The sequence below is a fragment of the Aliterella atlantica CENA595 genome (assembly GCF_000952155.1).
Taxonomy (GTDB): domain Bacteria; phylum Cyanobacteriota; class Cyanobacteriia; order Cyanobacteriales; family Chroococcidiopsidaceae; genus Aliterella; species Aliterella atlantica.
Genome location: NZ_JYON01000005.1, coordinates 1 through 215004 on the forward strand (window position 1 = coordinate 1; position 215004 = coordinate 215004).

Here is a 215004-nt window from a genome sequence, read left to right on the forward strand (position 1 = left end):
AGCATCCGTCAGGTCGCTCGGATAAGACTTAAGCATCTTCTCAATCCGCAAGAACTACATTTCTATCCTCGTACCAGCATTCAGCAACAAACCTTCAACTCAATATTTATTTAGAAACAAGCTCTAAACTTAGAGATTTAGCAATCCAACTGTTCATTAAAATATCAAATAACTTATTATCAATAGCTAAGACGTATTTATATCTATTTAGTTTCAGAGCGAGATAACTAAGGTTATAGAATCCATTCTGAAGCGCGATCGCCCAAATCTAAGGGAATACTAACAGCCTTACCCAAACGCGGACGTTCTTTTGTCTCCTGAATAAACATCTCTACCTGCAACGTTCCTCCAAATCCATGTAAGTAAGTTGCGATCGCATCCAAATGCGCTTGATACTCCATCTCTGTTAGCGGAAACGAAGCTTGCTCTAAATACTTCCACATTACTTGCAAAAATACCTTCCCCTGAGTGCGTCGCAACTGCACGTCATAAGAACGTCCCCATTTTTTCAGCAATAGCTGGCGTAAATCTTGTCCTGTCATGGCTTTTGCCAAAATTTACATTTCTTTACAATGTAGAGTTAAGTAACTCAAGTATGATACCAATATAAAGAAATGTAATATGCCTCCGATCGCGTTTAACAATATTCTAGATAAGAGGAATTTTTATATTTTTGTCAGTCGTGGCAGTTCGACACAGGCGATAAGCATTCTGGGAAACCTCAGATAAGTTAACAAAGATCCAAGAAGAGAAAAGAGCAAAAAGTATGGCGCAGATGTCAGAATCAAGAGATGTCCCAGATATGGGTCGTCGTCAATTTATGAACTTGCTAGCTTTTGGCACTGTTACAGGGACAGCTTTAGGGGCGCTGTATCCAGTAGTCAAATACTTTATTCCACCGTCTAGCGGTGGCGGCGGCGGCGGCGTAACCGCAAAAGATGCATTAGGCAACGATATCAGCGTCAGCAAATTTTTAGAAGGCAAAAATCCAGGCGATCGCGCATTAGCACAAGGACTAAAAGGCGATCCGACATATATTGTTGTCGATACCAAAGAATCAGTCAAAGACTACGGTATTAACGCCGTTTGCACGCACTTAGGCTGCGTAGTACCTTGGAACGGCAGTGAAAACAAATTTATGTGTCCTTGTCACGGTTCTCAGTACGATAGCGCAGGTAAAGTAGTACGCGGACCTGCACCTCGGTCGTTGGCATTAGTACACGCCAAGGTAGAAGACGACAAAATCGGCTTAACGCAGTGGACGGAAACAGACTTCCGCACAGGCGAAGAACCTTGGTGGGCGTAAACAGTTACCAGTTACCAGTGACCAGTGACCAGTTAGTAATTAAGTTTTGGTCACTGTTTAAATTAGTCCTTGTCATAGAAACGTTTGTTACAGATGAAAAAAGTATTTGCAGCAAAATCGCCTCGTAGAGTGGGGGCGATGTTCAAAACAGCGATACTAGCGATCGCCACTATTGCCTTCTTTTTGGCTAGCGATGTAGCCTTACCTCAAGCAGCTTCCGCGTATCCATTTTGGGCGCAGCAATCTTACCCTGAGACACCCCGCGAACCGACAGGGCGAATTGTTTGCGCTAACTGCCATTTAGCCGCCAAACCGACCCAAGTAGAAGTACCACAATCAGTTTTGCCAGATACAGTATTTGAGGCTGTAGTCAAAATTCCTTACGATACCAACGTCCAGCAAGTAGTTAGCGACGGTACGAAAGGCGGCTTGCAAGTCGGCGCTGTGTTAATGCTACCTGAAGGCTTCAAAATTGCGCCTCCAGAAAGAATTCCTGAAGAGATGAAGGAAAAAGTTGGCGATTTATATTTCCAACCATACCGTGAAGACCAAGACAACGTTGTAATCGTCGGTCCATTACCTGGCGAACAGTATCAAGAAATAGTCTTCCCAGTCCTATCACCCGATCCCAAGAACGATAAAAACATCCACTTTGGCAAATACGCCGTTCACGTAGGTGGAAACCGAGGACGCGGACAAGTTTATCCTACAGGTGAAAAGAGCAATAACACAGTCTACAACGCTTCTGTAGATGGCACTATTACTAACATTGCCTCTGTAGCAGAAGGTGGCTATCAAGTTACAATTGCAACGGGCGAAGGTGAAAACACAGTAGAAACAATCCCCGCCGGACCGGAATTAATCGTTTCTCAAGGGCAAGAAGTCAAGATTGGCGATGCCTTAACTAGCAATCCCAACGTAGGCGGATTCGGTCAAGCCGACGGCGAAATAGTCCTGCAAAGCGCCACCCGCATTCGTTGGTTAATCGTCTTCCTAACTGGCATCATGCTATCGCAAATTATGCTAGTTCTTAAGAAGAAGCAAGTAGAGAAAGTTCAAGCAGCAGAAATGAACTTCTAAATCTATCTCGAATAGTTAGCATAAGACAGGTTATAATACCTGTCTTTTTTTATACTCGCGAACACAATCAGAAAAAATCACCAATCTTACCTAAAGATTGACCATTGAAAATTATATTTATGCAGACTAAATTAGTTAAGTAGAAAAGCATCTATTACTTCTTTATATCATCCAACTGCTGCAATATTAAAGCTAGCAAGTAAAGTATTTATTTAAACAAATTAAATAAACCTATCTATTCTAGGACGAAGTTATTTTTCCTATTAAGTCGCTATGCCATTAAATGTAAGAGAATTTTTTAACGCCTGCAATCCTAGCAAAACAATAAACATGGAAATTGCTAAGGAAAGGAAATATTATATAAACTTCTCTTCAGTGCGTGGTGTAGAAATAGTTGAAGAACTAGGACAAACGATCTCCCTTTCCGACGAACCAACTTGTCAACTATTTACAGGACACATTGGCTGCGGAAAATCGACCGAACTTCTGCGCTTAAAGCAAGAACTACAACAGCAATCATTTCACGTAGTTTACTTTGAATCTAGCCAATACTTAGATTTAGCAGATGTCGATATTAGCGATATTTTACTACTAATTGCTCGTAAAGTTAGCGAAAGTTTAACAAGCCTGGGTATCAAACTTAAACCAGGATATTTTACTGCTTTATTTAAAGACATTGGCGAATTATTGCAGACACCAGTAGATATTTCCTTGGGCTTAGAGTTTGGGGTTGCTAAAATTGCGGCTATAACCAAAGAAGATCCTAGACTTCGCAATCAATTAAGAGATTATTTGGAAAATAGAAATAGCGATATTATTCAATCTATTAACGACGAAATAATTATTCCTGGCATTGAAAAACTGCAACAGATAGGCAAACAAGGCTTAGTAGTAATAGTAGATAACTTAGATAAAATAGACGATCGCCCTAAAGCTTGGGGAAGACCGCAGCCAGAGTATTTATTCATAGATAGAGGCGATAAATTAAGACATCTCAAATGTCACGTAGTTTATACCATTCCGTTAGGACTAATTTTCTGTAATGAGTATGGAACTTTGCAAAATATTTTAGGTAGCGTTAAAGTTTTACCAATGGTTCCAGTGCAACTACGAAATGGTCGAGATTATCCACAAGGAATAGCTTTATTGCGTCAAATGGTTATGGCTAGGGCTTTTCCCGATCTTAAACCAGATATACGCATAACTTTAGTTGCGGAAGTTTTTGAAAATATAGAGATATTAGATCGATTGTGCTACGTTAGCGGCGGTCATGTCAGAAATTTATTGAGACTACTTTATACTTGTATTCCTAAAAAACGTCCGCCTCTTTCTTTAGAAGTTTTAGAAAATGTAATTAGGCAAAGACGTAATGAATTAACCTTGCCAATTAACTTAGAGCAAAAGTGGGAGTTACTTAGAGAAATAGAAGCAGAAAAGCAAATTACCAAAGAAAACGGCTACGCAACTTTACTCCGTAGTATGGTCGTATTTGAATACCGCGACCCTGATGGATCTTGGTTTGATATCAATCCAATTTTAAAAGATATTTAAACTATGTCTAAGTTGCGTCAATCTGAAGACATAACTGCTTACAATCAAGAGTCTTTAGAGGCGCTAATTCAAGCTATCGATTTATCTCAAGGACAATTTACGCTAATTTTAATACGTTGCAATTATGCCAGCGTGCGCGAACAAATAATTTATCAATTACAAAAACAATGTCCAGTTAGAATTGAAAGTTTAGCTCTACAAAAGTCAGTAAGAACTTTATACAGCACGATTAAAACAAGTTTAAGCGATCGCACTCCCGCAGCTTTGATGGTACGAGGCTTAGAATCAGTCAGTGCCATCGAACAAGTATTAGTTGCAACTAACCAAGTTAGAGAAGAATTTCGCAAAATATTTCCTTTTCCGCTCTTAATTTGGGTCACTGACGAAGTATTGCAAAAAATGATTCGGTTAGCGCCAGACTTTGAAAGTTGGGCAACAACTTATGAATTTGCGATCGCAACTAAAGAACTAATTAGCTTCCTTGTACAAACGACTGATGAAGTATTTGCCAAAGTTCTAGAAATGGGTGCAGGTAAGTTTCTTGACAATGCAGCCTTGAACTTAGAAATTGGTTCTTCCCGTCGGTTTCAACTAGAATCAGCGTGGCGAGACTTGCAAGCACGCGGCATAAATTTGCAGCCAGAACTAGCAGCTAGCTTAGAATTCGTCCTCGGACGCGACGCTAGTAGCTCAATGGAGCAGTCTTTGCAACACTACGAGCGCAGTTTGGCATTTTGGCAACAAAGCAGTAACTTGGAGCGAAAAGGCTGCTTATTGTTCTCTATAGGATTGTGGTGGCGTACCTACGCCGTACTACATCGGGCGCAGTACGATCGCGCTTGTACTAAAGCTAAAGAGTATTATCAACAATGTATTGCTACTTTCGAGCAAGCCAATCGCCCAGACTTACAGGCTAAATTTATTAACGCTTTGGGCGATGTCTTGCAAAAACTGAAATTATGGAACGAGTTAGAAATTGTTGCAGGGCAAGCTCTGAATCTGCATAAAATTGATAGCGATGCAGTTAGACTTGCTTATGCTTACGGCTTGCTAGCAGAAGTTGCATTAGCTAAAACCGATTGGACTCAAGCACATTTGTCTGCTCAAGAAGCATTGCAGATTTTAGCTAATGCACAGTACGTCCAATCTACTCGTACCGAAGACGACAATAGCAGCTTGAATCGAGCTAATACCTATCATCGTGGTTGGTACGTACTATTACTGGCGATCGCCCAGCAACATCTTGGTAATATTGCTAGTGCCATCCAAAACCTAAAAACAGCCAAAGCCGAAACAAAACCGCAACACGATCCGCAATTATATATTCGGATCTTAGAGACATTGCGAGCGCTTTACTTCAATGCTGGTAAATATCTAGAAGCCTTTACCCTCAAGCAAGAACAGCGTTCTATCGAGCAGCAATACGGCTTTCGTGCTTTTATTGGTGCAGGTCAACTGCAACCCCAAGGTCAAGTTATTAATTTAGCTTTAGTGCCAAGCGATCGGCAAGCAACTGTAGCACAAATAATTGCTGCTTCTGGAAGACAACCAGATGTAGAAGCATTACTTGTGAGAATGAGCAGTCACGATAATGCACTCACTATCTTACACGGACAATCGGGCGTAGGTAAAAGCTCGTTGATTGATGCAGGATTAGTCCCCGTACTAAAAGAACGAGGAGTAGGCGAACAATCGGCTTTACCTATCGTGTTGCGAAACTATACTGATTGGGAACAGGAATTAGGGCAAAATCTGGTAGAAGCGCTAGCAGAAAATTGGAATAATATCAATATTTCTACTCAAATAAATACCAGCAAAAAAATTTTAGAACAGTTACAACAAAACAGACAATATAATATTAAAACTATTTTTATTTTCGATCAATTTGCTCAACTTTTCTTCGTCAAACAGCAAGCAGAAAGAAAGCCGTTTTGGGAATTTTTGCGAGATTGTTTAAATACTTCTGCTGTTAAAGTTATTATTGCTATTAGAGAAGATTATTTATATTACTTATTAGAAGCTGAACGTTTGACAGCAAATAACGGTACAAGAAACGCTATTTTAAAAGACATCTTAAGCAAAAACAATCGCTATTCTTTAGGTAATTTTTCCACTACGGAAGCCAAAGAAATTATTCAAAAATTAACAGCGCGATCGCAATTCGACCTAGAACCAGATTTAGTTGAAGAGATGGTTAAGGATCTAGGCAAGTCGGGAGAAGTTCGTCCCATTGAATTACAAGTAGTAGGGGCGCAATTACAAACAGATAATATTCAAACATTGGAGAAGTATCGACAATTTGGACCTAAAGAAAAATTAGTCCAAAGATTTCTAGCAGAAGTAGTTAAAGATTGTGGTTCTCCTAATGAAGATATTGCCCAATTAGTTCTATATCTACTTACAGATGAAAAACTCACTCGCCCGTTAAGAACTCGCAACGAACTAATATCTGAAGCAAATAAAATATTAAATGATTTAGCAGACAAAGAAACAGAATTAGAATTAATATTAAACATCTTTGTTGCTTCAGGTTTAGTTTCACTTTTGCAAGAAGTTCACATTCAACGCTATCAATTAGTTCACGATTATCTAATTTCTTTTATCAGACAGCAAAGTGAGAAAGGATTAATAGCCAAAATCAAGGAAGAACAAAGAAAGTCAAAACTTATAGAAAAGCAATATAGGCAATTACAAAAATGGATATTTGCAGCTTTATTCGCCGTGCCTATGACAATTGTTATAGGAATATTAGCATATAGAGCAACAGTATTAGCATATAAAGCAACAATAAATGCTCGGCAGGCAGAGATAGCAAAAACAAATGCTTTAATTACCTCCTCAAAAGCTTTATTAAATTCAAACCAAGAATTTGATGCCCTTGTATCCGGTTTACAAGCAGTACAAGGGTTAAAAAGCGATCGCACTCAGCAGCAAACGGAAGTCAAAGAAGTAATTCAGCAAGCACTATATCAAGTTCGAGAACGCAACCGCTTAGAAGGGCATAGCGATGTAGTATTTGGGACGATATTTAGCCCAGACGGTCAGACAATTGTTTCCGTAAGTGGAGACAAAACAGTAAAACTGTGGCGACGCGATGGCACATTAATTAAAACTCTTATAGGGCATAATGATAGCGTCGTTGATGCTAGCTTTTCACCTGACGGACGAATGCTTGCTACCGCAAGTTACGATCGCACTATTAAGCTGTGGCGACGCGATGGTACTTTACTAACCACCCTTAGCGGACACAAAGACCAAATTTGGCACGTCAACTTCTCACCTGACGGGCAAATTATCGCCTCAGCAAGTCGAGATAAGACAGTAAAACTGTGGCGACGCGATGGTACTTTAATAACTACTCTCACAGGACATCAAGGCTGGGTAGGAAGAGTAAGTTTTAGCCCTGATAATCAGCAAATCGCTTCAGCAAGTTCAGATAAGACAGTAAAATTGTGGCGGCGTAACGGTACTTTAATAACTACTCTTAAAGGTCATACCTCTACTGTACTAGATGTCGTATTTTCTCCTGACGGTCAAATTATTGCTTCAGCAAGTTCCGACAATACTGTAAGGTTGTGGCGACGCAATGGGACTTTACTAACAACTCTTAAAGGCCACAACGCCGAAGTTTACCGCGTCAGTTTTAGCCCCAACAGTCAATTAATCGCCTCAGCTAGTGCCGACAACACAGTAAAATTGTGGCAGCGTAATGGCAAATTATTCAATACCTTAAGAGGTCATAGTGCTGAAGTTTATCGCGTCAATTTTAGCCCTGACGGTCAATCAGTTGCCTCAGCTAGCGCTGACAAGACAGTAAAATTGTGGCGGCGTAGCGGTACTTTGCTTGCTACTTTGACGGGACACAAAGATAGCGTAATTGATATAAGCTTTAGTCCTGACGGCAATACGCTTGCTTCAGCAAGTTACGACAAGACAGTAAAACTTTGGCAACTGCGCGGCACATACGGCACTTATTTAATCGGGCATATCAATGGAGTATATAGCACTAGCTTTAGTCCTGACGGGCAGCAAATCGCTTCAGCTAGTGCTGACGACACGATTAAGCTATGGCAGCGTGACGGTACTTTGCTAAGAACTATTTCAGGTAATAGTAATGGCGTATATAGCATTAGTTTTAGCCCAGACGGAAGTGCGATCGCTTCAGCAAGTTTAGATAACACAATCAAACTGTGGCGGCGCAACGGCGATTTATTCAAAACCTTAGCAGGACATTCTAATTCTGTGTACGATGTCAGCTTTAGCCCTGATAGTCAAATATTTGCCTCTGCTAGTGCAGATAATACAGTCAGATTGTGGCGACGCGATGGTACTTTACTAAAAACCCTGACAGGACATCAAGATATAGTTTATGGAGTGAGCTTTAGTCCTGACGGTCAGATTGTAGCTTCAGCCAGTTTAGACGATACGATTAAAATTTGGCGACGCGATGGCACATTAATCAAAACTATTGCTGGAAATAGTAACGGAGTTTACGATGTCAGTTTTAGTCCTGACGGTCAAATCATCGCCTCAGCCAGTGGATATGGGACAGTAAAGTTGTGGCGCAGTGACGGAACCTTATTCAAAACCCTAGTAGGACACAAAAATTCAGTATTTCGCGTCAGTTTTAGCCCAGACGGACAGAAAATCGCTTCAGCTAGTGGAGATGGGACGGTAAAAATCTGGCGGCGCGATGGTACATTACTGACTACTCTTATCGGGCATAAAGCAGGAGTAATTGATGTTAGTTTTGCCCCAGATAGCAAATCCGTTGCCTCAGCCAGTAACGATAACACTGTAATTGTTTGGACTTTATTAGATGACTTAGTTGTGTCAAGCTGTAATTGGTTGAGAGATTATCTAAAAACTGAAGGCAATGATAGTTTGTGTAGTAAATAAAAATACTACTATTAACAAACATATATAAGCAATTGTAATTTATTGCTAGTCTTAACCGCGACTGCTGATAGCACAATTATGATTGCACACGAGCAAGAGCCTATATTTTACTACGTTTCCCTTTCCCCTGCCTGTATAGATTGCTTGCTTTGAGTATCTTCAAGACGGAACAGAGAAATTTGCTTGTAACCGAGTTCGATCTCAAATTGATCGCCAGGCTTTAAGCCCATCGCCTGAATCTGACTGGCACAAATCGTAATTTGACCGTTATTATCTACCTTAACGCGATGTTTCGGTTGCCGAGCGAGTCCATTTTTTGGGTTCTCTCGATCTAAAAACAAACCCTTTGCTGCTAACAAGGCATCATAAAAATCACTTAAGTTGATGCAAGTTTGGTTGGTTTTTGTGACGGTATAATAGCCAGATATCCTTGCCAGTTCTCGTTCTGGCAAATGCATTAATCCATTGAGTTTTTGCAGTAGAGTTTCCCCTGTTAAACGATTAGAGGCTGATTCTACTGACTCAACAGAATTATTTAGTGATTGAATCTCTAGCTTAATTTCCTCTGGCGATGTTTGTTCGACCTCAGCCAGTAAGTTAATTGCTTTATCTAATAGTATTGAACTATCCCAAAAGCGAGTGGAATGAGGCAAGACTAATTGCACTGGTCTATCTAAATCGTCAGTACAATTTTGAAATACTATTAAATTTTGATTTGGATGATGAACTTACCTCCAGCCAGTTCTTTTCACGTAAGATATAACTTTATTCAGCCAAAGGTTTGCGAGGTAGGAAGCATCAGATATTACTATAGACATAGCTAAAACTGACCTGTTTTAACTTGATTGAGTAAGGCGAGCGCTGATTCTGGTGTTAGCAGATGCTGTAGCTCAATGTAAATCCGTTTATGTGCTTTATTTTTGGTAGGTGAACCACTAGGATAATACCAGTAGCATCTTCCTCCTATTATGACTCTAGTTTCTGTACATTCCAACCACTGCTCTCGATCTTGAGGTAAAGCTAAGAGGATTAAGATGCATGGTATAGCACCATTTCTTTACATCTCAATTAGGTCGTTGTATGTTTTCACTTCCAAGTCATAAACAATTTTATCTTTATTTTGCTGCCACCGAGTTGAAGCCTTAAGTTGAAAGTGCAATGAAAAGCCCGACTGGCAATATCTGCCATTGATGACGCTAACCTCATTAAAAGTGCCATCAACTCCATAATCAAACTCTGCTCTCGATATAATTAAGCCAGACTTTGCTGCAATTGCTTGGACACAAGCACGGCTCAATCCTTCTTCAATGTGCTGTTCTGTTATCACTATCGCTCGAATTTAGCTCCATTAGTTTTATTAGATTGGAGCATCACAAGTATAGAGCGATCGTGGTGTATCGTGGCATCGCAAATAAGTTGTTACTAATACGATACGCAACTGCTGATAAGGAGTTTAGAGACTGCTATATAGTGCCTAGTATTTGTTACAACCGATCGCTACATACTAATAGAGTAGAATTGTCCTTCATCGGCATTTACTAACCTATCACCCTATGCTTTGCGACTACTTGGTACAAATTCTGACTGCCCGCGTGTATGATGTTGCCCAAGAAACGCCCTTAGAATATGCGCCGAATCTATCGACGCGATTAAATAATAAGCTTTTACTCAAACGCGAGGATATGCAGTCAGTATTTTCCTTTAAGTTGCGGGGTGCTTATAACAAAATGGCGAGTTTGCCACCAGATAAACTAGCACAAGGTGCGATCGCCGCCTCCGCCGGAAACCATGCCCAAGGAGTCGCTTTAGCTGCCCGTCAGCTAGGAACTAAGGCAATTATCGTGATGCCGATAACTACACCTCAAGTCAAGGTAGATGCCGTCAAAGCGCGGGGTGGCATAGTGGTATTGCATGGCGATACTTATGATGATGCCTATACTTATGCCCGTCAGTTAGAAGCGGAAAAAGGGTTAACTTTCATCCATCCCTTCGACGATCCTGAAGTAATTGCTGGGCAAGGAACGATTGGCATGGAAATTTTGCGCCAGTACCAGCAACCAATCCATGCTATCTTCGTGGCGATTGGCGGTGGTGGGTTAATTTCTGGCATTGCGGCGTATGTAAAAAGGTTGCGCCCCGAAATCAAGATTATTGGCGTTGAACCTGTAGATTCTGACGCGATGAATCAATCGCTTAAAGCAGGCAAACGAGTAAGATTGCCTCAAGTTGGCTTATTTGCGGATGGGGTTGCAGTGCGGGAAGTAGGCGAAGAAACATTCCGCTTGTGCCAGCAATATGTAGATGAAATTATTTTGGTGAACACAGATGCTACTTGTGCGGCGATCAAAGACGTATTTGAAGATACCAGGTCAATATTAGAGCCAGCGGGGGCATTAGCGATCGCTGGGGCAAAAGCCTACGTAGAAAGAGAGCAAATTCAAAATCAAACTTTAATTGCCGTTGCTTGCGGTGCAAATATGAACTTCGATCGCCTGCGCTTTGTCGCCGAACGGGCGGAACTTGGCGAACGCCGCGAAGCTATCTTTGCCGTAGCGATTCCCGAAGCGCGGGGAAGTCTGCGTAAGTTTTGCGAATGTATAGGTAGGCGCAACTTAACTGAATTTAGCTATCGCATTGCTGACGAAAAAGAGGCTCATATTTTTGTCGGCTTACAAATTCAAAACCGCGCCGATGCTGCTTTTATGGTGGAAAACTTCGAGGCACATGGGTTTAAGACTATCGATCTTACCGACGACGAATTAACAAAACTGCATCTGCGGCACATGGTAGGCGGGCGATCGCCTTTAGCCAACAACGAACTACTATATCGCTTTGAGTTTCCCGAACGTCCTGGCGCACTGATGAAATTTGTCGGTTCCATGAGTCCCGACTGGAATATTAGCTTATTTCACTACCGCAATAACGGCGCAGACTACGGGCGCATAGTAGTAGGAATGCAAGTTCCCCCCAATGAGATGGAACAGTGGCAAGCATTTCTCGATACCTTGGGCTACCAGTATTGGGATGAAAATAAAAACACAGCCTACAAGCTATTTTTGGGTTAGAAATTTACCAGCCTTGCATTTCCACCAATTCTATACATAGCTGATTGATGCGATCGAGATTGGGGGCTAGGGGTAAAGGCGATCGCTCATATACTACATCCATTTGCGCCACCAGATCGTCAGCCATTTTCATCACTTGTTCGTAAGTATAATCGCCCCGCAAAATAGCCTTTAAGTCATCCACATCACCCGCTGCTTGGCGATTAACAACTACCTTTCCTTGCGCTAATATTTCCAATCCACTCCGCAGCAATCTAATACAATGCATTCCATGTTTGAGATCGAAACCTGACTTCTTTTCCATTTCTGCCCTAACAGGATTGCGATTTTGCTGCCAAGACAAATAAGCTTTCCATTCGCGCAATGCTACTTGATACTTCTGGCTTTTTTGCAGTAACCGAATAAAATCAGACCTACTATTGGTCAAGCTTTGGGTATAATTCAATGTTTTATCAGGCAAAGGATGTTGTTTTAAAAGACCCTTAAAATCAATATCAGCAGTCAATAATTGATAGAGTTGTTCGGCTGCTTCTAAAAACTCAATCCGCCCTCTAACTAAATTATATAAATATTCCAAAAAAGCATTAACTTCGTCTTTCGTCAATACCTTTTCATCTTCTATGCCAAACTCTTGCGGCAGTGGCTTACTCTGAGGAGGATTGAGCAACCACTTACGATGAGTTTCCATCTTTCTAATTTGAGCAAAAGCATAACCAGAATAAGTATGCTTCACCTTCTTACTCAAAAATATTTGTCTATGCTCGATTAAATATTCTCCCACCTCTGTAATAAAAGGATAATTATCTAACCACAGCAATTCCAACACATTAGGATTAGCCGCAGACAGTAATTGAACTACTTTTTTTAGCTCGTATATAACTGTATCTTTATTACCACTTATAAAAGGAAATATCCCTTCCTCATCCCAACCACTATCTTTTTGTTCAATAGCATCAAATCCCAAATAATACTCTTTTGGCGCAATAAACACACCGCGATAGTCATAATCTGACTTAGGATGATTCAACCCATAAGCATGACTACCAGCTAACCCAACAAAAATAGTTCTTTCTTCAACCTCTTTTCTTTTCATTTTCTGCGCTGCTTTTAGCTAACTCATTAGAATGGAATAGGATTGTCGGGGTCGGGACGAGTAGGAAGGGGACAATGAATTCCAGAATGGAAGACTCCATCTCGATCCAAAGTATCTCTGTAAAGAATCCCAAAACCAGGATGCCCATAGGGTTCAGGTCCGAGATGATACTTTCCCAAACTCTCTCTTGTTTCACTGAGATCGCATCGCTCAAAGATAAATTCATCATGATAAGCTCCAATAGTGTGACTGGATCTCCAGTCGCAATCAACAGAAGATCCTCTGAAATAGCAGGCTTCCATGACAGCATATTGCAAATTACACCTGCTCATTTCTGGTATACGGCAAAACCACCATTCACTACAGGAAAAGTTGCAGTTAATAAAGCCGTAGCTAACAATACGGTTATCTATCCAAACGGATTCAAAGGTAACACTGTTGAAAATAGCTCCAGTAAAATCAACTCCTTCTAATTCAACCCCATCCAAACTAATGTATTGCAAAATAACACCTTGAAAATCCCTCTTCCCAGCCTGATATCGAGCTAACAACTCCTCTCTAGTCATATCTTGCATCCCAACACCTCTCAATCCAATAGGAAAGCGATCGCATCCAATATTGGTGTTAAATCAACCAATTGCCATCATAAACTTCCCTAGCGTGAAAAGCCGTAACAATATCTCGTAGCGTTAGGTATTTTATATTAGTAAAATATGCGATCGCACGTCTCAAGTTATCTTAAACAATATCGCTTGCTGTATGGAAAGGCGATAGCATTACCCCAACCAAGTTTCTAAATCTGCAACACTTGTAAAATCCAATAAAGCCTCACCCAAACTCTCTAGTTGCTCAAGACTTAAAGCACTCACTTTTGTAGTCATCTCTGATGATAAAGTACCTAACTTGCGAGTCAGCAATTTGAGGACTAATGCTCTCCCTTCAACGGTGCGACCTTGGATTAAACCCTGTTGCATTCCCTGTTCCAGTCCTTCCGCTCGACCTTCGCGTAAAATAGATTGATACATAGTAGATTCGCGCATCACTGGACTCCTCATCAATTGTCGAATCGTCTGCTCATCTAATTCTAACCCCGCTAAGATACTTGTCGCTGCTACTAAATTACTCTGTTCTCTGGGGTTAGCGATTTGCTCTAACTCGTTCACTACCTGGGTTAACACGCTTTCTTTATTTGCTGCACTACTCAATACTGCTAATGGTAATAATCCTGGCGTACTCAGAAATATCTCTACTGGTTCCTCCCATAAGCGAATGACGCGAAACTGGTGCGTCATTACAGGAGTTACATATCGTTCTTGTCTAACTAAGTTTGAACTTGTCCTTTTTAGGTAAATAACTACTTGTTGGATAGTCTGTGCGGGAAACTTGCGTTTCAAGCGCAAATAATAATCCGCCATCCGAAACGGCATTGTTTCATCGCCAACTGTTTGAAACTCCGTATGCAGGATAACTGCACTCGATTGCAGTAACATAACTGAATCTGCACGAATAGGCTCAACGTTGAGTTCGGTAGGATTAATTGTAGTTAAACTAATCGATTCACTTAATAACCACGCTGCAAAATCACTAGAATACTGTTCAATGAGAAATTTGGAGATGTTATCTATCACTAGCGGCGCATTGAGAGGAGAAGCATTAATACTGTACTTTATCTAACTATGTGCCTTAAAGCGATCGCATCACAGCTTGATGCACAATTAACCGATTACCATCGGGATCGTAAGCATATACTTCCCTGCCATGAGATGCTAGAATAATTTCCTCAGGCGGTGGGTAGCCTATATCAGTTAAATGTGCGATCGCTGCATCCAAATCCTGCACCTCAAAACACAAACTCATTCTACCTTTACCAATATTTTCAAACTCAGCTTGCGCCTGTAACTTTGGTTGAAAAATCCCTAGACGCAAACCAGATATTTGAAACTCAGCATAAACGCTGTGGATGTAAGGCTGAGGCTCTTGCTGCAATAAATTAGTATAAAATAATACCAGTTTTTTTAAGTCATCAGTCGCTAAAGTTAAGAGTGAATTAGTACATTGGAAATGCATGTTAGTTATCGCAAAAATATCAAGCTCGCTCCTGCTTAATTATGCACAACCTGTCTACAGATAGGTGTTTTTAAGTTAGCAAGAATACTAACTATTAAAACGATTAGTTATCAGCCCAAACAGATGGCAGATGAAGGGATAACAGCCAGCAAGCTAGCATAGCTGTAATTGCCGTCAAGCTAGCTTAAGACCAAAAATTAAAGACATAATTAAAGAAGCTTTGAGGAAAATCGCTATGACCGCTACTTTATCTGCACCTCAATCTATTGAGTCTTCATTAGGTCAAGAAGCAGAAGACTTACTGACATACAAAGCAAAAGTATCTAAAGAGATGCTACATCTACCAGGACCAGACTTTGTAGATCGGATATTTACGATTAGCGATCGCTCTCCCCAAGTATTACGCAGCTTACAACAACTGTATTCGTTTGGACGATTAGCAAATACAGGTTACTTATCAATTTTGCCTGTAGATCAAGGCATCGAACATTCGGCGGGGGCTTCTTTTGCCCCAAATCCGATGTACTTTGACCCAGAAAATATAGTAAGGTTAGCGATCGCATCTGGTTGTAATGCTGTAGCAACAACTTTAGGCGTTTTAGGCAGTGTTTCCCGCAAATACGCCCATAAAATCCCGTTTATTGCCAAAATCAACCACAACGAACTGCTAACATTCCCCAACCAATTCGATCAAGTCATGTTCGCTTCGGTAGAACAAGCTTGGAACTTAGGGGCTGTAGCTGTAGGCGCAACAATCTACTTCGGTTCGGAAAACTCAACGCGGCAAATTCAAGAAGTAAGCAAAGCCTTCGCCCGCGCCCACGAGTTGGGTATGGTAACAATTTTGTGGTGCTACCTCCGCAACAACGCCTTCAAGCAAGATAAAGACTATCATTTAGCAGGCGATCTTACCGGACAAGCAAACCATTTAGGCGTAACGATTGAAGCTGACATTATCAAACAAAAGTTGCCTGAATACGATCGCGGTTATGAAGCTGTAGAAAAGGCTACAGGTAAAAGTTACGGCAAAACCAACGAGCGCATTTATACTGACTTGACTAGCGACCACCCCATCGATTTGACACGCTACCAAGTGCTAAATTGCTATTCTGGACGGGCTGGCTTGATTAATTCTGGCGGCGCTTCGGGTAAAAATGACTTTGCTGAGGCAATTCGTACAGCAGTAATTAACAAACGCGCTGGCGGTACGGGCTTGATTTCTGGGCGGAAAACATTTCAGCGTCCTTTTGAAGAAGGCGTGAAGCTGTTTCATGCTATTCAAGATGTTTACCTTTCCCCAGATGTAACGATCGCTTAAATATAACCTCGTCCCTCAAAAACAGGGACGGGGAAATTAATAATATACATAGAACCTATGAGTAATATTGAGGCACTTGTTGCCAACATCAATGACTTGCAAAATGGAGAAACCAAGCAAGTCTTAGTAGGCGAAACAGAAGTCTTACTAGCAAAAATAAACAACAAATTTTATGCAGTAGGGGCGCACTGCACGCACTACAAAGCCCCGTTAGCAGAAGGCGTAATTAATGGTGAATCTGTAATTTGTCCTTGGCACAATGCTTGTTTTAGCTTAGTAACAGGCGATCGCCAAGCACCTCCAGGCTTAGATGCTCTGCCTCGTTATCAGGTGCGTGTTGATGGCGATCGCATTATTGTTAGCGTACCAGCATCCGCCGCGCCAAAACGGACACCTGCAATGGCGCAATTTAACCTGGATGCTGACAGCCGCACCTTCGTTGTCTTAGGCGCAGGTGCAGCCGGAAGTGCGGCGGTAGAAAAGTTGCGGCAAGTAGGATTTCAAGGGCGAATAATTATGGTAACGCAAGAAGATAAATTGCCCTACGATCGCACTTGGTTGAGTAAAGACTACTTGACTGGCAAAGTATCTCCAGAGGAAATGCCGCTAAGAACAGAGGAATTTTATCAAGATAAAGGGATTGAAGTCTTATTAAACAAACAAGTAGTAAGTGTAGATGCCGTTAATCGCGTTATTACATTTGCCGATGATTCGACGCTAGGTTATGACTCCTTACTGCTAGCAACTGGCGGGAAACCACGCCAGTTAGACGTTGAAGGGGCAAACTTAGAAAATGTCTTTACGCTGCGGAGTTTTCAAGATATCGAGCAAATCTTAGCTGCGGCAAAACAAGCTACTCGTGTCGTCGTCATCGGTTCTAGCTTTATTGGCATGGAAACTGCTGCTGGATTAACTCAACATGGCTTGCAAGTTACAGTAGTTTCGCCTAGTGGCTTACCTTTTGAAAAGATCCTTGGTAAAGAAATCGGGCAGTTATTTCAAACTATCCACGAAGAACAAGGCGTTACTTTTAGGCTAAAAACTAAAGTTACTAAACTAGAGGGTAATGGTAAAGTAGAAGCTGTAATTTTGGATGATGGCGATCGCTTGAGCGCAGATTTCGTTGTTGTTGGTATTGGCGTACAACCTGCAACTGAGTATATACAGGGCATTGAGCTAAATGAAAAAGATAAAAGCGTAATTGTAGACAAACACCTCTGCGCGGCAGATGGATTATATGCAGCCGGAGATATTGCTCGTTTTCCCGATTGGCGCACAGATAGCGCAATTCGTGTCGAACATTGGCGCATAGCAGCACAACACGGAGAGATTGCAGCAGCTAATATGGCTGGGCAAAAAGTAGAATTTACTGGCGTACCTGTATTTTGGACAGCACAATTTGAGTTTCCCCTGCGTTATGTTGGACATACAGAGGAGTGGGACGAAATTATCTTTGATGGTGAGTTGGAGAAGCGGGAATTTATTGCTTTTTATATCAAAGGCGATCGCGTTTTAGCTGCCGCTGCTAGTCAAAGAGATACAGAGATGGCAGCAATATCTGAATTAATGCGATTAGATAAAATGCCAACTGCGGAACAATTGCGTGCAGGCTCCGTTGATACGATCGAGCAACTTAAGCAGGTGCAAACTTAGGTGTATCAATTTACTTGGTTTGATTGGTTTTGTCTTTGGTATCCTCCAGGCTGGCTAATTTTATTCAATCGCCATTGGCAACGCTACCATAGCGATCCTGATGGCTGGAATTGGCTGGAATACCTACTATTTCTCATTCCTGGAGGATTTTATCTAGCATTATTTATGCGCTGGCTGCGTTTGGGGTGTCGTTTACCTCGCAGCCAAGGAGAACAATTCGATCCCAATTATCAGCAGCTATTCAAGGATGAAATTATTGCACCGATTGTCAAATACTATTTTCGCGCCGAACTGCACCAAGTTGAGAATTTACCCGCATCGGGACCTTTGATTGTGGCGATGAACCATGCGGGAATGTGTTTTCCTTGGGATTTTTTGAATTTGGGATATCTTTTAAGCGAGCAGCGCGGTTGGTTAGTGCAACCATTAGCAGACGTTTCTTTGTTTGAACATCCTTGGTTAATTTGGTGGCTGCCGCCTGGTTGGGCAAAAATATTAGGTGGTGTACGCGCTGAATGGGATGAGTTTAAAGAGGCAATTTCTAATCAGACTATTTTACTATACGCTCCAGAAGGTTTAAGAGGTCCGAGTAAAGGGTGGGCAAAGCGCTATCAATTGCAGACATTTAATCTGAGTTTTATTCGTCTTAGCGATCGCTCATCTATCCCCATTTTGCCTGTTATCTGCATGGGCAACGAGTATCTGCATACATGGACGTTTAATATTAAAAAACTCGCTAGGCGATTGCAATTACCGTTTTCACCAATATCGCCATTGATGTTTGCATTCGTGCTGTTCCCTTCAATGGGAGTGTGGGCAGCTAGAAGTAAGTTGCATTATTACATTCAACCTGTGTATCAAACTGCACCTATAACAGAAAATTCTCCAAAACAAGAGCGATCGCAATCTTACAAGCAAGCCCAAGAATTGCGAGATAAAATGCAAGACATAATTACTCAATTAAGTCGCTAGATATCCTATACTTTTCCCTAAAAAACAAAAGTGGATTAAAACAACAAGTATGATTGGATACTATGACAATGGCGATTGAAACAGTCAAAGCTAGTATTTTCAAATATTTAAGTCATCTGCATGATGCTGATTATATGGCAAAGATTGCTACTTCAATGCCAGTATTAGAGTTTGAAAATATAATTAGTTTACTTCTTCAGTCAGTGGATGACGAAACTGTTGGTTTAACTACGCTTTTTATTACAGACTTAGTAATGGCTGGTTCCCATCATCCTCAATGTGAGGAATTTAGAAAGCAATACCCAAACTCTCTAATTGTCAAAACGCTAGAGCAGATGGTTTTTTCTACCAATCATTATATTTGTACTCGCGCAGTTTACACTTTGGGTAAAACGTGTAGTTACAGTAGCGTTGATGCTATCAATCAAGCTTTTGTAAAGTTGCGAGATATTGCTCCCCTAGCGCTACCTAGATTAATAGGAGAAATGGGCTGGCTTGGAGCAGATAACTTTTGGGAACTACTTGACTCAATGATATCTAGCCCAGTATATATGACTCGTTGGGCAGTGCTTGATATTTTGCATGAATTTAATGGCGACGAGCCTAAAGAAGAAAATGGACTTTATCAACGCAAATACAGATGTATTGAGCAGTTGCGACAAGACTCAAATAAGTATGTACGCTTAGAGGCTGAGTATGAGTACCAACTATTAAAGTTTCGCAGCCAAAGTTATGAGTTACCGAAAGCAATTCGGAGAAGGATGCGTAAAGAGTTAATACGTCAGTACAAACCAACACACAGCTTTGCAGAGATTTCCAGTAGGTTCAAGAGACATTTATCCGATAACGAGTTAAAAGAATATTCCGTATCCGAACTCGAAGAGTTTATTGATGCAATATTTGCGTAAATCTAAAACTAGACAATTCTCTCAAGCAATGTGCGATCGCATTTCTAACAGCAAGCCCAAGAATTACGCGACATAATTGCCAAGAAGCGAGGTTAGGGCGATCGCTTATTTGTGCTGTCACTCATACTGATAAGCTTGAGAAAAGAAATTGTGTAAATTAGAGCTATGTTGTTTGATTGGGACGAGGAAAAAGCCAAAAGCAACCAAGCCAAGCATAATGTTTCTTTCGATGAAGCCAGTTCTGTGTTTGACGACCCACTGTTTTTAACCTTTGCCGATCCAGAACACTCCCTTCAAGAGCGACGTTTCATTATTATGGGAGAATCAGCCCAAGGAAGATTGTTAGTTGTTGCTTACACTGACCGCGCAGAAACCACTCGCCTAATCAGCGCCCGTCTAGCTACCCGCAAAGAACGTAAAGCTTATGAGTCAGACCTTTGAAACGGATGATGATTTACGCCCCGAATACGACTTTACCCAACTCCCAGTTGTAGCTCGTGGTCTAGGACGTAAACAAGCCAGCCTAACTGTCCAGATAGATCCAGATGTAGCAGCAATTTTTCCAGATTCAGGAGCCGTCAATGAAGGTTTGCGCCTATTAATGAGACTGATTCAACAGTCCCCATCCCAGCCTGGTTCAAAGTCTGTAACTGCATCAAAAGATGAATAGGTATTAACAGCCTCGAATAAATCAACAGATAGTCAGCTTAATCAATGCCACAAAACAAGAGAGACGAGATAGTAAAGTACCTTACACAATGTTCTCTTGTTGAACTGCGAGAGATTTTAAGTGCTGTGTTTAAAACTCGAAGACCTAATCCTGAAGAAGATAAATACAACAAAAACTGCTTTTTTCTTGGTACTGCTTCTAGCCTTTTAGAAAGCAGCGAAGGAGAAGCAGAACGCTGGGGAACTTGTGAGATTGCAGCAGTTGCTAATGTTGATAAAGAAGTGTATGGCGAAGATGTACTAGGAATAGACTGGGGGTTCTGTCAGTTTGGTACGTGTTCTTCATGTGGAATCGGAGTACGCTCAAACTTGAAACACGGTGTTTGTCCAACGTGTGGTAGTAAAGTTGCTATGAGTTGATGATATCGCGATCGCTTTGCCTTGGATAGTAGGGCTAATTTAGTACCAATCCGTTCGTACACCCACCCCGATCGCCCTAGCGCTGACAATCTAATCATAAAATAAGAATATCAAGAAATATTAAGGATCGAGCTTGATGAATTTGTTTTTTGCAGTGGTGGGATTTGTCTTATTGCTCCTATCACTGGGCGTTGCTTTCTATCTCATCACGGCTCGTCGCTATCAATCTGCCAACTCTGTAGCCAATTCCTACGACCAATGGACAGAAGACGGTATTTTGGAGTTTTATTGGGGCGAACACATTCACTTAGGTCATTATGGCTTGCCGCCACAAAGGAAAGATTTTCTTACTGCCAAAGCTGACTTCGTGCATGAAATGGTGCGTTGGGGAGGCTTAGATAAATTACCCCCAGGCACAACCCTATTAGATGTTGGCTGTGGAATTGGCGGCAGCAGCCGCATATTAGCGCGAGATTACGGGTTTGCTGTTACAGGTATTACTATCAGTCCCCAACAGGTAGAACGCGCCCAACAGTTAACTTCTGCGGAACTTGACGTGAAATTTTTGGTAGATGATGCAATGGCACTTTCATTCCCAGATGCGAGTTTTAATGTAGTTTGGTCAATTGAAGCTGGACCGCATATGCCTGACAAAGCCATCTTTGCAAAAGAGCTAATGAGGGTGCTAAAGCCTGGTGGCGTAATGGTTATGGCTGACTGGAATCAAAGAGACGATCGCCAAAAACCGCTCAATTTTTGGGAAAAACCTGTAATGCAGCAACTCCTCGATCAGTGGTCTCATCCTGCATTTTCTAGTATTGAAGGCTTTGCGGAACTTCTAGAAGCAACAGGGTTAGTAGAAGGAGAAGTGACAACAGCAGACTGGACACAACAAACACTTCCTTCTTGGCTAGATTCTATCTGGCAGGGAGTAGCTAGACCAGAGGGATTAGTGCGTTTTGGTTTGTCAGGGTTGATTAAATCTCTGCGCGAAGTCCCCACCTTGCTATTGATGCGGCTAGCATTTGGCACAGGACTTTGCCGTTTTGGGATGTTTCGCGCCTTGCGAGCTAATTCGCCAAAATAGACCTTTTGCATAAGTACATAGTTCAACAGACAAGGGAGACAAGGAGGACAAGGGGGACAAGGGAGAAAAAGTTAAAATTGCCAATTTACAGAGCGTTGCCTACTTTTGCAAGAAGTCTAATCGATACCAAAAGTTGCTAGCCAAGCTGCTGAAGTTTAACGTCTGGGAAATGCCTCTAGGTTTTGGATTAGCAACTACTGTTCGAGCGCTGCAAAATAATCTCCATGAGTAATGCAGAAAAAGCCGCAAATCTAATCCGCGTAGCTGGGCACTTCTGCAGATCGTTTAACAAGAAGAGTAGTTGATGCGTCCGCTTTTGTTAAGTTCAAGCTTGAATCATCATTTTCTATGATGCAATACCCAAAAGAAAATCAATGGCAGAACATGGTAGTCTTAAGCACACAATAAAAGCAGAGTAACGAAATTAATTCATGTTTGCACAACAGCCAGAGCGGCGAATGCACTGGGTCCGCTGGGTATTGACCATTGGGTGGCTCTTGGCGATCGCTTCCCTATTCTACGACCCTTGGACATCAGTGTTAACAGAACCAGATCGTACCTGGAGTCCCTTGCGGTTAACTAATACCTGCGTTCAAGTGCAAGGCGAATGCTTATCCGAGCAACCTTACCCACTGGGAACAACTTTATTTTGGGGGGCTATTGTCCCCAGTGCAATCTTTATCTTGCTGGTGTTTGGACACGAGCTATGGCGGCGGATTTGCCCCTTATCATTTTTATCCCAAATTCCTCGCGCTCTAGGTTGGCAAAGACAATTTAAACGAGAAAATAAAAAGACTGGCAAAGTACGCTACGAACTAGCAAAAGTTAACTCTGATTCGTGGCTGGGCAAAAACTATCACTACGTACAATTTGGCTGGCTATTTGCAGGGTTATGCGGGCGAATTTTATTTTTCAATGCCGATCGCTTAGTATTGGCAGGTTGGTTGCTATTTACAATTGGGGCGGCGATCGCCGTAGGCTATTTTTACGGGGGTAAGTCTTGGTGTCAATACTTCTGCCCGATGGCTCCGGTGCAAAGCATTTATAGCGAACCAGGAGGCTTGTTAAGTAGCAAAGCCCACATGAGCGATCGCACTATTACTCAATCTATGTGTCGCACTGTCCTACCCGATGGTCAAGAACAAAGTGCCTGTGTGGCTTGCCAAAATCCTTGCATTGATATTGACTCCGAACGCACCTATTGGGACAGCTTAAACAAGAGCGAAACTTCATTTCTGCGCTATGGCTATGTAGGCTTAGTAGTTGGCTATTTTATTTATTACTATTTGTATGCAGGCAACTGGGATTATTACTTTTCTGGGGCGTGGCTCAGACAAACTGACCAACTAGCGTCCCTGTTTAGCCCTGGACTCTATCTTTTTGGACAATCTATCAATATTCCCAAAATAGTTGCCGTCCCCATCGTGCTAGGCGGCTGTACGGCGATCGCCTATTGGCTAGGACGTGCGATCGAAAAACGCGCGAAATCTTACAGTCGTAGGCATTATCCAAATCTAGCGGTTGAGACGATTCGACATCGTATTTTTACCCTTTGCACTTTTGGAATTTTCAACTTTTTCTTTATTTTTGGCGGTCGTCCTTTAGTTCAGCTTTTACCTTTGTCGGTGCAATATATCTACGACTTAGGTTTAGTTTTGCTGAGTACCCTTTGGCTCTATAAAACTTGGCGACGCAGCCCCGATTTTTATGCTCGTGAAAATTTAGCTAGTCGATTCCGCAAGCAGTTGGAAAAATTACAGCTAAATGTTTCGCAGTTTTTAGAAGGGCGATCGCTTAATGACCTCAATACCCATGAGGTGTATGTGTTAGCCAAAGTCTTACCTGGCTTTACTCGCGAGAAACGACACCAAGCATACAAGGGAGTCGTTCGAGAAGCCTTAGAGGAAGGCTATGTTAACTACTCTAGTAGTTTAGAAATTTTGCAGCAAATGCGCCAAGAGTTAGGTATTACTGACGACGAACACCGTCAGGTTTTAGATGAATTGGGTATTGAAGATCCGCAGTTGCTCAACCCCAATCGTCAACGCAGCTTAGAAAATCAGATTCGCTTGAGTGGCTATCGTAAATCGCTAGAGCGGTTGATGGCTTTGCAAAGAAAACAAAGCGATCGCTCTACTACCCTCCCAGATTCAGATGAAATTCGTTCCTTGCGCCGCCAATATTCGATCTCACCCCAAGAGGAAGATTGGATTTTAAGCGGATTGTCGGAAAATGCAAGCAGTATCAACAAGGCTGAGTTTTTAATAGCTCAATTATCAGAATTGATTAATTGCTACCGCGCTGTAAATCAACCTGTACTCCAACAGCAAGCGGTATTAACGCTGCTGCGATCGCACGTAGCGCATAAAAAAGAACTGATAGTGCGATCGCTGCTAGAAACTTTAGTAGTTGTGCAAAATGAGCCGAATGTGACACTAGCACAGTCTTTGCAACAGTCTTCGCCATCGGTGTTGATGGAAATTTTAGCGCGTGAAGATTGGCGCGATCGCCTCTCACCAGAAATTATCCAAACTCTAACTCAGCCAGGAGAAACGCCCGTTGCTTGTTCGCTGGAATTGTCTGCTGGTGAGATCTTACATTACTTAGAAGTTTTGCTACAGGAGCAAAACCCCCTAATTCAAGCGGCTGCGCTTTATGCGATCGCGTGGCTAGATGCAGAACGCGCTGCGGCGATCGCCCAGAATCTGCATCATGAGTCACCACACCTGCTCGTGCGGGAAACTGCTGAACTGCTGCTGTCACCAACTCCAAACCCACTTCTAAGCGCATTTCCGGCTTTAGAAAAATCAGTTTATTTATTCAACAGCGATTTCTTCCACCGCGTGCAGAGTGAAACGCTAATAGCACTTGCTAATCTAGCTGAAGTGAGAACCTATTCTAGCGGTGAGGTAATTACAGAAGCCGGCGATACCTGTCGCGAGTTGTTGCTGTTAATTGAAGGTAACGCTAATATTCTCTATCAAACTGAGACGGGGATTCAAGTTGAATACCTCCATCCCGGACAAACACTAGATGAGCTTGAGGTTTTGGCGCACAGTACATCAGAAAACACCATCGTTGCAGATAGCCAAAAGACGCGCATTCTTGCCATCTCAGTCGATACTTTTGACGACTTACTCGATCGCGATCCTGATTTTGCCCGGAGGGTGTTGGAGTTAGAAAGTAAGCAGCTACAACGATTTGTGCGATCGATGCAAACTTAACAGGTAGTATATCTCAGTCTTTTGAAGTTTAGTTTTGAGCTTGTTAAACTATTTCATGCAAGCGATCGCTTCCAAATACTAACCGATTCTTTACAGAGCGAGCGGACTGCGGACAGCTTTACCACCCCGATTAAGAGCAACTAGCACCGTACAATAATCCCGTTGCACACCGACCGAATAAGGGCGCTCGGCGGCGGGTGGACGGGAACGTTAACCACTTCTTCTGAACCCAAAACGGAATGTTTGCTATCGAATTTGTAGGTCAGCCGTGCATTGAATTTAACCAACCGGCTATTCGCGGACGAATTACACTTGGCGACTTTTCAGAGGAGTTTGTTGCGCCGCTCGTTTTTTGGACAGTTGACGATTACCAAAAACAATGGCGCGAGGCTGCCGAACGCATTGTCGCCGGAGAAGCACGTTCCTGCTTTGCAGCTTCCATACGCGAATCGCCAGATGACGGCGCAATTTTTATCTGGACAGCTTACAAACTTGCTGATACTGTTCATTTTCAGCACAAGTTATTGCTACCGGAAACTGTAAAAGGCACGTTTGAGCCGTTGAATATTTACGCGCAAGTTGACGAACGCCAAACCAAAACAGAAGATGGCTTTCAGATTTCCGAGTGGCAAGTGACAGTTAAAGACGTTGCGTATTGGTTACGGGTGGGCTAACAAGTTATTAGACGTGAGGCAGGAACAGCAACTTTCCTTTCATTTAACGGTTCTTCTGAACCCGCAACTTGCGTGTAGCCGGTTCCCGCCTACATCAACGCTGCCGTTAGCCTGCTTCGTTTACAGATAGTGGTAAGACTTTGAAAATTATCTATTGGAAGCACCACAAGGGAATAATACCAGTGAAATAGTTGTTTGTATTACGGTTCAAGATATGGATGCTGAAGAATTGATTCGACGCTATGAGGCAGGGGAGCAGGACTTTAGCGGAGTGCGTATTGGGTGAGAGTTTTACGGATGAGGACGATCAAAACGCCGAAGACGACGGGGACAATCAACCCCGATCCAGAAGGATGAATAGCACCCATCCTTCTAACCTCAAGGTATTATGGAGAAATCTCAAGAAGGTAGCGATCGGGAGTCAGCGTATGCAAGCGATCCTTTTAAGCCGTGAAGAAGTTGCCCGTCGTGCAAAGCAACTGTATGAAAATAGCATCCGTCAAAAAGTCGAGGTCGAAGAAAACATTGGCAAGATGGTGATTATCGACATCGAGACAGGCGATTACGAAGTTGATAAGACTGGCTTGCAAGCTTCTCGTAACCTTAGTAAAAAGCACCCAAATGCTAGACTCTTCGGGATTCGGATCGGATACAATGTTGCCGTCTCCTTTGGGGGTGTCATGGAGCGTGTTGACAAGTGATTTCTGGGATTGTAACAAATCAACACGCAACGATCGCTTTGACGTTCTTGTTACCCAATGGTTCAACTATCCCCATTGAGTTTGTCATCGATACAGGATTCACCGGAGAGTTGTGCCTTCCCATAGAAGCAGTCTCACTGATGGGTTTGACCTTTAGACACGATACGTTTGCAAATTTGGCAGATAACAGCGAGGTATCACTTCCTCTTTACGAAGCATTTGTCCTCTGGGATGGTATTGAGCGGGATGTGTTGGTCATTGCGACAGGTAGGCGACCTCTGCTTGGAACCGCTTTGCTGGATGAACAAGAGTTGGTGATTCAGTTTACAGAGGGTGGATTGGTGACGCTCGACGAGTTGTAGATGCATATCCAGCGTGACGCAACGCAGGCTAACAATGCAGTGGAGCGGATGGTTGAGAGTCTCCGCGCTACGTTCTAGTCTACTCGCCGCCGCTCGCTTCCGCCGTTATATAGAGTATCTTCGGGGAGTTTAAGCGGTTCCTTGCGGTAAGTCAACAAAAGTCTAATCTGCATTACTTAAAACTTCTGGCTCATCGTCTAATGAGAGGAGATATTGAATTAAATCTGTTTGCTCTTGCTTGCTGTATCCAGCGCGACGATCTACCCAATAATTATGTCCGCTTCCATCTACATTTGACTTTTGCAAGTTAGGATTAGCTTTATTAGCTGCGATCGCTTTTTCCCTTAATCGCCGATCTAGCAATACTCTCAAGCTATTACTCGGATCTGGTAAGATATTCTGCATTAGCGTTCCTGCCATGCCTAATTGAGTGCGATCGCCTAATTGATACTCGTTATCGCCTTCAGTAAGTGCGTCTACTCCCGCCGCTACCCCACCATCGTGCAAATAGGGCGCGGTAACGTGCAAGCCAATTAAGCTAGGTACTTTATAACCGCCTGCATTTCCTTGGGCTAAAGCAAGTTGTTGTGCAGGTAAAGGTGTTATATCAACAGGAACATCTAATACAGGTGGATCTGGTGGTAGAGGTACGTTGACGTTACTAGGGTAAGTCTGCGGCGATGTAAAAATGCGCGGGAACTTCGAGAAAGCTGTCGCCCGCGATGGTTGAGTCAAAATTTCTTTCGCTGGAATGACATCATGATTGGTGAAATAACGTCCGCTATGACATTGCACGCAGCTAGCACGACTAAAAACTTTTGCTCCCCGCGCTACAGCTTCTTTATCTAACTGATTATTTGCTGGTGGTGCAAGGGTATTTTGCCATGCAGACATCCCATTAATTTGTTGTCCTACCGGATAACCTGGCGAACTTGCCATCAATCCATCTAAAATAAATGGCGAACCTTTGGGATATCCAGGCATTGGTATCACCTCATTCATACCTGCTACGCCTGGTGTGGGATCTATTTTCTGAAAAAATTCCGATGGTTTTGCGCCTTTAGGCAAGCGAAATCTTGAATTAGCTGAATTTTGTAGAATTACGCCTAAGTAAGTCTCTCGATCAATTCCTAGTAACTTTTGACTTGCATCTGCGCCTGTTGTTAAGTCTGAGTTAGTTCCATGTACGTTGCTATTTAGTGTAGTTAGCCCGTGAAACCAACCAATTGCAGCATTTCCACTCCAACCATAAGGGAATGCTTCGTGAGTGTAAGAAGATGGATTTTGCGACGGGTTATTGACATTATCTCCGGTAGAATCAAAGTTACCAGGCGACCATGTAAGTAATTGTGCGTCAACAGCTTTTTCTAAAGCTTGGGCATCGGGAAGATATGCTTGTTTGTTGTCTGCTTTGGTGTAAACTACGTCAGCTGTGCCAATTTTTAGCGGGTTAACTCCTGTTTGCCTAAACCAAGCGGCTGAGTTGCTAGCTAATGCCAAAATTAAGCCTGTATCTAAGTCGTTATTTGGTGCGCCTTCGAGGATGCGTCCGCTTTTGCTATCTACTGCTGCATGACACGCCGCACAAGTGACACCGACGCGAATTTTACCTTGATGGATTACTGTTTGAATGCCTAACGGTACTAGGGAACCTGTAGCTACATCTAAGCCTGTGTTGAGGATGGTTCCTTTTTTTAAGGCGCGATCGCCTACAACCATATCTCGATCTAAGCTAACTTGCAAGTTGGTTGTATGCTTGCCTTTGAGAGATGCGATCGCTTTTGCTAAATTACCGATATTCAATGGTCCATTTAATATGCCCGTTACATCGGTAAAAAATACTTCATTTTTGAATGTTTCGCTATAAAATGCTTTGCGCCCTACTGATAATAAGCGATCGTCTATAGCAACTGCGCCGTTTTCTGGTGCTAGTTTTTCCCTACCTTCATCTGTTTGCGACAGTTGTGCGGCTTCTGCTTTGTCTACTGTACGACCTAATATATCGTAACTGCCAACCCCTGAAGGTGCAGACTGGGTAACGGGTGTATAAGTTTTACCTAAACTTGGCGTACCAGGAATAATTAGTTCTACTTGGTAGGCTAAAAAACCAATGAGGATAATTATAGAAAGTATGACAATTACAATCGAGCGCAACCGCATGATACCCCGCTAGCCTACCACTAGCACGCACTTTAAGGCGATCGCTGCTATATATCGTCTGTCTGAAGAAAGAAACCCTTTTTGTAGTTTTTATACAAACACCTGTAAAGGTGCGATCGCCAATTGTATGTTTAGAGCAATAAAAAGGATAGTTGTACAAATTAACTATGACTGCTATATAAGTTAAAGATTTTAATATATCTGTTATGCTATCTGTTCAAGAAGTCAAAAGAAAAAAATTTCCATCACGTCGCTATCTTTGGTTAGAAAGATTGCTAGCGATTATTGCTTTAATTAACCTAGTTTTGGTTGCTTTCGATTTAAGTTATGTTCCTTGGCGAGATTTTTATTTTGAAGAAGCACCAATAATAGTGCAATATTACGATCGAGTTAAAGGTATAGAACCACACCGAGAAACGCAAAGATACTTAAATACTGTAGATAAATTAGAAACTCAAGTCGAGCAAAGTGGCTTGCAGTCAGAGGAAACAGAAAGAGTTTTGTTACAGCTACGCAGACTAAGTAATGAAATGATTGAAGACAATCCTTTTGATGTTGCTAATAAAACGGGTAACTTAGCTAAAATCAAAAGATTGATGCGCGTTCGCGTTGCTTCGTTTGAAAATGCTTCTTCTGAATTATCTGCTCATGAGGCTTTTACATTATTTTGGAGTCAGTTGTATCTTTCGCAAAGAAATTGGCAGGAGGAAATTAGCTTTTTCAATTCAAACTTGCGTCCGTTAATTGCTACTAATTATTATAGAGATATTGGCGAAAATAGTAAGTTTATTGACAAGTTTTGGTTAATAGATTCTCCATTTATAGCTATTTTTGTTTTAGACTTTTTAATCAGAACTCTGTATATTAGTGTCCGCAATAAGCTAACTTGGTTAGAAGCAATGTTGCGGCGTTGGTACGATCTTTTCTTATTACTGCCTTTTTGGCGTTGGCTAAGAGTAATTCCTGTAACTATTCGCTTGTATCAATCTCGCCTGCTAAATCTCGAACCTGTGCGATCGCAAATTAACCACGATTTTGTGGCAAACTTTGCTGAAGAAATTACCGAAGTAGTAGGGATTCGCCTAATCGATCAATTACAAGAAGCAGTTAGAAGAGGTAATATTAGCCGCTGGTTGTTTCGTTCTACTTCTGGGCAAAGTTATGTTGATATTAATAACAGAAATGAAATTCAAGCGATCGCCAATCGTTTAATTCAATTAAGTGTCTATCAAGTTTTACCAAAAATTCAACCAGATATTCAAGTTTTGCTCAACCATACTATTCAAAACGTTTTGAATCAGTCGCCTGTTTATCGCCAGATTCAAAATGTACCAGGTATGAACAAGTTACCCAACCAAATGACTGAGAAGCTAGCAAATGATATATCACAAGCAGCCTACAGCACTATTACAAACTTTATGGAAGATCCTGTAGCTGCTAAAATGTGGAATAAATTATTTGACAACTTTAGTAAAGCTTTAGAGGTAGAACTACAAAAACAGCCCAATATTCAAGAAATTCAAACATTAGTTATAGACTTATTGGAAGAAATTAAAATTAACTACGTTCAAAGTATTGCTGAAGGAGGAGTAGAAGATATTTTGGAAGAGTCACAAAAAATTAGACGAATTAATCGCAAGTAGTTGCAAACTTATAGGCGAATAGAATTTGTGTCTACACAAACGCTTATATGCCTGCGCGAACTATTTAATTTAACAATTAGCGGTCAAGATAATAATGTTTAAGTCCCCATGTTTGCTCCAGAATTACGAATTACGAATTACGAATTATTCCGATCGCTGCTTCAATACACTACTTGATAGCGAACTAGCTTTCTTATATCTGCTAAAGATAGCCCTAATTCTTGAGCAATAGTTGACTCTACTTGATTAAATTCTGTAACTGGAAATTGAAACTCTAATTTAGTTAGTGCAGACTTGGTAGTTTTGACTTCGACTTTAGTAAAACCTTGTTTTTTATAGATTTCAGCTTTGATGACGAGAATAGTGACAGCAAGATTTACTTCCAGTTGGGTATCAGCTTCTAGCTGCGCTACAGTGCCATAAGGGCGGCTCAAAATGCGATCGCTCATTAAACCACTACTTACCCAAAATGATAATCCTAGTAAGGGCAGCGCCAACCAAAACCATATTCCTAAAGAATGTAATACCCGTAAACCACGAAGAAGACGCATAAACTAACAGGTTACTATTTTCCTATAACTGGTGGCAGACTAATTAATTGCGCGAACTACTTATAGTAAATAGTAATAGTTGCGATCGCATAGCATGAGAATCTTACTTGTAGAAGATGACCCCGCGCAATTAGAACCTTTGCACGCCGCTTTAATGCAAGCTGGGCATATTGTTGACGGGCTAGAAGATGGAGAAGAAGCGCAATGGCTATTAGAGAAAAAAGAATACGATTTACTAATTTTAGACTGGATGCTGCCCAAAGTTAGCGGTTTGAGTCTGTGTCGCCAGTATCGCAGTCTAGGTAAAACTGCACCTGTACTGATGCTAACGGCTAAAGATGCTACCCCTGATAAGGTTGTAGGTTTAGATGCTGGCGCAGATGATTATTTAGTCAAACCTACCGATTTGATTGAATTGCTAGCGCGGGTAAGGGCATTAGGTAGGCGATCGCCCGTACTGCAAAAAGATATCTTATGTATAGGCGATTTGCAACTACACCTCGATAGCCTTAGCCTGGCAAGAGGAGAAGCAAATATCCAGCTATCAACGCGAGAATTTCAATTAGTAGAATACTTTTTTCGTCATCCTGGGCAAGTATTAAGCCGCGATCGCATCGAACAGGCATTATGGGAATGGGGTGCTGAACCTGAAAGTAACGCTGTTACTACTTTAGTCAAAAGGCTGCGCCAACGCTTGCAAGTTCTTGATGCCGCAGATTGGATCGAGACAGTCTACGGTATGGGTTATCGCCTTAATCCCGCTCATGTTCCATCGTAGCCGCCGGAATTTGGCTTATTGGTTTACTTTATCTATGGGCAGTATTTTAGTCATTTTTGCTGCCTTAGTTTATTACTTGGAAGCTGTCGAACAGTTGGAAACAACAGATCGATCGCTTTATAAAAAAGCTAGCGTGATGGCAGCAAGTGTCAAGTATCGGTTTTATAAAAATCAACGGCGAGTGAATTTAGAGAATGTGCCGTTGTTGGGCAATAACCCAGAATCACTAGACAGTGCGGTAATTTATGCCCGCTGGTATGATGCCCAAGGACGTTTGTTGCAGTTTTTTGGGGCTATTCCTCCCTCTAAGTTAGGCAAAATCTCAGAATTTAAGACAATTAAATTAAGTACGACGCAGAAAAATTTGCTACCTCAAACTTGGGTGCGCCAAGTTACTTTACCCGTTCGTCAAGATAATTTATTAATTGGCTACGTGCAAGTGGGAATTCCGCTGACAGGCGATCGCGAAGCTTTAAATCAATTAAGGTTGGTTTTGACTTTGGCAGTACCGATAACTTTGGGGGCGATCGCTGTTGTTGGCTGGTTTTTAGGCGGGCTTGCAATGCAACCTATTCGTCAAGCTTACGAACAATTGCAGCGCTTTACAGCCGATGCTTCGCATGAATTACGCACGCCTTTAGCTGCTGTGCTTAGTAATGCCCAAGTTGGCTTATTATCGCCTGTTGGTGACGATCTGGGGCAACGCCTACGATTTGAGAAAATTGTTGATGCCACAAAATCAATGAGTTTATTAGTAACTCAACTACTATTTTTGGCACGACATCAGGGACAATTGCCTGCAAAAGCGATCGCTAAAGTAGACTTAACTAACTTATTAGCCAGTTTGGTAGATAGTTATAAAGTTCAAGCTGCCAGCAAACAATTAATTTTTACCAGCTACTTACCCTTGCAAGCAGTAGAAGTAAAAATCGATGCAAATTTAATTAGTCAAGCAGTAATGAATCTACTTAACAATGCTTTCAAATATACTACTGCTGGCAATACCGTACAATTGCGGCTGCTAGTCCAATCTCATCAAGCGATAATTCAAGTAATTGATAATGGGATTGGTATTGCTTCAGAAGACTTACCTTATATTTTTCAACGGTTTTATAGAGCAGATAAAGAACGTTCTAAAGCTACTGGTGGTTTTGGTTTGGGGCTGGCGATCGCCGAACAAATTGTTAAAGCTCATAATGGGCATATCCTTGTCAGCAGTGAGCTTAGCAAAGGTTCTACATTCCAGATTAAAATTCCTCTTGCTACTAAATCTTAAGTTTTTTGTCACTTTATTGTCATTTTCTTTACTTATATTAAAAGTAGGAGATTGAAATAGTCTTACTTTCGATTTTCAATGACAACAAGCTATACAAATTTAGGTATTCCCATTAATAGAGTTGATATTTTTATCTGTATATCAAGCTTCAATTTTGGGAATATAGCAAAACATCAAAGCCTTTGTATCTGTCTTTAGAAGTGTTCGCTGTAATTTGTTATTTATAAAGAAATGTGGATATATTAGTTAAAAAGCTAAAATATCTACAACCTTTATTGTCAGAGGAAAATCGGTTTTTAGTTGAGTGCATTTAAGGAGTAAATATGAGTATTGTTGGTTTGAGAAAAGTCTATCTAGCGATTGGGATTGCGACAGCAAGTGCGATCGCTAATGGAGTTGCGACGCAGGTTCAAGCTACAGAATTATCTGCTGACAAGGCAGTAAAAATTGAGTCAAATTTTGACGAACAAGCCTTAGCCAGCGATTATAATTTCATGCTGCAACTATCAGAGCCTCAAACCGCCAAGGTTAACTCGAACCAACCTACGGTGTTAGCTCAAGCTAACGATTCTACTATACAAAATCAGACACCTAGTACAGACGGTACAACACCAAGTACATCACCTAGCGATTCTCTTCAACCGACAACACCAAGTACATCACCTAGCGATTCTCTTCAACCGACAACGCCAAATACGTTACCTGGTGACACAACACAGCCGACAACGCCAAATACGTTACCTGGTGACACAACACAGCCGACAACGCCGAATACGTTACCTGGTGACACAACACAGCCGACAACGCCGAATAATACTTTACCTAGCGATTCAACACAGCCGACAATTCCTAGCGATGGCAGCGATCCTTCGATCAGAGACAACACGCAGCCGACAATCCCTAGTGATGGCAATACTCCCACTAATGGCAGCGATCCTGATAGCGATGTTTCACCTGGTAGAGCAACGCGCTCTGGTTCTAGCTATATTGGTGTTGGTGGTAATATTGGACTTGGTGGCGAAACTGGTATAGGTGAAGGCTCTTTTAGCGTCATCAGCAAAATTGGTCTTACCAATAACATATCAGTACGCCCTACTGCATTATTTGGCGACAATGTAAGTATTTTGCTACCTGTAACGCTCGATTTTGCTCCAACTGATGTAGAAGTAGGTCCATATAGTATTGCTCCTTATGTGGGCGCTGGCGCTTTAATTTCAACTGGCGATAATAGCGATGTTGGCGTACTAATTACTGGCGGTATTGATGTACCAATAACATCACAATTCACTGCAACTGCTGGAGTAAATGTTGGCTTTGTTGGTGATACTGATGTTGGCATATTAATTGGAGTTGGTTATAACTTCTCAGGGCTATGAGAAGATAATTCGTAATTCGTAATTCGTAATTATAAACTTCAATTACGAATTGCCGTTTTACGGCTTGACATTACTGGAATTAGGCAATAAGAGTAATCAATTGATGGGTAAATCTATTGAATAGATTTGCCCATAACTATGTATGCATTTAGTAGGGTGCGTTGCTAAACAACGCACCCTATTGCTGCGTCTAGCAATCGTCTTTCTAAACGAGCTAGCTTTATTTTTAGCAGTAATTGTAATATAAACGATAGAAATTAAAGCTTATCGAGCGAAGCGTGATGACTAACCAAAAATTTAAATATCAAGCTGGGTGTAGTCTTTTAATAGTATTAATTTTGTTCAACTCTAGCCTAAGTACCCAAGCATCAGAGCGATCGCACTTCGTCGCGAATTCTTTCTTGTCATCTCAGAGACAGGAAAATGCAATAACTCAAAATCTTTCCGCTCTTGAACTTTTCCGCAAGGTTTATGAAAACCGATATACATGGGATAACCAATTTCCAGGATATACGGCAGTAGTAGAAATCAAACAAGGTAACAATAAGTACAATGGCAATGTTCGCGTGAACTCAGATTTGAACGTAGAAGTTACAGGCATTGATAATGAGCAAGCCAGTCAAACAGTGAAAAATCAACTACTCATGATTGCTATCCATCGACGGCAGACTCCTTTTGCAGTTGCCCATAAAAATAAAACATTTGAGTTTGGTACGGCAAAAAATCCTGGAGTAGTAGAAATCCTAGAAGCAGGAGGAAAAACATCAGCACGATATCAAATAGCTAGCAACCAAATTGTTCAAGTTAGCCGTTTATTAGGTCCGCATAATGTTGTAGTAAAAACGTTAGATACTGAAGTAACGCCAGCAGGATATATAGCAACTCAATATCACTCAACTTTTTATGATGCTAAAAGCGATCGCCTTGTAGGCGAAGAAACATATACTGATACTTACAAAGAAGTTGGCAACTATTATTTATTGAATCGTCAAGTAATTCAAACAAACGAGAACGGCAATAAATCTGTAGTAGAGTTAAACTTTAAGCAAATTAAGTTGATGTCATCAATAAGTAAAACTTAAAATTAGCTAAATTTTAATATTTAATTGTATAGAAAACAACTTTAATTTGTAAACTAAGCGATTAAAACAATAAAGTTAGTCTATTGTCACTTTCAAGTCACATTTATGTGCAAAAGTAGACGTAGCAAAAATTTTGAGGATATCAGCTAATGAGTTCGTTAGTCTTCTCAAATTCAATTATAATTCAGCCGAAATCTACAATCAAAGTTCCCGATTTTTAATCAACTACGATCGCACTTCTTTGTGGTAGTCAAGCCACAAAGCGGCAATTCGTAATTGAAGTCCGTAATGCGCGAACTACGAGTTACGAATTATTTTGGTTAGTTCGTAAGGTTTTGTAACGGTGATGGAATGAGCAGGCGTGCAGATCGATTTGTAGACAAGCTTTCAGTTGTTGACGAAGTAGCGAAACCAAAGCCAGCGATCGCCTTGCAAGATGCGATCGCCTTGATTGTCGGCTTAGTCATCGGTGTAGGTATTTTTCAAACGCCTTCTCTAGTTGCAGACAATTTGGGTAACAGTTATACGGTAATGCTGGCGTGGTTTTTGGGCGGCGTAATGTCCTTTATCGGCGCTCTTTGCTACGGCGAATTAGCTACGGCTTACCCCCATCCAGGCGGTAATTACCATTACTTCATGCGTGCTTTTGGGGCAAAAGTAGCTTTTCTGTTTGCTTGGGCGCGACTTGCGGTAATTCAAACTGGCTCGATTGCTACTGTAGCTTTTGTATTTGGCGACTATGCAGCGCAGTTAGTGAATCTTGGTACTTATTCTTCACCAATTTACGCCGCCCTGGCGATTGGACTATTGACAGCCTTAAATATTGCTGGTGTCGAGCAAGGTAAGTGGACGCAAAACTGGCTGAGTCTGGCGAAGGTTGTCGGCTTATTGTTGGTGGTTGTAGTTGGGGTTGCCTTCATTTCTCCTTCTTTACCGTCAGCACCAATACAAAATACAGCCCCAAATAATTGGGGTGCAGCAATGGTATTTGTGCTGTTTTCTTTTGGGGGTTGGAATGAAGCTGCTTACATTTCAGCCGAGTTGCGGAACGCCGAGCGGAATATGGTGCGCCTGATGCTGTGGAGTATTGGGATTATTACCGCCATCTATATGCTAATTAACCTAGCTTATATTCACGGCTTGGGATTAGAGGCAGTGGCAAATTCTGAGGCTGTCGCTGCTGACTTGATGCGTAGCGCTTTTGGAGAAACAGGAGCGCTATTTATTAGCTTGCTAATTGCGATCGCAACTTTGGGCGCAACTAATGCCAACATTTTTACAGGCGCTCGAACTAATTATGCTTTGGGGCAAGACTTTCGCCTATTTAGCTTTCTGGGCAAATGGCGCAGAAGTGCCAATACACCCAAAAATGCCTTATTGGTGCAAGGTGCGATCGCTTTAGCCTTGGTGTTGCTGGGTACTTTTACCCGCAACGGATTTGCGACGATGATCGATTATACCGCTCCGGTATTTTGGTTCTTTTTCCTATTGAGTGGTATATCGCTATTTGTCTTAAGAATGCGGGAACCCCAAACCCCGCGACCATTTCGCGTCCCTTTGTATCCGATAACTCCGCTGTTATTTTGCTTAATTTGCGGATATTTGCTGTATTCCAGCCTTGCTTATACAGGAGTGGGCGCGATCGTTGGCGTACTTGTCTTGATAGCTGGCATTCCTTTATTGCTGCTATCTAAGCGTCAGCAAGCTTGATTGCGCGATTACTTTGTGACTAAAAATTGCCTGAATTACGAGGAGAAATATGCATTTACACAAGTTGTTATTCGTATCTTTGAGTGTTGTTAGTTTCGGTATTGCTGGCTGCAACCAACAAAGAGATTTCAATGCTCAAGCTCAACCGTCTGCTCCGACAACCCAAACTCCGTCGCCTGCTCCGGTACAATCTCCAGAACGCGAACCTGATGTACCTTACGTACCAACGCCAAACGAAGTTGTAGTGAGAATGCTAGAACTTGCTAAAGTGCAAAAAGATGATGTTCTCTACGATTTAGGTAGCGGTGACGGGCGAATTGTTATTACCGCCGCTCAAAAGTACGGTACGCGGGGTACTGGAATAGATATCAACCCAGAGCGGATTAGCGAAGCCAATGCCAATGCTCAAAAGGCAGGTGTAACCGATAAAGTACAATTCCGTCAGCAAGATTTGTTTAAGACCGATCTTAGCGATGCAACTGTAGTTACGCTCTACTTGCTGCCCGATATTAACGTTAAGTTGCGTCCTCAACTATTTAGGCAACTTAAGCCTGGTACGCGCATCGTATCTCACGACTTTGATATGGGTGAGTGGAAGCCTGAGCGAGTTGTGCAAGTGCAAGGTCCTACTCGCCAGCATACTTTGTATTATTGGGTCGTGCCTGAAGAAATCCCAGCTAATTTGAAGTAAATAGGGGCGTAATCCATTACGCCGTACAAGTAGGGTGCGTTTTCAAAACGCACCTTAGCGATCGCAATTGGTATGTTCTTATCCGCTAATGCATTACGCCGTACAAGTAGGGTGCGTTGACTTGCAACGCACCCTACCGATCGCAATTGGTACGTTCTTATACACAGATGATTTTTGGTTATCTCTCGTTTGATAGAGCTATTGCGGGCGGGAAGTTGAAACAATTATGAGCAAGGGCGTAAAGCATTACGCCTATACTGTGTTGTTGCCCAATAATTTATGAGTTTTAACTTTTTTGACATATTTTGGGTTTTTCTGGCTCTGTCTTCGCTGCAACCTATATGGCAGCGTCGCCAAATTGAGTATCGTCGCGTGCAAACTCTGCGTGCGTTTGAGCAGCAACGCAATGGCAGAGTTATATTACTCATCCACCGCCAAGAGTCGCTGAGTTTGCTGGGGATTCCTTTATCTCGTTACATTACTATTGAAGATTCCGAGCAAATCTTAAGAGCTATTCGCCTTACCCCTCCTGATGTGCCGATTGACTTGATTTTGCATACTCCTGGGGGTTTGGTACTTGCTACCGAGCAAATTGCTAGAGCGCTAATTCGTCACCCCTCCAAAGTTACGGTGTTTGTGCCTCACTATGCTATGAGTGGCGGTACTATGTTGGCGCTTGCTGCTGATGAAATAATTATGGATGCTAATGCGGTTTTGGGACCTGTTGACCCGCAGTTAGGCAATTTTCCCGCTGCTAGTATTTTGAAGGTTGTTGAAGATAAGCCAATTGCGGAAGTTGACGACCAAACTTTGATTATGGCTGATTTGTCGCGTAAGGCTATTGCTCAAGTTCAGCGCTTTGTCAGGACGCTACTTAAAGATAATATTCCGCAGCAGAAGATTGCTGAGGAAAATATAGAACCTATTGTTGAGGCTTTAACTACTGGGCGAGTCACTCATGACTATCCAATTACTGTTGAGGAAGCAACGGAATTGGGCTTGCCGATTACTGTTGGTTTACCTCGATCTATTTACAACCTGATGGAATTGTACCCGCAGCCCCAAGGTGGCAGACCGAGCGTACAATATATTCCCATGCCTTATGGCGATCGCCGTCCTATTTTACCTACTCCCAAGGGTAGACCTTTGGAAGAACCCGATCAAAGAACGTAGATATGCAGAGATGCGAAAAATCGCATCTCTACTCCTCCTGTGTCGGTGATGGTGTAATCGGTGTAGGACTTAGCAATCGTGCTGGCGAATCTGTAGGTGTAGGCGATGGCGATGGCGCTTCGGTTGGTGAGGCTGTAGGTGATGGCGATACTGAGGGTACTTTACCCAAAACTCTTTTTGCTTCTTGGTCAAGTCTAGCGCGGATTTCTATATTAGCAATGCCTGTTACGGGTAGCTTAAATTGTTTTTGAAATGCTTGCACTGCAGCTTTTGTTTGCGGACCGAAATATTGATTTCCTGGTAATGGGGGATCTGGTTTGACAACTAAGTTCAAACTACCTTGCAAGTTTTTGACTAGAGTTGCTAATAAGTCTCTGGTGCGATCGCCTACTACGCCATCGACTCGTAATTTGTAACGCTTTTGCAAAGTCCTAATCGCTTGGCGCGTTGCTTCATCTGTCAATCTGTCTCCTGTAGCTGGGATATCGTACCCCAAACCACGCAAAACTAACCGTACTTCCTGTGGTTGGTAATCAACGATTGGCGATGCGATCGCTAATTCGCAGCTAACTACAGCAGTACACGCAACAGTTAGGACAATTCCCCATCTACACCACATCAACCTTGCTCCCTACCTCTTGAGTATGTCTGGCTAGTTTGGCAACAGCAACAATCAATTTGTTGGTATCAACTGGTTTGGATATATGCATTTGAAAACCCGATGAAAGTGCCTCAGCACAATCTTCTTGCCGCGCGTATGCTGTCAGTGCTACGGCTGGAATCTGTCTGCCGCGTGCTTCTAATTGTCTCACTTTAGCTAGGAATGTATAGCCGTCTTCGTTGGGCATCTCAATATCGCTAATCAAAACATCTGGTTGTAGTTGCTCTAATACCTGCATTGCTTCTCGAGCAGATCCGGCTGCTACTACTTGAGCGCCATATTCAGTTAATACTACGCTTAAAAGTTCGCGCACATCTATTTCGTCATCTACTACAAGTATCTGGAGGTTTTCTAAGCTTGTAGATGCAGCTAAATTATCTTTTTTGGGTGCTACTAGCTGTTTTTTTGCTTGTACCAGTGGTAACTTAACGGTGAAAGTCGAGCCTTTATCTGTGCCTAGACTACTAGCATCAACTGTACCTCCATGCTGTTCTACTAAATGACGGACGATCGCAAGCCCCAACCCTAAGCCGCCATAGGCTCTAGTTGTCGTGCTATCAGCTTGACGGAAGCGCTCGAAAATACATGGTAAAAATTCTGGATTAATCCCAATACCTGAATCTATAACTTTAATCTCTGCGTAAGCGCCTGCTGTTGATAGTTGCACTTCAACCTTACCGCCAGATGGCGTAAATTTTATTGCATTGTTGAGCAAATTCCACAATACTTGTTGCAAGCGATCGCTGTCGCCAGCAACCAAAATCGCTGAACTAGGTGTATGGTTGTTGGCAGTGTCAACTATAGTTTTTATATGAATGTTTTTAGCTTCAGCAGCTAGACGTACTGTATCGATGGCTGTGGCAATTGCAGTTTGCAGTTGTACGGGGCGCAAAACTAAATTCAGTTTACCGCGAATAATCCGCGATACGTCTAAAATATCCTCAATTAGTTGCGCTTGCATTTTGGCGTTGCGCTCGATTGTTTCTAAAGCGCGGTTGGTAGTATTGCTGTCAAACTCGCGCGTGCGTAATAGCCTCGACCATCCTAAGATTGAATTTAGCGGCGTACGCAGTTCGTGTGAAAGCGTTGCTAGAAAGTCATCTTTCATTTGGTTTGCTTCTTCTGCTTGCTGTTTGGCAACTTGAGCGTGAAGCAGTTGAACGCGTCGATCTTCGGACTGTTTGCGCTGGGTAATGTCTTCTACTGTACCTACGTAGCCGATAACTACGCCTTGCTCGGAAAGCATGGGCGACGAGCGCAAATTAACAGTGCGATCGCAAATACCTGTATGCTGTGGTATTTGCAGCCGAAATTCACTGACACATTCGCGTTTACCTTCTAAGCAAATCAACCAGTCTGTTAAAACGCGATCGCAATCTTTAGGGTGTACTATTGCTAGTAAATTTTGTTGCAAGTTACCTTCAAGTGCCAATCCGCATATAGTCTGACAGCGCGGATTGGTGTAAGTACAGTTTCCTGCTACATCTGTAAGAAAAATGCCGATAGGTGAAGAAGCGCTCAAACATCGAAATCGCTGTTCGCTTTTACGTAGTTCCGCGTTAGCAAGTTTTAGTTGTGCGGCTTGACGTTCGATCTTGGCTGTTTTTCTAAATAGTTCAATAAATACTGCTACTTTGGAAATTAAAATTTCTGGTTGGATTGGCTTGAGTAAATAGTCTACTGCGCCTGTAGCATAACCTTTGCTTCTTAATTCATCGCTTTTGCTAAAAGCTGTCAAAAATATAATTGGCGTATGGCGCGATCTTTCTCTTTGGCGAATCAAAGTTGCTGTTTCAAATCCATCTATCCCTGGCATTTGTACGTCAAGCAATATTACCGCAAAGTCTTGATTGAGCAAACATCTCAAAGCTTGTTCCCCAGAATTTGCCCTAACTAAATTTGCTTTTAAGTTATCTAATATTGCCTCTAGAGCTAGCAAATTTTCTGGGCGATCGTCAACTATAAGGATGTTAACTTGCTCTTGAAAGTCCATGCGCTTAAACTTTTCTGTCAGGCTAAGATAGATCGATGAGATCGGATACGGCAAGCTGCTAAAGCTAATGTTTTTCTAGTGTAAGCCAGAACGTTCCTTCTCCTCTACTTTCTGCTTAGAACCCACTGTTACAAAGGCAAATAATTATTTCTTTAGCCTGATTGCAGCTTCAAAGATGCTTTCTAGAATCGTTATTAATCCTCATCAACTTTCGGCACAGTTATCAAATCATCTCGCTTACTTTACTACTTCACTTGCATTATTTAGGCAATATTAAATATCAATAAATCTATCTAAAGATAGGTCAAATAAGTATTTAAAGCAAAATTTATAAATAACTATCCAAAGACTGAAAAGTTTATATATCTTTTGATAGGTTACAGTTTGAGGGCGATCGCCAAATTTTCAGCAAAAAAGGAGCGATCGCCTCTAGTGGTAAAATCCAGTCTACTGCACCTGTGGCGATCGCCGCTTCGGGCATAATCGGACTATAAGCTGTAGTTGGTTCTTGAGCTATAGTTAGTCCGTTGTATTGTTTAATTGTTACTATCCCTTGAGCGCCATCGTGATTAGCGCCTGTTAAGATAATACCTACCAATTTTTGCCTATAAGCGTAGGCTGCCGACTTAAACAATACATCGATAGCAGGTCTAGAGTACCAAACAGGCGCGTCGTGAGAGAAAGTAAAATAACTTCCCCCTCTTCCTGCTTCTACTAATAAATGATAATCAGCAGGAGCCAAATAAACTCGCCCTGGTAAAATTAATTCTTTATCTTCTGGTTCTGTCAGCGGTAGCAAACAGTAGCGCCCTAAAACTTGGCATAGCTGGGAACCCAAGTGGCGATCGCGATGTTGAACGATCGCCATCGCCGCCGAAAAACTCTTTGGCAGCCCTTTTAACAGCACTTCTAAGGCATTCAATCCCCCCGCAGATGTGCCGACGACTATTAGCTCAATCATTAGCTAACCCTCCTGTAGAGCTTTTCAGTAGCTACTAACTGTTGATATTTCTGCTCGTAAGCAGTAAATTTGAGAGTTTCTGGCTTGCCTAATCCCAAAATACCAAAGTTAATCAGACTTTCGTGAAATAGCTGATACACTTGTGCTTGCAATTCTTGATTGAAGTAAATTAGCACGTTACGGCACAAAATAACGTGAAATTCATTAAAAGAGCTATCAGTTACCAGGTTATGTTGAGAAAACACCATATTTTCCTTTAAAGAAGTGCGAAAAATGGCGCTATTATAAGCTGCGGTGTAATACTCAGAAAAAGACCTTTTGCCGCCTGCTTGCAGATAATTTTGCGTGTACTCCTGCATCAATTGCACCGGAAAAATTCCTGTTTTAGCCTTTTTAATAACTTCCTCGTTGATATCGGTAGCATAAAGCCGACAGCGATGATACAGGTTTTCTTCTTGCAAGAGAATCGCCATCGAATAAACTTCCTCACCAGTCGCACATCCAGCGTGCCAAATGCGAATAAAAGGATAAGTCCGCAGCAGCGGTACAACATGAGTCCTCAAGGCAAGATAAAAGCTAGGATCGCGGAACATAGAGGTGACGTTGATCGAAAGATTGAGGACAAATCTTTCTAAACAAGCCGAATCGTGCAGAATTTTGTCTTGCAGAGCGGAAATAGTAGTTAAGTTTTCGCGGCGGATAGTATGCCAAATGCGGCGTTTGAGCGAGGCTGGGGCATAATTTCTAAAATCGTAGCCGTAGACGCGAAACACGCCCTCTAGTAGCAGTTCAATTTCTACGGTTTCTAAATCGATACTGCGATCGCGCTGCGGGTTCATGTGATACCAATTCGTAATTCGTAATTCGTAATTGCTGAAATTTAGAACTTACTTTATCTGTAGCAGATATTTGGAGCATCGATCTTAGGTTACTGGTAAAGCCAAACTCTGATTAAAGATAGCAATTGCTCTGTATCTACAGGCTTGCTGATATAGTCTGATGCGCCTGCTTGAATGCACTTTTCGCGATCGCCTTTCATTGCTTTAGCTGTGAGGGCAATTATTGGTATGCGGGAGGCAACGCTTGCGCGGATAGCTTTGATTGTCTCGTAACCATCCATTTCCGGCATCATAATATCCATCAAAACGATGTCAATATCTGGGTTATTTTGCAACGTAGCGATGCCATCTCGCCCATTTTCTGCATACAAAATCTGCATCTGATAGCGTTCTAGCATACTTGTGAGGGCAAAGATATTACGCACATCGTCATCGACGATCAACACCTTTTTAGTAGCCAAAACATTATCGCTGCGGTGCAAATTTTCCAGCATTTGGCGCTGAGGATCGGGTAAATTTGCTTGAACGCGGTGTAAAAATAATGCTGTTTCATCTAAAAGACGTTCGGGACTGCGGACATCTTTAACAACGATCGCTTCTGCTAGGCGCTTGAGTTCTATTTCTTCTTGTCTGGTTAATTCTCTAGATGTATAAACAATAATGGGAATTTTGCTGTCTGATGCAAGATTAATTTGCTCGATCAATTCAAAGCCGCTCATATCTGGCAAGCCCAAATCGAGGACAATACAATCAAAATGCCGATCGCGTAAGGCTTCTAGGGCTTCGCTTCCCGTACCTACAGCAGTAGTAACTACATCGCTATTACCGATCAAATCTACAGTGCTAAGACGCTGAGTTTCATCGTCTTCTACGACTAATAAATTTTTGACTCGGCGTTGGATATAGCCTTTGATATTAGTTAGCGCTTCGGCTATTGCTTCGCTAGAGATTGGCTTATGCAGATAGGCGATCGCTCCCAGTTTTAAACCCCGCTGTTTTTCCTCGCAAGCTGACAAGATATGAATGGGGATATGCCGCGTACTGGGATCTCTCTTCAAGCGATCGATAACTGTCCAACCATCCATTACAGGCAACATAATATCTAGCATGATGGCATTAGGCTGGTATTTGCGCGCTAATTCTAAACCTGTTTCGCTGCGCGAGGTGACGATGGTTTTAAACCCTTTTTCCCGCGCCATATCGACTAAAATGCGGGCAAAGTTGGTGTCATCTTCAATAATTAGCAGTACAAGATAGTTGCGATTGTTAGGTTCTAAGCTTGTGTCTATTTCGGCGCGATCGTCGTTAATACTAATAAGATGAGTTGGGGTCGCATTATTGCTAGGTGGTTCAACTAAGCGCAAAGACTCCAAAGTAGCCGCAGAAACGTCTGCTATCACTGTAGATTGGATAGTAGGCGATTTTGCTTGGCGATCGTCGTTTTGGGGTAAATATAGAGTAAAACTGCTACCTTGACCTGGGCTACTAACTAAAGTAATTTCCCCGCCTAACAATCGGGCAATTTCTCGGCTAATAGATAAGCCTAAACCAGTACCGCCATATTTACGGCTGGTTGTACCATCAGCTTGTTGGAATGCTTCAAAAATTACTTTTTGCTTATCAGTAGCAATCCCAATGCCTGTATCTGTAATGCTAAAAGCAACTACTCTGGTAGCGCGATTTAAGGACAAATTTCTAGGATTCCAGCCAGAAACCGCCGATTGTACCTTTAAGCTGACTTCCCCGCGTTCTGTAAACTTGAAGGCATTGGATAGTAGATTTTTTAGCACTTGCAGCAAGCGTTTTGGGTCAGTATAGAGACTTGCTGGCAAGATGGGATCGAACTCAATATTAAAGTTCACGCCTTTATTTTGGGCAACTTGATTGAAAGTTCCTTCTACCTGCTGTTTTATTTCAGATAGCAGCATTGGTTCAATTTCAATTGACATCGTTCCCGATTCAATCTTGGCTAGATCCAAGATGTCGTTGATTAGCGCCAAAAGTTCTGTACCTGCGGCATATATTGTTCTGCTGTATTCAACTTGCTTGGGGGTTAAATTGCGATCGCTATTTTCACTTAGTAATTTAGACAAAATCAGCAAGCTATTTAAGGGTGTCCGCAGTTCGTGCGACATATTCGCCAGAAATTCTGACTTATAGCGCGAACTTAAGGATAATTGGGCTGCTTTCTCTTCTACCGCTTGTCTTGCTTGTTCTATCTCCCGATTTTTGCGTTCTACTTCTTGATTTTGCAGTGCCAACAACTCCGATCTTTCTTCTAAATCGGCATTAGTTTGTTGCAACTGTTCTTGCTGATTTTTGAGCAAATCCTCGGATGCTTTTAGCGTTTTGGCTTGTTGTTCCAAGCGTTGGTTAGTTTCACGCAGTTCGTTTTGTTGGGTTTGCAACTCTTCTGCCAAAGTTTGCGACTGCTTGAGTAATTCTTCTGTCCGCATATTAGCCGCGATCGTGTTGAGGACGATCGCAATACTTTCAGTTAGTTGGTCAAAAAAGCTCAGATGAATAGCATTAAAGCGGCGAAATGAGGCAAGTTCAATTACCGCAGTAACTTGTCCCTCAAATAGCACAGGTAAAACTACTGCATTGGTAGGCGTAGCTTCTCCCAACCCAGAACCAATTTTGATGTAATCTGATGGCACTTCAGTAATTAAAATTCGTTCCTTTTCCAAGGCGCATTGTCCTACCAATCCTTCGCCTAAGTGAAAATGATTGCCTAATTGCTTGCGTTCGCGGTAAGCATAAGAACTAATCAACCGCAGTAACTTTTCTTGAGTTTCACCAGATGCATCCATCAAATAGAAAACACCATGTTGCGCTCCAACTAAAGGTGCAAGTTCTGACAAAATTAATTTAGAAACTGTTTCTAAATCTCTTTGTCCTTGCAACATCCGCGTAAACTTAGCTAGGTTAGTCTTTAACCAATCTTGTTCGGTATTTTTCTGCGTTGTTTCGCGCAGATTGGCGATCATCTGGTTGATATTGCTAGAGAGGATGGCTACCTCACCTTCTGCTTGGACAGAGATCGATTGCGTCAAATCGCCTTTAGTTACGGCTGTAGCAACTTCAGCGATCGCTCTTACTTGGGTAGTCAAGTTGGCTGCCAGTTCGTTAACATTATCTGTCAAGTCTCGCCACGTACCTGCTGCCCCTGGTACTTTCGCCTGACCGCCTAGTTTACCTTCAATGCCTACTTCCCTAGCTACAGTAGTTACTTGGTCGGCAAATGTGGCGAGGGTATCGATCATTTCATTAATTGTATCGGCTAGAGTTTCGATTTCTCCTTCGGCTTCTAGCATCAATTTTCGTTTTAAGTCACCGTTAGCAACGGCGGTAACTACTCTGGCAATACCTCGCACTTGTGCTGTCAGGTTGCCTGCCATTGAGTTAACACTATCGGTTAAGTCTTTCCAAGTGCCAGCAACGCCCCTAACTTGGGCTTGCCCGCCTAATTTGCCTTCTGTGCCAACTTCACGGGCAACGCGCGTTACTTCACTGGCAAAGGAGTTGAGTCGATCTACCATCACGTTGATGGTATCTTTCAAGTCAAGAATCTCGCCTTTGACATCGACAGTAATTTTCTTGGACAAGTCGCCATTAGCTACAGCTTTTGTTACTTCGGCAATGTTTCTTACTTGTGCCGTCAAATTGCCTGCCATTAAATTAACGTTGTCAGTTAAGTCTTTCCAAGTACCACCAACACCTCTAACGTAAGCTTGTACGCCTAATTTGCCTTCTGTGCCTACTTCGCGGGCAACGCGCGTTACTTCACTGGCAAAGGAGCTAAGTTGATCGACCATTGTATTAATGGTATTTTTCAACTCTAAAATCTCGCCTTTGACATCGACAGTAATTTTCTTGGATAAGTCGCCATTAGCTACAGCAGTAGTTACTTCAGCAATATTTCTCACTTGTGCTGTCAAATTGCCTGCCATTGAATTGACGCTATCAGTGAGGTCTTTCCAAGTTCCAGCAACGCCTTTTACTTCTGCTTGTACGCCTAATTTGCCTTCTGTGCCCACTTCGCGGGCGACTCTAGTTACTTCACTGGCAAAAGTACCAAGGCGGTCGACCATAGTATTAACAATCTGGGCTGTTTGCAGAAATTCACCTTTAAGCGGTCGATTGTCAACTTCTAGGGGAATTTTTGGGGATAAATCGCCGTTGGCTACAGCCCCAATTACGCGCAAAGTTTCGGCTGTAGGCTGCACTAAATCGGCGACTAAGGTATTTACAGAACTAATGCTATCAGCCCAAGCACCTCTAGCACTGCCTAAAGTAGCGCGATCGCTAATTCTACCTTCTTTGCCAACTGTATTGCTGATTCGTTCTAACTCTGCTGCCATGCGCCAGTTAAGGTCAATGACATCATTTAAAGTATCGGCAATCTTGCCTGCAATGCCTGTTTTGTCAATAGGCATACGTACCGAAAAGTCACCTTTTTTCACTGCCGCTAAAACTTGCAGCAGTTCTTTGGGGTTTAATTCGTCTGCATCCTGGGTTAACAGTTCACTTGACATTGCCTTTCCTTTGCCTGTAAATGCCAAAAAAATAGATAAAGGGGAAGAAATTCTTCCCCTTTATCTTTAACATTTATCTTGCCTGTAAGGCATATTTTGTTTATGCAGTGACCAGTTCAGGTGCAGGGCGCTTGCTGTTGCGGATACCCTCAATTGCTGCGGCGTAGTCTTTAGCATTAAATACTGCCGAACCTGCAACGATCGCATTTGCTCCAGCTTCGATTACCTGCCATGTATTATTCGCTTTCAAACCGCCATCTACTTCAATCCAAGGATCTAAACCGCGTTCGTCACACATAGAACGCAACTTGCGAATCTTAGGTAGTACGCCAGGGATGAAGCTTTGACCGCCAAAACCAGGGTTAACGCTCATGATTAACACCAAGTCGCATAATTCCAACACGTACTCAATCAACTCTAAAGGAGAACCAGGATTGAGGACTACGCCTGCTTTTTTACCCAATTCTTTAATTTGCCCCAAAGTCCGATGTAAGTGTGGCGAGGCATTGTGTTCGGCATGAACGTAGATATGATCTGCTCCAGCTTTGGCAAAGTCTTCTACGTACTTCTCTGGTTCGACAATCATCAAGTGAACGTCTAGAGGCTTTTGGGTAACTGGGCGAATTGCCTCAACAATTAATGGACCAATAGTAATATTAGGAACGAACCGACCATCCATGACATCAACGTGAATCCAATCTGCTCCTGCTGCGTCAACAGCTTTAATCTCTTCTCCCAAACGGCTAAAATCCGCCGATAAAATTGATGGAGCGATTACAATAGGCTTTTGAGATGGCGTGTCAGTCATGGGTAGTTCTCCTGCTTCCTCATTTAGTCAGCATTGTAACAAAATTTGTACCTCAAGCTGAGTAATTGCCTCAATTTGCTATGGCAAAATTGGCAGCAGGGAAGTATAACCATTACTCTAAAATTTAAGGGCTAAGAGCGATCGGCAGTAAATGGTGAAAAAACTAGCTTTGGTATTTGGCGGCATTGGTGCATTAGGAATCGGCACTCCCGTATTGGCTTTAACATCATTATCAGTAGGCGAAGCAGGAATTGATGCATTGCGCTTGCATCAAGCTCCTTATAAATTAACTGGGCGGAAAGTCGCCATTGGGCAAGTAGAAATCGGTCGCCCAGGCAGGTATGGATTAGATAAAGCAGTATCGGGAAATCGGGCAGTTACTCTTGCAGGAGTATTTTTACGCGATCGCCCAGCTAAAGCAAATGCCAATTTAGATCCCCATGCCGAAAATGTGGCAGGAGTAATGATTAGCTCAGATAAAGCGATTAAAGGCGTTGCACCAGGCGCGAGACTTTATTCGGCTGCGGTTGGTTCTCTAAGAACTAGCGGACAACAAGAAGAGTGTCTGTCAGCCCAACACGTAGCAATGCAAAATAGCGGGGACGTACGGGCAATTAATTTTAGCTTTGGCGAAACTTTAGAGCGCGATCCTAGACTCAACGCCCGTTTAGATGGCAATGCCTTGTTAACCCAGTGTATAGATTGGTCTAGCCGCTTCCACAACGTTTTGTACGCGATCGCCGGCAATCAAGGTAAAGGTGGTATCCCTATCCCTACAGACAATTTCAACGCTATTAATGTCGCTTTTAGCAGCCGTAGAGCAGGGATTTTTGATAAAGTAGATGTCTCTAACATCAGCGACATCAAGGTAGGCGCAGCAGGTAGACTCAACGGCAAAGAAGTTAATTTAGGTATTCGTCGCGCCATTAGTTTGTTAGCACCTGGCAGCAATATACCCTCGATCGCTCCTAGTGGCAAAGTAACTAAAGTTTCGGGAACGAGTTTCGCCGCGCCTCATGTAACGGCGAGCGTCGCCCTCCTGCAAGAATATAGCGACAAGCAATTGCAGACCAAACAGCCGCGTTGGACTTTGGCTGCTCGCCGTCAAGAAGTGATGAAAGCTGTGTTACTCAATTCTGCGGATAAAATTCAAGATCGCGGCGACTTGATGCACTTAGGCATGACAAAAACAATTATTGACAAGCAAAATCAGGACTGGACTGGCTCTGATGCTTACAGCGACCCAAAAATTCCTTTGCACGCCCAAATGGGAACCGGACAGCTAAATGCTTTTCGTGCTTACCAACAATTTAGCGCTGCCCAGTGGCAACCTACAGCAGTTGTGCCAGCAATCGGCTGGGATTATCGCACAGTTAAAGCTAATTTTGCTCAAGATTATGTTTTGGCTCAACCATTGTCACAAGGAAGTTTTGTAGCCATAACTTTGGTTTGGAATCGGCTTGTGGAATTAAATGATAAAAATAAAAATCAACAGTACGATTTAGGAGAAAGTTTTCGCGATCGCGGTTTAAATAATCTCGACCTTTATCTTGTTAGCACTACAACTAATCGCGTTATCAGTAATATTTGCACCTCAGTGAGCGAAGTTGACAGCGTAGAGCATATTTTTTGCCCAGTACCAATTGCAGGTAATTACAAAATTCGCGTCCAATTCCGCAAGCAAGTCAACAGTGCAATTCAAGATTATGCCCTAGCCTGGTGGACAAAAGGAAATACAAAACCCATGTAGAGACGTAGCAGTGCTACATCTTTAAACATCGTAGAGCTACAAAAATATAGAATTTAGAGTTTGTTACCAAAATCGTAACTGAAGGGCGATCGCCCGATTGAGAATGTCATAGTAAAAGCTTGATGAATATTAGCTGCTGATAGATGCACTATCAGTAGTTTGTGGAACATCTTTGGCAAAAGAGGCATTCTATGAACCATCTGGAACCTAACGAGAAAAAAGCAGGTTTTTTACACCGACGGTATGCGATTCGCTTAGGTAGACGTTATGCTATTTCGGCAGCCAGCGTTGTTTTGCTTAGTATGTCTGTAGCTGGATATTCTAAGCCTGATAGTGCAAGTATTATCGATCCTTTCCAATTATCACAGCAAGAATTACCAGGCAGTTAAACTTGGTAAGAACCTCCGGCTGAAATATCCTTGATTTTTGGCTTGGGGTTTGTTTCTATTGAATCGGTGACTTCATCTACCTGCATAGATTTATCTGTCAATATACCTGGTGATGCACTTGTCTCAATAGCCCCAGAAGCCGCACTACTACGCCCTCTTACAGCGCTTAAAGCTGTTTTAATTACTACTGCTGTCGGTACGGCAACAATTACCCCCAACAAGCCACCAACTCTAGCTCCTGTTAATACAGAAATTAATACCCAAACTGGGTTTAAACCTGTAACGCTGCCTAAAATCCGGGGAGCAACTAAGTTTTCTAATATTTGTTGGACGATTACGGCGGCAATTAGTACCCGCGAACCCAACCAAAAATCTTGCAAAGCTACTAACAAAGTAGTCGTAATAATGCCGACTGTACCGCCAAACGGAATCAGCGCCATAATCCCGATGGTTAAGCCAAACAGTAGCCCGAAAGGTACTTTTAGCCACAAGAAAGTTGGGATGAGGGCAAAAGCCATGCAAGTACCGAAAATTAACTGCCCGATAAAGAAATTTTGAAAACTCAGGCGCAATGTCTGGGAAAACGGCTGGCGGATTTTGGCAGGTAGCCATTCAATCAAACTTTGCCACAAGCGATCGCCATGCTGCAACAAATAGAATGCCAAAACCATTGTCAGCACAAAATCTAGCAAGCTAGTAACAGTAAGTACAGCCAAATTTAGCACTTGAGCCGCGATCGCTTGCAATTGTCCTTTTAAACGATCGTTGATTTGGACTAGCAACGCATCCAAGTTTAGAGGTAAACCTTGATTGTCAGCCCAATCATTTAACAATAATAGTTGGTAGCGTCCCGAATCGATCCACTCTGGCAGCCGTACGACTAACTGCTGTGCCTGAGTAAGTACCAAAGGAACGAGCGTTACTCCTAAAGCGAGCAGAATTGATAAAGCCGTCAAAAATACTAAAATAGCGACTTGTTCGCGTCTAGCACCTCGGCTTTCCATCCAACTAACTGGATAATTAAGCAAAAATGCTAATAGCGATGCGCCGACCAAAATAACGATCAGCGAGTTGAAATAATTGAAAATAGAAGAGACTGCCCAAGCATTGAGAACCATTAGGGGAGCGACAAGAGCGATCGCGCTTAATCGCCCTCCTATCGTCATTCCCTGCCACCATTCAAGTAGTAAGCGTTTCTGCATTTGCCAACTGCCGGATACAACTAAATCACATTTGCCCTTGCGGTTTTAATTATCGCTAACTTCGCTTGTTTGACTTATCCCTCTAGTTCAGGATTTGTGCAACTAAATATGAAAAAAGATTCAGACCTCAAACACCTACAGTTATATTTTTACTCGATCCCCATACTAGGCTTTTTTCCTTCCCTATGGACGCTTTATCGCTATAGCAATAAATCTGCAACTACAGAAATTAGTCGCGAACAATTAAACGCCAGTCGTTTGTCTGTAACCTTAGCAGGAAGTTGGTTGTTAGCCTACTTCCTTTTGGGTATAGGCGCGGAAGCATCAGAATTTTTATCCTTACGGCTACTGATCTTAAATACTTTACTCACTTCTGGTTACTTTTTAGTCAGTATTTTACTAATGATTCGCCTTTCTGCTGGCAAACGGACTCGTTTGCCAGGTTTTAGTAGCCTCGCAGAACGAGTAGGCAAATATTTATCTTGATTGATGCGCCTTGTTGCAGCTAGTCACTATATTTGAGTTGACAGGAAGAATAAAAGGTTTATATTAACTATTTAATCTTTATCCTACTTCTCGTCTAATTTCCGTAAAAACTCAGATTGCCAGTCAAATACAATCCGAGTACACTTGCCCTTGAAGCAACAGCCGAAATTGGCACTAAAGCAAAGAAATTACGAATATGTATTGCAAATTCAGCGATTTGGGGGGAAACTTTAAACCAAAAATATCGTTCGCTATAGGCTGTGGTTAGCTGCAGCGATCGCCTGCCATTAATTTTTAAGTGACAACGTAAGTGTGAGGAAGTCCGTGACAGTTCATAAACATTCCGAGCGAAAGTCTGCTTCAGCAAGTAGTTCCGCTAAATCTATCAAGAAGAAGCCATCTCGCCCTAAAGCTGGGCGTTGGTTATGGTTTTGGGGCGGTTTAACTGGTGTAGCCATGCTGTCAGCAACAGCAGGAGCGCTGTTAGCAGTTTCTTTGTCAACTACGCCTTTGATGCAAAGCCAATTGACTGCTGAGGAAGAAGCAGTATTTGGTAAAGGCGATCGCATTTCGCGTGCTGGATTCAAGCTTTCGGAACTTACCCGCCCTGTGAATATCCTTGTTTTGGGGGTAAAAGTTCTCACCTCTGACGTAAATAATCCTCCTGCTGGTAGTAAAGAGCTTGGTTATCATGCAACGCTCAACTCGTTTGAAGGACTTACCGATACGATGTTGCTGCTGCGCTTCGATCCAAAAAAGAAAAAATTAACTGTGATGTCAATTCCCAGAGATACGCGCGTATCTCTAAACGAGGGACGCAATTATATTAAAATTAATGCCGCCAACTATGAAGGCGGTCCTGCACTTAGCGCTCAAGCTGTGAGCGAACTGCTAAATGGTGTGCCAATCGATCGCTATATGCGGATCAACGTTCAAGGCGTAGAAAAGCTAATTGATGCTTTAGGTGGTGTCAAAGTTTACGTTCCTAAAGATTTGAAGTATCAAGATGACAGCCAACACTTATACATCAACCTCAAAGCCGGAGAGCATCAACTTAATGGCAATCAAGCGTTGCAATTCCTCCGCTTTCGCCACGACGAAAACGGCGATATTGGCAGAATTCAACGCCAGCAATTGTTAATGCGATCGTTTATGGAACAAGCATTGAATCCAACTACTATTACGCGAGTACCCAAGGTGCTATCTGTAATTCAATCGCATATCGATACCAACTTGACAGTTCAAGAGTTGATGGCGTTAGTTGGCTTTGGTTCGCAAACCCAACGCGCCAACGTGCAGATGTTGTTAGTACCAGGAAGATTTAGCGAACCAGGAGAGTATAGAGCGAGTTACTGGTTGCCAGATAGCGATCGCATTGCCACGATGATGAATCAACACTTCAACGTTCCTACAGACACGCAACAAGCAATTGTCGAGCCTAGAAGGTTAAGAATCGCCATTCAAGATAGTACAGGTAGCGACACGGGTGTACAGTCTTTATTAAATTCTCTGCAAGCAGCAGGCTATCGCAATGTTTATATTGCTAGAAAATGGAGCGAACCTTTGCAGGTAACGCATATTGTCGCCCAGCAAGGTGACGGTAATAGCGCTCAACAACTTCGCCAAGCATTAAATGTAGGAGAGGTGCGCGTCGAAAGTACGGGCAATCTCGAATCTGATATCACAATTCAATTAGGGCAAGATTGGTTGAAAAAACAATGATTTATATGCATTGTAGAGACGTTGCACTGCAACTCCTCTATCGCGCGACCGCCCAAATCGCCATCAAATGGAAAAATTAATTGCCATGAATCATCCTATTGCGCGATCGCCAAAATTACTGCTATGTCTGTATATTTTGGAGACGTAGCATTGCTACGTCTCTACAAGGTTGCTCGATCGCACTATCCAATTTTGTAAAATTGGGTTGACAATTTCTGGCGCTTCGTCTTGGGGACAATGTCCTACACCTTCTATGGGAATAAATACTTGCACTTGGGGAAATTTTGCCAATTCTCGACCTAATTCAATTGATTCCCAAGGATCGGCGGTTCCCCACAGCATAATAGCGGGGCATGGCAGCACTTCTAATAGGTCTTCGGGTAAAGGTCCTTGCGAGTAAGCCGTGAAAGCTACAAATACCGCCACAGCCCCAGCATCGAGGGCTGGAGCCATTAATATATCTACCAACTCATCGGTCACTACTTCAGGATGAGCGTATGCTTGCAATAAAATCTTGCGGACTGTTTTTGGTTTAGCTAGTTGGTTGAAGAAAAATTGACTAATCGGCTGGAAAGATAACAATTTTTGTACGAGTGGCGCTCCGAAACGGCGATACCAAGGTAAAGTTACGCGCTTGCGATCGTGCAGTAGTCTTAAAGAACAATTCAGCAGCGCTACTTTTATAACCATATCCGGCGCATATACTGCAGCTTGCATTGCCGCAATACAACCGATAGAATTTCCTACTAAAAATACTGGTTCGCCTACTACTTCCCTACAAAAATCAGCGATTTGCTGTCCCCAAGTTTCAAAGGAATAGGGAATTTGTTCGCCTGGTTGCAACTTCGTTCCTGGTTTTGGCTTGGCTGACGAACCAAAACCAATTAAGTCAATTGCATAAACGCGACTGGCTTGGGCTAATACAGGAATATTAAACCGCCAGTGCCACCAAGAAGCACCAAAGCCATGTACTAAAACAACTGCTGGTCCTTCAGTACCTTGAGCCTGATAACAAATCGGGAAACCTTGCCAAATCCAGGTTTTAGTTGTGTTATTTGAGAGAATATTAGTAGAAATAGCCATAATTAAAGCCAACAAATATGCGATTGGTCTATACCCACGCTACGCGATCGCGTATTTACTATTTTTACAAAACTTTATTGACTTCGATTGTTTCAATTTCTGCAACTTTACAACCAAAACTTAGAGGCTCAAGTTAAGCTAGAGCCTAAAACTTTACTGAAATAGGTAAAGTGACTATCGCTACATCACCCCAGCCGTATTTATGTCAAAAGAACTAGCGATTAAGACTTGCTCTGTTACCAAGCAATTTGAGCGACATATAGCAGTAAACGATATTGACTTAGAAATAGCAGCAGGCGAAGTCTATGGCTTAATTGGACCAAATGGCGCTGGTAAAACGACTTTGATTCGGATGCTAGCTGCGGCGGAAGAACCAACAATCGGCGAAATTTATATTAACGGCGATCGCTTATTATTAGACCAAAGCAACCCGCAGTTAAAACGCCATATTGGTTATTTACCTGACGACTTTCCTTTATACGATGATTTGATAGTTTGGGACTACTTAGATTATTTTGCCCGTCTGTACCAATTAAAAAACCCGCGTCGCAGCCAACGCCTAAAAGAAGTTTTAGAACTGGTGCAACTAACCAATAAACGTCACAGCCGTATCAATACTCTATCGCGGGGAATGAAACAGCGCCTAAGTCTGGCGCGAACTATTATCCACGAACCGATTGTACTGTTATTAGACGAGCCAGTTTCGGGGTTAGACCCGATCGCGCGAATGCAGTTTCGGGAGATTATTAAAGTATTGCAAGAAGTTGGGATGACTGTATTAATTTCATCTCACGTCTTGAGCGATTTGGCAGAACTCTGTACTTCTGTAGGAATTATGGAGTTAGGCTATTTGGTAGAAAGTTGTAACTTGAACCAACTTTATCAACGTCAAAGCCGCCAGCAAATTTTTATATCGACTTTAGGAGACTTAGAACCACTTAAGGCAGAAATAAATAATTGCGCCTTAGTTGAGGAATGGGAAGTAGTACCGCAACAAAATGGAATGCGCGTTTATTTTACAGGCGATCGCACAGATTTAGCTAATTTATTGCGACAGCTTATAGATTCTGGCATTCCGCTGACTGATTTTCACTCTACTCAAGAGGATTTAGAAACTATTTTCCTCAAACTCGGTCACAAACAAGCATCCTAACGTAGTAGCAAGCAGTTAGGAAATTATGGGCTAATTACAGCATATTTGGAGAATTTATCATGAAACTGGGCTGGCTATATCCTGTGGGCGATTGGAATCCGCAGCTACTTAGAGAACTAAAAGGAAGACTCAAACCTCGCAACTTAATAATTAGCGCTGCAATTTCTCTATTAGGGCAGTTTGTCCTATATATGTCTTATGTAGTGCAAATCCCGCAACTTAGAGCAGATGGCTCATTACCCATGAGCGATAAATACTGTACGGGTGGTAGCGAATATAGTTATTACCATAAGTGTTTAGCTGATGCTGCTGGTAATTTGCTCGTCGACTGGCAAAAATGGTCGCTAGACTTATTTCTAGCATTAAGTTTGATTGGGATATTTGGTTTGTTAGTAGCTGGAACTTATCTACTGATTAACGATTTAGCACAAGAAGAACGTCGCGGAACTTTAAACTTTATTCGCCTTAGCCCTCAGTCTGCACAAAGTATTTTGCTAGGCAAAATCTTGGGTGTACCGATTTTACTGTATCTAATTGCAATTTCGGCTGTACCTTTGCATCTGTGGTCTGGATTGGCTGCGGGTATTCCTGTGGGGCGGATTTTTAGCTTTGATGGCATTTTAGGACTGAGTTGCCTGTTTTTTTATAGCCTATCGCTACTATTTGGCTTAGTTAGTTCTGCACTGGGCGGGTTTCAAGCTTGGTTGGGAAGCGGTACTGTTCTGGGTTTCCTGTGGATTGCTGCGATTAAACCAGTAATCAATAATTCTTTAGACTGGATTAGCATATTTTCTCCTGTCTTAATTTTGCAATACTTAATTGCTGCAACTGGAATCGAATCTACAAATTCATTTAGTTATCTAAATATTGAACAGTTGCATTGGTTTTTCCTGCCAGTAGGACTAGGAATGGTAGGCTTAGGTAGCGCTTTGATATTAAATTACAGTTTGTGGACTTATTGGTGTTGGCAAGCTTTAAATAGGCGATTTCACAATCCCAGTAAGACAATATTTAGCAAGCGCCAAAGCTACTTAATCGTTGCTGGCGTTGAAGTAACGATAATCGGCTTCGCTTTCTCAGAGAATTACAATAGGCTACTAGAAGATAACTTTGGTATTTTGCTTTTATATAACTTCCTGCTGTTTTTAGGATTAGTTGTCGCCCTGACACCGCAAAAACAAGCATTGCAAGATTGGGCAAGATATAGAAAGCAGCGCCAGCGGAAGAATTTGCTAAGTTCGTCTTTGGTGCGCGATTTAATTTGGGGAGAAAAAAGTCCGGTTATAGTTACGATCGCTCTCAACTTAGCGATCGCCTCTACAATGCTAGTACCTTGGATTTTTACTCAGCTAGACGGACGCGATTGGCTACCAGCGCTGACTAATTTAGCAATTAGCGCCAGCTTAATCTTAGTGTATGCGGCGATCGCTCAGTTGGTTGTGTTTATGCGGACGCAAAAACAAGGGCTGTGGATAATTGGGGCTTTAGCGGCTTTAGTTATTTTGCCACCTGTAATTTTAGGATTGCTAGCTATAGAACCTAGTCAAGCTCCTTTACTGTGGCTATTTACAGCTTTCCCATACGCTGCCATTAAATATACGAGTATTTCTAGCACTTTCCTGGCGCTTTTAGGTCAGTTTAGCGTACTAGCTTTGTGTACTCTGCAAATAAGTAGGCAGGTAAAAATAGCTGGTGAATCTGCATCCAAAGCCTTACTTGCAGGTACTAAGTAGCGCCTTACTCAAAAACGACAGTGCGATCGCCATAAACTAAGACACGATTGAGTAAATGCGATCGTACTGCTCTTGCTAATACTACCCGCTCTAAATCTTTGCCTTTACGGATCAAATCGTCTACATCGTCGCGATGGCTGACTCTAACTACATCTTGCTCGATAATAGGTCCTGCATCCAAATCTGGGGTAACGTAGTGCGCTGTAGCACCGATAATTTTTACGCCGCGTTCGTAAGCTTTGTGATACGGGTTTGCACCTACAAAAGCAGGCAAAAATGAATGATGAATATTAACTATCTGCGGAAACTGAGTAATAAAGTCTGCACTGACAACTTGCATATATTTGGCTAAAACTACCAAATCGATGTTGTACTGTTTGAGTAGTTCTAGCTGTTTTAGTTCTTGCTCGTGTTTATTTTCCTTGGTAATCGAGATATGGTGGTAGTCGATGCCAAATTGCTCGGCTACCACTTTTAGATCGGGGTGATTGCTGATAATTAACGGGATTTCGGCAACAAATTCCTGAGCTTGCTGGCGCAAAAGTAAGTCAAACAGACAGTGGTTTTGCTTGCTAACCCAAATAGCAATGCGGGGAATAGTGTCAGAAAAATGCAATTCCCATTTAGCTTGCAGAGGTTGAGCGATCGCATTAAATGCAGGTTTAATATATTCACGCGGCAAATTGAACCCTTCTAACTGCCACTCAATCCGCGTTAAAAATAAGCCAGCAGCAAGGTCTGTATGTTGGTCGGCATGAATAATATTACCGCCGTTGGAGTAGATAAAGTTAGCAATTTTTGCTACTAATCCTTGTCTGTCGGCGCAAGAAACAAGTAGCGTTGCTGTTGGGCTATTCATGACTAAATAATTCGTAATTCGTAATTCACGGTTTTCTTGCCCTTAATTTATTAATAGTGACCAGTGAGGGAAGAAATCAATGCCTTTGCTGTAAGGCTATTCATGGCGAAGGATTAGGACTCTTGGTAGATGGCTTATTATCGTTCTGGCTTTTCCACTCTGATAGCTGACGGTTGACTGCATTGCCAAAGTCTGGAGAGACTAACAATACATCTACATTGCCAGTATTTTGAGCAGGAGGATCGACTTGGGCGTACAAAAAACTGCGGTCAAAATTAGGATTCCCCAAAACTAGCCGATGAGTTTCATTATTTTTCAGTTTTACTTCTATATTTGCTTGCGGTTGATTCAATCCATATTCAGCTAATTGCGGAGAAGATACAGATAAAGTGCGATCGCTTTTACCTTTAGCTAATAAATCTAGCAAATAAGCAATCGTACCACCGCTAGCAGGAGTATCATTAGGAACCTTCATTTGCCAGCTAGATTGACCTGATTTATCTACCCGCTCAAACTTTAACGTCTGATTTTGAGTTTTTACGCTCAAAGCTGCTACTTGTTCCTCTGTAAAAGAGAAAATTTGCTTTGCCTGAACTGCTGCTTCCTGCTTTTGAGTTGCACTGCGAATTTCATAGAAATAGACAAAACCGCCCAATCCTAAAGCAAGTAGGAGCAAAATGAGAGTTGATTTCGGTAGATTCATAAAAGAGAGAGGCGAACGCATTGCGCCTATGCAAGATATTGCAACCTGGTAAGTAGCTCAAACTATTATCAGATAAGCCTAATAATTTTAACTTTTGACTTCTATCGACGTTGCCACCATAAAATAGCCGCTGCTGCAAACCCAATTAAAGGCACAAGTCCAAGCGCCGCCAAACCTAAAACATTAGCTTGCGCTGCTTGCAAATTAATCCGGCGGTTTTTTGCTTCCTTGGGGCGAATAGATAACTGTGCTGGTGCATCTTGCTTGCTTAACCAACTTATAGAATTAGTAAATAAATCTCCATTCAACTGCTGCTGGAACTGCTCGTTGGTGATAAAGTTAGAGCTACCAACTACTACCAAACGCGCATTAGAGCTAGGTTTAGTCAATGCTATACCTACAGTTAAAGGACCATTGCGATCGCTTTTTGGATCGAATTGCAAGTTTTCGCTCTTTAAATCGCTTTCTGCCCAACTTTGCGGACTGGTTATCAATAACGGAGTCGCTTGCACGCCATTTACTGGTGTAATTTCAATCGGTCTTACAGCTTGCAAAATCGTAATGCCATTACTAAAATCTTGAGTAATTGGGTGTTGTCCATAATTATCTACTAAAATCTCGGCAGGACCATAGCCTAGGGCTGTACCTGCAGGATTGACTACCAAACGATTATCGAGTGTTACCCCCCAAGTTTTGAGCAAACTGTCAATGCCAAGATTAATAGTTGGATCGATTGCTAGCAGCAAGCTACCGCCTTGATTGAGATATGCGCTCAAGGCTTTAACTTCTGGCGCTAATAGACTGCGCCTCGCCCCTGCTATAACTACTACAGTTGCATCTTGAGGTACTTTGGGCTGCTGTGCCAAATTTAACGGTTCGAGGGTGTAATTTCTATCTGCTAATACTCCCAATGCTTGCGCTAGCGGACTTTCACCTGCTACTGGGTACTCTCCATGACCTTGCAAGAAATAAACTTTGGCTTTAAAGTTGCTAGTTATTTGTTGCAGAGCATTAGTTAAGCGCGTTTCTGATAACCTTTCTTGCTCGTTGACTGTTTGCAACAATCGCCTTTGTTGTCCAGATTCTAGATGTACTTCACCTGGTCTTTGCACGTTGAACTTGTTTGCTAGTCCCAGATTAACTTGCGGATCGACGTATGCGAAACTAAAATTTTGTCCTTGTCTGCGATAATTTTCTAATAACAATCGATCTTCAGGGTTTTGATTGCGATCGAATATCCATAACTTTACTGGCTTTTGCAGGCTTCTAACTAATTGCCGCGATTGGGGTGCAAGGGTATAGAGTCCAGTTTCAGTCAAATCTACTCGCACTGGATAGCGCACAGCCAAAAAGTTAACTAATCCTAAAATTACCAATACTGCTAGCGTTGCAATTAAAGCATTAGTACCAGCTTGAGTAGAACGCCGACTCCACCAGCTATTACGCTGTGCTTGAAATAGCAACCACAAGAGCGTAGCTACAATCCCACCTATCATCAACCCTATAGGAATTGCCCCCCACTGAGCAGATACAAGCCCGGCAACCATACCCATTATGACTAGGAATGGACCTAGCCAAAATAGATATTTCCAGTAGTTTTTTGAGATAGTTTTCATAACTTACGATCGCGAGAAGCGCAAAGCATCGATAGATTGAGCCGTCAGAAAGATTCCCAAGACAATATAGCTAACAAATAAGACTATACTGCTGCTGTCAAAAATGCCCTGAGTTAAGTCAGTATAATGTTTGAGCAACGAAAGATGTCCTAAAGCTGCGCCGACGCTACCGCCGATACTTTTAGAAATCGCATCTAACACCCACAAAAATAAAATTAGTCCGAATGTAAATACTGCTGCCAAAATCGTGCTATCAGTCAGCGAAGAAACAAACATTCCTAAAGATAAAACTGCCGCTGCAAGCATTATTAAGGCAAGATGTCCAAGTAAGGGGATAGCAGGCGGAATTGGAGGCGTTGCAGCGCTTAAAGCGATCGCTTCGTAAGCAAATAAAGGCAGTACCATCACCGTAAAAAACGTTACTACCCCTAACAACTTGCCTACTGCTACCGCCCAATTAGTTATGGGAGAAGTTGCTAGCAATTCCAGCGTACCGCGCTTACGTTCTTCAGCATACAGTCCCATCGACAATATCGGCAGCAAAAACAATGATAAAGAACTAATTATGCTCAAAAATGCCCGTAAAAACTCATAAGCTACATCTATCGGCGGTAGAGGCTGCCCTATTTGCTGCCCCGCCAAGTCTCTTTGCGCTACTTGTTGAATAATACCTTCTGGACTTAGTAACAACAAGACAAAAAAGAACCCAGATAATAGCCAAAAGACAGCCGCGATCGCATAAGCTAAAGGCGAGGCAAAGTAACTCTGCAATTCTCGGCGGTAAATAGCAATAATATTGCCAAAAATAATCCCCATTAACTTGCTTCTCCCTCTATCTGCGATTCTTCAACACTTGCCTCTAGCTTCTTTTCCTCAGTTGTCAGTTCTAAAAATACATCTTCTAAACTGGGGCGAGTGCGCCGCATTTCAAACACTCCTATGCCCATATTGACTAAAACTTGGACGATATAGCGTCCTGGTTCCGTACCTGGTACTGCTATTACCTTTAAGATGGCACGATTCTCGACTACAGATTTTTCAACTTCTACCTTCCGCACGTTGAGCAACTGTTGCAGTTGATTTTTAGCAGCTTCCGCATCCCCGTCAATTTCTATCTCATAACCCGAACCCTCAGCCAAACCAGCCTCTAGAGTATCGGGTGTATTAGTTACAACTACTTTACCGCGATTGATAATTGTGACGCGATCGCACGTCATGCGAACTTCAGGCAAAATATGAGTAGAAAGAATAATCGTATGACTGCCAGCTAAACTTTTGATTAGATTTCGCACATCGATAATTTGCCGAGGATCTAGCCCAACAGTAGGTTCATCCAAAATAATTGCTGGCGGATCGTGAACGATCGCTTGGGCAATTCCCACCCGCTGGCGAAAACCTTTAGATAGCTTGCGAATCAATACATTACGCTTTTCTTGTAGGTTACAGCGCTCGATAGCCGCCGCTACTTGCCGATTGCGATCGCCTGCGCTCACTCCCTTGAGGCGGGCAACAAAATGTAAAAATCCTGCTACCGTCATTTCTGGATATAAAGGCGGATTTTCTGGCAAATAGCCAATTTTCTGCCGCACTTGCAAGGAATTCTTATGCACGTCATAGCCAGCGATTTTAGCAGTTCCCGTTGTTGCTGGGAGATACCCTGCTAAAATCCGCATAGTTGTAGTTTTTCCGGCTCCATTGGGACCTAAAAACCCCATAATTTCCCCTGGTTCGACGTTAAAGGTAACGTCCGCAATTCCTGGGGTAGAGCCGTAGATTTTACTGAGATGCTCGACTTCAATCATTAATTTTGAACCAGGGGTTTGCAACGAATTAGATTAGCAATTCACCGCAAATATGGCAATAGGCTGTAGGCTATAGGCAATGAATGTTTGCCTACCACCTAATTACCTAGATGTTCGCACAAGCTCTTAACGCGCCCACAGATTTAACCATAGCGCTACTAACTTACTACAGTTTCGATCTAGGTGGTCGTACTGCCAAGGACATCATGCAGCGCTGGCTGAACGATTACCCCGCTCAATGGATATATCTAGCTACAATCGAAGCGTTGTATCAAGGTCGTTATAAAGCGCTTTCTGTAGACCAAATTTTGGCTATTTGGCAGCGCAAAGGCGAGGTATCTTATCATTTTAACCACGAATTTGAGCGTTTGGTATGTGGCAGCTTCAACCACAAGATGCATCAGCAAGAAAAAACTTATAGCGCCGCTGATGTCGCCTCTCAAAAAAGCCTCAAAAACGATACTTTTACTTTTTTTAAAATAGGCAAACGTAGTAATTTAGAGCAGCAAACGGCAAATAAAGCTGATATTGCTAAAATCAGAGCGATCGCTGACCAAAAACATCAAGAAGCGGTTAAAGACAAGCCTTTGCTCAGTATTACTAATAACCCACCAATTAAGCGATTTAACCCACCCGCCACAGATACAAACGGGTTTTACGGCAAATTAAAAGCGATCGCGCGAATGGTAATTAGGTAACTTATCAAGCCTATGCCAGAGTATGCTATAGATATGTTTCGTTCGCTATGCCTAAGTTAGATATTATCCATAATGGAGTAAAAAATGCTCTGGTAAAGGACGGTTGGGCAATTACAGACGATCCGTATATAATTCAGTATCGTAGGACAACGTTGTATGCTGACCTTGGTGCTGAACGCCCTATCGCGGCTGAAAGAGATGGGCAAAAACTGGTTGTTGAAGTTAAAAGCTTCGTTGGGGCATCGAAAATACAAGATTTAAAAGAGGCTTTAGGTCAGTATGATATTTATCGCTACCTCTTAGAGGAAACAGCGCCAGAGCGTAAACTTTACGTTGCTGTTGGTACAGTCATTTATAAAAGCTTTTTCAATCAAGATGTAGTGCAACTTATTCTCAGCAAACACCGACTTCCACTCATAGTTGTAAATCTAGAAGCGGAGGAGATTGAACAATGGATAAATTAACTGAATATTCCGCAATAATTAGGCGAATTTTAGCTGAGTACGTACAACTGTGTAACCACCGCCCTAACCAAGACATTGAGACATTCTTGATTGTGGATGAACCTAACGGTCATTATATTTGGATGAATCTTGGTTGGCAAAAAGGCGATCGCATTACTGGCATGACTGTATATATTCGCCTGCAAAATGGCAAGATTTGCATTGAGGAAGATTGGACGGAAAATGGTATTGCCAACGATCTAGTTGGTGCAGGTATTAATAAGGAAGATATAGTGTTAGCATTCCACGAACCAAAAATGCGGCAATACACAGATTTTGCCGCAGCATCATAAGTATTACAGCAAACAAAAAATTTGTTGCAGTTGCAACTGCTTAGTCTGACTCAAAATTAGGGCGCACGTTAAAGCGCACCCTAATTAATCACCGATTAACTGGCTGTAGTTTGACTGGAAGTTTCAGCAGTTGGCTTCAATCCACCCATGCGAATTTCCGATGTAAAAGAAGCCATGCTAAAACCACCAAAGCGCTTCAATACGCTAACTCGCATCCTTAAATTTGGACTAGGAAACCACAAACGTTCCTCAGAAGACATGGTTTCATATTCAGTAGTTAGGGTTAGCGCTCCATCATCGCCCATCACATAGCTACCTGCAACAGGCGTTTTTTCTGCATAACCCATTTCCCGCAGCAATTTACCCTGGCTGGGATTGTCTGTATCTGGTACTGTTACTAAGACAGTAGAACCAGTATGTTTTTCTTCATCCCACTCCATCGTGCCGTTCCAATTGACTCTAGCGCCGCAGTTTGCCAAAGCGGGATCGACTTCATATTGCTGGCAAAGTTTAATGACTTCTGGATCGTCCTTGGCAAGCATTTCGATCGTAATATCTGATTTGCCATCTTCAGATTGCTTGAAAGCTAGGTGGTGGCTGGTACGGTGAGAGAACCATTTACCAGCGCTCAACTCAAAAAACTCTTTAACATCCATAAGTCAAATTAAAATATCAACGTCACTTAAAACCTCATCTTTTAAGGTAACTTAATGGCGATCGCAACTGGTAAATATTCCGCCATTAAGCAGCCAGGCGATTGAGTGAAATCGTTGCAGCTTGGGCAACATGGGGATGGCTATCTTTTTCTAAATATTTCAAAGCAGAAATACTTTTATCGCTAGGCAAATTTCCCAAAGCTTCAGCTAAACGTTGTCTTGTCAGCCAATCTTCTGAAGGCACAAAGCGCACAATATGTTCTACAGCTTGGATATCTCTAATTTCACCTAAAGCTGCGATCGCTGCTTGTTGCAATACTACTTCCTCGCTATCTAAAGCCCGAACTAACAAGTCATGGGCGCGAGGATCTTTGAGATTACCTAATGAAACGGCTGCACTAAAACGCACCAACCATTCAGTATCTTCATAAAAAGCTCTAACTAATGGCTCAAATGCTCTAATATCGCCTAAATAGCCCAAAGCACCAGCAGCATCAGCCCGAATCCCATAATCAGGGTCAGTTTCTAGTAATTTGACTAAAATCGGGTAGCATTCATCTGTATGTTTAACGCCTAATGCAAACACAGCCATTGAGCGGATTTGGAGAATTTCGTCGTCAAGAACTTTTTTAATTAACGGAACTGCATCTACTGAGGGAATGCGCCGCAAAGAAGCAAGCGCAATCATGCGATCGCGCGAATCAGGGCTTTCTAGTTGAGCAGAAATCTCTTCTAGACTTAGTTCAGCCATGTACTTAAATTTACCTTTTTTATTTTTATTTAGTCTACAATTACCACTTCCCGATTGCTCAATGCATAGACCGAACGAAAGGTATTTTATACAGTGACCAGTAACCAGTGACCAGTGACCAGATTTTATTGAGTTCCGCTCTCTACTTGAAAGCGTCCTAGATATTCTTCTCCTTGACGCTCTGCTATAGAGTTGGTAGCAAGTGACAGGGAAGTAATTTTAAAATCGGACTGAAAATACTCTCTGATTTCATCAATATTTGTACCAAAAGGCGGACCGCCTGGTTTGCTGTGCGCCCAAAATAAAGCTATTAGTTCGCCTTGTGGTTTTAGCAAAGATTTTACTAGCTTTACGTAGGCTGGGCGATCGCTTGGGTCGATGGCACAAAAGCAAGTATGCTCCAATACGTAATCAAAATAATTGGGAAACTCTGCGGGTAAGTCGAAAATATTGCGTTGTAGATATTGGGCAGGGATGCCGCTATTTTGGGCTAAAGCTGTAGCATCTGCGATCGCGCTAGGGGCAAAATCAAACCCAATTACCTCAAATCCTCGCTGGGCAAACAACAAGGCGTCATAGCCTCTACCAGCACCTAATACAGCCATGCGATCAGGTAGCGGCGCAGTAGGCGAATCTAACAAACTTACAAAAGGCGGCGCAGCTTGTCCCAAATCCCAGCGTGTCCTCCCTTCTTGATAATGAGCTTCCCAAAATTCTGAATCAGCAACCGATGTCATAGTTGTTTCTATTTAAAGTTATGTTTTAAATGGTTAGATTTTGTACCAATCTAAACTAGATTTTCCCGTATTTTGCCGCCAGCAGGAATCTGATTCCTGTGTTCGCAGAAACAACAGACGGATACAAACGGAGACTCAAAAGTATCTTAGGATGGATTCTTATCTATTTGACCTTTATTCAAAAAGGGATATCATCGAAACCTTTTTGTTGTAAAGTTTGGGTTACAGCAGTTAGTGCTGCTTCATTACCGATTTTTTTTAACGCTTCCACTGCACTCCAACGCACGAAATAATCGCTATCCTGTAAAGCTTGGATTAGAGGATTAACTGCTGTTTCATTACCGATGTTTCCTAATGCCTTCGCCGCACAGGAACGTACGGAAGAACATTTATCTTGTAAAGCTTGGATGAGAGCATCAACTGCTAATTCATTACCGATTTCTCCTAATGCCTTTGCTGCTCTCCAACGCACAAAATCATATTTATCGTGTAAAGCTTGGATTAGAGGATTAACTGCTGTTTCATTACCGATGTCTCCTAATGCCTCCGTCGCACAGACACGCACATCAGAATATTCATGCTGTAGAGCTTGGATAAGAGCATCAACTGCCTTTTCATTACCGATGTTTCCTAATGCCTTCGCCGTACACACACGCACGTTAGAATCGAAATCCTGTAGAGCCTGGCTTAGAGCATTAACCGCCTTTTCATTGCCGATGTTTCTTAATGCCTCCACTGCACTTATACGTACAGAAGAATATTCATGTTGTAAAGCTTGGCTTAGAACGTTAACTGCCTTTTCATTGTTGATGTTCCCTAATGCTTCCGCCGCATTTATACGCACAAAATAATCCTCATGTTGTAAGGCTTGAATTACAGGATTAATTGCTGTTTCATTGCCGATTTTTACTAATGCCTTCGCCGCACACACACGCACAGAATCATATTTATCCTGTAAAGCATGGATTAGAGCATCAACTGCTGTTTCATTGCTGATGCTTCCTAATGCCTCTGCTGCACACAAACGCATAAAATCATATTCATCCTGTAAGGCTTGGATGAGAGTATTAACTGCCAATTCATTGCCGATTTTTCCTAATGCCCCCGCCGCCCACATACGCACTTCATCTATATCCTGTAAAGATTGGATGAGAGCATTAACTGCCAATTCATTGCCGATTTTTCCTAATGCCTCTGCTGCACTACCCCGCACATCAGAATACTCATGATGTAAAGCATGGATGAGAGCATCAACTGCCTTTTCATTACCGATATTTTCTAATGCCTCCACTGCGCTTATACGTACAGAAAAACATTTATGCTGTAAAGCTTGGCTCAAAGCATCAACTGCTTCTTTGTTACTCATATTTTCTAGTGCTTCCACCACACTACTACACAAATCAGGATCTCTAGGCTGTAAAGCTTGCTGTGAAAAAGCGCCCGTGTTACTAAAACGAATTATGCCCAAAAGTTCAACTTTGACTTTTTGAGCAGTTGCTATTTTAGCAATTAAGGCAATTGTTTTCTCCTAAAACTCTGGTTTTACCGCTCCTGCTAGCCTTACTGTTAATTGAAGATCCACCTCTAAGGAAAACTTTAGACTGGATGGAGCCATCACTTCAAACGCACATCTAGCCCAACTCCTAAACATCGCGGTTATCTTTGGGATGGTTTATTAAATCGCAGCGTGTTTGTTAGCTACGTGCTTGAAATTGTATTTTTGTTATTAGTAGCTGCGATCGCACCTCGAATTTGGAGATAAAGCGGCGATCGCATTTCCCCTTTAACCTGCGCTTTTATTAGCGTTTTCGCGCTCTTTAAGTTTTAACAATATCTCTGCGTGAACCTCACGAGTAAGAGGATAAAAATAAGCTAAAATCAAGCCGCAAATCAGAAAAACCATCGGTAAAGGACCAACAGCCAAGCGGATTGCTTGCAAGGCTTCAGCTGGCTGAACGGGCGTAGTTTGCCCTGCAACAGACTCTTGAAAACCAGATGTTTCTAGGGAAATGCTAACTAAAAATAGTCCCAAAGCTAAACCAAGCTTTTGTAAAAACACCATAAAAGCATAGAAAATGCCTTCGCGCCGCTGTCCAGTTCTAAGTTCGTCTAGTTCAATTACATCAGGGAGCATTGACCAAGGAATCAGATAAGCTGTCGAAACTCCTACACCTGCCAATATTGCTAAAGCGTACATCCAACCGAATTGATTTGGTTGGAGGAAAAATAAACCAATTTGGGCAATAATCCAAACACCCATGCCCATGAAATACACAACTTTTTTACCCCAGCGCTTACTCAAAGCACCCCAAACAAATAGCATCAATAACGCCGTTCCTTGGACTCCAATCAATACTATGGGTACATCTGCATCCTTAAGACCTATCCAATCAACTACAAAGTAGGGAATAATGCTAGCTGTTAGCTGTACAGCTAACCAAGAACATAGATATATCCCAATCACAAATAGAAAAGGGCGATTGCTAAAGACAATTTTTAACTGTTCTTTGATGGGAATAGATGGAGGTTCTGGAATTTCAGTTCGTTTGGCTTCAAAAGCTAGAATGCGATCGCGCGTCCCAAATACGCACCAATATATAGCTACAGTCGAAATTACCCCACAAACGCCTGCTAAGACTACAAACTGCAAAGCGCGATCGCTAATATTAGCAAAGATAACTTGCGCCAATACCAAAGATAAAACGCTGCCACCAATGGAAAACCCAAAACGAAAACTATTTAAGCTCGTGCGTTCGTCATAATCTTGGGTAAGTTCTGGAGTCATTGCCGTATAAGGCAAATTGACTACAGTATAGAATACTTGCGATAGTACCCCAATAAATACGTAATACCAAAATAGACTCCAAACTTGAGTTGAGCGATCGCTACTAAATTGCGGTACAATCCACTGCAAGAAAAAGAATATCCCAAACGGGATCGCCCCATAAAACATCCAAGGCAAACGACGACCCCAACGACGAGATTTTGTTTTGTCAGTTAATACGCCTACAATCGGGTCGTTGACAGCATCCCAGACTTTACCAATCAACAAGACACTACCTGCTAACCCAGCCGGAATACCAGCGACATTAGTAAAAAATATCAGTAAAAAAAATACAGAAATATTCGCTGTAAATGCTGGTCCCAAATCACCCGCGCCATAAGCTAGTTTTGTTGATAAGTTTAGCTTTTCGTCTTGTGAAACTTGTTTGTGACTAGCATCGGGAGAAGTATGGCTCATAACACCGCAAGAAGTTTAGAATAAATAACTCTGCCACTAAGTATTAGCTCACAACTGCACCTTTTATGCCAGATATTTATGTTTCTTGGTCAGAGTACCACCAAAAAATCGAGCAACTGGCGGTGAAGATTTATCAATCGAATTGGCAGTTCAATCAAATTGTGTGTCTTGCTAGAGGCGGGTTAAGGGTTGGCGATATTCTCTCTAGAATATACAAGCAACCACTAGCGATTTTGGCAACATCTTCTTACGACGGTGCAATGCAGCAATCAAGAGGTAATCTAACCATTGCCCAAAATTTGACCATGACTAGCGCCAATTTGGGTTCGCACATTTTATTAGTAGACGATTTAGTAGATTCTGGCGTAACTATTCGCCAAACTATTCCCTGGTTAAAGCAGCATTGTGGTTCTCATATTCAAGAAATTCGCACCGCTGTAATTTGGTACAAAGCCTGTTCGGAAATTGTCCCAGACTACTATGTAGATTATTTTGCCGATAGCCCTTGGATTCATCAGCCATTTGAAACCTACGAACAAATCAATCTAGCTGAATTTAGCCAAAAGATCGGGGTGTTGTAGGAGACGTAGCAGTGCTACGTCTCCACAGATAGGCTGCTACGGCTCTACGCATAGGCAAATCAATTTTAATTAAACAACCACAACCAAATAGGTAAAGTCACTAACAATCCCCCAGAACCCACAGCCAAAGCAGTAACGCTCAACTCGCGATCTAAATTGTAAGCTTCAGCAATAACTAACGTCGCAAAAGCAGGCGGCATAGACATCTGCAGCACGATCGCCAAGCCCGTAGCTCCAGTTATGCCAAAAAAAGCTAAACTGCTACCTAAAATTAAAGGAACTATCAGCATCTTAATCCCTAAGCTAATAGAGGCTCTAGGTAAGTTATGCCATGAATCTAACTTGCTAAGACGCATCCCAATTAAAATCAGTGCTAAAGCTACGATCGCCCATCCTAAGCGCAGCAACATCGTTTCTACTAAATTTGGCAATAGCACTTGACGAAATCCTAAACCAAAGCCAAAACTCCATAATGACGGATTAATGGCGATCGCTTGTAAAACCTGCCGATAGTTTTGTCCGCTACCGCCAAAATAAGCCGCTAAAGCAACTCCTAACCCCCAAGCGCCTAGTGTCGAACCCAGCAAGTCGTAAAATAACGCATAACCAAAATACTGACTGCCGACAAACGCCAAAGTTATCGGATATCCCAAATAACCAGTATTGCCAATTGTTGCCGCCAATAGAAAGCTACCTTGAGTAGGACGACTCCAAATTGGGTTTGTGCGATCGCTTACTCCAATCCACCACCAAGCTAAGATCGCTCCTAATAAAATTGCCAGCCAAGCAACCAAAGGCGCAACCCAAATCGGTCCCGATAGGTCAGCTTGACGCAAAAATACTAATATGCTTATGGGAATACCGAGCCAAAAAAGAAACCGACCTATATAAACGGGAATATTTGCAGGCAATTTCTTACCAAGAATAAATCCCAACAGCACTAAGCCAATTAGGGGCGCGTAAAGTTCTAACAGTTTCATCAATCGGACAATAGCAGTTTCATTTCTTCATATTTAACGTACTTATTAATGTCAGCGCCCTCGTTACTCCGCCCTGATTAGTCTAAAATTGGCTATTGGCAAGTTAAAAAGTCTAGGAATTGGTTCGTGGATAAAGGTAAGCCTAAAAAACCTCAAAAGGTTCCCGCCCGCTCTATAGATGATATTCCAGAAGCTTTGCGGGACACTCATCGCGTCCAACCTCGTCGCCGCTTCAAACTTGCCCTAATTTTTGGCTTGTTAGGTTTATCTATTCTCAGCTTGAGTGCAATTGTTTGGTCATTAACTTCTTTGCCAGCCAAAAACACTAATAACCCTACTTCTGTAGCAACTTCTAGTCCTACACCAACAGCGCCTAATTCGCGCAACTCGGATACTTTACTGGGACATTTTGCTTACACTGAAGCTGTATCAAAAGACTTGCAGCCAATTTCGCGCGATCGCCGCCTCAAACTTCGCAAAAGCGCCGCCCAACAATTTCAAGCTATGGTTGCTGCAGCTAAAAAATCTGGTGTCATCATAGTGCCTATTTCTGGCTTTCGCTCGGTGCAGGAGCAACAACACCTATTTTTTGATGTCAAAGCCGAACGAGGACAAACAACTACCAAAAGAGCCGAAGTCAGCGCTCCGCCTGGATATAGCGAACATCATACAGGCTACGCTGTAGATATTGGCGATGGTAGAGCGTCAGCAACCAACTTAAATACTAAATTTGAAAAAACCCAAGCTTATAAATGGCTAGTAGCAAATGCCGCCCGTTATAGCTTTGAGTTGTCTTTTCCCAAAAATAATTCTCAAGGTGTAAGTTACGAGCCTTGGCACTGGCGCTATGTAGGCGATCGCCAAAGTTTAGAAACTTTCTACAAGTCCAAAAACCTGAAGCGCAACACTCCATAATAAGATTTTTTGACTTTAAGACTACTATCTTAAAGCTTTGGTTTGGGCTCCTCAAAAATAACAGACCATCAACAGGCAATTGTTCGTAAAAAGCGACAGCAGCGATCGCTGGCAAGAACTTTTGGTAGCACGTCCTCAACGGGCGATCGCACTTGTTACAATCGCTTAACGATTCTGCTAAAACGAACTCATATCCATTATGATTAAAGCTATTACTATTTCATGGTAATTTAAATCGCTTTTTCTAATTTGCAACTGTAGATTAGCGTTTTTCAAAGACAGGAGATAATATGAGCAGCGAAAGCGGATGCCCGTTTACGGGTGGAGGTCAGAAACAGACAGATCGTCATAAGCCGTCGAACCGAGACTGGTGGCCGAAGTATTTGAATCTGAGCGTCCTTCACCAGCACTCACCCCAGTCCAATCCTATGAGTAAGGCGTTCAACTATGCTGAGGCGTTCAAGAGCCTCGACTTAGCTGCCGTGAGGGCAGATATATTCGAGCTAATGACCACCTCTCAGGACTGGTGGCCAGCCGATTACGGTCACTATGGACCGCTCTTCATTCGGATGGCTTGGCACAGCGCAGGCACATATCGGACCGGAGATGGTCGCGGCGGCGCAGGTTCGGGTAGCCAAAGGTTTGAGCCGCTCAACAGTTGGCCCGACAATGCCAACCTCGACAAGGCGCGGATGTTGCTTTGGCCCATCAAGCAGAAATACGGCAAGAAAATCTCCTGGGCGGATCTTATGGTCTTTGCTGGCAACTGCGCGCTGGAGTCGATGGGCTTCAAAACGATCGGTTTTGCTGGCGGGCGCGAAGATGTCTGGGCACCAGAAGAAGACATCTACTGGGGTTCTGAGAAAGCTTGGCTCGGCAACGATCGCTACAGTGACGATCGCGTGCTATCGAACCCTCTAGCTGCCGTTCAGATGGGTCTAATCTACGTCAACCCAGAAGGTCCAGACGGCGAACCCAATCCGGTTGGCTCAGGACGCGATATTCGTGAAACCTTTGGTCGTATGGCAATGAACGATGCAGAAACGGTCGCACTTACTGCTGGGGGGCATACGTTCGGCAAGTGTCATGGCGCGGGCGAATCGTCTCATGTTGGTGCTGACCCTGGGGGAGCCACCATCGTGGATCAAGGACTGGGCTGGAAGAACGCCTTCAACACGGGTGTCGGAGTCGATGCGATCACCAGCGGTATCGAAGGCGCATGGACTCCCACGCCAACGCAGTGGGACAACAGCTATCTGGAAACTTTGTTCAAATACGATTGGGAACTGGCGAAGAGTCCTGCTGGCGCGTGGCAGTGGAAGCCGAAAAACGGTGCTGGTGCGGATACAGTTCCCGACGCACACGATCCGTCGAGACGGCACGCCCCGATGATGACTACGGCAGACATGGCTATGAAGATGGACCCCATCTACGAGCCGATCGCGCGGCATTACCGCGATAACCCAGATGAGTTCGCAGAAGCGTTCGCCAAGGCGTGGTTCAAGCTGACCCATCGCGACATGGGACCGCGCTCGCGCTATCTCGGTCCAGAAGTGCCAGCGGAAGAGTTCTTGTGGCAAGATCCCATCCCCGAAGTCACTTATGAATTGATTGACGAGCAGGACATCGCCGCGCTCAAACAGAAGATTCTAGCTTCAGGATTGTCTGTTTCTCAACTCGTTTCGACGGCTTGGGCATCAGCATCCACGTTTCGTGGGTCTGACAAGCGCGGTGGAGCGAACGGAGGACGCATTCGGCTTGCGCCGCAGAAGGATTGGGAAGTCAACCAGCCGACCCAACTGGCAACGGTGTTGCAAACCCTGGAGGGAATCCAACAGGAGTTCAACAACTCGCATGGCGGCAAGCAGGTTTCGATCGCTGACTTGATTGTTCTAGGCGGCTGTGCGGGCATCGAACAAGCGGCGAAGAATGCAGGGCATGAGGTCAAAGTTCCCTTCCAGCCAGGACGTGCGGATGCATCACAAGAGAAAACTGATGTTGAATCCTTTGCTGTACTCGAACCAGTTGCAGACGGGTTCCGCAACTACACAAGTGGCAAGCACAGCGAATCGCTTGAAGAGTTGCTAGTCGATCAGGCGCAATTGCTGACCCTGTCTGCCCCTGAGATGACGGTTCTTTTGGGCGGTATGCGCGTTTTGGGTACAAACTTTGGAGCTTCCCAGCACGGTGTCTTGACCGCTCGCCCAGAGACGCTGACTAATGACTTCTTCGTAAACCTGCTTGACCTGGGCACGACCTGGAAGGCAACCTCTGAAGATGAATATGAGTTTGAGGGCAGCAGTCGCAAAACAGGCGAACAAAAGTGGACCGCTACTCGTGTTGACCTCATCTTCGGCTCGAACTCTCAGTTACGCGCCCTCGCGGAAGTTTATGGCGCTGAGGACTCGCAGCAGAAATTTGTGGATGACTTTGTGGCAACGTGGGATAAGGTGATGAACCTCGATCGCTATGACCTCAAATAGTCTTAGGGTAAGTTCCACACTAGAAAAGCGATCGCTTTTCTGAGGCTATGCAAACCTGCAATAAATCCTAAATGCGGGTGGAAGCCAGCAACAAAAATAAGGGCGGCGTTTCAAGACAAGTTGAAACGCCGCCCTAGCTTTCTAATATCCGAGAGTGAGACTATAACTTTATACTCTGACTTTCTCACGTCTAAATACATCGCCAGTTTGCACGTCAAACCAGTGAATGCTTTGAGGTGCGAGTGCTAGGCTAATATCTCCATCACTCCACCTTTGGTCTGTAGGCAATAAAGCCCGAACGGTAATATCTTCTTTCAAGGAACTATTTACCTTGATGCTGACTAAATTGTGCATCCCCAAGTGTTCGACTAAAAATACTTGACCGTGAATTATCTGCGTATCTCCAGGCTGGGGGATGCGAACATTTTCGGGACGAATACCTAAGACAATTTGCGGCGGTACAGTTGATAGTTCGGGCAAGTTAATCTTACAATCGCCCAACATGGCGAAACGTCCCTGACAAGGCAGTGTGAGTAAATTCATCTGCGGACTACCGACAAAGCCAGCCACAAATTGATTGGCAGGATGGCTGTAGATGCGTTCTGGGGGGTCTAGTTGCTGCACGTAGCCATTATTTAACACCGCAACTTTAGTTGAGAGAGTCATTGCCTCTGTTTGATCGTGAGTTACGTAAACCACAGGCACTCTTTGGGCGGCAAATAGTTGTTTGATATCAGCGCGGACTCGTTCGCGTAGCAGCGCATCTAAATTACTTAAAGGTTCATCTAAGAGAAATACGTGTGGGCGACGTACCAAAGCCCGACCAACTGCTACCCGTTGGCGCTGTCCGCCTGAGAGTTGTCCTGGTTTGCGGTTCATTAACCCAGCATCCAAGCCCAAAACGCTAGCAGCAGAATCAACGCGCTGTTTGATTTCAGCAGAAGGGACTTTTTGGAGTTTTAGTCCAGAACAAAGGTTTTCGTAAACGGTGAGGTGAGGATAAAGGGCGTAACTTTGAAATACCATCGCAATATTGCGATCGCCTGGTCTAGCATTAGTTACATCTGTGTTGCCAATAGTAATTTTTCCTCTTGTCGGTTCTTCTAACCCAGCAATTAGTCTTAGAGTTGTAGATTTACCGCAACCAGAAGGACCCAGCAAAGTCAAAAATTCGCCATCATCTACGTCCAAGCTAATATCTTTAACTGGGACAACCTTGGGGCTGTAGGTTTTATTGAGGTTAATTAGTTCGAGTCTTGCCATAATAAGTTAAAAGTTAGATGTCAAAAATGATGCCGAGTAGGTAGTTTTTTAGGAAATCACTAACCTTTGACAGCACCAGCAGTTAAACCTTGAACGATTTTGCGCTGGAAGAATAAAACGAGTAATACTAGGGGCAAAGTCCCGATTACCGTAGCGGCAGCAATCGGTCCGTAGGGAATTTCAAATACTGAAGAACCGCCGATTTGGGCAGCAGCAACCGGAATAGTTTTCAACTCGTCGCGAGTCATAAATGTTAACGCAAAAATAAACTCGTTCCAAGCAAAAATAAATGTCAAAATGCCTGTAGTTACCAAAGCAGGTAAAGTCATTGGTAACAATATTTGAATTAGCATTTGCCAAGTATTGTAACCATCAACTTTTGCTGCATCCTCTAAATCTTTGGGTAGCTGTTCAAAAAAGCTCCTCAGTACCAAGATAGTTAAGGGTAAATTGATAGCTGTATAAGGAATTATCAAGGCTAAATAGTTGTTGCCTAAATGTAAAGCTTGGACAACTTCTAACAAGCCTAGAAATAGCAATATTCCTGGGAACAAAGTAACAATTAGAACGCCTGCCAAAATAACTTTACCTCCCCAAGGGCGCAACCTTGCTAGTGCGTATGCAGCAGGTGCGCCTAGTGCTAAAGCTACAGCCGTAGAAGTAATTGACACAAAAGCACTATTGATTATGTATAGCCAGAACTTACGGCGGGCAAATAATTCAAAGTAATGATTTAAGGTGTAGCGAGTAGGTAGATATTTGGTTGGAACTGCAGCAATGTCATCATTAAACTTGAATGATGTTAATACTTGCCACAAAATAGGTGCTAGACAAAATACCGTTACTAATATAACTGCTAGCCATAACAGAATTTTTTGCCAAGGAATAGCGGCTTTTTGACTAGAGGAACTAGCAGGTCTTTGAGAAATTGCTGATGACATAATTTTAAGCTAACCCCCTAGCTTTAGTTCGAGATTTGCTCAGTAAGAAACTTGCGATCGCTACAGCCGCAATCAATAATAAAAATGTCACTACTACCAAAGCCGCACCATATCCAAAATCCAAGTAACGCATTACAGTAGAGTAGATATACAGCGATACCACCTCTGTAGCGCCTCCAGGTCCGCCATTGGTCATGACTGCAATCAAGTCAAAGATACCGAAAGCCTGTGCGACTCGAAATAGTGAAGCAATCAAGATTTGCGGTAGTAACAACGGAATAGTAATTTGCCGAAAGCTTTGCCAAGGAGTCGCCCCATCAATTGCATGGGCTTCGTAGAGGTCGGGGGAAATTGATTGCAACCCAGCTAGTAGCAAAATACTAATAAAAGGCGTAGTCTTCCAAACATCAGCAAAAATTACGGCAATTCTGGCTAAATTCGGTTCTCCCAGCCAGTTTATGCCAGTTTGAATTAGCCCCAAGCGCAGCAATATATCGTTGACTACACCAAACTGGTCGTTAAAAATCCACGCCCAAGCAAGTCCAATCAAAGCTGTAGGCAAAGCCCAAGGGATAATTGCACTTGTTCGTACCAGGCTGCGTCCTGGAAATCGCTGATTGAGGACTAAAGCAATACCCATCCCTAGCAGCAACTCTAGCAATACAGATGCAGTAGTAAATATACTTGTCGTCCAAAAACTCTGCCAGAAACGTCCATCTCCCGCCATACGGACGTAGTTATTTAATCCAGAAAACTCAGCTTGCAACTCTGTGCCTAAGTTTTGCGTAAATAAACTCAGCCAAAACGCCCGCGCAATCGGGTAGGCATATACAAGCAGAAGTAATATTAGTGCTGGAACTAACAATATCCAGGCTGTGCGTTGTTCTCGGCTGCGAATTGTGTCTGATTTAGTCATAGTTAGACGAGGATACGGGGGAAGCTATTTGCCTAGTAGTAGCCTAGTTTCGTTGGCTGCTGACTTCATTGCTTGTTCGGGAGTCATGCTATTTGTTAGGGCAGCGCTGAGGTAACGTTGTAAAATATCAGAAGCTTGCGCGTATTGAGCGATCGCCGGACGCAAAACAGAACTGCCGACAATCTCTAGTAACTGCGGATAATGTGCATATTTAGCAACTATTTCTGGGTCGTTAAATAACTCTTTCCTACTCGGTACGTATCCAGCTTTTAAAATAAAGTTGCGCTGCGCCTCATCGCTGGTAAAGTAGCGAATTGCCGTCAATGCTTCTTTGGGGTGTCTAGTTGACTTAGAAATGCCCAGTCCCCAACCGCCTAAGCAAGTTCCAGCGTTTTTTCCAGGGGCGTGAACCATCGGTTTGATGCCAATTTTGCCTTTTATCGGCGAATTATCTTCATTTGCCAAGGGCCAAACGTAGGGCCAACTGCGTAAAAATGCTGCTTGACCGCTTTGAAATATTCTTCTTGTTTCTTCTTCTTGATAAGTTGTCACCCCAGGCGGCGACACTCTTTGATTGACGGTACTGCGAAGAAAATCAATTGCTTGTAAAGTTTCCGGTCGGTCTAATCCTACGTCCAAAGTCTGGGGATTTACCCAAAAACCGCCGTATCCTTCCAAAACCTCGACAAACATAGCTACTAAGCCTTCGTATTGGCGACCTTGCCACAAATAGCCCCAATTTACTTTGTCATCTTTCTGCAATGCTTGAGAAATTTTTAGCAAGTCGGCAAAGGTTTCTGGTGGTTGGTATCCTGCTGCGTCTAATAAGTCTTTGCGGTAGTAAAGCACTCCAGCATCAGAACGCATAGGGACGCGATATAACCTTCCTTCGTAGCGACTCCCTTCAACATCATTAGGTGAAAATACAGCTAGTTCCTCAGCCGAAAATTCATCTGTGAGGTCTTGCAACCATCCCGCCGCTGCAAATTTAGGTGTCCAAATTACGTCCATGTTGATTAGGTCGTATGGAGAATCGCCCAAAATAAAAGCTGAAGTATAAAGGTCTTCTAGCAAGTTGGTGGCGTTAGGACCTTCAATAATATTGACGCGAATGTTTGGATATTTAGATTCAAAATCTTTAATAATACCCTGCTGCCAAGGTTGGGCATCGGGTGCGGTCATCAGTAAACTTAAAACAACTGGCTGTTGACTTAATGCTGGCACAATAAATATCAACGATATCCCCAACAGAAAAGCCAAAGCAGTGCCAACTTGCCAGAAATGTTTTTTTAATACTTTTTTCAGTTTATTTATTAATCGATATAACATTTGCCGATACAGCGTTCTAGCGCAGTAGGAAAGATGTTTAAATTATTATTTTGCTGTTGAGATAAGCGCGATCGCTTCTCATTTAATTAGATGTAACTTTTAACCTTATAACAACTTTTTTCTTGCAGTCTTCCCCTTCAAGGCAGAAAAGAAAAGGCATAATAAGTGTTATAATTAAGCACGTTTGTATAACAAATATTGACGTTTCTTATAAAACTGTTACAGTTAAAGCGATCGCATTTTATCAATTATATTAGGCAGTGGTAGAAAAAACAGAAAAACAAAAAATGTTAGCTGGGGAGTTATACCTAGCAACCGATCCCGAACTTGCTGCTGATAGTAAAAGGGCGCGGCGTTTATCAAGAATTTATAACGCTACAACGGAAGAAGAAGCAGAAATGCGATCGCAACTTTTGCAAGAACTATTCGCCAAAATAGGAGAAAAAGTAGAAATACAGCCACCTTTTCGCTGCGACTATGGTAGTAATATCTACATCGGCAACAACTTGTATATGAACTATGGCTGTGTAGTTTTAGACTGCAACATAGTTGAGATTGGAGATAATGTTAAGTGCGCTCCCTACGTGCAAATATACACCGCTTATCATCCCACAGATCCACAAATTCGTCTTAGTGGTAAAGAGCTTGCAGCGCCGATTAAAATTGGTAACAACGTCTGGATTGGGGGCGGTGCAATTATTTGTCCTGGTGTAATTATTGGCGATAATACTACTATCGGTGCTGGGAGTGTTGTTATTAAAGATATTCCCGCAAACGTTGTCGCAGCAGGCAATCCTTGTAAAGTTATTCGGCGTATAAATTATCTAACTTAAAAGTATGCAAGTTCAATTAACTTATATCAGCTTTCCCGACTACCTAAAAGCTGAAGAATCTAGCAAAGTTCGTCACGAGTATCTCAACGGACAAATATTTGCGATGACAGGAGGTAGTCGAGAGCATAACTTAATTACTTTGAATATTGGCACTAGGCTACGTACTCATCTAAGAGGAAAATCTTGTCAAGTATTTGTTTCTGATATGAAAGTCAGAATCGAAAAAGATGATGTGACTTACTATCCTGATGTAGTTGTTACTTGTAACCCACAGGATAGAGAAAAATTTTTCTTAACCAAACCTTGCTTAATTGTTGAAGTATTATCTCCAAGTACAGAAAGTATAGACCGCCGAGAAAAATTAATGGCTTACAGAAAACTAGAAGATTTGCAGGAATATGTAATAGTTAGTCAAGATAACGTAGAGGTGGAAATTTACCAAAAAGATCCACAAGGTAATTGGTCAAGGCAAATTCTAGGTAGAAACGATTTAATTAACTTAAATTCTGTGGATTTACAGTTAGCGATGACAGAAGTTTATGAGGATGTAATTACCTTTTAATCTCTAATTTAGGTAAGCTCTTAAATACTTATAGCTTAGTATAGTTACTTAAATATAGTTGCAATGAGAGAAAACAGTAGTTCTGACTATGTTAGATCCTGCAAATATAAAACAATCTGCGATCGTTTTTGGTAGCATCAACTTAGACTTGGTTGCCAGAACCCCCGAACTTCCTACGCCTGGTAAAACCCTGCAAGGACATGAATTTTTTACTGCGCCTGGTGGTAAAGGCGCAAATCAAGCTGTAGCCCTAGCGCGATTAGCAGTACCTACCAAAATTGTCGGGCGTGTCGGCGACGATAATTTTGGCAGCGAATTACTGAACAGTCTTAATACTGCTGGTGTAAATATTGAGTGCGTATTGGTAGATGAGACTGTTAGTTCTGGTGTGGCGTTAATTAATGTCGATGATACTGGAGAAAATCAAATTACTGTCATTTCTGGAGCAAATGGCTGTATTGATGATATCGACTTAGATTGTCTAAAAAGTCTGTTACCTAACGCTGCGGTGTTATTAATGCAATTTGAAATTCCCATGCCTAGTATCATACTCGCCGCTCAAGCAGCTAAACAAGCTGGAACAAAAGTAATTCTCGATCCTGCACCTGCTGCTACAATCCCAGCAGAACTTTATCCGCTTGTAGATATTATTACTCCCAATCAAACAGAAATAGAGCAATTAGTGGAATTTCCGGTCAGCGATATAGAGTCAGCTACCGCAGGAGCCAGGATTTTGTTGCAACGTGGCGTAGGATGCGCGATCGTTAAGTTAGGAGCGCAAGGTGCTGTTTGCGTTACTTTGGAAGAAAGTTTTTTTGTGCCTGCTTTTACTGTAACAACTGTCGATACTGTAGCTGCAGGCGATGCTTTTAATGGTGGTTTGGCAGCAGCTTTATGTGAAGGCTTGGCGCTGCGGCAAGCAGTTGTTTGGGGCGCAGCAACAGGTGCTTTGGCTGCAACCAAATCGGGGGCGCAGTCTTCTATGCCTACTAGAAATACTTTAATTGCTTTTTTAGAAGCAAGAGGCGCAATTTAAGCGATCGCTCCTCAATAACTTACAGCAGAATTGTTAGTTAAAAACCATTTTCTACTGCCAAACTTAACAGATGCCGCGCAACGGACGATTGTCCGTTGCGCTCCAACCACCTACTTTTAACAAGCATTTGGTTAGACCAATACAATTACTATAATACGACGTTGTTTAAACAAAAGTCAAGCAATTTAGTAGAAAAAATAGGTATTATTGGATGAAAAAACATACATTAAAAATAATGAATAAACCTGAGAATAACTAGGTAATAATTATTTTTATAATGGATAATTCATAACGCGCGAGGATAGCAGTATATAATTTAGTTTAGATCCAGCTAAAAAATTAGAATTAATTTTAAGCTGCCGCTTTAAACACTGAATAAATTACGAATTACGAATTACGAATTACGAATTATTATGTCCTTACCAGATGGTCCTAGCAGTCCAGTTTTAATCCGCAGACTCAGAACGCTGCATTGGATTTTTCGCCCCTTAGAAGCATTAGAACAACGCGCCCAGCGCTACGGCGAAACCTTTACTATCTCAAAAAATATATCGCCCTTAGTAGTATATTTCAGCAATCCCCAGGCAATACAGCAAATATTTAGTACCGATCCAGAATTATTTGATACCAATAGTGCTAATGACATCTTGCTACCGTTGCTAGGTGAAAATTCCATGATTTTACTAGGCGGGGCAAAGCATCAACGCCAGCGCAAACTTTTGATGCCGCCCTTTCATGGCGATCGCTTAAAAACTTACGCACAGGTAATTTGCCAAGTCACAGAACAAGTAATTAGCCAGTGGCAAATCGGTAAACCATTTGCTGTGCGGGCGGCAATGCAAGAAATATCACTGCAAGTTATCCTCAACGCTGTATTTGGCATTCACAAGAGCGATCGCTACCAACAACTCAAGCAAACTCTCACATCCTTACTAGAATCACTTGCCTCTCCCTTCAGTTCGATCTGGCTATTTTTCCCATCTCTGCAAAAAGACTGGGGTGCGTGGAGTCCTTGGGGGCGATTTTTGCGCCTCAAACAGCAAGTAAATGAGCTTTTAATTGCCGAAATTCAGTCGAGAAGAAACGAAAATAATCCTCACCGCGACGATATTCTTAGTTTGCTGTTAGCAGCACGCGATGAAGTTGGGCAGCCAATGACAGACGAAGAGTTGCGCGACGAACTTATCACGTTGCTATTTGCTGGGCATGAAACTACTGCCTCGGCTTTAGCTTGGGCTTTGTATTGTATCGATAGTTTACCAGAAGTTAAAGAAAAACTCCGAGCAGAAATTGACTCTTTACCCGCAAACAGCGAACCAAATGCGTTAGCGAAGCTTAACGAAGTTATCGCTCGTTTACCGTACTTAAATGCTGTATGCTGCGAGACATTGCGGATCTACCCGATTGCCCTCAATCCTTTTCCACGAGTAACTAAAGTCCCGATGGAAATTATGGGTTATAAGTTTGAACCAGGGACTTTGCTACTAGCTTCAACTTACCTTACCCACCACAGAGAAGATATATATCCAGAACCGAAGCAGTTTAAACCAGAGCGCTTTTTATCAAGGCAATTTTCCCCTTATGAATACTTACCATTTGGTGGGAGCGATCGCCGTTGTATTGGCGCTGCCTTTGCCTTATTTGAGATGAAACTTGCCTTAGCAACAATTTTGTCTCGGTGCGAGCTAAAGTTGGCTACTAAGCATCCCATTAAGCCTACTCGACGCGGACTTACAGTTGCACCTCCAGCTAATATGCAGATGGTTGTTACAGCATTGCGCGATGGGAATAAGTAGGACCACAGGGGGATCGAACTCTTGCTTGGATAAAGTATTTGCCGCACAATGAAGATATGTAAATAATTGTGTTTATCTAGAGCGAACATGGTGTTGGATCAGTTGAAGCAACCCGATAGCAACCCTACTGAAGTAGATTTTGATTATGACTTAGCGATCGCTGGTGGGGGCATTATTGGGCTTACTCTAGCTTGCGCTCTCAAAAATTCAGGGCTAAAAGTAGCGCTAATTGAAGCCAAGCCTGACTCAGCCGCCGCCGCTAAAGGGCAAGCTTACGCGGTTCATTTACTATCAGGGCGTATATTTGCAGGCATTGGCGTGTGGGATAAGATGCTGCCGCAAGTTGCTAATTTTCGCCATGTCTGCCTTTCTGACGGCGATTATCCTGGGGTGGTAGAATTTGAAACCGCAGATTTAAACTCGGATGTACTAGGTTATGTAGCCGAACATCAAGCTCTTTTAAAGCCTTTGCAGGACTTTGTGCAAGAATGCGCTAACGTTACTTACTTGTGTCCTGCAGAAGTAATAGAGACGCAGTATCAATCCTCTGGCGTAGAAATTAGTTTAAGTATTAATGGCGAACTAAAAATAATTCGTACCCGCTTAATTGTTGCTGCTGATGGTTCAAAATCTCGGATTCGTCAAGCGGCGGGAATTAATACTCGCGGTTGGCAATATTGGCAATCATGTATAGTTGCCTTTGTCAAACCAGAAAAAGGGCATAATAACACTGCCTACGAGCGGTTTTGGAGTAGCGGACCTTTTGCTATCTTACCTTTGCCAGAAAATCGCTGTCGGATTGTTTGGACAGCACCGCACGCAGAAGCCAAAGCCTTATTAGCCTTAGATGACGAGCAATTTTTAGCAGAATTGAGCAAGCGAGCGGGCGATCGCATTGGTAAATTGCAACTAGAAGGCGATCGCTTTATCTTTCCCGTCAAGTTGATGCAGAGCGATCGCTATGTTATGCCCAGACTAGCTTTAATTGGCGATGCTGCACACTGCTGTCACCCCGTAGGCGGACAAGGTTTAAATATGGGGATTCGAGATGCAGCAGCTTTAGCGCAGGTGTTGCAAACAGCTTATATTCAGGGTAAAGATATCGGCGACTTATCAACTCTCAAGGATTACGAACGCTGGCGCCAGCGCGAGAATTTAACTATTTTAGGCTTTACCGATTTATTAGATCGGATGTTTTCTAACAACTTGCTGCCAATAGTCTTGATTCGTCGCCTGGGATTATTGATGCTGCGCCGCGTGCAGCCAGTTAAGGTATTTGCCCTTAAGCTAATGACAGGTTTAAAAGGACGCACGCCAGAAATAGCCCAGAAATTTTAGGCAGGAAGTTTAGGATTTGCGGCGATCGCTTTTTAGTAGTTTTGAGTTGAAGATGAGAATTTACAGCGATACCATTTTGCTATGCGTTTGGGGGGAACTTTTAACAAATATGCAGCGATCGCTAGTTGATTCACAATCGTAGTTTGCCATACACCTAACTTTTGCCACCGCCTGCTAGAAGTAATAACTGGTGTAGGTACGATCGCAATTTTGCCATTTTTCCTTAACCGCAGCACAAATTCAAAATCTTCCATAATAGGCAACTGAGTATAACCGCCCAATACTTTAAATGTTTCGGCTTTGACAAAGATTGCTTGGTCGCCATAAGGTAGAGATAGAAAATGCGATCGCAAGTTTACTCCCTTTTCTACTAACCGCAGTCCTCTAAGCGAACCATCAATTTGTAAGGCAAATGCGCCAGCAATAGTATTAGGTTGGCATAGTACCCGCCGCACTGTGCGATCGAACCCACTAGGTAAAAGAGTATCAGCGTGCAGAAATAGCAAAATTTCCCCCGTTGCAGCTTTTGCGCCTACATTCATCTGGTTAGCCCTACCAGTTGCAGCAAATAGAACTTTCAAGCCTAAAGACTGGACGAGTTCGACTGTATTATCTTGGCTACCACCGTCTACTACTAAAATCTCGATATTTTTCCCTGACTGTGCTGAGGCTATAGTTTTGGCAATTTTGCTGGCTTCGTTGAGAACGGGAATAACTATGGAAATTTTTGCAGACATGAATCAAAGAAAAAATCTATAAGATCGAGAAGAATACTGTAATTGAATTTGAATGCCGCCTTCTCCTAGTTATACTCAACAGCCTTGGACAGAAACTTACAGTGAAATTATCGATGTGCGCTCTCAGTGCGAATTTGCTGAAGATTGCATTCCTGGGGCAATAAATTTGCCAGTTCTAAATGATGCCGAACGCGCCCTTGTAGGTACGATTTACAAACAATCTCCTTTCACGGCAAGGAAAAAAGGGGCGGCTCTCGTCGCCAAGAACATATCTCAACACCTAAGCGATCGCTTTGAGTCAAAAGATAAAAACTATCGCCCTCTAGTTTACTGCTGGCGGGGCGGACAGCGTTCTAATAGCATGGCGCTAGTCTTAGCGCAAATTGGCTGGCAAGTTACAGTTCTAGAAGGCGGTTACAAAACCTATCGTGCTTACGTGCGCCAGCAGTTGGAGGAGTTACCAGCACAATTTACTTACAAACTTCTGTGCGGATTAACTGGTTCTGGCAAAACTCATATACTCAGGCAGTTAAGCAGGCAAAATCACCAAGTTCTCGATCTAGAAGCTTTGGCTAACCATCGCGGTTCTTTACTCGGCGAAGAATGGGCAGGTAAGCCTACCGCGCAACCATCACAGAAACTATTTGAATCACTGTTATTGCAACAATTACAAAGTTTCGAGCCTAGTCAGCCTGTGTGGGTAGAATCGGAAAGCAATAAAATCGGACAACTTCACTTGCCTCCGTCTCTATGGCAGCAAATGAAGCAAGCAACTTGCATCGAACTTCAACTACCGATCGCTGCTAGAGTGCAATTTTTATTACAAGAATATCCTCATTTAGTGGATAATCCCGATATTTTAAAAGCCAAATTACAATTGCTCAAGTCTCGCTATGGCAAAGAGAAAATTCAGCAATGGGAGCAATTAATAGATTCCCAGCAATGGCAACAATTTGTCCGAGACTTATTACAACATCACTACGATCCTAGTTATAGACAGTCAATAGAGCGAGACTTTAAAAATACCAGACAAATTTTATCAATGGTAGATTTATCGCCTGATAGCATTGCCAGCCTCTTAAATTCTTTAGTGGCAACATTGTCAGTTAGTTGATTGCGATCGCTGCCTACTCATGGCGCTAGGTCAAAAGGTGAGTTATAACCCTGTTGTATTTATATACATCTGGACTCTGCAACGTTTGTAGCAATACATACTTGGTTATTAATTCAGCTTCACATATTGTTAGTACAAACATACTAATAAAATATTTTACTTATGGTCATGCAACCCCTGTCATCAATTAGCACGTCAGAGCTACAAACCTTTATAGATGCGCCCGCGCAGTTGTTACAGCAGTCACAAGAATTGCAACTTGCGATCGCGTCTTATCCTGATACGCCCCGAAGTTTGTTGGAGATGCTCGTAAGTAGTCCATCTGAGGAAGTAGCAGAAGCGGCAAGGTTGCACGTAAATTATGCAGGGGAAGCGGGAGAGAACTGGCAGCAATTAGTAGATGATATATTGACTTCGCGGCAACTAGGACAAAACGATCGCTTGGCGGTAGAACTGCTAAAAATTGCCCCAGTTCCCCCAAACTTTTTAAGCGAGTGGGTTCCAGCAAATAACTTGATTCAGGGGTTGCGTAATCAGTATATGCCATTGCGATATCGCTTGAAGTTGCTGGAGCGCTTGGCACTCCAACCATCCCTCGAACCGAGATTGCAGGTGGCAGAATCACCAGAAACACCACTAGCAGTTTTAGAGCAGTTAGCAGGAGATTTAGAATTAGCCGTTCGGTTAGCGGTAAAGTTTAACCCTAGTTGTCCCCCTGCATTAATCGAATTAGTAGAAGGACAATATGCTGTTGCAAGTGATTGGAATGCAGATATAGAGCAATTAGCAATGCTTGGTCAAAGTCGCTGGGCATGGATACGACTAGCAGTAGCCCAAAATCCATCTACTCCAGCCCAGACGCTCACGCAGTTAGCAACAGATACAGTGTTGGCAATTCAGTTAGCCGTAGCGCAGAATCCTGGCACACCTGCGGCAGTTTTAGAATTGTTGGCGAAACATCCCGAACAAGCGATTCAAGAGGCAGTGGTAGACCATCCAAACGCCACAGAGGAGATATTGCATCTACTATTCAAGCCTCAGCAGTATCGTATTAAACAGCAAGAAAATTTACCAGTTAGTATTTTGGAGCGATTTTTCCGCGAGGCGACAGAAACGCCGATTTGGCAAGATATCAATCTGCGGAGTTTACTGCTGAGACAAGCAAATACACCAGCTTGGATACTGGCTAGGTTAGCTGATGTAGATTTGGCAGGATTCAAAGCAGAAAAGTTAGCAACTGGTCATCCCGAACTATGGATTAAAAACAATCTTAGTTTTTTAGCTGATATTGCCAAACATCCCCAAGTTTCAGTAGAAATTTTAGAGCGATTGAGCCAGTATCCCGACTCTAACGTACAGTTAGCGGTTGCCCAAAATCCTCTAACGCCTCTCGATCTCAAACTGCGCCTGCTGGAAGACTTATCAATCGATCCTGACCCAGAAATTCAAGTTAAGGTTGCACGAGATGTTAATACTCCCGTACAGATTCTAGAATCGGCGCAAAATGAGCTTTATCAAGAAAAGCTCTTGCGAGAAATTCGCCGAGTTTTAGCCTCAGAGTATCCAGTAAATTCTCATAGTTTTCAATCTACTGCTGATGCAATCATGTCTCAGCTAAAGCACGAGGTTTTTTATCCCGCAAATATCTCTATTGATGTCGATCGCTGGATAGAAATTATTGGTGGTTCTGATTCTTTAAAGTTAATAGCCACAGGTTCCTCTTCAAGAACCAGTACCCTATCTCAAATGCTGCTCTCATACCTAGCTTCTCAATGGGGTGAGTTACTTGAGTCTTTACCTAAGAATTTGCGCGATCGCGCTGTCAGCAATATCTTTCACATCTTAGAACTTATTAATGATGAAGTAAAAAACAATCAATACGTGCGATCGGTTGCGGTAGCACTGGTTGGTAATCCAAGTACCCCAGTTGCATTGCGAAATCAATTGCAAAATCAACTGACGCAACCTGTAGATAGGTGGGGTTATTACAGCAATGACCTAGATATGCGACTAGCGCTTGCTTGTAATCCAGCAGTTCCAAAGCCAGAACGCCTAGAATACTACCAGCAAATCCTCTCACGTTGCGGAAGTGGTACAAAAGAGCAAATTGCGCGACATCCCAATACCCCATTAGAAATTTTAGAGCAATTCATGGCTACTCCTGGTTCTGCTCGCCAGGCAGTGTCTAGAAACCCAAATGCACCCGCAACCGCTTTAGCAGAATTAGCACAGGATAGCAATAGCGCAACTCGTGGCTGGGTTGCAGAAAATCCTAGTACACCAGTTGAGGTCTTAGTGCAATTAGCCAGTCAGCCTGTGGATAAAACAAATAACGACTCAACGATTGAAACTGTACTGAAAAACCCCAAATTTCCGCTACTAGAGCGCTATCGATTGCTGCTTACCAGACAACAGAAGCAAGAAACCGCCAAAGCGCATGAGTTAATGGCACGGCGAACCGATAGCCCCTACGCTATGTTGCAGGTGTTAGAAAAAGGCGATCGCAATGCCAAGCTTACCGCCGCACGTAGCAACAAAACTCCAATTCAAGTATTAGAACAACTGGCAAAAGATACAGACGAAACTGTACGCCAAGTAGTTTTGCAAAATCCGAATTTACCACTCCACAGTTTACTAGAACTGGCAAAAGATGAGAGCGTAAACGTAAGATTATGGCTTGCTTACAACTCCTCACCTCATAAAACCCAAAAGCCCGTTCAACTATTAGAACAACTGGCTCAAGACGCATCCGAGCAAGTCAGAGCTAGAGTTGCTGGACTATCCGAGACACCTGTAGATATTTTAGTGAGATTAGCTAACGATTCTAGCCGTGATGTCAAAGTTGCAGTGACAGGCAACCCCAACACGCCTGTAACCGTTCTCACGCGCTTGGGACTAGAAGAAGATATAGTCAATCAACGCAATCCTAATACCCCTGGAATGGTTCTCAATCAAGCTGTTAATACTATGAATGGAGAGAGCCTTGCTAACTTTATCAAGCATCCGGTAAAGGGTTCGCAAATGCCTGGGGAAACTCTAGCTCGATTGGTAACTCATAGCAATAGTTCTGTTCGCTATCGAGTAGCAGATCATCCCAATACACCTATTGAAGCTTTAGAACCATTACTTAATGATAGTTACGGTCCCGTACTTTGGGCGATCGCTGGGCGTGCAGACATTCCGCCCCATTATCTCGAACGGTTGCTAAGAGAGAAGGATAAAAACAGCCAAGACTACGAACAGATCGCTATAAGAATTTGCGATCGCGCTGTAATTCCTCCTAACTTACTAGAAACACTAATGGAGAGTCATCAGGAACGAGTTTACCGCCGAGTAGCCGCTCAACCAAATCTTCCCGAAGCTATTTTAGAAAAATTGTTAGCAACATCTAGTGATTCTGTCCTAACTACCCTTGCTGCTAACAAAACCCTTAGCAGTGAGTTTCTAGCAAGACTTGCCAATCTTCCTAGCCCAAATGTTTGTCGCGCGATTATCCATCACCCGAATATGACATCACAGCTTTGGGAAAAGCTTGTTCAAAGTCCAGATGCAAGCGTTCGTATGGCGATAGCTACAAACTCATCTACCCCTGTAAATATTTTAGAAATACTAGCAAGCGATTTAGAGCAAGACGTTCGAGCAAAAATTGCCAGCAATTCAAGTTCGCCTATCAGAATTTTGACCCAATTAGCCCAAGATGAAGACGCATTAGTTCGTACTGCTGTTGCATCTAACCCCAATCTTTCAGACACCATACTTACACAATTAGCCCAAGATCGAAAAGTTGAAGTTCGGCGTGCTGTAGCTCAAAATCCTCATACTCCTGCATCTATCCGCGAAACCTTACAAGAATTGCTTTCACCACCTCAAACAAAGCAAACTAGCCCAACTTTGCGCGGTTTACCTCGGCTCTACAATCCCCAAACTGACGATTTAGCGACGATACTTACAGAATATGCGCGATCGCCTAACGCTTTTGTGCGATTCGTAACCCTACTTCACCCTCTCACACCTAGCGAAATCCTCCAACAAGGAGCAACTTCTATATCTTGGCTGGAACGCTACGCTGTGGCTGAAAACTCTGCTACTGCGATCGAACTACGCTCCTTACTCGCCCAAGACAGCAATCGGATTGTTAGAGCCGTAGCTAACGCCAATTTATCAGCCTAAATTTAAGTAAGACTTATGCAACCAATTACAGAACAAATTTTCGCTACTTTAGAACTTTTACTCGATCGAGAGCTACCCTTCAATTTACCTAATCACGAAGATGGAGGGCGGATTTCTCCCTTTATTTGGGATAGAGCGAAGCAGGGAGAATTTAATGTTTTGAATCTGTGTCGTGCTAATTGCTGGCTAAAGCTTACGGATGTTGATGCGACAATTAAAGATTGGCAGCAAATGAACTACATCAAAACTTTTCCCGATTTTTCTTTGGATGCAGAGCAGATAGCTAACAGAACCAATCGAATTGAATCTTTATTTCAATTTATTAATACAAGTTTGCACAATTTAGAATCTTACATATTGAAACCGCGTTGCTACTATGTTATACATCCCGGTGTCGTCATAGGTAGAACAGAAGATCGAGATTGGATTTGTGTTTCACCAACTGTTTATACAGCAAGTTATATTCCACAAGAGCAAATTTCTCGCTCTCCCCTAGTTAAGTCAAAAAGCGATCGCTCTTTGGGTGAAAAGACTCTAAATCTACTCTCAACAATTCAAGCGATTTCCTCAAAAATAGGTACAATTTCTTTACAGGGGAATTATGCTGGTGAATATTCTTATTCACATAACCATCAAATTGTTTCTGCTATCGCTGCAACCAAGGAATTAGCACTAGAACAAGCTTTGAAAGCTTCAGGAATGTTAGAAATAGCTCAATTTAATAGTTTTTTGAGCGATATTGACTACATCAAAAACTGGTATTTTGACTACGCTGTTAACGAGATTTATCAAAGCTATCAAAATATAAATCAATTTCTCAATCAAGCTTTCTCTAAACTAATTATGTATAGGTTGAGCTTTTGGGCTCATGAAAACATATACATAATTGGTCAAACTTCTGGAGGAGATTGGGCAGGAATTTATATGAATAGTCAGTTTGCTTACAATCCCTAATTCTAAGTATTAAAAATAATGAATCCACAAACTGAGCAACTTTTAGGCACTCTTGAACTACTCTGCAACGCTCCTTTCGTTTGGAATAATTCAACCGAGAAGAGTTTTTCTCTTTGGAGTCTCATGATTTCTCAAGGCTTTGTGAATCTTACCGATTTGGAGCTTGCTTTTGCACATTGGCAAAATATCGAAGAATGGGGAACACCTACCAATCAAGCAGAAAATAATTATGAATATGCTCCTACGCGCTCGGAACGAAAAAACGATAATTGGAACGAAGTTATTGCTAAAGAACGTAAGAATTATTATCAACAACTTTTGCAATTTATTAGTAATAAATTGCAAAACATTCAAGCTTATAACTTATCTATACCTAAAATAAATCACCTAAATTTTGAATTTGGGGGACAGTTAGATTTCTCTGTCTCGATTGTAGTTGCTCAAACTTCTGATAACTACTGGCTTTGTTTTGCGCCTACTGTGCCAAATCAAGTAGATTATTACGGGCATACAAAGAAAAATACTGTAAGGGAACAAACAATAATTCAGTCCGTAGAATTAGGAGGTGAGACTAAGCAAATTACAGCAAAAATTCAGACTATACTTGATAAAATTACTCCTATTTTGATTTATGAGTATTATCACGGTGGGTATAACTGTACATACCAACATCGTATAATTGGAGCAATAGCCGAAACCAAAGAAAGTGCGATCGCATTGGCTTTGCAAAGTGCAGAAATGGTAGCAATTGAAAAAACAACAGTTGGATTCCCTGACGAGCGCAATCCTCAACTTAACCAATTCATGAATACTTGTTTGCGCGATCGCACTATCTACGATCTCAGTTTTTGGGACATGGGCTACACATACGATCTCGGACAAACCCCAACTGGTGATTGGATTGGTACGCGCTACCAAAAGGAATTTGAATACAATCCTTAAATTATCGCTAGCTTACAGAATTAGATTGCAACAATTAAACCTAAATATTTACTTAGGTGCTGGAGTCGATAAAGTCGCTGGATCGAGGTTAATTAGCGGTAATGCGCCGTTACGACCCATAATGGTAGAAAAACGACCGTCCTATTTCTAAATTGCTTATTTTTGGGACAATTGTTGCGTTATAGTTTGTATTTATAACCTCAGCGTTTCGGCTTGTCCTTTGACGCGGTTAACTGCTGCGATCGCTCTTTTAAATAATTGAATTCTTGATGAGTAATCAATACTGCAATTTTCAGCGCGTCTAACTAAATTGCATTCGTACTGTAATTACACTATAGGTATATATAAGTTGAAGTTTGAGTGGGATGAGCGAAAAGCAAGAGTTAACGAGCAAAAGCACGGTGTTTCATTTACTGAGGCAGAAACGGTATTTTATGATGAAAATGCGCGTTTGCTCTATGACGCAGAACATTCTTCAGAGGAGGATCGATACATAATGTTAGGCATGAGCGACTCGCTATTATTGTTAGTAGTTTGCCACGTCTACAAAGAAGATGAAGAAACCATTCGTATTTTCTCGGCTCGTAGGGCAAATAAACGAGAGCAACAACAATACAAGAGTTTTCTTTTATGAAAGATGAGTATGATTTTTCCCAATCTGTAAAGAATCCGTACATTAAGAAGCTTAAGCAGCAAGTAACAATTCAGCTTGAAGAGGAAGTTATTAGTTACTTCAAGGATTTAGCTAAGGAAACAGGTATTTCGTATCAAAATTTGATTAATTTATATCTACAGGAATGTGTAAAATCGCAACGAAAGCCATTATCACAGTGGGTACGTGAAGCATAAGTAATGCCATAGTACGAAAATGTGACTTGTCGCTACTCACTTTAGCTGTTCGGTAAGATAGTGATAGCTTCGCTCTCTTGCTAATTGTAGTTACGAATTTCAATTTTTATTGACAGAATTAAACCTAAATATCTACTTAGGGGTTTGAGTCGATAAAGTAGCTGGATCGAGGTTAATTAGCGGTAATGCGCCATTACCACCCATAACAGTAGGAAAACGACCATCCCATTTCTCAATTGCTTGTTTTTGCAGCAATTCTCGCGTTAGAGTTAGCCTTTGCAATCTTTGCGCTTCGGCTTGTCCTTTGGCGCGGTTGACTTCGGCTACTGCTTCTTTCGACGCTTTGAGGGCAATAAATTCTGCTTGTTTTGCTTCTTGTTCGGCTATTTGTTTGGATTCTATCGCCTTGCTAAATTCTGGAGAAAAGGAAAAATCAACTAAAGAAACGTCATCTACTATCACGTTATAATCCGCCAAACGTGTTGCTAAATTTTCGTCTATTTCTGCTTTTAGATCGTTTCTTTTAGTAATAATCTCTTCTGCTGTCTTCTTTGCCGTTGCTGCCTTTAAAACTTCCGAGACTGCGGGAGTAATAATTCTAGAAATTATCTCCTCTTGGTCGCCTACTCGTTGAAAAACTTTATTAACTTGTGCTGAGTCAATATGCCAGTTTACTGCTAATTGCGTCGATACTTTCTGTAAATCTTTAGAAGCAGCGTCAGCAGTAAAACTATTTTGTTGCACCCGAACGCTTATACGTTTTACAGATGTGACTACAGGCACAATTGGATGAATGCCTTCATCTAAAATGCCGTCTTGCACTTTGCCAAACTGCAACACTACACCGCGTTCGCCAGCGTTGACAATTGTAAAAGGTTTGAAGATAACTGCTACTATTAAAAACAAAATCGATCCAGCTATTAAGGAACCGAACTTGAGGTTATTACTAGCTTGACTTTTGACTCTTTCCATACCGGAGACGGTTGTGTGGACACTATAGCTTTTATAGTCAATAAATACGCTAGATCGAAGAACGGTTACGGAAATAGTAACAATTTATGCAGATCTAGTTTGTGTAACGATCGCATTTACTATAACAATCTACTCCTAAACCTAGTTTGTAATCCTCTCATAGTTGTGAATACAAACGTACCGACTAGCAAATTGATTTGAAAAAATCGAGAGCAGATGCACCCAACCAAGGAGTTTAGAAATTGACTAATTGGGCAGTACCAAACAAATTGAGCGTGTCATAAGTCTGCAATTGCCCTGGCGTAGCAGGATTGACAAAAATTGTCCGCCGACTGAGAATGCCAATTGTTTGCATCGGGAGTTGTTGCACCTGTGCAGACAATTGAACAATTGGTAGCAACATCGTTAAACTTTCAATCGGTTCATCTGCTGCGCCATTTTGGAGCAGAACTGTCACGCTCTGACCAATTCCGGTTTCTTCTAGTTGAACCTCTTCGCCACTAAAAGTTCGACTGATTTCACCTCGCAAGTATCGTAATTGCGGCACTCCACTAATGCTAGTAGTTGAATAGACAATCTGCGTATCGTAACCTTGAAGCTCAAATAAGTTAGGCGGCAGATTTGTCGGGCTGGCATTTTCATCTATTCTCAACTGAGAACCCGATGTATCTGTGCGATAAACCAACAATTGTTGTCTATCTTCTACCGTTACCCTATAACCAGGTACTAAAGCCTCAGTACAAATCTCGCCTGGGCGAGGTAATCCCAAACAACCATTTGCCCAAGTTTGATTTTCAACTTGAACGATGCGTAGTTCGGCAATAGGCAACCCCAGTCGTACAGAGGCATCTTGTAAAACAGCATCGGCGACTGCGGCAGGCAAATTATCTGTTAGCGAATTGTTAGAATCTACAGTGTAAGACATACATCTTCTCCGGTGGATATTTTAATTGAACTGAGGTTTTAACGTATTTTCTGCACAGTTGTTTGTTTTATCTCCAACTGCTTTGTTTTTTCATGCCTAGAGTGTTTCCTGTTTTTGTTAGGGGTTTAGGCAACAAAACTTTGTTAAATCTACCGATTCTGTTTTAACTGTTAGCTAAAAGAATTTTTCCTACCTGAAAGGGTAGTTTTTTGATGCTCTCAAAAATATGTATAAAATACAACATAATCGCTATAGCATTTAGAAAAAAGGCAATCGCTATCAAGCTAATTCATCTATTTCAATTAGTGCCAATGCTGGCAATTAATTTGCATTAAATATTAATAATCATTCAGCGTACAACTATTAGCTTATTCGTTAGCTTAATCAAAAACTTAATAATAAATAATTGAACTGAAGGAAAATAATGTGGTATTTACAGATGAAATATAGACCAGTTTACGCGTAATACATAAACATCCGTAGAATTACGGTGGTAGATTTTGGGAATACCGAGATATTAATAGAAGCGTAGTTTTGGCTAAGAAAAATTAAGCAAGATAGTCAACTTTAATTAGAAATGCACGAGCGAATAATTACTAATTTGTAGCTAATACATTATTTGAATATAAGCCCCTTCTATTTGGAAGATAAGAAATAATTTTTATGCTTAGATCTCATACTTTAGGGAGATGCAAAAGGCAAAAAGCGTACCAGATACCTACGAAATATCGTGACTTAACATAGTTAAAATTTTTATTTTAAAGCAAGCAAAATTACAGATACTTAACTATGTCTTTGAATATTGAACTTGTATAACAAAGTTTTGAACGAGTTAAACCACAAGCAACTCAATTTGCTTCCAGCTTTTACCACAATCTCCTAACTGACTATCCGCAAACTCAACCTTTGTTTAGCTGTAAAGCATACTAAATCTAATTTGACCCAAGCTAGGAATCTTTCTATTACTTTCGGCTTTTAGAGGAGAGACAAAGCTTAATTACTAAGTACCAAAGATTGCATGACACTACCGAAAAAGACTTTACTCCTACTCGGATTAGCATTTACTGGTCTTGTTGGAGTTCTCTATACTACTTCATCAACTATATTGGCGCATAACATTAAGCGAGCAGAGCAGGAAAATGCTCGTCAAGTTGTTGCTGGAGTTTTGAGCGTCTTGAATCATACCCAAGAGGATTTTAGTTCGCGCTTTGTCGAATGGGCTACATGGGATGACACTTATACCTTCATTCAAAACGCAAATAAAGCATACATCAAGTCAAACCTCGATCCTCAGCAGCTAGCACTGGTCAAGCTGAACTTGATAGTTTACACTGACTTTGCCGATCGCATTGTGTATGGTACTGGTTTTGATTGGGAAAATAACCAGAACCTACCTATACCCCAAGAGCTAAGCAAACACCTCGTTACTGATAACATACTGCTGAAGCATACAGATAAAAACAGTGTTGTATCTGGAATAGTCTTACTGCCAGAAGGACCAATGTTAATTGCTTCCCGTCCTATTTTGACAAGTAAAGGTGAAGGACCTATTCGTGGAGCGCTAATTATTGGACGTTATGTAAATAATGAAGTAGTTGAGGATTTAACTAAGATAACTCGGCGATCTTTGAGCATACATGAGTTGAATAAAACTCAGTTGCCGCCTGACTTCCAAGCAGCACGTTCATCGTTATCTCAGCAAGGAACTGTTGTAGTTCGTCCGTTGAACGAACAAACGCTTGCTGCATACACAATGGTGAAAGATATTTATGGCAAGCCAGCTTTGCTGTTGCGCGTAGAAGTTCCTAGAGAATTATACAAACAAGGTCAACACAGCCAACGTTATCTGATTGCTTCCCTGCTATTAGCTGCATTGATATTTGGGGCAATTATCCTCCTACTTATACAGCGTCTAGTTCTGTTCTTAAAACAGCGCCAACAAGCAGAAATTGCCCTGAGACAAGCAGAAGCCAAGTATCGCAGCATCTTTGAGAATGCAGTTGAGGGAATTTTCCAAACGACACCAGATGGTCGATATCTTAGTGCCAATCCTGCCCTCGCCCGCATCTATGGCTATGAATCTCCCGAAATACTGATAGCTAGCCTCAGAAACATCAAGCAGCAACTTTATGTTGACCCCGATCTGCGAACTAAGTTTGTGGAGTTAATGGCAAAAGATGGAGTTGTGTTAGGACTAGAAGCGCAAGTTTATCGTCAAGATGGAAGCGTAATTTGGATTTGCGAAAGCGCTCATGCGATTAGAGATGTTAACGGTACTTTGCTGTACTATGAAGGCACTGTTGAAGATATTACCGAACGCAAGCAGTCTCAGGAAGCGCTGATTCGGGCGCGGGTAGCTGAGAGGGCTAAACTCGAACTAGAAAAAGAAATTACAGAACGCCATTTAGCAGAAGCCGCACTGCGAGCGAGTTTAGCCACAAATCTCGCCCTGTTAAAGGCTATTCCAGATACAATGTTTCGCATTAGCTCCGACGGCATTTTGCTAAACATTGAAGCAGCAAAGGGCAATCATTTACCCTTGACTGCTCGTGACTTTTTGGGCAAACACCTGTGCGAAGTGTTACCACCTGAAATAGCTCAGTTAATTATCGGCGGCGTAGAACGGGCGATCGCAAGTAGTGATGTGCAAATTCTGGAATACCAACTGCTGCTGCACGAACAACTACACGACTACGAAGCTCGAATTGCTGTTTGCGCTCCCGACGAAGTAATGGCAATTGTGCGTGACATTACTCACCGCAAGCAAGCGGAAGCAGAGGTGCGTAATGCTTTAGCCAAAGAAAAAGAACTCGGCGAACTAAAGTCGCGCTTTGTGACAATGACTTCTCATGAGTTTCGGACTCCACTGACGACAATTTTATCCTCTGCTGAGTTACTCGAACGTTACAGCTTGAGATGGAGCGACGAGAAAAAACTTAACCATCTCCAACGCATTCAAACCACAGTAAAACACATGACTGATTTGTTAAATGACGTGCTGTTGATTGGCAAAGCCGAAGCTGGGAAGCTAGAGTTTAAGCCAGTACCTTTAGATGTAGTACAATTCTGCTCTGACTTAGTAGAAGAGATGCGAATTACCACTAAGAGCCATACTCTCAACTTTGTCAATCGCATCTACGTCAATCGAGACGTATGTAACAAGGCTTATTTAGATGGCAAGCTGTTACGCCACATTCTTAGCAACTTGCTTGCTAATGCGATTAAGTATTCTCCTCAAGGTGGCGACATTGATTTTGAACTAATTTGGCAACAAGTAGAAGTAGTTTTCCGCATTCAAGACCGAGGTATTGGCATTCCAGTTGCAGATCGAGATAAATTATTTAACTCTTTTCATCGAGCTAGCAATGTTGGTACGCTCTCTGGTACGGGATTAGGGCTAGCTATTGTCAAACGCTCTGTTGACTTACATGGCGGTGAGATTACCGTTCAAAGTGAAGTCGGAGTTGGCACAACATTTACCGTGTTGTTGCCGCTGCACAAGCACATATAGTTTGCAAGAGTAGCTAACATCTGTCATTCGCTAGTTTGTAGTTTCATAACTTAGGCGTAGGTAATAGAAAAACAAACCACTTTAGCATAGCGAAGTTAGCGTTTAGGATACGAAGGTATGAAAATTTGAGTTCAAGGAAGTTCGCAGTTTACTCTCAGAAGGAGGAAGTAAGGTAATGAATCAGGTATATGTAACAAGCCCTCAATAAAACTCAAAACAATTACTGTAATTAGATATTATCAGATAATTTGGCGATTTTTGAATCAGAGAACGTTTGCTGATATAAGTTAGTTTTTTAAGACTAGAAGCTAAATTATTAAAGCGCGATCGCCTGAGAAAATACTCTTTTCTTAATTTAGTGTTGTAAGTTACCAAATTTATTATACTCAAGAATGATTTAGCAGATAAAACTTTGATATTTATTGATAGCCGTCCTATAACTTACTTGCTAAATTTATAGTCATTTTTTTACTAAGTGCCACCTCTCATTGTCTAATAGACTGTGCTTGTTTATCGCGCATAGCAATCATTTTTATACAGTCCATACGGTTATATAAATAGCTTATTTAGCTTTTGAGCTATCAGAAAAAATTTAAATGAAATAATTACATTATCAGTAATAATACTATTATTACACGCTTCGTAGAAGTTACTAAATTAGAAAGACCCGGTGTAAATACTTAAACTATTTTATATACAACCTAATTCGATCGGCTTAATGAGCGATCGATAAGAGTCTCTACTTAAGGATATCTAAATTTACAACATTTAAAATTCAATAATTTTACTGAGGATGAATTTTCATCAAAATTTTAAAATTTTTAATAATAAAACTTAGCTGAATTTAATTGCTATCCTTAGAGCATTTTTTGCTTTACTTACACGCACGTCAATAAATTGAAAGTTTTTATTGCATTTTACGTTAGCAAAGTTTGAAGTTAGTTCTTGTCTAGTATTTACAAATCTATTGAATATCTTATTTAATACGCAAGTTTAAATATCTATTCAATTGATAGATGTTTATCAACCCAAGTAATTGAAAATTTCTATGAATAAACAAGTTTGCTATAATCAAATTGTTAGAAGCATACATATAAATAATTCTAATTTTTCTCGCCTACTAACGGTAACGGCTCTAATTATGGGCAGTATTTTTCAGTTTGTTTCTCCTGTGTTGGCTGAAGGTACAACTGCTGGTGGAAAAATTAGTAATACGGCAACAGCAGAGTATAACTACCTCAACAACTTGGGAGTAAACATCCTCAACCAAGCTGCATCTAATACGGTTGAAGTGACTGTGGCAGAGGTGGCAGGTATTACAGTATTTCCTCAAGGAGTAACTGATTCAACTGGCGGGATTGTTGTAGCTAACGATCTGCTTTATTACGACTTTTTAGTAAGTAATGTAGGTAACGATCCTACTCGTTTCTTTATTCCCGGTCAAGTGACAGTTACAGGTCCAGCAACTACTAATTCCATCACAGCAGATTTAGATGGCAACGGTACGTTTGAAACTACAATTCCTAACACTGGTTTTACCACTGGTTCAATTCCAGCTAATGGCACTGTCAAAGTACGAGTTGGAGTTAATGTTGGGTCAGCAGTAACCTCTGGAACCTCAATTGCCGTTCGATTAGGCGATACGGCTACTAATGATGGTAGTGTTGGCACTCAAAACCAACCAGATAATGTTGATAATGCCAATGCTAACGAAGTACGTACTATTGATAACCTAGACGGTACAGCAGGAGAAACAGCAGGTGTACCAGCAAATGGCGAACGAGAAGCTAGTGCTACTCAAGCAACGACGATCGCTATCAACACTGTAACATCACAAGCTTTTGCTACCCTTTCTAAGGTAAGAGCAAACTACACCAACTCCAATACTCCCAACAATCTCAGCGATGACAGGTTATCATACAATTTAAGTTTGAAAGTAGCAGCGACAGCGCCTCTAAATAGTGGAGGAAAAACACCTGCCGATCTAGTAGGAACGAGTATTAAAGTTGATAGTGCTAGTCCAGTTAGGCGAATTTTAGTATCAGATGCAATTCCAGTAGGTACGCATTTAGCTAGTGTAGCTACACCTCCTGTCGGCTGGACCGTAGTTTACACAACTGACAGCACTTCTATCAATGCCAATGATGCTCTGTGGACAACTGTGCAGCCAACTAATATCAATCAAGTTACTAGAGTTGGCTTTATTTACTCTAGTGCGATCGCCACAGGCGCAAATGTAACAGGTTTCTCTTTCCAAGTAGTAACTAATAATGTCTCTACCGCAGCCACGACTGCAACTATAGAGAGTATTGCTCAATTATTTGGTCAATCTGCTGGAGACTCATCAGCTAACCTTGTTTATGACGAATCAGGCGACCAGTCTCCCAGTAACTACAATGACGATGGTAGCCCTGGCTCTAATCTGCCGAACAACGGGGTGGCAAATGCAACTTTGCAAGGTAGAGATACTAATAATGACAATGCGGGTACGGGTACGGGAGGTGAAGTCAACTTGTTTACGCTCGTCTTAGCATCAATTTTAAATGGTCCTAATTTACGTCCAGAGGCAGCAGGACCTACAGATAATAACGATGACTTTACTAACGCCTCAGCATTGGTTCCAGCTAACACTGTTCCTGGTTCCACAATCGATCCTGCTCCTGTCACCTTCTTTAACACTGTTAGTATTCCTACCTCAACCTTATTAAATGATGTATCGTTAGTTCCTATAACTCCAGCTAATCCTAGCGATCTACCAGAAGGGACAAAAGTCTACTTGACCTACTCAACCACTACCGCAGCTTATACTTACAGCAATGGCAGATTTACTCTCGATTCTGCTTTGGCTCTTAAACTTCCTGTTTTAGGATTGGGCGTACCTATTAATTATCAAGTTGTTGTTGACCTGCCAGTTGGTACTGCCTTATCTACCGATACGGCAAAAGGGTTCCCAGTTCCAATCCGAGCTTTTATTGATAGTATAGGCGGTCCGTTAGGTATAGGCGGTAATGGCGTATTCGATCCAGGCGAAACTTATAACGATACAATTGACCGAGTTTACACCGGATTTTTAAAGCTATTTAAGGAATCTCGAATTCTTAAAGGCACTGGTCCTGATGTAAAACCAGGTAATGAAACCTTTAGTGCTACAGGTAAAACTGGCGCATCTGGCAATATTATTGAATACCGCGTTACCTATACCAACATTTCTAGTTCTCAGTCAGGCTCTAATAATAATTCGATTCTAAATATTGGTGGCATTATCCTTAGAGAGGATGGTAGAGCAGGTAGCAATAATTGGGCAATTGACAATGATAACAATGGAGTTATAGATACCAGCCATGTGTCTCAAGCAGCTAAAGACCCGAATGGAATTGTTACTTATCTTGATGCTAGTGTCTCAATTGCTGATGCTTTAGGAGTAAATGTAACTACATACATAGACACGGTAGCTGGTCCTCTTCAACCAGGACAATCTGGAACCTTCGCTTTCCAGAGAAAGATTAACTAGATCGAGGCGATCGCACTATGCATCATTTCTTTGCCAGTGCGAGCGCCAATTTTGTAGGGTGTGTTGTCACAATACACCTGATAATCTTACTAACGATTTTACTTCAAGATTGAAAGCAGTCTGACGGTTAAACTCAGCGGCGACAAATAAAGCGTAACTCAGCCTCAGCGCATTTAGCTCGTCCGCTGCACAGACATAGTTAGGTGTGACGTAGCTTGGTGAAGCGGCGAATTAGATATGCTGCGAGGAAAAAGAACGGTGCCCAGCCAACAAGGAAAAGAAAAAACGCTAGCGAAAACGGACCAGGCTGGTTGCCCAGATATGGTCTAGTAGATGGATCGTCGCCCTGAAGCGCGATGGCGATCGCTGGACCAAACCCCTGAAGCGCACCCCACCAACTGAATGCTGCCAAGCAGCTCATGCCAAAGCGATGTCGCGCCACATCTATCGCACGGTTACTATCCGAAGACGAGGTTGTTCGCGCCATAACGATAACAATGAGGCTGAAAGTCCAGATCGTCCACAGCGCACCAGTCCACGGATTGAGTCGCAAAGTGATAATGACCGTGAGTATTAGTCCGGTCGCAACGAGCAGGCTAGGTACTACTGTAACAGCCGTATCCCTGGACTGCCTACGGAATAAGCGCGGCGGTGTGACCTCTCGTAAAATGTAGAGGATGCACAGACCCACAAACAAAAAGCCCAAGCGTGCCGGATAGGTACTGGGCATGGTGTAACCTGCATATTTCGTATGGTTTTCTTTCACGAAAAAGCAGAGCCGAACCACGTCGAGCAAGATCCCTGCGAGCACCACGATGACCATCGACCAAGCGAAAAAGCGTCCGGAGCGCACGTGCGCTCCGGACGCTTTTTCGCGCTGTGAAGGCTACAATAGCCGAAAGCGGTGCGATCGCCCCAGCAATGATGTGGAGTAAAAGCATCATCAAGAAGAGGAAGTTGGCAAAGGAGCTTCCGTAACTGACTGGCTTGTGAAGCAAGAACGTTGATTCCACTGCTTACTCCTACTTTGACTGCACGCAGCTTACAAGTGAGGTATTATTTAGTAATTTTATCAGCCTAAAGGCTTGTGCTGCACAAGCAGTAAATAAACTACAAATCTGCACAAGTGCGATCGCCTACCTCTTAGGGTGCGTTGCTCCGCCAACACACCCTACTATTGATATTGTAGTAAAACTGTAGTATATTGTAAGATAAGTCTTCTAAAAAGCTGTGGTGGTCATCTTCTAATCTGCTTCGTCACTCAAGTTTTTTGGTGTAGAGAAATCAACTCTACATCACAGTTTGTTTGTGAAATTGAGGTGATGGTATCGTGGAGCAGATTTATAAGTATCCCCGAACGTTTCATATTCAAGGCTCAAGGCTGCAACCAGGAGACGAAGACCTTGCTAGTATTCCCTTTAATCGCATAGCCGATCGCTTTGTTGTTGTCGAAGAAAAGGTAGATGGTGCAAATGCTGCTATTAGCTTTAGTGCTGACGGACAATTGCGCTTGCAAAGTCGCGGGCATTATCTTACAGGTGGTGCAAGAGAAAAACATTTCAACTTATTCAAACAATGGGCTGCGGTTCGCGCTTCTGCATTGTGGGAAGTGTTGGGAAGTCGCTTTATTCTCTACGGCGAATGGCTATATGCAAAACATACTGTTTTTTATAATGCTTTGCCTCACTACTTTCTCGAATACGATGTTTTGGACTTAGAGAGTAAGCAATTTCTCAGTACCAAGCAGCGGCAAAAATTGCTAGCAAAACTGGCGATCGCATCTGTTCCCGTTTTATTTACGGGATATTTGCATTCTCATCAACAATTGTTGGAATTGTTAGCGCAATCGCACTTTATCCACTCTGGACATATTGACTGCTTGCGCCACCTGTGTACTGCACAAGGTTTAGATAGCGATCGCGCCTTGGCACAAACTAATTGCAGTGCGTTGATGGAAGGCTTGTATATCAAAGTCGAATCAGAAAATTGGACGGAAGAAAGATATAAGTACGTGCGGGCAGATTTCTTGACAACTATCTTGCAGTCGGAAAGTCACTGGCTCAATCGTCCGATTATTCCCAATCAATTACGTGCAAATGTAAATCTATTTGAGTAATGGCGTACGGTGTTGCGCCCCTAAAGTTATGAATACAAATTGGATATTTCCCTATTGCCCAGAAGTCAATCAGTCTATTGATTGGTCATCATTAGAGCAATTCGATTGGCTGCGATCGCTTGCTAATTGTCCCCAAGACCCAATCTACCACGCTGAAGGCGACGTTTTAACTCATACAAAGCTTGTCTGTGAAGCCTTGGTATCTCTTTTGTCATGGCAGCAACTTCCAGCTATTGAGCGCTCGATTTTGTTTGCAGCAGCGTTGCTGCACGATGTTGCTAAACCCCAAGCGACTCAAGAAGTAGAAGGACGAATTGCAAGCAAAGGACACGTTCGCCAAGGCGCGCGGCTTGCTCGTCGTATCTTGCGCGATTTGGATGCGCCTTTTCAGATTCGAGAAGCGATCGCCCAGATCGTGCAATTAGGCAGTTTGCCGTTATGGTTTTGGGATAAACCTAATCCGCAACGTTCTGTCATTGCTGCTAGCTATACTACGCGCTGCGATTGGTTGGCTTTGATGGCACAAGCAGACGTACTGGGAAGAATTTGCGCTGATAGAAATAGACTACTAGATACGATTGAATTTTTCCGAGAGTATTGTCAAGAACAAGATTGCTGGAACCAACCACGCGCTTTTGCCTCGGATCTTAGTCGCTTTGTCTACTTCCATAAAGAAAATGGCGATCCTAATTACGTTGCCTATGACGATACCAATTGTCAGGTTATCTTGATGTCAGGATTGCCTGGAGTTGGTAAAGATCGCTGGATTGCCGATCGCGCTAGCAATTACCCTGTTATTTCTTTAGATCGTATTCGTCAAGAACTTAATATTGCTCCAGAAACAGACCAAGGCGCTGTTGTCTGCAAAGCCAAACAACTAGCTAAAGAGATGCTGCGATCGCAAACTTCTTTTGTTTGGAATGCAACTAATATTTCTCAGCAAGTGAGGGCGGGATTAATCGATTTATTTGCTGCGTATCGCTCAAAAATTCGGATTGTCTATCTAGAAGTGCCTTGGGAGACGCTACTCCAGCAAAATCGCCAACGTCCGCAGCCAGTTCCAGAAATTGCGATCGCCCGTTTATTCGACCGTCTGGAAGTTCCATCATTAGTTGAAGCTCATCAAGTCGAGGTAGTAGATTTTGACTATAGTATTAAAAAATAGGAACTATTACCCAAAGAGATCGCTGCTAACAATTACTGGAAGTAGCGCAGCACGCCTAAATCGAGCCAAAAGCAAAAAAACTCCCCAAATTCAGAAACAGCAGACCAAAAAAAGCGTCACAAATAGATGATGCTGCTTAAATAAACAATCAACAGTTGTTTCGTCAAATTATTAGGGTCTATATGTCACTACAAAAGTTTCATCTCCAAGCCAAAGGTATTAGTTTAGCTGTAGGTATGGCTTTCTTACTAGGACAAACTAGCGCTATGGCTGCGCCGAGAAATCAGTATGATGGTTCCAATCCATCAGATGTTGTGGTAGATACAGAAGGCGGAACTTCAGGCTCATCTAGTTCGGGCAATGGTTCATCTAACCCTATTTATGACCGAAATACTCGGTTTGGCTGTCAGTCATACAATGGGGAATATACTGTGATGTATTTCCCCGAAAGCCAACCTGAGCAAGCTTTTCCTTGGGCAACTCCAGCATCTTTAGGTGGTGGTTGGAATTCGCAAAGACGTTGTAATGAAATTGCTAGACGCTTAGAGCTATATCGTCCTGATGGCTTAGTGGAACTGACTACAGATGTAGAAAATGGCTACAATACTATCTGCGTTACTACAGAGCAAGTTCCTACCTGTCGGATTGTCTTAACAGTTCCTCCTGGACAAGATCCGATTGTTACACGCGATCGCGTATTTGAAAACTTGACTGTAGCTGACAGCGGCGGGCAAACTGAAGGCGTTTACACCTACAGGGGAGGCAGAGGTAACAGCCAAGTAGATCGTTTGCTCAATGTAGGACGTTCAGTTTTGGGTGGAAAGAAACAGTTTTCAGCAAAAAGCATTAACCTCAGACCATTTTTAGATCGCGCTGACGGCGGTACAGGCGCAAAACTCAGTAATGGCATACCAGCCAAAAAGTCTGGTGCAACCCCAGCTAGAAACAATCGCAAGCTAAATCCAGGCAGTTTCCGCTAGGAAAAAGGCTAAAGTGGAAGGGGAAAGGCAAAAGCCGCTTTTCCTCTTTCTTTGGTCAAATTAAATCGGTGCAAATGGAAGAGCGCTATCAATTAACAATTAAATAAGCTTCCCCCTTGCTTTCCTTGTCCCTACTAGCTATAAACTCAAAGCAGTAGCTTTTAGCGTTAAAAATGGTTAATCGGCAACGTATTGAACCTGGTCCGGGTCAGGAATCGGTTTGGGATTACCCGCGCCCTCCTCGCCTAGAAGATACAAATAAACATATTCAGATTGTATTTAATGAAGTAACGATCGCAGATACGCGCCAGGCAAAACGGGTGCTGGAAACTAGCCATCCACCTGTTTACTACATTCCCCCTAGCGATATCAAAATGGAGCGGTTGGTGGTGATGCCTCATTCTAGTTGGTGCGAGTGGAAGGGTAGAGCAGCATACTATACTGTGCTAGTAGGAGAAAGACAAGAACAAAATGCTGCTTGGTATTATCCGGCTCCCACAGCGGCTTTTGCAGCGATTAAAGATTACGTAGCTTTTTATGCCCATTTGATGGATGCTTGCTATGTAGATGGCGAACAAGTAAAGTCACAACCAGGCGATTTCTACGGTGGCTGGATTACTAGCGATATTGTTGGACCTTTTAAGGGTGGTCCAGGAACTTGGAATTGGTAATTTATTTGCTCTCTAGTCAAAACTCGCTCTTTGTTTGCGGCTGCTGCAAAATATAAATCAAACTTTGAGCGCAATATCTACCTAATTAAATTATCTAAAATCTAGATCCATCGAACATGGATCTATTTTTTTTGAGGTTGACAGATTTTGCTAATATCAACTGCTTTTGTACCTAACCCACTTCCTGACGAGCAAAAAATGACACCAGCAGGTCGTCGTCGCGGCATAAGTAGTCAAATTTTGTGTATTCGTTATAACCAAGATACGATTAAACCTGTATTATCAGTTCAAAAAGAATTTAATCTTGGTAGTGGAATTATTAGAGGTAGTAGTGCTAGCGATCGCCTGAGCCTAGATCGCTTTATTGATTGTAAAGGAAAAGAATTATTTGGTGCAGACTTACGTACTGGGACTATTTCTGTTTGGGAACATCAAATACGTTATTTATTAAATAAACAATCTAGCAACGACAAAATTATTAGTATTATTACCAATGGTAATTTAACTCAAAACTCTTATTTTGTTGCTTGGTTTAAACAAGATGGTTTATTAATTCGCTTAAAAGATGAACCTATTGCCACCCAAACTTATGACTGTGTAGTTATTGACAAAGACAATAAAGCTAGCATAGAGCAAGTTAGATTTCAAAATCAAGATATTCAATCTGAGACTGGTTGGCAAGCTATTTATGCAAATACAAATAAATTGTTATCTCCAGCAGTTCAATTTCTATTTTCTGGGCAAAGAGTTGTCAAAAACGGACAAGCTATATCTCACCAAGAATTAGCCACACAAATTATTTCTGGTTGCTATGCCGATTTACGTCATGTATTTAGATTCGCTGCTGTACCTATTACGAGTTACTGGCTAGATTTAGGGCTAGAACAGTTCTATAGCAATCGAAAAATTAATGTAGATACTGTGATGAAAGCTTTGAGATACGAACCAATAAGCGTGCGATGGCGAAATTACTGTGATGATGTATATATTGTCAAAAAAGCTTTAGCTGATAAGGGATATCAAGAGTCTAATAATGGCGTTTCAGGTACTTATTATTTAACTACCAATTCAGTCAATATTGTATTTTTGGAAGCGATTTATTGCCATAACATTCTAGGCATAGATAAGCAAGGCAATCTATGTTCTATGTATATAACTGGATGGAGTAATAATGTTGGTACAACCTTAGCAGGATTGTCTCAATTAGCCGCTAACGTTTTTCAAGATGCAATTTTACTCAATAATGGCGGTGATGTTTTTTACTTAACTAATTACGACCAAAAAGAGCAAATAATTCCTTATAGCAAATTGTCAGAGCCGCGTTGGACTATAGTCGAATCTTGCGAACAGCGCTATTATATTAGATCGGTACTACTTATGACTTGCGATCGCTCGCTCAACGAGCAAGATATTCAAGTATTGAAACCTAATTTTGATTTAAATATTGTCTAATATCTAATGCTCAAGAAAGCAATAAACAAACCTATATTTTTCTAAAAACTAGCATCAGGCAAAATATGAATTAATCCCTCAGCGATAATTCTTTTCGACGTGGCAAAACTAGATACAGTCAAGACTCCTACTGTAACTACTACCAAAACTGCAGGCATAACATAACCTAGCTGACGTTTTGGCATTCTTGCCTTCAAAAATTCTAAGCAGTAATAAGGAATTATTAGCGGCCATAATATCGTAGATATTAATAATAAAACACAAGATAAAAAACCTTCTTCTATTGACAAATTGCGCTTTTGGTTAAAAAATTTTAGCCAATTGCTTAGAAAAATAGAACTTGGTAATAGATAAGCAGCTAAAAAAGTAAACTGAATGGTTGTCATAGCCATTAGCCTGCAAAAATATTTCTCAGTGTTAGTGTATTGGAACTAAATTAAGTTTTACTAAGACGAGTTGACAAATGTCTATGTGTGATAATTAAAAAATAGAGCAATTAATTCTACTCGCTACGTATATAGTAACTCTTTAGTTAGTAAGGTGAAAGCGATCGCATCTTCCTTAAGTATTAAGTTTAATCGTCAATTAGTGATGTTGGGAAAAGAAATAAATAAGAAAGTTACTTAGTCATTAAAGTCTAGATGAAGCTTTGGAAGTTACAGCGAAGCAACTACCAACACGGTTATGCCAGAATAAGTAGAATGTTCTACAGCTACAATAAGTTGAGGAGCGCATCAAAGCTTGGCTTTGTGTATATTTTCGGCGGATATAGACTAAAGTGCGATCGCCATCGCCTACAATTTGCCTAGAGCCTTTTTTGGGGAGAGTCAGAGTATTTTCTAAATTAACAGCAGGTGGGTAGGGTGCGTTGTTCGCAACGCGCCCTACTTTAGAGAAATTACTAAACAACCAGAGCATTATTTAGTATATTGAGCAATAATTCCCGATAAAACTTCAAATAACCTTATTTATGACTGCTGCTGTAGATAATAAGCTTGGAATCGCTTCGCGTTTAGTAAATGGCGTACTAGCAATTAAACCTTTAGCAAATCTTGCCAAAAATAGAGCGCGGCAAATGATGATTCAACGCGCTGAGAAAATCGGCGTACCTTGGACAAAAACAGTGCAAGAGTTAAAATCTCACAACTGGGAAGTAGAACTTGCCCAAGTTGAAAATCCGCAGCTTATTTATCCAGAATACTACTTGCGAGCGTTTCACGCCTACGATAACGGCAATCTCAACTGGGAAGCCGCGCTAGAAGTAGAAGTTGCAGCCTATGCCGTTCATGCAGACATTTGGAAAGATGCAGGCGCTCAAGGTGACTCTATGCTACGTTCTAGCTATCATGAAGTAATCTCTAGCCAAATACCTTCACAGCCAAAAGATATTTTAGATATGGGGTGCAGCGTAGGCTTGAGTAGCTTTGCTTTGCAAGCTATGTTTCCTCAAGCAAAGATTACAGGTATAGACTTATCGCCTTATTTTCTTGCAGTTGCCAAATACCAATCAAGGCAGCGTAATGCCCAAATTGACTGGTTTCATGCTGCTGCGGAAGCAACCCAACTAGCAGCTAATTCCTACGATTTGGTTTCTAGCTTTTCGATGTTCCACGAATTACCCCAATCAGCAACTCGGCAAATATTTCAGGAAGCACAGCGCTTGCTACGTTCAGGTGGGCATTTCACAATTATGGATATGAACCCCAAATCAGAAATATTTACCAAAATGCCACCATATATTTTGACACTACTCAAAAGTACCGAGCCGTATTTAGATGAGTATTCCAGTTTAGATATCGAACAGGCGCTAGTTGAGGCTGGATTTACAAAACCCACAATCACTTGTAATACTCCTCGGCATCGGACGATAATTGCTAGGAAGCTAGATTAGTTGTGACAAGGAGACAAGGAACACACAAGATAGTAAAAATCATCTCCTCCTGCTTCCCCTGCCTCCCCTGCTCCCCCTACTCTCTTTTATGAGTCATAAGTCAGCACGTTCTTATGCTTTCCTCTCGATTGCTGCTGCGGTAGCTACTATTGCCCTTAAATTTGGCGCTTATCTTTTTACTAATTCTGTCAGTTTGTTTTCAGATGCAGCAGAATCAGTTGTAAATTTAGTAGCGGCAGTTGTGGCTGTATGGGCGCTAACACTCGCAGCCCAACCACCAGATGATGAACATACTTTCGGTCATTCTAAAGCGGAATACTTTTCTAGTGGCTTAGAAGGCGCGTTAATCTTAATTGCGGCTATTAGTATTGGCATAGCGGCATTAGGGAGACTAATTAATCCTCAACCATTAGAACAAGTAGGCATTGGCTTAATACTTTCTTTAGTTGCAACCGCAATTAACGGTGGAGTAGCCATAATTTTGTTACGTGCGGGAAAGCGATTGAGGTCAATTTCATTACGTGCTGACGCGCATCACTTACTTACAGACGTTTGGACTTCGGTAGGAGTATTAGTAGGGCTAGGACTTGTAAAACTAACAGGCTGGTCAATCTTAGACCCCATTATTGCTTTATTAGTCGCAGTGAATATTGTCTGGGCAGGATTTCGGCTGTTAAAAGAAACAGGTTATGGATTGTTAGATACAGCCTTACCAGCATCAGAGCAAAAAATTATTACTGACGTATTAGCAACATACGATCGCCAAGGCATATTATTTCATGCCATGCGATCGCGCGTTGCTGGTTCGCGCCGCTTTGTCTCTTTCCACGTTCTCGTACCTGGAAATTGGAGCGTGCAGCGCGGACACAATCTTTGTGAAGAAATTGAACTAGCTATTAGTAAAGCCTTGCCTAGCACCAACATTATGACTCATTTAGAGCCGCTAGAAGACCCGTTATCGTGGGAAGATCAAGGCTTAGACCGATTATCCGAAGAAAAATAGCTAGGCTTTTACAGCAGATTGTTGTGCCAGGATAAAATTGCGAATCAGGGCTAATACTTCTGGGCGAATTTCATGCCCCATATCAAACTCCTGATACTGCAACTTCACTCCCATAGCCGACAAAGTATCCCGCGCTTTTTGGGCAGCACTTAGAGGCACAACATAATCTTGCCTACCATGAACTAGCAATACAGGCGGAAAAACACTACTATCTGGATAACTAACAGGATGCAAATAACCGCTTAAAGCCACCAACCCAGCCAACGGTAGACTTAAACCTACATCTAAAGTCATCGCCGCACCTTGAGAAAAGCCACTTAAAATCGTTCGTGACAAAGGTACACCCGTACTTGCAGGCAAAGATTGCAGCCAATCAGCCAGCATTTTTTTACCGTCAGCATACCCTGCATTATTGTCTTGCAAATCGTACCAAGCCCTACCCCCTGCTACATGAGGATGAGCAAACGGAGCATTAGGAAATACAAACTGATAATCAGGTAAATTTAAGAGCGGGACAACACTAGCCAAATCTTGACTATTAGCACCCCAACCATGCAAAGCGACAACCAGCCCGCGAGGTTCCTTATCCGTAGTCGGCGGAACCGAAATAACTTGTAAAGACAGAGATTTTCTCCTAATATAAAAACTCTCTTAACCTATTGTAATAAAACTAACTTTTCTTTGGCGCTCTTCGCGTCTAAACGCTACACGCACGTGTTGGCGGTTCGTACTCTTCTTAAATCCAGCAACAAGGAAATTTCTCCAACATGGCACGTATAGCACTGCTGAGTGTATCCGACAAAACAGGACTAATAGATTTCGCTTGCACATTAGTAGAAGAATTCAACTTCGACATTATCAGCAGTGGTGGAACCGCCCAAACCCTAAAATCCGCAGGTATCCCAGTCACCAAAGTAGCCGAGTACACAGGTTCGCCAGAAATACTAGGCGGTAGAGTCAAAACCTTACACCCGCGCGTACACGGTGGAATTTTAGCCCGCCGAGACGTACCACAAGACCTAACAGACTTAGAAAACAATCAAATTAGTCCGATTGACTTAGTTGTAGTCAACTTATATCCATTCGAGCAAACGATCGCCAAACCTGACGTAACTTTAGCAGAAGCGATCGAACAAATCGACATCGGCGGACCTGCATTACTACGAGCATCGGCAAAAAACCACGCTCATGTAACAGTTTTGTGCGCGCCTAGCAGCTACGATGCATACTTGCAACAATTACGCCAAAATCAAGGTAAAGTAGCGCTAGAATTTCGCCAACAGTGCGCCCAAAAAGCATTTTTGCATACAGCACAGTATGACAGTGCGATCGCCAATTACTTAGCAACAGATGCACTACCAGAAAAATTTACCTTAACTGGGCAACAACTCCAACCTCTACGCTATGGAGAAAATCCCCATCAACCCGCCGCCTGGTATCAAACTGGAAATACTGCTACAGGTTGGGCAGCAGCTACTAAACTGCAAGGTAAAGAACTAAGTTACAACAACATAGTTGATTTAGAAGCAGCGCAGCGCATAGTTAGCGAATTTACAGATGCACCCGCCGCTGTAATTATCAAACATACTAATCCTTGCGGTGTTGCCCAAGGCGATAGTGTAGTAGAAGCCTACCAGAAGGCTTTTAACGCCGATTCTACCTCCGCATTTGGCGGTATCGTCGCCTTAAACCGTCCCATCGATGCAGCCACAGCCACAGCCTTAACGCAGACATTTTTGGAATGCGTAGTTGCTCCCGATTGCGAAACAGCAGCAAAAGAAATTCTCGCGGCAAAATCTAAAGTGCGCGTTTTACTGCTTCCCGATGCTAGTAGTAACAAAATTCAGCATACAGTCAAGGTTATATCTGGTGGTTTTTTAGTCCAAGCTGCCGATAATTATGTTGCTAATCCCAGCCAATGGCAAATAGTTACAGAACGCCAACCTAGTACCGCAGAAATGGCAGAATTATTGTTTGCCTGGAATGTCTGCAAGCACGTAAAATCAAATGCGATCGTAGTCACAAAAAATCTTACTACCGCAGGCGTTGGTGCAGGACAAATGAACCGCGTCGGTTCGGTAAAAATTGCCTTAGAGCAGGCTGGCGAGAGCGCTAAGGGCGGTTTTCTTGCTAGTGATGGGTTTTTCCCCTTTGATGATTCGGTCAAGGCAGCAGCCGCCGCAGGCATAAGTGCGATCGCTCAACCAGGAGGAAGTTTGCGCGATGCAGATTCTATTAAGGCTGCTAACGAACTGGGGTTGATTATGGTGTTTACTGGGATTCGTCACTTTTTGCATTAGCGGTTGAAACTTTAGTCCACTCAGGTGGACTAAAAAATTCATATTACTGGTTTGCGTCCTATTGCAAAAATAACTGGTACATCTAGCCAAATGCCCTTATCTGTGGCTAATTTTTCCACTTCGGCTAGATATTCTGTTTTAAATTGCTCTAGTTTCTCAGGTTCTATCTGCACTAAGGAATGACGAAAGCCTGTATGCAAAACTATATCCCACCAATCATCTAAATCGCGCAGATAATAGCCTAATTGATCTTGACAGGTATTAATATCGATAAAACCTGCTTCTTGCATTAAATCGCTACATTTATCTGCTGTATTTAGTCTGTTAAACCCTCTTGCTGTTGGTAATTCAACGCCATAATTTTGAATTCTGTTGGCATACAGTTCTCGCATCGGATTAAAGGCGCTTTCGCCAAAACTAGAGAAGGCGACAATACCACCTGGTTTGATGACACGCAACCAATCGCGCAAGCCAGCTAGCATATCTGGAAAGAAAAAGATGCCAGAAGCGCAGATTACCTTGTCAAAGTTATTATCGTTGAAGTCTAGATTTTCTCCGTCTCCTACTTGCAAGTCAATATTAGTTAGACCTGCATTTTTAATGTTCTTTTGCGCTACATTGAGCATATCTTGGGCGAGGTCTATACCAATTACTCGACCATTTGCGCCTACACGAGGGGAAATAGCGATCGCTGCTGCACCCGTACCCGTTGCTACATCTAGGATTGTTTCACCACTTTCAATTGCTGCAAGTTCTACCAAACGTTTTGCAGTTAGAGCTAAAAATCTTACTGCTTGGAGATCGTAGCCTACCGATGCCAAATTAAAGCTAGCAGCTACTTTTTGTTTGCGACTTTTAGATGTATCAGTCATGAGCTAATTAAGATTAAATTAATGGCATGGAGAAAATAGCTTTCCCCATGCCTTTTTAGCTAGTTAGCTAACTTTCAACAATTCCACATCAAAGTTTAAAGTAGCGTTGGGGGGAATCACACCACCTGCACCACGAGCGCCATAGCCTAATTCTGGGGGAATAATTAGCGTACGGCGATCGCCTACTTTCATCGTGCTAAGTCCTTCATCCCAGCCTTTGATTACTTGTCCGACACCGAGTTTAAAGGAAAAAGGCTGACCGCGATCGCGCGAACTATCGAATTTTGAGCCATCTTCTAGAGTTCCCGTATAGTGAACGGTAACGGTTTGACCTGTTTTTGGAGTCGCCCCCGTTCCTTCCTTAACGACGATGTATTTTAATCCAGAATCGGTAGTTACAGCGTTTTCGTCTGACATAGTTTTGCTAGCAATTAAGTTATTTGGGCTTACTTGAGCGACTGTGTTTGGTTGAGATAGTGATTCGGCGATCGCGCTTTGCGGCTGACCTGTAAACTGAGTCACTAATATAGTTACAACACAAACGACAATTACGCCTAAGCTGATGAGAATTTCTCTCAAAGTTATTCCTCCTCAAAAACAAAGGAAACGAGTTTCAGTGTAACAAGATAGACGGACAAAGCCCAGCTTGAAATAATGACCAGTTAGTAGTAGGTACAAGCCAAGCAACGATTAGGGCGCGAAAAATCAAAAAATTGATTCATTATTTAAATCCCCGTTTCAAGTATGGAGATTAACTGGTCACTGGTCACTGGTCACTGGTCACTGGTTACTGGTCACTGGTCACTGTTAACGCCAATTCTTGTTTTCCAAATCTCTGATTTGGCGCTCTAAACGGTCGATCCGTCCGCGCAATTCGTCCATTTCTGACTGACGGGGTACGCCTAAATCCTGCATGACGTTGCGGATTTGTCTTTGCATCTGGGTTTCCCAGTTTCCTTGCTCTGACTTCAATTGCTGCATCATATCATCGACAAAGACTTTAGCTTGTTCGGGGTTGAGCTTGCCATCTTTGACTAATTCATCGCTTGCTTCGCGTATTTTTTCGGCGACTAAAGATGTTGTCCCCACACCAAGCATCATCAGTTGCTTTAGCCAGTTATTATTGTCCATGCTGAATTCCTATGACTAGATTTAATATAAACAGTTGTAATTAAGCTAGACGATAAGGCGATCGCTTTAGCTTACAATTTATATTTTGGCAAATTTAACACCAAGCTTACGCTTTGCCCAGGTACGGTATTTTCACCCCAGGTATGGTTATTGAGTTTCTAAGAATCGAAGTTACTGCTCAATATCGAGAACAATATTTGCAACTCGATCGAGAAATTTGGACGACAGCATTAGCTAAGTGTCCTGGTTTTATCAGTAAAGAGGTTTTGCTCAACCCAAATAAACCTGCAGAAGTAATATTGATAATTCGTTGGGCTAGTAGAGAGGAGTGGAAATCTACCTCTTGCCAGCTATTGGCTGAAGTTGAAGCGCAGTTTGCATTAGCAACAGGTAGCATTCACCATCAAATTATTGAATCGGTCGAATATCAAGTAATTGCCCAGTAGCACTGTGGAGTGGAATTATGTGCTGCTTCGATCGCTAAAATATGACTTGTGCTAGAGCGTATAGCACTTTGTTATTTATTTACAAAACGATATCCCATGCCTCGGACAGTTTCAATGAGTTGAGAACTGAGTTTTTTGCGTAAATAACCGACATAAACATCGACAATATTGGAACCAGGGTCGTAGTCATAACCCCAAACCGCGCTGAGGAGTTGTTCGCGGCTGAGAACTTGGTTAGGGTGGCGCAGAAAAGTTTCGATCATGATAAATTCTTTGGCGGAAAGTTCTACCGAGCGATCGCCAACTTTAGCTTGCCGCAATCGCAAATCGATCGTAATATTACCTGACTGTAGCTCTGCGATTTCCTTAGTAGCAGTCTGCGTTTTACTACGCAGTCGCAAACGCACCCGTGCTAGCAGTTCTTCAAACCGAAATGGCTTGGTCATGTAATCATCGGCTCCCCCCTCTAATCCCAATACTTTGTCATTAACGTCATCGCGAGCCGTGAGAATTACAATCGGTAAATATTCCCCTTGACCGCGCAATGTAGATAATACTGTCCAACCATCTTGAGATGGCAGTCCTATATCAAGAATCATTAAGTCGAAGTCATTGCTATTGGCTACTTGTAAAGCTTCTTTGCCATCTTGAACTACTGAGACTGTATAACCGTTGGCTTTCAGTCCTTTTTCAATAAAAGCGCTAATTCTCGGTTCATCTTCAGCAATCAAAATTCTACTCATAACATTTTTGATCTAGGTTCTATAGATAGCACCGATAATAAAATTAGAGTCGTAACAGGGAGAGCTAAATCGATATGATGCAACTATCTACATTTGAGTTCCACAACAGCGACCTTAAAAAAATAACCATAAATCTACTCTCATTATAAAGTTCCTTAAGTTCTTACTTTCGTATAGTAAACTTGTAAATGGAAGAGAGTTTATAAGTATTTTACTCCTATTTGATTGGCAGTTGGAAGTCAAGATCAGAGCGAAGCAAGCGATCGCCTAACTATTTTATAATGGAGGAAGTAAAAATTAATGATATTGATTCTATACAAGCTAATATAAATACCAAGTGCAAATTTACATAATAGAAATATATACTATAGTTTATTGTAAGATTCATCCGATTAAGTGCTTCAAGTTTAAAGATTGTGTTAAAGATTATTGGCAATATTATTTGTGCAAGTTGGTTCGGATTGAGTGCTATTTTGGTAGTAACAAATGACGCGATCGCCAACGAGAGAGAGCAAAGGTCGGTAAGTCAAAATCGAGCGGTTGACTTATCTCATAGCTTAAAAGCGGTCGCGCCACTTGACAATATAACTCCGGTTTTTCAACTGCGAAATATTAGTGTTAATGATTGGCAGTGGCAAGCGTTAAAATCTCTCAGTCAACGCTACAAAGTAACACTTGATTTTGATGGCGATCGCAATTTAACTCGTTATGAATTTGCCGAACAATTAAACAATATCTTAAATCAATTAAATAGATTAATAACTATAGACATTAGTAGAGAAGAATTAACTATTTTACAAAGGCTGCAAACTGAATTTGCTCCTGAGTTAGCTAACCTACAAAAACAAAGGGTAGAAAAGTTAGAGCAACAAGTTTCACAATTAGAGCAGCAACAATTTACAACTACAACTACTCTCACTGGTCAAGCTTTAATTGCCATAAGTAGCGCTACGGGCGAAGAAAAAGCTGATGGTAGCGGGGAAGAAGTAGATGAAAATATAATTTTGAGCGATCGCGTGCGCCTAACTTTAAATACCAGTTTCACGGGAGAAGATCGCCTCAGAGTACGCTTGCAAGCAAACAACTTCCGAGGATTTGCAGAAGCAACTGGAACGGCAATGGGTAGGTTAGGATTTGAAGGTGATAGCGAAAACGAATTTGAATTAACTCGCGTCGAGTATCGTTTTCCGGTTGGCGACAAAGCGACAGTTTATGCTGGAATAGTTGGTAGCGGACTCGATGACTTTAGCGATACAGCTAACGCCTTACTCGATAGCAGCAGTCAGGGAGCTATTTCTCGTTTCGGTAGGCGCAATCCTATATACAGACAAGGTTCGGGTACGGGAGTCGGTCTGGAATACGATTTGAGCGAGGATATTTCTCTGCAAATAGGTTATGTTGCTGATGAAGCTAACGAGCCAGAGTCGGGAATTGGTGGTGGTGCTTACGGAGCGATCGCGCAGTTGTATTTTGAGTATAGCGATCGCTTTGAATTGAGTCTAAATTACATCCGTTCTTACAACAATATCGATACGGGTACGGGAAGTCAGTTAGCCAACGATCCTTTTGACAAACTTAGCGATCGTATATCTGCCAATTCCTACGGTTTGAGTACGAGTTGGCGCGTCAGCGACAATCTTAATCTCAGCGGTTGGATTGGTTTAACAGATGCTACAGCCAGCGATTTGCCTAGCAATCCCAATGCCGAAATTTTTAATTATGCGATCGCCTTTTCCTTTCCCGACTTGGGGAAAGAGGGTAGTTTGGCAGGAATTGTTATCGGTCAACCGCCAAAAGTCACTAGCAACGATCTAGGTGCGGATTTTCAAGATCGAGATACATCTTTGCATCTAGAAATGTTCTACCGCTTCCCAATTAGTGACAATATCTCAGCCACCCCAGGTTTATTAGTAATTACTAATCCAGACCACGACAACAACAATAATACTTTGTATGTCGGCACGATCCGGACTGTTTTTGAGTTTTGAGTTCAAACTTTAGACAATTCTGGTGTCGGAGTAGTTTGAGTCTGAATTGGCGGTAACTCTAGTTTATGCTGCGGCAGCATCTTGGCATAGCGATCGCACAAATAGCGGTTGAATTTCCTATCGAGCTTTTTCAGCATTCTCTTCAACGGCTTATTTTCATAACCAAAACTTAGCTGACGTACCAGGGGTTTAATAATTGTGGCGATGCGTCTTACTCCTAATTTTTTGTACTTAGTTTGGAAATAGCCATCCTCTGACAAATTCCACTTGGCGCGGATGCGTTGCAAGCTTCCCAAAGTCCAAGCATCGCTCCAACGCAGCATATAAAAATGCAAATCTGTTAATTCTAATGGCGGTCCAGGTACGTAGGTAACTAAACTATCCGGCTCAAAATATACCGTACCTCCCACCTGTGCTACGGTCATGCAAAAATCGAGGTGTTCTTTAGTATTAAGCATGGCTTCGTCTAAATAGCCAATGCGATTAAAAATCTCGGTACGGACTAAGGTGCAATGAAACTCGGCTAATTCAGTTTGAGTTCTTTTTAGTTGAGGACGCAATTGCACTGCATTATGACCCTGTTTATACATTTTCTCGCGCAGATGTCGTCTACCTTTGATATCAGTAACAACGCGACTTTCTCCACCAGCAAAGTGTACTCGTTGGTGGATAGGCTGCTTTTCGCACATCAAAGGACCAACTACAGTAGCATCTGTTTCTTCCGCACAATCAACTAATGCTTTAAGCCAACCTGGGGAAACTATGACATCGTTATCGACAAACACTAGATATTTAGTATCTACTCGACTCAAACCAATGTTGCGAGCGTGATTGGGAGAAAGATAATAATTTGTGCGGATAAGTTCAAAATTTTTATCCTTAGATTTGGCTTCAAGATAGCGCCGCACTTTGTTAGGAGAATTTCCATCAACATAGATTAGTTTAAATGGAAATTCTGTGTATTCGTAAATACTTTCTAGAGATTGTTGAGTACAACTAAAACGTTCGCGGGGTACTACTACAATTGTTACATTTGGTTCGGTCATTGTTAATAACTCCATTTTTGGGTAGATCGCTTACTTCAAGCGTTAGTAGCTGTCAGCACTAAATCTCGTGTCAACTTCTGTTCTGGCGATGAATCGAGCATTTGTTGGTAAATTTCAACTAATTCATCATTTAGTTTGTTCATATCGTATCGATCTTCAACTTGCGATCGCCCTTCTTTACCCATTTGTTGCCAAATTTCAGGATGTGCGATGAGGTAACTTAGTTTTGTAGCGATCGCATTAGCATCGCGTTCGGGGACTAAATATCCGGAAACACCATCTTTAACTAATTCGGGAATTCCACCGTGTAGCGTACTAATTACGGGTAAACCCATCGCCATTGCTTCTTTTAAGGTGTTAACTGGTGCATCTTGATTTCCATCAGAACCAGTTACGCTAGGAGCCATAAATATATGACAACTATCGAGGATATTGACGATTTCCTGTTGCTGCTTCCAACCTAGCAATTTAACAATGTGTTCGACATTTAATTGGTCTATTAATTGCTCTAACTTTGCTTTTAGTTCTCCATCGCCAATGATGTTGTATTCGATATTGGGATGAGTTTGAGCAACTTTTGCAACTGCGGCGATCGCGTATTCTATACCTTTTTTTTCTACCAAGCGCCCTGTTGTAGCAATTTTTACCTTTCCATCTGCGGGAAAAAATCTAGGTTTGTAGGCGAATTTACTACAGTCAATTCCCGAACCGTGAACGTGAATTTTGTTTGGATCGCATCCTAAAGCCACTGCTTTATTTTTGAAAAACTCGCAGTTTGCTAAAAAGAATTCTGTATCCTCAAACAATTCTTGATACACTTTTTCGCCCCACTTAGGCAAAAATTTACTGATATCTGCACCGCGAAAAGTTGAAATTAATTTGCCTTCAATTAGTCCGAGTTGGCGAAACCAGATGCCAAATACACCCAATGTACTAAATTGACAATGAATAATATCGTAAGATTTGCCCTGAAGAAATGGCATAGCTCGATAAAGCAATTTTAAAGATTTTGCTTGACTTCCATACCGAGATGTGTTGAGTAATTGTTGACAAACTAAGGGGTTTTTGGAATAGTTGAGTGCTAGCAAACTCATACCTTTTAACCAGCGCCATAGCTCGTTATCTGGTCGAGTCGGTGCGTAAAAAGTGCGCTTTAGTAGTTGATATTTATCTACCAGAGGATGCATTTTAGATAAATCTTTAGGAACGCCATCTAGAGAATAAATATGCACGTCATGTCCGCGTTCGATCGCACCAACAATTTGATTGAGAATAAATGGCTCTGACAGTACGGGGAAACGAGCAACAAAATACGCTATTTTCATAACTATTGAAAGTTCTCTATTAAATATGTACTAATGTTTGCAAGTCTTGCTTTGAACTTAAGCTATCTGCTGGTGTTTCTAACATTTGTTGATAAATTGCTACCAATTCATCGTTCAATTTGTTCATGTCATATTTTGCTTCTACCCTTTTTCGCCCAGCTTTACCCATACTTTGCCAAACTTCAGGATATTCAAGTAAAAATTTTAGGCGCGTAGCGATCGCATCAGCATTACGTTCTGGTACTAAGTAGCCAGAAATACCATCTTCAACTAATTCGGGAATCCCACCATGAAACGTACTAATTACAGGTAAACCCATCGCCATTGCTTCTTTTAAAGTATTAACTGGCGCGTCTTGATTGCCATCAGCCGCCGTAACGCTAGGAGCAATAAATATGTGACAATTATCGAGTATTTCTACAATTTCTTTTTGTTGTTTCCAACCCAATAATTTAACAACATTACCAACGTTTAACTCAGCAATCAATTGCTCTAATTCTGCTTTCAAATCGCCATCGCCAATGATGTTGTATTCAATGTTTGGATAAGTTTCTACTAATTTAGCAACAGCACGAATGCCATATTCTATGCCTTTTTTTTCTACTAAACGTCCTGTAGTGGCAATCTTGACTTTACCATCAGTAGGAAAAAAGCGCGGTTTAAAAGTAAATTTCGTACAATCTAAGCCCGAACCGTGAACGACAATTCTTGTAGGATCGCAACCCAAATTGACAGCGCGATCGCCAAAAAATTTACAATTGGCTAAGAAAAATTCACCTTCGCGAAATAGTTGTTCGTAGACATTAATTCCGTTCTCTTGAACGTATTTGCTAATATCAATACCGCGAAACGTAGTAATTAGCTTGCCTTTAATAATTCCAGCATCTCGATAAGCAAGAGCAATCGGCGCTAGCGTACCAAATTGACAGTGAATAATATCATATTCACCATCTTGAAGCAATGAATTAGTTCTGTAGAAAGACTTTAAACTTGCTACTTCTTCACCGTATTTATTATCGAAAATTTGTAATGTTTTTAAGGAGCCATAAGGAAGATTTTTGAGTAGCAGACCGATACCTTTAATAAACTGCCAAGAGATATTTTCTGGTATTAATGGCGGAAAATAAGCACGCTCCATTAAATTGTATTCTTCCACAACTGGATGCACCTTACCCGTGTAATTTTTGGGTAATCCGTTAACTGGATGAATGCGAACATCATGTCCGCGATCGATTAAACCAGTAATTTGATTGAGAATAAATGCTTCTGATAAAGCTGGGAAGCGCCAAACAATAAAGGCAATTTTCATGGGTTTGTTATTAGTCATTGCTCGTATGCAAATTAGGTATTTTGCCCGATGCAAAATTTAATTGAGTACGGTGTTTGTTGATAAATCTGACATTAATATTGAGTCAGATTGAGCGGTGGTAAGATTCATTGCTTGTAAAATTGGCGGATGGCGATCGCCTAAATATTGCAAACAGCTAATTGATCCTGTTTTTAGCAACAACTGTTCGCTTTGGTCTAAATTTTTGCCAATAGCGTGACAAATTAAACGCGCGATCGTTGCTTCACTTGCTACCATCAAACCAGTTATCAACTGCTCGGAATTAGCTGTGCTTCTAGTGGTAGTTGCTGTTTGCCATTCAGAAATATCTGCACGCAATACTTCCAGTTGGACTGTTTCCCGATGGTGTTGCAGAATTTGTTGCACAGCAGTTTGAGCAGAATCGATCGCGCTACTAAGACTAAACTCGATCCGCACTTGCTGAAGGAAGTTAGCTATATTCTGAGTCTGTGCTGCATTTGTACCGGAAGGTACGAGTAACAGCCGCAAACCTTTACCCCCTTCTTGGGGTTTGGGTAGATGTTCTCCAACATGAGCGTTGCAGTTCATTACTTCCAACTGTCCAGATGCTAGAGAACCATCAGGAAAATTGAGAATGCTAATGCCGCAATTTGATTGCTGGATGCAATGATAGCGATCGGGTGTAATTCCCAAAGCTGTGCTAATTAAGGCGCGGTTCGTCCCGCCATGAGTAACAAGTAACAGAGTTTGACCTTGATGGCGCGGTAACACTTCTTGCCAAAATTCTCGCACCCTCTGATACAAATCCAGAGCCGGAAAAAACTTTTGTAGTCTCCCTTGTCTCTCCAAACTCCCAGCGTATTCCATCCAAAACTCATGAGGACGTTGCTTCCACAGGCGATATTCTGCGGGGAAGGTTTCGCGCACGTATGCAAACGCCAACCCTTGCCATACAGGCAGATCGGTTTCGCGCAACTTGTCTGTTACTCTTAATTTGGTATGGCAGGATATGACTTTGAGGATTTCTTGGGCGGTTTCCTGCGCCCGTTTTAGGGAACTAGAATAAATGGCATCAAATGTAATTCCCTTCAAGAACTCGCCAGTTTTTTGAGCATCGCTGCGTCCTAATTGGGTTAATACTGACTCATCGCTGCTACCTTGATACAGACCGAGAGCATTGTAGGTACTTTGCCCGTGACGGACTAAAATAACGCGGGTTGCTTGGCAATCTTTATGCTTCGATCGCATAAGTATCTCCTACTGACGTATCGTTATCAACAATGCTTTGCATCTGATACAAAGTGGCGTAATGACCGCCCAAGCGCATCAGTTCGCTGTGCGTCCCCTGCTCTAGAATGCTTCCTCCTTCAACGTAGAGGATGATATCTGCCTGTTGTACTGCCCGCAGGTTGTGAGAGATTGTAAACGTCGTCCGCCCCTCGGTGAGTCTTGCTAAGGCGGCGTTAACAGTGCGTTCGCTAGCACCGTCTAACCCTGTAGTCGATTCGTCGAGGATAACAATCGGCGCTTGACGAATTGCTGCACGCGCGATCGCAATTCGCTGTCTTTGTCCGCCCGATAGCGTCCCGCCCCGTTCGCCCAAAATCGTATCGTAGCCTTGAGGCAACTGCATGATAAATTCATGGGCATTGGCAAGACGAGCGGCTCTTTCTACTTCTTTACGAGTAGCCCCAAGTTTGCCGTATGCTATATTTTCTTGCACGCTAGCAGCAAACAAAACGCTATCTTGCAACACTACGGCAATTTGCTGTCGCAGCGAGTCTAGAGTGTATTCGCGCAGGTCTTGACTGTCGATTAAAATCCGACCGGAATTGGGGTCGTAAAGGCGCAGAATCAAGCTAATAAGAGTAGATTTCCCACTTCCAGAAGGACCAACCACCGCTACTTGCTGCCCTGGCTGCACGACAAAACTAATATCTTTTAATATCTCTTTGTCTGCGTTGTAGCCAAAAGATACATTTTCAAACTGAATTGCCCCAAAGAAAGGATGTGCCTTTTTCGCCCCTGGTAAGTCGCGCACGTTGGGTTCATATTCCAGCAACTCCACTACCCTTTCGCCAGAAGCAGTTGCTTTGGCAATTTGTCCGACTTGGGTGGAAAGCTTTCGCATTGGTTCGAGGGCATTTTTCAAATAAGTCATAAATACCAGCAGTTCGCCAGGGGTTAGTCCTTTGTGCAGAACTACATGAGAACCGCGCCACAATACTGCGGCGATAATAATTGCCATCAGAACTTGTACTGTTCTTTCGAGTGCTGCTGAGAGTTTTAATGATGCGATCGCTTCATCCAAACTTTTTTGGTTCTGTGCTGCAAAAATGCTGTGGAGCATTTCTTGTAAAGAAAGAACTTGCACTACTTTAATCGCGCCAATAGTTTCGCTGGTTGTTGCTGCTAAAACACCTTCAGAATCGCGGTGTTGTTTGGCAAAGCTGCGGATGCGACCGATTGTTTTACTTGTTAAGAGAGTTAGTAAGGGAAAGATTGCGGTTGCAACTAATGCTAATTCCCAATTTAGCCAATACATAATTGCCAACATTCCCAGCAGCAAGATAATGTTGGTCAGCAGAGGTAAGGCAGTTTTGACCGTCACCAGCCGCATCTTTTCGATGTCTGCTGTGACGCGAGTAATTAAATCGCCACTTTTATGTTGTTGGTGAAAAGAAAGAGAAAGACGCTGCAAGCGATCGAAAACTTGACCGCGTACCTCAGATAATACTTCTACAACAGCTAAAGACATCCCATAGGTGCTGAGATATGCTGCCATGCTACCTATTCCAGTTATCCCCACGATCGCTAGTGATGATATCGCTAGCAGCATGACCGCACTAAGACCGAAGCTGTTAGGAATATTGGTATTACTATGTGCTGGAATTAAAATATTGTCAAAAACATATTTTAGGGGCCAGGGTTCTAGTAGGCGTAAACCAGTTTCAATTAGTAGCGCAAAAAAAGCACCAATAATTGTGAGCCTCTGTTTGCGAATATACGGGGAAAACTTACCCAAAATTCGCATGACCCCTGGTATCACTCCTTTTAAATCTTTTTCTTTGGGGCGCTGACCCATTTAATATTTCTCCTTGCTTTCGATTAGTTGTTGAATTTTAGGCAATATATATAAGGTTTAGAATGTCAAACTATGCTAAGAGCAGGCGCTTTGCTTAAGAATTTCTGCAAAAAAATAGCTGTATTCTCAGAACCTTGGAGGTCGAATTTTTGTAAATTATTCAAGATTTTTATCTGTATGCAGTTGATAACTTTTTCAGCTAAGTGTAAGGGCGATAAATCTTCAGGACAAATACTGCTAACAATTCCTAATTTTTCTAGCTTTTGCGTCCTATGTAATTGTTCTTTATCTTGGCACTCGTGACCGATAGGAACTACAATAGCGCGGACACCTGTACTAAGAATATTCATTGTCGTGTTGTAGCCGCTAAGACTAATAGAAATATCGGCTGTATTCATGTAATCAAGCAGTTGAGAAGTGTAGGTTTCTATCTGAATATGACTGCGATCGCCTGCTAATTTTCTTAGTTTTGCTACCTTCTCTACTGGCAGAAATGGACCAGTAAATATTTTGATGACGTGAGGTAGTTTTTGACTCAAAATTGCACTCGATTCAATTAAAGTTTCTAAAACTTCAGAGCCAATCCTCCCGCCACCTATACTTGCTAAAATTTTAATTTTGCCTGAAGCATCATCCCACATATTAGCGCTGGCAAAATTACCTATTGCTGGCTGCGTCACAAAACCAGTGTGGATTACTTCAGCTTTAATTTCTCGATATCTAGCGAAACTATCGGAAAACTTTTGAAACTTTGCATCAGCATGAAATAGTAACAGATCGAAATACTCATTCATCAAATTACAGATAGTTTCTGCTTCTTCTGGTTCGCTTTCCTTGCCAATTACGTCGCGCAGGCTAGAAACTATTTTTGTATTTGGACTTGTGGCTTTTAGATGTTCTACTAAAGGAATTAACTCAAAGAGTAATTTGTGTCTGCCAAAGGGAAAAAACTCTGTAATTAAGCAGTCTGGCTGGATGCGATCGCATTCGGCAATTAGTAAGTTTTTTCTAGCTGCTTTTACTTCTTCAACACCAAACAGGCTATCGCCAACTGTAAATTTTCCTGCCTCTAGCCATAATGCAGGTAGTTTAATTACTTCTACTTGTGGCGGTAGCTCAAAACCTGGAATTTCAGGACCACCAGTAATGAAATAAACTTGAAAATAGTTTGCTAAACTCCGCACAATTTGGGAGCTACGAACTAGATGTCCCATGCCACTTAAATATTGGCAGTAAAACATAATTTTTTTCATAACTGACTCCTAAGACACAAACTAGGTTTCTACACTGCCGAGCGATCGCTAGCTAGAGCTAGTATTGAAGTAGATTTTTGATAAATTTGGTTCAGCTTTTGTTCGCAAGCTTTTTGAGACATGAGCTTGAGTAAATTATCTTGTACGCGCTCTAAACCATTCATGTCTAAATTAAACTTTGGTGGTTGCTGTTTGAACCGCTCTAAAAGCACGTTCATTAATGTTTCAGGATTGATATTATCTGGCGCAACCGCTGCAAATAAGCCCAAGCCTGCCATTTTTTCGGCTCTTATTGATTGTTCCTTTGATGGTCTACTACGCGGTATAATTACCGCTAGTTTTTCTGCGGACAAAATTTCACAAATAGTATTGTATCCAGCCATAGATACAACCATATCTGCTGCATTTATATAGCTCATTAAATCGTCTGTAAATTCCCCAATGTGAATTTGAGGATTATTTTTAGCTGCCCGTTCTACAAGTTTTTTTTGTGCTAAAGGCATTTCAGGACCGCAAATAACCAAACTTTTAATTCGGTACTTTTCTGGTAATAGTGCTATAGCTGACAAGTAAGTATTTACCAATTCATAACCATCTTCTCCACCTCCAGGAGTTACTAAAACTAAGCGCTCTTTCTGCGTTACTTGTAATTCTTTGCGGATATGGGTACGGCTCTTTTGACCTGGTTGGCGGTGCAAATAACCGCAATAACGTACTTTGTTGGCAATGGTAGATGGAAATTTGTATTCTCGTACGGGGTCGAAAACTTCCGGTACGCCAACTATTTGTACTTGATGGTAAAACTTGTCAATCGCCTTGTAAAAGTCATTTTTTTGCCAGTCTGCGATTGTTTTTTCTGGGCAATCTAGAATATCTCGTAGTAACAATACTAATTTTGTTTCAGGCAGCTTTGTTTGTAAATAATTGAGAGTACCTTGCAATTCATTTTTTAACCCGTAGGGTTTCTTGTCTACTAAAAAGATGTCTGGCTGAAAAATAACTGCTGCTGATAAAATTAATTCCGATCGCATTTCGACGATCTTCTCAACATCCATCCCTAAATATTTTGCCGCAACCTCACCTGTTGCGCCTCGATTTAGGCAGGGTAACTTGATATAATCAAGTCCTTTGGGCAATCGAAAGCCCTGAAGCATGGGCGAACCTGATAGTAATAAAATCGAAAGTTCAGGAATTGCACTTATTAAATGTTCGCAGATTGCTAGCATTCTCCGAATATTTCCAAGTCCAAATGCGTCGTGGGAATATACCAGCAGTCGCATTGTTGATGTCCTCTTTCTAGGGGGCGTTAATTGCAATCGATTAAAGGCGATCGCACTTTGGTAACTTACGATTTATTTTTTATCTATCCACATCTTTACAGTTTGTGATGAATTGACAATGAATGTTTAATGAGAAGATTTTCATGAGAAAATCCTTAGATTTTGGATTTAATTGTTATCGTTGCATAACCAAAAAATAATAGAGACGCAAATTTCACGCCTCTATCACTTGTCCTTTTAACTAGAAGGATTATTTTAAAGAAGTTGCAGATTTTCCAGCAGCAGCCAACTGCGATCGCACGCACTCCAATAGACAATTGAACGCAAAAGGCTTGGTGATGTAATCGTTTGCACCAGCTTGCAAAGCAGCCTGTTTGCTTTGCAAATCGTCGCTAGCAGTCATAATCACAATTGGTAACACTTCTCCTTTGCTGCGTAGTTCTTTCATTACCTGCCAACCGTCTTTAATTGGTAGACCAAGATCGAGGAGCAGCAAGTCAACCTTACTAGATTGAGCTATTTCAAGCGCCTGCGCGCCGTCAGTAGCGATAAACGTGCTGAAGCCATACTTATGCAGTCCCTTTTCCACAAATGCGGCTAAACGGGCTTCATCTTCCACAATCAAAATTTGACTCATATTGCCACGCCATACCTCATTTAAGGTAGTCGGTAGATAAAAATAATTTTTAGCGAGAATCAACTGTCTTAATCTTGCATAAATATCTATGCAGATTTCTAGCCGCGATCGCTCCTGGCTCAAACGCTCTATACCTTAGTTCTAAAGATTTTTGAATTGAGCAATAAAACAATTTTGTTAACTCTTAGTAATTATCTCTTTACTTTCCAGTCTGACTGCCGCAGATAAGATGGAAATGAAATCTTAATGAGAAACTTTTCATCTCTAGCTAGCTGGCTCGATATCAACTTTTTTGCATCAGCCTTTTTGTTGATTTTGGTATTTCTATAGGCAAGGTGATGGTGAATGTAGAACCATTACCAAGCTGACTTTGCAATAAAACTTGTCCGCCGTGAGCTTCTACAATTGCTTGGACGATCGATAATCCCAATCCAGCACCTTCAGAACGACGGCGACTGTTAGCAGCACGGGCAAAGCGTTCAAAAATTCTTTCTCGATCTGCAGGTGCGATTCCTTCTCCAGTATCGCGCACCCAAAAACTAATTTTGCTCTTTCCTACTGCCGAGCCAAGGGCGATCGTATCAGTTTCGGTTGTATGTTGGGTAGCATTTTGCACTAAATTCATCACCGCCTGAGTCATGCGCTGGCGATCGCCAACAAGTTGCCCTTTGGCTACACTATCTAATTGCCAGTTACGCTGCGCTAAGGCTTGTGCTTTAGCAAATAACTCTTCAGTAAAAGATGAAAGTTCGACAGTTTCTAACTGCAAAAAATCTGGACGCTCTGCCTTTGCCAGTAAAATCATGTCATTGACAAATCGGCTCATGCGGTCTAGCTCATCCATCACTAACGCCAGAGTTTCCCGCACTTCTTCGGGGTTATCGCCCATTAATTCCAAATGCCCGCGCACGATCGCAATTGGCGTGCGGAGTTCGTGTCCAGCATCGTTAATAAACTCTTGCTGGCTGGTAAAAGCGGATTGCAGTCTATCCATCATTTCATTGAAGGTAGTTGCCAATTCTGCTATTTCGCCTTTACCACTGACAGAAATACGGCGATCTAACTCAAATTCACCAATCTTGCGAGTTGTTTGCGTTAGCGAGTGCAAAGGAGCCAAAACCTGCCGAGAAGCAATCCAAGCTAGTAATAATGCTAGAAGCATGACTGATGCACCAACTTGAAACAGCGCTAGTACAGCTTCTAAAACTTCTCCCCGCTCCCCAGCAGTGGTATGAGCGAGGACAAGGATGCCGGAAATTTTGCCATCGATCGCAACTGGTTTGGCTGTGTAAAGAACGCTGCCAATATTTGGGTGTTGGGGAAACTCCTTTTGACCTTGCTCTGAGCGAGTTAAATTTGCCCAATATTGGATCGATTGAGAATCGGCAGCAAGTACATTTGGTATTGCTCTGGGACTAGATTTATAAAATTCTCCGTCAACTATTGCAATCAAAAAAGTATCGTCTTCTGGTAGCTGATGACCGAGATAAGCATCGAAAAACTTTTCCAAATCTTGCTTTGTTCTGGGAAGTCGAGCCAAGTCTTTGTCTGCTTGTTTGAGCAGATTAACTGCATCTATAATTTGTTTGTCTTCGCGATCGCCATCTTCACTATCCTCACCAATTAATCTGGTAAATATGTCCATCTTTTCCGTTAGTTCCCGATGAACGCGATCGTTGACTCGTTCGTGAAGCACATGACGAAATGCAGGAATGAAGACTGCGAAGATCGAGCCAATTGTCAGCAAATACCATAACAGAATCCGAGTACGTGCTGCCCAAAAAAAACCTTTGGCTCCAAAAATTTGTTTTAACTGTTGAGAAAATGCCATTTTCGCCTCAATTTGCTTGGATCGATCGCAATTTCTAACAAACTAAGTGAAAATCTAACTATACCTCATGTTTTACATCAATTTGTACCAAGCCGAGCCAGCTTCAGTCAGTCGTTTGCTATAAAAGCTAGATAAAATTGAGATAGTTCTTCTGTAAGAGCGATCGCACGAGTGAAAACAGCAACTTGTCCCCGCTGCCATCAAAGTATCGATTCTCAAGCTGTTGCTTGTCCTTATTGTCGTACAAATTTGAAAGCTTTCGGTCATCCTGGCATTCCCTTACATCGTGCAGTAGGTACAGAGTTTCTGTGCGATACCTGTACCTATCATGCAGACGATACCTGCAATTTTCCCCAACGTCCTTATGCTCAAGAGTGTACTTTGTACCAGGATGTCAATCAAAGTCACTTAGACGCACAGCAAAAACCATACGCAGGTAGCAAAGCCGCTAATCTCAAAAGTTGGATTAGACGCAATCAAGGATCAATCATCCTGCTCGTTATCTTATTTGTCAGTTTTCTAGTTGCTTTAAGACTTTAGGAATTGCTAAATGTTTCAATTAGAGGTGTATCGATTGTAACTGATTGTTCTACAAATACAGCCAAATCGAACCAGAAAGTCGTACCAACACCAACTTCGCTAACTAAATGGACGGCGCTGTGATGCTTGTCAATAATATTTCTGACAATTGACAGCCCTAAACCCGTACCCTCTAATGTATGGACTCGATTCTCGACGCGGAAAAAGCGCTCAAAAATGGCGTGTTGATCTTCTGGATCTATGCCTATACCTGTATCTGAAACTTCTATTCTGACTTTACTTGCTAAGTTATGAGCGTGTCCTTCATCTAATGCATAAGCGCGGATGGCAACTTTGCCACCTTCGCGAGTAAATTTCAGGGCGTTACCAACTAAATTTGTAAAAACTTGCAGCAATAAGTCGTAATTACCCAACACAGGCGGTAAGTTGGGGGCAAGTTCTTGAATCAATTCAATGCCTTTATCTTTGGCATTTAATTGGTAAGTGCGTAAAGTTTGCTCGATCGCCTGTGCCAAATCTACACTATCAAAATGATAGATGCGGCAAGACTCTAAGCGAGACAAATCTAAAACATCATTGACTAGCCGCGCCAACCTATCGGTTTCGTGATTTGCAGTTTCCAGAAACTCCCGACGTTCTGATTCAGTTAATTCTTCGCCGTAATCGTGCAATGTTTCGATATGCGTTTTGATATTAAACAGCGGCGTGCGTAGTTCGTGCGAGACATTACTGATAAATTGACTTTTTGCCTCATTTAGTTCGACTTCGCGGGTAATATCTTGGACTGTAATGGCAATCCCTTTAATGTTTTCGCGGTGCTGATCGAGAACTGTAGTTAAAAGAATGCGGATAGTGCGATCGCTTGGTTGCGAAAGAGTCAGGCGAAATTCGGCGCTATCTCTTTCTCCTGCTGCCATTTGGTACAAAGGATGTGACAATTCTGCCTGTACCTGTGACGGTAGTTGATGCAGTACATTAGCGCCTCCTACTTCCACACCTTCCCAGCCAAAGATCCGCCGCGCTGTAGGATTAACTAAAATTACTTGCAAATCGGCATCCAAAAGTACCGCGCCATCAGCAATTGTCGAGACTAATGTCTCCAATTTGGCTTTTTCGGCAGTTAATTCTTCAATATTTTGCTCGTCGTAGCTTTCCAGCCTTTCTGCCATTTCGTTGAAGCTAAAAATCAATTCCCCTAGTTCGCCACTAAGGGGTAAATCGATCCTCTGTTTGAAATTGCCTGCTGCAATATTTTTTACCCCTGTCAGCAGTTCTTTAATTGGTTGGGTAATCATCAAAGCATTAGATACTGCGCCTAAAATTACCATTACCCAAATAGATACAAACACGGCAATAGTCACATCGCGGGTAAGATTTGAGGAGGTGGCTACTGTAGGGTTAGGATTAGTACCGATCGCTAAAACCCCCAAGTACCTACCTTCATGCAACAAAGGCACAAATACATCTGTAACTTCTCCATCTGGCGTTACGTGCTGGCGCACCATCGGAATTTCTGAATTAGCAGCGTAATTTTCTGGCAAGTTAATGCGCCGCGCGATTGATAAAGAATTTTGTACCTCTGGCTGCCAAAAGGGAATGCCAAAAAATATTTTGCCCGATTCATCAGCATAAAGCATATAGCGCACGCTAGAGGTACTGCTATAAAAGCGTTGCGAAAACTGGGCAACCGCCGTTAAATTATCTTCAGCAATTAGTGGGGCAACGTTGGAAGCAAGTAGCAGACCCAAATCACTACCAAAACGGGTATCGTTAATTCGGGCATCGTGTTGAATTGTATTTACCGCCCAGAAGGTAAGCCCGCTCATAATTAAGGAGACTACCAGCGTCGCCGCAGCCATTAGCTTTGTTTGCAAAGTAAAGTCTAACCACCACTTGGCGATCGCTGCACGAATTGTTTTTAAAAAAGTTAGCATTGTTAGAATTTATAATATTTGTAATAAAACCTCACAATTAAAAACTAACAGGTATTTGCTAAATAAGGCATAAGGAGACAAAAAGCAGGAGAAATCAAAACTTAAAACTTAAAACTATTCTCTAATTCGATGCCCGATGTCGCGGCGATAGTACATTCCATCGAAATGTATGTATTTGATGGCATTGTAGGCTTGGGCGATCGCTTTATCAAAGTTTTCTCCTATCCCAGTCACGCCTAATACTCTACCGCCATCTGTTAATAGTTGCTTATCTAGCTTTGTACCTGCTTGAAATACACAACTTTTGTCTACTGCTTGGGCGGCTTCAATGCCAGAAATTGCTTGCCCTTTAGTATAGTTGCCTGGATAACCACCTGCTGAGGCGACGACACAACAAGCTGCCCCTGGTTGCCAATTAATAGCCATTTCCCCTAAACGCTGTTCGGTGCAGGCAATTAATAAGTCTTCTAGAGGTGTTGCTAATAAAGGTAAAATTGCTTGCGTTTCTGGATCGCCAAAGCGACAGTTAAATTCTAAAACTTTAAATTCGCCCTGCGGTGTCACCATTAAACCAGCGTAAAGAATGCCGCGATAATCGATACCGCGTTTTTGCAAAGTTGCGATCGCTTTTTGCAATACCTCTTTTTCTATTTTCGCCATCATCTCCGGCGTGACTAGCGGCGCAGGCGCATAAGCCCCCATTCCGCCTGTATTTTCTCCTGTGTCTCCTTCCCCAATCCGCTTGTGATCTTGGGCGGGTAATAAGGGGCGAATTGTTAAGCCATCAGTTAGCGCCAAAACAGACACTTCTTGCCCGATTAAACATTCTTCTACTAAAACAAACTTACCCGCGCTGCCAAATTGTCCTTGGAAGATACTATCAATTGCTCTATGGGCTTCTGCTACGGTATCCGCAACTATTACACCTTTACCTGCGGCTAAACCATCTGCTTTGACGACAATAGGGATTTCTCCTGCATTTACATAGCCTTTAGCTGCGGCTGCATCGGTAAATACGGCTGCCTTGGCTGTGGGAATGCCTGCTTCTGCCATCAGCGATTTTGCCCACGCTTTACTCGCTTCAATTTGCGCTCCGGCGCGAGATGGACCAAATACTTTAATACCTTGATTTTGTAAGTAGTCGGTAATGCCCAAGGATAAAGGTAATTCAGGACCAACTACAACTAAATCGATATTATTACCTAGGGCAAATTGTCCAATTCCTGCAAAATCATCTACGTTTATAGGCAAGTTTTGGCAACGTTGCATAGTTGCTGTACCGCCATTACCAGGAGCGCAGAAAACCTGCTCGATTTTGGACGATTGCAAGAGTTTCCATGCGATCGCGTGTTCTCTGCCCCCATTTCCGACTACTAAAACTTTCACGTTTGCCCTCGCGCTATTCAATCGACAATTATCAATTATCAATTAACTGTCGCCGTATAACTGCAATGAATTGCGCTTACATTTGTAGGTTTGCTGAATTTATTGAGACGTAGCACTGCTACGTCTCTACAATTTTGTTAGACCTCAACTTTTTTGCTGTTGGTAGCGCTCTTTGAATATCCGCTGCTGTTTTTTGTGGTCAACTATTGGCATGGGATAGCCTAGCGCGTCGCGCTCTTCGGCAGATATGTTGCCGCTAATCAAAAATTCTGTATCTACAGACCTTAGTTCGGGCAACCATTCCCTAATATATTCGCCTTCTGGGTCGAACTTTTGTGCTTGGCTTGCAGGATTAAAAATTCTTACAGGTTTGGGGTCCATTCCACTAGAAGCGCTCCATTGCCAACCGCCATTATTAGCTGAGATATCACCATCAATTAGGCGTTGATAAAAGTATTTTTCTCCTAAGCGCGGATCGATTAGCAAATCTTTGGTCAGGAAACTTGCCACAATCATCCGACAGCGATTGTGCATCCAGCCAAGTTCGTTCATTTGGCGCATCGCCGCATCAACTATTGGGTAGCCTGTTCTACCCTCGCACCATGCTTGGAAGTGTTCTTCGTTGTTATCGTAAGGAAAGTTTTTGAATGTCTCGCGGTACGCTCCGATTGCAAGTTCTGGGAAGTTGTATAAAGCGTGTTGATAGAATTCTCGCCAAGCAAGTTCCTGTTGCCAGCCAACAATGCTAGTTTCTACTTCATCGCTGCGGCTATTTTCTAAAGCTTCTTTAGTTGCTTTCCATACTGTGCGAATGCCAATTGCGCCAAATTTTAGCGCCGCACTTAGTTGAGATGTGCCGTTAACTGCGGGGAAGTTGCGCTGTTCTTTGTATTCGTTAATCGCGTTTTGAGTAAATTCTTCTAATCTTTCTTGAGCGGCTGCTTCTCCTGGGGCAATTACTAGCTCGTTTTCCCAATTAAAACCTAAGTCTTTGGCTGTAGGCAAAGGGATTGCTCCTGCTTGCTTGGCTTGCTCCTGTTCGGCGGCTGTAAGAGCGATCGCATCTTGTAGTGTTGCTACAGGTTCAGCCTTTGGTTTGCTGCTCCAGTTGCGCCAAAATGGGCTGTAGACGGTGTAGGGTTGGTTTGCGCCTGTAACGATGTCTTCGGGCGCGTGAAGCAGTTGATCCCAGTTTTTTTCGAGGAAAGCGATACCTTTTTCTTGCAGTGATTCAATTACAGTGCGATCGCGTTCTTGCGAATATGGTTCTACATCCCAGTTCCAAAATACTGCACGAGCATTCAAAGCTGTTGCTAACTTGGGGATAGCTTGAGTAGGATTGCCTTGAATAATTAATAATTGACTGCCAGCTTCAGCGTAGCGCTGTTGCAACTGCTGCAAACAGCCAATCATGTAAGTAACGCGGACTGCGGCAACATCGTCGCGTTCTAAAATATTTGGATCGAGGCAGAATACCCCTACTACTTTTTGACTTTGCGATCGCGCGGCGGCAAGTCCAGTGTTATCCGAGATCCGCAGGTCGCGGCGATGCCAAAATAAAATTAAGTCAGACATTTAATACTATTTCTATACTTTAGTACGAGTGTACTAATAAATTAAGGTTGTTGCTTAGATAAAAGCTCGATAAATTGAGCGTGTTCTGGCGAAGCTAACCCCAATTGTAGAACGGCGATCGCTTTTGCTATATCTCCCGCTAGTAATGCAGCAATATCTAACCACAATCCAGGAAAAACTAGACTTCGCACAACATTATTATCTGGCTGCAACAGCACGTACTCACCTGCTTGGAGAATAAACCAATCGAGTTTATTTTCAAACGTCTGCCAAACAATATATTCTTGAACTCCATTGCGGCGATAGACTCGCTTTTTATCGTACAAATCGTAACTAGCGCTACTAGCAGCAATTTCTACAATTAATTCAGGCGCACCTTCTATATAGTCATCATCGCTGACAAAACTTTGCCCTCCTGACTCTATTCGCAGCAAAGCATCTGGCTGTGGTTCGTTGTCTGGATCTAGACGTACAGTAGCATTGTCACTAAAATCTACTCCTGGTGTTGCCATCCAGTATGCTGATAACCAAGTCATAATTACCGCATGGGGCTTACCATGACTTTTATGACGTACTGGTGATGCCATATATACTACTCCCTCAATTAGTTCAGCTTTCTTCACCTTTGGCATCGCAGTATAACGGCGCTCAAATTCAACTTGGGATAAGCGATCGCCATTTTCTAAAGGCAGGATTTGAGTAGTATTTTGTTGATTATGGGGTACTTGCGTCCTTGATGCGTTCATAAACTAATTGAGGAATGGTTTAGCCAAAAGAAAGCTAGAAATAGATTTGGCATCTACAGGCTCACCTTCTAAAATAGCTTGTTCTAATTCTTGAGGAGTTAGCAAGACTGTTTCTATGTCTTCGTCATCGTCTTGCAAGGGTGGTTTCTCTAAAATCTCTAATTCTTGGGCGAGAAAGGCATAAATAATTTCATCGGAATAACCAGGCGCAAGGAAAAATTCACCTAGTTTTTGCCACTTATGAGCGCGATATCCCGTCTCTTCTTCTATTTCCCGTTTGATTGTCGCGGCTGGATCTTCGCTTGGTTCTACTGTACCTGCGGGAAATTCTAATAATCTACCTTGAATGGCAAACCGATATTGGCGCACGAGTACGAGTTTACCTTCGGGAGTTACTGGTACTGCTAACGCACCGCCTGGATGTCTGATACATTCCCAATCGCCTTCTACCCCGTTGGGTAAGCGCAGGCGATTGACTTCAAAATCAAATTTACGCCCTCGGTAGTGCAGGCGTTGTTTGAGTAATTGGGGAGGTTCTCTTTTTACTGGCATTTTGGATGAGGAGACAAGGTGATGAGGGAACAAAGAGACAAGGAGACTACAGAGGGATGGGGGATTAAGCTGGAAGTTTTGTTACTCCTGAACAGTCTAGTGCTTGTAGTAGCTGCGCGATCGCTTTTCCGGAAACTGGCTCTACCCAATTGGGCGCAATCTCAGCTAGCGGTACTAAAACAAAGGCTCTTTCGCTCATGCGCGGGTGAGGTAATTGTAAGCTTGGGGTGTCCAGAATTACATCGTCGTATAGCAGGAAGTCAATATCTAAAGTTCTTGCGCCCCATCTTTCTTGACGCACTCGACCAAATTTAACTTCTGTTTGTAATAATATTTCCAGCAATTGCTGGGGTGATAGTGCAACTACTTGCAGCACAGCACAGCCATTAATATAATCTGGCTGGGGTGGTCCAATTGGCTTTGTCTGATACCAGCTAGATTTTGCTTGGATGTTAATGTTTGGTGTAGCCGCTAATACTTGTAAGGCAGCTTCTAAAATACCTAGAGAATCGCCCAAATTGCTGCCTAGAGCGATCGCGCATTGTCCAGTTTCCACTAATTCAATACCTTGAGTTATTAGCAAAAAAGTTGTTTGCCACTTCATACATAACTTTATATTTGGTTGCGATCGCAGCGATCCCAGCCAATTGCGGTAAAATCTACAAAAAGGTTGTTGACTGGTTTTGAAGTAGCGTTACTGAGGAACTATACTAAAGTGTCCAAATTGCTCCCCTGGCTCAAGGAACGAACCAGCAAGCCAAGTGATTCTCAGCCTAGAGTAGCAAAAGCGCAATCCGAGCAAGGCAAAGAATCAACTCAAGCCAAACTATCTCCACCTGCAAAGTTGTGGGATGGAGTGCAAAAATTATCTAGCCAGCTACTTGCTAAACTCCCAAACGATAAGCCCTTGTATCGTTACAAAAGATTCTGGTTGGCTGTTGGTGTTGGTGGTGGTGCGATCGCTTTTACAGGCATTTGGTGGTCAATTGAGAGCAGTTTGCCAGATGCTAAGGAATTATATACCTTTGTCCGCGATGATACCCTAACTATCAAAGCTGGTAATGGCGACATCCTGCAACAAACAGGACCAGCAACTAGAGAACCTTTAAAACTTACCCAAGTTCCTAAACCCCTGCTTCAAGCTTTTATCGCCTCTGAAGATCGCCGTTTTTATCAGCATCATGGGGTAGATTATCATGGCATCGTTCGCGCCTTCTTGAGCAATATTAGATCGCGCAACTTGGTAGAAGGCGGTAGCACGATTACTCAACAGTTATCGCGGATTTTATTTCTAAATCAAGAACGTACTTTATGGCGCAAGCTAAAAGAAGTCAGTTTGTCGCAGAAAATTGAGCGGACTTTAAGCAAGGAGCAAATTTTAGAACGCTATCTCAATTTAGTTTATTTAGGTTCGGGTGCTTACGGTGTTGGCGATGCTTCGTGGGTGTACTATAGCAAGCCAGTTAATAAGCTAACTCTAGCAGAAATGGCAACGATCGCCGGGTTAGCCCCCGCGCCTAGTCTTTATTCTCCGGTAGTAAATCCAGAAGCCGCTAAAGCACGCCGCAATTTAGTTTTACAGCGGATGCAACAAGATGGCGTAATTACCCCGCAAGCAGCAAAAACAGCAATTTCCGCCCCAATTGCCCTAAAACCTAGTTTACCGAGGCGATTGCAGGTACAAGCACCTTATTTCACAACTTTTATTCAACAAGAATTACCAAAATACGTTTCCTCAGAACAGTTAGAAGCAGGCGGATTGACAATTGAGACTACCTTAAACCCCAAGTGGCAATCAGCAGCAGAAGCAGCAGTCAAAAATACTGTGGCGCAAAACGGACGCTGGCAAGGTTTTCAAGAAGCATCTTTAGTGAGCATCGATCCCCGCACAGGTGAAATTAAAGCCTTGGTAGGGGGAAAAGACTTTTATAAAAATCAATTTAACCGCGCTACGCAAGCCAAACGCCAGCCAGGATCGACATTTAAGGGGTTTGTATATGCAGCAGCGATCGCAACAGGAATGTCTCCCTATAATTCCTATATTGATGCGCCCTTTGTTATTGAAGGCTACGAACCCAAAAATTACGATCGCGATTATCGCGGTTGGATGACGATGCGCGATGCTTTTACTGCTTCAATTAATACAATTGCCGTCAAGGTATTACTTGATGTGGGGTTTAATCCTACGATTAAACTTGCTCGTAATATGGGAATTAAATCTCAGCTTAAACCTACTTATTCTTTAGCTTTAGGTTCTAATGAAGTAACTTTGCTAGAACTAACTAGCGCTTATGGAACATTAGCAACCCAAGGCAAGCATATAGAAGTTCATGGCATTCGGCGGATTAGCGATCGTAGTGGCAAGGTTATTTACACCTCCAAATACAAGCAAAAACAGGTCTTAGACCCAGGTAGCGCCGCAATTATGACCTGGATGCTCAAAAGTGTAGTGCAATCAGGTACGGGACGCGCGGCGCAGTTAAATCGCCCTGTTGCTGGTAAAACTGGAACTTCCGATAAAGCACGGGATTTGTGGTTTGTCGGTTATATTCCGCAAGTCGTAACAGGTGTGTGGTTAGGCAACGATAACAATCGTCCGACTAGCGGTAGCAGCAGCACAGCCGCTTATACTTGGCATCAATTTATGGCGCAAGCAGTTGATGGCATGGCTGTAGAGGAATTTCCCACTAGACCAAAGTTAGTTGGACGCAAGGGTAGCATCAAAGCAGAACCGCTTAAGTCGAAACGGATAATTACTAAACGTATTCCCCGCCGGAGACTTGGCGAAGGAGAAAACGCAGTTTTACAAGCACCTGATGAATCTAATCGCCGTTCTAGAAGAAATAGATACGATCGCCAAGAAACAAATGAAGCAACGCCAAGAAGACGGCGGCGCTATGGTGCTAACGTGCAGGAATCGCAACCATCAACAAGGCGCATCCGTAGGCGCAGACAACCCACAGATGCACCACCGCCAGCAGCGCAAGCACCACAAAGGCAGCGCGAACAAGCACCAGATAATCCCGTTCCTCAAGTCAAGCCTACTAGGTCTTGGCGCGAACGGCTACGACCAGTAGAACGCCCTCGTAGTAACCCCCCGCCCGCACCTGCACCCGCACCAGATCCAACCCCAGGTTTTGGCAGCGACGGCTGAAACAGTGACCAGTGACCAGTGACCAGTGACCAGTTAGTAATTGTGCAGTGAATATTCTGTGCAGCGACTATTTATAGGGGACTAGGTAATGTCCAGTTAAGAGACAGCGGCTAGCCGATGTTAACTGTACCAACTAATAACTCTTTAACCGATCGCTGGTCACTGTTAAACCTGCCCTCAATCTTCGGGGAGATGCAAAATCGATCGCATTTCTGTATGCTCTTAAAATCAGAATATATCTAACTCAAGGGGAATAACATGATTAGTTTATTAATGCAAACAGCAGCCCAAGCAGCGGAAAATCAGCCCCATTTTCCTGTATCGGCAACATTGGTATATATAGCTGGCTTTATTGCTGCCGTAACTATTGGCTCGATCGCTTGGTACAATTCTAAGCGCCCTGTAGGTTGGGAAAATAAAGAACGTCCTGATATCGTACCTGAAGTTAAAAAAGAAGAAACCCCTGGTTTGGGCGAACCAAAGGCGTAGAGACGTAGCACTGCTCCATCTCTACTGCTACGTCTCTACTCAATTTTGATCCTCAACCCAACGGCGGTATAGTTTTTGAATTGTTTTGAGTACCGCGTTGTATGCGGGTTGAGGTGATTCATTTTTTGGATCTAAAGTTTGCAATTTACTCAACATTTGGGCTTCTTCGGTAGCGACATCACCATCGCTGTAGATTAAGCCGCCGATCGCTTCTACTAAGTTTTGGTAATCTTCAGAACTGGGGCGATCGCCTAAATACTGTTTTACCCACTCATAGCATTCTGTTGTCTGCACTTGCCTTAGTTCGTGCAATAAAGGGTAAATTTCTGGATCTGTAGCTACGCCTTTATCTTGAGCAACTTGGTTTAGATATTTACGTTCTTCTGGCTGAATTTTACCGTCTAGCCAAGCTGCACAGATCAAAATTTTGACTAATTGCTTTACGTTGTTTGTTGCCATTACTTTTGCTCTCCTCAACTCCTTATAGAATCGCATACAACCTTAATTAGCTGTTTTCTTTAACCGCACCATAAAGAAACCATCCATTTGCTGAGTATATGGTAAGACTTTTATCCAGCCTTCTTTTGTGGCAAAGCTAACGTAAGGAGAATCAGCAGGCGGTGCTTCGATCTGCCAATGAGGATTATTTGCTAAAAATGGGCGAATTATGCCTTCGTTTTCCTGCGGGTGTAAGGTGCAGGTAGCATAAACAAGTATGCCGCCAACCTTGACATACTTAGCAGCTTGTGCGAGTAGTTCGGACTGCAACGCTGTAAGCTCTTGGATGGTAGCTGGAGTTTGTCGCCAGCGTGCGTCGGCGTGGCGGTGGAGAGTACCTAAGCCAGAACAAGGAACATCTAGTAAAACTCGGTCAGCAGTATCGATAAATTGAGTAAAGTTACGGCTATCGCCAACGCAAATTTGAATAGAATGCAGTTGCAGGCGATCGCAATTTGCCTTAAGTTTTTTTAGGCGCGAGGCGGTGCGATCGCACGCCCAAATTGTCCCGCGATCTTGCATCAATTCAGCAATATGAGTAGTTTTTCCCCCTGGTGCAGCACAAGCATCAATGACAACTTCATTGGGTTGGGGAGCGAGTAAATGGCTAACTAATTGAGCGCTACTATCTTGTACAGTCCACCAACCAGCACTAAAACCAGGTAGATTTTGCACTGCGCCTGTACTACCAGACAATCGCAAAGCTTGGGGTAAATGGGGAACGCGATTTACAGTTATACCTGTAGATTGCAGTGCTGTTTCTACTTGTTCTGTAGAAGCAAGTAGCGGGTTTATTCTTAAATCGAGTGCTGGTGTTTGGTTAAACCAGATGCATAATTGTTCGGTTGCTTCAAAGCCAAATTCTTTTAGCCATACTTCGACAATCCAATTGGGGAAGCTATGGAGAATGCCTAAACGTTCTACAGGATCTTCAGGTAGCTTTAAAGGATCGTTCCCTGCAACTGATAGACGAATATATTGCCGCAGTAAGCCATTAACAAAGCCTGTTAATCCTGGAAATCCGTTTTTCTTGGCAAGTTCTACTGTGGAATTAACCGCCGCCGATGGGGGAATGTGGTTGAGATAGCGCAGTTGGTAGAAGCCTAAATGCAGAATAGCGCGGAGGTTTGGGGGTTGTTTTTCGGCTTTTTTGGTTGCTAGTTGGTCAATTAGTGCATCGAGCGATCGCATTCTTCTGGTGCTGCCATATACTAACTCAGTGACTAAACGGCGATCGCTTGTATTTAATTCAGTATTACTCAATGCCCGATCTAAGGCTACATCGGCGTAGGCTCCTTTATGTACGGCATATAGAGCTATAAAAGCTAGTTGGCGAGAATCTTTCATAGCTTTAGTTTAGACTTATTGGACGAACGCAGATGAACGCAGATGGTTTTGCTGTGTTACGAAAAAAGCCTCCAGTTGTGGAGGCTTAGATGGTTTGGAGATGGAATTTTAGATGAAGAAACTAAATGCTGTTCTTACAGCTAGTATGCCAGCGATCGCACTGGCAACTAAGGAAGTCAGTGCTGTACTAAATAACCACCATGCTGCTCCTGCGGCGGCTTTTTTGGTTTCTGCTGCTTGCTTTTGTGTTTGCTGTTTGAGTGCTTCTAGGCGTTTTTGGGTTTCTGTTTGGATGCGTTCGGCTTGGTGCAATACTTTGTCTCTAGTACCTTCAATTTGAGCGATAATGCGGTTGGCATCTGCTTCGGAAATGTCTTCGCGGGAACTAAGGACTGCTACTAATGTATCGCGATCGAAGGAACTTATGCGATCGCGTAAAGCCGTAAATCCTGCTTGCGGATCGTCAAATAATTTGCTAAAGTCCTGCGTGATTCCTTCGTAATTTAGCTCTGGACGCTCCAAGGAGTTGAGGTAATTGCGGATTTTGCCAAAAACTCCATCAATTGCCGATTGGACTGTTTGCTGAATCTTCTGCGCTTGCTCCACAATTGAGTTGCGGACAGATTCTACTCGATCGGCGATTTGGTTTGCTTCTTCTTCGCTGATATCTTCCCGTTGCGATAGGAGTGCAACTAAGGTAGAACGGTCGAATTTAGATAAGCGATCGCTTATACTGCCTAAGCCTGAACGCGGATCGTTGAGCAATAATTGCAAGTCTCGCTTAATACTATCGGGGTTGAGTTCTTCTTTGTTGGTATTACGCAAGTAGCTTTCGAGATTGCTCTCAAAATCTACAACTTGTTTGGTAGCGCGGCTAGCTAAACGACGTGGTGCTTTGACGATGCTAGTAATGCTTGCTTGGATTTGGTCGATCGCTTTATTTACTTGTTCTTCGCTCAAATCTTGGCGCTGACTGAGGAGTTTTACTAGAGTTTCTCTATCTACTTGCGACAATCTTTCGCGCAGTGCTAAGGCTCCTTCTTTGGGATCGTCGAGCAATTTTGTTAAATCGCGCTTAATTCCTTCTGGATCTAGCTCCTCTAGGTTGGTATTGCGGAGATATTCAGCAATTTTAGTTGTAGTTTGCTCGTATTGTTCTTGAGCTTTTCCTACTAATTTTTGCGGCGCTTGCAAGATGTTACTGCGTACGGATTCAATTTGATCGAGGGTTTGATTGATTTGCTCCTCGCTCAAGTCTTGACGCTGACGCAGTAGTTGTACCAAGGTATCGCGATCGAATTGTGACAATCTTTCGCGCAATACGCTAATTCCAGCTTGCGGATCTTCAAACAATGTTTGGAAGTCGCGCTTAATTCCTTCAGGATTAAGTTCTTCTTTGTTGGTATTGCGTAAATACTCTTCTACTTTGGTACGTAGTTCGCTAGCTCTAGCTTTAGCTTGCTCTTGCAACTCATTGGCTCTATTTAAGACACTATCGCGGCTGCTTTCCAGTTGGCTAACTATTCCTTCGGCTTCCTCATTACTGATATCTTGGCGTTGGTTGAGGAGTTGGACTAAGGTATTGCGATCGAATTGCGACAATCTTTCGCGCAGCGCCTCAAAGCCTGCTTGCGGATCTTCTAGTAGTTTCTGGAAGTTCTGCTTAATCCCTTCAGGATTTAGCTCTGCTTTTCCTGTTTTGCTTAAGTAATCTTCCACAGAAGCGCGGATATCTTTTGATTCTCCCTGCGGTGCATATTGAAGACTATCTAAAACTTCGTTGCGGATGCTTTCTAGTTGCTCTGCAACTTCTTGGACTTTGGCTGGTAGCAAGTCACCGCGATCGCTTAACTTTTGTGTAAAATACTCTAAGTTTATTTGCTCTAGTTGTCTTCTTACTGTTGCAGGATCGGCTTCTGGGTCGTAGATGACATCTTTGAATTCATTTTTGATTGTCTCCCGATTCAAGTGCCAAGCATAGGAATTTTGCAAGTAGTCATCTACATCGGCTTTGATGGTATTGAAAGGTAGTGCAGGTGCTTTCTCGGCTACAGAAACGCCAATTTTACTAGCTTGTTCTGTCGCTTTACCTGCTAGTTGCTGCAATTGACCAGAAATTTTTTCTACATCTAAATCGGATAAATCTGTTCTTTTCAGGACTGTTCCCAACAGCGTGCTAGCACCTAGTTGCATAGCTTGGTTGATTACACCGCCATTCTTTTGTCCGTTACCTTGATTGCTAGCTACCAACTTTTGCAGTTGTGCGCCTAAATCGCCAGAACGCAACTCTTCTGGAGTAGCTGATTGCAAAAAGTTTTGGATTTGTGCTTGCGGATTCTGTTGCTGACCGACTACATTTTTCCATGCACCTTCTAGTTGATCTACAACTTTGTTAATGTCAGCACGAGAAAAGTCTGTGCGGCTGCTAACTAAGTCTACTAAAGTTTGACGGTCAACATTTAACCCTTCACTGCCAGCTAAAGAGCGTAAATCGGAACTATTGAGGATTTTTTCAAACTGCTTGCCAATTTCCTCAACATCAAGTTTAGGCAATTGCACGTTTGCTAAAGAACTCTGCAAAGTATCGCGGATACTGTTAGGGTCAATTCCTGAAGTCAATTCGCGGCGAACTGCGGCGGTAACAGCTTCAGCAGTAGATACAACTTGCGATGATGCTGCGTTTGCACCAATAGCGGCGGCTGCTGTCCCCATCAAGCCTTGAAAACCTGATGTCGCGGTACTTACTACCGAACCGATTAACGAGCCTACTGCGGTCGATCCTACCCACACTAGCAGCGAGAAGTAAGTCGACCAGATAACTATACCTGTAATCGCGCCTAATACTGTGCTGCTAACTAAGCTGAGTTTGACAGCGAGGAAACAAGCAATAAACAAGGCGATACTGACTGTAATTAACGTCCAAAGACCTACAGCAGTTTCTATTTTACGAATTGTTCCGCCTAAACTTTCTGATTCGTCAGAGTTCGATGAACCTCCTAACGCCGAAATACCAAAAGCTACAGAGAAGTTTGTTAATAGTAATTGAAAAGCAAAAGCCATCAAGACTCCTGCAATCAAGGCAATAAAAAACTGAGTTCCTGAAAATATAGCTACTTCGGTTATAGGGATGTCAGCAACCCAATAGCGTCCGTTGCCAACATCAAAGATTGTTGTTGCACTGGGAAACATCTTATCTTCCTTAATTAAAATCTATTAATTTTGCTGAAATTGAAAGCTGCTACATTGCTGTTGTTTCAGCAGTTTTTGGTGGACACTTACTATATGCATTTGACAGCACTCAACAGAACTCCCTCCCAAGTCTGAAACTAAAGTAAATAATTGTTATGAGAAAGTAATTTAAGTCTTGACGCTTCATCTACTAAAGTTTCGGATTTAATGTGCTGATTGACTAAATTAAGTTCCAATAGTTACTTAACTCACATCTTGCACCATCCCGCCAAAGAATAAATTCCTTGGCTCATAGCTTAAGTCGGATAAATCCGACTTTCCTGGGATTGAACTGTGTTTTAGTCCGTTTTAACGGACTTCTACTATCAGCCTTGAAATTGATTTCAAGGCTGATGAGGCAAGGTGCAAGATCTAAGTTAAGATAGACAAGCAAAAAATTGCCTGCAGTAGCTTTGTTCGGCAAATAATTCTTGAATTAGACTAAAATTTGTCCGCGTTTAACTGGAAATTCTTGGCAACTGTTACCTAGATAAATAAATATTTATTGGCGATAAATGAGTCAATAGTAGTAAGTGGATATATACTTGCTGCTAAAAAAATCTATAAGTAGGTAGAGATAGGTAGGCTAATTACTCTATTGCAGAGTATAGATACGATCGCACCAGCTATACTGTTTCCCGCAGATTGGCTAGCTTGCTAGTTCTAGAGCGCCTAAATAGTCAAAAAAAGCTAAAAGAGAATTTTTACGGGAAAATTATGTCCAAAAACTTATATAAATTTGCCCTACAAGCTGTTAATTTCTTAGGTAGCACATTAGCATAGAAATGTGACTAATTTGGATTCTTCCTTACGCTCTCTAGAACAAGGCAACTGGCTCAAGCTAATTTGCGGAGCTAGTTTTGGGCATCTACCTGCGGTGCGAAATTTAACGCTAGCTTATGCATTAGCTGGTGCTGACTGTATTGATGTAGCAGCAGATGAGGCGGTAATTGCTGCCGCCAGAGAAGCTTTGCAAATTGCCAAGACATTGGCAGTAGCAGCTAGAGCGCGAGGGTATGGTAGTAAAAATATCTCACCTTGGTTAATGGTGAGTTTAAACGATGGAGAAGACCCGCATTTTCGCAAAGCTGAATTTGACTCAACTCAATGTCCGCCAGAATGTCCGCGTCCTTGCCAGCAAATTTGTCCGGCGCAAGCAATTGTATTCAATCGCTCGGCAGATGAGTTTTCTGGAGTAGTAGCACCTAGCTGTTATGGCTGCGGGCGGTGTTTGCCAATTTGTCCGAGTCAAATAATTACCGCCCAGTCTTATATCGCCAAAAAAGAAGCGATCGCACCATTAGTATTATCAACAGGGGTAGATGCAGTTGAAATTCACACGCAAGTAGGCAGAAAAGACCAATTTAGCCAATTATGGACTAGCGTTCAGCCTTGGGTGAGCAAGCTAAAATTAGTTGCCATTAGTTGCCCAGACGGTGAAGGGTTAATTGATTATTTATGGAGCATATATAAGCTAATTTCCCCATTACCTTGCGCTTTAATCTGGCAAACAGACGGGCGACCAATGAGCGGCGATATTGGCGACGGTACAACTATAGCTGCAATTAAGTTAGCGCAAAAAGTCTTAGCTGCAAACTTACCTGGCTACGTACAACTAGCAGGCGGAACTAATAGTTATACAGTACCAAAGTTAAGAGCAACGGGAATGTTAAAGGGACAAGAAAGAATCTCCCCTGCCTCCCCTGCTCCCCCTGCCTCCATCTCCGGTATCGCCTACGGTAGTTACGCCCGCGTGCTGTTGTCACCTATACTCGATCGCTTAGAACATACTCAAATGAATCAAAATCATGAAATATCAGCTATTCGCCTTGAGGAACAACCCCAATTGCTCTGGGAAGCTGTAGAAGTAGCGCATAACCTTGTATCTTTGCTCAAACCATCTCCTACAGCCTGCTAACAGTTTTCGCTCCTTTTGTCCCATCGCTCTACGTTAATAACGTCACTGTAGAAAGAATGCAGATTACAGACGATCTCCAAAAACTAATTGACATTTTGCCAGCAGAGATTCAACAGGTATTAGAGACGCACCCATCGCGGGACAGTTTGATTGAAGTGGTAATGGATTTAGGACGCTTGCCAGAAGCCCGTTTTCACAATCAAGCTGAGTATTTATGCGATGAGCCTGTTTCTCAAGAACAGTTGAATGATTGTATCGAGCGAGTCGGACTATTTGGCGGCGACAATCGCGCTGGAATTGAGCGCACTTTGCACCGGATTAGCGCTATCCGCAATCGTACTGGAAAAATTATCGGTCTAACTTGTCGTGTCGGTCGGGCAGTATTTGGCACGATTGGCATGATTCGGGACTTAGTAGAGACGGGGCAATCTATTTTGATGCTCGGTCGTCCTGGCGTGGGTAAAACTACAGCATTGCGGGAAATTGCCCGCGTTTTGGCAGATGAATTAAATAAACGAGTTGTAATTATCGACACTTCCAACGAAATTGCTGGCGATGGCGATGTAACGCACCCAGCAATCGGTAGGGCAAGAAGAATGCAAGTAGCCCGCCCCGAACTTCAGCATCAGGTGATGATTGAAGCGGTAGAAAACCATATGCCAGAAGTAATCGTGATCGATGAAATTGGTACGGAACTAGAAGCAATGGCGGCGCGAACAATTGCCGAACGAGGCGTTCAGCTTGTCGGTACGGCACACGGCAACCAAATCGAGAACTTGATTAAAAACCCTACATTGTCTGACTTAGTTGGCGGTATTCAAGCTGTGACATTGGGAGATGATGAAGCAAGACGCAGGCGCAGTCAAAAAACTGTGTTAGAACGCAAAGCGCCACCAACCTTTGAAATCGCTGTAGAAATGCAGGAACGTCAAAGTTGGGTCGTACACGTCAGCGTAGCAGATACAGTAGATAATTTGCTGCGCGGACGGCAACCGAGTCCGCAAGTGAGAACAGTTAATGCAGATGGCAATGTAGACATTGTTCAACAGTCGCCACCAGTACCAATTGCGCCTAGACAAGCGTTAGGTAGAGCATGGCAAGGCGAAGAAAGGATAGATGATTCTAGCTTAAGTGCGCGATCGCCTGGCTGGAGAGAAACGGGTAAGATGATTCCCATGCCTCAAGTAACCAAAGAGCGGCTATCGGGCGAAAGAGAGTTTGAGCGCTTGTTAGAAGAATCTTTTGGCGAGCGCGATCGTTTTGACTTTCATACCAGCAAATCGGCAGGACCAAATGGCGAAGATTTGCCTTTGCATATATATCCTTACGGTGTCAGCCGCCATCAGTTGGAACAAGTAATTCAAGTATTGAATTTACCTGTAGTGCTAACTAAGGATATTGATAGCGCTGATGGCATATTAGCATTGCGATCGCACGTCAAAAACCATTCAAAGTTGCGCCATATTGCCAGAGTTCGCCAAGTACCGATTCACATGATTAAGGCAAGTACCATTCCCCAAATTACGCGATCGCTCAGGCGGTTGTTGGATATGGACGAACCAGGAATTGGCGACGAGCGGGAACTAAGTTTATTTACGCACAACGGCAGCGAAGATGAAATGGATGCCCTAGAAGAAGCAAGACTAGCTGTAGAGCAAATTGTTATTCCCAAAGGACAACCCGTAGAATTATTACCTCGTTCTGCCAAAGTGCGAAAAATGCAACACGAACTTGTAGAGCATTACAGGCTCAAATCTGACAGCTTTGGCGACGAACCCAACCGCCGTTTGAGGATTTATCCAGCGTAGAAGATAATTCGTAATTCGTAATTCGGACAGGGGAAGGATAATTCGTAATCCCCCTTGTCTCCCTTGTCTCCCTTGTCCCCCATTCCCCTTGTCCTTCATTATTTATTTAGGAAACTTAGTGGAAAAGAAAAATATTGATTAATATACTGTTGATGCTGATGCTCGGCATTAGATATTAACGGTAAAACTGCGACATGGATCTGTACGGCGCTCTTCAATCCCTTGGCATTGCTAATCCTGGTGGCTCAGGCTGGCTGGCGGTGGTGTTTACCTTCCTTTTAGCTTGGGGGGTAACTTATCGCTTTATTCCTGCAGTGCGATCGTTCGCTTTGCGTGTAGGTTGGGCAGATCAACCCAACGCCCGAAGACTGAACCGAGAACCATTACCCAATGCTGGCGGGTTAGCTATTTATGCTGGAGTAGTTGCGGCGCTAATATTAGCAACATTTTTAAGACCGATAATATTGCAAGATGTGTTAGCCGAGGTGCTAACTATCTTGCTTGGCGGGTCAATTTTGGTGTTAGTCGGCTTTATTGACGACCAGTATGGTTTACCTCCTTACTTGCGCCTTTTAACTCAAATTCTCACAGCATTACTACTAATTGCTAATGGTACTCATATCCAAGTGACTTTAGGTACGCCCATCGATCCGCTGCTATCAAATTTAATTACTGTAGTTTGGGTGGTAGGCATTACCAACGCCATTAACTTAATGGATGGAATGGATGGTTTAGCTGGGGGGATTAGTTTTATTACAGCAATGAGCCTGTTAGCTGTGTCGGCTCAGTTTGAAACCCGCGCCGCTGCAACGTTGCTTTTAGCTGCATTAGGAGGTGCGGCGCTGGGCTTTTTACGCCATAATTTCCATCCTTCACACATCATCATGGGCGATGCTGGAGCCTACTTTTTTGGCTACGTGTTAGCAGCAACCAGTATTATCGGCAATTTGAAAGTAAATACAATCTTTGCTCTGGTTCCACCAGCATTATTTTTACTTCTACCAGTGCTAGATACTACTCAGGTATTTGTGCGGCGGTTAATGGCTGGGAAAAACCCCCTTAGCACTCCTGGAAAAGACCACCTCCACCATCGTTTGCTGGCGCTAGGCTTATCCCAACGTCACACTGCCCTGACTTTGTGGATAGTTACCCTGGTTTGTAATTTGCTGGCGATGAGAGTTCAAGGCATGAACTCGGCAGTAATCCTAACTACAGCATTTAGTATTGTTCTGTTGCTAGGTTTTACTGTCTGGCAGAGGCTTAGAGCCGTATTGAAAGGAGCTTGAAAAAGTCAAAAATCAGAATTTAACGCGCTATCAAAGAAATCGATTAATTGTTTAAATCCCCTACTTTCAAGTATGGGGATTAACTGGTCACTGGTCACTGGTCACTGGTCACTGTTAAGCCATTACCATGCCACCGTCTACGTTAAATACTTGCCCTGTGATGTAAGCTGCTGCTGGATCGGCGGCTAAGAATTTTACCATGCCAGCAATTTCTTCTGGTTGCCCAAAACGCGCCAAGGGGATGTACTTTAAAATGTCTTCAGATTGCACATCGCTAGTCATATCAGTTGTAATAAAGCCAGGAGCGACGGCATTAACGGTTATGCCGCGCGGTGCGAGTTCTTTGGCTACAGTTCTGGTAAAACCAATTACCCCAGCCTTGGCGGCGCTGTAATTGGCTTGTCCTGGGTTGCCCATTTGCCCAGCTACAGAAGTAATACTAATAATTCTGCCCGATCGCTGTTTGAGCATCACTTTACTAACGGCGCGGGTACATAAAAATACGCCTGTAAGGTTGAGATCGATTACTGCTTGCCAATCTTCCGGCTTCATACGCAAGAGCAATGTATCGCGGGTAATACCAGCGTTGTTAACCAAAATATCGACGCGATTCCATTTTTCCATAACAGCGTTCAGCAGACTGTCTACTTGTTCGGCTTTAGAGACATCTGCTTGCAGGGCGATCGCACTTCCCCCAGCAGCAACAATTTCTGCTACCACCTCATCAGCAGCTTGACTTGAACTAGCGTAGTTGACAGCGACGCTAGCGCCTTCTGTAGCTAAATAAAGAGCGATCGCTTTTCCTATTCCCCGCGAAGCGCCAGTAACGATCGCGACTTTACCTTGCAAGCGTTGCATTCCTTCTGGCAGTGCTTCCATAATCAGTCCTCTAGTTTGCGTACTGTTAAACGATTTTACGTAAATATGGACATAAAACTGAAACTAGAAAATCTAGCGAGTAACATTAAAAGTAGCAACGTATCAAAGCGATTAGCCCAAGATCGAGCTAACAGCTACTAGCTCCCAGCCAATTAACAAACTATTTTGTCCTATGGCAACTAAACAGCAGTTCAATAGCTTTGAAGAATTAATTTCTGGTTCGAATTTACCCTTATTAGTTGATTTTTACGCCGATTGGTGCGGTCCTTGTCAAATGATGGCGCCAATTTTAGAGCAAGTAGGCACTCAACTTAAAGATCGATTGCGTGTAGCCAAAATCAACACCGATAAGTACCCGCAACTAGCTAGCCAGCACCATATCCACGCTTTACCCACTTTGGTACTGTTCAAGCAAGGCAAACCTGTAGATCGCATCGAAGGCGTAATGCCAGCCGATGCTTTGGTTCATCGCTTGCAGGGATTGGTGTAGGTTAGAGAAAAGGAGACAGGGAGACAAGGAGGACAAGGGGACAAGGAAGATACAAAACCTAAATAATTTATTCATCTCCCCCTGCTTCCCCTGCTCCCTAAGTCCTGCGGACGTTGAAACAACACCAATCTTGCCGCCGCCAGATAGCAGCGACAAGCCAGCCGTTACGTTCTAAAGCATCGGCAACATCAGCCGCTTGTTCGAGCAAAACTCCGCTAAAAATGCCCCATGCTGAAGGTTTAGCGATCGCTGCTACGTGCGGAATCATTTGAATAATTACGTCGGCAAGGATATTGCATACTACTCCATCTACAGGCTGCTCGTGGCTGAGTTTCTTGACTAGCTCTACACTGCCTTTATCAACAATTAAGCTTTCGTGGTTAATTTTATTTAACTCTCGGTTGCTACCTGTTGCTTGCACTGCTAAAGGATCTGTGTCTACAGCGTAGACTTTGCTAGCTCCTAGTAACAATGCACCTATGGAAAGGATGCCAGAACCGCAGCCGATATCTGCCAAGACTTCACCTTGAGCATCTTCATCTATCCGCATTTCTAATGCTTCTAGACATAGCTGAGTAGTGGCATGATTGCCAGTGCCAAAAGCGACACCAGGATCGAGCCTGAGAACCAAGCGTTCTGTTTCTGGTGTAGGTAACCAAGCTGGATTAATCAAAAAGCGATCGCCAATTTCTTGGGGTTGCCAGTATTGTTTCCAGCTACTTGCCCAATCTTCCTCATCCATCAATTGCCAGCACATTGATGGCGCTGGCATATCTACTAACAAAGCATCTTGACGCAGCCAAAGAGAAAGCGCTGCCAAATCCAACAATTGGACTTGGCTTCTGGGTAAATAAGCCCTAACTAAAAAACCATCGCTTTTTTTCTCGCTTGCCGTTCCCTTACACCCAAACTTATCCAAGCGCCAGAAAATAGTGTCTTCCAAGCTTGGATCGCACGTAATTTGCAATTCCCACCAACTATTTGCCATAACGATCGCACATTGCCTACTGCCACATTTAGCATTGCTATAAAGTTACTGTATAAGCGTCTCGAATCCCAGGCACTTTGGTAATTTCTGTCAAAATCCCATCGGGCAGAGGATCGTCCAAACTCAATACCATTACAGCATCACCGCGTACGATTTTCCGTCCTACTTGCATACTGGCAATATTGACATTAAAGCTGCCTAAGAGCGAGCCAATTTTACCAATTAATCCAGGCATATCGCGGTGCAATGTAAACAGCATATGTTGACTGGGCGGCACGTTGATCGGAAATTCGTCAATATCTGTAATCCGAATTTCGCCATCGCCGAGCAACGCCCCTGTAACCGAATGAGCGCCCAAAGAGCCTTTGGCTTCTAAGTGCAACGAACCTGCATAGTCTTTGACTGCTGCATCGCGCGTTTCAATTACCCGAATACCCCGCTCTTTTGCTTCGATCCCAGCGTTGACATAATTTACTCTTTCTCGCAAAGCTTGAGACAGCAATCCTTTGAGCGATGCAACTACTAAGGGCTGGCTTTTATTGGTAGCGAGTTCCCCTTGAAGTTTGACATTAAGTAACTCTACTCTACCGCCTGCTAGCTGACCGACAAACTTGCCTAAAGTCTCGGCTAGTTGCATATATGGTCTAAGTTCTTCCATGACATCTGGGCTAATACCAGGGATATTCACAGCCGAACGGGCTGGCAAACCTAGTAATACATCCCGAATTTGCTCGGCGACATCTATAGCTACGTTCACTTGTGCTTCGGCAGTAGATGCTCCCAAGTGGGGAGTTAAAATTGCTTGTTTGCCTAATGCTCTTAACGCCGATTCTCCCAAAGGTTCAGTTTCATACACATCTAATGCTGCGCCAGCAATTTGCCCGTTTTTCAAGGCTTCGGCTAAAGCTACTTCATCAATAATCCCGCCTCTAGCGCAGTTGATAATTCTGGCATTGGGCTTCATCTTGGCTAAAGCTTCAGCATCGATCAGGTGCGTCGTTTCTGGCGTTTTGGGCATATGCAGCGTGATGTAATCAGCTTCGCGCAGCAACAAATCTAGTTCTACCAAGCGACAGCCTAGCTGATCTGCTCTTTCTGTAGAAATGAATGGATCGTAAGCTATTAGTTTCATGCCCATTGCTTTAGCGACATTGGCAACGTGAGAGCCAATTTTTCCCAAGCCGACAACGCCGAGAGTTTTTTTATAAACTTCAGCACCGACATAGCTTTTACGATCCCATTGTCCGCTTTTGACAGAACTATTAGCATCGGGAACGTAGCGAGATAGAGACAGCATCATCGCTAAAGCGTGTTCGGCGGCGGCTATAGTATTTCCTTCTGGGGAATTGACAACTACAATACCTCGGCGCGTGGCTGCGGGTACGTCTACATTGTCAACGCCGACACCTGCACGACCGATAATTTTTAGCTGCGTACCAGCATCGATAATTTCTTTAGTCACGCGGCTACCAGAGCGAATCATCAGCGCGTCATACTCTGGAATGATTTGCACAAGCTGTTCTGGCGTTAAATTAGTCTTAACATCGACAGTAGCAACTTGCGAGAGAATATCAATTCCAACTTGGTCTATGGGGTCAGATACAAGAACTTTGGGCATTTTTTTAGGGAGTGAATCGCGCTACACTTTAATATATGATGGGCTTCAATTTTTTACTTTAGCTTTGCTTGGTTCTCTGTTGAACAATTAAATTTAGATTATTTCATCCACCGCGATCGCACTCGCGCCCAAGGCAAAGTTAGCACCAGCTTTAAATACACCCGCAATGCCCATATTAAAGCTAACCTCAGCGCCAAATTAGGGCATTAATTTAGCATTATCTCATTAGGGTATGCTAGCAGCAAGTAAACTAAGATACCCAAAACATAACTAGCGCAGTTCAAGAGCGCAATTTTGCCAAAGAGGAAAAATAAATTTAAAGTATGAATTATCTTGTCGCCGTGTTGCGCGATCGCATTCAAGCCGAAGAAGCTTCCATAACTCTAGAAAAAGAAGGCATCCCGACTGCAAGTATCAGTATTTTGGGTAAAGGATACAAAAGCGCTGACGAGTTTGGGTTAATCGATCCCAATCAAGAAGCAAAAAAGCAATCAAGCTTATTATCTTTTTGGCTAGTACCATTTGGCTTTGTTGCTGGCGCAGCATTTAACTTGCTTACAGGCTTAAATACCTTTCCTTGGGCGGGTTCAACTGGCAATGTAATCATTGGCGCACTCTTAGGCGCTGGTGCTGGTGCTATGGGCGGTTTCTTTGCAGGTGGTGGCGTTGGTTTAGTTATCGGCGGCGGCGACGCTTTACCCTACCGCAACCGCCTCAATGCAGGCAAATACATAGTAGTAGTAAAAGGCTCCGAACTCGTCACCCGTCAAGCCACTAAAATATTGCGTCAATTTGAACCAGAGAATTTACAAGGATATAACGATCCAGACCAGCAGTAAACCATATATATGAATGTAGTAGACGTAGCAATGCTACGTCTACAGATACCGAGAACACAATCAAGAATGTTACCAAGAGAAGAAATTTTAAAGGGTGTAGAAAACCGCGATAGTATAGTTCGCGTCATCGATCGCGCCGAACAAGCGATCAAGACTTGGGAAGTTGTTTTAACTGACTTTCTTTCGCCTCCAGAACTTGCAGAACTCCAAAAAGCATTCAGTCGCTTAACTGAGGTGCAAATAGTAGCTTGGGGTGGTTACGAACAAGCAGAACGCCAACGAGTAGCAATTGCGCGTGCAGAAATACCTTTAGATAAGTCTCAAGTTGAATTAGTGGCGCTAGAAATAGCCGGAAACTTTCTCTTTGATACAGCAACTCACCGCGACTTTTTGGGCGCAATGTTGGGTACGGGGATTGTAAGAGAGAAGACGGGCGATATTATTGTACTGGGCGAACGCGGGGCGCAGGCGATCGCCACTCCAGAAATAGCAGATTTTTTGGAGATGGAACTCAAACAAGTGCGTTCTGTACCTGTAAAGACGCAGCGCATCGATTTAAGCGAATTAAAAATTAGAGAACCAAAGAAGAAGGAATTAACTACAGTTGAAGCTTCTTTACGATTAGATGCGATCGCTTCTGCTGGTTTTGGGATGTCGCGCAGCAAAATGGCTGAACTAATTGACTCTGGCGACGTACGCGTAAATTGGAAAGATATTATTCAAGCTAGCTATCAAGTAAAAACAGGTGATTTAATCGCTATTCGCGGTAAAGGGCGCTTGGAAGTAGGCGAAATTATGGTGACAAAAAAAGAACGTTACCGCGTCCAACTCACTCGTTATATGTAGATGCGATCGAGATTCAGGCATCAATAATAAAACTCTTTACAAGCTACTTGTTTAAAGCAAGCAGTCCAAATAGAAGGTTAAAAAGTCCTAAAAAAACATCAAGGCACAGTAAAGATTGCCGCGATACAATTCAACACAAGGAAATATCTAACCCAGACAAAGCATAGCTAACAGCAATGCTCTGGTATTTCATTGCGCTCTTACACGAGAAAATTTAGAGCCATCAAATTTTAATTTTGGTGGCACTCGTCGGCATTAGTAGTTTTTACTATTGTAAGGAATAAAAATGAAAATAGGTATAGAAAGAATAGGTTTGATAACAGCAATTCTGACATCAGTTAGTTTTGGATTTGATGCAGTAAAAGCGATCGCTCAGACTACCTATCCATTTAGCGGTAGCTACAACACCCGAATTGATGTTGTGCCAATTGGAGACGGTCTTTCCCAGTCAATTGAGTTAGCGACAAGTGACGAAGCTCCATATGGTCTTAGTCAATATGAAGGATTAATTTACGCTCAAACCGATCCGACTACTGGCGGATTTATATTCAACACAGATCCACTTGCCTTTGGGTTACCAAATCTACCACCTGGCTACATCACGTTTTCAGGAGAAGGTACTGACAATAAATTGTATGGAAGTGCTACTGCTAGCGCTATATTTGATCTCGAAAACCTTACTGGTCAAGGTTCTGGCACTTTAACTATTACAGGCGGTGAAGGTTTATTTGCGGGCGCTACAGGTACGCTAGATTTCTTGGAAATAGACCAGCTTAATAGCGATCCTAATGTCTTATCCATCACTGGCAAGGCGCAGATAACTGGTTCGATTAAGGCAGTTCCAGAACCTGGTTCTGAGTTGGGGACAATGGTTGGCGCTGGTAGCTTGATTGGAGCTACGATCCTGCTACGTCGCCGTAGAGCCGTTAGTTCAATTACTTGAGGTTAACTTTATGCATAAATATACCCCATTGATCTCGGTAGTTATCCCAGTTTATAACGGTGCGAAAACAATTAAAGAAACTATTGAATCTGTTTTACAGCAGACTTATGAAAATTTTGAAATAATTGTCATTAATGATGGTTCTCAAGATGAGACTTTAGCTATTGTTAAGAGCGTTCAAGACCAAAGAATAAAAGTTTTTTCTTATCCAAATGCTGGTCTTTCTGCAAGTCGCAATCGTGGATTCGCTCGAGCTTGTGGCGAATTTATTGCTTTTTTGGATGCTGACGACCTTTGGACTAAGGATAAATTAGCAGCGCAATTAGCAGCCTTGCAGCAAAATCCACAAGCGGCGGTTGCATATAGTTGGACCGATCATATTGATGAAAATAGCAAGTTTTTAAGACCAGCCTCCTATAATTCCTGCAACGGTAACGTTTACGAGCGGCTTTTAATTGGTAATTTCTTGGTTTGTGGCTCTAATACTTTAATTCGCGCTCAAGCTTTAACTAAAGTAGGAGGGTTTGATGAATCTCTAAATTCGGCGGAAGATTGGGATATGTGGCTGCGACTAGCTCCAGGTCATGAATTTGTTGTTGTTCCCCGTCCTCAAGTTCTATATAGGATATCTCCCTATTCTATGTCTGCAAATATTTCTAAAATGGAAGTAGCCTCTTTGCAAGTTCTCGAACGAGCTTATAGTCAAGCGCCAAAGGCTTTGCAGCACCGCAAGAAAGAAACTTTGGGTTTTATCTATAAATTTTTGATGGATAAAGCTCTACAAGATTCTGTGCGATCGCAAAGAGGATTGAAGGCAGCAAAAGTGCTATTACATTATCTAAGAACAGATGAATCTTTATTTCATTCACGCAGGTTAAAACTAATACTTTTATCTAAGGTTATTACTGCTAACTTATTTCCATTTTATCAAACTCGAATAACCTGGTAAAAAATACAGGCTTCTAATACTCAAATAAAGATAAATATGTTGGATCGATCTATAAAAATAACTAATTCTATTCAATTAGTTATTGTATGATACAGGTGTTTATTTTTATTAAATAATCATGACAAATTCTAGTATTGATTTTCTAAATAGCTCATTTATTGATAGATTTGTGCAAAGAGCTAAAAATAAATCTGTACTTGAGCTAATAGAAGTAATTATTTCAAGAATTACCTTACTTAGATATCGCTGGCAATATCCTGACGTAAAGTTTGGTAAGGGAGTGAAGATTCGAGGGAAATTCTCGATAACAGGGAAAGGAAAAGTAGTTATTGGTGATTACTCTCGTTTTGTAGGGACTAAACAATTCCCCAACAAAATTGTTACTCAAGATGTATCTGCTTGTGTATCGATTGGCAACCACTGTCAGATATCTGGTTCAGTTATAGTAGTAGAAGGAAAAGGAACAATAAAAATTGGCAATGATTGTTACTTCGCCAATTATTACGATGCACCAAACAGCATCACATCAAAAGGCAATTCTGGATTCATTACTATAGGCAATCAGTGCTACTTGAATGGCACAAAAATGGTAGCCGAGAACTCTATAGAATTAGAAAAGCTATGTATGGTGAGCGACGCTCTAATTATGGATTCGGACGCTCATAGTATAGAAGTAAATCGTTGGAACCCGAAAGCACAAGTAAGAACAAAGCCAATTTATATAAGCGAAAATGCCTGGATTGGTAGCAGAAGTGCAGTTTTAAAAGGTGTAACTATTGGTAAAAATTCTGTAGTTGGACTAGGCACAATTGTTCGCCAGGCGGTTCCAGAAAATGTAGTAGTAATTGGCAACCCTCAGCAAATTGTCAAACATCTCGACACGACAATATTACCTTATCAATTTCCTAAATAAGTTTCTATGCACAATTGTAGGGTGCGGTCTGTAAACCGCACCCTACGTTTCGTAATTTATTTTTTATCTATTCCACTACCAAGAATAGTTTTCCATAAATTGGTTAGCGCTTCTCTGGGTAAGAAACGATGAATATTAGCAACTAAATGATTTCTAATATCGCCAGGTACAACAGTCGATTGATTGTTGTCTAAAGCTTGTAATGACTCGCGTACAACTACTTCTTTGGAAGTATTATTTGCCTGAGCTACCTTTGCCAAAAACTCAGGAAACTTTGCATCTTGAAAGAAACTTGTATCAGTTGGTCCTGGGCAAACTGCAAGGACTTTAACATTATATCTCTGGTTCTCTGCCCACAAGGCTTCGCTAAAACTCAAAACAAAAGCTTTACTAGCAGCATAAACAGAAAAATAAGGCATTGGTTGAAAGCCAGCAGTTGATGCTAAATTAATTATCGCTCCAGAACGGCGATCGCGCATTCCTGGTAAAAAGTGATGAGTTAAGTCTACTAAAGCTAATACGTTCAATTGAACTATCTTTACTTGCTTTTCTCCATCCTGTTCGACAAAATCACCGTAACCACCAAAACCAGCATTATTAATTAATAAATCAATGGTTATTCCTTTTTGATTTACTGTATCAAATACAGTTTTTGCGGCATTTGGGGCAGTCAAGTCTTGAATTATAGTATCTACTTGAATGTTATAGCGCGATCGCAATTCTTGCGCTAAAGATTGCAGTTTTTGCTCCGAACGCGCTACTAAGACTAAATTCATTTGCTGCTTGGCTAGTTCTTGAGCGAAGTTTTCGCCAATTCCAGCAGAAGCCCCAGTAATTAATGCTGTTTTCATCAATATATGTTTTCATTTATACTTGTTTATTCTAACTATTTAGCTAGAAAATAACGATCTATCAACCGGACTAGGCTAGATAGTAGATTTTTCAAAATTAGCATTAAAATGTTTCCTTTTTAACAGTATTGTTATTCGAGAAAATCTTACTTTTAGAAAATCTTAGCAATCATAAAAAGATGAAACGCTTTTGGCTCTTAGTTGCTCTGTTTACAAGCGTGCCAGCAACAGCCGTAGCGGCACAAAATGCTGTACCAGTTGACTTTTTGACTACAATTGATGCAACATTTGCAACAGTTGTATCGGCATTAGAAAAAGTTATTTTCTTAAGTATTGGTGGTATGCCTCTAGTAGTATTGTGGCTACTCGCAGGGGCAATTTTTTTCACATTGCGGATGAAATTTATCAATATTCGTGCCTTTCCACACGCTATAAATGTCGTGCGCGGACATTACGATAATCCGCACGAACCAGGAGAAGTTACTCATTTTCAAGCACTATCAGCAGCGCTTTCAGCCACAGTAGGATTGGGAAATATTGCTGGAGTAGCGATCGCGATCCAATTGGGAGGTCCAGGTGTTGTATTCTGGATGACGATAGTAGGGTTTTTGGGGATGTCGAGCAAGTTTGCTGAATGTACCTTGGCTCAAATGTACAGAGTCAATCGACCAGATGGTTCGCTGTGTGGCGGACCTATGCACTACCTATCGCGCGGTTTAGCCGAAAAAGGTTTGCGCCCATTAGGGAAAATCTTAGCTGGGATGTTTGCCGTTTTTTGTGTTGGTGGGGCATTTGGGGGTGGCAATATGTTTCAGGCAAATCAATCTTTTGTCGGCGTTGCTCAAGTATTACCTTGGTTTCAAGAACGTAGCTGGCTTTACGGAATTATTCTTGCTTGCCTAGTTGGGGTAGTAATTATTGGTGGTATTCGCCGGATTGGAGCCGTAGCCGAGATTCTCGTACCTGCAATGTGTTTTAGCTACTTTGTAGCAGCATTGTGGATTATTTTCGGCAATATTGCTGAAATTCCGGCGGCGATCGCGACAATTATCCAGGAAGCTTTTACGCCTACAGCAGTCGGCGGCGGTTTTGTGGGCGTACTGGTGCAAGGTGTAAGAAGAGCAGCTTTTGACAACGAGGCTGGTGTCGGTTCTGCGCCTATTGCTCACTCAGCAGCGCGTACTGACGAACCTGTAAGAGAGGGAGTTGTTGCTTTGCTCGAACCTTTTATTGACACGATAGTAGTGAGCAATATTACAGCGCTAGTCATTGTCATTACTGGAGTATATAGAAATTCTCAGCTAGATGGGATTGGCATGACTTTCGATGCCTTCGCTACTGGTATTTCTTGGTTTCCTTTTTTGCTGTCATTGGCAGTGTTTTTGTTCGCCTTCTCGACAATTATTTCCTGGGGCTATTATGGCGAAAGGGCTTGGGCTTATTTGTTTGGCGAACGGACGTTGAGGGTTTTTCAAGTCTCGTTTGTTATCGGTGTATTTGTAGGTTCGGTGGTGAACTTGCAATCGGTGCTTAATTTCGGAGACATGATGATTTTAAGCATGGCTTTTCCCAACCTTTTAGGCTGTTTTCTCCTATCAGGAAAAGTTGCCACAGCTTTGCAAGATTATATGCAGCGTTTGCAAGCCAATAAAATGCCAGTTTATCGGTAAGTCTACTTGAGAGAAGGCGATCGCTTTCTATCATGGTAGCGATCGCTTATTTGCTCTTTAGCTTAGATATATGCTATCTTTAGAGATCCTTGGACGTATAGCTCAGTTGGTTAGAGCGCTACGTTGACATCGTAGAGGTCCCCCGTTCGAGTCGGGGTACGTCCACTTATCCTGTAGTTGCACGCATCTTTACTATTTCATGTCGTTGTCTACTTTAAAAAACTGTTCGCAATTTGCGAACAGTTTTTAATTAGATAAGCCTGGAAATGAGTGGGATATTGGAGTCCAAGCAGTAACGGAAATAGCAAAAGACGATCTTGGCAGGATGACATTTACTTTGAATCTATCAATCGATTGAGCGTAGCTGCCATTAAGTCGGTAGATTGCCCTGATACAGTGTAGACTAAAGCTTCGCGGTAAATTCGCTGTGCTGGGTGATGGTTGTGATTTGCCGCACCGCTAGAGACAGCGATCGCACAATGAGCGCATCTTACAGCTAAGTCGATTGCCCAAGCTCTTAGTTTCAGTTTTGTCTGATAAGATTCGTTAGCAGCTTTGTCTATAGCTGCACGACATTGAGATAATTCTAGATGCAGTTTTTCTAAAGCTAGATGAATGAAGGCTAGTTGTTTATTTGAATAAGTAGCCTGGATAACGTCGAGACTAGCTAGCGCACAGCCTAAAGCTAATGCAGTTGCCTTGAGGACGTTTTGCTTGTCATTATCATGAATCCAGCTAGGCGGCTTTATAGAGACAAGGCGATCGCACTTTAGCAACCAGTTATCTAGCCTAGCAGTGACAGTGTTGGTGGAAGTCATTGCTGCTAGAGGTAAAACTTCGCTAAACGTAATTTTGCCTGCATCGCGATCGCTATTTACAAATGGTACTAAGCCAAATACAGCGCGATCGTCGCTTAAGGTAGCAGCAGCAATAAATTCTTGAAATATGCCAAAGCCTGTTATCCAGGGTACAGTACCGTTAAGCCTATAGCCATCATCAACAGGAGTTGCTTTAACTATTGCTTCTCCCCGCCGCCGCAGATGAGAAAATCCCACGCCCAAAAGAATATTACCGTTACTTAGATGAGGTAAATACTCCTGCTGCAAAGACTGATTTTGACTACGAACTAGCATTCCTGCTGCACTTTGATGTTGAGTTTGCAGAAATGCTAATGCTCCAGAGTATCTAGCTACTAATTGCTGAAAGTTGTAATATGTCTCTGCACTAGCAGCTAATCCACCCCAAACTGAAGGAACCTGCAAAGCTAGCAAACCAAGTTCTCCAAGCCCATTTAAGGCATTCTGGAGGGCTTGAGGAGAGCGATCGATTTCAGCAGATTCGGGAAAAACTGCCGATTTTAAGTAAGATGTGGCAATATTTAGCAGGTGATGCTCGTCCATGCGATCGCTATAAATAAGTTTTTTATCTTCTTATCTATTTTGTCTATCCTTAAGATAAATTATCTACATCAAAATATATAAACTGCTATCACTTCAAAATCAATAACTGAATTGCAAATTTGCTCTTTATTAGTTTGCAATCTCATCGTTAAACGCGCAATTTGCACTTAAAACAAATGAAAACATTTACTGTTAACAACTATATTAGTTTAAGTTCGCTTGTATAATTAGTTAAAATTTAAGTTCATTGTTTAATGATTTTGCAATTATCTGTTCGCTAAAACAATATGAATAAATTGCGTACATTAGTTATTACCTCCTGTACGGGAAAGAAAAAATTTAAGGCATTTAACCAACTATCTATAGTAGATTTTCAAGATTCAGATTTACTAGCTTTAAGAGAAGCAGAATTAGCTTCAGCAAAATGTTCTGCGGCTGATATGTATATAGGAATGCAGCACTGCACAATGATGGCAGGAGTGAACGCATTACGTCAAGCTTTTGGAACAGAAGTAGTAGACGTGATGATTCTTTCAGCAGGATATGGACTCATTCCAGAACATCAAATAATCGTGCCTTATGAAGTAAGCTTCAATACTATGAAAGCTAGCGATATAGATAAATGGGCAAGTTTTCTAAAAATTCATGAAGATTTTGAAAGAGCGATCGCTAAGTACGATCTCATCTTTATTATGTTAGGGAAAAACTATTTACGTTCTATCCAATTTCCCATAAATACCTGCGACAAACAAAGCTTAATATTTTTAACTTCCTCCGCTAGCTCTAACTATATCCAAGGCGTAACAAGCAAATGCTTTATCTTACCTCTTTCTAATACAGAAGCAAAGAAATTCAGTTATAGCTTAGTAGGATTAAAAGGTTTTTTGTTCAAGCAATTTGCTTTAGCAGTCGTTCAGAAATTTCATCTTCTCCAAAAAGTTTACGAACAACCAGATTTGTTTAGGCAACTTGTAATTCCAAGGTCAGAGTTGCCAATTATATTCACTCAAAGATTTGGACGTTCGGAAACAGATAATATAGTACCTATTCCTAATATTCAACCAGCCCTCAACTATCATTTAGGAATGAAATATTTTATTCCTGAATGGGACGACCGCATAGATCCTAAATATGAATTTTTAGATGATATAAAAACACCTAATAAAAACTCTTACAATGATGAAATTTACGCTCATCAAATATTTTCACCGCCTAATTACGATGGGATATTAGTATCTAAAATAGTTTTTGACAAGGGAAAAACTAAGAAACTTAGGATATTAAAAGAAGGAATACATAAATTTATTCGTTACCAGGGAACGATGATGGGAGATTGTGGTGCTTTCGGATACATAAAAGAAGACACTCCCCCATACACAACTGAAGAAATTTTAGAATATTATAGCTCGTGTGGTTTTAACTATGGCGTAAGTATAGATCACTTAATCGTTGGCTTATTTGCACAACCAGGACTTAGAGAAAAACGTTATCAAATAACAATTAATAACGCTGAGGATTTTATTCAAAAGCATTCTAGAGGACAATATGATTTTACTCCTATTGGAGCCGTTCAAGGCTGGAATCCTGAATCATATTCTAAAGCAGTAAAAGCATACATTGAAATGGGGTATGATTATATTGCTTTAGGAGGTTTGGCGAGAGCAAGAACTACTGAAATCATCCAAATTTTGCAAGCAATTTATCCATATATAAATTCAAATACGAGAATACATTTATTTGGAGTAGGAAGACTAAATGCTATTCCAATATTTCGCCATTTAGGAGTAAATAGCTTCGACTCTGCTAGCCCTCTACGTAAAGCCTGGTTAGATCCAGTAGCTAATTATCACAGTATAAAGGGCAATACTTATGCGGCTGTTCGTATTCCAAAAGTTGATGATTCTGGAATAAGAATTAAACAGATAATTAACGCAGGTGTTGCAGACAAGTTAACTCTGCAATTATTAGAACAAAATGCACTTTCATTTCTAAGAAGTTTCGATAAAGGCAAAGCAAGTTTAGAAGATACTTTAGCAGCACTTACAGCTTACGACGAGTTACTAGAATTACCTCGTAATGGCATAGTAAATTCGCTAGAACAAAGAAGACGTACTTCTAAACATACTCAAATGTATAAAAAGCTTTTAGAAGATAAACCCTGGAAAGATTGCAATTGTCCTATTTGCCAAGAAATTGGCGTTGAAGTTATAATTTTTCGAGGTAACGATCGCAATCGCCGCAGAGGATTTCATAATACACATATATTCTATAAGCGATTTAAAGATTTATTAGCAGATGGTTAAAATTATTCTGTATATTTTATTTAAAAGTTTATGGATCAAAAGTTTCTTCCTGTATTTTCATTAGACTGGACTGGTCTATTGAAAAAAATAAGTAATGTAGAGGGAGATTATGGTGTTCTTGCTCCTATTTCTTGTTACAATAAACTTCTAATTAATATTCGCAAACTGAATAAGCCTTTCTTTATAGATAGTGGAGTGTTTAATAATAAAAACTATCCCTGGTATACTCAGCTTGATTGTGAGTACAAAAATGAACGTTGGACGCATGAGTACCGTTTAGCATCGGAACAACACTTAAGACAAAGAATACAAAACTACCTAGCTCGTTGCGATAAATTCAGTCCTGACTATATTTTTGCTCCAGATGCGATCGCAGAGCCATTATTATCTTTACATTTAGCGCGACTCTGTTGGGAAGAATACTTGCGTAAATCTAGAACTTACACTCTCATTGGAGTAGTTCAAGTAGGAAGTCCTCTATACAACTGGCAAGAAAAATTAGTCCCGCAAATAGACTCATTACCACTTCATTACAAATCACCCTGTAGCTTTCTTGCTCCTTTAATTAGCGAATACCGCAATATTGGCTACAAGTATATTGCTTTAGGTGGTTTGCTCAAAGCCGACTGTACTAGGAAAACTGGCTTAAAGTTCGGTTTGTCTCCTCAAGAATTGGATGAACTTTTAACTTGGAGTAGACCTAACTTTGTTTTAGGCGGGTTAGCGCTAACTCGCCTAGAAGTCTTAAAAAAACATCAAGTATGGGCTGATTCAACTGGCTGGCTTTGGTGGGATGCTCGCTACGACTACCAGAGGTTCGGACACCGAAACGCCTTGCAAGAGGTAGCTAACGCTACTTTTCTATCTTAAACAAAAAAATTGCCTCAGTGGCGTTAGCTTTCGTACTAGCTAGGGAACTCTAAGTAAAAGAGGACAACTAACAACTGAGAGATTTATTATGACACTGGGTTTCCTAGTGCGTTCCACTGATAATACTCTAGGAATTGGCAAACTAACCGCCCTGACAGCCTTAGAGGGAACTGTTGAATATTTTTATTCTGTGGGGCGGCGCATTACTAAAACGCTCCCCCGCCCTTCCCTGCGTAAGGTAAAACTACAAAGACAGACCCGTTGCTACATATATCTCGAAGCAGAAGCAACTTGGGTGATTGGGAGAATTTCTCATTGGGATGAAGACTGTCAAAAATATGAGATCGCTCTACCTGACAGTAAAACCATCTTAGCTACAGAAGCAGAGATTTTTATCCGGTGTCAGTTACCAATTGACGACCCCATCGACATTTTAGCGATGAAAGGACAAGAAACTCCCTATTTCTACAATCGCCGTTCGCGCCTAGTTAAATGCTTAATCGAACAACGTGCTATTAGTCGCGGAATCACGGGGTTGCTGTCCGCCAACGTTGAACTGTACCCCCATCAAGTTGAAGTCGTGCGTCGCGTTCTAGAAGACCCGATCCAGCGCTATTTACTAGCGGATGAAGTGGGATTGGGTAAAACTATTGAGGCTGGAGCGATTTTGCGTCAATTTCTCCTTGATGAACCCCAGCAAAAAGCATTAATTTTAGTTCCTCAGTATCTTGTAGCCCAATGGGCGCGTGAGTTAGAAGATAAATTTTACATTTCCCATTTTGCCCAGCGCGTTGAGTTACTAGCAGTTGAAGACTGGCGGAAAATTCAACACCAAACTCGTGCTTTTGGCTTTTCGATCTTAGATGAAGCCCATCATATTGCAGCAATGTCTGCATCGACAGATCCGTTACAGAAACAATGTTTTGCGACGATTAAACAATTAGCCCATCAATGCGATCGCTTACTTGTGCTTTCTGCTACCCCTGTTCTCAACCACGAGCAAGACTTTCTCACGATGTTACACTTGCTCGATCCGATTAATTATCAACTCGACGATCTAGCAGGTTTCCGGCGCAGGGTAAAAACTCGGCAAGAAATTGGACATATTTTGCTGGCATTTAAAGAAGGTGCAAATCCCTTTGTTCTCAAAACGAAAAGCAAGCAATTACAAAACCTGTTTAGTGAAGACACTTATCTGTTAAACCTAACTAACAAATTGCAGAACTGCTTAGGAAATCAAGCCGCATCTATTACAGAACGAGATAGATTAGTTGGTGCAATTAGGACTCATATCAGCGACACTTACCGCCTGCATCGCCGGATGCTGCGTAACAGCCGCGCCGCCAGTGAAGATGCGATTTTTGCTCGAAATGCGATTCCAGAAGCTAAATACGATTTAGATGACCGTTCTGCCCAAATTCACGAACTTTTAGATGAGTGGCGTACTGTTGCACCTTCTGAAAACTATAGCAGGATTTTTCTGCTTTTGTTCCGAGCTAGTAACACTTGGTTAGAAATTTTCCGCCAAGTTATAGTAGCCCGTTTGAACGGCGTAGCGCCTTCGGAACTAACTCAAGAATTTGGAGTTGATGATGTCCAACTTTTGACGCAAATACCCAAATTTGCGGGAGAACAAGAGATTTTACAATCTCTGCTCAAAATTATCCAAACTCCGTCAGCAAAAGGCGATCGCCTGGAATTACTAACAACTATTATTTTGCATCATCTCGCCGAAGTCCTGAAGCTGCAATCTTTCTCACAACTACAAGTAAGCGTCCAGCACAGAGTTCGTCGCCCCTTTTCTACCGACAAATTCCCCAAACTTGTTATCTTTACCAGTTTTACGCAAACTTGCACAAAGGTTTTTCAAAGCTTGGTAGAGATGTTGAGTCAACAAAATGTAGCTAGACATTGCCGAGTAGATTCAAGAGAAATTGTTGAAAAAAATATTCAAAAATTCAGGCACGATCCGCACTGTTTTCTATTAGTTTGTGACTCTTCTGGAGAAGAAGGGCGAAATTTACAGTTTGTTGATGGTTTAATTCATTTTGACCTCCCTTGGTCGCCCAATCAACTCGAACAAAGGCTGGGAAGAATTGATAGAATTGGCGGCAAAATGGCGAGCGAGTCTTGGTTATTGGCAGGTGTAGATTTACCAGACAGCGTTCAAAATGCTTGGTATCAGTTACTAAAAGATGGTTTTGGCATTTTCGAGCGTTCTATTGCTAGCTTGCAGTTTTATGTAGATAAAAAAATTATCGACTTAGAAAAATTGCTGTTTCAATCGGGAAGTTACGAACTTTTAGATATTATTGAGACTATTCGAGCAGAAATTGAAGCAGAACAAGTAAAAATTAACGAACAAAATGCTTTAGATGAAATCGATGCTTTAGAAGAAGATGCTGCTCGTTATTTTGAGAATTTAGATAACTATGATGCCAAGCATCAAGATATCGAACGAGCGACAGAAGCATGGCTTTGTAGTGCTTTAGGATTTCGCAAAAATTATGATGTTAATTTGAAATATGTCTGCAATTACGAACCAACTCAAAGAACGTTAATTCCCGCTGGCGACCTTATAGATCGATTTGCACCTCATGCCAAACAACAAGGAACATACGATCGCCGATTAGCAAATCGGTATTGTGGCGTTAATCTCTATCGTATTGGCGAAGGATTGACCGATACATTAACCTCATATCTGCACTGGGACGATCGCGGCAAAGCATTTGCGATGTGGCGACAAGATGAATCTTGGGATACAAACGAGGGCGGCGAATGGATAGGATTTCAGTTTGATTATCTAGTTGAAGCCGATCTAACCAAGGTAGAGCAAGTTATTGAAGCAGCTAATGTCAAATTTAATCAAAAAGCCCTGAAACGGCGTTCAGATGCTTTATTTCCGCCCATATTAGAAACAATTTTCTTAGATGTCCACTTAGAACGAGTGGAAGATGAAAACTTGCTGAAGATTCTCCAGCGCCCCTATGTAGGAAAAAAGCATCAAATTAGGGACTACAACTTAGCTAAAAATCGTTTGTCTATTCTCGACCAATTTATCGAGCCAAGTCAATGGGCGAATGTGTGTCATCAAGCGCGAAATATCTCAGAAACCTTATTGCGCGATCGCTCATCTTTTATCGAACTGTGTCAACAACAAAGCGATCGTGCCGCGAAAAAACTAGCATATCGCCTGCATCAGCAAAAATTACGTCTCAACCAACTTTCCCAACCCAAATCAACCAACGAACTGAAGTTAGAAATAGCTTTAAACCAAGCTTTATTAGCTGGAATTCGAGTTCCTTGCCTTAAGCCTGATTCTGTTGGCTTTATTATCCTCTCTGGGCGAACTCCCGTTCAACCGCAACAAGAAGGGGTAAGTGATGACTGACGCTTTCGATCGCCTCAAAAGCATTATTCAAAGTGGCAACTACGGCAATTTTTTAGCAGTTAATTCCCATGACTTCCCCGAAGCTTGTCACCAAAACTTACTGAACGCTTTAAAAGCAGTTGGCAGTCCTAATCAGTCTGGAATGGAGGAAATAGCAGGCTTAATTCGTCATGTTTTGCGTCGAGAAGACGAAGACTTACAAGGCGGAATCCCCCAAAGCCTTAGCATTCCTCGGCGTTTTCCCTATCCTAGCGAACGCGAAACTTGGCTGCGTTGCGGCATCGATATTTTAGACGAAAAAACAGACCATTTTTTGCTTTGCGCCCGTCCTTGGCGACCAGAATGGTTAGATTTAGGCGATCGCTATCTTCCCGAACAACTCGCCTTTGCAGAAAAGCCCCGTCGGAATTATCCTTGCGTTCCTGGCGATCCTTTTCTAGCTTTAGTAGCAAGGGACTCTTACCGCAGCGCTGGACAAAGAGAAGCAATTCGAGCAGTTTTGACCGCACCAGAAAAGTCAACTTTAGTAATTAACTTACCTACAGGTTCGGGAAAAAGTCTTTGCGCTCAATTACCCGCCCTGCTTAAGTCGCAAACAACTGGTGTAAGTGTGGTGGTTGTGCCTACTACAGCTTTAGCGTTGGATCAAGAACGAGCATTGCAACCTTTTATCATTCATCCTACTGCCTACTATGGGGATGAATCGACATCGGGGCAACAAAGACGCAACGCAATTCGCCAACGCATTCGTCAAGGGACTCAGCGTATTGTCTTTACGTCTCCTGAAAGTCTAATTCAATCTCTAAGTCCTTCTCTCTATCAAGCTGCCGATTTAGGATTATTGCGTTATTTTGTCATTGATGAAGCCCACATGGTCGAGCAGTGGGGAGAGGGATTTAGACCAGCTTTTCAGGAAATGCCAGGATTACGCCAGGATTTACTGCGCCGTACATCGTTTAACACACTCTTACTCACCGCTACCTTAACAGAGTCTTGTTTGCAGACTCTAGAAACTTTCTTTGGGCAGCCTGGAGAATTTCAAGTAATTTCGGCGGTGCAGTTACGTCCCGAACCGTCTTACTGGTTTGCTAAGTGTGCCAATGAAAACGTCCGGAGAGAAAGACTTTTAGAAGCAGTTCATCATTTACCACGCCCGCTAATTATCTACGCTTCCACACGGGAAGATGTATCACGGTGGGCGGATGAATTGCAGCAAGCAGGTTTTAGCCGCTATGGGGTAATGACGGGAAAATCAACACCAGAGGAACGCAAGCAACTCATTAGCGACTGGTGCGAGAGGAAAATCGATATTGTGGTAGCAACTTCTGCTTTTGGATTAGGAGTAGATCGTGGCGATGTCCGCGCTGTTATTCATGTTTGTATCCCCGAAACTATCGACCGTTTTTATCAAGAAGTGGGGCGTGTAGGGCGAGATGGAAAAGCAGCTATTTCTCTAACTTTATATACCGACGATGACTATAAAATTGCCCAACATTTAAACGAAAAATCTACTATTACTATCGAGCGAGGGCTGCAAAGATGGCGAAGTATGTTCGAGCGCAAGCAGGTATTAAGTAATGGTTGTTATCGCGTTTCTATTGATATTCCTCCTTCGATGTTGCCTGAAGACATTGACATGGACAGCCAACAAAATCGTGCATGGAATAGTAGAACGCTCACTTTAATGAGTCAAGCAGGTTTAATTGCAATTGACTGGGAAAACCCACTACACAGAAGTAGTTTTACATCAGAAGCAGACTATCAACACGCCTATAATTCTCGCATTATTCGTACCTTGGATGAATATCACCTCAACCCAGATACTTGGGAATTAAAAGTTGAACATATCCGCCAACGCCGCCAAGCGCTCAATTATCAAAATTTGAGCTTGATGAAAGAAGCATCACAAAGACCTAATCGTTGTTTTGCAGAAATTTTTGAGCAAGCATACGCCATTCCTGCAAGAGCAAAACATACTCCTAGAAAAAGCGTTAAAGTATCTCGTGCTTGTGGTGGATGTCCTTTTTGTCGTCAGCAAAAAGTTGCATCTTTTTCCGAAGTTATGCCTTCACCTTTACCTATTTGGGGAAGTCCTCATTTTGCTCTAGGAGAACAGCTAAAACGGTTGTTTGCTGGAGAGAAGTTAATGTTAGTTTTTTATAATTATCTGGAAGCAAAACAGTGGAGAACAAATCAATCACAAATTATTGAATGGCTGATACAGCAAGGAATTAATAATATTGTGTTTTCAGATAATGGCAAAGAATCTGTAAAAGAAGTTATTAACCAATTTCGAGAAAATTCTATTTTTTTATTTGATAATTATCAACCTATTAAAATGCCTGCTATCCCTACGTTAATCTTGCATCCGCCAGCAGTTAGTATTCCTCAAAGTTATTTATGTCAAAGCGATCGCTCATCTTACCGCATTATTCTACTCCCTAACGATACCCCAGATCCTAATCGAGATGACCGAAAACTAATTGATGTATTTAATGGACGAAGTTTTCGTATTGAAGTTTTTTGTAAGGAAATTGGTTTATGAGTGTGTTAAAAGAACCTTTTGCAATTCCTAGTAGATTTAGAGGAATTTATCGATACTTGCTACACGCCAAAGGTCAAAGAGAAAAAAGAGAAGTTTTAGCAAAAATCATCTCTCCTGATGAATTAGTAAAAGATAAACCTTCACCAAGACCTATGTTTGATGCCTCCCTTAGGGAGTGTTTTAAATGCGGTCTGTTAATAAAAGAGGAGAATGAAGACTATACCGAGATTGTTATTAACCCTAATTTATCTGCAGAAGCAAGAAATCCTAAAACTGGTGATGAATTATTACCTAATACTTTAGCAGACCTCTTTTTTGCTTCCGATAATGAAGATGAATATGACTTTGGATTAGTTTGTGCTTGGTATTTATCTCAAAATGTTTACGATCCACCTAGAACATGGGAAGCGGTAGAACAAAAAGTTGCCGAACAAAAGGTTGGAGAGTTATTAAAAATGACTAACAACACTCTGTATGGTCAAATGGATGACTGGATGGGTTATATGGGTTTACTTTGGGGTCATGCGTTAGAGAGAAAAAGAATACTTGTTCCCGATCCAACTATCTATCTAAAACGCAATCTTAGATACTTATTTCAAAAGTCAGATGAAAAAGTTTTGGCAAGAGAATTTATCGATCGCCTAGCTAAGAAATGCCCTATTTTTGAAACTGGACACTTTCGAGAAACAATAGAAGCAAATATTGGTCGCCGCCAACCTAATTATTTATCTAACTCTACTGCTTTTGCCTTACTACGTTTACAAAATGAAGGGTATATCGAACTAAAAAGGGAATCTGATGCTGATTTAATGATATTGCCAAAAGCTAATAATCAGATTGATGATAGCAGTCGCATTTCTCATATTACTTATAAAGGTTAAATATTATGGTATTTAAAAACTATGTCTGCTGGCGTTATGAAAACGTACAACGCATTCTAAACATAGAAGCTATCCAACCGCCAGATCATATTTTCTTAGCTATACATCATCCTATAGTAATGAAACGGGGAGAATTGATCGCAGGTGAAGCAAAAACTACTTATACTGAAAGTGAATTTTTAAAGGATTTTTTAGTACCAAATGACTTTGCTTTTGTTCCTATATTAGGTAGTTCGGGAACTGGGAAATCTCACCTTATTCGCTGGTTAGCTGCTAACATTGAATCAACAGACAAACGCAAAGTTTTACTGATTCCTAAACTGGGAACTAATTTAAAAGATATTATTAAAATTATCCTCGATCTTCCTGAGTTACAGGAAGATAAATTTGCTGAATATCACAAACGTTTAAATCAAGCAGGTAGCAGCTTAACAGAAGGGGAAGCTAGAAAACAATTACTCAATCAACTTGCTGTTGCTGTCGGGGATAATGGAGAACGCGATCGCAATCAACTAACTGAAGCACAAATTTACCTTGTTGAAGAATTAGATTCTTTACTATACGATCCTTTCTTCCGCACACATTGGTTAAAAGATGGCGGAATCATTCATCGTCTCATTACTCATATTTTGGGAAATCATAAGACAGTTGATATTGTTGAAGAGAGGAGAGAATTTACTGCAAACGACTTACCAAGCAATGTTTTAGACATTCAAAAGTCAGGAGAAAAATCAAGAGGCTTTTATACTAGCTTAATATATGACGATGAAATTCAGAAAGAAACTGTATCTTGGTTAAATCAACACTTAGACGAAGCTATCACTCAAATTTTAAATTTAGGTAGAGAAGACCTACAAATTTTGATGCGTGAAGTTCGTCAAACCCTCGCGGAAAAAGATATTGAGTTGGTTTTACTTATTGAAGATTTTGCCAAACTACAAGGGATAGATAGAGAGTTACTAGAAGCGTTTTTAGCCCGCCCTCAGCAAGCAGGAAGCAAACCATTATGTGCAATAAGAACCGCCCTTGCTTGTACTACAGGTTACTTTGAAAGCTTAAAAGACACAGTTAAACAAAGAGTAACATTTAGTGTCAACTTAGATGTTGGCGAAATTGGGGAAAAATCGTTGTTAACTGAAGCTGACCTCCAACAGTTTGTCGCCAGATATCTTAATGCAGTTCGACAAGAAGATGAGGAAATTCAAAGCTGGGCTAAAGAATACAAAAATCATGTTGGTAATGGGATAAAACCGCCTAGCTTTTGTGATGGATGCGAACATCGTCAAGCGTGTCATGTAGGCTTCGGTGAAGTTGATGGAATGGGACTTTATCCCTTTACACCTCAAGCTTTAAAACAAATGCTGAGGCGTGTTAATCCAGGTGATTTTAAGCCTAGACTTTTGCTCAAAGATGTCTTGAAATATGTATTAGAAAATTCAATTGATAATATTCAACAAGGGAGTTTTCCCTCAATTATCTTACGAGAACATTTTGGAAAAATGCGCTTGAAAGCAATTGTTCAAGATGACATCGAAAATCTAGATCCTTCTAACGCCGAACGCCGTCAAACATTAATAGATTTATGGACAGATAGCGATACTCTGCGCGATTTTCCTACTGAAATGCATACCGCTTTTAATCTTCCTCCTCTAGGAGTCGGGGTTATTACAACTCAAATTACAAAAAGAGAGCCATCAAATCCAGAACTTCTAGTAAGTTATCAACCAGAACTAGAGCCATCAAAGCCCCAAATTCCAGAGAGATTAATTAAACAACTAGAAATTCTCGACAATTGGAATAATCACGAGTTTTTGCCGCAGGATATTGAAAAACCGATTCGTGAGTTTGTATTTCCTGCTGTTCTTGAACGTATTGAATGGGATACTCAAATGTTAATGAAGGGAAGTTTTGCAGCTAGTACCCATTTACTTTTCAAGCAGAGGAATGTTCTCGTTTATAGCCCAAGAGTCAGAGGAGAGGGAGCAACTTATTCAGGTATTAGATTGGATCTTCCCATTAATCCAGGTGATGAAAATGAGTTTCGGGAAACAGCGATCGCATTCCAAGGGATTCTTCAATACAATTACTACAAAAACTGGAACTTTCCCGATGGCGATCGCTACTTTCGCGCTTACGCTAAACAGCTAGAACTATGGAGCGAACACATTATCGATTGCATTCACCGTCGTCCTCGACAATCGGCGGAACTTTGGAATCCTGTTCCCGCTGCTGTAGAGTTACTAGCGATCGCTGCAAGAATGTCAGGATATCCAACAAATTCTATTGAAGACTCCATTAACTCTTTATTTCTCAAACTAGAAGACAAAGATGAGAGCGAGCGAACTAAGACTTGGAAGAAACTTTTTAAAGAATTTCAAAATAATCGAGACAAACTTTTAGAAATTGTTAGCAGTCGTATCGCTTGTACTAAAGGAAGCAATCGCACTTTCCAAATTATCGATGCGGTGCAAATTCTCAATCCCCTTAAAGAAATTCGCAAAACCTGGCAGCCTCAATGCGAGATTCCTGACGATTTGAATAGCGAGTATGAGGCGATCCAACAAGTTCGTCAGAAAGTAGATGAGTTGTTAATACAAGCAATAGAAGAAGAATGCGATCGCCAACTTAATATTTATCAAGACTTATCCACAGAATTTGGCGAAGATGTCAATAAAAAAGAGGTTGTCAGTATCGTCAAGCAAGCTATTGAGAAAGCACAAGAAGCAGGGGTAGCTGGACAAGTAAATACAGACAGATTATTGACAGTTATAGACCGATTTCAACAGACTCGCTTTAAGGGTTATGTAGAAACCATGAAAAAGGTTAAAGCAGAAAGAGATTCTCCTGACAATAGTGTTGGTAAGCTCCTACAATACCTTAGCGAGAACAATCAAAAAGCCATGACTGATGCTTCAGAATTTCTCAACGAAACTAATGATTTTCTAGATAAATCTAATGTCCGCGTTCAAGATAATATTATTAAACTTCAGTCAGTTGAAGGAATATCAATAGAAAATCTACTTGAATCTATACAGAATCGATTTATTGAACTACAAACCTTACTTGAAGAAATTAGATAATCGCTTATATGCTTATAAAAAAGTCCCAAGAACTCATTAAATTATCCCAAAGAGGAATTACTCTACATGAGTTAGCCAAAAATATTGATGGATTTAGAAGCAGAGAACAACTAATAAGTCAAGCTGTTGGAGAAATTTTCATACTTAATAACACCTTAAAGCTTTTTCGTCAACATAGGATTATTGCTTTTGATTTTAGCTCGAAAGTTGAGACTATATTAGAAATGGTTGGTAATACAAAAGTCAACTTTCAAGCCTCGCCAGAATGGATACTAGATAACAAAAACTTTAACGGCAAAAAGTTTCAATCTGAGATAGACAGCCTTAAAAACTTACTTAAACAACAACTTTTACTAGCCTGGAGAAACTATTTACTCCGGCGTTTACCAAGTACAAATCAAGATTTCCTAGATTTGTTGTCAAGAATTGATGCTTTCAAAATTACAGTAAAAAATATTAAGAACTTAAGCGCACTTATCAAAAGAGATGAATTTCCCAGAACCCAGGAAGAATTTGATAATACAGAATACCTAATTCATCAATTAGAAGCAGCGTGGGATAGTCTTAATGCTTCAGAAGTTTCTGAATCTGTACTTGTCTTCTTAAAAGCATCCGCAAGTCCGCAAGGCGCACCTTTGAATTTATTAACTTTAGAAGTTCAAGATTGGATAACCAAACATAAAGTTTCTGAAGAATTAAGGATTCGTTTGATTTAGCTACATTAACCCGCTAACTGGAGCGACACCAACAAACTCTTGTAAGATTTTGTAACAGATATTTACCGTTATTTTTGTGTTAGAAATTATTGGTTCTCCTGTTGTGCCTACTTGAACCAGTCCGCGTTCTAACCAAAATTTGTTTTGCCGTCGCCAGTCAAGATTTTGCAAGTTTCTTAACCATTTAATTAAATCTTCTCCTGGAACATCCTCTTGATAAAGATTGTGAGCTAACATCCCCAATGATTGAAAAATAACAGCACTAACAAGCAAAGTTTCTTGTCTTTGCTGGCAGCGTTCTGCTTTGGTTTTGATCTGCCAAGGATCGTCATTAAGCGTACTTGCTGCTGCTGCCCAAAATGTTGTTGCCCAATCGATTTTTAGTTCTAAATCTTTTTTTGATTTGAGATTGGGAAACATATACTTAGTAGCTATAACCAGTGTTGATAGTGTTAGTAACTTAGGATTATGACTACCCAAGCTATTTTCTATAGTTTCCACATTGTTGCGAAACTGGGGTACTCGTTGGAGTAGTTCTTTGGCAATGACAACCTGGGGCGATCGCTTATCAAAATAGTGGGACAGAGATACGCTAGGTCTTTGTACTAGCAGATTTTGATCTCGAAATGCTTGGCGTTCCTCATCTAAGGATAATCCAGCATAGATTAGTACCCCTATCTCTAATTGAAACAAATCGCGCAGGTTCTCAGATTGTTGCGTCTCAATGTCTTGAAGCGCCTTACGAATCCCAAAACAGCGGTGTTGTCCGTCAGTTAACCGCAGTGTGACATCATGGTAAGGCAGAAAGATACTTCCATCTCTGTAAGTCGGCGATGGCTGAACGTTGACACAAATCGGCGGGAAAAAAGTCGTGCCATCTTTATATGTTTCTAGAATATATTGGGCAATTTCTTTAATCCGTGTAGGATTTGGTTTGCGTTGAGCTAAGTCTGGCAAATCTGGTCGATTGGGGACATAAAGGCGATTATCGTCCAATAGTCGGGCAATATCGCCATAAAACACGCTGGTAATATAACTTTGGCGATCGCTTGGTAAACCACGACGAATAGGGACTGCTTTGAGTACAAGTTCCATCATGAAGAATCGTAGATTGAGCCTGTAGTCATGTCTACATGGTAGCAGGTGTTTTGTCAAGCCGAATAAAATGCGGAAGTATTCATCGGGTATAGCAACCTTGTCTTCAACCGTCCGAGTCCCAGACGATATCTACGAAAAGCTACGGGAAATCAGGCTATCGCTAGAAAGCCAACATCAAAGTGCTGCACCGACTATGCAGGATTTAGTCAATGTTGCCTTACAAAGATTTACCCGCGATTGGAATAACTCTGAAGAACAAAGTCAGATGCTTGCAGAATTGCTAGAGCATCGCAAAATAGCTCGCTCAAAGATGGGTAAGAAAAACGACAGTCGTCACGCATCTACAGAACAACCTTAGCTAATTTAAGCACTGCACCTTATCCTATGAGCCTAGATGATGAAGCTTTAAAGCAACTTGCTGACGAAGTTTTGACTCTCATTGAGCAACGCGAAGCCGAACAAGTTGCTTATGGTATTTACGATGTATTGATGACTGGCGCTGAAGTTATCGATCGCTTTCAACCCTCAGAGGATATCACCCTATCAGCAGAAAAGCGATCGCAAGTCGTTAGTCAAGCTTTACAAAACCTCGCTGAGAATCTTCAAATTATTAGGTTTGAGCAAAATCAGTCGCCTTCTGACTGGGTTTTTCGCAGCCGCATTGCAGAGATAGTTAGGCTAATTTCAAAACTGCGTCAGAGAATAGTTAAATACGATAATGAAAAACCTCATCATTGCCTCAGCAAGCTCAAAAGTTTGGTTGCAGATGTTAAATTTAGCGTTGCTTCCCGTCGCGTTCCTCGGCGCAACCTGGATATTCAACACTGCCTAACACCACTATTTAAGGGCAATAGCGAACAACAAAAAGCTGCCCAAATTCTACAAGACGTTATTAACACAGCCCTACCTAAGCTGAGAAAATTGAGTGGCTTTCAAAGTCGGACATTTGAGAAGATTTTACAAGCGATCGCACTTGACGAACAAAGAGGCATTGAAAAGGGGGCTGTAATAACAGCTAGTACGGGGGCGGGAAAAACTTATGCGTTTTTTCTACCTGTACTTGCCAAAATGCTGATCGAACGTTGCTTGCAAGGTAAAGTAGGTGTCAAAGCGATTTGTATCTACCCGCGAGTAGCACTGTCAGAAAACCAACTTAGCGACTTCGTTGAAGTTCTGTTCCACCTCAACCAAGCACTAGCCAAGCGTAAACTTCCGACTTTGACTATTGGTTTAGAAAGTGGGGCGGCAGTTTATCAAATCAAAGACTTTCAAAGTACGACTGATAAGCAAAAAAAACAACTCTCTAGAATGCGCGGCTGGACTTACAGCGAACAGCATAGCGGTTATTTGTCCCCCTTTGCTTACTGCGTTGGGACACACGATTATAGTTGCAGAAATGGCAAGCAAAAGCTTTTAGTTCGTCCAACTCACCCGCAAACGTTGGTCTGTCCTGCTTGTAACAAGCAATATCATTTCATCCAGTTTGCCAGGGATGTGATGGAAAAGCATCCTCCAGATTTACTGATTGCAACAACAGAATCTCTACACCGCCGTTTGTTGTCATCAAAATACCAGTATCTATTTGGTACTAAAACCTTCTGTGCGCCTTCTATCGTCATGTTAGACGAAATTCACCTGCAAACTTCTACTTCAGGAACGCAAGTTGCTCTATTGCTGCGGCGGTTATTGGGGCGAATTCGTCTTGGCAAACAAAGTCGCCACCAATCAGCTAACTTAGCATTTGTAGGACTTAGTGCAACAATTGCCGAACCCGTTCAATTTCTCTCGGATTTATCAGGTATTCCTGTTACTCGCATTGCTCACGTTACTCCGCAAGCAGAGGAAATGCAAACTATTGGGGCAGAAAGGTATATTTTTGTCCGAGCCGAAGAAAATGAAGATACTGCGATTATCTCTACATTAATTCAGACTGCTATGTGCATACTGCACACCATGCCTCAACCATCCTCAGGACGCTATCGCACCTTTGGTTTTGTCCAGTCTTTAGATATTGTAGGTCGTTGGTTGTACCAAATGGAGGACGCAGAAAAAGTTAAGAGAGAGCAAGTTAGAGTAAGAAAACGAGAGAAAGACAAAAGAAAATCTGTTGCACAGCGTCAAATTAAATATTTACCCCTATATACTTACCGTTTTCCTCCATACAATCGGCAGCTTTTCCCTAACTTTTTTGGCTCTAATTCAGCCTGTAATTGTAATTGCGAAAAAAGTAAACAACCAGACTTAAATTGTCCTTATTTTCAAGCTGGGGAATGTTGGTGGGTTTTGAGTCAAAAAGGCAAATCGCGCCCTGAACCTTTAAATATCAAATGAAAATCGGGAAGCGATCGCTCTATTACCATCGAACCCAACGACGATTTAATTATTACTACTAGCGCTTTAGAAGTGGGTTACGATGACGAAGACTTAATGTGCGTCTTGCAATACCAAGCACCTGCTAACGTAGCTAGTTTTGTTCAACGCAAGGGAAGAGGAGGGCGTAAAGTTGGGACGCGCCCTATTGTTGTCACGGTATTAAGTCCTTATAAACCTACCGATTTATTCTTATTTCGCAACGAACACCTGCTGACAGAGCCGACCTTCCAAAAATTGCCCCTTAATCCTCAAAACCGCTACTTACAAAGAATTCATGGCTTTTATGCTTTTTTTGACTGGTTAGCTTATCATGCAAATTGTCTGGGGATTGAACTCGATTTAGAACGGTTGGATCGCCAAGCTTATGAGTATTTAATGCAACAGACAGCCGACTTAGGCGTGTTGTTAGAGTTTAAAGATTACCTTCAAGAAATTTTTGCTATTCCTGATGATGCCATTGTTGGAGTTTTAGGAAGTGAAAATGAGGGTTTATTATGGAGCATCTTTCATAGCGGTTTAATGAAAACAGTGCATTCAGAATTTGAAAACGATAATAAACTTTTTGTTGCAGCCCGTCAGTTCCTCGATCGATATCTGCCTGACAATCTATTTTCTGATATCAATTTACCAGAAGTCAGGGTTGATTACAGACCCGACAATTCCTCTACCGATAGACGACCTCCCTCGGAAAGTATCAGTCTAGCGATCGGGGAAACTATACCAGGAAATGTTACCTTTCGCGGGGGTGAAGGATCGACTTGGATACCGCCAGAAATTTCCCAAGGTGAAACTACTTCAATTTGCCTAAGTCAGTATTATCAGATCGATCCGATTGAAAACTCACCGAGTACAGTCAATTTGCCACGCAGAGCCTTAAAAAAAGTCGAAATCGCCCCTCAAGGTACGCACTTTATTAAGTTGTATCGCCCTACAGCAATTTATCCAACTCAGTTTAGTAAAGATTATAATTCTTCCTTCTGGTGGTGTAATCCAGAAACAGACAAATTGATTGAATCTCGCAACCCAGATAATTCACCTCAAGATGCTTATCAATTAGCACATTCTACTTCAGCCTTTCCCATCAACGCTGTTTATCCTAGACCAATCCGAGATGATTCTACTCCCGCTTATACCTTCAGTTCTAGCAATCGCATTTTGAACTGCGACCCACTTGGTCAAGAATTAGTCGAACAAATTATTTTTTATAGTGACGAACCTGCAAATTTAAATTTGCTAACTGTTCGCCGGATTATTCTAGGCAGTGAATATACAATAAAATTTCACAATTCTGCTAGTGACGAAATTCGAGGTGTAGTTGGCTTTCAAGTCAGCGAAGATAAACCGAATAATTGTGCATTAGGTTACGAACTATTTACAGATGGTATTTCTTTCAATCTAAATAAAAATCGTTTAAGAGAGTTCTATTTAACTGCTTCAACCCAAGCCAATCTTAAAGTCAATATCATCCGTCATGCTTTTATTACAAACTTAACCGTTGATTATCGTGAAAATTACTTTGCTGCCGAACATTTAGTTAATGTCTTGCTAACAATAGTATATAGTTGGTGCGGGCAGAATCAGGGGACTGTTGAGGGAATAAAAGACTGGTTTATTAGCACTAACGATCGCTTTGAACGTTGGTTTAAGGCAACAATTGACCGGATTCATCAATTGTCCCCAAAGCAGCAAGAAGCAGTTAGGCAATTAGCAAGCAGTCAAAATAACTACTTATCAATATTTCTCAATATTTATACTGATGTTTGTAGTTTAGGGCAGCGCTATCAACAGTATCTTCGGGATAATTTTCAATACAGTATTACCCAAGCATTAAAACAAGTTGCTCAGGAAGTGGCGGGAGTAGAAGCAATCAATTATGTTGCTGCTTGGACCGAACTAAAAGCAGACTTTGATGAACGGGCATCAGACGAAATTTGGTTATATGAGATTGGAATGGGGGGAATTGGCGTTATGCGGGCTACCCATGACCTGTTAAGAAAGCAACCAGACCAGTTTTGGTTAACATTAGCTGAGAAAATGACCCGTTGCTCAACTGCTCAAGAAGAGGCGTTTCTGCGCTATTTACTATCACAGGGGAAAATATTTCTCGGCTTGAGTCTCTCCGTAGCGAATATCCCAAAGCGACTAATGTAATCCTCGCTCTTGCTGAATCTTATACTGCTGTTGGCAATACGGAGAAAGCATTACAACTTTACCAATCAATTCCAGAACAGACTGAAGAAATACAACAACTCTATTTATCTGTTTTAGTAAATAGCGATCGCTACCAAGAAGTGCTAAACCTCTTACCTGAGTCTATTGATAAGCTTTCACCCGTTTTATCAGGTTGGCGAGGAGTTGCAAGCGATCGTTTGGGACAAAAAGCGATCGCTCGTGATTTTCTAGAAAAGGCATGGCATGAAGGTCAACGTAACATTCAGTTTTTGCTACCACTCGCTAGGTTATGGGCGGAAGAAGGAGATCCAATCCAGGCTGGTGCAGCCTATCAAATCCTTCAAGAAACTGCTGATAACCAGTTTACCTGGGAAGACTATGCACTGATGGCAAGAGTAGCCAATTTAGGGGGTTTTGGCGATCTTTCTGACGAGCAGAAGGTAGATTATTACGAGCGCTGCGTTACTAAAGCAGGTGCAGATTTACTCAAATTGCCCATATCTTCAGAAATACTTAAAGATCGCCTGGAGCTTTGGCAGGCATTAAATAATATTGAGAGACTGCTTAATTCTTATGCAGATTGGTTACATTGGTTAGCAAATGCTGGGCGAATTGACGATTTAGAGCAAGAACTAGGTCAAATTCGCTCCCTTGCAGTAGAAAAGCGCATTAGTTGGCAGCAGCACTCTCAGTTCCTTGAGGGGCTTAAGCCATTGATTGCATTAAATAAAAAATAATCATCTAGATTACAAGTATCGGGATGACTGGATTCGAACCAGCGGCCCCTTCGTCCCGAACGAAGTGCGCTACCAAGCTGCGCTACATCCCGCTATTAGGCAAATTTTATTCTAGCACTTAGTTTACAGAATCTTGTGAAAAAATTTAGCACGCGGTTAATCTTCTAGTTCAAAAGGCTTTGCCTCAGTTGGAAACAAAGCCTTTTGGGGATTTACGATCGCTAAGATTCGATCGCTTTACCTACTTTAGCTAACCGCTTGCCCAATCTCTGTACGGGTCCTTTAATTCCTCTTGGTGCTTCAGAGGCGGCTTCTGTTGTTTGTTCGCCTAGTTGCGTTAACAATTTAGCTATATCTGCACCCTTACTTTTGCTAGACTTAAGCGCCTGCTTCAATTGCTTGAGATTGTCGGCGATTTCGCTAGCGCCTTTGTCTTCAGACTTATGCAGAATCTTGTACCAATCATCTATAGCAGCGATCGCACTCTCTACCTCGATTGATTCTAAATCTTCATCTAGAGTGTCTACTAGCGTGTTAATCTGCTCGATATGTTCTTGGTCTTCAGCTTTGCAAAGAGTGTTTCCAGCTTTGGTTAGTTGCTTGCCTAGTTTCTGAAGTGATGTCTTTAGCTCCTTATTATCAGAGCTTAATTCTATAGTTTGGTCGCCAACCTGAATCATTGCTTCCCCAAGATCGTGTCCTGAAGCTTTACCGCCTTTGAGTAACTGTTTGAGTTCTTTCAAACTGGTAGTAAGTTCCTTAACATCAGGATCTTTAGTTTTTTGCAAAATTCCGTGCCATTGGTCGATTGATTCTAAAGCAGCATTAGCGTCAATAGAACTGAGATCGCCTTGCAACAGTTGAAGTAGTGAATCTAGTTCCTGACTGGGATCTGCTTTAGTATTGCCATTATCAGCCTTTGCTGTAGAGCTTTCCTTTTTAGTGCTATTTTGCTTTCCCTGAGAGTCTGTTTTACCAGCCATAAAACCTTAATTCCTTTTGAGGCACTTGATCTATAACAATCAGCTTAGAAAGCTGAGTTTTCGATCTCCTCATCCTTAAGTTATGGTCTTGGCGCTGCATCTAGTTAGATATTCAGCCCAAAGCGATCGCTCATTGCCTGTTAAGATCGAAGCTAAATAACTTCAACGATTAGAGCTAATTGTGACTGTCAAGCCAGAGTGGTTGCGGGTAAAAGCGCCCCAGTGGGAGCGTGTTGGTAATGTTAAAGAAATTCTCCGAGATTTGAGCCTCAATACTGTATGTGAAGAGGCTTCTTGTCCCAATATTGGCGAGTGCTTTAATGCAGGTACGGCTACATTTCTAATTATGGGACCTGCTTGTACTAGAGCTTGTCCTTATTGCGATATCGATTTTGAGAAAAAGCCTAAGCCTTTAGATCCTACTGAACCAGATAGGCTAGCGCAAGCAGTCAAGCGACTAAAGCTAAATCATGTAGTTATCACCTCTGTAAATAGAGACGATTTACCAGATGGCGGTGCAAGTCAATTTGCCTGCTGCATCCAAGCGATTCGCGCTATTTCCCCGCAGACAACTATTGAGGTATTAATTCCAGACTTGTGCGGTAATTGGGAAGCTTTAGAAATCATCTTGCAAGCACAGCCGGAAGTGCTAAACCACAATACAGAAACTATCCCCCGCCTTTACCGTCGCACTCGCCCTCAAGGCGATTATCAGCGCACTTTGGAATTGCTTGGGCGATCGCGCAATCTTGCTCCTTGGGTCTATACTAAGTCTGGCTTAATGGTAGGCTTGGGCGAAACTGATGCGGAAATTCGTCAAGTAATGGAGGATTTACGCTCTGTTGACTGCGATATCTTAACGTTGGGACAATACCTGCAACCGAGTCAAAAACATTTGCAAGTACAAAACTTTGTCACTCCAGAACAATTTGATGCTTGGCGACAATTTGGCGAATCTATAGGGTTTTTGCAAGTAGTCTCTTCGCCTCTAACTCGTAGTTCTTACCATGCAGAACAAGTTAGGGAATTGATGCAACGTTATCCCCGCAGCAAAAATAGCTAACTGTGCGCGAAATAACTATAACTATTCTCGGTGCTGGTGCTTGGGGAACTGCCCTAGCCCAGCTAGCAAGGGCAAACGGGCATAATGTGTGCTTATGGTCGCGTCATGGCGAATTAAGCTTAAAGGACGCTCTAGAGGGCGCACAGATAGTTTTATCTGCTATTTCTATGCAAGGAGTAACGCAGGTAGCTACAGCTATTGCTTCCATACCCATATCCGCAGATACAATTTTTGTTACAGCAACTAAAGGACTAGACGCAGCTACCACCCTGACACCCGCTCAAATTTGGCAAGCTACATTTCCCCAGCATCCTATTGTTGTGCTGTGCGGTCCTAATTTATCTAAAGAAATTCACCAAAATTTACCAGCAGCTACAGTTGTTGCTAGTATCGATGCTGAAGCAGCCGAAGCAGTACAAGCAGCATTTACTTCTCAGCGCTTTCGAGTTTATACAAATTCCGATCCTCTGGGTGTCGAACTAGGTGGGACAATCAAAAATGTAATTGCGATCGCATCTGGTGCTTGTGATGGTTTGCAATTAGGAACTAATGCTAAAGCTGCCTTAGTCACTCGTGGTTTGACAGAGATAATTCGCATCGGTAATAGTTGGGGTGCTAAAACCGAAACTTTCTACGGTTTGTCTGGATTAGGTGACTTATTAGCAACTTGCAACAGCCCTTTGAGCCGCAACTATCAAGTAGGCTACCAATTAGCTCAAGGTAAAACTCTAGCAGAAACTCTTGCCCATTTGGAAGGAACGGCAGAGGGAGTAAATACAGCTGAAGTTTTGATGCAGAGAGCAGAAACCCAAAAAATTTCTATGCCCATTACCACTCAAGTATATCGCGCCCTGCAAGGTGAAATAACACCCAGGCAAGCTCTTGAAGAACTAATGCTCCGAGATACTAAGCCTGAGTACAATAACTAAAATCGTCATCAATCCAAGTCTCGGCGACCTTCTAAAGCTCTTGCTAAAGTTACTTCATCAGCGTATTCCAAATCGCCACCTACTGGTAAACCAAAAGCAATTCTCGTTACTCGTGTAAATGGTTTGAGTAACTGACCTACATACAAGGTCGTTGTCTCCCCTTCTACACTAGGACTAATCGCCATAATGATTTCTTTGGGCTGCTGCTGGCTAACTCTACGCACGAGCGAACTAACTGTAAGCTGTTCGGGACCAATACCCTCCATCGGTGAAAGTACGCCGCCTAATACGTGATATTTGCCGTTATATTCTCTAGTTTTTTCTAAGGCAATTACATCGCGAGAATCAGCAACCACGCAAATTGTATTATTATCGCGGTTCTGATTGCGGCAAATTTCACAAACTGGTTCGGCTGATAGGTGAAAGCAAACTGTACATAAACCAACTTGTTGTTTGGCTTCAATTAATGCTTGCGCTAACGCTTGTACTTCAGATTCCGAGCGCTTGAGAATGTGTAAGGCTAGGCGTTGAGCAGTTTTGGGACCTACTCCTGGGAGGCGTTGTAATTGCTCGATTAAACGAGCTAAAGGGCGTGCGTAAACCGTTGTCTTATCTCCAATGCGATCGCTTTCTCTATGATGACATTTATTAAGGGAGCGATCGCAGTAGGGTGTGTTTTCAAAACGCACCCTTGGATTAAGAACGCAGATGCACGCAGATAAACGCAGATGTAGAGCAGGATGATTGCACAAACAAAAAACGCCCCCCGAATGGGAGGCGCTTTGATGTTAGCTATCAGTAGTTAAGAATTAACCGTTGATTGCAGGTGCAGTCAGTGCTACAGGTGCAGCTTCACCAGCAGCTAAGTCTAGAGGGAAGTTGTGAGCGTTGCGCTCGTGCATTACTTCCATACCTAGGTTAGCGCGGTTGAGTACGTCTGCCCATGTGCCGATGACCCGACCCTGGGAGTCAATTACTGACTGGTTGAAGTTGAAGCCGTTGAGGTTGAATGCCATTGTGCTGATGCCCAATGCTGTGAACCAGATGCCTACTACTGGCCATGCTGCCAAGAAGAAGTGCAGTGCGCGGCTGTTGTTGAATGATGCGTATTGGAAGATCAAGCGTCCAAAGTATCCGTGTGCGGCGACGATGTTGTATGTTTCTTCTTCTTGTCCGAATTTGTAGCCGTAGTTTTGGCTTTCTGTTTCGGTTGTTTCACGTACCAAGCTCGATGTTACTAAGCTTCCGTGCATGGCGCTGAATAAGCTACCGCCGAATACACCTGCTACACCTAGCTGGTGGAATGGGTGCATCAAGATGTTGTGCTCTGCTTGGAATACCAACATGAAGTTGAATGTTCCAGAGATACCTAAAGGCATACCGTCAGAGAAAGAACCTTGACCAATTGGGTAGATCAAGAATACTGCTGTTGCTGCTGCTACTGGTGCAGAGTATGCTACTGCAATCCAGGGGCGCATTCCTAGGCGGTATGATAGTTCCCACTCTCTTCCCATGTAGCAGAATACGCCAATGAGGAAGTGGAAGATTACCAATTGGTAAGGACCGCCGTTGTACAACCATTCGTCTAGGCTGGCTGCTTCCCAAATTGGGTAGAAGTGCAAGCCAATTGCGTTTGATGATGGTACTACTGCACCTGTGATGATGTTGTTTCCGTAGATTAATGAACCTGCTACTGGTTCGCGGATGCCATCAATGTCTACTGGAGGTGCGGCGATGAAGGCGATGATGAAGCAGGTTGTCGCTGCGAGTAATGTGGGGATCATCAATACTCCGAACCAGCCTACGTATAGGCGATTTTCGGTTGATGTTACCCACGCGCAGAACCGCTCCCATACGTTGGCGCTTTCGCGTCTCTGTAATGTTGTTGTCATGTGTTTATGAGTGCTTTATGTTTTGGATAATGTAGGGAGTTGTTTGCTCCTTGTTTAATACATTAAAGCTTTTGTTGAGAATTGTAAACAATTTAGCGTTAAGATTTGTTTATAGCTGCGATTAGTTTACCTGATGGAAAATGCGATCGCATCAGGAAAAGGCAAAGCTAAGGGGTAAAGTAATTCATTCCTCCTCTGCCTTACCTGCTTCTCAACCTGGGGGCCAAGTCATTTGTCTGCCGCCAAGTAGGTGTAAGTGAATGTGGTTAACTGTTTGACCGCCATCATCGTCAGTATTGATTACAACGCGATAGCCGTTATTAAGACCAGCTTGGAGGGCAACTCGCCTTGCTGTTAGCAGCAGGTGTCCCATGAGATTGATGTCTTCGGCTTGAGCTTGGACTAGAGATTTAATTGGTTTTTTGGGAATGATAAGGATGTGGACGGGCGCTTGAGGGTGAATATCTTTAAAAGCGATCGCTAAATCGTCCTCATAAACAATATCTGCGGGGATTTCGCGACGAATAATTTTATTAAAAATCGTCTCTGTAGATTCACTCATATTGTTTGGTGGATATGTCTGCTAGAGATTTTATAGGGTTTTACTATTCTTTGTATAAATTTAACCAATGTTAGCTAGAATTTGGAGCGCGTCAATCGTTGGTATTGATGCTTTAAAAGTAGGTGTAGAAGTCGATGTATCTGGTGGTTTACCTGGAATTGTCTTAGTTGGGCTACCTGACACTGCTGTGCAAGAATCTAGAGAAAGGGTAAAGGCAGCTATGAAAAATGCTGGATATGCCTTTCCCATGAGAAAAATCGTAATTAACCTTACACCTGCTGACCTACGAAAAGAAGGTCCTAGTTTTGACTTGCCAATTAGTGTAGGGATAATGGCAGCTTCCGAACAAGTAAGCGCTCAACTACTGGGAGATCATTTATTCTTGGGGGAAGTCTCTTTAGATGGTACGCTGCGCCCTGTTGCTGGTATATTGCCTGTGGCGGCGGCGGCTCAAAGTTTGGGTATCAGTAGTTTAGTAGTACCTTTTGATAATGCTCAAGAAGCAGCAGTAGTTAAGGGACTTAATGTTTACGGTTTTAAGTATTTATCAGAAGTAGCTAATTTTCTCAATCAACCAGAACGCTATCAGCCTGTCAAATTAGAGGAGAAAGTATTTACACCAAAATCTAGCAGTGCAGATTTGCAAGATGTTAAAGGACAAACTCACGCCCGTAGGGCATTAGAAATTGCCGCAGCAGGAGGTCATAATCTCATTTTTGTCGGTCCGCCTGGTAGCGGGAAAACAATGTTAGCGCGGCGCTTACCTGGGATTTTGCCGCCTTTGAGTTTTGACGAGTCGCTAGAAGTGACACAAATCCACTCTGTAGCCGGATTATTAAAGAATAAAGGATTATTGGTACGCGATCGCCCGTTTCGCAGTCCACACCACTCGGCTTCTGGTCCTGCATTAGTTGGTGGCGGTAGTTTTCCGCGTCCTGGTGAAATATCACTAGCTCATCGCGGCATACTTTTTCTTGACGAATTAACGGAATTTAAGCGCGATGTCTTGGAATTTTTACGCCAGCCTTTGGAAGATGGTTATGTAACTGTATCGCGTACTCGCCAATCTGTTGTATTTCCCGCTCAGTTTACCTTAATTGCCAGTACAAATCCTTGTCCTTGCGGTTATTTTGGCGATTCGATTCAAGCTTGTAGTTGTTCGCCAAGACAAAGAGAGCAATATTGGGCAAAGCTTTCAGGACCGTTGATGGATAGAATTGATTTACAAGTTGCAGTTAATCGGTTGAAGCCAGAAGAGATTACACGACAGGCTAATGGGGAAGGATCGGAAGTTGTCCGCCTGCGAGTCAAAGAAGCACGCGATCGCGCTTACAATCGCTTTAAAGCAGATACTAATATACGTTGCAATGCAGCAATGCAAACTAAACATTTGCAGCAGTGGTGTCAGTTAGAAGATGCTAGTCGCAATTTATTGGAAGTAGCGATTCGTAAACTAGGGCTTTCGGCAAGAGCAAGCGATCGCATACTTAAAGTAGCGCGGACTATTGCGGATTTGGCGGGTGAAGATAAGTTGCTAACAAATCATGTTGCTGAAGCAATCCAATACCGCACTATAGATAGAATGCAGTAGCCCGATGGCAAAGGAAAACTAACAAGTTAGATTGTGAGGATTGTGTTGAATGCATTTATATTTTCGAGTCTATAGAGGTACTTGCAGCATAAACTTTATTATTTTGTCATTAATACCTCTATTTTTAGCAACTTCAGTTAAAGCAACAAATTTAATACTTTACCCAATTACTTTAAATCAACCACAATCGCTAATATTAACCCAAGGTAAATGGCAACAGTTTTCTTCATCAGCAGGTAAGTTTACTGTTTCTTTGCCTGGTAAACCGATAGAAGATTTAGAAACAGATGATGATGGTTCAGTAGCTAACAATTTTACTGTAGTTGATGGTGAAACTGTTTATTTAGTTACTTATTCAGATTTAGTGAAAGAAGTCAATCGAGTAGCGACTGAAGAAATTTTTGATGCTGTAGGTGAAGGTTATACAGCAGATGGAGATAAGTTAGTCAATCAGCGTGAAGTTAAACTAGATGAATATCCTGGAAGAGTTGTTGAGTTAAATACTACTGATGGTATGGTTGGAAAAGCTACTATTTATTTAGTAGGAAATCGCTTATATCAATTAATAGTTATTTCTCCTAATAAAGAGATAGGAGAACAGTTTTTTGAATCGTTTCGTATTAGTGATTAGAGGCATGATAGAGTATGGGTGGTTAGAAACCACGTCTACACAAATAAAGTAAGGGCGGTTAGAAACTGCGTCTACACAAACAAAGTCCGCCTGCGCGGACTAAGAAAGTAATACATATATTATCTTGTAGGTTGCTATCTGCGTTTATCTGCGTGCATCTGCGTTCGTAAAAAATAATTTTACTTGAGTAATTGTAATTTATTGCGCTAGTTTAAATGTTTCGCCAACAGTTTCATTAAAAGAACGAACGATCGCAATGATTTGTTCGGCATCGTTGCTATTAAATAAACCATCTAAACCTGCAAGATGTAAATCTGTAAAGGGAGCTTCGTATAGCAATCCTGGTTCCATTACACCGTTTTGCGTTAGGTAGTCGATAATGGTTTCGATAAAGCGGATTTGATTGGCGCTGAAATTACCGCCTTCTAAATACCGAGCAAAAGCAAGTTTAGTAGCGTTGCGATCTAGTCCAACAAGTTTGCGGATAAATAGCTTGAGGCTAATATCTTTACCATATACTTGCTCGAAGCGATCGCGACTTTCAATTTGCGCTGCACTAAATAGCATATTTTCTAAAGACTCTAAATCGCTCGGTGTTAAAGGATTGTTGCGCTTGAGTTTGGCGATCGTAATGTGGTCTTGATTGTCCAGAATGTAAGCTGTAACTTTCTTGCGGTACTGTTCGTGACTGAAGCCTGTTTGATATGTTGGGACGCTACTATCTTTGACGCTGATAGGTTTTTCTACAAAATTGGTATAAACAATTGACTGCTGCTGGCTATCAATAAACTTAACTATAGTTCTTAGTTGCATTCTTAGCGATTCAACTGCCTCAAAAGTAACGTCACTCCACCAACTTTCGGCTTGCACTTCAGCAATTAGCGGAAGTTGGGCTTTAACCATTGGGATATTTTGCTTCTCTTCTAACCTGCTTAAAAGATTGCACAGGCGATCGCGCAATCCTGCAAAATCGCTACTTTGCCTAGCTATAGATAGTTGCAGCTTGAGACAGAGTAAGTCAAATTCTTTTGCTAGGCGATCTTCAGTTGGGAGGTTGTTGGGGAGTGGTGCTAGAGATGTAGAGACGGATTCTATATCTTCTTGACTGAGTTGTTCCCAGCGTTCTCGACGGGAAAATTCTTCTACTTTTTGCAGGTGAGGGCGCACTAAAAAGTTATCGCGCTCCATTGTCGCTACGTGCTGGTGGAGTTCTGCAAGTATAGTAGAGCGCAATTGGACTGGCAATACTTGAGTTAGTTCTAAACGGGCTTTGACTAGGCGCGTAGTTAAAGTTTCGGTAAGTTGGGGGCTAGCTGCGGGAATTTGTTGGCTGAAAAAGTCGAAGTTACCACATAAATCGAAGACTAAAAACTCTTGCTTGTCTTCGCCGATACCATATATATTAGGGCAAAGGCGAGTTCCCCGCCCGATCGCTTGGTTGAATTTGACGCGGGAATAAATAGGTTTGAAAAAGACTAAATTTAATACTTCTGGTACGTCAACGCCTGTATCGAGCATATCTACGGAGACAGCAATTGTCGGCTGTTTGGCGGCTACAGAAAAATCATCTAAAAGGTTTTGAGCATAAGAGTTGTGACTGTCGATAACTTGAGCAAACTTACCTTGAAATTGCGGGTAATTGGCATCAAAGCGGCGGACGATAAATTCAGCGTGGTTGTGATTGCGGGCGAAGATAATTGTTTTACCTAAGCGATCGCCGCCATCGACTTTTAAGCCGCGCTGCATCAACAATTCTAAGGCTCGATCTACAGTATCGATATTAAATAGCCATTGATTTAAAGCTTGGGCATTAACTTGGGCGGGAATTGCACCATCTTCATCTGCAAACTTAAGCTCGTATTCTTCTTGTTCTGCTGGCGAAAGTTCGGCATATTTAACGCCTTGACGTAATAACTTAAAGGAAGCATCTACGCCTTTGGGTGGTACTAAGTAACCATCTTTAACAGCATCATCTAATTCGTAGGCAAAAGAAGGTACTCCTGGTTCTAAGTTAAACAAGCGGTAAGTATCGCGGTGTACTTCAGTGCGGGGGGTTGCTGTTAAGCCGACAAGGAGCGCGTCGAAGTAGGTGAAAAGGGCGCTATATTTTTGATAAATTGAACGGTGTGCCTCATCAACAATTACTAAGTCAAAGTGTCCTGGACTAAAAAAGCGTTGCTCGTCAATGCGGTTGATGCAGTTGAGCATTGTCGGATAGGTAGAAAGGACGACGTTGGCACTTTCAAAGGCTTTATCTTTAGTTAGGTCTATAGGAGTAACGTTGGGAAGATGGGTTTTAAAGGCACGTAGCGCTTGAGTTAATAGGGCATTGCGATCTGCTAAAAATAGAACGCGCTTAACCCAGTTGGCTTTCATTAATAGATCGACTAGAGCGATCGCCGTGCGCGTTTTTCCGGTTCCCGTCGCCATGACTAATAAGGCTTTACGTCCTTTGTGGGCAAAGGTTTCAGTGATGCGGCGGATGGCTTCAATTTGGTAGCTGCGTCCGGCTATTTTGGGGTTAACTTGGAGTAAATGTAGTTGTTTGCTATGAGTGCGGCGGAAGATGAGGCGTTCTAGTTCGTCTTTTTTGAGAAAGCCTTGAATTTGGCGGGGTGGATAGTTGCAGTCATCCCAAATCCAATGTTCGTAGCCGTTGGTATAGAAAATAATCGGGCGTTGATTGAAGCGTTGTTCGAGACAACCGGCATAAAGTTTGGCTTGATGTTTGCCTTGAGTAGAGCTAATTGTCGTGCGTTTGGCTTCTATGAGGGCGAGGGGTTTGCCGTCACTACCCCAAAGTACGTAATCTACTTTGCCTTTACCTGTTTCGTTAGGCATTCCTTGAACTTCGTATTCTGTCCATCCAGTTTGAGCAATATTCCATCCGGCTTCTTTGAGCAATACGTCAATTAAATAGCGGCGGGTATCGGCTTCGTTATAGTTGTGGGTATCGGGAACTGTAGAGTTTTGCTGCTTGAGATTATCTATTTGGGCTTTGAGCAGTGCTAATTCGCGATCGCTTTGTTGTTGTCTTTCTTCTGCAATGCGGCGCATTTCATCGGCTTGAGAAAGCTGGGTTTCTAGTGTTTGGATTTGCGCTATAGAGATGTTTTGGCTGGTAGCTTGGGGGATGAGTTGGCGATCGAAGTTGAGGGCGGGGGTATTTTTGCCGTCGGGGGCGTAGTAGCGATATAGCCAGTAAAGAAAGTGAAATAGTTCTTGGATCAGGTGGAGGGAATCTTTGGCGGCGATATTAGTAGATTCGTGAACGGCAATATTGCCGATTTTGTGGATGGCGCGAATTTTGGGGAAAAGCCCTGGTTTGAGGTTGTCTTGAAAAGATTGTTCGTGGATTAGGGCAGCGAGGTTGGTATCGTAGGGAAGTTGGAGATATGGATCGTTGGCATAAAGCCAGTGGACTGCTTGTTCTAGGGTGAAGCGGGTATAGAAGCAGCTAGCGCGAGGGGCGCTAAAGACTAAGCTTTCAGCGCGGTTTGCGTGTTCAAATAGTTGAAGGTAGTGGGTATGGAGGAAGTCGAAGTTCGATGCCATCTAAACGTCTACCAAAGGTTTCTCGTTATAGTATGCCCAGCAGTTTGAGTATTTTAACTTTAGTAGAATGATTATGTGGCGATCGCTTTGGTTGGCTATATTATGACTCAAGCTTTACCAAATTTAATAGATTTAGATGAGTTTTTAGATTGGTATCCAGATGGCTACGGGCGTTTTGAATTGCATGATGGGGTAATTGTTGAGATGCAGCCAACGGGAACTCACGAACAAGTAGGGGGGTTTTTGGGTTTGAAGTTAGGCGTGCAAATTGACCAGAAAAATCTACCTTGTTTTATACCCAGGCAGTGTATAGTCAAGCCTGTTAATGCGGCGAAGTCTGGTTATAACCCTGATGTAATTGTGTTGGATTGGGATGCGATCGCAAACGAGCCTTTATGGAATAAGCGATCTACTATTACTCGCGGTGAAACAGTACGCTTGGTAATTGAGGTTGTCAGTACAAATTGGCAAGATGATTATTTGATCAAGTTGGCGGAATATGAAAAGCTAGGGATTCCTGAATATTGGATTGTTGACTATTTGGGGTTAGGAGGTAGGCGATATATTGGCAATCCTAAGCAGCCAACTATTTCTGTATATCAATTGGTTGACGGGGAATATCAGGTTAGTCAGTTTACAGGTAATGATGTGGTAGTTTCTGCGGCGTTTCCAGATTTGAATTTGACGGCGGAACAGATTTTTAGAGGCGGAAGAAAGTAGGGGATTGTCGTGCGAATTGTCCGCCTTTATAAAGATGCTGTGTGTAGCCGAGCATATGAATCCCCTCTTCACTCCCCTTAGAAAGGGGAGACTTGGACTGGCACTTTTCAAGTGCTACGCGATCGCCTACTAAAATTTGCCTACTACATCTCAAAGTCCCCCTTGAAAGGGGGATTTAGGGGGATCATGCCCTCCAGTTGCAGACAAACGCTATCAAAATCATGCAGCACCTCGTCATTAGTAAACCGAACTACCCGCAAGCCATAGCCTTCTAAAATCCTTGTCCTTTCAAGATCGTAGGCTTGTGCTTCCTCGGTAAAATGATAAGCGCCATCAACTTCGATCGCCAACTTCAAGCTAGCACAGTAAAAATCAACAATAAAGCGATCGATAGGTCTTTGTCGTAATACTCGCGGTTTAAAAGTTCGCAGATATAGCCACATTTTCTTTTCAGCAGCAGTTGGATTTTTGCGAAAAGATTTTGCTCTTTCTACCGAGATAGGGTTGTAAGGTAGGCAGTATTTTGATGTAACGAATTTTCGAGGGTGTGAAGTTGACATATTTTGCTTCTCTATGGTATTTAAGTCCCCCACATCTCCTCAAATAAGGGGACGTTTAGCCACAGTGCATCGCATTTCTGTCAGGCGCGGGGTTCTTAGTTTATAGTTCCCCTCGGAAGGCTCTTTGAAGCAGGGAGTTAAAAAGATTGTTTGTTTGGGTGAATGACTCAATTAATTTACTTTGCTGCTTTGCAATTTTAAATTTTCGTTCTAGCCATTCCTGCTGTACCTCAATGCTTGGAATTGGTAATTTTACTTTGCGAATTTCAACAAGGTGAAGATTAGATACCGTTCCTGTTTTTGTATGGCTAAGTGCTTGGCGCAATGCGAACGGTGTTTTGAGAAAAGATTCAAGATATTCTCCTAAAAGAACGTTAGGTTTAGGACGTAACAAAGCCAAACTTACAAAAATACTAAATTCTTCATCCCAATCAATTAGTTTAGGAATTCCGATAGTTCCATTTTTTGAATACAGGACATCACCTTTGCGTGGATGGCAACGCTTTATTAACTCTTTGTGTTCATTTAAGGGAATATACTTTGTGTTTTTCCAGTCAATACTTTTTGTTTGAATATCAGTAACCCTAAGAAAAGGTACACCTTGATCTACATATGTTGGGGTAAAATGCGCTCCATCAGTAATTAATTCACATACCTCAGCGAATGTCTTTACTGGATAACTACTATGATCGGGGATGCCAAACATCTCTATGAAAGCCGACCGCAATAACTCCTCTGTCAGCCGAATCGCCTCCTGACGCTTGCGACGAACAGCATCAGCCTTATCAAGAATGGCAGCAATGCGGCGCTGTTCTTCTATGGGAGGAAGGGGTATAGTAGATTCTTTTATAATTGAGTCAGATACTGCTGGGTAACTTGCTCCTGTACTTCTTCTAACCATGTCTTTAACAAAGTACGAAGTACGCACCCAGTAATACAAATACCGAGAATCAAGTTTTTGAGGCTTTGTGCGCAGTGTAGTAAAACCAGTTGAGGCAGTTGCACCGTTAAATTGGTTGTCTATGTAAGCAACTGCATTAAGGTTGGGACGTACCGTAGAGATAAGAATGTCTCCACCTTTAACTATTTGTCTTGCTCGACTAGGTGCTTTATGAGTCCATACCTCGACAGTTTCCTCAATTTGCTTAGTTTCTCTGTTGATAGAGGAAATATCAATATATGTAAATAACTGGTTAGTTGTACTTTCACAAGGATTCCATTTGCGTACAGAGTTAACAAGTTCACCAATTGGAACTAAAGGATAAGCTGACTTCACCCTAGCAACTCCTCCAACGCATCCAAATCCGCCCGAATCTCATCTTCAAGACTTCGCAATTTCTGCAAAATCACTTTGGGAGATTCATAACTCACCTCTGCATACTCAGTTTCCTTATAGCGATTAATCGAAAGATCGTAACCATTAGCCGCAATCTCCGCCTTCGGTACAAAAAACGCCTTCCCAGTTCTCACTCCCCCAGTCGCACCAGCAACTCCTCGCTCCCGCCACTGCTTGAGCAAATCTGGAATATCATTTTCAGCTACAGGTTGTCGCTTATCATCCAATGACAAACCATCTGCTGCCATATCATAAAACCAAACATCATCAGTTCCACCTGCGCCAGTCTTCGTAAACATCAAAACCGCCGTAGATACGCCAGCATAAGGCTTAAACACCCCAGACGGCATCGAAATCACTCCATCTAACTTATGCTGCTCCACCAACATCTCGCGCACCTTCTTATGCGCCGTCGAAGAACCAAATAATACCCCATCAGGAACGATCGCTGCTGCCCTTCCCCCAATCTTCAATAAGCGCAAAATCAAAGCAATAAACAGCAACTCAGTCTTTGTAGTCGTAACAATTTTAGTTAAATCTTTAGCAATAGTAGACTTCTCTAGCGAACCTTTAAACGGCGGATTTGCCAAAATCAGCGTAAAAGATTCCGTCACTCCCGCACAATCTTCACACAGCGAATCGCGCGCCTCAATCTGCGGATCTTCAATGCCGTGTAACATCAAATTCATACTACCAATCCGCAGCATCGTGGCATCAAAATCAAATCCGTGAAACATCTGGCGGTTAAAATGCTCCCGATTTCCTGGCGCATTCAAAACATAATTGCCCTCGCTATCTTGCAAATCGCGCAGATACTCCGCCGCCGCCACCAAAAAACCAGCCGTTCCGCAAGCCGGATCGCAAATAATCTCCCTGGGATGGGGAGCCATCAATTCCACCATCATCTTAATAATGTGGCGCGGCGTGCGAAATTGCCCGTTAGTACCTGCTGTTGTCAGCTTCGAGAGCATATATTCATACAAGTCTCCCTTGGTATCTCGATCCTCCATCGGAATTTGCTCGATTTGCCCGACTACACTTGCTAGTAGAGCCGGACTTGCAATCAAAAAGACAGCATCCTTCATATGGCGCACATAGGTACTTTCCGCCGCACCCAATCCCAAGTTCTTGATAAATGGAAAAGCCTCATCGCGCACAATCTTCAGCATCTCTTCCGCGTTGCTCAAGTTCTTAAAATACGACCAGCGACACATCTGTTTATCTACAGAGAAAATCGGCTCTTTGACAGCTTCGCCTAATCGCTGCGCCCTGCGTTCTTTGACTAATTCCAAGTCATCCAACCGCTTGATAAATAGTAAATAAGATATCTGCTCGATAACTGAAAGCGGGTTGCTAATGCCATTATTCCAAAAAGTAGTCCACAGGCGATCCACCTTCGATCGCATCTCACCTGTAATCATGAGCGCAACTCCCCATAGGAGTCACTTCTAGCTCGATTCCAGCCCAAAGTTATATCAATGCTTATTTTTGCCATATCGCCAGCACAACCTGTCTAAAATCAGATTCTAATTGTGCCACAGCTTTAATTAATAAATAATTTCCTAGTCCGCGCAGGCGGATGAGCCTCTGCAACACGCAGCTTACCGCCGCATAATCTTGCAAGAAGTGCGATCGCAAATACCCAGCCTATAAGCTGGGTACTAATATCTAACTTAAGCGCAAACCTTCTTCACGCTAGGAAGTTGACTAACTTCACTCCACCATTTCCGCAACTTAGGAGTTTGAGCAGTAGCAGTCTCAAATTCTGGAGTCGCACTAAAATAAACAAAAATCGGAATCAGATGAAAATCAGCCAACGTAAGCTCGTTACCTAATAAATAAGGTTCGCAAACAGCCAAGGACTCGATCGCTTGCATCGCTGTTTGTGCAGGTGCGATCGCGCCAGCCACCATCTCCTCATCTGTCTGACCACCCTGACTAGGTACAAGTACCCGTTGAATGAAAATTGACCTAATTGCTGGCATATACAAATAGCTATCAATAATCGCCATAATCTGACGCATCCGCGCCTGGTGTAAAGGCTCGGAGGGGATAAATTTATCGCTAGCAAAAACAGTGTTGAGATATGGAGTAATCGCAACCGTTTCGTAAATCGTTTCCCCATTAATTTCTAAGGTGGGGACTTTACCAAATGGATGCTTGGCTAGGTACTCCGGCGACTTGGTTTCACCACTAAAAATATCAACTGGTTTGAGGTCATATTCTGCACCTGCTTCCTCAAGCAACAACCGCACAGTGCGAACGTAGGTACTTTGAGGAATGCCGTAAACAGTAGGTTTTACCATTATAAGTAGATTAACCAAGACAACAGCGAACTAGAATATCTCACATAGTAAAGCTTGCGCCTCAGCCATTAGTGCGATCGCGCCATATATCAGCGTCGTGTAATCTGGGAATTAGTTGCACTGCCTTATATTTCTATGTCTGCATCCATCAATCTCATCAGTGAATATCGTTGCTTCAAGGGTACAGTTGGCTTTTGCAGCCATCAATCTGCAACTTGCAATAGCGAAATGAAGTTTGCTGTTTACCAACCGCCACAAGCAAAGTTGCAACCAGTTCCGGTACTATATTTTCTCTCTGGTTTGACTTGCACAGAAGAAAATTTCACTACCAAAGCAGGAGCGCAACGTTTCGCAGCAGAGTACGGTTTAATGTTAGTAGCGCCCGATACAAGTCCGCGCAATACTGGAATTGCTGGAGAAAATGACGATTGGGATTTTGGTAGTGGTGCTAGTTTCTATGTCGATGCGACTGAGGAACCTTGGAATCAGCACTACCAAATGTATAGCTACATCGTGCAAGAATTACCTGCACTAATTGCCGAGCATTTTCCGGTAAAATCTGACAAGCAAGGTATCTTTGGTCATTCTATGGGCGGTCATGGAGCTTTGGTATGCGCGTTAAGAAATTCAGAAATCTTTAAATCGGTTTCAGCACTTGCGCCAATTGCTGCACCAATGCGTTGTCCTTGGGGTCAAAAGGCGTTTACTAACTATTTGGGAACTAACGAAAATACTTGGCGCAATTACGATGCTAGCGAATTAGTAAAAGCAGCTAAGTACAATCGTCCTATACTAATCGACCAAGGTAGTGCAGACAAATTTTTAGCAGAACAATTACTACCTGAAATTTTTGAACAAGCGTGTAAAGATGTCAATCAGCCCTTAACTCTGCGTTTTCATGAAGGTTACGACCACAGTTATTATTTTATTTCTACCTTTATGGAAGATCATATTCGCCATCATGCGGCTGCATTGTGCGATTGAAATAGATTATTAGGAGGATGTAACGGAGTACATGGCAATTGGTAGCGGTTCTTGCTGAGAGATAGTACGCGATCGCTGAGTCGAAATCAAGCAAACTTGTGTAGTCAATAAAAAACTTGTAAAACTTGCAATTACAATCACTGGAACCATCGCCGTATCGGAAAGTACGCTGAGGATGATTGTGGTACTAATGGGCGTTTTGGTAATTGCCACATTTACCGCCGCCATCATGCATACCATAGCAATAGTGGGGTGGACTTGAGGAATACCTAAAGCGATCGCCAATCCTACAGCAGCACCAATATAAAACAAGGGAAATATAAAGCCGCCGCGAAAGCCAGAATGCAGCGTACAACTAACTGCAAGCATTTTTGCCAAAGCGATCGCAACCAACATCACCAGCCCAAAATTAGCACCTGTTTCGACAATAGTATTAATCTCTTTTTCCCCAAAAAACAAAGTTTGCGGGAATATGCAAGCAATTATCCCAATTGACAAGCCGCCCAAAGTTGCTAGCAAAATTGTTTGATGCTCGATGTACTTAGCAAGATATCCAATGCTACGAAAGATAACTACAAAAAGCATCGCGACTAATGCCCCTGCAATACCTAATAATGCACCTTGAAGTAAATTCCACAGTGTCAAAGGTGGAATAGCAGCAAAGTGATACATTCCCCCAATAGTTAAGCCCGTATTCAAACGAAATACACAAAAACTTAAAATCGCACTCAACACCGCCGGAACTAACGCCTCGTAGTATTCTATGCCCCGACGGTGAGGTATTTCTAAGGCAAATAGCGCTCCACCCAAAGGCGCACCAAAAAACGCCCCCAAAGCTGCACTCATCCCGCAAAAAGTCAGAACGCGAATTGTAGTTGCACTAAGCTGTAATTTTTCCCCTATCCAGCCGCCAATACTGCCATTTACCTGCACTAACGGCGCTTCTGGACCTGCACTACCGCCAAACGTAATCGAAATTAGCGAAGCCACAATCATTGCTGGTGTTTGCTTTTGAGATATGCGCCCTGGCTGATGAACTTTATCAACTACAAAAGCAACTTCACCAGGAAGTCCCATAAAATGCAAAGCCAAACCAACTAAAAAGCCGCCAATAGTAGTTGCAATCCAAATATAATTTCCAGAAGTAAGTTCTAGGGGCAGATAAGGACTCAAAAGTTCTGGAATTGTATGCCAAACAAGATGCAAACTACCTTCTAGAGTGTAGTAGTAAGCCGTTGCCACAAAGCCACCAGCAATACCAATAATTGCGGCATACAGGATCGTTTGCTGGTAAGTAACGCTGTTAGTAGACGCAGATGCGATCGCGTTTTCTGAAGTAGTAGAAGACATGAATAGGTATATGTATATGTAGAGACGTAGCAGTGCTACGTCTAGCACAATGGTTAAGGTATATGTAGAGACGTAGCAGTGCTACGTCTAACTGCTACGTCTAGCTGTTTCATTCTTCAGTAGCGCCAGCCAGAACTGGCGGTACAAAGTGTTCTGGTGACTGTTTGGGTTTAGCGCCAAAATGTTCGATCAGCAAGTCGCGTAGCACTGGCTTAAGATCGTCGCAAGGAATCTGTTTCATTACTTTGCTACCTAATTCAGCTTCAAAACCTACTTTACCGCCCAGCCAAATATCTACAGCTTCTACAACTTGCCCGTTTTTGCGTCCTTTGGTTCCCATCAAACCAATATCAGCAACTTGCGGCTGTCCGCAAGAATTAGGGCAACCCGTCCAGTGAATGCGTACGCTTTGAGATACTTCAAGTTCGGCTTCCACAGCTTTAATCATTGCCAAAGCGCGATTTTTGGTTTCAATCAGGGCAAATCCGCAAAATTGACTGCCAGTACAAGAAACTAATCGCCGCGTTAAGTTTTCGGGGTTAGTGGAGAAGCGTTCTAAAAGTGGTTCTTGTAAAAATGGCTCTAATCTAGAGTCAGGAATATTAGGAATAATTAGATTTTGTTCTACAGTAAAGCGCATTTCGCCATTGCCGTACACTTCCGCCATCCGCGCTAAATCGAACATATCTTGGGCATATAATCGCCCAATGGGAATATGCAAGCCGACAAAGTTTAAACCAGTTTGCTTTTGCTTGAATACGCCAATGTGGTCGTATTTTTCCCACATAAATTCGTCTTTTTCAGCAGCAGGTTCTAGCGAATAACCGAGTTGATTTTCGATTTCGGCGCGAAACTTCTCAATCCCCCACTTGTCTATTAGGTACATAAGGCGAGATTTTTGCCGATTTGCCCGTAACCCATGATTTCTATAAGTCAACAACACTGCTTCGCTAACAGCAACTACCTGTTCGGGACTTACCCAAGCATTCAGAGGTACGGCGGCTTCGTAACGTTTGGGCGAAAACATCCCACCAACAATGACATTAAAGCCAATAGTGTCATTTTTATAAGCTGGGATAAAGGCAAGGTCGTTGAGTTCGGCGTGAACTGAGTTATCACGGCAACCTGCGATCGCAATATTAAATTTGCGCGGTAAGTTAACCATTGCTGGATTACCTTCACCATTTTTAGTAATCATGTCTTGCACCATCTGGCACAATCCCCGCGTATCGATTAGTTCATCAGGATCGATACCAGCTAAAGGCGAACCTGTAATGTTCCGCACGTTGTCCACACCCGATTGCACAGAAGTCATGCCGTATTGATACAGCTTTTTGAAGATATCTGGCACATCCTCAATCCGAACGCCTCTAAGTTGAATATTTTGTCTAGTAGTGATGTCTGCATTACCTTCATCGCCGTACTGTTGGACGATTTCTGCCAATGCCCGCATTTGACTAGAGGTAATGATGCCATTAGCCATCCGCATCCGCAGCATGAATCTACCTGGGGTAACGGTGCGGTAAAATAGTCCCAAGTCGCGCAAACGGTAATCGCGATCGGCTTCGTCCATTGCTTCCCAGCCGATTTTGGCTAAGTAATCTAGTTCTTGCTTAAGGGCAATACCATCTCTTTCAGCTTTGATTTTTTCAAATTTATTTAAAGTTGCTTTGGCTTCTCCTGCTTCAGCTAATTGTGCTTCGGATGCGCCATTTTGAGGTACATCTGTGTCCGCTTGGGTTTTACCTGCTGTGTCTGGGGTTCCGTTTGCGTCCATCATAGTTGTATTTTGATAGGTTTTTATTAATTGCGCTGCAGTGGCGCTAAGATATGCCTTTTTTGTTAAGCTATGTCTTCTTGCGCTTTGAGTTTGTAGGAGTAGTTACAAAAGCTATTTCATCCGCTTTAAAACCTGCCTTTTGGCGTATGTGTATAAATAAGGGAAATAAAGTTGCCCGATCGGGCTTGCTTTCTTTTTAGAAATGGCGTTGTTTGGCTGAAACTTCTCTAGGTACTACTAATACTTCTGTATGCGATTCGTGAGGTTCTTTCAACAAGAAGCCGCACAAACTAGCTGAAATGAGGGCAACTATTCCTAACATCTGAAAAAAGGTGCGATCGCCTGCTGCCCCTTCTGGTAATAAACTGTAAATTGTTAGGTAAGCAACTGCCCCAACATTGCCATAAGCACCTACATTTCCAGCAATTTGTCCTGTTACTCGTCGCTTAATTAAAGGGACGATTGCAAATGTTGCGCCTTCTGCTGCCATGACAAAGAATGAGGCAACCATAGTTACAATTACGACAACAAGCAGGGGAATATTTCCCCCCAAACTGCTAAACACTAAATAACCTATTCCCGTTCCCGCCAGCGTTGTAGATAAAGTCCACTTGCGGCTGCCAATTTTGTCTGAAATTAAGCCACCACCTGGACGGGCGACTAAGTTCATAAACGCATAAGTACCAGCTACCGCCCCTGCTATTGCTGCTGTTAAGCCAAAGCCTCTTTGAAAAAATGTCGGCAGCATAGAGACAACAGCTAGTTCTGAACCAAAGCAGGCAAGGTAAGCTATGTCTAAATTTGCTACTTGCGAGAACTTGTAACGTTCGTCAGGGGAATATTGCTTTTTCCCAGTTATCAAGGCTTTGTTTGCTTTCCAACAGTTATAAGCTTGGACTACATACAAACACACTAATAAAAACCAGGTAATGTATAACTGTGTGGAATTAATAAAGTTAACTTTATTTAAGCGCCAAGCAATTACTCCCAAAATTCCTACTAAGGGAATATTCATCAGCAACATAAACCAAAAGTCTTTAACTGATGTCACTTCCATTCCGGCGCTGCTAGCAGGTCGTTCGTAAACTTTACCTGGGGGAGTATCTTGGACGCTGAAAAAATAAACTACGCCGTAAATAGCTGCAATAATTCCTGTAAGGGCGATCGCCAAACGCCAATTAAGTTGACCTGCTGCTAAAAAAGCTGTAGCAGCAGCAATTGTTGGTAGTGTAAAGGCTGCACCCGCCGAGCCAAAGTTGCCCCAACCACCATAAAGCCCTTCTGCTAAACCAATTTCGTTAGGCGGAAACCATTCTGCAACCATGCGAATGCCAATTACAAACCCGCATCCAACAATACTTAATGCTAAACGGCTATAAACTAATTGGTTAAAGTCTTGTGCTAAGGCAAATGTTATGCAAGGAATAGCCGCAAATACTAGCAAACAAGAATAAGTAACGCGCGGTCCATAACGGTCTAAAATCATTCCCACAATAATTCGGGCTGGAACTGTGAGGGCAACATTACAAATAGCCAAGGTTCTTAGTTGAGCTTCATTTAGACCAAATTCTACTTTTACTGCTGTAGCAAAAGGAGCAAAATTAAACCACACGACAAAGGTCAGAAAAAATGCAAACCATGTCATGTGTAAGATGCGGTAGCGATCCTGAAATGACCATATTCCATCCACGTTGTTCTATCCTCCTAATATTTCAATAGTTATTGATTGCTTGCAGGCTTGAAATTTATACAAGTAATTAAAGTTATTTTACAAAGATTATTTTTTCTAGCTGATGGCTTTGGGATTACCTTATCTAAACTTGCTAAACCACTTGGTATCTGATGTCACCAATTACTTGTATCTTTTATTATTTGATGCACTATTTGCATAGTTATCATGTAGACAATGCATCGTAGTTCAATACTTTTCTTAGCAATCGATTCAGTTTGATTCGCTCGAATTTAAAGCTTGAAATAACTACTGATGTCGCTTTAAATTTCCGTGTTTTTTATTATTAAGATAAAGCATTTTTTATTGTTTCAATAGAATATTTACTTTGAGTGTTATGAAAAAAATTAGATTTGCATGATGTAAATAGTTAGGTTATTTCCTCTCCATCTGGAGAAAATTGTTATCTATTCATAGTTATCTAGATATTTAGCAATCAGCAAGAATGTGAGGAATTCATAAAATTGTAAAAATTCCGTAGCTATAGATACAGAAATATTGTAAAAATAGGAAAATAGAAACGGAAGTGAAGGCAGGTTATTGGTATGGATTCCCACGAAAGATTAAATAGACGAGCAATAGAGCAAGAATGGATGCGAGAGCGCGATCGCGCTAACTCGATGTGGGTAGTCTTGCTCGTGGTTCTAAGCTCTTTTGCTGCGGGGTTGATGCCACTAGCTTTTGCACCAACCCAAGAAAAAGCAAATTCGGCTCCAAAGGCGATCGTTGCCTCAGAAGCAGGAATTTGGAGTGTATTAGGAGAGAAACAATAGACGTTATTGTAAAAAAGGTTGCAGTAGACTCAGGCGGCGCTCGTCAGTTGACTTAATATTTGCCCAGCACAAGCTTTTAACCTGTGATACCGACAACTAGCGCTACTACGTACTTGCTTGTTGCAAGCGAGGTTTGTCTAAGCCTAGTTGATGCAAAATTAACCACGATTGAATTAAGTCAGGTCCATGCATATCTCCGGTTAATGCTGCTCTTAAACTCCGCATTACTAAGCCTTTTTTGACGTTTTGCTCTTTAATTACCTGTTTGATGATTTCTTGGGTAGTAACTGCGCTTAAATCGGCAGTGTTATCTAAGCCTGCAAGAATGCCTTGTAAAACGGTACTTGCTCCCTCTTGCTGTAGCTGAGTTGTTGCTTCTTCACTGTATTGTAAGGTCTTGGTGAAAAACAACTTGCTTATTTCTACTGCATCGGGAAGACGAGTCAAGCTAGGACCAATTAAACTGGTAATTTCCTCTAACCAAGCGCGATCGCGTGTAGCATCAAATTCATACCCAGCTTTTTGCCAGTAGGGAATTAATAAATCTGTTAGCTTATCTACAGGCATTTTATGCAGATATTGACTATTTAGCCAGTCAAGCTTTGCCCAGTCAAACTTTGCCCCTGCTTTGTTCACTCGCTCAAAACTAAATTGCTGTGCTGCTGTTGCTAAATCAAATATTTCTTGAGTTGAATCTGGTGGCGACCAACCGAGCAATGTCATGTAATTTACCATTGCTTCGGGGACAAAGCCCATATCTTTGAAGTCAAAAATCGAAGTTACACCATCTCGTTTAGAGAGTTTTTTACCTTCTATATTCAAAATTAAAGGCGTATGAGCAAATTGGGGGACTTGTGCGCCAAAAGCTTCGTATAACAAAATTTGCTTTGCCGTATTGGCAATATGATCTTCTCCGCGAATTACATGAGTAATTTTCATGTCTAAGTCATCAATAACTACAGCAAAGTTATATAAAGCTTGCCCAATATCATTTTCAGCAGCACGAGCAATTACCATATCGCCGCCTAAATCGCTACCGCGCCAAGACATTTGTCCGCGTACCAAGTCATTCCAGACAATTTCGCGATCGTCTTCAATTTTAAAGCGAATCACTGGGCGACGACCTTCAGCCCTAAAAGCTGCTTGTTGTTCTGGTGTCAAATTGCGATGACGATTGTCATAACGGGGTGCTTCGCCTCTAGCTTTTTGCCGTTCGCGCATTTCTTCAAGTTCGGCTTCGCTGGTATAGCAATAGTAAGCCAAGCCTTTATCTAACAGGGTTTTTACCCCTTGTTTGTATAAATCTAAGCGCTTAGATTGATAAAATGGTCCTTCATCCCAACTTAGCCCTAACCATTGCAAGCCAGCAAAAATATTTTGCGTGTATTCATCGCGCGATCGCTCTGTATCTGTATCCTCAATACGTAAAATAAACGTACCGCCATGATGGCGGGCGTATAACCAGTTAAATACAGCAGTTCTCGCCGTACCAATATGTAAGTTTCCGGTAGGGCTAGGAGCGATGCGGACGCGAACAGTCATAAGGCTAAATCGGTTAATATCAAGGTTTACTATTTTAACCTTGTTGGCTGCATAGCTACAGATCTAATCTAGATCGCTTTAAAACTGCTAGTTTACTTGACAAACTTTGCTGCCGCCAATCTAAATCAGCTTCTGGTAAGGGCTTTCAAAAGAAAGCAAGCGGGACTGACGGGGCTCGAACCCGCAACTTCCGCCGTGACAGGGCGGTGCTCTAACCAATTGAACTACAGTCCCTTATTTTCAGGGCATTTACAACTATTACAGGTTTCCTAAGCTTTGTCAAGCAGAATTTTTAGGGAGTTTTAGTAGCGCAAATAGCATTAGCAGTCGCTAAACTTGGCAAAGTTGCCTTTAAGCGAGACAATGGTTATAAGTCTCCCCCGTTAAGTTTTAACTCGTGAACACTGTTCGTACTGTCTCCGATACCAAACGCTCCTTCTACTCTACTCATACCCGTCCTATCAACACGATATATCGGCGGGTAGTAGAAGAATTGATGGTAGAAATGCATTTGCTTTCTGTGAATGCTGATTTTAGCTATAACCCCATTTATGCTCTAGGTGTAGTGACAGCCTTTGAGCGCTTTATGCAAGGATACCAACCAGAACGGGATAAAGACTCAATCTTCAAAGCCTTGTGTCAAGCTGTAGGTAGCGATCCCGCTCGATATCGTCAAGATGCCGAACGTTTAGGCACATTTGCCAAAAGCTTGTCACCGCAGGAATTAATCCAATGGTTAAGCGGTACAAGTCATGTTGATGGCTACGGCGATTTGCAAGAGCAAATCAAAGCGCTTGCAAATAACCCCAATTCAAAATACAGCCGCTTGTTAGCGATCGGTGTATTTAGTTTGCTAGAGTTATCAAACCCTGAGCTAGTCAAAGATGAAAAGCAAAGAGTAGAAGCACTTAAAGAAATTGCGACAACCTTGCACTTACCCGAAGATAAGCTCAACAAAGATTTAGAATTGTATCGCGGTAATGTAGAAAAAATGAATCAAGCGCTAATTGTCATGGCAGATATGTTAGCAGCAGAGCGCAAAAAACGCGAAAAACGAGCAGCAGAACAAAATGCTACTGTGGTGGCACAATCACCCGACACACCTCAAGATACAGCTTCTCCAGGTTCATAAAGCGCCTAAAGGCGCGGGAAAATGAGTAAGTTAGCCCTAAAGCTTCCTTCAACTCAAAACTATCATTCCCAGTCTCCTTACTCTATTCAACTCAAAACTTAAAACTCAAAACTCATAACTACTTTCCCCGCTGTGGCATCATAACTTCATCTTTAAGTTATGTCTGGCAGGGTTTTTAAATTGTGACAACACGATCGCTCTTGCAAGTCTTTCAAAGCCGCAAAATGGCAGCTTTGTTATTACTGGGTTTTTCGTCGGGTTTGCCTTTATTTCTCACTAGCCGAACTTTGCAACTATGGATGCAAGATGCCAAGGTAGATTTAGGGGCAATTACACTATTTGGCTTAGTTAGCGTTCCTTACTCCCTCAAATTTTTATGGTCGCCGTTGTTGGATCGATTTTCGCCTCCAGTTTTAGGTGGTAGACGCGGCTGGCTGCTATTAACTCAGATTGGGCTGGTTTTTGCGATCGCAGCAATGGCTTTGCAACAACCCGCTCAAGATTTCCAAGTGCTGCAAGTCCTGGCAATTACCGCTTTAATTACTACTTTTTTAAGCGCTACTCAAGATATTGCTGGCGATGCCTACCGAACCGATATTTTATCGCCCTTAGAATTGGAAACAGGTGCATCCGTCTGGGTTTTTGGCTACCGCATGGCGCTACTGGTAACTAGCTTTTTGGCTTTGATTTTAGCTGACTTTCTGCCCTGGAATGTAGTTTATCTGATGATGGCGGGTTTGATGGCAGGAGGAATACTTACTACTTTATGGTCGCCTAGAGAAAATGTAACGCTCCAAGCTGCTGCGCCTGTGTCTGTTAAAGATGGCATTTTTCTATTGTTAATAGTTTTAGTAGTAGCAGGCTTGTTAGGAGGAGTAATTAGCGGCTACATTCCTTTACCTACTTTGTATTGGTTAGTTGCAGGTTTACTCGCAGTTTGGCTGGTGGCTACGTTTTTATTACCAAAACGCGCGATCGCATCTACTACAGATCGTCCGCCCCAATCTTTGCAAGATGCTGTAGTTCTGCCTTTTCAAGAGTTTTTTGGGCGCTTCGGAGTTGCTCAAGCTAGCTTAGTCTTAGCTTTTATCTTGCTTTACAAATTGGGCGACTCGCTAGTGGGAATTACAGGTAATTTGTTTTTACGCGAAATAACTTTTACGAAAACAGAAATAGCCGCAGTTCAAGGTGGTATGGGCTTTATTGCTACTACAGTGGGCGTATTAGTTGGCGGCGCTATCTTAACGAAAATTGGCATCAACCGCGCCTTGTGGATATTTGGAATTTTGCAACTACTTAGCAACTTAGGCTACTACGCCTTAGCGGTCGCTGGCAAAAACTATTCTTTGTTAGTGTTAGCAATTAATATCGAAAATTTTTGCGCGGGATTAGTTACCGTTGTGACTGTAGCTTATTTGATGAGTCTTTGCGATCGCAACTTCACAACTACCCAGTTTGCTTTATTTTCTAGCTTGGTAGCGATTAGCCGCGATATTCTTTCTGCACCTGCTGGGCAATTAGCAACAACGACAGGCTGGGCTGCGTTCTTTTTGATATCTATAGTAGCTGCTCTACCAGGCTTAATGTTGTTGCCTTTTGTCGCCCCTTGGAATGCTACGCCTGTAGCAATGGCAAAACCAGGCATGGATGACGATAATTCTTATTAAGTTGTAGGATAAATGTAGGGAACTTAATAATTCTTCAGTTAACTTCTCATAAATACCTTTGCTTCCTCCCCCACCAACATGACTATTTTTCGTCAATACGTGCTTCCCTTTTTGATAGTGTTAGTGTTTTTTGTCGCCCTTGTAGCAGTCAGCGCCCGCATCTTTCTTCCCAGTGATATGGCTGCGCCTGCACCTATTGAAGAAGTTAATCCTCAGCCGCAAAAAGCTGAGGCTCATTTACCGCCTTCGCTATCTATGTTGGTTAAAGGTGTACCGGATAGTTTGGCACTGTCAGAACAATTCCGTATGACTGTTAATTAAGGTGTCACAGTTGATATCAGGGTATATTGTTATTGCTGGTTCGGGTTTAGATCGGGCATTGTTAGTTAAGTTTATGCAAAAAACTTATCAGGAACTATTTACCGAGCAAGACTTTTCCCATCTATCCCGAACAGTCGAGCAATATTTTTCTAGGGAAACGCCGTTGTGGTGGGTGCATATAGAAAATGCAAATATGCGATCGCCTGTAGCCTGTTTGTGGGTAGGTAATGCTATAGATCAAGTAACAGGCGATCGCCATGCTCATATTTTTTTACTATACGTAGCCCCAGAACACAGACGCAAAGGGATTGCCAAAGCCTTGATGCAATATTTAGAAAAATGGGCTATAGCAAGAGGCGATCGGCAAATTGGGCTACAAGTATTTCAAACTAACAGCAACGCCTTAAATCTCTACAAGCAATTAGGCTATCAAACTCAGTCATTGTGGATGGTGAAACCACTGTTATCTCAAGAGTGACTTAGCGATCGCCACGCTTCAATTGCAGACGCTCTTTTTTCAGTATTGGAGAATACATACTTTAGTAATGGCTAAATCTCAAGCTCTACCTTAAGGCTATACATAGATCCTGAGAAATTTCTTAACGTGAAGTAGAGTTTATTCCCATATAGGGTGAAGATTGCATGACGACTGATGTTTCTCCTAATCTCAATAAAGGTAGTAGCAATGGATCGCTAGGGATAGGTATTGTCCTGATTATTTTGGGAATTTTAGCGATCGCTATTCCTGCGGTTTCTACAATTGTCACGGAAACTTGGATTGCATTGATTTTATCTAGTGCAGGAGTATCTAAGCTATTTTATGCTTTTCAAACGCGCGATCGTGGCGGTTTCGTCTGGAAAATATTGTTAAGCGTGCTGTATATTGCTACAGGCTTAATGCTATTTTTTTACCCTCTCACGGGTGTACTTACTATCACTCTTTTACTAGGTAGCTTTTTGCTAACTGAAGGCGTATTCGAGCTAATGTTGGCATTTAGATTGCGTCCGCAACAGAATTGGACGTGGGTGCTAGGCGATGCTGTTATTACGCTTGTGTTAGGGGCAATAATTTGGTTTCAATGGCCCTTTGATGCTCGTTGGCTGCTGGGTACGCTTGTTGGTGCTAGCGTTCTGTCTACTGGAGTTTCAAGGCTAATGTTGTCTTTAAATCGTAATTCTAATCTAAATGCTTCTAACCCTACAGCTTGAAGTTACCGCAGGGAAATAGCAAATATTAATTGAGCGCTCGGCTTGAATTACATCAAGCCGCGATCGCTTTTTGTTTCGCTTTAATCTTGGCAACATTAATCAAAGCTGCTATTAATGGCTAGTATGAGGTTCGCTGCGTTTATTGTTTGCTAGTCTACCAGCAAGACCAATAAGACCTAGCAAGCCAATCCAACCCCAATCAAAAGCACGCTGACTCTGGTCAACATCACCATCTCCATAAACTGCTGTATCCCCAGGAGCAGCATTATCAGGAGTAGTAACAGTGTTATCTTGAGCAGAGACAGGCATAGATAAGACTAAAACGCCTAAACTTAAGGTAGCAAGACCGGTAGCAACAGACTTGGATAGTTTGGTCATGAAATTTTCTCCGTTCGATTATTGTCGATAATAAATGACTAACTTTAATTAAGTTATTCATACTCGCCAGAAACCAAACCTACCTAAAGATACAAATGAATGCCCCATAAAATATTACTTTAGATTTAGTTTATTAAATTACTATAGCTTTGAGCGATCGCATCATTATTGATAGCAGCAAAATAAATCGTTCAGATTAAAACCTGATTTGCTTAGGAAAATTACTAATATAGCAAGCAGTAAGAGCTTGTTTCTAAATAAATATTGAGTTGAAGGTTTGTTGCTGAATGCTGGTACGAGGATAGAAATGTAGTTCTTGCGGATTGAGAAGATGCTTAAGTCTTATCCGAGCGACCTGACGGATGCTGAATGGCAGTTGATAGAACCCTTGCTTCCGGCTAAATCCGCAATTGGTCATCCCAGAGATGTCCAACTGAGAGAGATTGTCAATGCCATCTTCTATGTGCAGCGAGAAGGCTGTACTTGGCGAGGACTACCGAGTGATTTTCCGCCTTGGCAAACCGTCTATGGCTACCTGCGGCTGTGGCAGAAACTAGGTGTTTGGCAACAAGTCCATGATGCTTTACGTACTCAACTGCGGCAAGCCGTGGGCAAAAAGCCACAAGCTATGGCAGGTATCATCGATTCTCAGTCAGTCAAAACGACTGAAAAAAGGGGGAGGTGTACGGCTTTGATGTCGCCAAGCACACCAAAGGACGCAAGCGATTTGTGCTAGTTGATACCTTGGGCTTAGTGATGTCGTTAGTGGTGCTGGAAGCCAGCGCCAAAGAGCGTTTAGGCGGTGCAATCGTCTTGCTAGAAGCGGTAGAGGAAATCAAAACAAATCTAGTGCGATTGTGGGTAGACCAAGGTTTTAGTGGTGAGAACTTTGCACGAGTGGTTGGACAGTTGACTCAAGCCGAAGTCGAGGTGATTTGTCGCCAGAGTAAGGACTTTGAAGTGCTACCGAAGCGGTGGATTGTGGAACGAACTTTTGGCTGGTGGAATCGATATCGACGTTTGAGTAAGGACTATGAGCTGCTAGTGGAAATGAGTGAGGCAATGATTTATGGCGCAATGATTCACACCATGTTGCGTCGCTTGGCGAAGCTGAAACCGAACCATTCATAATTGTTTAGAAACAGGCTCT

The 215004-nt window shown here is 42.2% G+C and carries 180 protein-coding genes and 3 tRNA genes; 98 read left to right on the forward strand and 85 right to left on the reverse strand.

The genetic code is table 11. From position 1 onward, the window contains the following. Positions 1–233: 233 nt before the first annotated feature. Positions 234–542, reverse strand: a complete 309-nt coding sequence (locus tag UH38_RS06300) for a DUF3067 family protein (RefSeq protein ID WP_045053804.1) — start codon at positions 540–542, stop codon at positions 234–236. 224 nt (positions 543–766) lie between these two features. On the opposite strand from UH38_RS06300, the gene petC reads away from it, so the two are divergent. The 4 genes from petC to UH38_RS06320 all read left to right on the forward strand — a co-directional run bounded on the left by petC (position 767) and on the right by UH38_RS06320 (position 8836). Continuing rightward, complete coding sequence (petC, locus tag UH38_RS06305) at positions 767–1306, forward strand: cytochrome b6-f complex iron-sulfur subunit (RefSeq protein ID WP_045053805.1); 540 nt, start codon at positions 767–769, stop codon at positions 1304–1306. A gap of 93 nt (positions 1307–1399) precedes the next feature. Further along, the gene (gene petA, locus UH38_RS06310; RefSeq protein WP_045053806.1) at positions 1400–2386 is read left to right on the forward strand and encodes a cytochrome f; all 987 of its coding nucleotides are present in this window, start codon (positions 1400–1402) and stop codon (positions 2384–2386) included. Positions 2387–2716: 330 nt separating this feature from the next. Continuing rightward, on the forward strand, positions 2717–3937 hold the full coding sequence (locus UH38_RS06315) for a P-loop NTPase fold protein (RefSeq protein ID WP_045053807.1): 1221 nt from the start codon (positions 2717–2719) through the stop codon (positions 3935–3937). Positions 3938–3940: 3 nt separating this feature from the next. After that, positions 3941–8836, forward strand: coding sequence for a WD40 domain-containing protein (locus UH38_RS06320; RefSeq protein ID WP_045053808.1), 4896 nt, complete (start codon positions 3941–3943; stop codon positions 8834–8836). A gap of 110 nt (positions 8837–8946) precedes the next feature. Here UH38_RS06320 and UH38_RS27600 read toward each other — a convergent pair whose 3' ends face one another. Both UH38_RS27600 and UH38_RS27090 read right to left on the reverse strand, forming a co-directional pair. Then, positions 8947–9489: an AbrB family transcriptional regulator gene (locus tag UH38_RS27600; protein WP_235355101.1), complete on the reverse strand. Its 543-nt coding sequence runs from the start codon at positions 9487–9489 to the stop codon at positions 8947–8949. A gap of 404 nt (positions 9490–9893) precedes the next feature. Continuing rightward, positions 9894–10163, reverse strand: a complete 270-nt coding sequence (locus UH38_RS27090; protein WP_200892320.1) for a DUF4365 domain-containing protein — start codon at positions 10161–10163, stop codon at positions 9894–9896. A 226-nt stretch (positions 10164–10389) separates the two neighbouring features. Here UH38_RS27090 and ilvA point away from each other — a divergent pair, with 226 nt between their 5' ends. Continuing rightward, the gene (ilvA, locus tag UH38_RS06335) at positions 10390–11901 is read left to right on the forward strand and encodes a threonine ammonia-lyase, biosynthetic (protein WP_045053809.1); all 1512 of its coding nucleotides are present in this window, start codon (positions 10390–10392) and stop codon (positions 11899–11901) included. A 4-nt stretch (positions 11902–11905) separates the two neighbouring features. Here the strand turns inward: ilvA and UH38_RS06340 are convergent, their stop codons facing one another. From UH38_RS06340 to UH38_RS06355, 4 genes are all read right to left on the reverse strand, one after another. Beyond that, complete coding sequence (locus UH38_RS06340; protein ID WP_045053810.1) at positions 11906–12994, reverse strand: nucleotidyltransferase domain-containing protein; 1089 nt, start codon at positions 12992–12994, stop codon at positions 11906–11908. Positions 12995–13020: 26 nt separating this feature from the next. Next, positions 13021–13569 (reverse strand): pentapeptide repeat-containing protein, encoded by a 549-nt coding sequence (locus UH38_RS26205; RefSeq protein WP_072044889.1) that lies wholly within the window; start codon positions 13567–13569, stop codon positions 13021–13023. A gap of 201 nt (positions 13570–13770) precedes the next feature. Continuing rightward, on the reverse strand, positions 13771–14622 hold the full coding sequence (locus tag UH38_RS06350; protein ID WP_045053812.1) for an Rpn family recombination-promoting nuclease/putative transposase: 852 nt from the start codon (positions 14620–14622) through the stop codon (positions 13771–13773). 55 nt (positions 14623–14677) lie between these two features. Beyond that, positions 14678–15061, reverse strand: coding sequence for a VOC family protein (locus UH38_RS06355; protein ID WP_045053813.1), 384 nt, complete (start codon positions 15059–15061; stop codon positions 14678–14680). 235 nt (positions 15062–15296) lie between these two features. Here UH38_RS06355 and UH38_RS06360 point away from each other — a divergent pair, with 235 nt between their 5' ends. The 4 genes from UH38_RS06360 (at position 15297) to UH38_RS06375 (ending at position 19912) form a co-directional block, all read left to right on the forward strand. Further along, entirely contained in the window at positions 15297–16379 is a 1083-nt protein-coding gene (locus tag UH38_RS06360) for a class I fructose-bisphosphate aldolase (protein ID WP_045053814.1), read from the forward strand. A 57-nt stretch (positions 16380–16436) separates the two neighbouring features. Continuing rightward, positions 16437–18032 (forward strand): FAD-dependent oxidoreductase, encoded by a 1596-nt coding sequence (locus UH38_RS26210; protein ID WP_045053815.1) that lies wholly within the window; start codon positions 16437–16439, stop codon positions 18030–18032. After that, on the forward strand, positions 18033–19004 hold the full coding sequence (locus tag UH38_RS26215) for a 1-acyl-sn-glycerol-3-phosphate acyltransferase (RefSeq protein ID WP_045053816.1): 972 nt from the start codon (positions 18033–18035) through the stop codon (positions 19002–19004). A gap of 68 nt (positions 19005–19072) precedes the next feature. Further along, a complete protein-coding gene (locus UH38_RS06375; RefSeq protein WP_045053953.1) occupies positions 19073–19912 on the forward strand; it encodes a hypothetical protein in 840 nt (279 codons plus the stop codon). Here the strand turns inward: UH38_RS06375 and UH38_RS26665 are convergent. Beyond that, positions 19890–20033: a hypothetical protein gene (locus tag UH38_RS26665; protein ID WP_160295933.1), complete on the reverse strand. Its 144-nt coding sequence runs from the start codon at positions 20031–20033 to the stop codon at positions 19890–19892. The genes UH38_RS06375 and UH38_RS26665 overlap by 23 nt on opposite strands. Positions 20034–20077: 44 nt before the next feature. Between UH38_RS26665 and UH38_RS06380 the strand changes: the two genes are divergently transcribed. The 8 genes from UH38_RS06380 (at position 20078) to UH38_RS06415 (ending at position 27049) form a co-directional block, all read left to right on the forward strand. Beyond that, a complete protein-coding gene (locus UH38_RS06380) occupies positions 20078–20353 on the forward strand; it encodes a BrnT family toxin (RefSeq protein WP_045053817.1) in 276 nt (91 codons plus the stop codon). Then, positions 20337–20582 carry a hypothetical protein gene (locus UH38_RS06385; protein WP_045053818.1) on the forward strand — a complete coding sequence of 82 codons (246 nt, stop codon included), beginning with the start codon at positions 20337–20339 and terminating at the stop codon, positions 20580–20582. Before UH38_RS06380 ends, UH38_RS06385 begins: the two co-directional genes overlap by 17 nt. 125 nt (positions 20583–20707) lie before the next feature. Then, a complete protein-coding gene (locus tag UH38_RS06390; RefSeq protein ID WP_144405632.1) occupies positions 20708–21001 on the forward strand; it encodes a hypothetical protein in 294 nt (97 codons plus the stop codon). A 136-nt stretch (positions 21002–21137) separates the two neighbouring features. Further along, positions 21138–22088 (forward strand): methyltransferase domain-containing protein, encoded by a 951-nt coding sequence (locus tag UH38_RS06395; protein ID WP_045053820.1) that lies wholly within the window; start codon positions 21138–21140, stop codon positions 22086–22088. 431 nt (positions 22089–22519) lie between these two features. Beyond that, positions 22520–25312, forward strand: a complete 2793-nt coding sequence (locus UH38_RS06400) for a cyclic nucleotide-binding domain-containing protein (protein WP_045053821.1) — start codon at positions 22520–22522, stop codon at positions 25310–25312. Between the two features lie 239 nt (positions 25313–25551). Continuing rightward, on the forward strand, positions 25552–25986 hold the full coding sequence (locus UH38_RS06405) for a hypothetical protein (RefSeq protein ID WP_045053822.1): 435 nt from the start codon (positions 25552–25554) through the stop codon (positions 25984–25986). Positions 25987–26414: 428 nt separating this feature from the next. Next, a complete protein-coding gene (locus UH38_RS28105; RefSeq protein WP_045053954.1) occupies positions 26415–26687 on the forward strand; it encodes a hypothetical protein in 273 nt (90 codons plus the stop codon). Then, positions 26684–27049, forward strand: a complete 366-nt coding sequence (locus tag UH38_RS06415) for a clan AA aspartic protease (protein WP_045053823.1) — start codon at positions 26684–26686, stop codon at positions 27047–27049. Before UH38_RS28105 ends, UH38_RS06415 begins: the two co-directional genes overlap by 4 nt. A 162-nt stretch (positions 27050–27211) precedes the next feature. On the opposite strand, the gene UH38_RS06420 is transcribed toward UH38_RS06415, so the two are convergent. Then, a complete protein-coding gene (locus UH38_RS06420; protein WP_045053824.1) occupies positions 27212–29209 on the reverse strand; it encodes a di-heme oxidoredictase family protein in 1998 nt (665 codons plus the stop codon). Between the two features lie 206 nt (positions 29210–29415). Between UH38_RS06420 and UH38_RS06425 the strand changes: the two genes are divergently transcribed. After that, on the forward strand, positions 29416–30852 hold the full coding sequence (locus UH38_RS06425) for a hypothetical protein (protein ID WP_045053825.1): 1437 nt from the start codon (positions 29416–29418) through the stop codon (positions 30850–30852). Between the two features lie 161 nt (positions 30853–31013). On the opposite strand, the gene UH38_RS06430 is transcribed toward UH38_RS06425, so the two are convergent. Beyond that, positions 31014–31403: a hypothetical protein gene (locus UH38_RS06430; RefSeq protein ID WP_045053826.1), complete on the reverse strand. Its 390-nt coding sequence runs from the start codon at positions 31401–31403 to the stop codon at positions 31014–31016. Positions 31404–31497: 94 nt separating this feature from the next. On the opposite strand from UH38_RS06430, the gene rppA reads away from it, so the two are divergent. The 7 genes from rppA (at position 31498) to UH38_RS06465 (ending at position 39489) form a co-directional block, all read left to right on the forward strand. Further along, complete coding sequence (rppA, locus tag UH38_RS06435; RefSeq protein WP_045053827.1) at positions 31498–32181, forward strand: two-component system response regulator RppA; 684 nt, start codon at positions 31498–31500, stop codon at positions 32179–32181. Next, positions 32168–33457, forward strand: coding sequence for a sensor histidine kinase (locus UH38_RS06440; protein WP_045053828.1), 1290 nt, complete (start codon positions 32168–32170; stop codon positions 33455–33457). The genes rppA and UH38_RS06440 overlap by 14 nt, the downstream gene beginning before the upstream one ends. A 323-nt stretch (positions 33458–33780) precedes the next feature. Beyond that, on the forward strand, positions 33781–34833 hold the full coding sequence (locus UH38_RS24700; protein ID WP_052672280.1) for a hypothetical protein: 1053 nt from the start codon (positions 33781–33783) through the stop codon (positions 34831–34833). A 281-nt stretch (positions 34834–35114) separates the two neighbouring features. Then, on the forward strand, positions 35115–35915 hold the full coding sequence (locus tag UH38_RS06450) for a DUF3386 domain-containing protein (RefSeq protein WP_045053829.1): 801 nt from the start codon (positions 35115–35117) through the stop codon (positions 35913–35915). A gap of 351 nt (positions 35916–36266) precedes the next feature. Further along, positions 36267–37625, forward strand: a complete 1359-nt coding sequence (locus UH38_RS06455; protein ID WP_045053830.1) for an APC family permease — start codon at positions 36267–36269, stop codon at positions 37623–37625. A 49-nt stretch (positions 37626–37674) separates the two neighbouring features. Next, complete coding sequence (locus tag UH38_RS06460) at positions 37675–38316, forward strand: SAM-dependent methyltransferase (protein ID WP_045053831.1); 642 nt, start codon at positions 37675–37677, stop codon at positions 38314–38316. 279 nt (positions 38317–38595) lie between these two features. Continuing rightward, positions 38596–39489: an SDH family Clp fold serine proteinase gene (locus UH38_RS06465; RefSeq protein ID WP_045053832.1), complete on the forward strand. Its 894-nt coding sequence runs from the start codon at positions 38596–38598 to the stop codon at positions 39487–39489. A gap of 28 nt (positions 39490–39517) precedes the next feature. On the opposite strand, the gene UH38_RS06470 is transcribed toward UH38_RS06465, so the two are convergent. The 6 genes from UH38_RS06470 to rpe all read right to left on the reverse strand — a co-directional run bounded on the left by UH38_RS06470 (position 39518) and on the right by rpe (position 49289). Next, positions 39518–40108 carry a peptidoglycan-binding domain-containing protein gene (locus UH38_RS06470; protein WP_045053833.1) on the reverse strand — a complete coding sequence of 197 codons (591 nt, stop codon included), beginning with the start codon at positions 40106–40108 and terminating at the stop codon, positions 39518–39520. Beyond that, positions 40098–42143 (reverse strand): hybrid sensor histidine kinase/response regulator, encoded by a 2046-nt coding sequence (locus UH38_RS06475; RefSeq protein WP_045053834.1) that lies wholly within the window; start codon positions 42141–42143, stop codon positions 40098–40100. The genes UH38_RS06470 and UH38_RS06475 overlap by 11 nt, the downstream gene beginning before the upstream one ends. A gap of 358 nt (positions 42144–42501) precedes the next feature. Next, positions 42502–43104, reverse strand: coding sequence for a chemotaxis protein CheB (locus tag UH38_RS06480; protein ID WP_045053835.1), 603 nt, complete (start codon positions 43102–43104; stop codon positions 42502–42504). Continuing rightward, positions 43104–43943 carry a CheR family methyltransferase gene (locus tag UH38_RS06485; protein ID WP_045053836.1) on the reverse strand — a complete coding sequence of 280 codons (840 nt, stop codon included), beginning with the start codon at positions 43941–43943 and terminating at the stop codon, positions 43104–43106. Before UH38_RS06485 ends, UH38_RS06480 begins: the two co-directional genes overlap by 1 nt. 89 nt (positions 43944–44032) lie before the next feature. Beyond that, positions 44033–48409: a response regulator gene (locus UH38_RS06490; RefSeq protein ID WP_407640443.1), complete on the reverse strand. Its 4377-nt coding sequence runs from the start codon at positions 48407–48409 to the stop codon at positions 44033–44035. A gap of 172 nt (positions 48410–48581) precedes the next feature. Further along, positions 48582–49289: a ribulose-phosphate 3-epimerase gene (rpe, locus tag UH38_RS06495; RefSeq protein ID WP_045053837.1), complete on the reverse strand. Its 708-nt coding sequence runs from the start codon at positions 49287–49289 to the stop codon at positions 48582–48584. A 151-nt stretch (positions 49290–49440) separates the two neighbouring features. Here rpe and UH38_RS06500 point away from each other — a divergent pair, with 151 nt between their 5' ends. Continuing rightward, a complete protein-coding gene (locus UH38_RS06500; protein WP_045053838.1) occupies positions 49441–51039 on the forward strand; it encodes a S8 family serine peptidase in 1599 nt (532 codons plus the stop codon). A 53-nt stretch (positions 51040–51092) separates the two neighbouring features. Here UH38_RS06500 and UH38_RS27845 read toward each other — a convergent pair whose 3' ends face one another. After that, complete coding sequence (locus UH38_RS27845) at positions 51093–51227, reverse strand: hypothetical protein (RefSeq protein ID WP_268748865.1); 135 nt, start codon at positions 51225–51227, stop codon at positions 51093–51095. Between the two features lie 3 nt (positions 51228–51230). On the opposite strand from UH38_RS27845, the gene UH38_RS06505 reads away from it, so the two are divergent. Then, the gene (locus UH38_RS06505) at positions 51231–51428 is read left to right on the forward strand and encodes a hypothetical protein (RefSeq protein ID WP_045053839.1); all 198 of its coding nucleotides are present in this window, start codon (positions 51231–51233) and stop codon (positions 51426–51428) included. Here the strand turns inward: UH38_RS06505 and UH38_RS06510 are convergent. Next, positions 51425–52630 carry an AI-2E family transporter gene (locus tag UH38_RS06510; protein ID WP_072044890.1) on the reverse strand — a complete coding sequence of 402 codons (1206 nt, stop codon included), beginning with the start codon at positions 52628–52630 and terminating at the stop codon, positions 51425–51427. The two genes, UH38_RS06505 and UH38_RS06510, sit on opposite strands and share 4 nt — an antisense overlap. Before the next feature lie 108 nt (positions 52631–52738). On the opposite strand from UH38_RS06510, the gene UH38_RS06515 reads away from it, so the two are divergent. Together UH38_RS06515 and UH38_RS06520 are read left to right on the forward strand one after the other, a co-directional pair. Continuing rightward, positions 52739–53116: a hypothetical protein gene (locus UH38_RS06515; protein WP_045053840.1), complete on the forward strand. Its 378-nt coding sequence runs from the start codon at positions 52739–52741 to the stop codon at positions 53114–53116. Positions 53117–53440: 324 nt separating this feature from the next. Then, on the forward strand, positions 53441–54838 hold the full coding sequence (locus UH38_RS06520) for an LCP family protein (protein WP_045053841.1): 1398 nt from the start codon (positions 53441–53443) through the stop codon (positions 54836–54838). Positions 54839–54991: 153 nt separating this feature from the next. Here the strand turns inward: UH38_RS06520 and UH38_RS06525 are convergent, their stop codons facing one another. Beyond that, the gene (locus UH38_RS06525; protein ID WP_045053842.1) at positions 54992–55921 is read right to left on the reverse strand and encodes an alpha/beta fold hydrolase; all 930 of its coding nucleotides are present in this window, start codon (positions 55919–55921) and stop codon (positions 54992–54994) included. 202 nt (positions 55922–56123) lie between these two features. On the opposite strand from UH38_RS06525, the gene UH38_RS06530 reads away from it, so the two are divergent. Together UH38_RS06530 and UH38_RS06535 are read left to right on the forward strand one after the other, a co-directional pair. Continuing rightward, positions 56124–57074 carry an ABC transporter ATP-binding protein gene (locus UH38_RS06530; protein ID WP_045053843.1) on the forward strand — a complete coding sequence of 317 codons (951 nt, stop codon included), beginning with the start codon at positions 56124–56126 and terminating at the stop codon, positions 57072–57074. A gap of 59 nt (positions 57075–57133) precedes the next feature. Next, complete coding sequence (locus tag UH38_RS06535; RefSeq protein WP_045053844.1) at positions 57134–58807, forward strand: hypothetical protein; 1674 nt, start codon at positions 57134–57136, stop codon at positions 58805–58807. 4 nt (positions 58808–58811) lie between these two features. On the opposite strand, the gene purU is transcribed toward UH38_RS06535, so the two are convergent. From purU to UH38_RS06560, 5 genes are all read right to left on the reverse strand, one after another. Beyond that, a complete protein-coding gene (gene purU / locus UH38_RS06540) occupies positions 58812–59666 on the reverse strand; it encodes a formyltetrahydrofolate deformylase (RefSeq protein WP_045053845.1) in 855 nt (284 codons plus the stop codon). A gap of 100 nt (positions 59667–59766) precedes the next feature. After that, positions 59767–60390 (reverse strand): DUF4340 domain-containing protein, encoded by a 624-nt coding sequence (locus UH38_RS06545; RefSeq protein ID WP_235355104.1) that lies wholly within the window; start codon positions 60388–60390, stop codon positions 59767–59769. A gap of 80 nt (positions 60391–60470) precedes the next feature. Next, positions 60471–61985, reverse strand: a complete 1515-nt coding sequence (locus UH38_RS06550; RefSeq protein WP_045053847.1) for a GldG family protein — start codon at positions 61983–61985, stop codon at positions 60471–60473. Between the two features lie 3 nt (positions 61986–61988). Then, positions 61989–62801, reverse strand: a complete 813-nt coding sequence (locus tag UH38_RS06555) for an ABC transporter permease (protein WP_045053848.1) — start codon at positions 62799–62801, stop codon at positions 61989–61991. Continuing rightward, positions 62801–63787, reverse strand: a complete 987-nt coding sequence (locus tag UH38_RS06560) for an ABC transporter ATP-binding protein (RefSeq protein WP_045053849.1) — start codon at positions 63785–63787, stop codon at positions 62801–62803. The genes UH38_RS06555 and UH38_RS06560 overlap by 1 nt, the downstream gene beginning before the upstream one ends. Before the next feature lie 110 nt (positions 63788–63897). Between UH38_RS06560 and UH38_RS06565 the strand changes: the two genes are divergently transcribed. The 3 genes from UH38_RS06565 to UH38_RS06575 are packed head-to-tail and all read left to right on the forward strand — an operon-like array spanning position 63898 to position 65281. Further along, positions 63898–64485 carry a hypothetical protein gene (locus tag UH38_RS06565; RefSeq protein ID WP_045053850.1) on the forward strand — a complete coding sequence of 196 codons (588 nt, stop codon included), beginning with the start codon at positions 63898–63900 and terminating at the stop codon, positions 64483–64485. Between the two features lie 47 nt (positions 64486–64532). Continuing rightward, a complete protein-coding gene (locus tag UH38_RS06570) occupies positions 64533–64949 on the forward strand; it encodes an element excision factor XisH family protein (protein WP_045053851.1) in 417 nt (138 codons plus the stop codon). Further along, entirely contained in the window at positions 64937–65281 is a 345-nt protein-coding gene (locus UH38_RS06575; RefSeq protein ID WP_045053852.1) for a XisI protein, read from the forward strand. The genes UH38_RS06570 and UH38_RS06575 overlap by 13 nt, the downstream gene beginning before the upstream one ends. 95 nt (positions 65282–65376) lie before the next feature. On the opposite strand, the gene UH38_RS06580 is transcribed toward UH38_RS06575, so the two are convergent. The 5 genes from UH38_RS06580 to UH38_RS06600 form a co-directional block, all read right to left on the reverse strand. Further along, positions 65377–65937, reverse strand: coding sequence for a phycobiliprotein lyase (locus UH38_RS06580; protein WP_045053853.1), 561 nt, complete (start codon positions 65935–65937; stop codon positions 65377–65379). Between the two features lie 85 nt (positions 65938–66022). After that, complete coding sequence (locus UH38_RS06585) at positions 66023–66688, reverse strand: HEAT repeat domain-containing protein (protein WP_045053854.1); 666 nt, start codon at positions 66686–66688, stop codon at positions 66023–66025. Positions 66689–66813: 125 nt separating this feature from the next. Next, on the reverse strand, positions 66814–67425 hold the full coding sequence (locus tag UH38_RS06590) for a methyltransferase domain-containing protein (protein ID WP_045053855.1): 612 nt from the start codon (positions 67423–67425) through the stop codon (positions 66814–66816). A 178-nt stretch (positions 67426–67603) separates the two neighbouring features. Then, positions 67604–68893, reverse strand: a complete 1290-nt coding sequence (locus UH38_RS06595; RefSeq protein ID WP_052672281.1) for a HEAT repeat domain-containing protein — start codon at positions 68891–68893, stop codon at positions 67604–67606. Positions 68894–69208: 315 nt separating this feature from the next. Then, complete coding sequence (locus UH38_RS06600) at positions 69209–70666, reverse strand: MFS transporter (RefSeq protein WP_045053856.1); 1458 nt, start codon at positions 70664–70666, stop codon at positions 69209–69211. A 65-nt stretch (positions 70667–70731) separates the two neighbouring features. Between UH38_RS06600 and UH38_RS06605 the strand changes: the two genes are divergently transcribed. Then, positions 70732–71247 (forward strand): phosphoribosyltransferase, encoded by a 516-nt coding sequence (locus tag UH38_RS06605; RefSeq protein ID WP_045053857.1) that lies wholly within the window; start codon positions 70732–70734, stop codon positions 71245–71247. Between the two features lie 65 nt (positions 71248–71312). Here UH38_RS06605 and UH38_RS06610 read toward each other — a convergent pair whose 3' ends face one another. Beyond that, entirely contained in the window at positions 71313–72227 is a 915-nt protein-coding gene (locus UH38_RS06610; protein WP_045053858.1) for an AEC family transporter, read from the reverse strand. A gap of 126 nt (positions 72228–72353) precedes the next feature. On the opposite strand from UH38_RS06610, the gene UH38_RS06615 reads away from it, so the two are divergent. Together UH38_RS06615 and katG are read left to right on the forward strand one after the other, a co-directional pair. Next, entirely contained in the window at positions 72354–73142 is a 789-nt protein-coding gene (locus UH38_RS06615) for a M15 family metallopeptidase (RefSeq protein WP_045053859.1), read from the forward strand. Positions 73143–73432: 290 nt separating this feature from the next. After that, complete coding sequence (gene katG / locus UH38_RS06620) at positions 73433–75625, forward strand: catalase/peroxidase HPI (RefSeq protein WP_045053860.1); 2193 nt, start codon at positions 73433–73435, stop codon at positions 75623–75625. Between the two features lie 168 nt (positions 75626–75793). Here the strand turns inward: katG and UH38_RS06625 are convergent, their stop codons facing one another. From UH38_RS06625 to UH38_RS06640, 4 genes are read right to left on the reverse strand one after another with little or no spacing between them, the layout of a single operon-like run. After that, on the reverse strand, positions 75794–76888 hold the full coding sequence (locus UH38_RS06625) for an ABC transporter ATP-binding protein (protein ID WP_045053861.1): 1095 nt from the start codon (positions 76886–76888) through the stop codon (positions 75794–75796). 59 nt (positions 76889–76947) lie between these two features. Further along, entirely contained in the window at positions 76948–77829 is an 882-nt protein-coding gene (locus UH38_RS06630; RefSeq protein ID WP_045053862.1) for a carbohydrate ABC transporter permease, read from the reverse strand. A 4-nt stretch (positions 77830–77833) separates the two neighbouring features. Beyond that, the gene (locus UH38_RS06635; protein ID WP_045053863.1) at positions 77834–78745 is read right to left on the reverse strand and encodes a carbohydrate ABC transporter permease; all 912 of its coding nucleotides are present in this window, start codon (positions 78743–78745) and stop codon (positions 77834–77836) included. Positions 78746–78769: 24 nt separating this feature from the next. Further along, positions 78770–80074 carry an ABC transporter substrate-binding protein gene (locus UH38_RS06640; RefSeq protein WP_144405634.1) on the reverse strand — a complete coding sequence of 435 codons (1305 nt, stop codon included), beginning with the start codon at positions 80072–80074 and terminating at the stop codon, positions 78770–78772. Positions 80075–80361: 287 nt separating this feature from the next. Between UH38_RS06640 and UH38_RS06645 the strand changes: the two genes are divergently transcribed. The 5 genes from UH38_RS06645 to UH38_RS06665 all read left to right on the forward strand — a co-directional run bounded on the left by UH38_RS06645 (position 80362) and on the right by UH38_RS06665 (position 85639). Then, positions 80362–80907 (forward strand): sugar O-acetyltransferase, encoded by a 546-nt coding sequence (locus UH38_RS06645; protein WP_045053959.1) that lies wholly within the window; start codon positions 80362–80364, stop codon positions 80905–80907. A gap of 4 nt (positions 80908–80911) precedes the next feature. Continuing rightward, on the forward strand, positions 80912–81469 hold the full coding sequence (locus UH38_RS06650) for a Uma2 family endonuclease (RefSeq protein ID WP_045053864.1): 558 nt from the start codon (positions 80912–80914) through the stop codon (positions 81467–81469). Positions 81470–81557: 88 nt separating this feature from the next. Next, complete coding sequence (rbsK, locus tag UH38_RS06655; RefSeq protein WP_045053865.1) at positions 81558–82505, forward strand: ribokinase; 948 nt, start codon at positions 81558–81560, stop codon at positions 82503–82505. A gap of 413 nt (positions 82506–82918) precedes the next feature. Further along, positions 82919–84301: a cytochrome P450 gene (locus UH38_RS06660; RefSeq protein ID WP_045053866.1), complete on the forward strand. Its 1383-nt coding sequence runs from the start codon at positions 82919–82921 to the stop codon at positions 84299–84301. Positions 84302–84388: 87 nt separating this feature from the next. Further along, entirely contained in the window at positions 84389–85639 is a 1251-nt protein-coding gene (locus UH38_RS06665; protein ID WP_045053867.1) for an FAD-dependent hydroxylase, read from the forward strand. A 32-nt stretch (positions 85640–85671) separates the two neighbouring features. Here the strand turns inward: UH38_RS06665 and UH38_RS06670 are convergent, their stop codons facing one another. Next, positions 85672–86376 carry a TIGR04283 family arsenosugar biosynthesis glycosyltransferase gene (locus tag UH38_RS06670; protein WP_045053868.1) on the reverse strand — a complete coding sequence of 235 codons (705 nt, stop codon included), beginning with the start codon at positions 86374–86376 and terminating at the stop codon, positions 85672–85674. A 52-nt stretch (positions 86377–86428) separates the two neighbouring features. On the opposite strand from UH38_RS06670, the gene mnmH reads away from it, so the two are divergent. The 6 genes from mnmH to UH38_RS06700 all read left to right on the forward strand — a co-directional run bounded on the left by mnmH (position 86429) and on the right by UH38_RS06700 (position 94405). Beyond that, positions 86429–87490 (forward strand): tRNA 2-selenouridine(34) synthase MnmH, encoded by a 1062-nt coding sequence (gene mnmH / locus UH38_RS06675; RefSeq protein ID WP_045053869.1) that lies wholly within the window; start codon positions 86429–86431, stop codon positions 87488–87490. Between the two features lie 162 nt (positions 87491–87652). Continuing rightward, a complete protein-coding gene (locus UH38_RS06680) occupies positions 87653–91660 on the forward strand; it encodes a hypothetical protein (RefSeq protein WP_052672282.1) in 4008 nt (1335 codons plus the stop codon). A gap of 15 nt (positions 91661–91675) precedes the next feature. Continuing rightward, on the forward strand, positions 91676–92614 hold the full coding sequence (locus UH38_RS06685) for a nuclease A inhibitor family protein (RefSeq protein ID WP_045053870.1): 939 nt from the start codon (positions 91676–91678) through the stop codon (positions 92612–92614). Between the two features lie 18 nt (positions 92615–92632). Beyond that, positions 92633–93556 carry a hypothetical protein gene (locus UH38_RS06690; protein ID WP_144405635.1) on the forward strand — a complete coding sequence of 308 codons (924 nt, stop codon included), beginning with the start codon at positions 92633–92635 and terminating at the stop codon, positions 93554–93556. 340 nt (positions 93557–93896) lie between these two features. Then, the gene (locus UH38_RS06695) at positions 93897–94190 is read left to right on the forward strand and encodes a BrnT family toxin (RefSeq protein ID WP_045053961.1); all 294 of its coding nucleotides are present in this window, start codon (positions 93897–93899) and stop codon (positions 94188–94190) included. Then, a complete protein-coding gene (locus UH38_RS06700) occupies positions 94187–94405 on the forward strand; it encodes a DUF6364 family protein (RefSeq protein ID WP_045053872.1) in 219 nt (72 codons plus the stop codon). The genes UH38_RS06695 and UH38_RS06700 overlap by 4 nt, the downstream gene beginning before the upstream one ends. A 132-nt stretch (positions 94406–94537) precedes the next feature. Here the strand turns inward: UH38_RS06700 and UH38_RS06705 are convergent, their stop codons facing one another. Beyond that, positions 94538–95377 carry a prohibitin family protein gene (locus tag UH38_RS06705; RefSeq protein ID WP_045053873.1) on the reverse strand — a complete coding sequence of 280 codons (840 nt, stop codon included), beginning with the start codon at positions 95375–95377 and terminating at the stop codon, positions 94538–94540. Positions 95378–95612: 235 nt separating this feature from the next. Continuing rightward, positions 95613–96302: a hypothetical protein gene (locus tag UH38_RS24705; protein WP_052672283.1), complete on the reverse strand. Its 690-nt coding sequence runs from the start codon at positions 96300–96302 to the stop codon at positions 95613–95615. Between the two features lie 1018 nt (positions 96303–97320). On the opposite strand from UH38_RS24705, the gene UH38_RS24710 reads away from it, so the two are divergent. Next, positions 97321–99813 (forward strand): sensor histidine kinase, encoded by a 2493-nt coding sequence (locus UH38_RS24710; protein WP_052672284.1) that lies wholly within the window; start codon positions 97321–97323, stop codon positions 99811–99813. A gap of 1048 nt (positions 99814–100861) precedes the next feature. After that, positions 100862–103324, forward strand: a complete 2463-nt coding sequence (locus UH38_RS06720) for a DUF7925 domain-containing protein (RefSeq protein ID WP_200892323.1) — start codon at positions 100862–100864, stop codon at positions 103322–103324. Positions 103325–103523: 199 nt separating this feature from the next. On the opposite strand, the gene UH38_RS06725 is transcribed toward UH38_RS06720, so the two are convergent. Then, positions 103524–104177 carry a hypothetical protein gene (locus UH38_RS06725; protein WP_235355109.1) on the reverse strand — a complete coding sequence of 218 codons (654 nt, stop codon included), beginning with the start codon at positions 104175–104177 and terminating at the stop codon, positions 103524–103526. Between the two features lie 474 nt (positions 104178–104651). Between UH38_RS06725 and UH38_RS06730 the strand changes: the two genes are divergently transcribed. The 5 genes from UH38_RS06730 (at position 104652) to UH38_RS06750 (ending at position 109708) form a co-directional block, all read left to right on the forward strand. Continuing rightward, the gene (locus UH38_RS06730; protein ID WP_045053874.1) at positions 104652–105440 is read left to right on the forward strand and encodes an RNA ligase family protein; all 789 of its coding nucleotides are present in this window, start codon (positions 104652–104654) and stop codon (positions 105438–105440) included. A gap of 28 nt (positions 105441–105468) precedes the next feature. After that, positions 105469–106605 (forward strand): AAA family ATPase, encoded by a 1137-nt coding sequence (locus UH38_RS06735; RefSeq protein ID WP_045053875.1) that lies wholly within the window; start codon positions 105469–105471, stop codon positions 106603–106605. A 182-nt stretch (positions 106606–106787) separates the two neighbouring features. Continuing rightward, complete coding sequence (locus UH38_RS06740; protein ID WP_045053876.1) at positions 106788–107585, forward strand: COP23 domain-containing protein; 798 nt, start codon at positions 106788–106790, stop codon at positions 107583–107585. A 173-nt stretch (positions 107586–107758) separates the two neighbouring features. After that, a complete protein-coding gene (locus UH38_RS06745) occupies positions 107759–108256 on the forward strand; it encodes a DUF427 domain-containing protein (RefSeq protein WP_045053877.1) in 498 nt (165 codons plus the stop codon). 147 nt (positions 108257–108403) lie between these two features. Further along, a complete protein-coding gene (locus UH38_RS06750) occupies positions 108404–109708 on the forward strand; it encodes a hypothetical protein (RefSeq protein WP_144405636.1) in 1305 nt (434 codons plus the stop codon). Between the two features lie 41 nt (positions 109709–109749). Here the strand turns inward: UH38_RS06750 and UH38_RS26675 are convergent, their stop codons facing one another. Further along, entirely contained in the window at positions 109750–109893 is a 144-nt protein-coding gene (locus UH38_RS26675; protein ID WP_160295936.1) for a hypothetical protein, read from the reverse strand. A 445-nt stretch (positions 109894–110338) separates the two neighbouring features. Then, positions 110339–110626 (reverse strand): hypothetical protein, encoded by a 288-nt coding sequence (locus tag UH38_RS06760; protein WP_045053879.1) that lies wholly within the window; start codon positions 110624–110626, stop codon positions 110339–110341. Between the two features lie 52 nt (positions 110627–110678). Here UH38_RS06760 and UH38_RS06765 point away from each other — a divergent pair, with 52 nt between their 5' ends. After that, positions 110679–111599, forward strand: coding sequence for a class I SAM-dependent methyltransferase (locus tag UH38_RS06765; protein ID WP_045053880.1), 921 nt, complete (start codon positions 110679–110681; stop codon positions 111597–111599). Between the two features lie 88 nt (positions 111600–111687). Further along, complete coding sequence (locus UH38_RS06770) at positions 111688–112602, forward strand: cation diffusion facilitator family transporter (RefSeq protein WP_045053881.1); 915 nt, start codon at positions 111688–111690, stop codon at positions 112600–112602. On the opposite strand, the gene UH38_RS06775 is transcribed toward UH38_RS06770, so the two are convergent. Then, positions 112603–113226 (reverse strand): alpha/beta hydrolase, encoded by a 624-nt coding sequence (locus UH38_RS06775; protein WP_045053882.1) that lies wholly within the window; start codon positions 113224–113226, stop codon positions 112603–112605. It abuts the gene before it with no gap. Between the two features lie 143 nt (positions 113227–113369). Here UH38_RS06775 and purH point away from each other — a divergent pair, with 143 nt between their 5' ends. Further along, the gene (gene purH, locus UH38_RS06780; RefSeq protein ID WP_045053883.1) at positions 113370–114902 is read left to right on the forward strand and encodes a bifunctional phosphoribosylaminoimidazolecarboxamide formyltransferase/IMP cyclohydrolase; all 1533 of its coding nucleotides are present in this window, start codon (positions 113370–113372) and stop codon (positions 114900–114902) included. Positions 114903–114940: 38 nt separating this feature from the next. Here the strand turns inward: purH and UH38_RS06785 are convergent, their stop codons facing one another. The 3 genes from UH38_RS06785 to UH38_RS06795 all read right to left on the reverse strand — a co-directional run bounded on the left by UH38_RS06785 (position 114941) and on the right by UH38_RS06795 (position 116905). After that, positions 114941–115774: a class I SAM-dependent methyltransferase gene (locus UH38_RS06785; protein ID WP_052672287.1), complete on the reverse strand. Its 834-nt coding sequence runs from the start codon at positions 115772–115774 to the stop codon at positions 114941–114943. Positions 115775–115837: 63 nt separating this feature from the next. Then, positions 115838–116353: an FKBP-type peptidyl-prolyl cis-trans isomerase gene (locus UH38_RS06790; protein ID WP_045053884.1), complete on the reverse strand. Its 516-nt coding sequence runs from the start codon at positions 116351–116353 to the stop codon at positions 115838–115840. A 228-nt stretch (positions 116354–116581) separates the two neighbouring features. Then, positions 116582–116905, reverse strand: coding sequence for a phasin family protein (locus UH38_RS06795; RefSeq protein ID WP_045053885.1), 324 nt, complete (start codon positions 116903–116905; stop codon positions 116582–116584). 113 nt (positions 116906–117018) lie between these two features. Here UH38_RS06795 and UH38_RS06800 point away from each other — a divergent pair, with 113 nt between their 5' ends. Next, positions 117019–117351: a TIGR03792 family protein gene (locus tag UH38_RS06800; protein ID WP_235355111.1), complete on the forward strand. Its 333-nt coding sequence runs from the start codon at positions 117019–117021 to the stop codon at positions 117349–117351. A 71-nt stretch (positions 117352–117422) separates the two neighbouring features. On the opposite strand, the gene UH38_RS06805 is transcribed toward UH38_RS06800, so the two are convergent. Further along, the gene (locus UH38_RS06805) at positions 117423–118094 is read right to left on the reverse strand and encodes a response regulator transcription factor (RefSeq protein WP_045053887.1); all 672 of its coding nucleotides are present in this window, start codon (positions 118092–118094) and stop codon (positions 117423–117425) included. A gap of 416 nt (positions 118095–118510) precedes the next feature. Between UH38_RS06805 and UH38_RS06810 the strand changes: the two genes are divergently transcribed. Next, on the forward strand, positions 118511–120082 hold the full coding sequence (locus tag UH38_RS06810; RefSeq protein ID WP_235355112.1) for an iron uptake porin: 1572 nt from the start codon (positions 118511–118513) through the stop codon (positions 120080–120082). 2 nt (positions 120083–120084) lie between these two features. Here the strand turns inward: UH38_RS06810 and UH38_RS06815 are convergent, their stop codons facing one another. The 9 genes from UH38_RS06815 to UH38_RS06855 all read right to left on the reverse strand — a co-directional run bounded on the left by UH38_RS06815 (position 120085) and on the right by UH38_RS06855 (position 131848). After that, positions 120085–121128, reverse strand: coding sequence for a glycosyltransferase family 2 protein (locus UH38_RS06815; RefSeq protein WP_045053967.1), 1044 nt, complete (start codon positions 121126–121128; stop codon positions 120085–120087). A 35-nt stretch (positions 121129–121163) separates the two neighbouring features. Beyond that, positions 121164–122453 carry a glycosyltransferase gene (locus tag UH38_RS06820; protein WP_045053889.1) on the reverse strand — a complete coding sequence of 430 codons (1290 nt, stop codon included), beginning with the start codon at positions 122451–122453 and terminating at the stop codon, positions 121164–121166. Between the two features lie 19 nt (positions 122454–122472). After that, positions 122473–123762 carry a colanic acid biosynthesis glycosyltransferase WcaL gene (locus tag UH38_RS06825; protein ID WP_045053890.1) on the reverse strand — a complete coding sequence of 430 codons (1290 nt, stop codon included), beginning with the start codon at positions 123760–123762 and terminating at the stop codon, positions 122473–122475. 57 nt (positions 123763–123819) lie between these two features. Further along, positions 123820–125010: a histidine phosphatase family protein gene (locus tag UH38_RS25855; RefSeq protein WP_045053891.1), complete on the reverse strand. Its 1191-nt coding sequence runs from the start codon at positions 125008–125010 to the stop codon at positions 123820–123822. Further along, entirely contained in the window at positions 124994–126847 is a 1854-nt protein-coding gene (locus UH38_RS06835) for an ABC transporter ATP-binding protein (protein WP_045053892.1), read from the reverse strand. The genes UH38_RS25855 and UH38_RS06835 overlap by 17 nt, the downstream gene beginning before the upstream one ends. Before the next feature lie 65 nt (positions 126848–126912). Further along, positions 126913–128100, reverse strand: coding sequence for a glycosyltransferase family protein (locus UH38_RS06840; RefSeq protein WP_045053893.1), 1188 nt, complete (start codon positions 128098–128100; stop codon positions 126913–126915). Between the two features lie 29 nt (positions 128101–128129). Beyond that, positions 128130–129380 carry a glycosyltransferase family protein gene (locus UH38_RS06845; RefSeq protein ID WP_045053894.1) on the reverse strand — a complete coding sequence of 417 codons (1251 nt, stop codon included), beginning with the start codon at positions 129378–129380 and terminating at the stop codon, positions 128130–128132. A gap of 250 nt (positions 129381–129630) precedes the next feature. Next, on the reverse strand, positions 129631–130140 hold the full coding sequence (locus tag UH38_RS06850) for a response regulator transcription factor (protein ID WP_235355115.1): 510 nt from the start codon (positions 130138–130140) through the stop codon (positions 129631–129633). 160 nt (positions 130141–130300) lie between these two features. Then, on the reverse strand, positions 130301–131848 hold the full coding sequence (locus UH38_RS06855; RefSeq protein WP_045053896.1) for a sensor histidine kinase: 1548 nt from the start codon (positions 131846–131848) through the stop codon (positions 130301–130303). A gap of 171 nt (positions 131849–132019) precedes the next feature. On the opposite strand from UH38_RS06855, the gene UH38_RS06860 reads away from it, so the two are divergent. Beyond that, positions 132020–132388 carry a zinc ribbon domain-containing protein gene (locus UH38_RS06860; RefSeq protein ID WP_045053897.1) on the forward strand — a complete coding sequence of 123 codons (369 nt, stop codon included), beginning with the start codon at positions 132020–132022 and terminating at the stop codon, positions 132386–132388. Here the strand turns inward: UH38_RS06860 and nblS are convergent. From nblS to folK, 6 genes are all read right to left on the reverse strand, one after another. Next, the gene (gene nblS, locus UH38_RS06865) at positions 132385–134322 is read right to left on the reverse strand and encodes a two-component system sensor histidine kinase NblS (protein WP_045053898.1); all 1938 of its coding nucleotides are present in this window, start codon (positions 134320–134322) and stop codon (positions 132385–132387) included. The two genes, UH38_RS06860 and nblS, sit on opposite strands and share 4 nt — an antisense overlap. 114 nt (positions 134323–134436) lie before the next feature. Beyond that, positions 134437–135708 (reverse strand): phosphoribosylamine--glycine ligase, encoded by a 1272-nt coding sequence (gene purD, locus UH38_RS06870; RefSeq protein ID WP_045053899.1) that lies wholly within the window; start codon positions 135706–135708, stop codon positions 134437–134439. Between the two features lie 144 nt (positions 135709–135852). Then, positions 135853–137283 carry a cryptochrome/photolyase family protein gene (locus tag UH38_RS06875; RefSeq protein ID WP_045053900.1) on the reverse strand — a complete coding sequence of 477 codons (1431 nt, stop codon included), beginning with the start codon at positions 137281–137283 and terminating at the stop codon, positions 135853–135855. Between the two features lie 41 nt (positions 137284–137324). Further along, the gene (locus UH38_RS06880; RefSeq protein ID WP_045053901.1) at positions 137325–138029 is read right to left on the reverse strand and encodes a Uma2 family endonuclease; all 705 of its coding nucleotides are present in this window, start codon (positions 138027–138029) and stop codon (positions 137325–137327) included. A 3-nt stretch (positions 138030–138032) separates the two neighbouring features. Then, on the reverse strand, positions 138033–138581 hold the full coding sequence (locus UH38_RS06885; RefSeq protein WP_045053902.1) for an NUDIX hydrolase: 549 nt from the start codon (positions 138579–138581) through the stop codon (positions 138033–138035). 64 nt (positions 138582–138645) lie between these two features. After that, the gene (gene folK, locus UH38_RS06890; RefSeq protein WP_082065326.1) at positions 138646–139185 is read right to left on the reverse strand and encodes a 2-amino-4-hydroxy-6-hydroxymethyldihydropteridine diphosphokinase; all 540 of its coding nucleotides are present in this window, start codon (positions 139183–139185) and stop codon (positions 138646–138648) included. Positions 139186–139296: 111 nt separating this feature from the next. On the opposite strand from folK, the gene UH38_RS06895 reads away from it, so the two are divergent. Then, positions 139297–141735: a transglycosylase domain-containing protein gene (locus UH38_RS06895; protein ID WP_045053903.1), complete on the forward strand. Its 2439-nt coding sequence runs from the start codon at positions 139297–139299 to the stop codon at positions 141733–141735. Positions 141736–141996: 261 nt separating this feature from the next. After that, positions 141997–142224 (forward strand): photosystem II assembly protein Psb35, encoded by a 228-nt coding sequence (psb35, locus tag UH38_RS06900; RefSeq protein WP_045053969.1) that lies wholly within the window; start codon positions 141997–141999, stop codon positions 142222–142224. Between the two features lie 39 nt (positions 142225–142263). Here psb35 and UH38_RS06905 read toward each other — a convergent pair whose 3' ends face one another. The 3 genes from UH38_RS06905 to UH38_RS06915 all read right to left on the reverse strand — a co-directional run bounded on the left by UH38_RS06905 (position 142264) and on the right by UH38_RS06915 (position 147258). After that, positions 142264–142683 (reverse strand): tellurite resistance TerB family protein, encoded by a 420-nt coding sequence (locus tag UH38_RS06905; RefSeq protein ID WP_144405637.1) that lies wholly within the window; start codon positions 142681–142683, stop codon positions 142264–142266. A gap of 42 nt (positions 142684–142725) precedes the next feature. Further along, a complete protein-coding gene (locus tag UH38_RS06910; protein WP_045053905.1) occupies positions 142726–144069 on the reverse strand; it encodes a 16S rRNA (cytosine(967)-C(5))-methyltransferase in 1344 nt (447 codons plus the stop codon). Positions 144070–144177: 108 nt separating this feature from the next. Continuing rightward, positions 144178–147258, reverse strand: coding sequence for a hypothetical protein (locus tag UH38_RS06915; protein ID WP_052672288.1), 3081 nt, complete (start codon positions 147256–147258; stop codon positions 144178–144180). Between the two features lie 826 nt (positions 147259–148084). Between UH38_RS06915 and ldpA the strand changes: the two genes are divergently transcribed. The 3 genes from ldpA to UH38_RS06930 all read left to right on the forward strand — a co-directional run bounded on the left by ldpA (position 148085) and on the right by UH38_RS06930 (position 152309). Next, entirely contained in the window at positions 148085–149215 is a 1131-nt protein-coding gene (ldpA, locus tag UH38_RS06920) for a circadian clock protein LdpA (RefSeq protein ID WP_045053906.1), read from the forward strand. A gap of 56 nt (positions 149216–149271) precedes the next feature. Beyond that, on the forward strand, positions 149272–151023 hold the full coding sequence (locus UH38_RS06925) for a R3H domain-containing nucleic acid-binding protein (protein WP_045053907.1): 1752 nt from the start codon (positions 149272–149274) through the stop codon (positions 151021–151023). 194 nt (positions 151024–151217) lie between these two features. After that, the gene (locus tag UH38_RS06930) at positions 151218–152309 is read left to right on the forward strand and encodes an MraY family glycosyltransferase (RefSeq protein WP_045053908.1); all 1092 of its coding nucleotides are present in this window, start codon (positions 151218–151220) and stop codon (positions 152307–152309) included. 114 nt (positions 152310–152423) lie between these two features. On the opposite strand, the gene fabG is transcribed toward UH38_RS06930, so the two are convergent. Next, positions 152424–153188, reverse strand: a complete 765-nt coding sequence (gene fabG / locus UH38_RS06935; protein ID WP_045053909.1) for a 3-oxoacyl-[acyl-carrier-protein] reductase — start codon at positions 153186–153188, stop codon at positions 152424–152426. 172 nt (positions 153189–153360) lie between these two features. On the opposite strand from fabG, the gene trxA reads away from it, so the two are divergent. Beyond that, entirely contained in the window at positions 153361–153678 is a 318-nt protein-coding gene (gene trxA / locus UH38_RS06940; RefSeq protein ID WP_045053910.1) for a thioredoxin, read from the forward strand. A 97-nt stretch (positions 153679–153775) separates the two neighbouring features. Here the strand turns inward: trxA and prmA are convergent, their stop codons facing one another. After that, positions 153776–154666: a 50S ribosomal protein L11 methyltransferase gene (gene prmA, locus UH38_RS06945; protein WP_045053911.1), complete on the reverse strand. Its 891-nt coding sequence runs from the start codon at positions 154664–154666 to the stop codon at positions 153776–153778. Positions 154667–154703: 37 nt separating this feature from the next. Then, on the reverse strand, positions 154704–156284 hold the full coding sequence (serA, locus tag UH38_RS06950) for a phosphoglycerate dehydrogenase (protein WP_045053912.1): 1581 nt from the start codon (positions 156282–156284) through the stop codon (positions 154704–154706). A gap of 323 nt (positions 156285–156607) precedes the next feature. Here serA and UH38_RS06955 point away from each other — a divergent pair, with 323 nt between their 5' ends. The 5 genes from UH38_RS06955 (at position 156608) to UH38_RS24715 (ending at position 160774) form a co-directional block, all read left to right on the forward strand. Beyond that, entirely contained in the window at positions 156608–157123 is a 516-nt protein-coding gene (locus UH38_RS06955; protein ID WP_045053913.1) for a hypothetical protein, read from the forward strand. Positions 157124–157189: 66 nt separating this feature from the next. Next, entirely contained in the window at positions 157190–157969 is a 780-nt protein-coding gene (locus UH38_RS06960; protein ID WP_045053914.1) for a photosystem II S4 domain protein, read from the forward strand. Between the two features lie 286 nt (positions 157970–158255). Further along, positions 158256–158912 (forward strand): PEP-CTERM sorting domain-containing protein, encoded by a 657-nt coding sequence (locus tag UH38_RS06965; RefSeq protein ID WP_052672289.1) that lies wholly within the window; start codon positions 158256–158258, stop codon positions 158910–158912. A 10-nt stretch (positions 158913–158922) separates the two neighbouring features. Further along, positions 158923–159861 (forward strand): glycosyltransferase, encoded by a 939-nt coding sequence (locus UH38_RS06970; protein WP_045053915.1) that lies wholly within the window; start codon positions 158923–158925, stop codon positions 159859–159861. Between the two features lie 118 nt (positions 159862–159979). After that, entirely contained in the window at positions 159980–160774 is a 795-nt protein-coding gene (locus tag UH38_RS24715) for an acyltransferase (protein WP_052672290.1), read from the forward strand. A 56-nt stretch (positions 160775–160830) separates the two neighbouring features. Here the strand turns inward: UH38_RS24715 and UH38_RS06980 are convergent, their stop codons facing one another. Continuing rightward, the gene (locus tag UH38_RS06980) at positions 160831–161625 is read right to left on the reverse strand and encodes an SDR family NAD(P)-dependent oxidoreductase (protein WP_045053916.1); all 795 of its coding nucleotides are present in this window, start codon (positions 161623–161625) and stop codon (positions 160831–160833) included. 179 nt (positions 161626–161804) lie between these two features. On the opposite strand from UH38_RS06980, the gene UH38_RS06985 reads away from it, so the two are divergent. Next, positions 161805–163295 carry an alanine/glycine:cation symporter family protein gene (locus UH38_RS06985; RefSeq protein ID WP_045053917.1) on the forward strand — a complete coding sequence of 497 codons (1491 nt, stop codon included), beginning with the start codon at positions 161805–161807 and terminating at the stop codon, positions 163293–163295. A 91-nt stretch (positions 163296–163386) separates the two neighbouring features. Next, positions 163387–163460: transfer RNA gene (locus UH38_RS06990), tRNA-Val, on the forward strand. Between the two features lie 167 nt (positions 163461–163627). On the opposite strand, the gene UH38_RS06995 is transcribed toward UH38_RS06990, so the two are convergent. Beyond that, a complete protein-coding gene (locus tag UH38_RS06995; RefSeq protein ID WP_045053918.1) occupies positions 163628–164695 on the reverse strand; it encodes an acyl-CoA dehydrogenase family protein in 1068 nt (355 codons plus the stop codon). A gap of 287 nt (positions 164696–164982) precedes the next feature. Here UH38_RS06995 and dpdA point away from each other — a divergent pair, with 287 nt between their 5' ends. From dpdA to UH38_RS07030, 7 genes are all read left to right on the forward strand, one after another. Beyond that, positions 164983–166998, forward strand: a complete 2016-nt coding sequence (dpdA, locus tag UH38_RS07000; RefSeq protein WP_045053919.1) for a tRNA-guanine transglycosylase DpdA — start codon at positions 164983–164985, stop codon at positions 166996–166998. Positions 166999–167193: 195 nt separating this feature from the next. After that, complete coding sequence (locus tag UH38_RS07005) at positions 167194–167868, forward strand: hypothetical protein (protein WP_200892327.1); 675 nt, start codon at positions 167194–167196, stop codon at positions 167866–167868. Positions 167869–167956: 88 nt separating this feature from the next. After that, positions 167957–171259 carry a protein DpdE gene (gene dpdE / locus UH38_RS07010; RefSeq protein ID WP_200892328.1) on the forward strand — a complete coding sequence of 1101 codons (3303 nt, stop codon included), beginning with the start codon at positions 167957–167959 and terminating at the stop codon, positions 171257–171259. Beyond that, positions 171252–173804 (forward strand): protein DpdF, encoded by a 2553-nt coding sequence (gene dpdF, locus UH38_RS24720; protein WP_052672291.1) that lies wholly within the window; start codon positions 171252–171254, stop codon positions 173802–173804. Before dpdE ends, dpdF begins: the two co-directional genes overlap by 8 nt. After that, complete coding sequence (gene dpdG / locus UH38_RS07020; protein ID WP_045053922.1) at positions 173801–174685, forward strand: protein DpdG; 885 nt, start codon at positions 173801–173803, stop codon at positions 174683–174685. The genes dpdF and dpdG overlap by 4 nt, the downstream gene beginning before the upstream one ends. 5 nt (positions 174686–174690) lie before the next feature. Next, entirely contained in the window at positions 174691–177765 is a 3075-nt protein-coding gene (dpdH, locus tag UH38_RS07025) for a protein DpdH (RefSeq protein ID WP_045053923.1), read from the forward strand. Between the two features lie 8 nt (positions 177766–177773). Further along, positions 177774–178481, forward strand: a complete 708-nt coding sequence (locus UH38_RS07030) for a hypothetical protein (RefSeq protein ID WP_045053924.1) — start codon at positions 177774–177776, stop codon at positions 178479–178481. Here the strand turns inward: UH38_RS07030 and UH38_RS07035 are convergent, their stop codons facing one another. After that, the gene (locus tag UH38_RS07035) at positions 178482–179579 is read right to left on the reverse strand and encodes a DNA sulfur modification protein DndB (RefSeq protein ID WP_200892329.1); all 1098 of its coding nucleotides are present in this window, start codon (positions 179577–179579) and stop codon (positions 178482–178484) included. A gap of 67 nt (positions 179580–179646) precedes the next feature. Between UH38_RS07035 and UH38_RS07040 the strand changes: the two genes are divergently transcribed. The 4 genes from UH38_RS07040 to UH38_RS07055 are packed head-to-tail and all read left to right on the forward strand — an operon-like array spanning position 179647 to position 184861. Next, positions 179647–179937, forward strand: coding sequence for a hypothetical protein (locus tag UH38_RS07040; protein WP_045053926.1), 291 nt, complete (start codon positions 179647–179649; stop codon positions 179935–179937). Between the two features lie 26 nt (positions 179938–179963). Then, positions 179964–181910, forward strand: a complete 1947-nt coding sequence (locus UH38_RS07045; RefSeq protein WP_045053927.1) for a DEAD/DEAH box helicase — start codon at positions 179964–179966, stop codon at positions 181908–181910. A 51-nt stretch (positions 181911–181961) separates the two neighbouring features. After that, a complete protein-coding gene (locus UH38_RS07050) occupies positions 181962–184103 on the forward strand; it encodes a hypothetical protein (RefSeq protein WP_268748867.1) in 2142 nt (713 codons plus the stop codon). Continuing rightward, positions 183995–184861, forward strand: a complete 867-nt coding sequence (locus UH38_RS07055) for a tetratricopeptide repeat protein (RefSeq protein ID WP_045053929.1) — start codon at positions 183995–183997, stop codon at positions 184859–184861. The genes UH38_RS07050 and UH38_RS07055 overlap by 109 nt, the downstream gene beginning before the upstream one ends. 18 nt (positions 184862–184879) lie before the next feature. On the opposite strand, the gene UH38_RS07060 is transcribed toward UH38_RS07055, so the two are convergent. Both UH38_RS07060 and UH38_RS07065 read right to left on the reverse strand, forming a co-directional pair. Beyond that, positions 184880–184953: transfer RNA gene (locus UH38_RS07060), tRNA-Pro, on the reverse strand. A gap of 129 nt (positions 184954–185082) precedes the next feature. Continuing rightward, complete coding sequence (locus UH38_RS07065) at positions 185083–185844, reverse strand: AAA family ATPase (protein WP_052672292.1); 762 nt, start codon at positions 185842–185844, stop codon at positions 185083–185085. Positions 185845–186025: 181 nt separating this feature from the next. Here UH38_RS07065 and lipA point away from each other — a divergent pair, with 181 nt between their 5' ends. Both lipA and UH38_RS07075 read left to right on the forward strand, forming a co-directional pair. After that, positions 186026–186907, forward strand: coding sequence for a lipoyl synthase (gene lipA, locus UH38_RS07070; RefSeq protein WP_045053930.1), 882 nt, complete (start codon positions 186026–186028; stop codon positions 186905–186907). Between the two features lie 2 nt (positions 186908–186909). Then, entirely contained in the window at positions 186910–187836 is a 927-nt protein-coding gene (locus tag UH38_RS07075) for an NAD(P)H-dependent glycerol-3-phosphate dehydrogenase (RefSeq protein WP_045053931.1), read from the forward strand. A gap of 8 nt (positions 187837–187844) precedes the next feature. Here UH38_RS07075 and recR read toward each other — a convergent pair whose 3' ends face one another. The 3 genes from recR to UH38_RS07090 form a co-directional block, all read right to left on the reverse strand. Next, the gene (gene recR / locus UH38_RS07080; protein ID WP_045053975.1) at positions 187845–188456 is read right to left on the reverse strand and encodes a recombination mediator RecR; all 612 of its coding nucleotides are present in this window, start codon (positions 188454–188456) and stop codon (positions 187845–187847) included. Positions 188457–188645: 189 nt separating this feature from the next. Next, complete coding sequence (psbA, locus tag UH38_RS07085; protein WP_045053932.1) at positions 188646–189728, reverse strand: photosystem II q(b) protein; 1083 nt, start codon at positions 189726–189728, stop codon at positions 188646–188648. A 211-nt stretch (positions 189729–189939) separates the two neighbouring features. Continuing rightward, positions 189940–190290: a histidine triad nucleotide-binding protein gene (locus tag UH38_RS07090; RefSeq protein WP_045053933.1), complete on the reverse strand. Its 351-nt coding sequence runs from the start codon at positions 190288–190290 to the stop codon at positions 189940–189942. A gap of 67 nt (positions 190291–190357) precedes the next feature. On the opposite strand from UH38_RS07090, the gene UH38_RS07095 reads away from it, so the two are divergent. Together UH38_RS07095 and UH38_RS07100 are read left to right on the forward strand one after the other, a co-directional pair. Beyond that, complete coding sequence (locus UH38_RS07095) at positions 190358–191881, forward strand: YifB family Mg chelatase-like AAA ATPase (protein WP_045053934.1); 1524 nt, start codon at positions 190358–190360, stop codon at positions 191879–191881. A gap of 103 nt (positions 191882–191984) precedes the next feature. Further along, positions 191985–192512: a hypothetical protein gene (locus tag UH38_RS07100; protein WP_144405638.1), complete on the forward strand. Its 528-nt coding sequence runs from the start codon at positions 191985–191987 to the stop codon at positions 192510–192512. A gap of 198 nt (positions 192513–192710) precedes the next feature. Here the strand turns inward: UH38_RS07100 and UH38_RS07105 are convergent, their stop codons facing one another. Continuing rightward, a complete protein-coding gene (locus tag UH38_RS07105; RefSeq protein WP_045053936.1) occupies positions 192711–196067 on the reverse strand; it encodes a DEAD/DEAH box helicase family protein in 3357 nt (1118 codons plus the stop codon). A gap of 102 nt (positions 196068–196169) precedes the next feature. On the opposite strand from UH38_RS07105, the gene UH38_RS07110 reads away from it, so the two are divergent. After that, positions 196170–196787 carry a Uma2 family endonuclease gene (locus UH38_RS07110; RefSeq protein ID WP_045053976.1) on the forward strand — a complete coding sequence of 206 codons (618 nt, stop codon included), beginning with the start codon at positions 196170–196172 and terminating at the stop codon, positions 196785–196787. Between the two features lie 143 nt (positions 196788–196930). Here UH38_RS07110 and UH38_RS07115 read toward each other — a convergent pair whose 3' ends face one another. The 4 genes from UH38_RS07115 to UH38_RS07130 all read right to left on the reverse strand — a co-directional run bounded on the left by UH38_RS07115 (position 196931) and on the right by UH38_RS07130 (position 200989). After that, complete coding sequence (locus tag UH38_RS07115) at positions 196931–197347, reverse strand: endonuclease domain-containing protein (RefSeq protein ID WP_045053937.1); 417 nt, start codon at positions 197345–197347, stop codon at positions 196931–196933. 100 nt (positions 197348–197447) lie between these two features. Further along, the gene (locus UH38_RS07120) at positions 197448–198623 is read right to left on the reverse strand and encodes a restriction endonuclease subunit S (protein WP_045053938.1); all 1176 of its coding nucleotides are present in this window, start codon (positions 198621–198623) and stop codon (positions 197448–197450) included. Further along, entirely contained in the window at positions 198620–200104 is a 1485-nt protein-coding gene (locus UH38_RS07125) for a type I restriction-modification system subunit M (RefSeq protein WP_045053939.1), read from the reverse strand. Before UH38_RS07125 ends, UH38_RS07120 begins: the two co-directional genes overlap by 4 nt. Positions 200105–200356: 252 nt before the next feature. Continuing rightward, positions 200357–200989 (reverse strand): glutathione S-transferase family protein, encoded by a 633-nt coding sequence (locus UH38_RS07130; protein ID WP_045053940.1) that lies wholly within the window; start codon positions 200987–200989, stop codon positions 200357–200359. 135 nt (positions 200990–201124) lie between these two features. Between UH38_RS07130 and fghA the strand changes: the two genes are divergently transcribed. Continuing rightward, on the forward strand, positions 201125–201973 hold the full coding sequence (gene fghA, locus UH38_RS07135; RefSeq protein WP_045053941.1) for an S-formylglutathione hydrolase: 849 nt from the start codon (positions 201125–201127) through the stop codon (positions 201971–201973). Positions 201974–201982: 9 nt separating this feature from the next. On the opposite strand, the gene UH38_RS07140 is transcribed toward fghA, so the two are convergent. The 3 genes from UH38_RS07140 to UH38_RS07150 all read right to left on the reverse strand — a co-directional run bounded on the left by UH38_RS07140 (position 201983) and on the right by UH38_RS07150 (position 206748). Next, a complete protein-coding gene (locus UH38_RS07140) occupies positions 201983–203323 on the reverse strand; it encodes a chloride channel protein (protein WP_045053942.1) in 1341 nt (446 codons plus the stop codon). Positions 203324–203432: 109 nt separating this feature from the next. Beyond that, positions 203433–205103, reverse strand: coding sequence for a ferredoxin--nitrite reductase (locus UH38_RS07145; protein WP_082065328.1), 1671 nt, complete (start codon positions 205101–205103; stop codon positions 203433–203435). A gap of 196 nt (positions 205104–205299) precedes the next feature. Beyond that, positions 205300–206748, reverse strand: coding sequence for a NarK family nitrate/nitrite MFS transporter (locus UH38_RS07150; protein ID WP_045053943.1), 1449 nt, complete (start codon positions 206746–206748; stop codon positions 205300–205302). Positions 206749–207377: 629 nt separating this feature from the next. Here UH38_RS07150 and UH38_RS07155 point away from each other — a divergent pair. Continuing rightward, positions 207378–207605, forward strand: a complete 228-nt coding sequence (locus tag UH38_RS07155) for a hypothetical protein (protein ID WP_045053944.1) — start codon at positions 207378–207380, stop codon at positions 207603–207605. A 105-nt stretch (positions 207606–207710) separates the two neighbouring features. Here UH38_RS07155 and gltX read toward each other — a convergent pair whose 3' ends face one another. Beyond that, entirely contained in the window at positions 207711–209147 is a 1437-nt protein-coding gene (gene gltX / locus UH38_RS07160; RefSeq protein WP_045053945.1) for a glutamate--tRNA ligase, read from the reverse strand. Positions 209148–209307: 160 nt separating this feature from the next. Further along, positions 209308–209381 (reverse strand) — tRNA-Asp (locus UH38_RS07165). A 163-nt stretch (positions 209382–209544) separates the two neighbouring features. Here UH38_RS07165 and psb29 point away from each other — a divergent pair. From psb29 to UH38_RS07190, 5 genes are all read left to right on the forward strand, one after another. Beyond that, positions 209545–210279, forward strand: coding sequence for a photosystem II biogenesis protein Psp29 (gene psb29 / locus UH38_RS07170; RefSeq protein WP_045053946.1), 735 nt, complete (start codon positions 209545–209547; stop codon positions 210277–210279). A 224-nt stretch (positions 210280–210503) separates the two neighbouring features. Next, positions 210504–211946 (forward strand): AmpG family muropeptide MFS transporter, encoded by a 1443-nt coding sequence (locus UH38_RS07175; RefSeq protein WP_045053947.1) that lies wholly within the window; start codon positions 210504–210506, stop codon positions 211944–211946. 78 nt (positions 211947–212024) lie between these two features. Beyond that, the gene (locus tag UH38_RS07180; protein ID WP_045053948.1) at positions 212025–212267 is read left to right on the forward strand and encodes a hypothetical protein; all 243 of its coding nucleotides are present in this window, start codon (positions 212025–212027) and stop codon (positions 212265–212267) included. Between the two features lie 73 nt (positions 212268–212340). Beyond that, the gene (locus tag UH38_RS07185) at positions 212341–212745 is read left to right on the forward strand and encodes a GNAT family N-acetyltransferase (RefSeq protein ID WP_045053978.1); all 405 of its coding nucleotides are present in this window, start codon (positions 212341–212343) and stop codon (positions 212743–212745) included. Positions 212746–212909: 164 nt separating this feature from the next. Beyond that, positions 212910–213476 carry an HdeD family acid-resistance protein gene (locus UH38_RS07190; RefSeq protein WP_045053949.1) on the forward strand — a complete coding sequence of 189 codons (567 nt, stop codon included), beginning with the start codon at positions 212910–212912 and terminating at the stop codon, positions 213474–213476. 111 nt (positions 213477–213587) lie between these two features. On the opposite strand, the gene UH38_RS07195 is transcribed toward UH38_RS07190, so the two are convergent. Beyond that, the gene (locus UH38_RS07195; RefSeq protein WP_045053950.1) at positions 213588–213854 is read right to left on the reverse strand and encodes a WGxxGxxG family protein; all 267 of its coding nucleotides are present in this window, start codon (positions 213852–213854) and stop codon (positions 213588–213590) included. A 331-nt stretch (positions 213855–214185) separates the two neighbouring features. Between UH38_RS07195 and UH38_RS25860 the strand changes: the two genes are divergently transcribed. Continuing rightward, a protein-coding gene (locus tag UH38_RS25860; RefSeq protein ID WP_235355119.1) for an IS5 family transposase occupies positions 214186–214985 on the forward strand; the annotation gives its coding sequence in 2 pieces (ribosomal slippage) (positions 214186–214533 and positions 214536–214985; 798 coding nt in all). Positions 214986–215004 lie beyond the last annotated feature (19 nt).

Coding starts and splice junctions, on each gene's coding strand:
- UH38_RS06300 (WP_045053804.1), bottom strand. CDS start 542: ATGACAGGACAAGATTTACGCCAGCTATTGCTGAAAAAATGGGGACGT.
- petC (WP_045053805.1), top strand. CDS start 767: ATGGCGCAGATGTCAGAATCAAGAGATGTCCCAGATATGGGTCGTCGT.
- petA (WP_045053806.1), top strand. CDS start 1,400: ATGAAAAAAGTATTTGCAGCAAAATCGCCTCGTAGAGTGGGGGCGATG.
- UH38_RS06315 (WP_045053807.1), top strand. CDS start 2,717: ATGGAAATTGCTAAGGAAAGGAAATATTATATAAACTTCTCTTCAGTG.
- UH38_RS06320 (WP_045053808.1), top strand. CDS start 3,941: ATGTCTAAGTTGCGTCAATCTGAAGACATAACTGCTTACAATCAAGAG.
- ilvA (WP_045053809.1), top strand. CDS start 10,390: ATGCTTTGCGACTACTTGGTACAAATTCTGACTGCCCGCGTGTATGAT.
- UH38_RS06340 (WP_045053810.1), bottom strand. CDS start 12,994: ATGAAAAGAAAAGAGGTTGAAGAAAGAACTATTTTTGTTGGGTTAGCT.
- UH38_RS26205 (WP_072044889.1), bottom strand. CDS start 13,569: ATGCAAGATATGACTAGAGAGGAGTTGTTAGCTCGATATCAGGCTGGG.
- UH38_RS06355 (WP_045053813.1), bottom strand. CDS start 15,061: ATGCATTTCCAATGTACTAATTCACTCTTAACTTTAGCGACTGATGAC.
- UH38_RS06360 (WP_045053814.1), top strand. CDS start 15,297: ATGACCGCTACTTTATCTGCACCTCAATCTATTGAGTCTTCATTAGGT.
- UH38_RS26210 (WP_045053815.1), top strand. CDS start 16,437: ATGAGTAATATTGAGGCACTTGTTGCCAACATCAATGACTTGCAAAAT.
- UH38_RS06375 (WP_045053953.1), top strand. CDS start 19,073: ATGGCGATTGAAACAGTCAAAGCTAGTATTTTCAAATATTTAAGTCAT.
- UH38_RS06380 (WP_045053817.1), top strand. CDS start 20,078: ATGTTGTTTGATTGGGACGAGGAAAAAGCCAAAAGCAACCAAGCCAAG.
- UH38_RS06385 (WP_045053818.1), top strand. CDS start 20,337: ATGAGTCAGACCTTTGAAACGGATGATGATTTACGCCCCGAATACGAC.
- UH38_RS06395 (WP_045053820.1), top strand. CDS start 21,138: ATGAATTTGTTTTTTGCAGTGGTGGGATTTGTCTTATTGCTCCTATCA.
- UH38_RS06400 (WP_045053821.1), top strand. CDS start 22,520: ATGTTTGCACAACAGCCAGAGCGGCGAATGCACTGGGTCCGCTGGGTA.
- UH38_RS06405 (WP_045053822.1), top strand. CDS start 25,552: ATGTTTGCTATCGAATTTGTAGGTCAGCCGTGCATTGAATTTAACCAA.
- UH38_RS28105 (WP_045053954.1), top strand. CDS start 26,415: ATGCAAGCGATCCTTTTAAGCCGTGAAGAAGTTGCCCGTCGTGCAAAG.
- UH38_RS06420 (WP_045053824.1), bottom strand. CDS start 29,209: ATGCGGTTGCGCTCGATTGTAATTGTCATACTTTCTATAATTATCCTC.
- UH38_RS06425 (WP_045053825.1), top strand. CDS start 29,416: ATGCTATCTGTTCAAGAAGTCAAAAGAAAAAAATTTCCATCACGTCGC.
- UH38_RS06430 (WP_045053826.1), bottom strand. CDS start 31,403: ATGCGTCTTCTTCGTGGTTTACGGGTATTACATTCTTTAGGAATATGG.
- rppA (WP_045053827.1), top strand. CDS start 31,498: ATGAGAATCTTACTTGTAGAAGATGACCCCGCGCAATTAGAACCTTTG.
- UH38_RS06440 (WP_045053828.1), top strand. CDS start 32,168: ATGTTCCATCGTAGCCGCCGGAATTTGGCTTATTGGTTTACTTTATCT.
- UH38_RS24700 (WP_052672280.1), top strand. CDS start 33,781: ATGAGTATTGTTGGTTTGAGAAAAGTCTATCTAGCGATTGGGATTGCG.
- UH38_RS06450 (WP_045053829.1), top strand. CDS start 35,115: ATGACTAACCAAAAATTTAAATATCAAGCTGGGTGTAGTCTTTTAATA.
- UH38_RS06455 (WP_045053830.1), top strand. CDS start 36,267: ATGAGCAGGCGTGCAGATCGATTTGTAGACAAGCTTTCAGTTGTTGAC.
- UH38_RS06460 (WP_045053831.1), top strand. CDS start 37,675: ATGCATTTACACAAGTTGTTATTCGTATCTTTGAGTGTTGTTAGTTTC.
- UH38_RS06465 (WP_045053832.1), top strand. CDS start 38,596: ATGAGTTTTAACTTTTTTGACATATTTTGGGTTTTTCTGGCTCTGTCT.
- UH38_RS06470 (WP_045053833.1), bottom strand. CDS start 40,108: ATGTGGTGTAGATGGGGAATTGTCCTAACTGTTGCGTGTACTGCTGTA.
- UH38_RS06475 (WP_045053834.1), bottom strand. CDS start 42,143: ATGGACTTTCAAGAGCAAGTTAACATCCTTATAGTTGACGATCGCCCA.
- UH38_RS06480 (WP_045053835.1), bottom strand. CDS start 43,104: ATGATTGAGCTAATAGTCGTCGGCACATCTGCGGGGGGATTGAATGCC.
- UH38_RS06485 (WP_045053836.1), bottom strand. CDS start 43,943: ATGAACCCGCAGCGCGATCGCAGTATCGATTTAGAAACCGTAGAAATT.
- rpe (WP_045053837.1), bottom strand. CDS start 49,289: ATGACTGACACGCCATCTCAAAAGCCTATTGTAATCGCTCCATCAATT.
- UH38_RS06500 (WP_045053838.1), top strand. CDS start 49,441: ATGGTGAAAAAACTAGCTTTGGTATTTGGCGGCATTGGTGCATTAGGA.
- UH38_RS27845 (WP_268748865.1), bottom strand. CDS start 51,227: ATGCCTCTTTTGCCAAAGATGTTCCACAAACTACTGATAGTGCATCTA.
- UH38_RS06505 (WP_045053839.1), top strand. CDS start 51,231: ATGAACCATCTGGAACCTAACGAGAAAAAAGCAGGTTTTTTACACCGA.
- UH38_RS06510 (WP_072044890.1), bottom strand. CDS start 52,630: ATGCAGAAACGCTTACTACTTGAATGGTGGCAGGGAATGACGATAGGA.
- UH38_RS06515 (WP_045053840.1), top strand. CDS start 52,739: ATGAAAAAAGATTCAGACCTCAAACACCTACAGTTATATTTTTACTCG.
- UH38_RS06525 (WP_045053842.1), bottom strand. CDS start 55,921: ATGGCTATTTCTACTAATATTCTCTCAAATAACACAACTAAAACCTGG.
- UH38_RS06530 (WP_045053843.1), top strand. CDS start 56,124: ATGTCAAAAGAACTAGCGATTAAGACTTGCTCTGTTACCAAGCAATTT.
- UH38_RS06535 (WP_045053844.1), top strand. CDS start 57,134: ATGAAACTGGGCTGGCTATATCCTGTGGGCGATTGGAATCCGCAGCTA.
- purU (WP_045053845.1), bottom strand. CDS start 59,666: ATGAATAGCCCAACAGCAACGCTACTTGTTTCTTGCGCCGACAGACAA.
- UH38_RS06545 (WP_235355104.1), bottom strand. CDS start 60,390: ATGCGTTCGCCTCTCTCTTTTATGAATCTACCGAAATCAACTCTCATT.
- UH38_RS06550 (WP_045053847.1), bottom strand. CDS start 61,985: ATGAAAACTATCTCAAAAAACTACTGGAAATATCTATTTTGGCTAGGT.
- UH38_RS06555 (WP_045053848.1), bottom strand. CDS start 62,801: ATGGGGATTATTTTTGGCAATATTATTGCTATTTACCGCCGAGAATTG.
- UH38_RS06560 (WP_045053849.1), bottom strand. CDS start 63,787: ATGATTGAAGTCGAGCATCTCAGTAAAATCTACGGCTCTACCCCAGGA.
- UH38_RS06565 (WP_045053850.1), top strand. CDS start 63,898: ATGTTCGCACAAGCTCTTAACGCGCCCACAGATTTAACCATAGCGCTA.
- UH38_RS06570 (WP_045053851.1), top strand. CDS start 64,533: ATGCCTAAGTTAGATATTATCCATAATGGAGTAAAAAATGCTCTGGTA.
- UH38_RS06575 (WP_045053852.1), top strand. CDS start 64,937: ATGGATAAATTAACTGAATATTCCGCAATAATTAGGCGAATTTTAGCT.
- UH38_RS06580 (WP_045053853.1), bottom strand. CDS start 65,937: ATGGATGTTAAAGAGTTTTTTGAGTTGAGCGCTGGTAAATGGTTCTCT.
- UH38_RS06585 (WP_045053854.1), bottom strand. CDS start 66,688: ATGGCTGAACTAAGTCTAGAAGAGATTTCTGCTCAACTAGAAAGCCCT.
- UH38_RS06590 (WP_045053855.1), bottom strand. CDS start 67,425: ATGACATCGGTTGCTGATTCAGAATTTTGGGAAGCTCATTATCAAGAA.
- UH38_RS06600 (WP_045053856.1), bottom strand. CDS start 70,666: ATGAGCCATACTTCTCCCGATGCTAGTCACAAACAAGTTTCACAAGAC.
- UH38_RS06605 (WP_045053857.1), top strand. CDS start 70,732: ATGCCAGATATTTATGTTTCTTGGTCAGAGTACCACCAAAAAATCGAG.
- UH38_RS06610 (WP_045053858.1), bottom strand. CDS start 72,227: ATGAAACTGTTAGAACTTTACGCGCCCCTAATTGGCTTAGTGCTGTTG.
- katG (WP_045053860.1), top strand. CDS start 73,433: ATGAGCAGCGAAAGCGGATGCCCGTTTACGGGTGGAGGTCAGAAACAG.
- UH38_RS06625 (WP_045053861.1), bottom strand. CDS start 76,888: ATGGCAAGACTCGAACTAATTAACCTCAATAAAACCTACAGCCCCAAG.
- UH38_RS06630 (WP_045053862.1), bottom strand. CDS start 77,829: ATGTCATCAGCAATTTCTCAAAGACCTGCTAGTTCCTCTAGTCAAAAA.
- UH38_RS06635 (WP_045053863.1), bottom strand. CDS start 78,745: ATGACTAAATCAGACACAATTCGCAGCCGAGAACAACGCACAGCCTGG.
- UH38_RS06640 (WP_144405634.1), bottom strand. CDS start 80,074: ATGTTATATCGATTAATAAATAAACTGAAAAAAGTATTAAAAAAACAT.
- UH38_RS06645 (WP_045053959.1), top strand. CDS start 80,362: ATGTTAGCTGGGGAGTTATACCTAGCAACCGATCCCGAACTTGCTGCT.
- UH38_RS06650 (WP_045053864.1), top strand. CDS start 80,912: ATGCAAGTTCAATTAACTTATATCAGCTTTCCCGACTACCTAAAAGCT.
- rbsK (WP_045053865.1), top strand. CDS start 81,558: ATGTTAGATCCTGCAAATATAAAACAATCTGCGATCGTTTTTGGTAGC.
- UH38_RS06660 (WP_045053866.1), top strand. CDS start 82,919: ATGTCCTTACCAGATGGTCCTAGCAGTCCAGTTTTAATCCGCAGACTC.
- UH38_RS06665 (WP_045053867.1), top strand. CDS start 84,389: ATGGTGTTGGATCAGTTGAAGCAACCCGATAGCAACCCTACTGAAGTA.
- UH38_RS06670 (WP_045053868.1), bottom strand. CDS start 86,376: ATGTCTGCAAAAATTTCCATAGTTATTCCCGTTCTCAACGAAGCCAGC.
- mnmH (WP_045053869.1), top strand. CDS start 86,429: ATGCCGCCTTCTCCTAGTTATACTCAACAGCCTTGGACAGAAACTTAC.
- UH38_RS06680 (WP_052672282.1), top strand. CDS start 87,653: ATGGTCATGCAACCCCTGTCATCAATTAGCACGTCAGAGCTACAAACC.
- UH38_RS06685 (WP_045053870.1), top strand. CDS start 91,676: ATGCAACCAATTACAGAACAAATTTTCGCTACTTTAGAACTTTTACTC.
- UH38_RS06690 (WP_144405635.1), top strand. CDS start 92,633: ATGAATCCACAAACTGAGCAACTTTTAGGCACTCTTGAACTACTCTGC.
- UH38_RS06700 (WP_045053872.1), top strand. CDS start 94,187: ATGAAAGATGAGTATGATTTTTCCCAATCTGTAAAGAATCCGTACATT.
- UH38_RS06705 (WP_045053873.1), bottom strand. CDS start 95,377: ATGGAAAGAGTCAAAAGTCAAGCTAGTAATAACCTCAAGTTCGGTTCC.
- UH38_RS24705 (WP_052672283.1), bottom strand. CDS start 96,302: ATGTCTTACACTGTAGATTCTAACAATTCGCTAACAGATAATTTGCCT.
- UH38_RS24710 (WP_052672284.1), top strand. CDS start 97,321: ATGACACTACCGAAAAAGACTTTACTCCTACTCGGATTAGCATTTACT.
- UH38_RS06720 (WP_200892323.1), top strand. CDS start 100,862: ATGAATAAACAAGTTTGCTATAATCAAATTGTTAGAAGCATACATATA.
- UH38_RS06735 (WP_045053875.1), top strand. CDS start 105,469: ATGAATACAAATTGGATATTTCCCTATTGCCCAGAAGTCAATCAGTCT.
- UH38_RS06740 (WP_045053876.1), top strand. CDS start 106,788: ATGTCACTACAAAAGTTTCATCTCCAAGCCAAAGGTATTAGTTTAGCT.
- UH38_RS06745 (WP_045053877.1), top strand. CDS start 107,759: ATGGTTAATCGGCAACGTATTGAACCTGGTCCGGGTCAGGAATCGGTT.
- UH38_RS26675 (WP_160295936.1), bottom strand. CDS start 109,893: ATGCCAAAACGTCAGCTAGGTTATGTTATGCCTGCAGTTTTGGTAGTA.
- UH38_RS06760 (WP_045053879.1), bottom strand. CDS start 110,626: ATGCTCTGGTTGTTTAGTAATTTCTCTAAAGTAGGGCGCGTTGCGAAC.
- UH38_RS06765 (WP_045053880.1), top strand. CDS start 110,679: ATGACTGCTGCTGTAGATAATAAGCTTGGAATCGCTTCGCGTTTAGTA.
- UH38_RS06770 (WP_045053881.1), top strand. CDS start 111,688: ATGAGTCATAAGTCAGCACGTTCTTATGCTTTCCTCTCGATTGCTGCT.
- purH (WP_045053883.1), top strand. CDS start 113,370: ATGGCACGTATAGCACTGCTGAGTGTATCCGACAAAACAGGACTAATA.
- UH38_RS06785 (WP_052672287.1), bottom strand. CDS start 115,774: ATGACTGATACATCTAAAAGTCGCAAACAAAAAGTAGCTGCTAGCTTT.
- UH38_RS06795 (WP_045053885.1), bottom strand. CDS start 116,905: ATGGACAATAATAACTGGCTAAAGCAACTGATGATGCTTGGTGTGGGG.
- UH38_RS06805 (WP_045053887.1), bottom strand. CDS start 118,094: ATGAGTAGAATTTTGATTGCTGAAGATGAACCGAGAATTAGCGCTTTT.
- UH38_RS06815 (WP_045053967.1), bottom strand. CDS start 121,128: ATGACCGAACCAAATGTAACAATTGTAGTAGTACCCCGCGAACGTTTT.
- UH38_RS06820 (WP_045053889.1), bottom strand. CDS start 122,453: ATGAAAATAGCGTATTTTGTTGCTCGTTTCCCCGTACTGTCAGAGCCA.
- UH38_RS06825 (WP_045053890.1), bottom strand. CDS start 123,762: ATGAAAATTGCCTTTATTGTTTGGCGCTTCCCAGCTTTATCAGAAGCA.
- UH38_RS25855 (WP_045053891.1), bottom strand. CDS start 125,010: ATGCGATCGAAGCATAAAGATTGCCAAGCAACCCGCGTTATTTTAGTC.
- UH38_RS06835 (WP_045053892.1), bottom strand. CDS start 126,847: ATGGGTCAGCGCCCCAAAGAAAAAGATTTAAAAGGAGTGATACCAGGG.
- UH38_RS06840 (WP_045053893.1), bottom strand. CDS start 128,100: ATGAAAAAAATTATGTTTTACTGCCAATATTTAAGTGGCATGGGACAT.
- UH38_RS06845 (WP_045053894.1), bottom strand. CDS start 129,380: ATGCGACTGCTGGTATATTCCCACGACGCATTTGGACTTGGAAATATT.
- UH38_RS06855 (WP_045053896.1), bottom strand. CDS start 131,848: ATGGCATTTTCTCAACAGTTAAAACAAATTTTTGGAGCCAAAGGTTTT.
- nblS (WP_045053898.1), bottom strand. CDS start 134,322: ATGCTAACTTTTTTAAAAACAATTCGTGCAGCGATCGCCAAGTGGTGG.
- UH38_RS06875 (WP_045053900.1), bottom strand. CDS start 137,283: ATGTCTGACTTAATTTTATTTTGGCATCGCCGCGACCTGCGGATCTCG.
- UH38_RS06880 (WP_045053901.1), bottom strand. CDS start 138,029: ATGAACGCATCAAGGACGCAAGTACCCCATAATCAACAAAATACTACT.
- UH38_RS06885 (WP_045053902.1), bottom strand. CDS start 138,581: ATGCCAGTAAAAAGAGAACCTCCCCAATTACTCAAACAACGCCTGCAC.
- folK (WP_082065326.1), bottom strand. CDS start 139,185: ATGAAGTGGCAAACAACTTTTTTGCTAATAACTCAAGGTATTGAATTA.
- UH38_RS06905 (WP_144405637.1), bottom strand. CDS start 142,683: ATGGCAACAAACAACGTAAAGCAATTAGTCAAAATTTTGATCTGTGCA.
- UH38_RS06910 (WP_045053905.1), bottom strand. CDS start 144,069: ATGAAAGATTCTCGCCAACTAGCTTTTATAGCTCTATATGCCGTACAT.
- UH38_RS06915 (WP_052672288.1), bottom strand. CDS start 147,258: ATGTTTCCCAGTGCAACAACAATCTTTGATGTTGGCAACGGACGCTAT.
- UH38_RS06925 (WP_045053907.1), top strand. CDS start 149,272: ATGCAGATTACAGACGATCTCCAAAAACTAATTGACATTTTGCCAGCA.
- UH38_RS06930 (WP_045053908.1), top strand. CDS start 151,218: ATGGATCTGTACGGCGCTCTTCAATCCCTTGGCATTGCTAATCCTGGT.
- fabG (WP_045053909.1), bottom strand. CDS start 153,188: ATGGAAGCACTGCCAGAAGGAATGCAACGCTTGCAAGGTAAAGTCGCG.
- trxA (WP_045053910.1), top strand. CDS start 153,361: ATGGCAACTAAACAGCAGTTCAATAGCTTTGAAGAATTAATTTCTGGT.
- prmA (WP_045053911.1), bottom strand. CDS start 154,666: ATGGCAAATAGTTGGTGGGAATTGCAAATTACGTGCGATCCAAGCTTG.
- serA (WP_045053912.1), bottom strand. CDS start 156,284: ATGCCCAAAGTTCTTGTATCTGACCCCATAGACCAAGTTGGAATTGAT.
- UH38_RS06955 (WP_045053913.1), top strand. CDS start 156,608: ATGAATTATCTTGTCGCCGTGTTGCGCGATCGCATTCAAGCCGAAGAA.
- UH38_RS06960 (WP_045053914.1), top strand. CDS start 157,190: ATGTTACCAAGAGAAGAAATTTTAAAGGGTGTAGAAAACCGCGATAGT.
- UH38_RS06965 (WP_052672289.1), top strand. CDS start 158,256: ATGAAAATAGGTATAGAAAGAATAGGTTTGATAACAGCAATTCTGACA.
- UH38_RS06970 (WP_045053915.1), top strand. CDS start 158,923: ATGCATAAATATACCCCATTGATCTCGGTAGTTATCCCAGTTTATAAC.
- UH38_RS24715 (WP_052672290.1), top strand. CDS start 159,980: ATGACAAATTCTAGTATTGATTTTCTAAATAGCTCATTTATTGATAGA.
- UH38_RS06980 (WP_045053916.1), bottom strand. CDS start 161,625: ATGAAAACAGCATTAATTACTGGGGCTTCTGCTGGAATTGGCGAAAAC.
- UH38_RS06985 (WP_045053917.1), top strand. CDS start 161,805: ATGAAACGCTTTTGGCTCTTAGTTGCTCTGTTTACAAGCGTGCCAGCA.
- UH38_RS06995 (WP_045053918.1), bottom strand. CDS start 164,695: ATGGACGAGCATCACCTGCTAAATATTGCCACATCTTACTTAAAATCG.
- dpdA (WP_045053919.1), top strand. CDS start 164,983: ATGAATAAATTGCGTACATTAGTTATTACCTCCTGTACGGGAAAGAAA.
- dpdE (WP_200892328.1), top strand. CDS start 167,957: ATGACACTGGGTTTCCTAGTGCGTTCCACTGATAATACTCTAGGAATT.
- dpdF (WP_052672291.1), top strand. CDS start 171,252: ATGACTGACGCTTTCGATCGCCTCAAAAGCATTATTCAAAGTGGCAAC.
- dpdG (WP_045053922.1), top strand. CDS start 173,801: ATGAGTGTGTTAAAAGAACCTTTTGCAATTCCTAGTAGATTTAGAGGA.
- dpdH (WP_045053923.1), top strand. CDS start 174,691: ATGGTATTTAAAAACTATGTCTGCTGGCGTTATGAAAACGTACAACGC.
- UH38_RS07030 (WP_045053924.1), top strand. CDS start 177,774: ATGCTTATAAAAAAGTCCCAAGAACTCATTAAATTATCCCAAAGAGGA.
- UH38_RS07035 (WP_200892329.1), bottom strand. CDS start 179,579: ATGATGGAACTTGTACTCAAAGCAGTCCCTATTCGTCGTGGTTTACCA.
- UH38_RS07040 (WP_045053926.1), top strand. CDS start 179,647: ATGCGGAAGTATTCATCGGGTATAGCAACCTTGTCTTCAACCGTCCGA.
- UH38_RS07045 (WP_045053927.1), top strand. CDS start 179,964: ATGAGCCTAGATGATGAAGCTTTAAAGCAACTTGCTGACGAAGTTTTG.
- UH38_RS07065 (WP_052672292.1), bottom strand. CDS start 185,844: ATGGCTGGTAAAACAGACTCTCAGGGAAAGCAAAATAGCACTAAAAAG.
- psbA (WP_045053932.1), bottom strand. CDS start 189,728: ATGACAACAACATTACAGAGACGCGAAAGCGCCAACGTATGGGAGCGG.
- UH38_RS07090 (WP_045053933.1), bottom strand. CDS start 190,290: ATGAGTGAATCTACAGAGACGATTTTTAATAAAATTATTCGTCGCGAA.
- UH38_RS07095 (WP_045053934.1), top strand. CDS start 190,358: ATGTTAGCTAGAATTTGGAGCGCGTCAATCGTTGGTATTGATGCTTTA.
- UH38_RS07105 (WP_045053936.1), bottom strand. CDS start 196,067: ATGGCATCGAACTTCGACTTCCTCCATACCCACTACCTTCAACTATTT.
- UH38_RS07110 (WP_045053976.1), top strand. CDS start 196,170: ATGACTCAAGCTTTACCAAATTTAATAGATTTAGATGAGTTTTTAGAT.
- UH38_RS07115 (WP_045053937.1), bottom strand. CDS start 197,347: ATGTCAACTTCACACCCTCGAAAATTCGTTACATCAAAATACTGCCTA.
- UH38_RS07125 (WP_045053939.1), bottom strand. CDS start 200,104: ATGATTACAGGTGAGATGCGATCGAAGGTGGATCGCCTGTGGACTACT.
- UH38_RS07130 (WP_045053940.1), bottom strand. CDS start 200,989: ATGGTAAAACCTACTGTTTACGGCATTCCTCAAAGTACCTACGTTCGC.
- fghA (WP_045053941.1), top strand. CDS start 201,125: ATGTCTGCATCCATCAATCTCATCAGTGAATATCGTTGCTTCAAGGGT.
- UH38_RS07140 (WP_045053942.1), bottom strand. CDS start 203,323: ATGTCTTCTACTACTTCAGAAAACGCGATCGCATCTGCGTCTACTAAC.
- UH38_RS07145 (WP_082065328.1), bottom strand. CDS start 205,103: ATGATGGACGCAAACGGAACCCCAGACACAGCAGGTAAAACCCAAGCG.
- UH38_RS07150 (WP_045053943.1), bottom strand. CDS start 206,748: ATGACATGGTTTGCATTTTTTCTGACCTTTGTCGTGTGGTTTAATTTT.
- UH38_RS07155 (WP_045053944.1), top strand. CDS start 207,378: ATGGATTCCCACGAAAGATTAAATAGACGAGCAATAGAGCAAGAATGG.
- gltX (WP_045053945.1), bottom strand. CDS start 209,147: ATGACTGTTCGCGTCCGCATCGCTCCTAGCCCTACCGGAAACTTACAT.
- UH38_RS07175 (WP_045053947.1), top strand. CDS start 210,504: ATGGCAGCTTTGTTATTACTGGGTTTTTCGTCGGGTTTGCCTTTATTT.
- UH38_RS07180 (WP_045053948.1), top strand. CDS start 212,025: ATGACTATTTTTCGTCAATACGTGCTTCCCTTTTTGATAGTGTTAGTG.
- UH38_RS07185 (WP_045053978.1), top strand. CDS start 212,341: ATGCAAAAAACTTATCAGGAACTATTTACCGAGCAAGACTTTTCCCAT.
- UH38_RS07190 (WP_045053949.1), top strand. CDS start 212,910: ATGACGACTGATGTTTCTCCTAATCTCAATAAAGGTAGTAGCAATGGA.
- UH38_RS07195 (WP_045053950.1), bottom strand. CDS start 213,854: ATGACCAAACTATCCAAGTCTGTTGCTACCGGTCTTGCTACCTTAAGT.